Origin of the sequence: Pseudomonas sp. Irchel s3f7 (assembly GCF_900187615.1) — a bacterium.
Taxonomy (GTDB): Bacteria; Pseudomonadota; Gammaproteobacteria; order Pseudomonadales; family Pseudomonadaceae; genus Aquipseudomonas.
This window is the reverse complement of record NZ_FYDO01000007.1, coordinates 1-207,529: the sequence shown is the minus strand read 5'-3', so window position 1 is coordinate 207,529 and position 207,529 is coordinate 1. Positions and strand designations below refer to the sequence as shown.

At 60.4% G+C, this 207,529-nt stretch carries 187 protein-coding genes, 2 pseudogenes and 1 riboswitch; of the genes and pseudogenes, 92 read left to right on the top strand and 97 right to left on the bottom strand.

The window, feature by feature from the left end; all coding sequences use genetic code 11:
* Nucleotides 1-294: 294 nt before the first annotated feature.
* Nucleotides 295-756, bottom strand: a complete 462-nt coding sequence (locus CKW19_RS08540) for a response regulator (RefSeq protein ID WP_095057502.1) — start codon at nucleotides 754-756, stop codon at nucleotides 295-297.
* 254 nt (nucleotides 757-1,010) lie between these two features.
* Between CKW19_RS08540 and CKW19_RS08535 the strand changes: the two genes are divergently transcribed.
* From CKW19_RS08535 to CKW19_RS08500, 8 genes are all read left to right on the top strand, one after another.
* Nucleotides 1,011-2,951, top strand: a complete 1,941-nt coding sequence (locus CKW19_RS08535; protein WP_177408790.1) for a putative nucleotidyltransferase substrate binding domain-containing protein — start codon at nucleotides 1,011-1,013, stop codon at nucleotides 2,949-2,951.
* Nucleotides 2,948-3,655, top strand: coding sequence for a PolC-type DNA polymerase III (locus tag CKW19_RS08530; protein ID WP_095057501.1), 708 nt, complete (start codon nucleotides 2,948-2,950; stop codon nucleotides 3,653-3,655). The genes CKW19_RS08535 and CKW19_RS08530 overlap by 4 nt, the downstream gene beginning before the upstream one ends.
* Nucleotides 3,656-3,923: 268 nt before the next feature.
* Nucleotides 3,924-4,442 carry an RNA polymerase sigma factor gene (locus tag CKW19_RS08525; protein WP_095057500.1) on the top strand — a complete coding sequence of 173 codons (519 nt, stop codon included), beginning with the start codon at nucleotides 3,924-3,926 and terminating at the stop codon, nucleotides 4,440-4,442.
* Nucleotides 4,439-5,410, top strand: coding sequence for a FecR domain-containing protein (locus CKW19_RS08520; RefSeq protein WP_095057499.1), 972 nt, complete (start codon nucleotides 4,439-4,441; stop codon nucleotides 5,408-5,410). The genes CKW19_RS08525 and CKW19_RS08520 overlap by 4 nt, the downstream gene beginning before the upstream one ends.
* A gap of 259 nt (nucleotides 5,411-5,669) precedes the next feature.
* Nucleotides 5,670-8,105 (top strand): TonB-dependent siderophore receptor, encoded by a 2,436-nt coding sequence (locus CKW19_RS08515; RefSeq protein ID WP_095057498.1) that lies wholly within the window; start codon nucleotides 5,670-5,672, stop codon nucleotides 8,103-8,105.
* Nucleotides 8,106-8,177: 72 nt separating this feature from the next.
* Complete coding sequence (locus CKW19_RS08510; RefSeq protein WP_095057505.1) at nucleotides 8,178-9,308, top strand: PepSY domain-containing protein; 1,131 nt, start codon at nucleotides 8,178-8,180, stop codon at nucleotides 9,306-9,308.
* Nucleotides 9,305-9,484 carry a hypothetical protein gene (locus tag CKW19_RS08505; protein WP_095057497.1) on the top strand — a complete coding sequence of 60 codons (180 nt, stop codon included), beginning with the start codon at nucleotides 9,305-9,307 and terminating at the stop codon, nucleotides 9,482-9,484. The genes CKW19_RS08510 and CKW19_RS08505 overlap by 4 nt, the downstream gene beginning before the upstream one ends.
* 56 nt (nucleotides 9,485-9,540) lie before the next feature.
* Nucleotides 9,541-10,170, top strand: a complete 630-nt coding sequence (locus tag CKW19_RS08500; protein ID WP_095057496.1) for a glutathione S-transferase — start codon at nucleotides 9,541-9,543, stop codon at nucleotides 10,168-10,170.
* A 127-nt stretch (nucleotides 10,171-10,297) separates the two neighbouring features.
* Here CKW19_RS08500 and CKW19_RS08495 read toward each other — a convergent pair whose 3' ends face one another.
* Together CKW19_RS08495 and CKW19_RS08490 are read right to left on the bottom strand one after the other, a co-directional pair.
* The gene (locus CKW19_RS08495; protein WP_095057495.1) at nucleotides 10,298-10,648 is read right to left on the bottom strand and encodes a DUF6124 family protein; all 351 of its coding nucleotides are present in this window, start codon (nucleotides 10,646-10,648) and stop codon (nucleotides 10,298-10,300) included.
* A gap of 702 nt (nucleotides 10,649-11,350) precedes the next feature.
* Nucleotides 11,351-11,857, bottom strand: coding sequence for an ATP-dependent zinc protease (locus tag CKW19_RS08490; RefSeq protein ID WP_159953417.1), 507 nt, complete (start codon nucleotides 11,855-11,857; stop codon nucleotides 11,351-11,353).
* Between the two features lie 278 nt (nucleotides 11,858-12,135).
* Between CKW19_RS08490 and CKW19_RS08485 the strand changes: the two genes are divergently transcribed.
* Nucleotides 12,136-13,023, top strand: a complete 888-nt coding sequence (locus tag CKW19_RS08485; protein WP_095057493.1) for an acyltransferase — start codon at nucleotides 12,136-12,138, stop codon at nucleotides 13,021-13,023.
* Nucleotide 13,024: 1 nt separating this feature from the next.
* On the opposite strand, the gene CKW19_RS08480 is transcribed toward CKW19_RS08485, so the two are convergent.
* Nucleotides 13,025-13,579 (bottom strand): DUF2780 domain-containing protein, encoded by a 555-nt coding sequence (locus CKW19_RS08480; protein ID WP_095057504.1) that lies wholly within the window; start codon nucleotides 13,577-13,579, stop codon nucleotides 13,025-13,027.
* A 225-nt stretch (nucleotides 13,580-13,804) separates the two neighbouring features.
* Between CKW19_RS08480 and CKW19_RS08475 the strand changes: the two genes are divergently transcribed.
* Nucleotides 13,805-14,890 carry an RHS repeat-associated core domain-containing protein gene (locus CKW19_RS08475; RefSeq protein ID WP_095057492.1) on the top strand — a complete coding sequence of 362 codons (1,086 nt, stop codon included), beginning with the start codon at nucleotides 13,805-13,807 and terminating at the stop codon, nucleotides 14,888-14,890.
* A gap of 55 nt (nucleotides 14,891-14,945) precedes the next feature.
* On the opposite strand, the gene fdhA is transcribed toward CKW19_RS08475, so the two are convergent.
* The 8 genes from fdhA to CKW19_RS08435 form a co-directional block, all read right to left on the bottom strand.
* The gene (gene fdhA / locus CKW19_RS08470; RefSeq protein ID WP_095057491.1) at nucleotides 14,946-16,145 is read right to left on the bottom strand and encodes a formaldehyde dehydrogenase, glutathione-independent; all 1,200 of its coding nucleotides are present in this window, start codon (nucleotides 16,143-16,145) and stop codon (nucleotides 14,946-14,948) included.
* Between the two features lie 201 nt (nucleotides 16,146-16,346).
* Nucleotides 16,347-17,204: a formyltetrahydrofolate deformylase gene (gene purU / locus CKW19_RS08465; RefSeq protein WP_007981374.1), complete on the bottom strand. Its 858-nt coding sequence runs from the start codon at nucleotides 17,202-17,204 to the stop codon at nucleotides 16,347-16,349.
* Nucleotides 17,205-17,337: 133 nt separating this feature from the next.
* Entirely contained in the window at nucleotides 17,338-17,970 is a 633-nt protein-coding gene (locus CKW19_RS08460; RefSeq protein WP_095057490.1) for a sarcosine oxidase subunit gamma, read from the bottom strand.
* A gap of 142 nt (nucleotides 17,971-18,112) precedes the next feature.
* Entirely contained in the window at nucleotides 18,113-21,130 is a 3,018-nt protein-coding gene (locus CKW19_RS08455) for a sarcosine oxidase subunit alpha (protein WP_095057489.1), read from the bottom strand.
* A complete protein-coding gene (locus tag CKW19_RS08450) occupies nucleotides 21,127-21,456 on the bottom strand; it encodes a sarcosine oxidase subunit delta (RefSeq protein WP_095057488.1) in 330 nt (109 codons plus the stop codon). Before CKW19_RS08450 ends, CKW19_RS08455 begins: the two co-directional genes overlap by 4 nt.
* 15 nt (nucleotides 21,457-21,471) lie before the next feature.
* Entirely contained in the window at nucleotides 21,472-22,722 is a 1,251-nt protein-coding gene (locus CKW19_RS08445; RefSeq protein ID WP_007980419.1) for a sarcosine oxidase subunit beta, read from the bottom strand.
* A 23-nt stretch (nucleotides 22,723-22,745) separates the two neighbouring features.
* Nucleotides 22,746-23,999, bottom strand: a complete 1,254-nt coding sequence (gene glyA, locus CKW19_RS08440) for a serine hydroxymethyltransferase (protein WP_053163070.1) — start codon at nucleotides 23,997-23,999, stop codon at nucleotides 22,746-22,748.
* A gap of 283 nt (nucleotides 24,000-24,282) precedes the next feature.
* The gene (locus tag CKW19_RS08435) at nucleotides 24,283-24,999 is read right to left on the bottom strand and encodes a TraX family protein (protein WP_256580308.1); all 717 of its coding nucleotides are present in this window, start codon (nucleotides 24,997-24,999) and stop codon (nucleotides 24,283-24,285) included.
* A gap of 143 nt (nucleotides 25,000-25,142) precedes the next feature.
* Between CKW19_RS08435 and CKW19_RS08430 the strand changes: the two genes are divergently transcribed.
* Together CKW19_RS08430 and CKW19_RS08425 are read left to right on the top strand one after the other, a co-directional pair.
* Nucleotides 25,143-26,183, top strand: coding sequence for a low specificity L-threonine aldolase (locus CKW19_RS08430; RefSeq protein ID WP_095057486.1), 1,041 nt, complete (start codon nucleotides 25,143-25,145; stop codon nucleotides 26,181-26,183).
* A 163-nt stretch (nucleotides 26,184-26,346) separates the two neighbouring features.
* The gene (locus CKW19_RS08425; protein WP_095057485.1) at nucleotides 26,347-27,171 is read left to right on the top strand and encodes an NAD(P)-dependent oxidoreductase; all 825 of its coding nucleotides are present in this window, start codon (nucleotides 26,347-26,349) and stop codon (nucleotides 27,169-27,171) included.
* A gap of 129 nt (nucleotides 27,172-27,300) precedes the next feature.
* On the opposite strand, the gene gbcB is transcribed toward CKW19_RS08425, so the two are convergent.
* Entirely contained in the window at nucleotides 27,301-28,401 is a 1,101-nt protein-coding gene (gbcB, locus tag CKW19_RS08420) for a glycine-betaine demethylase subunit GbcB (protein ID WP_095057484.1), read from the bottom strand.
* 283 nt (nucleotides 28,402-28,684) lie between these two features.
* Here gbcB and gbcA point away from each other — a divergent pair, with 283 nt between their 5' ends.
* On the top strand, nucleotides 28,685-29,980 hold the full coding sequence (gbcA, locus tag CKW19_RS08410; protein ID WP_053163079.1) for a glycine-betaine demethylase subunit GbcA: 1,296 nt from the start codon (nucleotides 28,685-28,687) through the stop codon (nucleotides 29,978-29,980).
* Between the two features lie 911 nt (nucleotides 29,981-30,891).
* Here gbcA and CKW19_RS08405 read toward each other — a convergent pair.
* From CKW19_RS08405 to CKW19_RS08380, 6 genes are all read right to left on the bottom strand, one after another.
* Entirely contained in the window at nucleotides 30,892-31,662 is a 771-nt protein-coding gene (locus CKW19_RS08405) for an electron transfer flavoprotein subunit beta (RefSeq protein ID WP_095057482.1), read from the bottom strand.
* Between the two features lie 15 nt (nucleotides 31,663-31,677).
* Nucleotides 31,678-32,898, bottom strand: a complete 1,221-nt coding sequence (locus CKW19_RS08400) for an electron transfer flavoprotein subunit alpha/FixB family protein (RefSeq protein ID WP_095057481.1) — start codon at nucleotides 32,896-32,898, stop codon at nucleotides 31,678-31,680.
* Nucleotides 32,898-34,847 (bottom strand): dimethylglycine demethylation protein DgcB, encoded by a 1,950-nt coding sequence (gene dgcB, locus CKW19_RS08395; RefSeq protein WP_095057480.1) that lies wholly within the window; start codon nucleotides 34,845-34,847, stop codon nucleotides 32,898-32,900. The genes CKW19_RS08400 and dgcB overlap by 1 nt, the downstream gene beginning before the upstream one ends.
* Before the next feature lie 138 nt (nucleotides 34,848-34,985).
* Entirely contained in the window at nucleotides 34,986-37,046 is a 2,061-nt protein-coding gene (gene dgcA, locus CKW19_RS08390) for a dimethylglycine demethylation protein DgcA (RefSeq protein WP_095057479.1), read from the bottom strand.
* Nucleotides 37,047-37,061: 15 nt separating this feature from the next.
* On the bottom strand, nucleotides 37,062-37,592 hold the full coding sequence (locus tag CKW19_RS08385) for a DUF5943 domain-containing protein (protein WP_008033249.1): 531 nt from the start codon (nucleotides 37,590-37,592) through the stop codon (nucleotides 37,062-37,064).
* A gap of 78 nt (nucleotides 37,593-37,670) precedes the next feature.
* Nucleotides 37,671-38,648 carry a dipeptidase gene (locus CKW19_RS08380; RefSeq protein WP_095057478.1) on the bottom strand — a complete coding sequence of 326 codons (978 nt, stop codon included), beginning with the start codon at nucleotides 38,646-38,648 and terminating at the stop codon, nucleotides 37,671-37,673.
* Nucleotides 38,649-38,872: 224 nt separating this feature from the next.
* On the opposite strand from CKW19_RS08380, the gene CKW19_RS08370 reads away from it, so the two are divergent.
* From CKW19_RS08370 to CKW19_RS08360, 3 genes and pseudogenes are all read left to right on the top strand, one after another.
* On the top strand, nucleotides 38,873-39,274 hold the full coding sequence (locus CKW19_RS08370; protein ID WP_095057476.1) for a lysozyme inhibitor LprI family protein: 402 nt from the start codon (nucleotides 38,873-38,875) through the stop codon (nucleotides 39,272-39,274).
* A gap of 18 nt (nucleotides 39,275-39,292) precedes the next feature.
* A pseudogene (locus tag CKW19_RS08365) lies at nucleotides 39,293-39,514 on the top strand (helix-turn-helix domain-containing protein); the annotation flags it as partial.
* Between the two features lie 33 nt (nucleotides 39,515-39,547).
* Nucleotides 39,548-39,964 (top strand): DUF3010 family protein, encoded by a 417-nt coding sequence (locus CKW19_RS08360; protein WP_095057474.1) that lies wholly within the window; start codon nucleotides 39,548-39,550, stop codon nucleotides 39,962-39,964.
* Nucleotides 39,965-40,072: 108 nt separating this feature from the next.
* Here CKW19_RS08360 and CKW19_RS08355 read toward each other — a convergent pair whose 3' ends face one another.
* The gene (locus tag CKW19_RS08355) at nucleotides 40,073-41,017 is read right to left on the bottom strand and encodes a GlxA family transcriptional regulator (RefSeq protein ID WP_095057473.1); all 945 of its coding nucleotides are present in this window, start codon (nucleotides 41,015-41,017) and stop codon (nucleotides 40,073-40,075) included.
* A 223-nt stretch (nucleotides 41,018-41,240) separates the two neighbouring features.
* Here CKW19_RS08355 and choX point away from each other — a divergent pair, with 223 nt between their 5' ends.
* The 6 genes from choX to CKW19_RS08320 all read left to right on the top strand — a co-directional run bounded on the left by choX (nucleotide 41,241) and on the right by CKW19_RS08320 (nucleotide 46,690).
* Nucleotides 41,241-42,185: a choline ABC transporter substrate-binding protein gene (gene choX, locus CKW19_RS08350; RefSeq protein WP_095057472.1), complete on the top strand. Its 945-nt coding sequence runs from the start codon at nucleotides 41,241-41,243 to the stop codon at nucleotides 42,183-42,185.
* 74 nt (nucleotides 42,186-42,259) lie between these two features.
* A complete protein-coding gene (locus tag CKW19_RS08345; RefSeq protein ID WP_053163105.1) occupies nucleotides 42,260-43,147 on the top strand; it encodes a 3-keto-5-aminohexanoate cleavage protein in 888 nt (295 codons plus the stop codon).
* Between the two features lie 133 nt (nucleotides 43,148-43,280).
* Nucleotides 43,281-44,246, top strand: a complete 966-nt coding sequence (locus CKW19_RS08340) for an L-carnitine dehydrogenase (RefSeq protein ID WP_095057471.1) — start codon at nucleotides 43,281-43,283, stop codon at nucleotides 44,244-44,246.
* Nucleotides 44,247-44,376: 130 nt separating this feature from the next.
* Entirely contained in the window at nucleotides 44,377-44,853 is a 477-nt protein-coding gene (locus tag CKW19_RS08335) for a thioesterase family protein (RefSeq protein WP_095057470.1), read from the top strand.
* Nucleotides 44,854-44,866: 13 nt separating this feature from the next.
* Complete coding sequence (locus CKW19_RS08330) at nucleotides 44,867-46,030, top strand: gamma-butyrobetaine dioxygenase (protein WP_095057469.1); 1,164 nt, start codon at nucleotides 44,867-44,869, stop codon at nucleotides 46,028-46,030.
* A gap of 393 nt (nucleotides 46,031-46,423) precedes the next feature.
* Nucleotides 46,424-46,690, top strand: a complete 267-nt coding sequence (locus CKW19_RS08320; protein WP_095057468.1) for a hypothetical protein — start codon at nucleotides 46,424-46,426, stop codon at nucleotides 46,688-46,690.
* 83 nt (nucleotides 46,691-46,773) lie between these two features.
* Here the strand turns inward: CKW19_RS08320 and CKW19_RS08315 are convergent, their stop codons facing one another.
* A complete protein-coding gene (locus CKW19_RS08315) occupies nucleotides 46,774-47,877 on the bottom strand; it encodes a GlxA family transcriptional regulator (RefSeq protein WP_095057467.1) in 1,104 nt (367 codons plus the stop codon).
* A gap of 527 nt (nucleotides 47,878-48,404) precedes the next feature.
* Nucleotides 48,405-49,781, bottom strand: coding sequence for an L-serine ammonia-lyase (locus tag CKW19_RS08310; protein ID WP_095057466.1), 1,377 nt, complete (start codon nucleotides 49,779-49,781; stop codon nucleotides 48,405-48,407).
* Between the two features lie 435 nt (nucleotides 49,782-50,216).
* On the opposite strand from CKW19_RS08310, the gene CKW19_RS08305 reads away from it, so the two are divergent.
* From CKW19_RS08305 to choV, 3 genes are all read left to right on the top strand, one after another.
* Nucleotides 50,217-51,164: a choline ABC transporter substrate-binding protein gene (locus CKW19_RS08305; RefSeq protein ID WP_095057465.1), complete on the top strand. Its 948-nt coding sequence runs from the start codon at nucleotides 50,217-50,219 to the stop codon at nucleotides 51,162-51,164.
* Nucleotides 51,165-51,240: 76 nt separating this feature from the next.
* Complete coding sequence (gene choW / locus CKW19_RS08300) at nucleotides 51,241-52,086, top strand: choline ABC transporter permease subunit (protein ID WP_053163121.1); 846 nt, start codon at nucleotides 51,241-51,243, stop codon at nucleotides 52,084-52,086.
* Complete coding sequence (choV, locus tag CKW19_RS08295; protein WP_095057464.1) at nucleotides 52,083-53,261, top strand: choline ABC transporter ATP-binding protein; 1,179 nt, start codon at nucleotides 52,083-52,085, stop codon at nucleotides 53,259-53,261. Before choW ends, choV begins: the two co-directional genes overlap by 4 nt.
* 172 nt (nucleotides 53,262-53,433) lie before the next feature.
* Here choV and CKW19_RS08290 read toward each other — a convergent pair whose 3' ends face one another.
* Nucleotides 53,434-55,374, bottom strand: coding sequence for a BCCT family transporter (locus tag CKW19_RS08290; protein ID WP_256580311.1), 1,941 nt, complete (start codon nucleotides 55,372-55,374; stop codon nucleotides 53,434-53,436).
* 381 nt (nucleotides 55,375-55,755) lie between these two features.
* On the opposite strand from CKW19_RS08290, the gene betI reads away from it, so the two are divergent.
* The 9 genes from betI (at nucleotide 55,756) to yccS (ending at nucleotide 69,588) form a co-directional block, all read left to right on the top strand.
* The gene (gene betI / locus CKW19_RS08285; RefSeq protein ID WP_095057462.1) at nucleotides 55,756-56,349 is read left to right on the top strand and encodes a transcriptional regulator BetI; all 594 of its coding nucleotides are present in this window, start codon (nucleotides 55,756-55,758) and stop codon (nucleotides 56,347-56,349) included.
* A gap of 106 nt (nucleotides 56,350-56,455) precedes the next feature.
* Nucleotides 56,456-57,928, top strand: coding sequence for a betaine-aldehyde dehydrogenase (gene betB, locus CKW19_RS08280; protein ID WP_095057461.1), 1,473 nt, complete (start codon nucleotides 56,456-56,458; stop codon nucleotides 57,926-57,928).
* Nucleotides 57,929-58,099: 171 nt separating this feature from the next.
* The gene (gene betA / locus CKW19_RS08275; protein WP_095057460.1) at nucleotides 58,100-59,800 is read left to right on the top strand and encodes a choline dehydrogenase; all 1,701 of its coding nucleotides are present in this window, start codon (nucleotides 58,100-58,102) and stop codon (nucleotides 59,798-59,800) included.
* Nucleotides 59,801-60,081: 281 nt separating this feature from the next.
* Nucleotides 60,082-61,524, top strand: coding sequence for a TldD/PmbA family protein (locus CKW19_RS08270; protein ID WP_095057459.1), 1,443 nt, complete (start codon nucleotides 60,082-60,084; stop codon nucleotides 61,522-61,524).
* Nucleotides 61,524-62,861: a TldD/PmbA family protein gene (locus CKW19_RS08265; protein ID WP_095057458.1), complete on the top strand. Its 1,338-nt coding sequence runs from the start codon at nucleotides 61,524-61,526 to the stop codon at nucleotides 62,859-62,861. The genes CKW19_RS08270 and CKW19_RS08265 overlap by 1 nt, the downstream gene beginning before the upstream one ends.
* 142 nt (nucleotides 62,862-63,003) lie before the next feature.
* Nucleotides 63,004-64,431 (top strand): multidrug transporter subunit MdtD, encoded by a 1,428-nt coding sequence (gene mdtD, locus CKW19_RS08260; RefSeq protein WP_095057457.1) that lies wholly within the window; start codon nucleotides 63,004-63,006, stop codon nucleotides 64,429-64,431.
* Nucleotides 64,432-64,536: 105 nt separating this feature from the next.
* The gene (dbpA, locus tag CKW19_RS08255) at nucleotides 64,537-65,874 is read left to right on the top strand and encodes an ATP-dependent RNA helicase DbpA (protein WP_256580310.1); all 1,338 of its coding nucleotides are present in this window, start codon (nucleotides 64,537-64,539) and stop codon (nucleotides 65,872-65,874) included.
* A gap of 135 nt (nucleotides 65,875-66,009) precedes the next feature.
* Entirely contained in the window at nucleotides 66,010-67,188 is a 1,179-nt protein-coding gene (locus CKW19_RS08250; RefSeq protein WP_095057455.1) for an NAD(P)/FAD-dependent oxidoreductase, read from the top strand.
* Between the two features lie 216 nt (nucleotides 67,189-67,404).
* Complete coding sequence (gene yccS, locus CKW19_RS08245; RefSeq protein WP_095057454.1) at nucleotides 67,405-69,588, top strand: YccS family putative transporter; 2,184 nt, start codon at nucleotides 67,405-67,407, stop codon at nucleotides 69,586-69,588.
* 149 nt (nucleotides 69,589-69,737) lie between these two features.
* Here the strand turns inward: yccS and CKW19_RS08240 are convergent, their stop codons facing one another.
* Nucleotides 69,738-70,475 (bottom strand): ABC transporter substrate-binding protein, encoded by a 738-nt coding sequence (locus CKW19_RS08240; protein ID WP_095057453.1) that lies wholly within the window; start codon nucleotides 70,473-70,475, stop codon nucleotides 69,738-69,740.
* A gap of 241 nt (nucleotides 70,476-70,716) precedes the next feature.
* On the opposite strand from CKW19_RS08240, the gene CKW19_RS08235 reads away from it, so the two are divergent.
* Entirely contained in the window at nucleotides 70,717-71,169 is a 453-nt protein-coding gene (locus tag CKW19_RS08235) for a GNAT family N-acetyltransferase (protein WP_095057452.1), read from the top strand.
* A gap of 123 nt (nucleotides 71,170-71,292) precedes the next feature.
* Here CKW19_RS08235 and CKW19_RS08230 read toward each other — a convergent pair whose 3' ends face one another.
* The 3 genes from CKW19_RS08230 to CKW19_RS08220 are packed head-to-tail and all read right to left on the bottom strand — an operon-like array spanning nucleotide 71,293 to nucleotide 74,284.
* Complete coding sequence (locus tag CKW19_RS08230; RefSeq protein WP_095057451.1) at nucleotides 71,293-71,589, bottom strand: helix-turn-helix domain-containing protein; 297 nt, start codon at nucleotides 71,587-71,589, stop codon at nucleotides 71,293-71,295.
* 37 nt (nucleotides 71,590-71,626) lie between these two features.
* Nucleotides 71,627-72,115, bottom strand: coding sequence for a M48 family metallopeptidase (locus CKW19_RS08225; RefSeq protein WP_095057450.1), 489 nt, complete (start codon nucleotides 72,113-72,115; stop codon nucleotides 71,627-71,629).
* Between the two features lie 45 nt (nucleotides 72,116-72,160).
* Nucleotides 72,161-74,284, bottom strand: coding sequence for a bifunctional diguanylate cyclase/phosphodiesterase (locus CKW19_RS08220; protein ID WP_095057449.1), 2,124 nt, complete (start codon nucleotides 74,282-74,284; stop codon nucleotides 72,161-72,163).
* Between the two features lie 321 nt (nucleotides 74,285-74,605).
* Between CKW19_RS08220 and CKW19_RS08215 the strand changes: the two genes are divergently transcribed.
* A complete protein-coding gene (locus CKW19_RS08215) occupies nucleotides 74,606-75,274 on the top strand; it encodes a polysaccharide lyase family 7 protein (protein ID WP_095057448.1) in 669 nt (222 codons plus the stop codon).
* Between the two features lie 173 nt (nucleotides 75,275-75,447).
* Here the strand turns inward: CKW19_RS08215 and fba are convergent, their stop codons facing one another.
* From fba to tkt, 6 genes are all read right to left on the bottom strand, one after another.
* Nucleotides 75,448-76,512, bottom strand: a complete 1,065-nt coding sequence (fba, locus tag CKW19_RS08210) for a class II fructose-bisphosphate aldolase (protein WP_053163154.1) — start codon at nucleotides 76,510-76,512, stop codon at nucleotides 75,448-75,450.
* Nucleotides 76,513-76,736: 224 nt separating this feature from the next.
* Complete coding sequence (locus CKW19_RS08205; RefSeq protein ID WP_095057447.1) at nucleotides 76,737-77,069, bottom strand: MliC family protein; 333 nt, start codon at nucleotides 77,067-77,069, stop codon at nucleotides 76,737-76,739.
* A gap of 56 nt (nucleotides 77,070-77,125) precedes the next feature.
* Nucleotides 77,126-77,347, bottom strand: coding sequence for a hypothetical protein (locus tag CKW19_RS08200; RefSeq protein ID WP_095057446.1), 222 nt, complete (start codon nucleotides 77,345-77,347; stop codon nucleotides 77,126-77,128).
* 35 nt (nucleotides 77,348-77,382) lie between these two features.
* Entirely contained in the window at nucleotides 77,383-78,546 is a 1,164-nt protein-coding gene (locus tag CKW19_RS08195; RefSeq protein WP_095057445.1) for a phosphoglycerate kinase, read from the bottom strand.
* 26 nt (nucleotides 78,547-78,572) lie between these two features.
* Nucleotides 78,573-79,628: an erythrose-4-phosphate dehydrogenase gene (gene epd / locus CKW19_RS08190; RefSeq protein WP_095057444.1), complete on the bottom strand. Its 1,056-nt coding sequence runs from the start codon at nucleotides 79,626-79,628 to the stop codon at nucleotides 78,573-78,575.
* A gap of 163 nt (nucleotides 79,629-79,791) precedes the next feature.
* Nucleotides 79,792-81,789 (bottom strand): transketolase, encoded by a 1,998-nt coding sequence (tkt, locus tag CKW19_RS08185; protein ID WP_095057443.1) that lies wholly within the window; start codon nucleotides 81,787-81,789, stop codon nucleotides 79,792-79,794.
* Nucleotides 81,790-82,050: 261 nt separating this feature from the next.
* Between tkt and CKW19_RS08180 the strand changes: the two genes are divergently transcribed.
* The 4 genes from CKW19_RS08180 to CKW19_RS08165 all read left to right on the top strand — a co-directional run bounded on the left by CKW19_RS08180 (nucleotide 82,051) and on the right by CKW19_RS08165 (nucleotide 86,602).
* Nucleotides 82,051-83,046 carry a metalloregulator ArsR/SmtB family transcription factor gene (locus tag CKW19_RS08180; protein ID WP_095057442.1) on the top strand — a complete coding sequence of 332 codons (996 nt, stop codon included), beginning with the start codon at nucleotides 82,051-82,053 and terminating at the stop codon, nucleotides 83,044-83,046.
* An 18-nt stretch (nucleotides 83,047-83,064) separates the two neighbouring features.
* Nucleotides 83,065-84,255 carry a methionine adenosyltransferase gene (metK, locus tag CKW19_RS08175; protein ID WP_008050251.1) on the top strand — a complete coding sequence of 397 codons (1,191 nt, stop codon included), beginning with the start codon at nucleotides 83,065-83,067 and terminating at the stop codon, nucleotides 84,253-84,255.
* A 188-nt stretch (nucleotides 84,256-84,443) separates the two neighbouring features.
* Complete coding sequence (gene ligB, locus CKW19_RS08170) at nucleotides 84,444-86,123, top strand: NAD-dependent DNA ligase LigB (RefSeq protein WP_095057441.1); 1,680 nt, start codon at nucleotides 84,444-84,446, stop codon at nucleotides 86,121-86,123.
* A gap of 83 nt (nucleotides 86,124-86,206) precedes the next feature.
* Nucleotides 86,207-86,602, top strand: a complete 396-nt coding sequence (locus CKW19_RS08165; RefSeq protein ID WP_095057440.1) for a DUF1090 domain-containing protein — start codon at nucleotides 86,207-86,209, stop codon at nucleotides 86,600-86,602.
* 92 nt (nucleotides 86,603-86,694) lie between these two features.
* Here the strand turns inward: CKW19_RS08165 and CKW19_RS08160 are convergent, their stop codons facing one another.
* Nucleotides 86,695-87,144: a cytochrome c gene (locus tag CKW19_RS08160; RefSeq protein ID WP_095057439.1), complete on the bottom strand. Its 450-nt coding sequence runs from the start codon at nucleotides 87,142-87,144 to the stop codon at nucleotides 86,695-86,697.
* Nucleotides 87,145-87,272: 128 nt separating this feature from the next.
* Between CKW19_RS08160 and CKW19_RS08155 the strand changes: the two genes are divergently transcribed.
* The gene (locus CKW19_RS08155; RefSeq protein WP_095057438.1) at nucleotides 87,273-88,448 is read left to right on the top strand and encodes a murein transglycosylase A; all 1,176 of its coding nucleotides are present in this window, start codon (nucleotides 87,273-87,275) and stop codon (nucleotides 88,446-88,448) included.
* Between the two features lie 90 nt (nucleotides 88,449-88,538).
* Here the strand turns inward: CKW19_RS08155 and CKW19_RS08150 are convergent, their stop codons facing one another.
* A complete protein-coding gene (locus CKW19_RS08150) occupies nucleotides 88,539-88,922 on the bottom strand; it encodes an MAPEG family protein (protein ID WP_095057437.1) in 384 nt (127 codons plus the stop codon).
* A 49-nt stretch (nucleotides 88,923-88,971) separates the two neighbouring features.
* The gene (locus tag CKW19_RS08145) at nucleotides 88,972-89,805 is read right to left on the bottom strand and encodes an EamA family transporter (RefSeq protein WP_095057436.1); all 834 of its coding nucleotides are present in this window, start codon (nucleotides 89,803-89,805) and stop codon (nucleotides 88,972-88,974) included.
* A 278-nt stretch (nucleotides 89,806-90,083) separates the two neighbouring features.
* On the opposite strand from CKW19_RS08145, the gene CKW19_RS08140 reads away from it, so the two are divergent.
* On the top strand, nucleotides 90,084-91,253 hold the full coding sequence (locus tag CKW19_RS08140) for an MFS transporter (protein WP_095057435.1): 1,170 nt from the start codon (nucleotides 90,084-90,086) through the stop codon (nucleotides 91,251-91,253).
* Between the two features lie 12 nt (nucleotides 91,254-91,265).
* On the opposite strand, the gene CKW19_RS08135 is transcribed toward CKW19_RS08140, so the two are convergent.
* Together CKW19_RS08135 and CKW19_RS08130 are read right to left on the bottom strand one after the other, a co-directional pair.
* Entirely contained in the window at nucleotides 91,266-92,153 is an 888-nt protein-coding gene (locus tag CKW19_RS08135) for a formate/nitrite transporter family protein (protein ID WP_095057434.1), read from the bottom strand.
* A 73-nt stretch (nucleotides 92,154-92,226) separates the two neighbouring features.
* The gene (locus CKW19_RS08130; protein WP_095057433.1) at nucleotides 92,227-92,631 is read right to left on the bottom strand and encodes an acyl-CoA thioesterase; all 405 of its coding nucleotides are present in this window, start codon (nucleotides 92,629-92,631) and stop codon (nucleotides 92,227-92,229) included.
* A 198-nt stretch (nucleotides 92,632-92,829) separates the two neighbouring features.
* A riboswitch (S-adenosyl-L-homocysteine riboswitch) is annotated at nucleotides 92,830-92,932 on the top strand.
* A gap of 23 nt (nucleotides 92,933-92,955) precedes the next feature.
* On the opposite strand from CKW19_RS08130, the gene ahcY reads away from it, so the two are divergent.
* The 4 genes from ahcY to CKW19_RS08110 all read left to right on the top strand — a co-directional run bounded on the left by ahcY (nucleotide 92,956) and on the right by CKW19_RS08110 (nucleotide 98,472).
* Nucleotides 92,956-94,365 carry an adenosylhomocysteinase gene (gene ahcY, locus CKW19_RS08125; RefSeq protein ID WP_095057432.1) on the top strand — a complete coding sequence of 470 codons (1,410 nt, stop codon included), beginning with the start codon at nucleotides 92,956-92,958 and terminating at the stop codon, nucleotides 94,363-94,365.
* 174 nt (nucleotides 94,366-94,539) lie between these two features.
* Nucleotides 94,540-95,385 carry a methylenetetrahydrofolate reductase [NAD(P)H] gene (metF, locus tag CKW19_RS08120; RefSeq protein WP_095057431.1) on the top strand — a complete coding sequence of 282 codons (846 nt, stop codon included), beginning with the start codon at nucleotides 94,540-94,542 and terminating at the stop codon, nucleotides 95,383-95,385.
* Between the two features lie 171 nt (nucleotides 95,386-95,556).
* Nucleotides 95,557-96,372, top strand: coding sequence for an ABC transporter substrate-binding protein (locus CKW19_RS08115; RefSeq protein ID WP_095057430.1), 816 nt, complete (start codon nucleotides 95,557-95,559; stop codon nucleotides 96,370-96,372).
* 225 nt (nucleotides 96,373-96,597) lie between these two features.
* Nucleotides 96,598-98,472 (top strand): DEAD/DEAH box helicase, encoded by a 1,875-nt coding sequence (locus tag CKW19_RS08110; protein WP_095057429.1) that lies wholly within the window; start codon nucleotides 96,598-96,600, stop codon nucleotides 98,470-98,472.
* 399 nt (nucleotides 98,473-98,871) lie between these two features.
* Here CKW19_RS08110 and CKW19_RS08105 read toward each other — a convergent pair whose 3' ends face one another.
* Together CKW19_RS08105 and CKW19_RS08100 are read right to left on the bottom strand one after the other, a co-directional pair.
* Complete coding sequence (locus CKW19_RS08105; RefSeq protein WP_095057428.1) at nucleotides 98,872-99,459, bottom strand: YceI family protein; 588 nt, start codon at nucleotides 99,457-99,459, stop codon at nucleotides 98,872-98,874.
* Nucleotides 99,460-99,491: 32 nt separating this feature from the next.
* Nucleotides 99,492-100,043 (bottom strand): cytochrome b, encoded by a 552-nt coding sequence (locus CKW19_RS08100; protein ID WP_095057427.1) that lies wholly within the window; start codon nucleotides 100,041-100,043, stop codon nucleotides 99,492-99,494.
* A 373-nt stretch (nucleotides 100,044-100,416) separates the two neighbouring features.
* On the opposite strand from CKW19_RS08100, the gene CKW19_RS08095 reads away from it, so the two are divergent.
* The gene (locus CKW19_RS08095; protein WP_095057426.1) at nucleotides 100,417-100,923 is read left to right on the top strand and encodes a hypothetical protein; all 507 of its coding nucleotides are present in this window, start codon (nucleotides 100,417-100,419) and stop codon (nucleotides 100,921-100,923) included.
* Between the two features lie 408 nt (nucleotides 100,924-101,331).
* Here CKW19_RS08095 and CKW19_RS08090 read toward each other — a convergent pair whose 3' ends face one another.
* On the bottom strand, nucleotides 101,332-103,056 hold the full coding sequence (locus tag CKW19_RS08090) for a flavin monoamine oxidase family protein (protein WP_095057425.1): 1,725 nt from the start codon (nucleotides 103,054-103,056) through the stop codon (nucleotides 101,332-101,334).
* A 222-nt stretch (nucleotides 103,057-103,278) separates the two neighbouring features.
* Here CKW19_RS08090 and CKW19_RS08085 point away from each other — a divergent pair, with 222 nt between their 5' ends.
* Nucleotides 103,279-104,685 carry an adenosylmethionine--8-amino-7-oxononanoate transaminase gene (locus tag CKW19_RS08085; RefSeq protein ID WP_095057424.1) on the top strand — a complete coding sequence of 469 codons (1,407 nt, stop codon included), beginning with the start codon at nucleotides 103,279-103,281 and terminating at the stop codon, nucleotides 104,683-104,685.
* Between the two features lie 179 nt (nucleotides 104,686-104,864).
* Nucleotides 104,865-105,584 (top strand): 16S rRNA (uracil(1498)-N(3))-methyltransferase, encoded by a 720-nt coding sequence (locus CKW19_RS08080; protein ID WP_095057423.1) that lies wholly within the window; start codon nucleotides 104,865-104,867, stop codon nucleotides 105,582-105,584.
* An 83-nt stretch (nucleotides 105,585-105,667) separates the two neighbouring features.
* Here CKW19_RS08080 and CKW19_RS08075 read toward each other — a convergent pair whose 3' ends face one another.
* Nucleotides 105,668-106,285 (bottom strand): hemolysin III family protein, encoded by a 618-nt coding sequence (locus CKW19_RS08075; RefSeq protein ID WP_095057422.1) that lies wholly within the window; start codon nucleotides 106,283-106,285, stop codon nucleotides 105,668-105,670.
* Nucleotides 106,286-106,519: 234 nt separating this feature from the next.
* Here CKW19_RS08075 and CKW19_RS08070 point away from each other — a divergent pair, with 234 nt between their 5' ends.
* Entirely contained in the window at nucleotides 106,520-107,434 is a 915-nt protein-coding gene (locus CKW19_RS08070) for a LysR substrate-binding domain-containing protein (RefSeq protein ID WP_095057421.1), read from the top strand.
* Between the two features lie 109 nt (nucleotides 107,435-107,543).
* Here CKW19_RS08070 and madM read toward each other — a convergent pair whose 3' ends face one another.
* From madM to pilG, 15 genes are all read right to left on the bottom strand, one after another.
* Entirely contained in the window at nucleotides 107,544-108,308 is a 765-nt protein-coding gene (gene madM, locus CKW19_RS08065; protein ID WP_053163234.1) for a malonate transporter subunit MadM, read from the bottom strand.
* A 1-nt stretch (nucleotide 108,309) separates the two neighbouring features.
* Nucleotides 108,310-108,726 (bottom strand): malonate transporter subunit MadL, encoded by a 417-nt coding sequence (madL, locus tag CKW19_RS08060; protein WP_053163237.1) that lies wholly within the window; start codon nucleotides 108,724-108,726, stop codon nucleotides 108,310-108,312.
* Between the two features lie 64 nt (nucleotides 108,727-108,790).
* Entirely contained in the window at nucleotides 108,791-109,702 is a 912-nt protein-coding gene (gene mdcH, locus CKW19_RS08055) for a malonate decarboxylase subunit epsilon (protein WP_095057420.1), read from the bottom strand.
* The gene (locus CKW19_RS08050) at nucleotides 109,699-110,319 is read right to left on the bottom strand and encodes a malonate decarboxylase holo-ACP synthase (RefSeq protein WP_095057419.1); all 621 of its coding nucleotides are present in this window, start codon (nucleotides 110,317-110,319) and stop codon (nucleotides 109,699-109,701) included. The genes mdcH and CKW19_RS08050 overlap by 4 nt, the downstream gene beginning before the upstream one ends.
* A complete protein-coding gene (gene mdcE, locus CKW19_RS08045; protein WP_095057418.1) occupies nucleotides 110,313-111,116 on the bottom strand; it encodes a biotin-independent malonate decarboxylase subunit gamma in 804 nt (267 codons plus the stop codon). Before mdcE ends, CKW19_RS08050 begins: the two co-directional genes overlap by 7 nt.
* Nucleotides 111,113-111,964, bottom strand: coding sequence for a biotin-independent malonate decarboxylase subunit beta (locus CKW19_RS08040; RefSeq protein ID WP_095057417.1), 852 nt, complete (start codon nucleotides 111,962-111,964; stop codon nucleotides 111,113-111,115). Before CKW19_RS08040 ends, mdcE begins: the two co-directional genes overlap by 4 nt.
* The gene (locus tag CKW19_RS08035; RefSeq protein WP_095057416.1) at nucleotides 111,957-112,256 is read right to left on the bottom strand and encodes a malonate decarboxylase subunit delta; all 300 of its coding nucleotides are present in this window, start codon (nucleotides 112,254-112,256) and stop codon (nucleotides 111,957-111,959) included. The genes CKW19_RS08040 and CKW19_RS08035 overlap by 8 nt, the downstream gene beginning before the upstream one ends.
* Nucleotides 112,256-113,128 (bottom strand): triphosphoribosyl-dephospho-CoA synthase, encoded by an 873-nt coding sequence (locus CKW19_RS08030; protein WP_095057415.1) that lies wholly within the window; start codon nucleotides 113,126-113,128, stop codon nucleotides 112,256-112,258. The genes CKW19_RS08035 and CKW19_RS08030 overlap by 1 nt, the downstream gene beginning before the upstream one ends.
* On the bottom strand, nucleotides 113,128-114,798 hold the full coding sequence (mdcA, locus tag CKW19_RS08025) for a malonate decarboxylase subunit alpha (RefSeq protein WP_095057414.1): 1,671 nt from the start codon (nucleotides 114,796-114,798) through the stop codon (nucleotides 113,128-113,130). Before mdcA ends, CKW19_RS08030 begins: the two co-directional genes overlap by 1 nt.
* Before the next feature lie 218 nt (nucleotides 114,799-115,016).
* Nucleotides 115,017-115,475 (bottom strand): chemotaxis protein CheW, encoded by a 459-nt coding sequence (locus tag CKW19_RS08020; protein WP_095057413.1) that lies wholly within the window; start codon nucleotides 115,473-115,475, stop codon nucleotides 115,017-115,019.
* Nucleotides 115,468-121,470, bottom strand: a complete 6,003-nt coding sequence (locus tag CKW19_RS08015; protein WP_095057412.1) for an Hpt domain-containing protein — start codon at nucleotides 121,468-121,470, stop codon at nucleotides 115,468-115,470. Before CKW19_RS08015 ends, CKW19_RS08020 begins: the two co-directional genes overlap by 8 nt.
* Nucleotides 121,471-121,507: 37 nt before the next feature.
* Complete coding sequence (locus CKW19_RS08010; RefSeq protein WP_095057411.1) at nucleotides 121,508-123,568, bottom strand: methyl-accepting chemotaxis protein; 2,061 nt, start codon at nucleotides 123,566-123,568, stop codon at nucleotides 121,508-121,510.
* 138 nt (nucleotides 123,569-123,706) lie between these two features.
* Nucleotides 123,707-124,246, bottom strand: coding sequence for a chemotaxis protein CheW (locus tag CKW19_RS08005; protein WP_095057410.1), 540 nt, complete (start codon nucleotides 124,244-124,246; stop codon nucleotides 123,707-123,709).
* A 10-nt stretch (nucleotides 124,247-124,256) separates the two neighbouring features.
* Complete coding sequence (pilH, locus tag CKW19_RS08000) at nucleotides 124,257-124,622, bottom strand: twitching motility response regulator PilH (RefSeq protein ID WP_027926574.1); 366 nt, start codon at nucleotides 124,620-124,622, stop codon at nucleotides 124,257-124,259.
* A gap of 57 nt (nucleotides 124,623-124,679) precedes the next feature.
* Complete coding sequence (gene pilG, locus CKW19_RS07995) at nucleotides 124,680-125,084, bottom strand: twitching motility response regulator PilG (protein ID WP_095057409.1); 405 nt, start codon at nucleotides 125,082-125,084, stop codon at nucleotides 124,680-124,682.
* Nucleotides 125,085-125,443: 359 nt separating this feature from the next.
* Here pilG and gshB point away from each other — a divergent pair, with 359 nt between their 5' ends.
* The 7 genes from gshB to CKW19_RS07960 all read left to right on the top strand — a co-directional run bounded on the left by gshB (nucleotide 125,444) and on the right by CKW19_RS07960 (nucleotide 131,452).
* Nucleotides 125,444-126,397, top strand: coding sequence for a glutathione synthase (gshB, locus tag CKW19_RS07990; protein WP_095057408.1), 954 nt, complete (start codon nucleotides 125,444-125,446; stop codon nucleotides 126,395-126,397).
* A 77-nt stretch (nucleotides 126,398-126,474) separates the two neighbouring features.
* Nucleotides 126,475-127,374 carry an energy transducer TonB gene (locus CKW19_RS07985; RefSeq protein WP_095057407.1) on the top strand — a complete coding sequence of 300 codons (900 nt, stop codon included), beginning with the start codon at nucleotides 126,475-126,477 and terminating at the stop codon, nucleotides 127,372-127,374.
* A gap of 182 nt (nucleotides 127,375-127,556) precedes the next feature.
* The gene (locus tag CKW19_RS07980) at nucleotides 127,557-128,129 is read left to right on the top strand and encodes a YqgE/AlgH family protein (RefSeq protein WP_095057406.1); all 573 of its coding nucleotides are present in this window, start codon (nucleotides 127,557-127,559) and stop codon (nucleotides 128,127-128,129) included.
* Complete coding sequence (gene ruvX / locus CKW19_RS07975) at nucleotides 128,129-128,566, top strand: Holliday junction resolvase RuvX (RefSeq protein ID WP_095057405.1); 438 nt, start codon at nucleotides 128,129-128,131, stop codon at nucleotides 128,564-128,566. The genes CKW19_RS07980 and ruvX overlap by 1 nt, the downstream gene beginning before the upstream one ends.
* Before the next feature lie 82 nt (nucleotides 128,567-128,648).
* Entirely contained in the window at nucleotides 128,649-129,152 is a 504-nt protein-coding gene (gene pyrR / locus CKW19_RS07970) for a bifunctional pyr operon transcriptional regulator/uracil phosphoribosyltransferase PyrR (protein ID WP_095057404.1), read from the top strand.
* Nucleotides 129,153-129,179: 27 nt separating this feature from the next.
* On the top strand, nucleotides 129,180-130,184 hold the full coding sequence (locus CKW19_RS07965; RefSeq protein WP_007897943.1) for an aspartate carbamoyltransferase catalytic subunit: 1,005 nt from the start codon (nucleotides 129,180-129,182) through the stop codon (nucleotides 130,182-130,184).
* Nucleotides 130,181-131,452 (top strand): dihydroorotase, encoded by a 1,272-nt coding sequence (locus tag CKW19_RS07960; RefSeq protein WP_095057403.1) that lies wholly within the window; start codon nucleotides 130,181-130,183, stop codon nucleotides 131,450-131,452. The genes CKW19_RS07965 and CKW19_RS07960 overlap by 4 nt, the downstream gene beginning before the upstream one ends.
* A 97-nt stretch (nucleotides 131,453-131,549) precedes the next feature.
* On the opposite strand, the gene CKW19_RS07955 is transcribed toward CKW19_RS07960, so the two are convergent.
* A complete protein-coding gene (locus CKW19_RS07955) occupies nucleotides 131,550-131,978 on the bottom strand; it encodes a TM2 domain-containing protein (RefSeq protein WP_095057402.1) in 429 nt (142 codons plus the stop codon).
* A 250-nt stretch (nucleotides 131,979-132,228) separates the two neighbouring features.
* Between CKW19_RS07955 and CKW19_RS07950 the strand changes: the two genes are divergently transcribed.
* Nucleotides 132,229-132,846: a C40 family peptidase gene (locus CKW19_RS07950; RefSeq protein ID WP_095057401.1), complete on the top strand. Its 618-nt coding sequence runs from the start codon at nucleotides 132,229-132,231 to the stop codon at nucleotides 132,844-132,846.
* A 139-nt stretch (nucleotides 132,847-132,985) separates the two neighbouring features.
* On the opposite strand, the gene CKW19_RS07945 is transcribed toward CKW19_RS07950, so the two are convergent.
* Nucleotides 132,986-134,020, bottom strand: coding sequence for a type IV pilus twitching motility protein PilT (locus CKW19_RS07945; RefSeq protein WP_095057400.1), 1,035 nt, complete (start codon nucleotides 134,018-134,020; stop codon nucleotides 132,986-132,988).
* Nucleotides 134,021-134,076: 56 nt separating this feature from the next.
* Here CKW19_RS07945 and CKW19_RS07940 point away from each other — a divergent pair, with 56 nt between their 5' ends.
* The 9 genes from CKW19_RS07940 to CKW19_RS07900 all read left to right on the top strand — a co-directional run bounded on the left by CKW19_RS07940 (nucleotide 134,077) and on the right by CKW19_RS07900 (nucleotide 140,768).
* Nucleotides 134,077-134,775 carry a YggS family pyridoxal phosphate-dependent enzyme gene (locus tag CKW19_RS07940; RefSeq protein ID WP_095057399.1) on the top strand — a complete coding sequence of 233 codons (699 nt, stop codon included), beginning with the start codon at nucleotides 134,077-134,079 and terminating at the stop codon, nucleotides 134,773-134,775.
* 21 nt (nucleotides 134,776-134,796) lie between these two features.
* The gene (proC, locus tag CKW19_RS07935) at nucleotides 134,797-135,615 is read left to right on the top strand and encodes a pyrroline-5-carboxylate reductase (RefSeq protein WP_095057398.1); all 819 of its coding nucleotides are present in this window, start codon (nucleotides 134,797-134,799) and stop codon (nucleotides 135,613-135,615) included.
* Nucleotides 135,616-135,625: 10 nt separating this feature from the next.
* The gene (locus CKW19_RS07930; RefSeq protein WP_095057397.1) at nucleotides 135,626-136,216 is read left to right on the top strand and encodes a YggT family protein; all 591 of its coding nucleotides are present in this window, start codon (nucleotides 135,626-135,628) and stop codon (nucleotides 136,214-136,216) included.
* A gap of 182 nt (nucleotides 136,217-136,398) precedes the next feature.
* Nucleotides 136,399-137,538: a homoserine O-acetyltransferase gene (locus tag CKW19_RS07925; protein ID WP_095057396.1), complete on the top strand. Its 1,140-nt coding sequence runs from the start codon at nucleotides 136,399-136,401 to the stop codon at nucleotides 137,536-137,538.
* 7 nt (nucleotides 137,539-137,545) lie between these two features.
* Nucleotides 137,546-138,166 carry a methionine biosynthesis protein MetW gene (gene metW / locus CKW19_RS07920; protein ID WP_095057395.1) on the top strand — a complete coding sequence of 207 codons (621 nt, stop codon included), beginning with the start codon at nucleotides 137,546-137,548 and terminating at the stop codon, nucleotides 138,164-138,166.
* A gap of 26 nt (nucleotides 138,167-138,192) precedes the next feature.
* Nucleotides 138,193-138,627 (top strand): DUF4426 domain-containing protein, encoded by a 435-nt coding sequence (locus tag CKW19_RS07915; RefSeq protein WP_095057394.1) that lies wholly within the window; start codon nucleotides 138,193-138,195, stop codon nucleotides 138,625-138,627.
* The gene (rdgB, locus tag CKW19_RS07910) at nucleotides 138,624-139,220 is read left to right on the top strand and encodes an RdgB/HAM1 family non-canonical purine NTP pyrophosphatase (protein ID WP_095057393.1); all 597 of its coding nucleotides are present in this window, start codon (nucleotides 138,624-138,626) and stop codon (nucleotides 139,218-139,220) included. The genes CKW19_RS07915 and rdgB overlap by 4 nt, the downstream gene beginning before the upstream one ends.
* The gene (gene hemW / locus CKW19_RS07905; protein WP_095057392.1) at nucleotides 139,217-140,422 is read left to right on the top strand and encodes a radical SAM family heme chaperone HemW; all 1,206 of its coding nucleotides are present in this window, start codon (nucleotides 139,217-139,219) and stop codon (nucleotides 140,420-140,422) included. The genes rdgB and hemW overlap by 4 nt, the downstream gene beginning before the upstream one ends.
* Nucleotides 140,423-140,444: 22 nt before the next feature.
* The gene (locus CKW19_RS07900; protein ID WP_095057391.1) at nucleotides 140,445-140,768 is read left to right on the top strand and encodes a DUF3392 domain-containing protein; all 324 of its coding nucleotides are present in this window, start codon (nucleotides 140,445-140,447) and stop codon (nucleotides 140,766-140,768) included.
* Between the two features lie 646 nt (nucleotides 140,769-141,414).
* Here the strand turns inward: CKW19_RS07900 and trmB are convergent.
* The 4 genes from trmB to CKW19_RS07880 all read right to left on the bottom strand — a co-directional run bounded on the left by trmB (nucleotide 141,415) and on the right by CKW19_RS07880 (nucleotide 143,657).
* Nucleotides 141,415-142,140, bottom strand: a complete 726-nt coding sequence (gene trmB, locus CKW19_RS07895) for a tRNA (guanosine(46)-N7)-methyltransferase TrmB (RefSeq protein WP_095057390.1) — start codon at nucleotides 142,138-142,140, stop codon at nucleotides 141,415-141,417.
* A gap of 9 nt (nucleotides 142,141-142,149) precedes the next feature.
* Entirely contained in the window at nucleotides 142,150-142,944 is a 795-nt protein-coding gene (locus CKW19_RS07890) for a thiazole synthase (protein ID WP_095057389.1), read from the bottom strand.
* A gap of 60 nt (nucleotides 142,945-143,004) precedes the next feature.
* Nucleotides 143,005-143,205, bottom strand: a complete 201-nt coding sequence (gene thiS, locus CKW19_RS07885; RefSeq protein ID WP_162184594.1) for a sulfur carrier protein ThiS — start codon at nucleotides 143,203-143,205, stop codon at nucleotides 143,005-143,007.
* A gap of 71 nt (nucleotides 143,206-143,276) precedes the next feature.
* Nucleotides 143,277-143,657, bottom strand: a complete 381-nt coding sequence (locus CKW19_RS07880) for a DUF423 domain-containing protein (RefSeq protein ID WP_095057388.1) — start codon at nucleotides 143,655-143,657, stop codon at nucleotides 143,277-143,279.
* A gap of 74 nt (nucleotides 143,658-143,731) precedes the next feature.
* On the opposite strand from CKW19_RS07880, the gene mtgA reads away from it, so the two are divergent.
* Complete coding sequence (mtgA, locus tag CKW19_RS07875; RefSeq protein WP_095057387.1) at nucleotides 143,732-144,454, top strand: monofunctional biosynthetic peptidoglycan transglycosylase; 723 nt, start codon at nucleotides 143,732-143,734, stop codon at nucleotides 144,452-144,454.
* Nucleotides 144,455-144,586: 132 nt separating this feature from the next.
* Here mtgA and rpoH read toward each other — a convergent pair whose 3' ends face one another.
* From rpoH to ftsY, 4 genes are all read right to left on the bottom strand, one after another.
* Complete coding sequence (gene rpoH, locus CKW19_RS07870) at nucleotides 144,587-145,441, bottom strand: RNA polymerase sigma factor RpoH (protein ID WP_056853991.1); 855 nt, start codon at nucleotides 145,439-145,441, stop codon at nucleotides 144,587-144,589.
* A gap of 120 nt (nucleotides 145,442-145,561) precedes the next feature.
* The gene (gene ftsX / locus CKW19_RS07865; protein ID WP_095057386.1) at nucleotides 145,562-146,584 is read right to left on the bottom strand and encodes a permease-like cell division protein FtsX; all 1,023 of its coding nucleotides are present in this window, start codon (nucleotides 146,582-146,584) and stop codon (nucleotides 145,562-145,564) included.
* Nucleotides 146,581-147,252 (bottom strand): cell division ATP-binding protein FtsE, encoded by a 672-nt coding sequence (gene ftsE, locus CKW19_RS07860; protein ID WP_095057385.1) that lies wholly within the window; start codon nucleotides 147,250-147,252, stop codon nucleotides 146,581-146,583. The genes ftsX and ftsE overlap by 4 nt, the downstream gene beginning before the upstream one ends.
* The gene (ftsY, locus tag CKW19_RS07855; protein ID WP_095057384.1) at nucleotides 147,249-148,847 is read right to left on the bottom strand and encodes a signal recognition particle-docking protein FtsY; all 1,599 of its coding nucleotides are present in this window, start codon (nucleotides 148,845-148,847) and stop codon (nucleotides 147,249-147,251) included. Before ftsY ends, ftsE begins: the two co-directional genes overlap by 4 nt.
* A gap of 342 nt (nucleotides 148,848-149,189) precedes the next feature.
* On the opposite strand from ftsY, the gene CKW19_RS07845 reads away from it, so the two are divergent.
* Genes CKW19_RS07845 through CKW19_RS07830 form a run of 4 tightly spaced genes read left to right on the top strand, consistent with a single transcriptional unit; the run spans nucleotide 149,190 to nucleotide 153,691 of the window.
* On the top strand, nucleotides 149,190-150,545 hold the full coding sequence (locus tag CKW19_RS07845; RefSeq protein ID WP_095057383.1) for a pitrilysin family protein: 1,356 nt from the start codon (nucleotides 149,190-149,192) through the stop codon (nucleotides 150,543-150,545).
* On the top strand, nucleotides 150,538-152,028 hold the full coding sequence (locus CKW19_RS07840) for a pitrilysin family protein (protein WP_095057382.1): 1,491 nt from the start codon (nucleotides 150,538-150,540) through the stop codon (nucleotides 152,026-152,028). Before CKW19_RS07845 ends, CKW19_RS07840 begins: the two co-directional genes overlap by 8 nt.
* Nucleotides 152,028-152,636, top strand: a complete 609-nt coding sequence (rsmD, locus tag CKW19_RS07835; RefSeq protein ID WP_095057381.1) for a 16S rRNA (guanine(966)-N(2))-methyltransferase RsmD — start codon at nucleotides 152,028-152,030, stop codon at nucleotides 152,634-152,636. The genes CKW19_RS07840 and rsmD overlap by 1 nt, the downstream gene beginning before the upstream one ends.
* Before the next feature lie 56 nt (nucleotides 152,637-152,692).
* The gene (locus tag CKW19_RS07830; RefSeq protein ID WP_095057380.1) at nucleotides 152,693-153,691 is read left to right on the top strand and encodes a hydrolase; all 999 of its coding nucleotides are present in this window, start codon (nucleotides 152,693-152,695) and stop codon (nucleotides 153,689-153,691) included.
* Nucleotides 153,692-153,890: 199 nt separating this feature from the next.
* Here CKW19_RS07830 and CKW19_RS07825 read toward each other — a convergent pair whose 3' ends face one another.
* On the bottom strand, nucleotides 153,891-154,745 hold the full coding sequence (locus CKW19_RS07825) for a sulfurtransferase (RefSeq protein WP_095057379.1): 855 nt from the start codon (nucleotides 154,743-154,745) through the stop codon (nucleotides 153,891-153,893).
* A gap of 34 nt (nucleotides 154,746-154,779) precedes the next feature.
* Nucleotides 154,780-155,451, bottom strand: a complete 672-nt coding sequence (locus CKW19_RS07820; RefSeq protein WP_095057378.1) for a TetR/AcrR family transcriptional regulator — start codon at nucleotides 155,449-155,451, stop codon at nucleotides 154,780-154,782.
* A gap of 146 nt (nucleotides 155,452-155,597) precedes the next feature.
* Here CKW19_RS07820 and CKW19_RS07815 point away from each other — a divergent pair, with 146 nt between their 5' ends.
* The 5 genes from CKW19_RS07815 to CKW19_RS07795 all read left to right on the top strand — a co-directional run bounded on the left by CKW19_RS07815 (nucleotide 155,598) and on the right by CKW19_RS07795 (nucleotide 160,379).
* Complete coding sequence (locus tag CKW19_RS07815) at nucleotides 155,598-157,028, top strand: coniferyl aldehyde dehydrogenase (protein WP_095057377.1); 1,431 nt, start codon at nucleotides 155,598-155,600, stop codon at nucleotides 157,026-157,028.
* Between the two features lie 28 nt (nucleotides 157,029-157,056).
* The gene (locus CKW19_RS07810) at nucleotides 157,057-157,602 is read left to right on the top strand and encodes a twin-arginine translocation pathway signal protein (RefSeq protein WP_095057376.1); all 546 of its coding nucleotides are present in this window, start codon (nucleotides 157,057-157,059) and stop codon (nucleotides 157,600-157,602) included.
* A gap of 152 nt (nucleotides 157,603-157,754) precedes the next feature.
* The gene (locus CKW19_RS07805) at nucleotides 157,755-159,350 is read left to right on the top strand and encodes a GMC family oxidoreductase (RefSeq protein ID WP_095057375.1); all 1,596 of its coding nucleotides are present in this window, start codon (nucleotides 157,755-157,757) and stop codon (nucleotides 159,348-159,350) included.
* A 115-nt stretch (nucleotides 159,351-159,465) separates the two neighbouring features.
* Nucleotides 159,466-159,945: a pantetheine-phosphate adenylyltransferase gene (gene coaD / locus CKW19_RS07800; RefSeq protein ID WP_046039203.1), complete on the top strand. Its 480-nt coding sequence runs from the start codon at nucleotides 159,466-159,468 to the stop codon at nucleotides 159,943-159,945.
* Between the two features lie 182 nt (nucleotides 159,946-160,127).
* Entirely contained in the window at nucleotides 160,128-160,379 is a 252-nt protein-coding gene (locus CKW19_RS07795; RefSeq protein WP_095057374.1) for a YfhL family 4Fe-4S dicluster ferredoxin, read from the top strand.
* A 99-nt stretch (nucleotides 160,380-160,478) separates the two neighbouring features.
* Here the strand turns inward: CKW19_RS07795 and mutM are convergent, their stop codons facing one another.
* Together mutM and CKW19_RS07785 are read right to left on the bottom strand one after the other, a co-directional pair.
* Nucleotides 160,479-161,291, bottom strand: a complete 813-nt coding sequence (mutM, locus tag CKW19_RS07790; protein WP_095057373.1) for a bifunctional DNA-formamidopyrimidine glycosylase/DNA-(apurinic or apyrimidinic site) lyase — start codon at nucleotides 161,289-161,291, stop codon at nucleotides 160,479-160,481.
* A gap of 31 nt (nucleotides 161,292-161,322) precedes the next feature.
* Nucleotides 161,323-162,192: an HDOD domain-containing protein gene (locus CKW19_RS07785; protein WP_095057372.1), complete on the bottom strand. Its 870-nt coding sequence runs from the start codon at nucleotides 162,190-162,192 to the stop codon at nucleotides 161,323-161,325.
* Nucleotides 162,193-162,345: 153 nt separating this feature from the next.
* Between CKW19_RS07785 and CKW19_RS07780 the strand changes: the two genes are divergently transcribed.
* The 3 genes from CKW19_RS07780 (at nucleotide 162,346) to ilvD (ending at nucleotide 166,405) form a co-directional block, all read left to right on the top strand.
* Nucleotides 162,346-163,542 carry a class I SAM-dependent rRNA methyltransferase gene (locus tag CKW19_RS07780; protein ID WP_095057371.1) on the top strand — a complete coding sequence of 399 codons (1,197 nt, stop codon included), beginning with the start codon at nucleotides 162,346-162,348 and terminating at the stop codon, nucleotides 163,540-163,542.
* A gap of 208 nt (nucleotides 163,543-163,750) precedes the next feature.
* Nucleotides 163,751-164,209 carry a transposase gene (locus tag CKW19_RS07775; RefSeq protein ID WP_095057370.1) on the top strand — a complete coding sequence of 153 codons (459 nt, stop codon included), beginning with the start codon at nucleotides 163,751-163,753 and terminating at the stop codon, nucleotides 164,207-164,209.
* Nucleotides 164,210-164,563: 354 nt separating this feature from the next.
* Nucleotides 164,564-166,405 (top strand): dihydroxy-acid dehydratase, encoded by a 1,842-nt coding sequence (gene ilvD / locus CKW19_RS07770; protein ID WP_095057369.1) that lies wholly within the window; start codon nucleotides 164,564-164,566, stop codon nucleotides 166,403-166,405.
* Between the two features lie 240 nt (nucleotides 166,406-166,645).
* On the opposite strand, the gene CKW19_RS07765 is transcribed toward ilvD, so the two are convergent.
* The gene (locus tag CKW19_RS07765; RefSeq protein ID WP_095057368.1) at nucleotides 166,646-167,701 is read right to left on the bottom strand and encodes a phosphorylcholine phosphatase; all 1,056 of its coding nucleotides are present in this window, start codon (nucleotides 167,699-167,701) and stop codon (nucleotides 166,646-166,648) included.
* 243 nt (nucleotides 167,702-167,944) lie between these two features.
* Here CKW19_RS07765 and CKW19_RS07760 point away from each other — a divergent pair, with 243 nt between their 5' ends.
* Nucleotides 167,945-169,336, top strand: coding sequence for an L-cystine transporter (locus CKW19_RS07760; RefSeq protein ID WP_095057367.1), 1,392 nt, complete (start codon nucleotides 167,945-167,947; stop codon nucleotides 169,334-169,336).
* An 89-nt stretch (nucleotides 169,337-169,425) separates the two neighbouring features.
* Here CKW19_RS07760 and CKW19_RS07755 read toward each other — a convergent pair whose 3' ends face one another.
* The gene (locus CKW19_RS07755; RefSeq protein ID WP_095057366.1) at nucleotides 169,426-169,938 is read right to left on the bottom strand and encodes a dihydrofolate reductase; all 513 of its coding nucleotides are present in this window, start codon (nucleotides 169,936-169,938) and stop codon (nucleotides 169,426-169,428) included.
* Nucleotides 169,939-170,023: 85 nt separating this feature from the next.
* Here CKW19_RS07755 and CKW19_RS07750 point away from each other — a divergent pair, with 85 nt between their 5' ends.
* Both CKW19_RS07750 and CKW19_RS07745 read left to right on the top strand, forming a co-directional pair.
* Complete coding sequence (locus CKW19_RS07750) at nucleotides 170,024-171,394, top strand: DUF2868 domain-containing protein (protein ID WP_095057365.1); 1,371 nt, start codon at nucleotides 170,024-170,026, stop codon at nucleotides 171,392-171,394.
* Nucleotides 171,387-172,763, top strand: coding sequence for a GTPase/DUF3482 domain-containing protein (locus tag CKW19_RS07745; protein ID WP_095057364.1), 1,377 nt, complete (start codon nucleotides 171,387-171,389; stop codon nucleotides 172,761-172,763). Before CKW19_RS07750 ends, CKW19_RS07745 begins: the two co-directional genes overlap by 8 nt.
* A 105-nt stretch (nucleotides 172,764-172,868) precedes the next feature.
* Here the strand turns inward: CKW19_RS07745 and CKW19_RS07740 are convergent, their stop codons facing one another.
* The 8 genes from CKW19_RS07740 to CKW19_RS07705 all read right to left on the bottom strand — a co-directional run bounded on the left by CKW19_RS07740 (nucleotide 172,869) and on the right by CKW19_RS07705 (nucleotide 182,421).
* Nucleotides 172,869-173,291, bottom strand: a complete 423-nt coding sequence (locus CKW19_RS07740) for a hypothetical protein (RefSeq protein ID WP_095057363.1) — start codon at nucleotides 173,289-173,291, stop codon at nucleotides 172,869-172,871.
* Nucleotides 173,292-173,379: 88 nt separating this feature from the next.
* The gene (locus CKW19_RS07735) at nucleotides 173,380-173,943 is read right to left on the bottom strand and encodes a phosphonate degradation HD-domain oxygenase (protein ID WP_095057362.1); all 564 of its coding nucleotides are present in this window, start codon (nucleotides 173,941-173,943) and stop codon (nucleotides 173,380-173,382) included.
* On the bottom strand, nucleotides 173,943-175,076 hold the full coding sequence (locus CKW19_RS07730; protein WP_095057361.1) for a TIGR03364 family FAD-dependent oxidoreductase: 1,134 nt from the start codon (nucleotides 175,074-175,076) through the stop codon (nucleotides 173,943-173,945). Before CKW19_RS07730 ends, CKW19_RS07735 begins: the two co-directional genes overlap by 1 nt.
* 112 nt (nucleotides 175,077-175,188) lie before the next feature.
* Complete coding sequence (locus CKW19_RS07725) at nucleotides 175,189-176,217, bottom strand: putative 2-aminoethylphosphonate ABC transporter substrate-binding protein (RefSeq protein ID WP_095057360.1); 1,029 nt, start codon at nucleotides 176,215-176,217, stop codon at nucleotides 175,189-175,191.
* 39 nt (nucleotides 176,218-176,256) lie between these two features.
* Nucleotides 176,257-177,981 carry a putative 2-aminoethylphosphonate ABC transporter permease subunit gene (locus tag CKW19_RS07720; RefSeq protein ID WP_095057359.1) on the bottom strand — a complete coding sequence of 575 codons (1,725 nt, stop codon included), beginning with the start codon at nucleotides 177,979-177,981 and terminating at the stop codon, nucleotides 176,257-176,259.
* Nucleotides 177,981-179,057, bottom strand: a complete 1,077-nt coding sequence (locus CKW19_RS07715) for a putative 2-aminoethylphosphonate ABC transporter ATP-binding protein (protein WP_095057358.1) — start codon at nucleotides 179,055-179,057, stop codon at nucleotides 177,981-177,983. The genes CKW19_RS07720 and CKW19_RS07715 overlap by 1 nt, the downstream gene beginning before the upstream one ends.
* A 222-nt stretch (nucleotides 179,058-179,279) precedes the next feature.
* Entirely contained in the window at nucleotides 179,280-180,143 is an 864-nt protein-coding gene (locus CKW19_RS07710) for a LysR family transcriptional regulator (RefSeq protein WP_095057357.1), read from the bottom strand.
* 16 nt (nucleotides 180,144-180,159) lie between these two features.
* Complete coding sequence (locus tag CKW19_RS07705; protein ID WP_095057356.1) at nucleotides 180,160-182,421, bottom strand: heavy metal translocating P-type ATPase; 2,262 nt, start codon at nucleotides 182,419-182,421, stop codon at nucleotides 180,160-180,162.
* A gap of 84 nt (nucleotides 182,422-182,505) precedes the next feature.
* Here CKW19_RS07705 and cadR point away from each other — a divergent pair, with 84 nt between their 5' ends.
* Nucleotides 182,506-182,955, top strand: coding sequence for a Cd(II)/Pb(II)-responsive transcriptional regulator (gene cadR, locus CKW19_RS07700; RefSeq protein ID WP_095057355.1), 450 nt, complete (start codon nucleotides 182,506-182,508; stop codon nucleotides 182,953-182,955).
* A gap of 114 nt (nucleotides 182,956-183,069) precedes the next feature.
* Here cadR and CKW19_RS07695 read toward each other — a convergent pair whose 3' ends face one another.
* From CKW19_RS07695 to CKW19_RS07685, 3 genes are all read right to left on the bottom strand, one after another.
* Entirely contained in the window at nucleotides 183,070-184,041 is a 972-nt protein-coding gene (locus tag CKW19_RS07695) for a thymidylate synthase (RefSeq protein ID WP_095057354.1), read from the bottom strand.
* Between the two features lie 49 nt (nucleotides 184,042-184,090).
* Nucleotides 184,091-184,897: a prolipoprotein diacylglyceryl transferase gene (lgt, locus tag CKW19_RS07690; protein ID WP_095057353.1), complete on the bottom strand. Its 807-nt coding sequence runs from the start codon at nucleotides 184,895-184,897 to the stop codon at nucleotides 184,091-184,093.
* Between the two features lie 83 nt (nucleotides 184,898-184,980).
* Nucleotides 184,981-185,763, bottom strand: a complete 783-nt coding sequence (locus CKW19_RS07685; protein WP_095057352.1) for a sulfite exporter TauE/SafE family protein — start codon at nucleotides 185,761-185,763, stop codon at nucleotides 184,981-184,983.
* A 131-nt stretch (nucleotides 185,764-185,894) separates the two neighbouring features.
* Between CKW19_RS07685 and CKW19_RS07680 the strand changes: the two genes are divergently transcribed.
* Nucleotides 185,895-186,641, top strand: coding sequence for an NRDE family protein (locus tag CKW19_RS07680; RefSeq protein WP_095057351.1), 747 nt, complete (start codon nucleotides 185,895-185,897; stop codon nucleotides 186,639-186,641).
* A 126-nt stretch (nucleotides 186,642-186,767) separates the two neighbouring features.
* On the opposite strand, the gene ptsP is transcribed toward CKW19_RS07680, so the two are convergent.
* Together ptsP and CKW19_RS07670 are read right to left on the bottom strand one after the other, a co-directional pair.
* The gene (gene ptsP / locus CKW19_RS07675) at nucleotides 186,768-189,047 is read right to left on the bottom strand and encodes a phosphoenolpyruvate--protein phosphotransferase (protein ID WP_095057350.1); all 2,280 of its coding nucleotides are present in this window, start codon (nucleotides 189,045-189,047) and stop codon (nucleotides 186,768-186,770) included.
* A 22-nt stretch (nucleotides 189,048-189,069) separates the two neighbouring features.
* On the bottom strand, nucleotides 189,070-189,549 hold the full coding sequence (locus CKW19_RS07670) for an RNA pyrophosphohydrolase (RefSeq protein ID WP_053163553.1): 480 nt from the start codon (nucleotides 189,547-189,549) through the stop codon (nucleotides 189,070-189,072).
* A gap of 143 nt (nucleotides 189,550-189,692) precedes the next feature.
* Here CKW19_RS07670 and CKW19_RS07665 point away from each other — a divergent pair, with 143 nt between their 5' ends.
* A complete protein-coding gene (locus CKW19_RS07665; RefSeq protein WP_095057349.1) occupies nucleotides 189,693-190,349 on the top strand; it encodes an HAD family phosphatase in 657 nt (218 codons plus the stop codon).
* 93 nt (nucleotides 190,350-190,442) lie between these two features.
* Here the strand turns inward: CKW19_RS07665 and CKW19_RS07660 are convergent, their stop codons facing one another.
* Both CKW19_RS07660 and ilvA read right to left on the bottom strand, forming a co-directional pair.
* A complete protein-coding gene (locus CKW19_RS07660) occupies nucleotides 190,443-190,868 on the bottom strand; it encodes a DUF2269 domain-containing protein (RefSeq protein ID WP_095057348.1) in 426 nt (141 codons plus the stop codon).
* Nucleotides 190,869-190,905: 37 nt separating this feature from the next.
* The gene (ilvA, locus tag CKW19_RS07655; RefSeq protein WP_095057347.1) at nucleotides 190,906-192,420 is read right to left on the bottom strand and encodes a threonine ammonia-lyase, biosynthetic; all 1,515 of its coding nucleotides are present in this window, start codon (nucleotides 192,418-192,420) and stop codon (nucleotides 190,906-190,908) included.
* A gap of 336 nt (nucleotides 192,421-192,756) precedes the next feature.
* On the opposite strand from ilvA, the gene rpiA reads away from it, so the two are divergent.
* The gene (gene rpiA / locus CKW19_RS07650; protein WP_095057346.1) at nucleotides 192,757-193,431 is read left to right on the top strand and encodes a ribose-5-phosphate isomerase RpiA; all 675 of its coding nucleotides are present in this window, start codon (nucleotides 192,757-192,759) and stop codon (nucleotides 193,429-193,431) included.
* A 120-nt stretch (nucleotides 193,432-193,551) separates the two neighbouring features.
* On the opposite strand, the gene CKW19_RS07645 is transcribed toward rpiA, so the two are convergent.
* From CKW19_RS07645 to CKW19_RS07630, 4 genes are all read right to left on the bottom strand, one after another.
* Complete coding sequence (locus tag CKW19_RS07645) at nucleotides 193,552-194,469, bottom strand: SdiA-regulated domain-containing protein (RefSeq protein WP_095057345.1); 918 nt, start codon at nucleotides 194,467-194,469, stop codon at nucleotides 193,552-193,554.
* Nucleotides 194,470-194,587: 118 nt separating this feature from the next.
* Nucleotides 194,588-195,514, bottom strand: a complete 927-nt coding sequence (locus tag CKW19_RS07640) for an SdiA-regulated domain-containing protein (protein ID WP_095057344.1) — start codon at nucleotides 195,512-195,514, stop codon at nucleotides 194,588-194,590.
* 253 nt (nucleotides 195,515-195,767) lie between these two features.
* Entirely contained in the window at nucleotides 195,768-196,433 is a 666-nt protein-coding gene (locus tag CKW19_RS07635; RefSeq protein WP_095057343.1) for a fumarylacetoacetate hydrolase family protein, read from the bottom strand.
* 36 nt (nucleotides 196,434-196,469) lie between these two features.
* Nucleotides 196,470-197,864 (bottom strand): FAD-binding oxidoreductase, encoded by a 1,395-nt coding sequence (locus tag CKW19_RS07630; RefSeq protein ID WP_095057342.1) that lies wholly within the window; start codon nucleotides 197,862-197,864, stop codon nucleotides 196,470-196,472.
* Between the two features lie 204 nt (nucleotides 197,865-198,068).
* Here CKW19_RS07630 and serA point away from each other — a divergent pair, with 204 nt between their 5' ends.
* Nucleotides 198,069-199,298, top strand: a complete 1,230-nt coding sequence (serA, locus tag CKW19_RS07620; protein ID WP_095057340.1) for a phosphoglycerate dehydrogenase — start codon at nucleotides 198,069-198,071, stop codon at nucleotides 199,296-199,298.
* A 184-nt stretch (nucleotides 199,299-199,482) separates the two neighbouring features.
* Here the strand turns inward: serA and CKW19_RS07615 are convergent, their stop codons facing one another.
* Nucleotides 199,483-199,911, bottom strand: coding sequence for a DUF4399 domain-containing protein (locus CKW19_RS07615; RefSeq protein WP_095057339.1), 429 nt, complete (start codon nucleotides 199,909-199,911; stop codon nucleotides 199,483-199,485).
* Between the two features lie 134 nt (nucleotides 199,912-200,045).
* Here CKW19_RS07615 and CKW19_RS07610 point away from each other — a divergent pair, with 134 nt between their 5' ends.
* Nucleotides 200,046-200,618 (top strand): transporter substrate-binding domain-containing protein, encoded by a 573-nt coding sequence (locus tag CKW19_RS07610; RefSeq protein ID WP_095057338.1) that lies wholly within the window; start codon nucleotides 200,046-200,048, stop codon nucleotides 200,616-200,618.
* Nucleotides 200,619-200,679: 61 nt separating this feature from the next.
* Here CKW19_RS07610 and CKW19_RS07605 read toward each other — a convergent pair whose 3' ends face one another.
* On the bottom strand, nucleotides 200,680-201,159 hold the full coding sequence (locus CKW19_RS07605) for a DUF523 domain-containing protein (protein WP_095057337.1): 480 nt from the start codon (nucleotides 201,157-201,159) through the stop codon (nucleotides 200,680-200,682).
* Between the two features lies 1 nt (nucleotide 201,160).
* Complete coding sequence (locus CKW19_RS07600) at nucleotides 201,161-201,793, bottom strand: 2OG-Fe(II) oxygenase (RefSeq protein ID WP_095057336.1); 633 nt, start codon at nucleotides 201,791-201,793, stop codon at nucleotides 201,161-201,163.
* A 108-nt stretch (nucleotides 201,794-201,901) separates the two neighbouring features.
* Between CKW19_RS07600 and CKW19_RS07595 the strand changes: the two genes are divergently transcribed.
* On the top strand, nucleotides 201,902-202,654 hold the full coding sequence (locus CKW19_RS07595; protein WP_095057335.1) for a DUF2059 domain-containing protein: 753 nt from the start codon (nucleotides 201,902-201,904) through the stop codon (nucleotides 202,652-202,654).
* Between the two features lie 129 nt (nucleotides 202,655-202,783).
* Here CKW19_RS07595 and CKW19_RS07590 read toward each other — a convergent pair whose 3' ends face one another.
* Nucleotides 202,784-203,731, bottom strand: a complete 948-nt coding sequence (locus CKW19_RS07590; protein ID WP_095057334.1) for an alpha/beta hydrolase — start codon at nucleotides 203,729-203,731, stop codon at nucleotides 202,784-202,786.
* A gap of 96 nt (nucleotides 203,732-203,827) precedes the next feature.
* On the opposite strand from CKW19_RS07590, the gene CKW19_RS07585 reads away from it, so the two are divergent.
* Nucleotides 203,828-204,424 (top strand): DUF6436 domain-containing protein, encoded by a 597-nt coding sequence (locus CKW19_RS07585; protein WP_095057333.1) that lies wholly within the window; start codon nucleotides 203,828-203,830, stop codon nucleotides 204,422-204,424.
* Nucleotides 204,425-204,512: 88 nt separating this feature from the next.
* Entirely contained in the window at nucleotides 204,513-206,912 is a 2,400-nt protein-coding gene (locus CKW19_RS07580) for a penicillin acylase family protein (RefSeq protein ID WP_095057332.1), read from the top strand.
* A gap of 497 nt (nucleotides 206,913-207,409) precedes the next feature.
* Here the strand turns inward: CKW19_RS07580 and CKW19_RS29010 are convergent.
* Nucleotides 207,410-207,529: pseudogene (locus tag CKW19_RS29010) on the bottom strand (IS110 family transposase); the annotation flags it as partial.

The following is a 207,529-nucleotide window of genomic DNA, read 5'->3' as shown; positions in this document are numbered from 1 at the left end:
GTTGATGAATCGGTGCTGATCTACAACGCGGAGCGGCCACATCTGGCCTTGAAATACAAAACGCCCGATGCAGTGCATCGGGCGTTTTGAGACTGAAACAGGTGTAAACCTATTTCAGGACTAGACATCACGCAAGCCCCCGGGAAAGAAAGATAACGCATACCTGTAGGAGCTGGCTTGCCAGCGATGGTCGTTAACGATAACGCGTTTTTGAACCGGATAAACGCGGCGCACTTGAGTCCATCGCCGGCAAGCCGGCTCCTACAGGGAATGTGCGAGGCCGGCAGGTTTGAGCTAAGGCTTCATCCCCAGTTCACGCTTGACCAACCCAAGCAACTCGCCCGAATCAATCGGCTTGAGCAGGAAGTCCACCACGCTCAAATGCATCGCGGCGATCGCGTCCTCCACATCGGCATCGCCCGAGACGATGATGATCGGCAACGCTGCCCGTACCGACTCGCGGACCTGGCGGATCAGGTCAAGTCCATCGACGTGGCCCATTCGCAGGTCAGTGATCAGCAAACCAATAGTGGGTTTTTTGATCTCCGTTTCGGCCACCAGGATCCTGAGTGCAGCCTCACCACTGGCCGCCGTCACACAGCGAATACCGTCCAGTGCCAGAATCTCCGACAGTAACTCCCGGGCATCTTTATCGTCATCGACGATCAGCACCCGTTGCGGCGGCAGGTCAGGTTCCAGCATGACGGCACTCAATGCTTCCCGCTCGGCGTCACTCAAAATATCGTGGTCGGACATGGCGTTCTCTACATGTTCAGATCAATTCCCTAGCACAGTGGTCAGACATCGCTAAGCAGGCCTTAAATGTGCGCTTCGTCGGATATTTTTCCAATAGGGGGACAGAGAGGTTTTTCGTACAGTTGTGTAAGGTTCTTCCGACATTCCACCACAATGATTGCCTACCTAGACTTACGTCCAATGGGCACTCCGGCCGCAGGGGTCGACCATGTCTGAGACATCCGACCACAACAATTCAAACAACGACTGCGGTAATGGTTATGAGTAAAGCGGACGCCTTCACACAGGCAGGGAAAACCGCGGTGTTGCAGAACATCCAGGGTACGTTGCAATTTCTTCAGCGCTTCCCGCCTTTCAATCAGATGGAACAGGCTCACCTGGCGTTTCTGGTGGAGCAATGTCAGCTGCGTTTCTATGCCCCCGGCGAGAGCATCATCAAGCCCGCCGACGGTCCGGTTGAACACTTCTATATCGTCAAGCAAGGCCGGGTGGTGGGCGAACGTCCGCACACGGCCAAGGGTGGCACTGAAACGGTGTTCGAAATCACCACCGGCGAGTGCTTCCCTCTAGCGGCGTTGCTCGGTGAACGGGCGACTCGCACCGAGCACCTGGCCGGCGAAGACACGTTTTGCCTGCAACTGAACAAACCCGCGTTCATCCGCATGTTTTCACTCTCGGACACCTTTCGCAACTTTGCCCTGCGTTGCGTCAGCAGTTTGCTGGACCAGGTCAATCAGCAGGTCCAGCAAAAAGCCGTGGAAACCCTCGGCACCCAGTATTCGCTCAACACCCGATTGGGTGAGCTGGCCATGCGTCATCCGGTGACTTGCAGCCCGCTCACGCCGCTGCGCGAGGCCGTGACGCTGATGCATGAACAGCAGGTCGGCAGCATCGTGGCCGTCGACGAACACAAAGCACCCCTGGGGATTTTCACCCTGCGCGACCTGCGCCAGGCCGTGGCCAATGGCAGCAGTGACTTCAACGAAGCCATCGAGCGGTTCATGACCCCCGCGCCCTTTTACCTGTCGCCGGATCACAGCGCCTTCGATGCCGCGATTGCCATGACCGAGCGCCACATCGCCCACGTCTGCCTGGTCAAGGATCAGCGCCTGTGCGGCGTGGTGTCGGAGCGCGATCTGTTTTCCCTGCAACGGGTCGATCTCGTGCACCTGGCGCGGACCATCCGCAATGCGCCCCGGGTGGAAAACCTGGTGGCGATGCGTGGCGAAATCGGCCAGCTGGTCGAGCGCATGCTGGCGCACGGTGCGTCTTCGACCCAGATCACGCACATCATCACCCTGCTCAACGATCACACCGTGTGCCGGGTGATCGAACTGACCCTCGCCGAGAAAGGCGACCCCGGCGTGCCGTTCAGTTGGCTGTGTTTCGGCAGCGAAGGCCGGCGCGAACAGACGCTGCACACCGACCAGGACAACGGCATTCTGTTCGAAGCCCGGGACGCGGCCCATGCGGCAGAGATTCGCGGCAAGTTGCTGCCCATCGCCCAGCAGATCAACCAGAGCCTGGCGCTGTGCGGTTTCACCCTGTGCAAGGGCAACATCATGGCCGGCAACCCCGAGCTGTGCCTGTCCCGTGCGGAATGGGCGCGACGCTTTTCGGCGTTTATCCGCGAGGCGACGCCGGAGAATCTGCTGGGCTCCAGCATCTATTTCGATTTGCGCGTGGTCTGGGGCAGCGAACAGAGTTGCGAACAGTTGCGGCGGGGCATTCTCGATCAGGTCGGCGACAACCGTTTGTTCCAGCGGATGATGGCCGAGAATGCGCTGCGCAATCGCCCGCCTGTAGGGCGTTTCCGTGATTTTGTGCTGGCGCGCAAAAATGGCGAGAAAGCCACGCTGGACCTGAAGACCCAGGGCCTGGCCCCTTTTGTCGACGGCGCCCGGGTACTGGCCCTCGCCCATGGCATCGAAGCGAACAACACGCTGGAGCGTTTTCGTCAGTTGATCGCCAACGAGGTGATCGACCCACTGGATGGCGCGGCGTACGAAGAGGCTTATCACTTCATTCAGCAAACGCGCATGCAGCAACATCAACTACAGACCCGGGAGAATTTTCCCTACTCCAATCGGGTCGATCCTGACAGCCTCAATCATCTGGATCGACGCATCCTGCGTGAGTCCCTGCGTCAGGCCCAACGCCTGCAAAGCAGCCTGAGCCTGCGGTATCAGCTATGAGCCTGTTTGCATGGCTGCGCCCAACCAGCCCAACCCTGCCCGCCGAGGTGCAGCAACGGCTTGATCGCTTGCCCGATGCTACTGCCCTTGGCGAATGCAGCCTGCGTGAGCAACGCTGGGTCGTGCTCGACCTGGAAACCACCGGGCTCAACATGAACAAGGATCGGGTGCTGTCCATCGGTGCGGTGGTGATCGAGGACGGCGCGATTGATTTCAGCCAGCAGTTCGAGCGCACCTTGCAATGCGCTGAAGTCAAACTCGGCCCCAGCGTGCTGATCCATGGTCTCGGCCCCAGTGCCATTGCGGCGGGCAGCGATCCGGCCGAGGCGTTGCTCGATCTGATGGAGTACATCGGTGACAGCCCGGTGCTGGCCTTTCATGCGCCGTTCGATCAACACATGCTCGGGCGCGCATTGAAAGATCATCTGGGCTACAAGTTGCAGCACCCGTTTCTGGATGTGGCGGATATGGCCCCGCTGCTGTGCCCTCAGGCACACATTCGCGAGGCCGGGCTGGACGACTGGATCGACTGGTTCAAGCTGGAGGTTTTCGAGCGCCACCACGCCAGTGCCGATGCGCTGGCCACTGCGGAACTGGCGCTGATCCTGTTCAGCCGGGCGCGGCAGCAGCAGATTCATAGCCCGTTAAACCTGCAACAGCGCTTGAGCCAATGGAAACGGCGGCAGCAGGCGCCGTCCTTTTAGACTCAGTTCGCATTAGCGTTAACTGTGGCGAGGGGGCTTGCCCCCGCTCGACTGCGAAGCAGTCGTCAAACCAGTAGCTGCAAACTGGCAGGAGAAACGGAGAGGGTCGCTTCGCAACCCAACGGGGGCAAGCCCCCTCGCCACAGGTTGGTGCACTCCTAATAAGCCGCGCCAATCACCCGACCAGCGCCAATTGCTTCCCGCCCTCGCCTCTGACACAATCGCGAACAATTCTCGTTAGTTAACACTTCCCAGTCGGTGATGCTGCGTGTCGTCAGTCCCTAGCCCTCAAAGTGAGCTCGTCGGTGCGTTGTATCGCGACCATCGCAGTTGGCTACTGGCGTGGCTTCGGCGCAACGTCGCTTGCCCACAACGGGCCGAAGACCTGAGCCAGGACACTTTCGTGCGCTTGTTGGGTCGTGAGGAGTTGAAGCTGCCTCGCGAGCCGCGGGCCTTCCTGGTGTCGATTGCCAAGGGCTTGCTGTTCGATTACTTCCGTCGCGCCGCACTGGAACAGGCCTACCTCACCGAACTGATGCTGATCCCCGAAGCCGAACAGCCGTCGGTGGAAGAACAGCAGATGATCCTCGAAGACCTGAAAAACATCGACCGCCTGCTCGGCAAGCTCTCCAGCAAGGCGCGGGCGGCGTTTCTCTACAACCGTCTCGATGGCCTGGGCCATGCGGAAATTGCCGAGCGTTTGGGCGTGTCGGTGCCGCGGGTTCGTCAGTACCTGGCCCAAGGCATTCGCCAGTGCTACATCGCGCTGTACGGTGAGCCGACATGAGCCCGGTCAGTTCCAAACCGGTGTCGGCGCAGGTACTGGACGCCGCGATTGCCTGGCAGTTGTCCCTGGACTCCGGCAACCCGGCGGAGCGCGAAGCGTTCACCCAATGGCACGCCGCCCACGAAGAACACGCCCGCGCCTGGCGCCAGTTGGGCATGCTCGACCAGCGCTTCAGCGTTGCCAGCGGCCCGGCCCGTACCGCCCTGCTGCAATCGCGCGAAGGCATTCGTCGGCGCGTGCGCAAACTCGGTAACGGATTGGCCAGTGTCGTCGCAGTGATCGGCCTGGCGTTGTTCGCTGGCGAACGGTATCTGCCGGTCGATTATTGGCTGGCCGACCAGCGCACCGCGACCGGCGAACAGCGCACCCTTCGCCTGGCCGACGGCACCGTGATCAACCTCAATACCCACAGCGCCGTGGACGTACGTTTCGATGAGAAGCAGCGCCTGATCATCCTTCAGGAAGGCGAAATCCTTATCGAAACCGGTCATGGCGACCCCCGGCCCTTCATCGTCGAAACCCGCGAAGGCAGCATGCGCGCACTGGGTACGCGGTTCCTGGTCAAGCGTGAGGAAGAAGGCACGCGTCTGAGTGTGTTGCAGTCGGCGGTGGCGGCTCATCCGCAATCCAGTCCTGAAGAACAGATCCTGCGCGAGGGCCAGCAAGTGCTGATCCGCAGCAATGGCCTGGGGCCGATCCTGGCCGTCAACCTCGGTGCCGATGCCTGGACCCGCGGCATGCTGGTGGTGGACAACGCACGCCTGGAAGACCTGATTCATGAAATCGGCCGCTACCGACGAGGGTATCTGGGGGTTGCACCGGAAGTCGCTGACCTGCGGATTACCGGCAGTTTCCCGCTGCGCGATACCGACCTGGCGCTCAATGCGCTGCTGCCGACCTTGCCGGTGAAAATCGAACAGCACACGCAATGGTGGGTGACGGTGGTGAAGGCCGACTCCAAACACTGAATCATCCCGTTAACCCCGTGGCGAGGGAGCTTGCTCCCGCTGGGGTGCGAAGCGCCCCCATGCACTTTCCAGTTAGTCCGTACTCACTGATGTGACGACTGCTGCGCAGTCGAGCGGGAGCAAGCTCCCTCGCCACAAAAGGGCCGATAGATACAAACGCACTTCCTGAATCTAAATTATTTTCATCCAGCCCTATCACTTTTTGATTTTCGTTCGGCACTTAGGCAATTGAGAAGTATTCCCTTTCAGGAGCCGCTGTATGTCCCGCTCGCTAGACACCTTGTTGCGCCCCAGTTTGCTGGCGCTTGCCATTGCCTTTTGCACCCCTTTGGCCAGCAGCCAACTGATCGCCGCTGAACAGGCATCCAGCGTTCGTGCCTACAACTTGCCCGCCGCGCCACTGGCCAGCACCCTGAATCAGATTGCAAGCCAGGCCGGTCTGGCGCTGTCGTTGAATCCGTCGCTGGCGGCGGGCAAGACCTCGGCCCCGGTCAACGGCCAGTTCGACGCGGCGGGCGCCCTGCGCGAAGCCCTGCGTGGCACCGGTCTGCAACTGGAACAAAGCAGCGCCGGCACCTACAGCCTGGCGGCGGTACCCGAGGGCGTGATGGCGCTGCCGGCGACCAGCGTGATCGGCGTGGAAGACGCTGAAAGCGCTTGGGGCCCGGTGCAAGGCTATCTGGCCAAGCGCACCGCTGCCGGGACCAAGACCGATACCGCACTGGCCGAAGCGCCGCGTTCAATCTCGGTCGCCACCCGCGAACAGATGCAAGACCGTGCCGTACAGAATCTGGATGACGCCGTGCGTTACATGCCCGGCGTCATTGCCAGCAGCTACGGCAGCGATAGCCGCGCCGAATGGCTGAAGGTGCGTGGCTTTGAGCCTACCCAGTTCCTCGATGGTTTGCCGCTGCCAAAGGGCACCTACACCATGCCGAAAATGGAAACCTGGGACCTTGAGCGCGTCGCCCTGCTGCGTGGCCCTGCGTCCTCGCTGTACGGCCAGACGCCGCCTGGTGGCTTGATCGACATGGTCAGCCGTCGCCCTGATGCCTTGGCCAGCAATGAAGTGCAATTGCAGGTCGGCAGCTACGAACGCAAGCAGGTCAGCTTTGACAGCACCGGCCCGGTCGATGACGAAGGGCGTTTTTTGTACCGTGTCAGCGGTGTGGTTCGCGATAGCAACACCTCCATCGAACACATCGACGACAAGCGCTACAACATCGCGCCCAGCCTGACCTGGAACATCGATCCCGATACCACGCTGACATTCCTCAGCCAGTACAACCGTGACGATACGGGCTCCACCAGCCAGTTCCTTCCGTTGCAAGGCACCAAACTGTCCTCGCCTGCCGGTGAAGTGAAGTACCACAAGAACCTCGGCGATCCGGAATGGGAGTTCTACGACAAGACCTATTACGCGTTGGGCTATGCCTTTGAGCATCGGATGAACGACGTCTGGCAGTTCCGTCAGAACCTGCGCTACACCAAGAGCGATCTGTCCTTCCAGAGCATCACCTCGGGCGGCTACTACGGCTCGGTCAGCGATGACGGCACCGTGGCCCGTGGTGCCAACGTCGTCGACGAAGACCTCAGCCAATTCGCGGTGGATAACAATTTCCAGGCTGATTTCGACACCGGTGTCATCAAGCACACCGTGCTGCTGGGGCTGGACCACCAACGCGTCAACACCAACTACAAATGGCTGTACGGCAATGCGCCACCCAGCAACATCACCCACCCGATCTACGGTCAGGACTTCACCAACGTCAAATACACCGCTTACAACGATTACAACCAGAAGACCCATGACACCGGCCTGTACGCTCAAGACCAGATGGCCCTCGATAACTGGCGCCTGACCCTGGGCGGTCGTCAGGACTGGCTGCATACGGATTCGACGTTCTACAACATGAACGACGCCAAGGACACCCGCAACGACAGCAACTTCAGCGGCAACGCGGCCATCAGCTATGTGTTCGATTCTGGCTTCACCCCTTACATCTCGTACGCCGAATCCTTCCAGGCGGAAGCCGGTGGCGCTAATGGCGAGGCGTTCAGCCCTGGAACCGGCAAGCAATACGAAGTGGGTATCAAGTACCAGCCGCCAGGCACCGACATGCTGTTCACGGCAGCGGCCTATGACCTGACCCGCAAGGACATCGTACTCAGTGACACCCTGGGCGTGTCTCGTCCATTGGGTGAGGCCAAGGTGCGTGGCTTCGAGCTGGAAGCGACCGGTAACGTCAACGAGAACCTGAAGCTGACCGCTTCGTACACCTACGCCAACAGCAAGATGACCAAAGTCACCGATCCGCTGGACAAAAACCGTCCGCTGCCACTGACCCCGGAAAACCAGGCCGCTGCCTGGGCTGACTACACCTGGCACACAGGTGTTCTGGATGGCTTCGGTATCGGCTTTGGTGTGCGATATGTCGGCGAAACCGACAACATCGCGATCGGCAGCATGGCCTACGTGCGCGATCCATCAGATGGCCATAGCGATTCCTATACCGTCTATGATGCGGCCGTCCATTACGACCTCGGTCGCCTGGACAATGTGCTCAAGGGCGTCAGTGTCAGCGTCAATGCCAACAACGTATTCGACAAGGAATACATTTCGACCTGTGACGGCTTCTACTGCTATTACGGCGACCGTCGCAACGTCATGGCCAGCATCGGCTACAAGTGGTAACCGCTTGACCTGACGCACCCAATGACCAGGCCGTCCTTCGTGGACGGCTTTGGTTTTTCTGAAGGCTATGAAATGAAAAGTAAAACAATTCGCCGCTGGTCCGCTGTCCACACCTGGACCAGCCTGATCTGTACCGTGTTTCTGCTGATGCTGGCATTGACCGGCCTGCCGTTGATCTTCCACCACGAGATCGACCATTTGCTGGGCGATGCCGCCGAGTTGAAAGTCATGCCGGCAGACACCCCGCAGTTGAACCTGCAGCAATTGGTGCAGGCTGCGGAAAAACATCGTCCTGGCGAAGTCGTGCAGTACTTCGGTTATGAAAAGGACGAACCCAACGCCGCCATCGCAATCATGGCACCCACCGCGGGTACCGAACCGAATTCGTCCCACACCTTCATGCTCGACGCCCGTACCGGCGAAGCGCTGGAGATGCCCTCGGCCAACGGCGGCTTCATGATGGTGATGCTGCGTCTGCACGTGGACATGTTCGCCGGATTGCCGGGCAAGTTGCTGCTGGCGTTCATGGGGATTCTGTTCGTCGTCGCGATTGTCTCCGGCACCGTGCTGTACCTGCCGTTCATGCGCCGCTTGAAATTCGCCACCGTGCGGCAGGACAAATCCACCCGCCTGCGCTGGCTCGATCTGCACAACCTGATCGGTGTCGTGACGCTGACGTGGGCGCTGGTGGTCGGCGTGACCGGTGTCGTCAGTGCCTGCGCGGACTTGCTGATTGCCGCATGGCGCAACGACACACTGACCGCGATGATCGCGCCCTATCGCGATGCACCGCCGCTCACAGAACTGGCGCCCGCCACCCGTTTGCTCGACATCGCCAGGGAAGTCGCGCCGGGTATGCAGCCGGACTTCATCGCCTTCCCCGGCACGCGTTTTTCCAGCGAGCACCATTACGCGGTGTTCATGAAGGGCAGCACGCACCTGACCTCGCACCTGCTGACGCCGGTACTGATCGATGCCAGCACCCTGCAAGTCACCGCCGTGGTCGAGCGCCCGTGGTACATGGACGTCATGGGCATGTCGCAGCCGTTGCACTTCGGTGACTACGGCGGCATGCCGATGCAGATACTCTGGGCGACCCTCGATGTGCTGACCATCATCGTGCTCGGCAGCGGGGTTTACCTGTGGGTGGTGCGCCGCAGGGCCACGAAACCGGTGCTGGAAAAAGCGGAGAGCGTGGCATGAAGCGCCGGCAGTCAAATTTCTGGAAGGTCTTCGCCACCCCCACTGTCATCGCCCTGTTCAGCGCGGCGGGGTTGTTTGCCGCATTGTTGGGCGATGGTGTGTGGGATGCGCTGAGCTGGGTGGGGCTTGGCATCCCGGCCATCCTGGGCCTGCGCGGCCTCCTGCAACGCCGCTGATTTTTTGTAGGAACGCGCTATGCTGCCCGACAATGCCCACCGATCGAGACGCTGCCATGTCCGCCCCGAGCATGACCCTGTACCACAACCCCCTTTCCCCCTTCGTCCGCAAAGTCATGGTGATGCTGCACGAGACCGGTCAACAGGACCGCGTGGCGTTGCAGAACTGCGTGCTCACGCCGGTCGATCCGGACCTGACGCTGATCAATGACAACCCGCTGAGCAAAATCCCCGCGCTGCGTCTGGCCGATGGCAACATCATTCACGACAGCCGGGTGATCCTCGATTACCTCGACCATCAGCACGTCGGCAACCCGCTGATCCCCCGCGAAGGTTCGGCCCGCTGGCGCCGTCTTAACCTGGCCTCCCTGGCCGACGGGATCATGGATGCCGCCGTGCTGGTGCGCTACGAAGTCGTCCTGCGCGCCCCGGAAAAACACTGGGACGCGTACCTCGACGGCCAGCGCGACAAAATCCGCCGCGCCCTGGCGTTGCTGGAAAAAGACGCGATTGCCGAGCTGACCAGCCACTTCGACGTGGCCGCCATCAGCGTGGCGTGTGCCCTGGGTTACGTAGACCTGCGCCATCCGGATCTGGACTGGCGCACGGCGAATCCGCAGCTGGCGGCCTGGTATTTCGAGGTCAGTCAGCGGCCATCGATGATCGCGACGATGCCGAAAGTTTGAAGCGACCCTAGCAGTTCTGATAGTAGGCAAGCGCTGAAAAAACTCCGATGCTCAAGGTCCTGCCATCCGGACCTTGAACGGAGTTCAGCCATCCACAAGCACTATCAAAGAAAACCAACTCATCGAATCAGTCCCGCGTTTGCTTCATCCCCAAGCAATCAATCGACCGATCAACCATGGCCTTGGCGATTTCCAGCAAATGCCAGATAGAAAATACCATGGCCCTGTCTGCGCCTTTGAGGTGGTCGCCGCACTGATAGGCCGTGACCGAGGCGCAGCGCAGGAGGTCGGCGACGTAGAGTTGGGTGTCTTCGAAGCTCACGTCATTGCTGACGTTGTAGAACCGGAGTTCATCCGGTGCCGAGGGTTGTTCGCCGGTCAGGTAGAAATCGATTGCCCGGTAGAGTGCGGAGCGGTCTCTGCACAGTTCGTCGTTTTCGGTTGAATGGGAAGGTGGATCGGGGACTGGCCGTTTCATCGGTGTTTCTCCTATTGCTGCGTAGGAGCGGACACTTCTCGCCTACTAAACGATAGGTGGCAGCTGTGCGCAGGTTAGTAGGCCGGTCAATAGGAAACCCGGTGCACCCGAAGATGCCCCACGCACAGCCGCCATATTCAGTACCGGCAAAGTTGCCGGGCATGAGCATGAAACGCTTTGCGCCTATTGATGCGGGCTACTAAACCCGATCACTGATGAGCAGTGACGGACGAAGACTAGGCACGCAAATCTGTCGGCGCAAGCGTGCGAAATAATCTAGGAAGCGTCCTGCAAAAGGAAGGGATTGGCTCTGTAGGAGGCGAGTTTTTTCTGTGGGAAAACTTACTTTCGACGAGCGAAGTTACCTGTGCGGCCCCTCCACTTCAGCCGTGAACAGAGGGCCGCCGCCCTATCAGATCTGATAGTAGGCAGCCGCTGAAAAAACTCCGATGCTCAAGATCCTGCCATCCGGACCTTGAACGGAGTTCAGCTCATGCCCAGTTCACCCAGGAAAACCGTTTTGTGTCGTTATCACTACGATCCGCTGGATCGTCAGAATGGTTGCACAGTGCTTCATCAGCACACCATCCAGCGGTTTAATTGCAAAGACCAATTAGTCACCGAGATCCAGGGCAACGCTCGGCGGAACATCTTTCAGCACGATCAACAGTTGCTCGCTCAACTAAATCAACTCGACGCTAATCAACAATCCGGCTTATCCGCCGTAAACCTTCTCGCCGGATTCACCGCAGCCCCAAACTCACGCAACGCCTTGGCCCCAATCAACAACGGATAATTAAAGCTACTACGGTCCGTCAAGTTAACCTCAACCGTGCGCTTGACGTTGCCCAGGCACAATTCCAGATCGACCACCGGACGCTTGGTGGGCGCGACCACTTCGCTTTCATCCTCGTCCTCTTCGGAGCGGGTCTTGATCTTGCTGATCCGTGCAACTTTGTGCTCGTAGACCTTGTTGCTTGCATCTTTGGTGGCGAGTCGGAAACGTACCCAGTCTTCGCCATCGCGGGTGAAGGTTTCGATGTCTTTGGCCGACAGTGACGCTGTCAGCGCGCCAGTGTCCATCTTGGCTTTGAGCACTTCGCCGCCGATTTCCGGCAGCGCGATGTATTCGTAGCGCCCGTACAGGGTTGGCTCCGCGGCCATGACCGGCAGGGCGATGAGGGTGAGCAATGCAAGGAGGGATTTCACGTAGTGGGGTTCCTTGGAAATTGAGGGCGAGGTTTTAGACAGCTCGCGAGCCATTCGTTCGCCCGGAGATTGCTTCGCGAGCAGGCTCGCTCCTACAGGGTTTTGCGCCGCCCCAATCTACTGAAGGAGCAAGCTTGCTCGCGATGTGGCCAGCACATTCAACACAATGCTTGCGCCAAGCATACCCGGCCAAAAGTGAAACATTCGTCACCCATCGATTTGGCCTGTCGCCCGAAGCTGCTTATCATGGCGCGCCCAGATGATTTCAAGAGTTACTTATGCGCCGCCTGCTCACCGGCTGTTTCGTCACCCTTCTGCTATTGCTCAACACCCTGGTCCTGATCGGACCGCTGTTGGTGTTTGCCCTGTTCAAACTGGTCCTGCCCGGCCGCTTTCGCGACAACGCCTCAAGGGCAGTGATGTGGATCGCCGAGACCTGGTCCGAAATCGACAAGCTGATTTTCCGCCTGTGCATCCCCACCCAGTGGGACATCCGCGGCGGTGACGATCTGCGTCGCGACACGTCGTATCTGGTGATCAGCAACCATCAATCGTGGGTAGACATCCCCGCGCTGATCCAGACACTCAACCGGCGCACGCCGTTTTTCAAATTCTTCCTCAAGAAAGAACTGATCTGGGTGCCCTTCCTGGGCCTGGCGTGGTGGGCGCTGGATTACCCGTTCATGAAGCGCTACAGCAAGGCCTTCCTGGCCAAGCATCCGGAGCTGGCGGGCAAGGATCTGGAAATCACCCAACAGGCCTGCGAACTGTTCAAGCGTCAGCCGGTCACTGTGGTCAATTATCTGGAAGGTACGCGTTTCACGGCGGCCAAACGCGCTCATCAGCAATCACCGTTCACCCACCTGCTCAAGCCCAAGGCCGGTGGCGTGGCGTTTGTTTTGGCGGCGATGGGTGAACAGCTGGACGCGATTCTGGATGTGACGGTGGTTTACCCGCAGCAGACGATTCCGGGTTTCTGGGATTTGATCAGCGGCAACGTGCCGAGGGTAGTCATCGACATCAAGACCCGCGAGCTCGACCCTGTACTGTGGCAGGGCGATTACGAAAACGATTCGCTGTTTCGCGAGAATATCCAGAACTGGGTCAACCAGCTCTGGATCGAAAAGGACCAGCGCATCGACGCTTTGCGCGCCGAGCACATTTGAATCAAGCGCCGGTACCGGTGCCCCAGATGCTGCCCAGGCTGCTCAGTAACGAACCGCCGACACCCTGCTGACCGAGGTATTGCAGAAGTATCGGCGCAAACTGCCCGATCATGCCGGTGTCCATGCCCAGGGCGCTGAAGGCGTTGTTCAGGTCGCTTGTGTCCTTGACGTTGCCCAAGGCGTTGTCCAGCCCAGCGGCTTTGCCGGTGGAGCCGAGTAGCCCGGCCAACGCACCCAACTCGCCGCCGCCCGACAACTTGTCGATCCCGGGCACACTCTTGGCCAGTTCCGAGTAATCGGTCGAGCTCAACTGATTCTTCGCCAGCCCCAACATCGCGCCGGCACCGCCGACGGCTTGCTGCGGGGTGATGTTCAATTGAGTGAGTGCGCCCAGCAGATCTGCCGTTTGCGAAGTAGGCGCCGCTTCGGTAGCCGCGTTGCCACCCTGCATGCCCGAAATGGCGTTGGCCGCATCGTTCAGGCTGAACTGTGCGAAGACTGGGGTGGCGGAAAAGGCCAACAGCGAAGCCAGTGCAATACCGCGTGAAATCTTCATCCAGACATCCTCTTGCACCATGAAAACCGCCCGGTTGAAGAGCGGTAAAACTGCCGGTTTGACCGGGGTTACGCCCACATGTTCCTCAGGCTGAAGTGAATTCTGTCTGCTTGTGCCGAGCCCGTGAGAACACTGCGCCACTATCAGTTCTGCTAGTAGGCAGTGTTGGCGGATTGGGCGACAAGTTAAACCTTGAATGAATTGACTCTTCGGGAGTACGTGAGCATGTCGTCCAACCGCGAAACACTGCTTTGCCGCTACCGGTACGACCCGCTGGATCGACTGGTTGTCAGCACACCTTCAGCGCAGAGCGATGCTCAGCGCTTCTACGTGAAAGATCGCCTCGCCACTGAGATTCAAGGGGCGCGGCAGTGTTCGATCATGCAGCACGACGATCAATTGCTGGCGCAGCAACAGCGCCAGAACGGTACAGCGCAAACGCGCTTGCTTGCCACAGATCAGCAGCGTTCAGTGTTGAACGTACTCGATGCAACTCGCCCTCATCCTCTCGCCTACTCGCCCTACGGTCACCGCCATCCTGGCAACGGCTTGCTCAGCCTGCTCGGCTTCAACGGCGAACGGCCGGACCCGGTTACAGGATATTACTTGTTGGGGAATGGCTATCGGACGTTTAACCCGGTGTTGATGCGGTTTAACAGTCCGGACAGTTGGAGTCCGTTTGGGGAGGGAGGGTTGAATGCGTATGGGTATTGTGAGGGGGATCCTGTTAACTACTTGGATCCCACCGGACACGCCGGTGGCTGGGGGTTGCTTGCAAAAAACCTCACTACAGCCATCAAGCGCACAAAAATCGAAAGCCAATTTAGTTCCCTTCCAGTTTCGAGGCGTCGTTCAGTCACTTATTTACCCCGCCAGGAACAAGCTCTTGATGCTTCCGTTTCCAAAAAAGCATCATTTATTGGATATCATGGTTCGACAAAAGAGAACGCTGCCAGTTTAATCGCAGGAATTGACGCCAAGCATATGGATAGTGTGGGCGGTCTAAGCGGTGGAAAGGGGTTCTACGTAGCCCCCACCAAACAAACTGCCATCGACTTCTCAGAAGTAGCAGCAAGCTATACAGCAAATGGCACACCTCAAGTATTCGCGGTGCACGTTAATAACTTCACCTCTATGCGGCCAGGGCACCATTACCGTTTTAGAACTATGGGAGAAGGTGGGTTAACACATCGCAAACTCAATGAAATGGAAATTATTATGAGTGAGATATCCTACAAATCCATATCAATAAGAATGCTTGAAAAACAGAGAAAACCGATACTGCCGAGAGCTTCCGAAGCTCCATTTTGACTCATTCGATAACAAAATAAAAAGGGCGACATGGATGTAGCCCTTTTTAGTTTAACTACGCCGCACTAAACAACTTATGCGGATCAATCACAAACTTCTTCGGCACACCCGCATCGAACTCGCCATAACCTTCCGGCGCCTGATCCAGGCTGATCACCTGCACACCCACCACTTCAGCAATGTTGATGCGGTCCCACATGATCGCCTGCATCAACTGGCGGTTGTACTTCATGACCGGGGTCTGGCCGGTGTGGAAGCTGTGGGATTTGGCCCAGCCGAGGCCGAAGCGGATGCTCAGGCTGCCCATTTTCGCGGCAGCGTCGACGGCGCCCGGGTCTTCGGTGACGTAGAGGCCGGGGATGCCGATCTTGCCAGCGACACGTACTACGCCCATCAGCGAGTTGAGCACGGTGGCCGGGGCTTCGTGTTTGACGCCGTCGTGGCCGTGGCCGCGGGCTTCGAAGCCTACGGCGTCGACGGCGCAATCCACTTCCGGTTCACCGAGCAGCGCGGCGATTTGTTCGTGCAGCGGGGTATCGAGGGACAGGTCAGCGATTTCAAAACCCTGGGCCTTGGCGTGAGCCAGGCGCACGGTGTTGACGTCGCCGATGATCACCACCGCCGCGCCGAGCAAACGAGCTGAAGCGGCGGCTGCGAGACCAACCGGACCGGCGCCGGCGATGTACACGGTGCTGCCCGGGCCAACGCCTGCGGTCACAGCGCCGTGGTAACCGGTCGGCAGGATGTCGGAGAGGCAGGTCAGGTCGCGGATTTTCTCCATGGCCCGGTCGCGGTCCGGGAGTTTCAGCAGGTTGAAGTCGGCGTAGGGCACCAAGGCGTATTCGGCCTGGCCACCGGTCCAGTCGCCCATGTCGACATAACCGTAAGCACCGCCAGGACGCGCCGGGTTGACACTCAGGCAGACGCCGGTGTGCATTTCCTTGCAGGAACGGCAGCGCCCGCAAGCCACGTTGAACGGTACGGATACCAGGTCGCCGATTTTCAGATTTTCGACGTCGCTGCCCTTCTCGATCACTTCGCCGGTGATCTCGTGGCCCAGCACCAGGCCGGTTTGCGCCGTGGTACGGCCGCGCACCATGTGCTGGTCGGAGCCACAGATATTGGTGGAAACCACACGCAGGATGACACCGTGTTCAATCTTCCTGCCGCGCGGGTCCTGCATTTTCGGATAGTCGATTTTCTGTACTTCGACCTTGCCAGCGCCGAGATACACCACACCACGATTGCCAGACATGCTTTCACCTCGCTGTTGTTTTTATGGAACCGCGTTGCCCAGGCAGGCAGCGCGTTGAGTGCTCGGGTATAGATGCTGTTTCTTGTGTTGCTTTTAAGGACCTCATCGCTGGCAAGCCAGCTCCTACATTGATTCGGAGCGAACCCACTATTTGTGAACGACACAAACCCCTGTAGGAGCTGGCTTGCCAGCGATAGCGATCTAAAGAACGACCGTTCTATTCGCGTTGAGGAAAACCCTTCTTTCGATGTGATAGCCAACGGCTCTCGCCAGGGTCAGCCCTTCGATATCCCGCCCCTTGGCAATCAGATCCTCGGGGTAATGGCTGTGATCCACCGCCTCGACGCCTTGGGCAATGATCGGCCCTTCGTCGAGATCGTTATTGATGTAATGCGCGGTAGCACCCACCAGTTTCACGCCCTTGTTGTAGGCCTGGTGATACGGCTTGGCGCCTTTGAAACCGGGCAGCAGGGAGTGGTGAATGTTGATCGCCTTACCATCGAGCTTGCGGCACAGCTCCGGCGACAAGACCTGCATGTAGCGCGCAAGGATCACCAGTTCAGCGCCGGACTCTTCGATCACCTGCCACACCTGGCGCTCTTGCGACGGCTTGTCGTTCGGGTCCAGCGGGAAGTGGTAGTACGGAATCTGGTGCCAGTCGGCCAGCGGCTTGAGGTCCGGGTGGTTGGAGACCACGGCAGCCACGTCCATCGACAATTGGCCGATGCGCTGGCGATAGAGCAAGTCGTTGAGGCAGTGATCGGCCTTGGAGACCATGATCACCACTTTCGGCCGGTAGTTCGGCGCGGTCAGTTCGAAGATCATGCCGAAGGCTTCACCGCGCTCGGCTAGGCCCGCGCGGAAGGACTGCTCGTCGAAACCGTCAGGCTGGCGGAATTCCACACGAATGAAGAAACGGCCCGAGAGCCGGTCATCGAAGGAATGGTGTTCGGTGACGTAGCAGCCCTGCTCGAACAGAAAGCGGGTCACCGCGTCCACCGTGCCGAGCACGCTGGGGCAGTCGGCGGTCAGGATCCATGTGTCTGGGGCGCGGCTCATAGTGCGGTGACTCCTGTTCGTTGAATGGCAACCGCTGCGCGGTTGATCGCTGGCAAGCCAGCTCCTACAGGGGTTCACGTCGCTCTCAAGACCGACATCAATCCTGTAGGAGCCGGCTTGCCGGCGATAAATCTCAAGCCTGAACGCTCAGCCCGTACTCGGCAGAAGCATCCTGCAACCACAGCCACCAGTAATCCGAGAAGCTGCGGCGGATCAGCAGTTCCCAGGTGTCTTCGGCGGTGTGACGGATCATCAGTTGCGACTTGGCGAACACCGTGCCGACGGCTTTGCCCACCGGAAAGTTGTTCGGGTGCACGTCATAGCTGGTGGACTTCATCAATACCTGGCGCACGTTAGGGCCGCTCAGTTCGAGGAGTTGCTGGCCGCCGCTGACGTTGACGATTGCAATGTGCAGATCACCCAGCGCTGCGCGCAGTTTTTGCTCGGCGGCCAGTTCTTCACCGGTCGGCACGATCAGCAGCCACTCATCCGGTCCCATCCATTGCAGGCTGGTTTCGCCTTTGACGATGACGCTCAGTGCACCCGGCAGTTCGATGCCCAGGGCCTTGAGCACGCCAGCGGCGAATGCGGCATCGTGACCATCGCCACGAAGGGTCAGGTGGCCGAGGAGTTTCTTCTCGCGCACGACGACACCGGCGCTCTTGCGACCCTTGCCCACCAGGCTGGCGAGGTCGGCGTGATGCAACGACGACTCGGCCTTGGCCCCGGTGGTTGGGCGTTGTTGGTAAACATTGGCTGCGGTCATAAAGCACCTTTCCTGAATTCTGTTGATGGTGCGGTTGCCTCCTGTAGGAGCCGGCTTGCTGGCGATCCAAACGACGCGGTGTATCAGATGCACCGCGTTATCGTTCATCGCCAGCAAGCCGGCTCCTACGGACATCCGGCAATCACACGTTCTGGCGTTCGCCCTTCGGATCGAAGAACACCGAAGACACGATTTCCGCCTCGATCACGCTGCCGTCGGCCAGCGGTGCGAACACGCGCTCGCCCATCCGCTGCAACCCGCCCTTGACCACGCCCATGGCAAACGAATAGCCCAGGGAGTTGTGCAGGTAACTGGAAGTCACGTGACCGACCATGGTCATCGGGATGGCTTGCTTGGTGTTGAACACCAGTTGCGCACCTTCCGGCAGCCACTTGTTCGGATCGATCGGCTTCAGGCCCACCAGTTGCTTGCGCTGATCACGCACGCAGTCTTCACGGTTCATGCCGCGCCAGCCGATCCACGAGAACGGTTTGGTGCGACCGACGCACCAGCCCATGTTCAAGTCGTCCGGGGTCATCGAGCTGTCAGTGTCCTGACCGACGATGATGAAGCCCTTCTCGGCCCGCAGCACGTGCATGGTTTCGGTGCCATATGGCGCCAGGTTGTACTTCTTGCCAGCATCAACAATTTTCTCCAATACACCCATCGCATAGTCGGCTTGCACGTTGACTTCGTACGACAGCTCACCGGTAAACGAAATCCGGAATACCCGCGCCGGCACACCACCCACCAGACCTTCTTTCCAGGTCATGAACGGGAAAGCTTCGCTGCTCAGGTCGATGTCCGTGACTTCAGCGAGCAGCTTGCGGCTGTTCGGCCCGGACAGGGTCATGGTCGCCCAGTGGTCGGTGACGGAGGTGAAGTACACCTTCATTTCCGGCCATTCGGTCTGGTGGTACAGCTCCAGCCACTGAAGTACGCGAGCCGCGCCGCCGGTGGTGGTGGTCATGACGAAATGGTTGTCCGCCAGGCAAGCCGTCACACCGTCGTCGAAGACCATGCCGTCTTCTTTGCACATCAGGCCGTAACGCGCCTTGCCCACATCGAGCTTGGTCCAGGCGTTGGTGTAGACGCGGTTGAGGAACTCGCGCGCATCCGGGCCCTGGATGTCGATCTTTCCCAGGGTCGAAGCATCGAGCAGGCCGACGCTGTCGCGCACGGCTTTGCATTCGCGCTTGACCGCGGCGTGCAGGTCTTCACCGGATTTCGGGAAGTACCAAGGACGTTTCCACTGGCCGACGTCTTCAAACTCGGCGCCGTTTTTCAGGTGCCATTGATGCAGTGCGGTGTAACGCACCGGCTCGAAGATGTGCCCACAGTGACGACCGGCCACGGCGCCGAACGTCACCGGCGTGTAGTTCGGGCGGAACATGGTGGTGCCCATCTGCGGGATGGTCACGTTCAGCGAGCGGGCAGCGATGGCCAGGCCGTTGACGTTGCCGAGCTTGCCCTGATCGGTGCCGAAGCCCAGCGCGGTGTAGCGCTTGACGTGCTCGACCGACTCGAAGCCTTCGCGGGTCGCCAGTTCGATGGCGGCAGCGGTGACGTCGTTTTGCAGGTCGACGAATTGCTTCGGTGCCCGTGCGGTGTTCTTTTCGTGTGGCACCTGGAACAGCGCCAGCGTCGGCTCTTCAAGACGGCTCAGGGCTTTCGGCAACACGCCTTCAACCGATTGGAAGCCGGCTTCGGCAGCAGCGCGACCGCCGCCTTCAAAACCATCGGCCAGCGAATCGCCAAGGCCGTAAACGCCGTTGATGCCACCGACACACACGCGTTTCTGCGGCGCTTCACCCGGTACGAAACCGAGGATGTCTTCGCGCCAGATCGGCTTGCCGCCCAAGTGCGAAGCCAGGTGAACCACCGGGCTATAACCGCCGGAGCTGGCAACCACGTCGCAGTCGAGCCATTCGCCCGGGCTGGTGACTTTATGTCCCTTCACATCGATGGCGGCAACGCGGGCAGCGGTCACGTGCTTGCTGCCACGGGCCTCGATCACGGCGCTGCCGGTGAGGATGCGGATGCCTTTGGCGCGAGCCTCTTCCACCAGCGCACCACGCGGGTTGCTGCGGGCGTCGGCGATGGCCACCACTTGCAGGCTGGCATCGAGCCAATCCAGCGCCACGCGGTAGGCGTGGTCGTTGTTGGTCGACAGCACCAGTTTCTTGCCCGGTGCCACGCCGTAACGGCGCACGTAAGTCGAGATGGCGCCGGCGAGCATGTTGCCCGGTACGTCGTTGTTGCCGTAGACCAATGGACGCTCGTGAGCGCCGGTCGCCAGCACCACGCGAGTGGCACGGACCCGGTGAATGCGCTGACGCACCTGGCCAATCGGTGCGCGGTCACCGAGGTGGTCGGTCAGGCGCTCGTGAATGGTCAGGAAGTTGTGGTCGTGGTAGCCGTTGACCGTGGCGCGCGGCAACAGCAGCACGTCCGGGGTGTTCTTCAGTTCGTCGATGACACCGGCCACCCACTCCATCGCAGGCTTGCCGTCGAGGCTTTCGCGGGAGTCGAGCAGGCTGCCGCCGAACTCTTCCTGTTCGTCAGCCAGGATCACACGGGCACCGCTGCGTGCAGCCGCCAAAGCAGCGGCCAGACCCGCCGGGCCACCACCAACGATCAGCACGTCGCAGTGCTGGTTCATGTAGTCGTAGGTGTCCGGATCGTTCTCGGTCGGCGAGCGGCCCAGGCCAGCAGCCTTGCGGATGTACTTCTCGTAGGTCATCCAGAACGATTGCGGGTACATGAAGGTTTTGTAGTAGAAACCCGGTGGCATCAGCTTGCCGCCGACCTTGCCGAGAATCCCCATCATGTCGTTGTTCACGCTCGGCCAGCCGTTGGTGCTGGTGGCGACCAGGCCCTGATACAGCGCCTGTTGCGTGGCGCGCACGTTCGGGATCTGCGTGGCTTCGGTGGCGCCGATCTGCAGCACCGCGTTCGGCTCTTCAGCGCCGGCTGCGAAGATGCCGCGGGGACGGGAATACTTGAAGCTGCGACCGATGATGTCGACACCGTTGGCGATCAGAGCAGCGGCCAGCGAGTCGCCTTCAAAGCCTTTGTAGCTCTGGCCGTTGAAGGTGAACGTCAGGACTTTGTTGCGGTCGATCCGTCCGCCGTTGGACAGGCGATTGATCTGGCTCATACCTTCTCTCCCAGAGCCGTGCTGGCCGCTTTCGGGCTATCGGTCTTGTCGGTGAATTGTGGCTTGGTGCCGATCTTGTAGGTTTCGAGAATCTCGTAGGTCACGGTGTCGCGGGTGACGTTGAAGTACTGGCGGCAACCGGCGACGTGATCCCACAGCTCGTGGTGCAGACCGCGCGGGTTATCGCGGAAAAACATGTAGTCGCCCCACTCCTCGTCGGTGCAGGTATTCGGGTCCATTGGACGCGGGATGTGCGCCTGGCCGGATGCGTGGAATTCCTCTTCGGAGCGCAGTTCGCCGCAGTGAGGACAGAAGATATGCAACATAGGAAATTTCTCCTGTTAGTGGGCGACGGCCGCAGCGCCGTGTTCATCGATCAACGCACCGTTGTGGAAACGGTCGATGGAGAAAGGTGCGGCCAATGGGTGCATTTCACCCTTGGCCAGGCTCGCGGCAAATACGTTGCCCGAGCCAGGCGTGGCCTTGAAGCCACCGGTGCCCCAACCGCAGTTGAAGAACATGTTCGGAACCGGGGTTTTCGAAATGATCGGGCAGGCATCCGGCGTGGTGTCGACGATGCCGCCCCACTGACGGTTCATGCGTACGCGGGACAGCACCGGGAACATCTCGACGATGGCCTGGATGGTGTGCTCAATCACCGGGTACGAACCACGCTGGCCGTAGCCGTTGTAGCCGTCGATACCGGCGCCGATCACCAGGTCGCCCTTGTCGGACTGGCTGATGTAGCCGTGCACCGCGTTGGACATGATCACGCTGTCGATAATCGGCTTGATCGGCTCGGACACCAGCGCTTGCAGCGGATGGGATTCGATCGGCAGGCGGAAACCGGCGAGCTTGGCCATGTGCCCGGAGTTACCGGCAGTCACGACGCCGACGCGCTTGGCGCCGATGAAGCCCTTGTTGGTTTCAACGCCGATGCACACGCCGTTTTCCTTGCGGAAGCCGATCACTTCGGTCTGCTGGATCAGGTCCACGCCGAGGGCGTCGGCGGCACGGGCAAAGCCCCACGCCACGGCATCGTGACGAGCCACGCCGCCGCGACGCTGGACGGTCGCGCCCATCACCGGGTAGCGAGTGTTTTTCGAGCAGTCGAGGTACGGAATCTCGTCGGCCACCTGCTTGGCATCGAGCAGTTCGCCATCCACGCCGTTGAGGCGGTTGGCGCTGACCCGACGCTCGGAATCACGGATGTCCTGCAGGGTGTGGCACAGGTTGTAGACGCCGCGCTGGGAGAACATCACGTTGTAGTTCAGGTCCTGGGACAGGCCTTCCCACAGTTTCATCGCGTGTTCGTACAAGTGCGCCGACTCGTCCCAAAGGTAGTTGGAGCGAACGATGGTGGTGTTGCGTGCGGTGTTGCCGCCGCCCAGCCAGCCTTTCTCGACCACGGCCACGTTGGTGATGCCGTGCTCCTTGGCCAGGTAGTAAGCCGTGGCGAGACCATGTCCGCCACCGCCAACGATGACCACGTCGTAGACCTTTTTCGGGGTCGGCGTGCGCCACATGCGCTGCCAGTTTTCATGGTGGCTGAGGGAGTGTTTGAAGAGGCCGAAACCTGAGTAGCGTTGCATAGTCATTTACTCCAAAACCGCGCTCAGCGATAAACCGGAAAGTCCGCGCACAGTGCCGACACTTGCTGGGCAACATTGGCCTCGACATCGGCATCGCCGAGGTTGTCGAGGATGTCGCAGATCCAGCCGGCCAGTTCCACGCACTGGGCCACCTTGAAGCCGCGGGTGGTCACCGCCGGGGTGCCGATGCGCAGGCCGGAGGTCACGAACGGCGACTGTGGATCGTTCGGGACAGCGTTCTTGTTCACAGTGATGTGGGCGCGACCGAGTGCTGCGTCCGCCTCTTTGCCGGTCAGGCCCTGACGGATCAGGCTGACCAGGAACAGGTGGTTGTCGGTGCCGCCGGACACTACATCGTAGCCGCGTTTGATAAACACGCCGGCCATGGCCTGGGCGTTGTCGATCACTTGTTGTTGGTAGGTCTTGAAGCCAGGCTCCAGCGCTTCCTTGAAGCACACCGCTTTACCGGCGATGACATGCATCAGCGGGCCACCCTGGGCGCCCGGGAAAACTGCGGCGTTGAGTTTCTTCTCGATCTCTTCGTTGGACTTGCACAGGATCAGGCCGCCCCGTGGACCGCGCAGGGTCTTGTGGGTGGTGGTGGTGACCACATCGGCGTAAGGCAGCGGGTTCGGGTACAGACCGGCGGCAACCAGACCGGCCACGTGGGCCATGTCGACGAACAGCAGCGCACCCACCTTGTCGGCGATCTGGCGGAAACGCGGGAAGTCGAGAGTCTTGGAATAAGCCGAGAAACCGGCAACGATCATCTTCGGCTTGCACTCGACGGCCAGGCGCTCAACTTCGTCGTAATCGATGAGGCCGGTCTTGGTGTCGATGCCGTACTGCACGGCGTTGTACAACTTGCCCGAGGACGACACTTTGGCGCCGTGGGTCAGGTGACCACCGTGGGCCAGGCTCATGCCCAGAATGGTGTCGCCAGCTTGCAGCAATGCCAGGTACACGGCGCTGTTGGCCGAAGAACCGGAGTGCGGCTGGACGTTGGCGTAATCGGCGCCGAACAGTTGCTTGGCGCGTTCGATGGCCAGCGCCTCGACTTTGTCGACGTGCTCGCAGCCACCGTAGTAGCGCTTGCCCGGATAGCCTTCGGCGTACTTGTTGGTCAGGCCGCTGCCCTGCGCTTGCATGACGCGCTTGCTGGTGTAGTTCTCTGACGCGATCAGCTCGATGTGATCTTCCTGACGTTGCTCCTCGGCATTCATCGCCGCCAGCAGTGCATCGTCGTAACCCTGGATCTGGTCTTGCTTGCTGAACATCGCGTCTCTCCCAGCGGCATCAGTGCGCCATTCGTCTCGGTAAGGCACCGGCGTTTCGGCAGTGCCCTTTGATAGCGATGGTATGACTGGCTTGGAGAGATCAAATGCCTACGGGCGCCACGCAAAGGTGCGTTTACGACATGGCAAGAAATGGCTGGCCGAACACAACTATCAATTCAACGCAGATCCCTTGTAGGAGCTGGCTTGCCAGCGATGGGGCAGCACATCCGGCATTGATATCGGCAGGCCCGCCACAATCGCTGGCAAGCCAGCTCCTACAGGGTTATGCGATGGCCTGACGCAGTGCCAGCAACAGCAGGAAATGCACGGGATACAACGCATACGCCCAGCGCCGCATCGGCGGTGCTTTTACGTTCTTCGCATGTCGCAACAAGAACAGCCCCAGCCATGGCGCAATCAGACACGTGGCGACCGCCGCCATCGCCACGCCATTGCCCAGTCGAACGGAGAAATACAGCACCTGCCATTGATTGCACGCCAGGCAGATTAGCCCCGCCATCAGCGCGAAGTACCAGGGACGGTGGATCACCCACAACAACACCAGCGGCAACAAAACACCGAAGAAACCAAACATCACCCGCTGGGAAAAGAGCGCTGCCAAAAGCAAGGCGCCGACCGCCAACAGACGCGATTGCAGGGTCGGTTGCTGCCAGCCCCGCGCCACCAGCAGGCCAAGGGTTAGCGTCGGCAGCACATTGAACGTGTCCGGATTGGGAATAAACATCCGGTAAGGAATTTCACTCACCGCACTGAACAGCAACAGCCAACCCAGATAGCGCCATTGCCCGCCGTTCACCACCGCAGGCTTGCGCGCCAGATTGGCTGCCATCGCCAGGCAAAACCACGGAAACGCCAGACGCCCCGGCACATACAACAGATCGATGCTAAAGCCGACATATCGCAGGTGATCGAGCACCATGCACAACAGCGCCAGCCACTTGAGCAGATCCAGTGCCCCGTCGCGCTGCTTTAAGTGCATAGTCGCGTGCATAATCGCCCTTCGATTGTGTATTTTCCCGACAGCAACATCCCGTGTGCGCTCCTGACGATCTTGGGTAAAGTGCGCACCCTCATTGACCACGGAACGCTTCACCATAGGCGTTCCGACTACGGAAGCAGGCCATGACCGATAAGAGCCAACAATTCGCCAGCGACAACTATTCCGGCATCTGCCCTGAAGCCTGGGCGGCCATGGAACAGGCCAACCATGGCCATCAACGCGCTTACGGCGACGACGAGTGGACCGCCCGCGCCTCCGACGATTTCCGCAAACTGTTCGAAACCGACTGCGAAGTGTTCTTCGCCTTCAACGGCACCGCCGCCAACTCGCTGGCCCTGTCTTCGCTGTGCCAGAGTTACCACAGCGTGATCTGCTCGGAAACCGCCCACGTCGAAACCGACGAATGCGGCGCCCCGGAATTCTTTTCCAACGGCTCCAAACTGCTGATCGCCCGCACTGAAAACGGCAAGCTGACCCCGGAGTCGATCCGCGAGGTCGCGCTCAAGCGCCAGGACATCCACTACCCGAAACCCCGCGTCGTGACCCTGACCCAGGCCACCGAAGTCGGTAGCGTCTACACCCCGGACGAAATCCGCGCCATCAGCGTCACCTGCAAAGAGCTGGGCCTGAACCTGCACATGGACGGCGCACGCTTCTCCAACGCCTGCGCATTCCTCGGCTGCTCGCCGGCTGACCTGACCTGGAAGGCCGGTGTCGACGTGTTGTGCTTCGGCGGGACGAAAAACGGCATGGCGGTGGGCGAGGCGATTCTGTTCTTCAACCACAAGCTGGCGGAAGACTTTGACTATCGCTGCAAACAGGCCGGGCAACTGGCTTCGAAGATGCGCTTCCTGTCGGCGCCGTGGGTCGGGATTCTGGAAAACGACGCCTGGCTCAAATACGCCAACCACGCCAACCATTGCGCGCAACTGCTGGCCGAACTGGTCAGCGACATTCCCGGCGTAGAGCTGATGTTCCCGGTGCAGGCCAACGGCGTGTTCCTGCAACTGTCGGAACCGGCCATCGCCGCACTGACGGCCAAGGGCTGGCGTTTCTACACCTTCATCGGCAACGGCGGCGCACGCTTCATGTGCTCGTGGGATACCGAGGAAGAGCGGGTGCGGGAATTGGCCAAAGATATTCGTGAAGTGATGTCCGCCTGACACCCGTCTTTTGTAGGAGCTGGCTTGCCAGCGATGACGGCCGACCAGACACCGCGTCGCCTGGATCGCCAGCAAGCCGGCTCCTACAGAGGCAATGCGCGCTCATGGTCTACATTGTTTGTCGAGCCTCCCCGCTCACATAACAATAATCAGGAGCGTCAGCATGTCATTGCAAGGCAAAACCCTGTTCATCACCGGCGCCAGCCGTGGCATCGGCCGCGAGATTGCGCTACGAGCCGCACGCGATGGCGCCAACATCGTGATCGCTGCCAAAAGCGCCGAGCCCCACGCCAAGCTGCCGGGGACAATTTTCAGCGTGGCCCGGGAAGTCGAAGCCGCAGGCGGCAAGGCGCTGGCCTTGCAAGTGGACGTCCGTGAAGAAGACGCCGTGCGCGAAGCGCTGGCCCAGGCCAACGAACACTTTGGCGGCATCGACGCACTGATCAACAACGCCGGGGCGATCAAACTGACCGGTGTTCAACACCTCGAACTCAAGCGCTTTGACCTGATGCACCAGATCAACACCCGCGCGGTGCTGCTGTGCAGTCAGGCCGCCCTGCCGTACCTGAAGAAGTCCAACGGTCACATCCTCAACCTGTCCCCGCCGCTGAACCTCGCGACCAAATGGTTCGCCCAATACAGCCCCTACACCGTCACCAAATACGGCATGAGCATGCTGACGCTGGGCATGAGCGAGGAATTCAAGAACTACGGGATCAGCGTCAACTCCCTGTGGCCACAGACGATGATTGCCACCGCCGCCATCGAGTTTCAGCTGGGGTCGCGGGAGTCGTTCAAGCATGCGCGCACGCCGGCGATCATGGCGGATGCGGCCCACGTCATTCTGAGCAGCAGCGGACGCAGCCTGACCGGGCGGTTGCTGATCGATGAGGAGATTCTGCGGGAAAGCGGTGTGACCGAGTTCGACCACTACCGCTTCGCGCCGGACAGCAGCGACAAACTGATGACAGACTTGTTTGTCGACTAAACACCCTCCCCTGTAGGAGCGAGCCTGCTCGCGATGGACGTCAACGATAACGCTGGCAACCTGACAACCCGCGGCGTTCTCAGGTTCATCGCGAGCAGGCTCGCTCCCACAAGGGTTATTGCGTGACCGTCAGAACTCGATGCGCACATCCCCCTTCGGCACGCTGCAGCACGACAGGATGTACCCTTCGGCTTCGTCTTCCTCGGTGATCCCGCCGTTGTGCTCCATCTCTACCTCGCCGCCGAGCTTGAGCACCTTGCAGGTCCCGCAGATCCCCATGCCGCAAGCTTTCGGGATCAATAGACCGACCTTGGCCGCCGCCGCATGCACGGTCTCGCCCGGCACCACGCGAATGCTCTTGCCGGACGCGGTGAACTCCACCTGATGCAAATCAGCCGCATCGACTTCCGGCGCATCGGCCGCTTGTTCGGCTTGCTCCACTGCATCGGCACGAGCCTCCGGTGGTGTCGCACCGAAGGACTCCTCGTGGTAACGCTTCATGTCGTAGCCAGCGTTTTCCAGCAGGCGCTTGACCGCGTGCATGTACGGCGTCGGGCCGCAGCAGAACACTTCCCGCTCGAGGAAGTCCGGAACCATCAGTTCCAGCATCTTGTGGTTCAGGTAACCGCGATAACCGGCCCAAGGCTCGCCCAGGCCGTGCTTCTCGCAAATCAGGTGTAGGCTGAAGTTGTCGATCCGCGACGCCATGTGTTCCAGCTCGCGGTGATAGATGATGTCCTTCGGTGAGCGGGCGCTGTGGATAAACGTCATGTCGACGTTGGCGTTGGTGTCATAGAACCAGCGTGCCATGGACATGCACGGCGTGATCCCGACGCCGCCGCTGAGGTACAGCACTTTCGGGCTCGGGAAATCCATGGCATTGAACAGCCCGACCGGGCCGTGTACCGCCAGCTCCTGGCCTTCGTGCAGGGTATCGTGCAACCAGTTGGAAACCCGACCGCCGGGCACACGCTTGATGGTCACCGAAAAGCTGTAGGGTACCGACGGCGAGCTGGAAATGGTGTACGAGCGCATGATCGGCTCGCCTTCGATTTCCAGCTCCAGGGTGACGAATTGCCCCGGCTTGAAAAAGAACATGATCGGCTGGTCGGCCATGAAGCAGAAGGTGCGCACGTCCCAGGTTTCCTGGATGACTTTGACGCAACGGACGATGTGTCGACCATTGGCCCAGGTCTGGGTGGTTACCGGGTTCAGGAAGGTGTTGGACATGCTGATCTCCACGGCCGACTGTCGGCCTTCATGTTGGCGATTCTGCGTATAGCGCGAACCAGCCGTTTACCTATCTGCGACATTGACATGCTTATCGCGACCAGCCCCCAACGACCGGGGGTTGCGCGTCGGGAACAGATTGCATCATGTCGCCCATGGATAAGGTTCTGGCCTGCGCCGGCCCCACACTCGCTTCAACAGAGAACTGCTGTTTTTTGTCTTGCGTCGCACAACCGTAGCCACATTTCGCCGGCCACACAGAATGGCCATGAGGACTGAATCGATGGACGTCACTACTACCCTGAGCCTGGGCGATCCGCTGGAACCCGCACGCAAGGCCACCGCGCAGATGCTGCAAGAGCGCGAGCGCACGTTCTCGCTGCCGCAGCCGTTCTACTCTGACGAGCGCCTGTTTGATATCGACATGCAGGAAATCTTTCAGAAAGAGTGGTTGATCGCCGGCATGACCTGCGAAATCCCTACCAAGGGCAACTACCTGACCCTGCAGGTCGGCAAGAACCCGATCATCGTGATCCGTGGCGCCGAGGGTGTGGTGCATGCGTTCCATAACGTCTGCCGCCACCGTGGTTCGCGCCTGTGCACCAGCGAAAAGGGCAAGGTCGCCAAACTGGTCTGCCACTACCACCAGTGGACCTACGAACTCGACGGCCGCCTGCTGTTCGCCGGCACCGAAATGGGCGCCGACTTCGACATGAAGCAGTACGGCCTCAAACCGGTGAACGTGAAAACCGCCGGCGGCTACATCTTCATCAGCCTGGCGGAGAACCCGCCGGCCATCGATGACTTCCTGTCGACGCTCAGCCATTACATGGAACCGTACGACATGGAGAACACCAAGGTGGCGATCACCACCACCTTGATGGAAAAGGCCAACTGGAAACTGGTACTGGAAAACAACCGCGAGTGCTACCACTGCAACGCGTCGCACCCGGAACTGCTGAAAACCCTGCTGGAATGGGACGACGTCACCGATCCACGCGCCGACCAGGCCTTCAAGGACCACGTCGCCGCCTCCGCCGCGGCCTGGGACGCCGAGAAGATCCCATACGCCCACGCGAGCTTCGGCCTGCGTAACCGCATCGTGCGCATGCCGCTGCTCAAGGGCACCGTGTCGATGACCCTGGACGGCAAGCAGGGCTGCGCCAAACTCATGGGCCGCATCAAGAACCCGGACCTGGGCTCGATGCGCATCCTGCACCTGCCGCACTCCTGGAACCACTGCATGGGCGACCACATCATCGTGTTCACCGTGTGGCCGATCAGCGCCCAGGAAACCATGGTCACCACCAAGTGGATCGTGCACAAGGACGCGGTCGAGGGCGTGGATTATGACGTGGACCGCATGCGCCAGGTCTGGGACGCCACCAACGACCAGGACCGTCGCCTGGCCGAAGAGAACCAGCGCGGGATCAACTCCACCGCCTACCAGCCGGGGCCTTACTCCAAGACTTATGAGTTCGGTGTGGTGAACTTTGTGGACTGGTACAGCGAACGCCTGCTGAGCAACCTGGGGGCCGAGCCTGCGCCGTATCTCAAAGGTGTGCCCGTCCAAGGCTGATTCCACTGCCCCCTGTAGGAGCGAGCCTGCTCGCGATGGACCTGAGAACGCCGCGGGGTGTCAGGTTGCCAGCGTTATCGTTGACGTCCATCGCGAGCAAGCTTGCTCCTACAGGCGTTTAGAACTGTACGAAATATGATCTATTCCCTTCCGCGCTATACGGCCCGCGCCTCTCAGCCTTCCGCAAACAAGTTATCCACACCTCCACCCACAGCAAATGGGGACAAGTGTGGACACTCTGAAAACTTTCTCCACAAAAACCAAAGAAAATCCGTGACTTATTCAGAACCAGGGTTTTCAGTGGCGACTGATCATATTTTGAACAACTCTTTGCAGGCCACGTAAACCGTGGCCTGTGGCGTATGGCAAACACCTTATCCACAGAAAGGCCAACAGACTTTGGGGGCAACTTACTCGATGCTGTGGAAAACCGCTGAAAGCCGCGGTTTTTCGGCTTCCGGGCGTTGATTGACGATTCAAAATGAGGTTTCGATCATTTATTGATCAAACGCTTGAACGCCGCGTTTTACAAGGGCTTCAGCGTTAAGCAAACATCTTATCCACAGAAGCGCCAACAGAGATTGGGGGCAAGTCTGCATCAACGTCAGCACTTATCCCCTTGAAAAAGCTTGGAAAAAACACCAACAAGGCTGGTTGTTTTTTGAACGACGCCTCGTACGGCTTGATTTGTATGGGGTGTAGCGAAGGGCGAACACGTTATCCACAGAACCACCAACAGGGATTGTGGGTAAACATCAACGTTTGGATTTTATTGAGGCATGAACCCTCGAAGACGCTCAAGGGCTGTGCATAAGATAGGCGTCACCGATGACACGAATCATTGGGTGAGGGATAACCTGGCAGGTTATCCGTTACACAGGAGCTGCCGCAGGCTGCTCCTACACAAAGCGTTAGCGAACCACGCCTTCTTCAATCAGCAGCTTGAGAATGGCTTCAGCGCCAGCTTGCGCCGTAACGCCTTTGAGCACTTGTCCCCCTCCGCCACTGGCTTTCGCCGTTGCGGCTTTCATCCGGTCGGCACCGCTTTTGGCCTTGATTACTTTCAAGCGTTTCGGCCGAGGTTTGGCCGGTTGCAAGGTGGCAACCGCCAGCAATTCATCATCGATGACCTCGACGTCCTGTGCTTGCAGCACGCCGCGTCGAGCCGGGCCGTAAGCACTTTGCCGAGGCTTGGGCGCGGTGTTATCCACAGTCGCCAGAAACGGCAGTCGCACTTTCAATCGACGCCGCTGGCCACGGGGCAAGGCTTGCAGCACCAGCGCCGAACCGCCATCGATGGACTCGACCTGCGCCAGTCCCACCACCAGCGGCCAGCCGAGGCTTTCGGCCAGCAGGAACGGCAACATCCCCGAACCTTCACCGGTTTCCGCCTGGCTGCCGGTCAGCACCACTTGAGCGCCCGCGTCGCGCAAATAGTCGGTCAGCGCTGGCAGCGCATCGGCGCCTTCCGGTTGTTCAAGTACGTGAAGTTGTTCAAGGCCCATGCCCAGATAGGCACGCAGCGCAGGTTCAGCGATGTCGCCGGCATGCAGCACTTGCAGGTTATCCCCAGCCAGTTGCAGGCCCAGTTCCACCGCCCGCGCATCCTGCTCCGCGCGCCGTGGCCGACCGGACGTCGGGTGGGCGCCGATGGAAACCAGGCTGATGATTTTCGTGCTCATAACCCTTTCCTTCCCTTAAGCCGCATCGCGCTTGGCGTCGTTGCGGTAGGCCTCTACCGCCTCGATCAAGGCTTGAAGAATCTCGGCGCTCTCGCCGATCACCGACAGGTCGGCCCGTTTGATCATGTCGCAGCCGGGGTCGAGGTTGATGGCCACCACCTTGTCGCAGGCACCGATGCCTTGCAGGTGCTGGATCGCCCCGGAGATCCCAACCGCCACGTAGACCCGTGCGGTGACCCAAGTGCCGGATGCGCCGACCTGACGGTCGCGGGCCATGAAGCCATCGTCCACCGCCACGCGGGACGCGCCTTCGGTGGCGCCCAGCGCGGCTGCGGTCTGGTGGAACAACTGCCAATCCTTGACCCCGTTACCGCCGGAGAAAATGAACTCGGCTTCGGCCATGGGAATCGCTGCCGGGTCTACCGCTACCGCGCCCAGATCCTCGATGCGCGACAGACTGCGCGCGACGGTTGTGGATAACTCCACCGGCAAGGCTTCGTGACGGGTTTCGCTGACCGGCTCGGCGCATTCGACGGCCGCCAGAATCAGGCGTGCAAGCGGACGGGCCAGGTCTTGCAAACCCGCACCAGCGCGGCCGATGCACGCCTGATCCTTGACCTGCCAGACCCGCGTGGCCGGGCGTTGACCCAAAGCCGCAGCAAAGCGCCGACCCAATTCACCGCCACCGCTGCGGCTGTCCGGCAGCAACCAGTGACGCGGGCTGAACTGGTTATCCACAGCCCGCAGGCCCTGGACTCGCTGTTCCGGTGCATAACCGCTGAATTCTTCGCCATCCAGCACCAGCAAGCGATCGACGCCTGCGGTGCCAAACGTGGTCTCCTTGTGCTCGCCGAACACCACGGCCAGTACCGCGCCGTCGCTGCCGGCCAGTTGATGAGCCAGGCCCAACAGATCGCGGTCGTGGCTGCTCAAGCGGCCGCCGACCATGTCCGGCACCACGCAGATGTAGAACGCCGGTGCTGGCACTTGATGCAGCGGCAATTGCACCTCAACGGCGGCGGTGCGCTTGGTGGCGCCACCCTGTTGTTCGCCACTTCGGTCGATCCGTTTGATGCCGTTGGGTCCGATGAAACCCATCCCATGCGGGTTCTTGCGGATGACGCCGTTGGGTCCCATCCAGCTGTGTTGCGCCGGTTGCATGGCCGCGTGCAGCGGATGCAGACGGTTACGGGCGATCCATTCGGCACGCGGGTCGCGGCGGATAATGTCGCTCATCAATGCACCTCCGCAGGTTCACGTTGGGCTGGTGCAGCCGGTTTGCTCGGCGCGGCATCTTCGAGCAACGCGTCGGCCACCAGCTCGGCGATGTCCTTGATCAGCGGGCGGGGCTCGACCACACCTTCGAGCATCGCCGTGCATTGTGGACAACCCACCGCCACCAGTTCGGCGCCGGTCTCGCGGATGTCTTCCATGCGCATGTCGGGAATCCGTTGCTTGCCCGGAATATCAGTGATCGGCGCCCCGCCGCCGCCGCCGCAGCAGCGCGAACGGAAACCGGAACGTTGCATCTCTTTGACTTCGATCCCGAGGGCGCGCAACACCTGACGCGGTGCCTCGTACTCGCCGTTGTAGCGGCCGAGGTAGCACGGGTCGTGATAGGTCACGCTGTCGCCTTTGTGCTGGCCGAGGTTCAGCGCGCCGGCCTGGATGATTTCTGCCATGTAGGTGCTGTGGTGCTGCACCAGGTAGTTGCCATCGAAGGCGCCGTACTCGTTTTTCAGCACGTGGAAGCTGTGCGGATCGCAGGTGACGATGCGATTGAAGCTGTACTTGGCCAGGGTCTGGATGTTGCGTTTGGCCAATAGCTGGAAGGTTGCTTCGTCGCCCAGGCGCCGGGCCACGTCACCGCTGTCGCGCTCTTCGAGGCCGAGCACGGCGAAGTCGATTTTCGCCGCCTTGAGCACTTTGACGAACGCACGCAAGGTGCGTTGGTTGCGCATGTCGAAGGCGCCGTCGCCAACCCAGAACAACACGTCAGTGGATTTCTTCTCGCTCAGCAGATTGAGGTTCAAGTCCGCCGCCCAGTTCATCCGCCCGCCCGGCGCAAAACCGCCCGGATTGTCGGTGGCGATCAGGTTTTCCAGGACCTCGGCGCCCTTGTTCGGTGTCGCGCCTTTTTCCAGGGTCAGATGGCGGCGCATGTCGACGATGGCATCGACGTGCTCGATCATCATCGGGCATTCCTCGACGCAAGCGCGGCAGGTCGTGCACGACCACAAGGTCTCGGCGTCCACCAGACCGTTGACGATCGGTTGATGCGGGCTCCCTGAATGCTCGCCAATGGCCTTGCCCGGATACGGACTGCCGGCGAACTTCGCGTCGGTGCCGCCAGCCAGGCCGACGACCATGTCTTGAATCAGTTTTTTCGGGTTCAGCGGTTGGCCGGCCGCGAAGGCCGGGCATGCTGCTTCGCATTTACCGCACTGCACGCAGGCGTCGAAACCGAGCAACTGGTTCCAGGTGAAATCCTTGGGTTTTTCCACGCCCAGTGGCGCGGTCGGGTCGTTCAGGTCCAGCGGTTTCAAACCGGTGGAACGACCACCACCAAAGCGTTCGGCGCGACGGTGCCAGGCCAGGTGCAGCGCACCGGCGAAGGCGTGCTTCATCGGCCCGCCCCAGGTCATGCCGAAGAACAGTTCCGAAACGCCCCACAACACGCCAACCCCGAGAATCGCAGCCACCAGCCAGCCACCGAAGTTTTCCGGTAGGATCCCGGCCACCGGCAAGGTCAACAGGAAGAAGGAGGCCGAGAACGCCAGCAGGCTTTTCGGTAGGCGCATCCACGGGCCTTTCGACAGACGCGATGGAGGGTTGCGGCGACGCAGGTAAACAAAGATCGCGCCGACGAACATCACCGCCGTCATCAGCAGCAACGCGTAGCCGAGGATGCGGTTATGCAGGCCGAAACCGTGCACCAGAATTGCCAGCACGATGGACGCCACCGCACCGCCCGCCGTAGCGACGTGGGTGTTGGCGATGTACTTGTCCCGCGCCACCACGTGATGCAAATCGACCATGTAACGCTTGGGCATGGCGAACAGGCCGCCGATCAGGTCGACCTTCGAGGCCCGGCCCCGGCGCCACATGGCCACCCGCCGCAACGCGCCGAGGACGCCAAGGGCCAGGGCTGCGAACAACAGGATTGGAAGAAGGGTGTTCAACATAGGTGAAGCTCCCACAAACCACGGAGTCATGCATCGATCTTGTAGGAGCCGGCTTGCTGGCGATTCAGACGACGCGGTGAATCAGGCAGACCGCGTTATCGTTCATCGCCAGCAAGCCGGCTCCTACAGGTGGCCGGCTTAGAAATCCTTGCACAGCCGCAGCGCGTCGTAGATCGCCGCATGCACGTTGCGCTGGGCCACGCAGTCGCCGATGCGGAACAGCAGGTAACCGTCACCACTCTGTTCCAGACACGGTTGCGGTTTGATCGCGAACAACGCCTCGACGTCGATCTGGCCTTTGTTGCGCGAGCCTTCCTTCAACGCGTAGTAGATTTCTTCGTCCGGACGCACGCCGTTTTCGATGACCACCTGATCGACGACCCGCTCCTCTTTGGCGCCGGTGTATTCGTTCTCCAGCACCGCCACCAACTTGTCGCCTTCGCGGTAGACCTTCTCCAGCATCATGTCGCCGGTCATGATCACTTCTTTCGGGTACATGCTGCGGTAGTAGGTCGGGAACGACGTACCGCCAATGGCCACGCCCGGCTTGATGTCGTCGGTGACGATCTCGACCTGGCTGCCCTTGTCCGCGATGAAGTCGGCAGTCGACATACCGGTGAATTCGCAAATGGTGTCGTAGACCAACACGTTCTTGCCCGGCGCGACTTTGCCGTCGAGCACGTCCCAGCTGCTGACCACCAAACCTTCAGCCGCGCCCCAGTGTTCGTTCTGCTCGATGAACGGATGACCGCCAACCGCCAGCACTACCACGTCTGGACGCAGGTCCATGATGGTCGGCGCATCCGCCGCTGTGCCCAGGCGCAGGTCGACTTTCAGGCGTGCCAGTTCCAGTTGATACCAGCGGGTGATACCGGCGATCTGGTCCCGTTGCGGCGCTTTCGAAGCGGTGGTGATCTGCCCGCCGATGAATTCTTTTTTCTCGAACAGGGTCACGTCGTGGCCGCGTTCGGCAGCAACGCGAGCGGCTTCCATACCCGCAGGACCGGCGCCAACTACCACAACCTTGCGCTTCACGCCGGTGGTTTTTTCGATGATGTGCGGCAGGCCCATGTATTCACGGGACGTCGCGGCGTTCTGGATGCACAGCACGTCCAGACCTTGATACTGACGGTCGATGCAGTAGTTGGCCCCGACGCATTGTTTGATCTGGTCGATCTGCCCCATCTTGATCTTGGCGATCAGGTGCGGGTCGGCGATGTGGGCGCGGGTCATGCCGACCATGTCGACGTAACCGCCCTCCAGAATACGGGTCGCCTGGTTCGGATCCTTGATGTTCTGCGCGTGCAGCACCGGGACCTTGACCACTTCCTTGATACCGGCGGCCAGGTGCAGGAACGGCTCCGGTGGATAACTCATGTTGGGGATAACGTTGGCCAGGGTGTTGTGGGTGTCGCAACCCGAACCCACGACGCCGAGGAAATCGAGCATGCCGGTGTCGTCGTAATACTTGGCGATCTGCTTCATGTCCTCGTGGGACAAACCATCCGGGTGAAACTCGTCGCCGCAGATACGCATGCCCACGCAGAAATCGTCACCGACCTCGGCGCGCACCGCTTTCAAGACTTCCAGGCCGAACTTCATGCGGCCTTCGAAGGTGCCGCCCCATTCGTCGGTACGCTTGTTGACTCGCGGGCTCCAGAACTGGTCGATCATGTGCTGGTGCACGGCTGACAATTCCACACCGTCCAGGCCACCGGCCTTGGCGCGGCGTGCCGCTTGCGCGTAGTTGCCGATCACCCGCCAGATTTCTTCCGGCTCGATGGTCTTGCAGGTGGCACGGTGCACCGGCTCACGCACGCCCGAGGGCGACATCAGGGTTGGCCAGTTGAAGCCGTCCCAACGCGAGCGACGGCCCATGTGGGTAATCTGGATCATGATCTTGGCGCCGTGCTTGTGCATGGCGTCGGCCAGATTCTGGAAGTGCGGGATGATGCGGTCGGTGGACAGGTTCACCGAACTCCACCACTCCTGCGGGCTGTCGATCGCCACCACGGACGAACCGCCGCAGATCGCCAGGCCGATCCCGCCCTTGGCCTTCTCTTCGTAATACTTGACGTACCGGTCGGTGGTCATGCCGCCGTCGGTCGCATAGACCTCGGCGTGCGCGGTGCTGAGCACGCGGTTACGGATGGTCAGTTTGCCGATCTGGATCGGCTGGAACATTGCTTCGAAAGCCATGGCGGGTTCCTCGACTTACAACGGCTTGACGGTGAACAAGCCGTCGTCGTGGCCTTCTTCGGAGCCACCGTAGACTTGCTCGGCGACGGTGCGAATCTTGCTGCCACGGGCCTGGAGAATCTGATCCATCGCACCGGCAAACCAGCCAGTGAACATATAGTCGACCTTGCGCCCGACCTTGCCGTACACGTAGACGAACGCCGAGTGTTCGAGCTTGACGCTGGCGGTGCCTTTGTCGAGGTCGATGTCCTGGATCTTGAACAAGCCCCAGCCGCGTTGCGACAAGCGCTTCATGTAGTGCTCGAACACCGCGACGCCTTCCAGGCCATGGCATTCGGCTTCTTTTTCACACCAGTGCCAGGCGGATTTGTAGCCGGCCTTGTAGAGGATTTCGGCATAGGCGTCGGCGCCCAGCACTTCCTCGATGCCCATGTGATTGTTGACGAAAAAATGGCGCGGCACGTACAGCATCGGCAGGGCATCGGAGGTCCAGACACCGGTTTCGCTGTCGACTTCGATTGGCAATTGCGGGGCGATCTTGGCCATGGAAACTTAACTCCAGAAAATTCGTTGTGTTGCCTGCGGCGCGGACGGCCGCAGGAAAGGATTCAGAAGTGCGGCGGCTTACTCGCCCCAGACGTCCTTGAGGACATTGACCCAGTTCTCGCCCATGATCTTGCGCACCACGCGCTCAGGGTGGCCACGCTTGAGCAAAGTCTCGGTAAGGTTCGGGAACTCGCCCACGGTGCGGATGCCCAGTGGGTTGATGATCTTGCCGAAGCTGGTCAGGCGGCGGGCGTAGCCCTTGTCGTGGGTCAGGTATTCGAAGAAGTCCTGGCCATGGCCCTGGGTGAAATCGGTGCCGATGCCGATGGCGTCTTCGCCAACGATGTTCATCACGTACTCGATGGCCTCGGCGTAATCGTCGATGGTCGAATCGATGCCTTTGGCCAGGAATGGCGCGAACATGGTCACGCCGACAAAACCGCCGTGGTCGGCAATGAACTTCAGCTCTTCATCGGACTTGTTGCGCGGGTGCTCTTTGAGCCCCGACGGCAGGCAGTGGGAATAGCAGACCGGTTTTTTCGATTCGAGGATGACTTCTTCGGAGGTCTTGGAGCCGACGTGGGACAGGTCGCACATGACGCCAACCCGGTTCATCTCGGCGACGATTTCGCGACCGAAACCCGACAGGCCGCCATCACGTTCGTAGCAACCGGTGCCGACCAGGTTCTGGGTGTTGTAGCACATCTGCACAATGCCGACGCCCAGCTGCTTGAACACCTCGACATAGCCGATCTGGTCTTCATAGGCGTGGGCATTCTGGAAGCCGAAGAGGATGCCGGTCTTGCCCAGTTCCTTGGCCTTGCGGATGTCGGCGGTGGTGCGCACCGGCATCACCAGGTCGCCGTTCTCGCGGATCAGTTTCTGGCTGGCGGCGATGTTATTGACGGTGGCCTGAAAGCCCTCCCACACCGAAACGGTGCAGTTGGCCGCCGTCAAACCGCCCTTGCGCATGTCTTCGAACAGTTCACGGTTCCACTTGGCGATAATCAGCCCGTCGATAACGATGCTGTCGGCGTGCAATTCGGCTGGGCTCATCAGGCTGTCCCCTTATTAGCGATTCATGCGCCGAATCGTCTGCCGGCGCTTTGGGGCCAGCATATGCCTGCGCACCGGGGCAGCCGGGTGCAAAAACGACAGGGGAATTGCCGAAAGCGTCAATCCGCGACAAAGGGGCGTCGCCAGGCACAATCCGCGACCTGTTCAAGGCCGTCCGCTTGAGCCAGAATTCGTCGCATCACTGGAATAGAGCGGCGACCTCAATGAAATCCATCTTCCTGGCTTTGGCACTGATTGCGACCGGCGTACACGCAGCGGAGGAGTCCGACGACAACCCCTGCGACAAAGTCGAAAACGACATCCAGACCCTGGAATGCTCGGTCTTCAGCAAAACCACCGCCGAAGACCTGCTGAGCGAAAACCTCAAAAGCCTGAACGAGCGCATGCAGTCGCTCTACGGCAAGAACCCGTCGCAACTGACCGACATCACCGCCAGGATCAAGACCGCCCAGGCCCAATGGCTGAAAACCCGCGATGCCGATTGCGCCGTAGAAGCCTTTCCCGCCACGGCCGGCAGCAAAGCATTCACCATTGCGCAGAACGATTGCGTGGCGCGAATGAGTGACGAGCGGTCGGAGTTTTTGGAGTCGATTGGGCAGGAGTAAATACAAAGGATGGAAAACATGATGATCCCTCACGAAGTTGTCAGCCGCATTGTTGACGGAGCTCTACCGGTACGCGCCTGGCGAGAACACTTGAACCTTACCCAAGATGAAGTAGCCAAACGCATGGGCATTTCTCAACCGGCCTTCGCCCAACAGGAAACAGTCGCCAAGCCCCGCAAAGCCACACGCGAAAAAATCGCCGCGGCGTTTGGCATCACCGCCAGTCAACTTGAGCTGTAAGCTGCACGCCATCAGCCAGTAAAAGGATTCGACATGAAAGTCTGCGGCATCGAAATCAAAGGCAGCGAAGCGATCATCGCCGTAGCATCCCTCGACGGTACGGCCCTGAGTCACGTCGCCCTCAACACCAAGAAAATTGCCCTGGACGATGACGACGAGGCCGCCAACGTCAAAGTGTTTGCGGCTCAGGTTGCGTCGTTTGTGCGTGAGAACTCCGTTGATCGTATTGTGATCAAGAAGCGCAGCAAGAAAGGCGAGTTCGCGGGCGGGCCGACGACGTTCAAGATCGAAGGGGTTTTCCAGTTGCTGGAAAATTGTGAGGTGACGTTGCTGTCGCCGCAGACGATCAATGCCCAGGCCAAAAAGCACAACTTCGAGCTGCCGGGGACGCTGAACAAGTATCAGCATGAGGCTTACAAAGCAGCCTGCTCTGCACTGATGAAAAAGTAAAAACACCGCCCTGTAGGAGCCGGCTTGCTGGCGATGAGGCCATGGGCATCGTGGTGATCTTGAGAATGCCATCGCTGGCAAGCCAGCTCCTACAGGGCTCTCAATTGATCATGCTTTTGCGGTACGCCGATCTTCCCGTGGACAGCGCTCATACTTCGCCCGATAACTGCGGGTGAAATACGACGGCGATTCAAAGCCACAGGCAATGCTCACTTCCAGCACACTCATGTCGGTCTGACGCAGCAACTGCCGCGCCTTTTCCAGGCGTAACCGCAGGTAGAAATTGCTCGGTGTGTCGTTCAGGTGCAACCGAAACAATCGCTCCAGCTGTCGCCGCGTCACCTTGATCGATTCCGCCAATTCCAGCGTACTCAGCGGCGGTTCGCTGTGCTGCTCCATCTCGCCGATCACCTGCACCAGTTTCTTGTTTCTGATGCCATAACGTGTGGCGACTTCCATGCGCTGGTGGTCCTTGCGCGGGCGAATACGGCCGAGCACGAACTGTTCACTGACCTGGATCGCCAGTTCCGCACCGTGGGCCTGGGCGATCAAATCCAACATCAAATCGATGGAAGCGGTACCACCGGCAGAGGTGATGCGCCGACGGTCGATTTCGAACAGCTCCTGGGTGACGCTGAGCTGCGGATAAGATTCCTTGAACGCGTCGATGGCTTCCCAGTGCAGGGTCAGGCGATGCCCGTCGAGCAGACCCGCCTCGGCGAGGATGAAGCTGCCGGTGTCGATGGCGCCGAGGGTTACACCTTCGTTGTCCAGCCGCCGCAGCCAATGCTCCAGCGCCGGGGTCGCGAACTTCAGCGGTTCGAACCCGGCGACCACCAGCAGCGTCGCCCCTTTCTTCAACGGCTCCAGCGCCGCATCGGCGTTGACCGACATCCCGTTACTGGCCAGCACCGCGCCGCCGTCTGCACTCAACACATGCCAGCGATAGAGCTCGCCGCGAAAGCGATTGGCGACCCGCAGCGGCTCGATGGCCGAAATAAAGCCAATGGCCGAGAAGCCCGGCATCAACAAGAAGTAGAAATCCTGGGACATGGAGCGCACTCGCTTAGCAGGTAACAAGAGGCCAGGTAACAAGAGGGCGGGCAGTAGGGATGTTGATACGCCACTTGCCCGCGGCATTCAAGAGCGTAGGTCGCCGCAGTGCAAGTGCTGGTCGCCGCAGTGCGCTTTCACGGCTGATTTGCTGCGTAACGTGTCATCACCGGCGCATCAGACACCGGAACTCACAATAAACGAACTGCCGAGGAACCTGAGAATGAAACGACTGATCAGCAGCTGTGTTCTTGCACTCAGTGGTACCGCTTTTCTGAGCGCCAGTGTCATGGCCGCCGAACCCGCCGCGTGCCAGAACGTGCGCATGGGTGTAGTGAACTGGACCGACGTGATCGCGACCAGCGCGATGACCCAGGTATTGCTCGATGGCCTCGGCTATAACACCAAACAAACCAGCGCCTCCCAGCAAATCATCTTCGCCGGGATCCGCGACCAGCGTCTGGACCTGTTCCTGGGTTACTGGAACCCGCTGATGACCCAGACCATCACCCCGTTCGTCGACGCCAACCAGGTCAAGGTGCTTGAAGCCCCAAGCCTCAAAGACGCCCGCGCCACCCTCGCCGTACCGACCTACCTTGCCGACAAGGGCCTGAAAACCTTCGCCGATATCGCCAAGTTCGAAAAAGAACTGGGCGGCAAGATCTACGGTATCGAACCTGGCTCGGGCGCCAATACCCAGATCAAGGCAATGATCGCGAAGAACCAGTTCGGCCTCGGCAAATTCCAGCTGGTCGAATCCAGCGAAGCCGGCATGCTCGCCGCCGTGGACCGCGCCGTGCGCCGCAACGAAGCCGTGGTGTTCTTCGGCTGGGCACCGCACCCGATGAACGTCAACGTGCAAATGACGTACCTCACCGGCAGTGAAGACGCCCTCGGCCCGAACGAAGGCATGGCCACGGTCTGGACCGTCACCGCGCCGAAGTACGCCGAGCAGTGCCCGAACATCGGCCGCCTGCTGAGCAACCTGACCTACACCGCCGAAGACGAGAGCCGGATGATGCAGCCGCTGCTCGATCACAAGGACGCCTTCGAGTCGGCCAGGCAATGGCTCAAGGATCACCCGCAGGACAAGCAACGCTGGCTCGAAGGCGTCACCACCTTCGACGGCAAACCGGCTGCGGAAAACCTGAAACTGACCAGCAAATAAACCCTGATTGAATCACCGATTCGCAGCCCGACCGGGCTGCGAACGGGCCCCACACGCCTGAAGGAAACCGCCAAATGAACCACGACGTCATCATCACCTGCGCACTCACCGGTGCTGGCGACACGACCGCCAGAAGCCCACATGTGCCGGTCACCCCGAAACAGATCGCCGCCGCTGCCGTGGAAGCCGCGAAGGCCGGCGCCACCGTGGTGCACTGCCACGTTCGCGACCCGCAAACCGGCAAGTTCAGTCGTGATGTGGCGCTGTACCGCGAAGTGATGGAGCGTATCCGCGAGGCGGACGTGGACATCATCGTCAACCTGACCGCCGGCATGGGCGGCGACCTGGAAATCGGTGCTGGCGAGAACCCGATGGAATTCGGTCCGAACACCGACCTGGTCGGCCCGCTCACCCGCTTGGCCCACGTCGAAGAACTGCTGCCGGAAATCTGCACCCTCGACTGCGGCACCCTGAACTTCGGCGATGGCGACACCATTTACGTGTCCACCCCGGCGCAACTGCGGGCTGGCGCCAAACGCATTCAAGAGCTGGGCGTAAAAGCCGAGCTGGAAATCTTCGACACCGGTCACCTGTGGTTCGCCAAACAGATGATCAAGGAAGGCCTGCTCGACAACCCGCTGTTTCAGCTGTGCCTGGGCATTCCGTGGGGCGCGCCGGCGGACACCACCACCATGAAGGCCATGGTCGACAACTTGCCCGCCGATGCGGTGTGGGCGGGTTTCGGCATCGGTCGCATGCAGATGCCGATGGCGGCGCAAGCGGTGCTGCTGGGCGGCAACGTGCGGGTCGGTCTGGAAGACAACCTGTGGCTGGACAAGGGTGTGTTGGCGACCAACGGCCAATTGGTCGAGCGCGCCACCGAAATCCTCAGCCGCCTCGGCGCCCGCGTCCTGACCCCGGCTGAAGGCCGCAAGAAAATGGGCCTGACCCAACGCGGCTAACCCCTACTCCCCTGTAGGAGCCGGCTTGCTGGCGATGAGGCCAGTACATCCGCCACATTTTCCGTGACGGGAATACCGTCTTCGCCAGCAAGCCGGCTCCTACATCGAACACCGAAATTTTCAGGAAATGACCATGACCTTCATCACCGAAATCAAAACCTTCGCCGCGCTGGGCAGTGGTGTCATCGGCAGCGGCTGGGTGTCCCGCGCCCTCGCCCATGGCCTGGATGTGGTGGCCTGGGACCCGGCGCCCGGTGCCGAAGCGGCGCTGCGCAAACGTGTCGCCAATGCCTGGGGCGCGCTGGAGAAACAAGGCCTGGCACCCGGAGCCTCACAGGATCGCTTGCGCTTCGTCGCCACCATCGAAGAGTGCGTTCGCGACGCAGACTTCATTCAGGAAAGCGCCCCGGAACGCCTTGAACTGAAACTGGAACTGCACAGCAAAATCAGCGCGGCGGCCAAACCCAATGCGCTGATCGGCTCCAGCACTTCGGGCCTGTTGCCGAGTGAGTTCTACGAGAGTTCGACACACCCGGAACGCTGCGTGGTCGGCCACCCGTTCAACCCGGTTTACCTGCTGCCGCTGGTTGAAGTGGTCGGCGGTAAAAACACCGCACCTGAAGCGGTGCAAGCGGCCATGAAAGTCTACGAATCCCTGGGCATGCGCCCGCTGCACGTGCGCAAGGAAGTGCCAGGGTTCATCGCCGATCGTCTGCTCGAAGCGTTGTGGCGCGAGGCCTTACACCTGGTCAACGACGGCGTGGCAACCACGGGTGAAATCGACGACGCGATCCGTTTTGGCGCCGGTTTGCGCTGGTCGTTCATGGGCACGTTCCTGACCTACACTCTGGCCGGCGGCGACGCAGGCATGCGCCACTTCATGGCACAGTTCGGTCCGGCATTGCAGCTGCCGTGGACCTATCTGCCCGCACCGGAGCTGACGGACAAACTGATCGACGATGTGGTCGATGGCACCAGCGATCAACTGGGTAAGCACAGCATTTCGGCGCTGGAACGCTATCGTGATGACTGCCTGCTCGCGGTGTTGGAGGCGGTGAAGACCACCAAAGAGAAGCATGGGATGGCATTTGCCGAATAACCGTACCCGTTGTAGGAGCTGGCTTGCCAGCGATGAGGCCGGCGCATCCTCCGACCCTTCGGCGCTGCGAACATCGCAATCGCCAGCAAGCCGGCTCCTACAGGTTTTCGTGATTTCAGGATTTGATGACATGCCTGCATTGACCACCTACCAAACCCGAATCATCCCCGACTGGGTCGACTACAACGGCCACCTGCGCGACGCTTTCTACCTGCTGATTTTCAGCTACGCCACCGACGCCCTGATGGATCGCCTTGGCCTCGACAGCAACAGCCGCGAAGCCAGCGGCAACTCACTGTTCACCCTCGAACTGCACCTCAATTACCTGCACGAAGTGAAGCTCGACGCCGACGTCGAAGTGCACACGCAAATCATCGCCCACGACAGCAAACGCCTGCACCTCTATCACAGCCTGCACCTCGTCGGAGATGACAAGGCGCTGGCGGGCAACGAGCAAATGCTGCTGCATGTCGATCTCGCCGGACCAAGATCGGCACCGTTCAGTGAACAGTCATTGAGCAAGCTGCAAGCCATCGTCGCCGAACAGGCTGACCTGCCCACACCCGCCTACATCGGCCGAGTGATCGCATTGCCCCCAAAAAAATAACAAGGAGATCGCCATGAATACCGCCGCTGCGTTTGCCGACTTTCGTACTTATCCGTTGATCAGCGCGCTGACTGGCGTGCAAGCCATGGCGGATCGCGTGCTGGTGAAGTGGGCCGACGATCGCGTCAGCCCTTTCCATCATCAATGGCTTCGGGACAACTGCCCGTGCCCGCATTGCGTGTACACGGTGACCCGCGAACAGGTGCTGGAAATCGTCGATGTTGCGGAAAACCTGATGCCCGCCGAAACCGGCGTTGATGCTGAAGGTTGCCTGTGCGTTCAGTGGCAGGACGGTCACCTCAGCCGCTTCGACCCCGGCTGGTTGAGGGCACATGCCTATGACGACGAATCCCGCGCCGAGCGCCGGGAAGGCAAGCCGAAAGCCAGACTGTGGCACAGCGATTTGCAGCTTCCTGTTTTCGACTATCAGGCGCTGATGACCGACAACGATGCGCTATTGCAATGGCTGCTGGCCGTGCGTGATATCGGACTGACCCAAGTCCGCGGCGTACCCACTGAACCCGGCTCGTTGAAACTGATCGCCCAACGGATTTCCTTCATCCGCGAGAGCAATTTTGGCGTGCTGTTCAACGTGCAATCCAAGGCTGATGCCGACAGCAACGCCTACACCGCATTCAACCTGCCATTGCACAGCGATCTGCCGACCCGGGAGTTGCAACCGGGGCTGCAGTTTTTGCATTGTCTGGTCAACGACGCCGACGGTGGCGAGAGCGTTTTTGTCGATGGTTTTGCCATCGCCGATGCGTTGCGCCGCGAGGATCCGGAGGCCTTCAAAAGCCTGTGTGAAATACCCGTGGAGTTCCGCAACAAGGACCGCCACAGCGACTACCGCTGCCTCGCACCGATCATCGCCCTGGATCCCTTGGGGCAGGTGTCGGAAATCCGCATGGCGAATTTTCTGCGCGGCCCGTTCGATGCGTCGGTGGAGCAGATGCCCAGGCTCTATCGCGCCTATCGTCGCTTCATCGCGATGACACGCGAGCCCCGGTTCAGGTTGATGCAGCGGCTCAACCCGGGCGAACTCTGGTGCTTCGACAACCGCCGCACCTTGCACGCGCGCAACGCGTTTGACCCTGCCAGCGGGGCGCGGCATTTCCAGGGGTGCTATGTCGACCGGGATGAGTTGTTGTCGCGGATTCTGGTGTTGCAACGATAAACCGCGTCATCGTTCATCGCTGGCAGGCCAGCTCCCACAGGTTTGGCGTCGTTCACCCAATTTGTGGTAACCCCGATCCTGTGGGAAGCGTGGCTTGCCCGCGATAGCGCCAGTCCAGACACCGCACATTTCCCGGATTCACAGACAAAAAAAGCCCCGATCAAGCCGTGACAGGATCGAGGCAGAGGGTACTGTTGAGGAGCTGCCGTGCGATGGTGACCAAACCGTCGTCAAGCAAGCTGGGTCCAGTGTGCCCACTCCTCTCGCCGCCAGGTTAGCCGAAAACGACATGTTCATAACCAATTGAGGCATTGCGACAAATCGCCCTTGCCGACACCCCGCACCCCCACCAGAATCGATTCACGACACCGTTCCCTGAAGAAGGATTGCGTCATGATGTACGCCGATTTGATAGACCAGGAAGACCTGTTGGGGCAGCTCAAGTCATTGGGCTTTCAGGTACCCAGCGGATCCACAGCCGAGCAGGCTTGTGAGTGTGCGGTACGAGGTTTGAACAACGAACGGGCCACCGTGCTGCGCACAATGGTCAAGCAGATGTACACCAGCAGCGCGACAATTTTGCCGGCAGTGCGCCAGGCCATCGACAAGCAGTTATTGCCGGCATTGGCGGAGTATCAGCAGAGCCACACCAGCCGATAAAAGATCAAAAGATCAAAAGATCGCAGCCTTCGGCAGCTCCTACAGGAGCTCCGGAGGCTGCGATCTTTTAATGGACCCTCGGTCTAGAGCCTTACGCTGGCAAACGTCGACTCATTACGCGCCTGGCTCAGCGCCGACAACGGCCCGGACAACGGCGACAGTACCAGCGCTTGCGGCAGCGGCATCATCGCCACTTGCTGCGTGGTATTGGAACCTACGCGCTCGTCACGCGGCGGAATGCCAAAGTATTCGCGGTAGCACTTGGAGAAGTGCGGCGTGGACACAAACCCGCACACCGACGCCACTTCGATGATCGACATCGGCGTTTGCTTGAGCAACTGCCGAGCGCGAATCAAACGCAACTTGAGGTAGTAACGCGACGGCGAGCAGTGCAGGTATTTCTGGAACAGCCGTTCGAGCTGTCGACGCGACACCGCGACATACACCGCCAGTTCGTCCAGATCGATCGGCTCTTCGAGGTTGGCTTCCATCAGCGCAACGATTTCCTGCAGCTTCGGCTGGTTGGTGCCGAGCATATGCTTGAGCGGCACACGCTGGTGGTCCTGCTCGTTACGGATACGCTCGTAGACAAACATCTCGGAAATCGCGGCCGACAGTTCACGGCCGTGATCGCGGCTGATCAGGTGCAACATCATGTCCAGCGGTGCGGTGCCGCCGGAACTGGTGAAACGGTTTCGGTCGAGAGTGAACAGACGGGTGCTCATCACCACACGCGGGAAAGCTTCCTGCATCGCCGCCAGGCATTCCCAGTGCACGCTGCAATCGAAACCATCCAGCAGACCGGCGCAGGCCAGGGCCCAGCTGCCGGTGCAGACCGCGCCCAGACGACGGGACTGACGCGCCTGGCTTTGCAGCCATGACACGTGTTCCCGGGTGACAGTGCGCTGGATGCCGATGCCACCGCAAACGATGATGGTGTCCATTGGCGGGGCTTTGTGCATGGAGGCGTCGGGGGTGATTTGCAGGCCGTCACTGGCCCAGACCTGACCGCCATCAACGGTGAGGGTCGTCCAGCGATACAGCTCGCGGCCGGACAACTGGTTGGCCATGCGCAGCGGTTCTACCGCGGAGGCCAGAGAAATCAGCGTGAAATTGTCCAGCAGCAGAAAGCCGATGGATTGAGGCGCACGGTTCTGGGGTTGGGCCCCGGAGTTGAACGACGTCATCGCGGTATCTCCTCACACAAAGCAGGTGATGGCCTCAGGCGGAGGCTCTTGTTATTGCCATCGTTCTCGCGTGGGAGACGGGCTTTGTAATGACAGAGCAATTGCCGTGCCTATTTTTGAATGTGCGTTCAATAACTCCTGAAAACGACGTCGGAATGTGTCTATACATGACACACAGGAAAGGGGGATTTAAATGGCCATCAAGGCTGGCAAGCGCCCCGCCCCACGAGCTGTGAGCAATTCGGTAGCACTTGTGGGAACTGGGCTCAGAGCCGCCGCGAAAGAGTGTCACCACAGGCACGGGTGACGAGTGGTCGAGCCTCTGAATAGGAGCCGACCATCGGTGAAGCGAGTTATCTGTTAGCGACGCGCCAAAAGGTGGCGCGGTTTAAATCGGGTGTTCACTTAGCGCGCAGTTTTGACTGGTAAAGCCTCGTCTGTAGGAGCCGGCTTGCTGGCGATAAACGATAACGCGGATTGACTGACTCACCGCGTCGTCTGAATCGCCAGCAAGCCGGCTCCTACACTCAACACTCCACCGCGCTGACCGCCAGGCCACCCCGCGATGTCTCCTTATATTTGTCATGCATATCGGCGCCGGTATCGCGCATCGTGCGAATCACCCGATCCAGCGAAATGAAGTGCTGCCCATCACCCCGCAGAGCCATTTGCGCCGCGTTGATCGCCTTCACCGCCGCAATTGCGTTGCGCTCGATGCACGGCACCTGCACCAGGCCACCCACTGGGTCGCACGTCAGGCCGAGGTTGTGTTCCAGGCCGATTTCCGCCGCGTTGCACAGTTGCTCCGGCGTGGCGCCGAGGATTTCCGCCAGCCCCGCTGCTGCCATCGCGCAGGCCGAACCGACTTCGCCCTGGCAACCCACTTCGGCACCGGAGATCGAAGCGTTCTTCTTGCACAGAATCCCGACCGCCGCCGCCCCGAGCAGGTAATCCACGACGTTGGCGTCGGTCACCGCTTCGCTGAACTTCATAAAGTAGTGCAACACCGCCGGAATGATCCCCGCCGCACCATTGGTCGGCGCCGTGACCATGCGCCCGCCGGCCGCGTTTTCTTCGTTGACCGCCAGGGCGAACAGGTTGACCCACTCCATCGCACTCAAGGTCGAACCGATGACGTTGGGCTTGTTCAGCTCCTGCAAACTGCGATGCAGTTTTGCCGCGCGGCGCCGCACGTTGAGGCCACCGGGCAGGATGCCTTCGTGCTTGAGACCTTGCTCGACGCAATCCTGCATGGCACGCCAGAGCGTCATCAGGCCGCTGCGGATTTCCTCCTCGCTGCGCCAGACTTTCTCGTTGGCCATCATTAATTCGGCCACCCGCAGGTTGTGCTTCTTGCACAGTTCCAGCAGCTCGGCCGCGCTGGAAAAATCGTACGGCAACATCGTGCGATCCAGGTCGACGACGCCGCTTGCAGCCTGCGCCTCATCGACGACAAAACCACCACCGACCGAATAGTAGGTGTCGCGATGAAACTCACCGCGTTCGTCCTCGACAATCAGGGTCATGGCGTTGGGGTGGTACGGCAGGTTTTCGTCGATCAGGCGCATGTCGCTGCCCCAGACGAACGGGACCTCGAGGTGGCCGTCGAGCAACAAGGTATTCGTTTCGCGCAGCGTGGCGATGCGAATGCCGATTTGCGACGGATCGATCGCGTCCGGCCATTCGCCCATCAGGCCCATGATCACCGCGTTGTCGCTGCCGTGCCCGATGCCGGTGGCCGACAGCGAGCCAAACAGCTGGACTTCGACACGCCGCACTTGCTTCAGTTGTCCTCGATCACGCAGGCCTTGAACGAACAACGCCGCTGCCCGCATGGGCCCAACGGTGTGGGAGCTGGAAGGTCCGATGCCGATTTTGAACAGGTCGAAAACACTGATTGCCATGACTGCAGAACTCCTGGATGTACCAACTCCAGGCGCAAAAACGCCCGGTGACGGAGCTGCTACGCTCAAGCTGCAATCCGTCGAGGTGGCCGCATCATCAAGCTTTTATCGTGTTGTTCGACGTCTCTAACCGACGCACTCATGCCCACGAACGCCGTGTGTCTTTTACGCCGCGTTTTCGCCGTTTTTTTGCGATCCGAACGGCCAAATGAGCCTGAAAAAATCTGTAAACGACGTCACCGACACTGGATGCGACCATCCCTGTACTGGATACGACGCGCCCTGTAGGCGTCAGATTTTCACTGGTACATGATCGTATCGACTCGATTGCAAGGCGCCGTGGTAGAGCTGTCTCCAGAACGCCATCCAACCGCAACCTATAAGTGCGGTGGTCCAGTCGGAACACTGCCAAAAAAAACACCAAGGAGTCCATCCATGAAAGGTTCCCCGTCGTTGTTGTTGGCCGCCCTGCTTAGTCTGCCGGTTCTGGCGCAAGCCGCCGAACCGGCCCAATGCAGCACCGTAAACTTCTCCGATGTCGGCTGGACCGACATCACCGCGACTACCGCGACCACCAGCGTCGTACTCAACGCCCTCGGCTACAAGACCAAGACCACCATGATTTCCGTGCCCGTGACCTACAAGTCCCTGGCCGACGGCAAGAACATGGACGTGTTCCTGGGCAACTGGATGCCGACCATGGAAAACGACATCAAGGCCTACCGCGATGCGGGCACCGTCGAGACTGTGCGCACCAACCTCAAAGGCGCCAAGTACACCCTCGCCGTGCCTCAGGCGCTGTACGACAAAGGGCTGCATGACTTCGCCGACATCGCCAAATTCAAGAAAGAACTCGACGGCAAGATCTACGGCATCGAGCCTGGCAACGACGGCAACCGTCTGATCCAGAGCATGATCGACAAAGACGCCTTCGGCCTGAAAACCGCCGGTTTCAAGATGGTCGAGTCCAGCGAAGCGGGCATGCTCTCGCAAGTCGATCGTGCACAGAAACGCGACACCGCCGTAGTGTTCCTCGGCTGGGCGCCGCACCCGATGAACAAGCGCTTCAAGATCCAATACCTGACCGGTGGCGATGACTTCTTCGGCCCGGATTTCGGTGCCGCCACCGTGGCGACCAACACCCGCAAGGGTTACGCCCAGGAGTGCAGCAACGTGGGTCAGTTGCTGAAAAACCTGGAGTTCACCGTCGACATGGAAAGCGAACTGATGGGCAACATCCTGGACGACAAGATGAAGCCTGACGCGGCCGCCAAGGCCTGGCTGAAAAAGAATCCACAGGTGCTCGATACCTGGCTCGCTGGCGTGACCACCATTGACGGTAAACCTGGCCTGGAGGCCGTGAAAGCCAAACTGACGCCTTGAATCAGGGAGCATCGCTTATGCCGGGCGGTGTAGCCGCCCGGGCTGTTTATTTCCTCGCATGCGGACGTTCACTACCATGCTGATTGATCAGAAAATACCTCTAGGCCAGTACATCGCAGGCTTCGTTGAATGGTTGACGCAACACGGCGCCAACACCTTCGACGCCATCGCCGTGACACTGGAAACGATGATCCACGGCGTGACTTTTGCGCTGACCTGGTTCAACCCGCTGGCATTGATCGGCCTGATCGCACTGCTCGCCCACTTCATCCAGCGCAAATGGGGCCTGACCGCTTTCGTCATCGCCTCCTTCCTGCTGATCCTCAACCTGGGGTACTGGCAGGAAACCATGGAAACCCTCGCCCAGGTGTTGTTCGCCACCCTGGTCTGCGTATTGATCGGCGTGCCGTTGGGCATCGTCGCCGCGCACAAGCCGATGTTCTACACTGTAATGCGTCCGGTACTCGATCTGATGCAGACCGTACCGACCTTCGTTTACCTCATTCCTACCCTGACCCTCTTCGGGCTGGGCGTGGTGCCGGGCCTGATCTCCACCGTGGTGTTCGCCATTGCCGCGCCGATCCGCCTGACCTACCTGGGCATCCGCGATGTCCCGCAAGAACTGATGGATGCCGGCAAGGCCTTTGGCTGCTCGCGTCGCCAACTGCTCTCACGGATCGAACTGCCCCATGCCATGCCAAGCATCGCGGCCGGCATCACCCAGTGCATCATGCTGTCGCTCTCGATGGTGGTGATCGCGGCACTGGTGGGCGCCGATGGCCTGGGCAAACCGGTGGTCAACGCACTGAATACCGCTGATATCGCCCTGGGCTTCGAAGCGGGCCTGGCGATCGTACTGCTGGCGATCATGCTCGACCGTATCTGCAAACAACCCGACGCTAAAGTAGGGGGTGACGCATGAGCATTATTCGCTTTGAAGACGTCGACGTGATCTTCGCCAGAGATCCGCGCGAAGCCTTGAAACTGCTTGACCAGGGCATGACCCGAAACGAAATCCTGAAAAAGACCGGGCAGATTGTCGGCGTTGAAAAAGCCAGCCTGGATATCGAGAAAGGTGAAATCTGCGTGCTGATGGGCCTGTCCGGGTCCGGCAAGTCCAGCCTGCTGCGCTGCATCAACGGCCTAAATACCGTGAGCCGCGGCAAGTTGTTCGTCGAGCATGAAGGCAAACAGATCGATATCGCCTCCTGCACCCCGGCAGAGCTGAAAATGATGCGCACCAAGCGCATTGCAATGGTGTTCCAGAAGTTCGCCCTGATGCCCTGGCTGACCGTGCGCGAGAACATCAGTTTCGGTCTGGAAATGCAGGGTCGGCCAGAGAAGGAACGCAAAAAACTGGTCGACGAAAAGCTTGAACTGGTGGGCTTGACCCAGTGGCGCAACAAGAAACCCGATGAGCTGTCCGGCGGCATGCAGCAACGTGTGGGCCTGGCCCGTGCGCTGGCGATGGACGCTGACATCCTGCTGATGGACGAACCGTTCTCGGCACTTGACCCGCTGATCCGCCAAGGCCTGCAAGATGAACTGCTGGAACTGCAACGCAAGCTGAGCAAAACCATCGTGTTCGTAAGCCACGACCTCGACGAAGCCCTGAAGCTCGGCAGTCGCATCGCGATCATGAAAGACGGCCGGATCATCCAGTACAGCAAGCCGGAAGAAATCGTCCTCAACCCAGCGGACGACTATGTACGGACCTTCGTCGCCCACACCAATCCGCTGAACGTGCTGTGCGGTCGCAGCCTGATGCGCACGCTGGACAACTGCAAACGCATCAACGGTTCCGTGTGCCTCGATCCAGGCGGCGATTCGTGGCTGGACCTGGCGGAAGGCAACACCATCAAGGGCGCCCGCCAGAACGGCTCAAACCTGGATCTGCAAAACTGGGTACCGGGTCAGGCCGTCGAAGGCCTGAGTCGTCGACCCACCCTGGTGGACTCGAGCATCGGTATGCGCGACGCGTTGCAGATTCGTTATCAGACCGGCAACAAACTGGTGCTGCACGACAACAATCATGTGGTGGGAATTCTGGGTGACAGCGAGCTGTATCACGCGCTGCTCGGCAAGAACCTGGGGTAAGACGACAGACACAAAAACGCCGCGAGAGGATCGCGGCGTTTTTGTTTGAACGCGTTATTTGCATCAACGCTATCTCTGTAGGAGCCGGCTTGCCGGCGATGGCTGTGTATCAGATACACCGCGGTATGGCATTCGCTGGCAAGCCAGCTCCTACAAAGGCGCTACTCACAACTCAGCTATAAACCCGGCCAAGGAGCTGGCGATGGCTTTCAAACTGATCGAGCACGTCACGTGTGATCTGATCCTGAGTGAAGCCCATCAGGTCGTAGTCCTGGCTGCCGTTGTGCAGGTACACCTCGGCGCGATAGAAGCGCTGTCGCGCCTCGTCGGACTGCACCGACTCGGTCGGCGTGGCCAGGTAGCCATCCAGGCTCACTTCGTAGACGAAAGGGTTGCCCTCTTCCATCTCCACGCGCACGCCCATGCAACGCTTGGACTTGCCGAGCAACGTCTGCACTTCCAGACCTTGCGCACGCATCTGCGCCGTCGCATCTTCAAGCGCCGGGCTCACCTGCTTGTCCATGAAACGCTGCACTACCGATTGGCTCGGTTGCAGGTCCAGTTGAGTCAAACGCTCGCTGAAACCACGACGGCCACGTTCCGCCAACTGCGCTTGCTCCTGTTCGATCTGCACGTCCTGGCGCATGGCCTTGTGCAAGCCGAACATGAAGCACACCAGCACCACCGAGAACGGCAGACCCGCCAGCACCACCATGGTTTGCATGGCTTCGAAGTTACCGGCGAACAGCAGGCCGATGGTCACCAGGGTGATCACCGCCGACCAGAAAATCCGCAGCCAGTGCGGGGCGTCTTCGTCGACGTTGCCGCCCTTGCACGACAGATTCGCCATCATCACCGCACCGGAGTCCGCCGGGGTCAGGAACAGCACGAAACCGACAAAGATCGACACGCCGATCACCACCTTCGATGCAGGGTAATGCTCAAGCAACTGGTAGATCGCCATGGACGGCTGCTCCAGCGCTGTCTTCCCGAGCTCCACCGCCCCATGGTTCATCACCAGGTCCAGGGCCGAGTTACCGAAGATCGACAACCACGCCAGGGTGAAACCCAGCGGAATCAGCAACACGCCCGCCACCAGTTCACGCACCGTGCGACCACGGGAAATACGCGCGATGAACATGCCTACGAATGGCGCCCAGGAAATCCACCAGGCCCAATAGAACAGGGTCCACAGGCCCAACCAGCGGTCGGACTTCTCGCTATCGCCTTCGTACACATAGAGGTCGAACGTCTTCAGCACCACGCCGTTCAGGTAGTCACCAACGTTTTGCACAAAGCCGTTGAGCAGGTGCAGAGTCGGGCCGAACAACAGCACGAAAATCAGCAGGCCGCTGAACAGTACGATGTTCAGGTTGGACAGACGGCGGATACCGTTTTCCACACCGGACACGGCGGCGATGGTCGCCACGGTGCTCATCACGATGATCACGATCAGCAGGTTGGTGTTGCTGTGCTCCATGCCGAACAGGTTTTCCAACCCGGAAGACACTTGCAGCGAACCAATCCCCAGGTTCGTCACCAGACCCAACAGGGTCACGAACATGCCGAAGCCGTCCACCGCATGCCCGGCTGCGCCTTTGACCCAGCGCTCGCCCACCAGCGGATACAACGCCGACCGCAACGCCAGCGGCTGGTTATGCCGATAGGCAAAGTACGCCACCGCCAGACCGACCAACGCGTAGATCGCCCAGCCATGCAGGCCCCAATGCAGGAACGTCAGTTGCACCGCCTGACGTGCCGCGAGGTTGCTGCCGGAGACGCCTTCCGGCGGATTGAAGTAGTGATCCAGCGGTTCGGACGCGCCGAAGTACAGCAACGAAATGCCGATACCCGACGAGAACAGCATCCCCGCCCAGGCGCCGTAGCTGAAGTCCGGGGTGTCGTCCTTGCTGCCCAGTTTCAGTTTGCCGTAGGACGAAAACGCCAGGCCGATGACAAAAATCAGGTAGGCGGCAATCACCACCATGTAGTACCAGCCGAAGCTGCGGGACAACCAGGCTTGCGCCATACCGAGCAGTCTGCCGGCCTCTTGCGGGGCGATGATCAGAATGGCGGTCAACAATAGAATCAACGCGGTAGAGGTGTAGAACACCCAACCGTTGACCGTCACCTTCTCCGGTGGGGTCTTTATTAGCGAGGCAGAACTCATGGCACAGATGCTCCAGGCAGTGCGAGAGAAGAACGCAAGACAAACGTGTTACCCGACTAATCGGTTAGTGGGCAGCCGACCGACGGGTGATATAAAGACAGCCCGAAAAAAGCCCGAAGCCCTGAAGCGCCGCAGCGCATAGGTTTCGAGCAGTTTCGGAAGTCGATTTTTCCGCCGCTACCTGTAGGAAAAAATCTGTAGGCAGCGACGATTTGTCGCAGATCTTATTCTTTGTTGATTGAACGTTCAATCAAAACAAAATAGACTGGCCCACAAGCCGATAGACGTTCCACGTCTGCCGGAAGGCCTAAGGAGATGTGCAAGATGCCCAAGGTCGGTATGCAACCCATCCGTCGCCAACAATTGATCGAAGCCACGTTGCTGGCGGTCGACCAGGTCGGAATGGGGGACGCCAGCATTGCGCTGATCGCCCGTTTGGCCGGTGTCTCGAATGGCATCATCAGTCACTACTTTCAGGACAAGAATGGCCTGATCGCCGCCACCATGGGGTACCTGATGACTGTCCTGAGCGAGAACGTCACCGCGCGCCGACAGGCGCTGACAGATGACAGCCCGCGGGCGCATCTGCAGGTGATCATCGAAGGCAACTTCGACGCCAGCCAGGTCAACGGCCCGGCAATGAAAACCTGGCTGGCCTTTTGGGCCACCAGCATGCACCAGCCGTCTTTGCACAGGTTGCAGCGGATCAACGATCACCGTCTGTATTCCAACCTGTGCTGCCAGTTCCGCCGTGTACTGCCGCTCAATGATGCGCGCAGTGCCGCCCGAGGCCTGGCAGCGTTGATTGACGGTTTGTGGTTGCGCGGCGCGCTGTCGGGAGACGCTTTCGACACCGAGCAGGCGCAACAGATCGCTTACGAATACATGGATATCCAATTGGCCAAGCGGGTGAGTTAGAGCACACATAAACGCTCAACCCCTGAACCGCCACTGATCAGCGCACCCAGGCTTCACGGCGCGCCCGGTGGTTAACGCCAACCACTTATGCTCTTGCGAGGACTTTATGGCCCGTTTCGAACTGCAAAAACTCTACATCGATGGCGCGTACAGCGACGCCAGCAGCGACGCCACTTTCGAAGCCATCAACCCGGCTAACGGAGAAGTCCTCGCAAAAGTGCAACGTGCGACCTTCGATGACGTCGAACGCGCCGTCGTCAGCGCCGAAAAGGGCCAGAAGATCTGGGCCGCCATGACCGCCATGGAGCGTTCGCGCATCCTGCGTCGTGCCGTCGACATCCTGCGCGAGCGCAACGATGAACTGGCCGCCCTGGAAACCCTGGACACCGGCAAGTCGTTCTCCGAAACCAAGTATGTCGACATCGTCACCGGCGCTGACGTGCTGGAATACTACGCAGGCCTGGTTCCGGCCATCGAAGGCGAGCAGATCCCGCTGCGCACCACCTCGTTCGTCTACACCCGTCGCGAGCCGCTGGGCGTCGTGGCCGGTATCGGCGCGTGGAACTACCCGATCCAGATCGCGCTGTGGAAATCCGCCCCTGCCCTGGCGGCCGGTAACGCGATGATCTTCAAGCCAAGCGAAGTCACCTCGCTGACCACTCTGAAACTGGCCGAGATCTACACCGAAGCCGGCCTGCCGGACGGCGTGTTCAACGTCCTGACCGGCAGCGGCCGTGAAGTCGGCACCTGGCTGACCGAGCACCCGCGCATCGAAAAAATTTCCTTCACCGGCGGCACCGACACCGGCAAGAAAGTCATGGCCAGCGCTTCGGCCTCGTCGCTCAAAGACGTGACCATGGAACTGGGCGGCAAATCGCCGCTGATCATCTGCGACGACGCCGATCTCGACCGCGCCGCCGATACCGCGATGATGGCCAACTTCTACAGCTCCGGTCAGGTCTGCACCAACGGCACTCGCGTGTTCGTACCGGCTCACCTGAAAGCTGCGTTCGAAGCCAAGATCGTTGAGCGTGTTGCGCGCATCCGCGTCGGCAACCCGGAAGACGAAAACACCAACTTCGGCCCGCTGGTCAGCTTCGCCCACATGGAAAGCGTGTTGGGTTACATCGCCAAAGGTAAGGAAGAAGGCGCCCGTGTTCTGTGCGGCGGCGAGCGTCTGACCGACGGTGAATTCGCCAAAGGCGCGTTCGTGGCACCTACCGTGTTCACCGACTGTACCGACGACATGACCATCGTTCGCGAAGAAATCTTCGGCCCGGTGATGGCGATCCTCACCTACGAAACTGAAGAAGAAGTGATCCGTCGCGCCAACGACACCGACTTCGGCCTGGCCGCCGGTATCGTCACCAAGGACCTGAACCGCGCCCACCGCGTGATTCATCAACTGGAAGCCGGTATCTGCTGGATCAACGCCTGGGGCGAGTCCGACGCGAAGATGCCGGTGGGCGGCTACAAGCAGTCGGGTGTGGGCCGTGAGAACGGGATCAGCTCGCTGAACAACTTCACCCGCATCAAATCGGTACAGGTTGAGCTGGGCGATTACGTCTCGGTGTTCTAAGGCAGCCTCTGCTTCTCCCGGGAGCCCGCTATCGCCAGCAAGCCGGCTCCTACAGGGTTGGCGTCGTGCACAACAGTCACGGCGCCCCGCACTTCTGTAGGAGCCGGCTTGCTGGCGATCGAGTGCGCAGCACTCGCCAAGACCTGACCAACTTCAAAGAGGGTGCACTCAATGTCCCAAGTATTCGATTACATCATCATCGGTGCCGGCTCGGCCGGTAACACCCTGGCGACCCGTCTGACTGAAGACGCAGGCGTCACCGTCCTGCTGCTCGAAGCGGGCGGCCCGGACTACCGTTTCGACTTCCGCACGCAAATGCCTGCGGCACTGGCGTTCCCGCTGCAAGGCCGCCGCTACAACTGGGCCTACGAAACCGATGCCGAGCCACACATGGACGGTCGTCGCATGGAATGTGGTCGCGGCAAGGGCCTGGGTGGTTCTTCGCTGATCAACGGCATGTGCTACATCCGCGGCAACGCGATGGACTACGACGGCTGGGCGAAACTGCCAGGCCTGGAAGACTGGACCTACCTCGATTGCCTGCCGTATTTCCGCAAGGCAGAAACCCGCGATATCGGCCCGAACGACTACCACGGTGGTGACGGCCCGGTCAGCGTGACCACGCCGAAGGCCGGCAACAACCCACTGTTCCACGCCATGGTTGAAGCCGGCGTGCAGGCCGGTTACCCGCGCACCGAAGACTTGAACGGCTACCAGCAGGAAGGCTTCGGCCCGATGGACCGCACCGTGACACCGAAAGGTCGTCGTGCTTCCACCGCCCGTGGTTACCTGGACGTCGCCAAGAAACGTTCGACCCTGACCATCGTCACCCACGCCCTGACCGACAAGATCCTGTTCGACGGCAAGCGTGCGGTCGGCGTGCGTTACCTGGTCGGCGACGCTGAAGAGCGCGTTGAAGTCAAAGCGCGCAAGGAAGTGCTGCTGTGCTCCGGCGCCATCGCTTCGCCGCAGATCCTGCAACGCTCCGGCGTCGGCCCGGCCGAACTGCTGAACAAGCTCGACATTCCGGTGGTCCACGACCTGCCCGGCGTCGGTGAAAACCTGCAGGATCACCTTGAGTTGTACCTGCAATACGCGTGCACCCAACCGGTTTCGCTGTACCCGTCGCTGCTCTGGTACAACCAGCCGGCCATCGGTGCCGAGTGGCTGTTCAACGGCACCGGCATCGGCGCCAGCAACCAGTTCGAAGCCGGCGGTTTCATCCGTACCCGCAAAGAATTCGAATGGCCGAACATCCAGTACCACTTCCTGCCGGTCGCGATTAACTACAACGGCAGCAACGGTGTGAAAGAGCACGGCTTCCAGGCGCACATGGGTTCCATGCGTTCGCCAAGCCGCGGGCGCATCCAGGCCAAGTCCAAGGACCCGCGCCAGCACCCGAGCATCCTGTTCAACTACATGGCTACCGAGCAGGACTGGCAGGAATTCCGCGACGGCATCCGCCTGACCCGTGAAATCATGCAGCAGCCGGCACTGGATGCCTTCCGCGGTCGCGAGATCAGCCCGGGCATCGAAGTGCAAACCGACGAGCAACTGGACAAGTTCATCCGCGAGCACGCCGAAACCGCGTTCCATCCGTCCTGCTCGTGCAAGATGGGCACCGACGACATGGCCGTGGTCGATGGCGAAGGTCGCGTGCACGGCATGCAAGGCCTGCGCGTGGTCGATGCCTCGATCATGCCGATCATCACCACCGGCAACCTCAATGCCCCAACGATCATGATGGCCGAGAAAATCGCCGACAAGATCCGTGGCCGCAAACCGTTGCCGCGCAGCACCGCCACTTACTACGTGGCGGGTGAAGCGCCGGTGAAGGGCAAGCCGATGCGTGAAGTGACCCAGATCGCGTAAGGCGCTATACCGCGTCACGGCCAATCGCTGGCAGGCCAGCTCCCACAGGTTTTATGTCGGCCGCAAAATTTGCGTCCAACTTGGTCACTGTGGGAGCTGGCTTGCCAGCGATGAGGCCAGCCATTCAGCACACATCTTGCCGCCAGACTCAGCAACCCACCCCGACCCCATTCCAAACTTGCTCCTCCCCCCGCACAGGCCTAATCTAGCGCCACACAATCGTTTCACCTCTCCCCTCGCTACACCGCTTCGCCGCCACTCCATACCAAGGAGGTTCCCGAATGTTCGATTTCCATCCCCAGCTCAAGCAGCGTTTTGCTGCATTGCGCACGGGGGCCGAGTTCTTTTCCCTGCGTTATGTGCGCGAATCCGGCCAGTACCTGTCGGTGCGCAAGAACGTCGCCGAACCGCCGAGCCTGAGCCGTGACGAAGGGGCGATGCTGACGGTGCGGGTCAATGGGGTCGAAGCCTATGCCGCGACCAACGATCTGTCACAACAAGGCCTGCAAGCGGCACTGGGCCGAGCCGAACAACAAGCTCGCCGACTCAAGCCCCACGCCCTGCTGGACCTGCGCGACCAGGCTGTTTCGAGTGATCGCGCCGACTACTTCTCGCCGAACCTCGACCAGCCCTTTCCGTCCCTGAGCGATTGCTACCAACTGCTCGGCGCCGAGTCCGCCGCCGTGCCCAAGGACGAGCGCCTGGTGAACTGGCAGGTCAGCGTCGGCATCACCCACGTCGAGCAGATCTACTTGAACAGCGCCGGTGCCGAGCTGCGCCAGGCACAACGATTTGTCTACCCAGGCCTGGACGTCACAGCCTACGACGGCAACGACAGCCAGACTCGCAGCCTCGGCCGCGAGAACTTCGGCCAGCAAGGCGGCGCCGATGTCATCAGCCGTTGCGGCCTGATCGGTGCCGGCGCGCAAGTCGCCGATCAGGCACTGCAATTGCTGCTCGCACCCAACACCCCGCAAGGTCCGCGCGACCTGCTGTTGATGCCCGATCAGATGATGTTGCAGATCCACGAGTCCATCGGCCATCCGCTGGAACTGGACCGCATCCTCGGCGACGAGCGCAATTACGCCGGCACCAGCTTCGTCAAAGCCGAGGATTTCGGCAGCCTGCAATACGGTTCCAAACTGCTCAACGTGACCTTCGACCCGGACATCCCCGAACAGCTCGCCAGTTACGGCCATGACGACGACGGCACCGCTGCGAGCAAACAATTCCTGATCCGCGAAGGCCTGTTGCTGCGCCCGTTGGGCGGCGCGCTGTCGCAGTTCCGCGCCGGCATGGATGGCGTCGCCAACAGCCGCGCCTGCGGCTGGAACCGTCCGCCGATCGACCGCATGGCCAACCTCAATATCGAGCCCGGCGATCAGCCGCTGGAACAACTGATCGGCAACATCGAACACGGCATTCTGATGAGCACCAACCGCTCGTGGTCCATCGATGATGCGCGCAACAAATTCCAGTTCGGCTGTGAATGGGGCCAGTTGATCGAGAATGGCGAGCTCAAAGGCGTGGTGAAAAATCCGAATTACCGGGCGATTTCCGCGCAGTTCTGGAAGAGCCTCAGCGCCGTCGGCGATGCCAACACCTTCAAGGTGCTCGGCACCCCGAACTGCGGCAAGGGCGAACCGAATCAGGTGATTCGCGTCGGCCATGCCTCGCCGGCATGCGTGTTCAGCAACGTTGATGTGTTTGGGGGAGATGCCTGATGAGTACATCGAAAGCTCAGGCCGAGTCTTTCAAGACTTTGGTCGCCGGGTTACGCGAAGCGCTGCAAGAGCCGGAACAATTCACCCTCAGCTACGCCGCCGAGTCGTCGGCCTTCGTGCGCTTCAACCACGCCAAGGTCCGTCAGGCCGGACAGGTGCAGCAAGCGAACATCGGCCTGAAACTGATCAACGATGGCCGCCACGCCGACCTGCAAATCACGCTGGCGGGCGACCCGGAAGTTGACCTTCAGCGTCTGCTGGAAGGCGTGCAACAGCTGCGCGAAACCCTGCCGCTGCTGCCTCAGGATCCGTACCTGCTGCTCAACCATAACGGCTGGCAGAGCACGAATGTGCAGGAGCATCCGCTGCCGGATACAGAACAGGTGGTCGCTGAGATTGCCCAGGCCGCCGAAGGTCTGGACCTGGTCGGCTTTTACGCGGCCGGTCCCATCAGTCGTGGTTTTGCCAGTTCTTCAGGCGCGTTCGGTTGGCATCAGGCCAACAGCTTCAATTTCGATTTCAGCCTGTTCCACGCAAACGGCCAGGCAGTAAAAGCGAGCTATGCCGGGCACGACTGGAGCAGTGAAGGGTTTGCCAAACGCTTCCAGCAGGCACGTAAACAACTGGAATATCTGGGTCGCCCATTGCGCACCCTGGCACCGGGTCAGTACCGCGCCTACCTCGCGCCGGCCGCGCTGGAAGAAATCATGGGCATGCTCTGCTGGGGCGGTTTTTCAGCGCAGTCGATTGCCAGCAAAAGCAGCCCGCTGCAGAAGCTCTACGGCGGCGATCAACGCTTCAGCCCGCTGGTCTCGCTGGATGAAAAAGTCAGTGGTTCCTTAAGCCCGGCGTTTTCCGAGGAAGGCTATCCGCGCAGCGATCTTCAGTTGATAGTCGAGGGCAATGCAGGCGCGCAACTGGTCGGTTCACGCAGTGCCGCTGAGTATGGCCTCACGGCCAATGGCGCCGACGGTGGCGAATCACCGAGCGCGTTGAACATGCAGGCCGGGGCATTGCCTGAAGCGGACATCCTCAAACAACTCGGCACCGGCTTGTACATCAGCAACCTGTGGTACCTGAACTTCTCGGATCAACCGGCGGCACGCCTGACTGGCATGACGCGCTTTGCGACGTTCTGGGTCGAGAATGGCGAGATCCAGGCGCCGGTGAGCACCATGCGGTTTGATGACAGTGCGTTCAGCCTGCTGGGTTCGCAACTGGAAGCGCTGACAGAGGAGCGCGAGTTGCTGTTATCGGCCAGTACGTACAGCCAGCGGGCGACAGCTTCTGCGTTGTTGCCGGGGGCCCTTGTCAGCCGATTGACCTTGACCCTGTAACACCGCAATACCCTGTAGGAGCTGGCTTGCCAGCGATCGCGGTCTTTCAGCCGACAACTATGTTGAATTTGACCGCCTCATCGCCGGCAAGCCAGCTCCTACAGTATCGGTGAAACGCTGATATTCCCTGACAAGAGGTCCCATGCCCAACCGCCCGCCTCTCGACGCCGTGACCGCCCGCTGGATACCGTGGGTGGTCGCCATTGCTTTCTTCATGCAGTCCCTCGATGGGACGATCCTCAATACCGCCCTGCCGGCCATGGCCCAGGATCTGGCGGAAGACCCGTTGCGCATGCAAGGCGTGATCATCGCCTACATGCTCACCGTCGCCTTGTTGATCCCCGCGTCGGGCTGGATTGCCGATCGCTTCGGCACCAAGAAAATCTTCTTCAGCGCGATCTTGCTGTTCAGCCTCGGCTCGTTGCTCTGCGCACTGTCGACCACACTGACTCAGTTGATCGGCGCCCGAGTGATTCAAGGCCTGGGCGGTGCCTTGATGCTGCCGGTCGGGCGGCTGGTGGTGCTGCGGGCGTACCCGCGCTCGGAACTGGTGCGGATCATGGGCTTCATCACTATTCCCGGTCTGCTCGGTCCGTTGATCGGCCCGACCCTGGGCGGCTGGATGGTGCAATTCCTGACCTGGCACTGGATCTTCCTGATCAACCTGCCGGTGGGGTTGGTCGGCTGCTACGCCGTGTGGAAATTCATCCCTGACCTGCGCGGCGCTGAACGCACGCGTTTCGATAGCTTGGGATTTGTGCTGTTCGGCGCAGCGATGATTCTGATCACCATCGCCATGGAAGGCCTGGGTGAACTGCACCTGCCGCACTTGCGGGTGATGTTGTTGCTGTTCGGTGGCATGGCGTGCCTCGCCGCGTACTGGCTGCGTGCCGGGCATATCGAAAACCCGCTGTTCGCACCGTCGCTGTTCAAGACCCGGACCTTTGCCGTGGGCATTCTCGGTAACCTGTTCGCCCGCCTCGGCAGTGGCGCCCTGCCTTTTCTGGTGCCATTGTTGCTGCAAGTCGCATTGGGTTATTCGCCGTCCCAGGCCGGGATGAGCATGTTGCCGCTCGCCGCGGCGGCGATGGTTGCCAAGTGGGTGGCACGCCCGCTGATCGAGCGTTTGGGTTACCGCATCGTGCTCACCGGTAACACCCTGGCGCTGGGGATCATGCTCGCGAGCATGGGCCTGGTCAGCGAGCAGACGCCATATTGGCTGCTGTTGTGTCAGCTGGCGGTCCTTGGCGCGATCAACTCTTTGCAGTTCACCGCGATGAACACCGTGACCCTGATCGATCTCGACGACGCCAGCGCCAGCAGCGGCAACAGCCTGCTGTCGGTGGTCGCGCAATTGTCCCTGAGCCTCGGCGTTGCGTGTGCGGGTGCATTGCTCGGTGGTTTCACGGCGGAGATTGGAAGCAGCGGCGTCGAGACGGTGCTCGGTGCGTTCCAGCTGACGTTTGTGACCGTCGGAATCATGGCCATGCTGGCCGCGACGATCTTCTCGCAGCTCTCAAAGGAAGACGGACGGCGCGTCAAACGTCCGGAACAGCACATCGAACCTTAGGGCGAATGGCCACCGGACTGGTACACTGCGCGACATTTTGTTTTGCAGGCCAGTCCCGTGACCACCATCGCCACCGAATTTAATACTTTGCCGCTGTCCGCCGCCATGCTGGCTAACCTCGACTCCCTCGGTTATGCCCAGATGACGCCGATCCAGGCGCAAAGCTTGCCGGTGATCCTCAAGGGGATGGACCTGATCGCCCAGGCCAAGACCGGCAGCGGCAAGACCGCCGCCTTCGGTATCGGCCTGCTGAACCCGATCAATCCGCGCTACTTCGGTTGCCAGGCGTTGATCCTGTGCCCGACCCGTGAGCTGGCTGACCAGGTCGCCAAGGAAATCCGTCGTCTGGCCCGTGCCGAAGACAACATCAAGGTCCTGACCCTGTGTGGCGGCGTGTCCCTCGGCCCGCAGATCGCTTCGCTGGAACACGGCGCGCACATCATCGTCGGCACCCCGGGGCGCATCCAGCAGCACCTGCGCAAGGGTTCGCTGGTCCTTCACGGCCTCAATACCCTGATCCTCGACGAAGCCGACCGCATGCTCGACATGGGTTTCTACGATTCCATCGAAGAAATCATCATGCAGTCCCCGGAGCGTCGTCAGACGTTGCTGTTCTCCGCCACGTACCCGGTGGGCATCAAGCAACTGGCGTCGAAGTTCATGCGCAACCCGCAGCAGGTTAAAGCTGAAGCGTTCCACGACGACACGCAGATCGAGCAGCGCTTCTACGAAATTTCCCCTGACGACCGCATGAGCGCGGTGACCAAGGTCCTGGGTCACTTCCGTCCGGCGTCCTGCGTCGCCTTCTGCTACACCAAGCAGCAAGTGCAGGAAACCGTTGATCACCTGTCCTCCAAAGGCATTTCCGCCGTCGGCCTGCACGGCGATCTGGAACAGCGCGACCGCGATCAGGTGCTGGCAATGTTCGCCAACCGCAGTACTTCGGTATTGGTTGCCACCGACGTTGCTGCCCGTGGTCTGGACATCGATTCCCTGGACATGGTGATCAACGTCGAGCTGGCCCGTGATTCGGAAATCCACATCCACCGCGTCGGCCGTACCGGTCGTGCCGGTGAGAAAGGCCTTGCGATCAGCCTGGTCGCGCCGTCGGAAGCGCAGCGTGCGCAGGCCATCGAACTGTTGCAAAAAACGCCATTGACCTGGGATCAGGTGGACAACCTCGTCTCCCAGGGCGGCGGTCCGCTGCTGCCGCAGATGAGCACCCTGTGCATTGGCGCCGGCCGTAAAGACAAGGTTCGCCCAGGTGACATCCTTGGCGCCCTGACCGGTGACGCCGGCATCCCCGGTGCCCAGGTCGGCAAGATCGCGATCTTCGACTTCCAGGCTTACGTGGCCGTGGATCGCAGCGTCGCCAAGCAGGCCCTGCAGCGTTTGAACGACGGCAAGATCAAGGGCCGTTCGTTGCGCGTTCGCATCCTCTGATTGATTCACTGTAGGAGCCTGCTTGCTGGCAATGAACGATGACGCGGTCGACCCGATGGACCGCAGCGTCTGCAGCGCCAGCAAGCCGGCTCCTACAGGTTTTGCGTTGGATTAAAAAATTGTGAGGACACCGTTTTGCGCTCTACCGAAGTCGTGATCATTGGCGCTGGCGCCGCAGGGTTGATGTGTGCGCTGACCGCCGCCGGGCGCGGGCGCAAGGTGTTGTTGCTCGACCATGCCAACAAGGCCGGCAAGAAAATCCTGATGTCGGGCGGTGGCCGCTGCAATTTCACCAACATGTACACCGAACCGAGCAATTTCCTTTCGCAAAACGCGCACTTCTGCAAATCTGCCCTGGCCCGCTATACCCAGTGGGATTTCATCGGCATGGTGGCCAAGCACGGCGTGCCGTACCACGAGAAAAAACTCGGCCAGTTGTTCTGCGATAACAAATCCAGCGACATCCTGGAAATGCTGCTCAACGAGTGCGACCAGGTTGGCGTCAGCCTGCACCTGGACACGTCGATCCAGACCATCGAGAAGCTTGAAAAAGGCTACTTGCTGGATACAACGCTTGGCCAAGTGACGTGCGAATCCCTGGTGATCGCCACTGGCGGTCTGTCGATCCCGACCCTGGGCGCCACCGGTTTTGGTTATCAAGTGGCCAAGCAGTTCGGTCACGAGCTACTACCGACCCGCGCCGGCCTGGTGCCGTTTACCATCACCGATCAGCTCAAGGAACTGTGCACCGAGCTGTCGGGTACGTCGGTCGATTGCCTGGTGAGCTGCAACGAGCAGAGTTTCCGCGAGAACATCCTGTTCACCCACCGCGGCCTCAGCGGCCCGGCGATTTTGCAGATTTCTTCGTTCTGGGAATCCGGTGACACGGTCGAGATCAACCTGATGCCTGATCACGACGTGCCGGGCTGGCTGCAACAACAGCAAGCTGAACGCCCCAACAGCGAGCTGAAAACCCTGCTCGGTGAAATCTTCACCAAGAAGATGGCCAACTTGCTGGCGGACAACTGGTTCGTCTCCAAACCGATGAAGCAGTACACCCACGCCGAAATGGCCGCCATCGCTGAAAAACTGGCGAGCTGGAAAGTCGTGCCCGCCGGCACTGAAGGCTATCGCACGGCCGAGGTGACCCTTGGCGGCGTCAACACCAATGAAGTGTCGTCCAAGACCATGGAATCGCTGAAAAGCCCAGACCTGTACTTCATCGGCGAAGTGCTCGACGTGACCGGGCATTTAGGCGGATTCAATTTCCAGTGGGCCTGGGCCTCGGGCTACGCGGCTGCGCAATACGTCTGACACCCAAAGCCCTGTAGGAGCTGGCTTGCCAGCGATGCGGACAACACGGTCTACCAGGCAGACCGCGTGACCATTCATCGCCAGCAAGCCGCCCCTACAAATGCCGCGTGTCACAGGGAAGGAACAGATTTTGCTGTCTGATGTGATCGACGCCATTGCGTCGGCGTCATTAGTGGCTCAATTTAGCGTCATTGCCTCGGAAGGCCTTCGCACTTCATGTCATCGACTTCGTTCCGTCAGTCTCTGCGGCGCCTGTGGGCGCTGGATAAATTCAGCTACAGCGTGCGGGTGTTCATTGCCCTGACCGGCACCATGGCGCTGTGTTGGTATCAGGATGAAATGGGGCTGCTGATTCCCTTGTTCCTGGGGATTATCGCCAGCGCCCTGGCCGAAACCGACGACAGTTGGCAGGGCCGTCTCAACGCGCTGGCGGTGACGCTGGTGTGTTTTGCCGTTGCCGCCCTGTCCGTCGAACTGCTCTTCCCCTACCCCTATCTCTTCGTCATCGCTTTCGCCCTCGCCGCGTTCTGCCTGACCATGCTCGGCGCGCTGGGCGAACGCTATGGCGCGATTGCCTCAGCGACGCTGATTCTGTCGGTCTACACCATGATCGGTGTGGACCAGCGCGGTGGCGCGGTCACCGACTTCTGGCACGAACCGGTGTTGCTGGTGGCCGGCGCGGCCTGGTACGGCTTGCTGTCGGTGTTGTGGCAGGCGCTGTTTTCCAATCAACCGGTGCAGCAGAGCCTGGCGCGGTTGTTCCGGGAGCTGGGGTTTTACCTGAAGCTGAAATCGTCGCTGCTTGAACCCATTCGCCAGTTGGACGTCGAGGCGCGTCGCCTGGAGTTGGCCCAGCAGAACGGGCGCGTCGTTGCCGCATTGAACGCGGCCAAGGAAATTATCCTGCACCGGGTCGGCAACGGTCGTCCGGGCTCGAAAGTCAGTCGCTACCTGAAGCTGTATTTCCTCGCCCAGGACATCCACGAGCGCGCCAGTTCCTCGCACTACCCCTATAACGCGCTGGCGGAAGCGTTTTTCCACAGTGACGTGCTGTTCCGCTGTCAGCGCCTGCTGCGCCAGCAAGGCAAGGCCTGCCGGGCCCTGGCCGAATCGATCCAGATGCGCCAGCCGTTCACCTACGACGCCAGCTTCGCCGAAGCCTTGAGCGATCTTGATGCTTCTCTCGAACACCTGCGCGTCCAGAGCAACCCGGCCTGGCGCGGCTTGCTGCGCTCGTTGCGGGCGCTGGCGGCCAACCTTGGCACTCTCGACCGGTTGCTCAGCGACGCCAGCAACCCCGACGCCCTGGCCGATGCCACTGACAGCAGCCTGCTCGATCGCTCGCCACGCAGCCTCAAGGACGTATGGCTGCGGTTACGCACACAGCTGACGCCGACTTCCCTGCTGTTCCGTCATGCCCTGCGATTGCCCCTGGCCTTGTGCATCGGCTACGCCATGGTGCATTTGATCCACCCGTCCCAAGGTTACTGGATCATTCTGACGACGCTGTTTGTCTGCCAGCCGAATTACGGCGCGACCCGCCGCAAACTCGGTCAACGGATCGTCGGCACCGCCATCGGCCTGACCCTGGCCTGGGCGCTGTTCGACCTGTTCCCCAATCCGCTGATCCAGTCGTGCTTCGCCATTGCCGCCGGCGTGGTGTTCTTTACCAACCGCACCACCCGCTACACCTTGGCGACAGCAGCGATCACCTTGATGGTGCTGTTCTGCTTCAATCAGGTCGGCGATGGTTACGGGCTGTTCCTGCCACGATTGTTCGATACCTTGCTTGGCAGCCTGATCGCCGGGCTGGCGGTGTTCCTGTTCCTGCCGGACTGGCAGGGTCGACGCCTGAACAAGGTGCTGGCCAATACGTTGTCCTGCAACAGCATTTACTTGCGCCAGATCATGCAGCAATACGCTGATGGCAAAAGTGACGACCTGGCCTATCGCCTAGCCCGCCGCAACGCGCACAACGCCGACGCCGCGCTGTCGACCACCCTGGCCAACATGCTGATGGAGCCGGGGCATTTCCGTAAGGAGGCGGACGTGGGTTTCCGTTTCCTGGTGCTGTCACACACGCTGCTCAGTTACCTCTCAGGCCTGGGCGCGCATCGGGAAACCCCGCTGCCGGCGGACGTGCGCGAGCACTTGATCGAAGGCGCTGGCGCGAAGCTGGCCGCCAGCATCGACGAGATCGCCCAAGGGTTGGCGAGCAAATCCTCGGTGGCGATTCAGAGTGATGAAGAGGAAGCGCTGGCCGACATGCTTGAGCAGATGCCGGATGAGATCGATGAAGGCCAGCGTTTGGTGCAGACGCAATTGGCGTTGATCTGTCGGCAGCTTGGGCCGCTGCGGACATTGGCGGCGCACCTGATCAAGGACAGCCGTGAGGGTTGAGATTTTCGCTGTCCGGACCGACGCAATCGCTGGCAAGCCAGCTCCCACAGGGTTATCTGGTGGTCACACGTTTTGCGTTCGCCCACTGTGGGAGTGGGCTTGCCCGCGATGAGGCCGGCAAAAACAACATGGATTCTGGACCCGCCTACTCACATTCCATGCTGCCTCATCAATTTGGCATAACTCCCGTCCGCCTTCATCGCCGCGATCTCCCGCTCAAAACCGGCGACAATTTGCTTGTGCCTGGGGTTCTTCAGGCTGACCAGGATGTGCAGGCTGTTCTCACTCAGAGGCCTCGGCAGAAACTCAACCGCGTTACGCACACTGGGCGCTTCACGGGCCAGGTAGTAGCGCGCGACGTATTCGTCTTCAAGGGTCAACTTGACCCGATCGGCAGCGAGCATGCGCACCGCCATGGCGAAGCTGTGCACCGGGACTTTCTGCAGGGATTCGTCTTTATCGAACGCCGGTGAATAGGCATAACCGCGCACGATCGCAATCGGGTAAGTGTGCAGTTGCTGCAAACTGTTGTACTCGATCGGCGCGTCTTTGCGCTTGAGAAAGCGCACGCGGTTGAGCAGGTACTCGCTGGAAAACTGACCCAGCTTTTTGCGCTCGTCGTTGTACCAGGCGTTGACGAGCACGTCGTATCGCCCTTCGCCCAATCCCATCAGCGCCCGGGCCCAAGGCACCTGCTCAAATTCACTGGCATAACCGGCCCTGGCCAATGCAGTGCTGACAATATCCGTGGCCAAGCCACCATTGACGAGCGTGGCATCGGTAAAAGGTGGCCAGGCATCAGCAACCAGGCGCAGCTTTTCTGCTGCCACCCCCTGAGCCAGCAACAGCAATCCAGTCAAGGCAAAGGCTCGATGCAATCGCGGCATGCTAGAAAGTCCTTAGCGGGCGGTCAGCCCTTCTTGTTTTCAGCCAAAACCCCAAGGCTCGTCTTGCAAACCTTGGCTCATGGGAACCACTGCACAGCGCTGCATTGCAGATTACACAAAGACGACAAGGCCGCGAGAATCGAATGATGGCATTTTGGCCTTTGTTACAGATTCCTCCGCCATAAAGACTTCTGGCGCGAGTGCGCTTAGTATCGGAGCGACGTTTTCAGGGAATCAAAACATGACAGTCGATTGGATCTGCAAGCATCACAGCGACCTGGGCAAAGAACAGCTCTATGCCATTTTGAAGCTGCGCGCCGAGGTGTTCATCGTCGAGCAGCAATGCGCTTATCAAGACGTGGATGGCCAGGACCTGGAAGGTGACACCTGCCACTTGATGGCCTGGGACGGCAATCAACTGGTAGCTTATCTGCGGCTGCTCGACCCGGAACTGCAAGGCGGGGACGTGGTGATTGGCCGAGTGATCATCGCCCCGCACGCACGTGGCGCCGGGCTTGGACACACGTTGATGGACCAGGCGCTGGAGCAGATTGAAGAACGCTGGCCGCAAACGCCGATTTACCTCTCGGCCCAGACGCATTTGCAGGGGTATTACGGGCGGTACGGGTTTGTCGTGACAGGTGAGGAGTTTGTCGAGGATGGCATTCCACACATTGGAATGCGCCGTCCCTGACGGCCCCATCGCTGGCAGGCCAGCTCCCGCAGGGTACCGATTGGATTGAGTAATTTTGATCCAAACGCGATTACTGTAGGAGCGAGCTTGCTCGCGATGGCGTCAGCTCAGGCAACGCAAACCTCAGGGATACTCCAACACCGCCTTGATCTGCCGCAGATTACGCTCGATCCAACCGCGATCAATCGCCCCCCACTCGCGAATCCGATAACGCCCCGCATGGTTGCGTGCACCTTCTTCCTGCTCGAATTCGCAGACGATATCCAGATCCGCCAACGCCGCGATGGTGTCCTGAGCCGTGCGCCGGGGCATGCCGGTAGTCTCGGTCAGGGCCGGGACGCTGCTGGCCAGCCCGCTGTCGATCAGGTACGCCACGTACAAGCGGCGATAGAAGCTGCTTTTGGTCTTGCTCACGTCCATCCAATACTCCTTAAAAGATCGCAGCCTGCGGCAGCGCCTACAGATCCCGCCACGTCAGGTAGACCCGCACATCAAATTCGACCTGGTGATACCCCGGCAGCATGTGTTCGCACAGTTTGTAGAACGCCTTGTTGTGGTCCGATTCCTTGAAGTGCGCCAGCTCATGCACGACGATCATTTTCAGGAACTCGGACGGTGCTTCCTTGAACAACGAAGCGATGCGGATTTCCTTCTTGGCCTTGAGCTTGCCGCCCTGCACCCGGGAAATCGTGGTATGCAGGCCCAACGCGCGGTGAGTCAGGTCCAGACGATTGTCGAACAGCACTTTGTCGATAGACGGGGCATTTCGCAGGTATTCCTGCTTGAGGTCCAGCGCATAGGTGTACAGCGCCTTGTCGCTCTGCACCCCGTGCTTTTCCGGGTAACGCTGGGTCAGGTAATCGCCCAGCCGACCGTCGGCGATCAGCTGTCGCACCTGGTCCTGCAAGTTGGCGGGATAAGCCTGGAGGTATTTCAACGCGGTCATCGGGGCGGCAATACAGGTCACTAAAAGGTCGCCAGTGTAGCGAATTCAGCGGGTCAGCGCGCTCCAGTCGAAGGGCTGTACAAACTCACCGGCGTCTTCAGACGTCATCGGCCGCGCCACCAGAAACCCTTGTACATACTCGCAGCCATTGGCTTGCAGCCACTCATATTGCGCGACCGTTTCCACCCCTTCGGCAATCACCAGCATGCCGAACTGTTTGCACAGGTCGATCACACTGCGCACCAGTGCCGCGTCTCGAACGGAATCCGGCAGCCGGGCGATCAAGTGACGGTCGAGCTTGAGGGTGTCCAGTTCCAGGTCGCGCAGATGCGACAGCGAGCAATGTCCGCAGCCGAAATCATCCAGCGCCACACGCACCCCCAGGTTGCGCAGCAGACGCAGTTGTTTACGCGTCTCTTCAGGGTTGTGCATCAAGGCTTCTTCCGTGACCTCGAGCTCCAGATGACGCGCCTGCAAGCCATGGCGCTCAAGCACCTGGCGCAATTCAGTGGCCAGATTGGGCATGCCGAACTGCGTGCAGCTCAAACTGACGCCCACGACCAGGTCTTCGGTAAACAGTGTTTCCCAGGCTTTACGCTGGCCTGCGCTGCAATGGTAAATCCAGCTGCCCAGACGACTGATCAGCCGCGCTTCTTCCAGCAAAGGTAAAAACAGACCCGGCGGCACATCGCCGACGCTCGGGTGCTGCCAGCGCAGCAAGGCCTCGAACCCGCGAATCCGCCCGTCGACAATCGACACCTGAGGTTGATACACCAAGTTGAAATCACGGTTCTCGATGGCGGTGCGCACGCTGTCTTCAAGCATCAGCCGCGAGCGTGCCCGCCCGTTCATGTCATGATCGTAGAAACGATATTGCTGACGCCCGGCGCGCTTGGCTTCATACATGGCGATGTCAGCCGCCCGCAGCAGACCATCCAGGTTGGCACCGCAATCGGGGAACGTAGCGATACCGATGCTGGCCCCCAAGGCCATGTCCAGACCATCGATCTGCTGACAGATCGACACCCGCTCGATGAGTTTTTCGGCAATCTTGGCCGCTTGCTCGGGGAACTCCAGATCCAGCAGCGCGGTGAACTCATCACCCCCCATGCGGGCCAGAATGTCGAAGGGCCGCAAGCAGGATTTCAACTGTTCGGACACCCAACGCAACACACGGTCACCGGCATCGTGCCCCAGGGAATCGTTGACGCGCTTGAAGCCGTCGAGGTCCAGATACAGCAGCACCCAGGCACTCCCGGAACGCTCGCCCCGCAGCAGCAGGTTTTCCGCTGTCTGGTAAAAACCCCGGCGATTGAGCAAACCGGTCAGCGGGTCGGTGACCGCCTGAAACTCCAGTTGCTGATGCAGATGACGCACCACCGACATGTCCAGCACGGTCACCACCATCGCATGTTGCTCAGAGGGCAAAGGCGCGCAGGACAACGCCACCGGCACTTGCTGACCTGGCGCCGTGCGCAATACGGCGTCGTGCAGACGCAGGGTCTCACGACGTTTGTAACCGGCGAAAAACTCGGAATCGGCCCAGATTGGAAAATGCGGTTTTTGCAGGTAGTCGAGAAACTCTTTGCCTTGCAGCTCCTGCACCGTCGCGTTGAGCAGCCGCGACATGGCCGGGTTGGCGAAGCGAATGACCCCGTCCTCACCCAACACCAGGATCCCTTCGGCGGTGTTATCCAGCACCGAAGCATTGAAGGCGCGTGCGCTCTCCAGATCGTGGCTCAGACGCTGCAGTTGTCGGCGATTGCGCTGATGTTCGAGCAGCGCCTGGACCTTGGGTTTGAGGATCTGCGGATCGAAGGGTTTGAACAGGTAATCCACGGCACCACTGGCGTAACCCTTGATTACCGCATCCGGCGACTGCTCATTGGCGGTCAGGAAGATGATCGGTGTGAGACGGGTTCGCTGGCTGCCGCGCATCAGGCGGGCCACTTCAAATCCGTCCATGCCCGGCATCTGCACGTCCAGCAGCACCAGGTCGACATCATGCTCAAGCAACAAGCCGAGCGCCTCGAAACCCGAGGCGGCGGTAATGACCTGCCAGTCCTGACGCTGCAACAACGCGCGCATGCTGATCAGGTTTTCAGGGTAGTCGTCGACAATCAGTAACGTTGAGTTGCCTTCGACGGACGTGGGTTGCGCGCATTCCATGCTGCTTCTCTTTGTGCGAGGCCAGGCCGGCTTCTCGTGAAAACCGGACAAATACTAAGCCATTACTCTAGACCTGGATCCAAAAAAGCAGAAGCCATCAGAGCGCCATCACCTAACCAAAGGGTTAACTCGCCGACTAACGGTCACCTCTACAGCCCGCTAAAACCGGGAAGGATGGCACTTCGACAGGATGTTGGCGCCAACGAACCGCCAGACGGGCGTTAACAAAACACCCCTCTGCGCTTATAAAGACCGCCCCAAAAGGTGCGGGCTAGAGCTTCTGGCACGCCCGTGCAGCACGACCAAAATGGAAGAACCTACATGATCGATCTCGCAACCTGGAACCTAAGCGTCCCCGTTGGCAGCCCGCCGTACACAGTAGAAACCTCCAAACTGGTAGACGGCTTCAAGGATCAGTACTTCCATTCCGATACCGGCACATTGTTTTTCTGGACGCCGGTGACCGGCTCACGAACCGAAAATGCTATTTATCCCCGCACAGAACTGCGTGAAACCTACAGCAACGGCACCCTGCGCAACTGGTACTACCCCGACGCCGACAACACCTTGCGCGCCACCCTGGCAGTGAACCAGGTGCCGAGTTCGGGGAAGATTGTCATCGGCCAGATCCATGCCTATCAAAGTCAAAAACCCATGGTGAAGGTGGAGTACCAGTACAAAACCGACACCGAGACAGGCAACATCGTCGCCAAAGTGCGCATGCACCCCTATGACGACACAGGACGGGTAATCACCATCGCCACCGGCGTCAAACTCGACCGCGAATTTTCCTACCTCATTCACCTCAGCCCCGGCGGCGCATTGGGCATCAGCGCGGCGGGCTACACGTGGGACACCAACATCAGCACGACCTGGCGCGAGAAACCGCTGTACTTCAAGGCCGGGGTCTATGTGCAGGACAACACCGGGTACACCAGCGAAGGCGGGAAGGTGACGTTCAGCAAGCTGGATATTGATCACGACAAGTAACGCCGAACACTCAGTGGCGAGGGAGCTTGCTCCCGTCGGGTCGCGAAGCGTCCCAAAAAAGAAGGACCGCTGCGCAGTCCAGCGGGAGCAAGCTCCCTCGCCACAAAGTCGATTCATCGCCCACAAAAAACCCGCCTTTCGGCGGGTTTTTTATGCGACTCAAACGCTAAGGCTTAGTTGACCTTGGCGTTCAACTCACCTTTCAGGTAACGCTGATACATGCCTTCCAGCGAGATCGCCTTGATCTTCGAAGCGTTGCCGGCAGTGCCGAAGGCTTCGTAGCGAGCGATGCACACGTCGCGCATGGCGGTGACGGTGGCGCCGAAGAATTTACGCGGGTCGAACTCGCTCGGGTTGGTGGCCATCAGGCGACGCATGGCGCCGGTGGACGCCAGGCGCAGGTCGGTGTCGATGTTGACCTTGCGCACGCCGTGCTTGATGCCTTCGACGATTTCTTCAACCGGAACGCCGTAGGTTTCTTTGATGTCGCCACCGTACTGGTTGATGATCGCCAGCCACTCTTGCGGAACCGAAGACGAACCGTGCATCACCAGGTGAGTGTTCGGAATGCGCTTGTGGATTTCCTTGATGCGGTCGATGGCCAGCACGTCGCCGGTAGGCGGCTTGGTGAACTTGTACGCGCCGTGGCTGGTGCCGATGGCGATGGCCAGGGCATCCACCTGAGTGCGTTTTACGAAGTCAGCGGCTTCTTCCGGGTCGGTCAGCATTTGGCTGTGATCCAGAACGCCTTCAGCGCCGATGCCGTCTTCTTCACCGGCCATGCCGGTTTCCAGCGAACCCAGGCAACCCAGCTCGCCTTCTACCGAAACGCCACAGGCGTGAGCCAAGGCAACGGTTTGTTGGGTAACACGGACGTTGTAGTCGTAGTCGGTCGGGGTCTTGCCGTCTTCGCCCAGGGAGCCGTCCATCATCACCGAGCTGAAGCCCAGTTGAATGGAGCGCTGGCAGACGTCAGGGCTGGTGCCGTGGTCCTGGTGCATGCACACCGGGATGTGCGGGAACTCTTCGATGGCTGCCAGGATCAGGTGACGCAGGAACGGTGCGCCGGCGTATTTGCGAGCACCGGCCGAAGCCTGGACGATCACCGGGGAGTCAGTCTTGTCAGCGGCTTCCATGATGGCGCGCATCTGCTCAAGGTTGTTGACGTTGAAAGCTGGAACGCCGTAGCCGAACTCGGCTGCGTGGTCCAACATCTGGCGCATGCTGATAAGTGCCATTGTGTGTATCTCTCCCGGTTGAGGGTCGTTAATCGTGCCAGCCTGCCGGAGCGGCGGCGGCTATTCAAGTTATTGCAGATCGGGGGTTGGCCCGGCCTGCGAATTCGCTAATTGCTCAACTCATCCCTTGTAGGAGCCGGCTTGCCGGCGATGGCGTCCGCCTGGACAGTGCATGCCTCAAGGGCCTCATCGCTGGCAAGCCAGCTCCTACAGGGTTTGCGTTGTTATTCGGCCTTGCAGCCACGGCCAATCAAATCATTGGTGGCGACCCAGTAAACCAGGCCTTCCTCACCTTTTATGTGAAACGCCAGCATGTCGTTGCTGTACAGCGCACCCGACGCACCCGGTTCCTCTTTCAGGCGATAAACCTGGTCGGCACCGCCCAGGCGCACGTCGACTTCCTTGCGGCTGTCGTCAGTGAAGCGCCATAGCACCTTGGCCTGGCTGTCACAGGTCCAGGTGGTCCAGTTATCCACAGGAGCGGACGACTGGAACGGGTTCAAATAGGCGCATCCTGCCAGTAATGCCAGTGCCGCAACGGCGATAAAACCTTTCATCCGTGTCCCTCGACCGACGGCACACGCCGCCAGCCCTGAGTAAAGAGTCAGACCCGTCAGGGGCAGCCATGTTCCTTGGCGGGAGTCTGTGTCTCGTATTTGTCCAGGCCATCAGGCCCGGACCGCTTGTTGAGCACCGGGTTGGTTTCCGCCTGCCAGTCGGCCTGGTAGCAGTTTTTTTCCGCCCCGGAAGGCGCAGGTTCCGGCGTGGCTTTCGGGTTACTCCCGCAAGCCGCCAGCGAACCCGCGACGATCAACAGCACTAACGTCTTGACCATTTCAACACTCCCTTGCCTGGTCAAACGGGCGACCCTCAGGCCTTGGCCCGGCTTTCCAGGACTTCAACGGCTGGCAACACTTTGCCTTCGACGAATTCGAGGAACGCGCCGCCGCCGGTAGAAATGTAGGAGATCTGCTCGGCAACGCCATACTTGTCGATGGCCGCCAGGGTGTCGCCGCCGCCCGCAATGGAGAACGCCGCGCTGTCCGCGATGGCCTGGGCCAGGACTTTGGTGCCGTTACCGAACTGATCGAATTCAAACACGCCAACCGGACCGTTCCACAGGATGGTTTGCGACGATTTCAGCAGTTCGGCGAAGTTCGCCGCGGTCTGCGGGCCGATGTCCAGGATCATGTCGTCGGCAGCGACGTCAGCGATCAGCTTCACGGTGGCCGTCGCGCTTTCAGCGAATTCCTTGGCAACGACCACATCAACCGGCAGCGGCACGCTGACCTTGGCGGCGATGGCGCGAGCGGTGTCCAGCAGGTCCGGCTCGTACAGGGATTTGCCGACCGGGTGACCGGCAGCGGCCAGGAAGGTGTTGGCAATGCCGCCGCCCACGATCAACTGGTTGCAGATCTGGCTCAGGCTGTTCAGCACGTCGAGTTTGGTCGACACCTTGGAGCCGGCAACAATGGCAGCCATTGGCTGGGCCGGAGCACCCAGGGCTTTGCCCAGTGCATCCAGTTCAGCAGCCAGCAACGGGCCGGCAGCAGCGACTTTGGCGAATTTGGCCACGCCGTGGGTCGAACCCTCGGCACGGTGAGCGGTGCCGAAGGCGTCCATCACGAACACGTCGCACAGGGCGGCGTATTGCTGGGCCAGTTCGTCAGCGTTCTTTTTCTCGCCTTTGTTGAAGCGCACGTTTTCGAACAGCACGATGTCGCCCGCTTTCACGTCGACGCCGCCCAGGTAATCCGCCACCAGCGGCACTTCACGACCCAGAGCCTTGCTCAGGTAGTCAGCGACTGGCTTGAGGCTGTTCTCGGCCGAGAACTCGCCTTCGGTCGGACGGCCAAGGTGCGAGCAAACCATCACGGCCGCGCCTTTTTCCAGGGCCAGCTTGATGGTCGGCAGCGAGGCCAGGATTCGCGCATCGCTGGTGACAACACCGTCCTTGACTGGGACGTTGAGGTCTTCGCGAATCAATACGCGCTTACCTTGCAGATCGAGGTCGGACATCTTCAACACGGTCATGGGTCGCACTTCCTGAATAGCTGTTCTTAGAGAGCAGGTTTTGTAGAGGCTGTGTGCAGATAGTGTTCTGCAACATCGAGCATTCGGTTTGCAAACCCCCATTCGTTGTCGAACCAGGCCAGGATGTTCACCAGCCGTGGGCCGGAAACGCGGGTCTGACTGGCATCGACGATGGCCGAATGTGGGTCATGGTTGAAATCACAACTGGCGTGAGGCAACTCGGTGTAGGCCAGCAAGCCTTTGAGCGGGCCGCTGGTGGCAGCTTCGCGCAGGATTCGGTTGACCTCGGTGGCGTCGGTCGCGGTGGCGGTCTGCATCGTAATGTCGAGGCAGGACACGTTAACCGTCGGCACCCGCACGGCTTTGGCCTGAATTCGCCCGGCAAGTTCCGGCAACAGACGCTCGATGCCGCGCGCCAGACCGGTGGACACCGGGATCACCGACTGGAACGCCGAACGGGTGCGGCGCAGGTCTTCGTGGTGATAGGCATCGATGACCGGCTGATCGTTCATCGCCGAGTGAATCGTGGTGATCGACACGTAATCCAGACCGATCGCCTGGTTCAGCAGACGCAACAACGGCACGCCGCAGTTGGTGGTGCAGGACGCGTTGGACACCAGCAGTTCGTCGCCGGTCAGGCAGTCCTGGTTCACGCCGTAGACGATGGTGGCGTCGACATCGGTCTCGCTGGCCATCGGCTGGGAAAACAGCACGCGCGGGGCGCCGGCGTCGAGGAACCGCTGGCCGTCTTCGCGCGTGTTGTAAGCGCCGGAGCACTCCAGCACCAGATCGACGCCCAGGGACGCCCAATCGATGCCTTCGGGGGTGGCACTGCGCAGGACCTTCACGCAGTCGCCATTAATATGCAGACAATCGCCATCCACTCTCACTTCGCCGGGAAAACGCCCGTGAGTGGAGTCAAAGCGTGTCAGGTATTCGATGCTGGCCATGTCCGCCAGATCGTTGATCGCGACAATTTCAAACCCGGCCTTGTCGCCTCGCTCAAACAACGCACGCAAGACGCAACGACCAATCCGGCCGTAGCCGTTGAGTGCAACTTTGTAAGGACGCGGTTGAGGCATGGGGTTCTCGATAGTATTCGCTAACAACACAACCCCTGTAGGAGCTAGCTTGCCAGCGATGGGGTCATCAGCGTCAACATAAATGCTGCCTGAACGGACGCCTTCGCTGGCAAGCCAGCTCCTACAGGAGACCGCGGTGTTCGTTAGAACACCGCGTTGTGCTTTAGTCTTCCAGCAGCTCTTCAGCCTGACCCAGGATGTTTTCCAGGGTGAAACCGAACTCTTCGAACAAGGCAGGCGCAGGCGCCGACTCGCCGTAGGTGGTCATGCCGATCACGCGACCTTCCAGGCCCACGTACTTGTACCAGTAGTCTGCGTGAGCAGCCTCGATGGCGATACGGGCGCTGACCTGCAACGGCAGAACCGATTGCTTGTAGCCGGCGTCCTGGGCATCGAAGACGCTGGTGCATGGCATGGAAACCACGCGAACCTTGCGGCCCTGCTCGGTCAGTTTGTCGAAGGCTTGAACGGCCAGGCCGACTTCCGAACCGGTGGCGATCAGGATCAGCTCTGGCTCGCCAGCGCAGTCTTTCAGCACATAACCACCACGGCTGATGTCGGCGATCTGGCCGGCATCACGGGTTTGGTGCTGCAGGTTCTGACGCGAGAAGATCAGGGCCGAAGGACCGTCCTTGCGCTCCAGTGCGTATTTCCAGCTCACGGCCGATTCAACAGCATCGGCTGGACGCCAGGTGTCGAGGTTCGGCGTGCAGCGCAGGCTGGCCAGTTGCTCGATTGGCTGGTGAGTCGGGCCGTCTTCGCCCAGACCGATGGAGTCGTGGGTGTAGACGTGGATCACACGCTGCTTCATCAGAGCGGACATGCGCACTGCGTTGCGGGCGTATTCCATGAACATCAGGAAGGTCGCGCCGTAAGGCACCAGGCCGCCGTGCAGGGCAACACCGTTCATGATCGCGGTCATGCCGAACTCACGCACGCCGTAGTACATGTAGTTGCCGCTGGCGTCTTCGGCAGTGACGCCTTTGCAACCTTTCCACAGGGTCAGGTTGGAACCGGCCAGGTCAGCCGAACCGCCGAGGAACTCAGGCAGCAGCGGGCCGAACGCGTTCAGGGCGTTCTGGCTGGCTTTACGGCTGGCGATGGTTTCGCCTTTGGCCGCCACTTCGGCGATGTAGGCCGAGGCTTTTTCGCTGAAGTCAGCCGGCAGTTCGCCGCTCAGACGACGCACCAGTTCGTTGGCTTCGGTCGGGAAGGCAGCGGAGTAGGCCGCGAAACGCTGGTCCCACTCGGCTTCGGCAGCGCGACCGGTTTCCTTGGCATCCCATTCGGCATAGATGTCGGCCGGGATTTCGAACGGGCCGTGGTTCCATTTCAGCGCCGCACGGGTCAGGGCGATTTCCGCGTCACCCAGCGGGGCGCCGTGGCAGTCTTCCTTGCCTTGCTTGTTCGGCGAACCGAAGCCGATGGTGGTCTTGCAGCAGATCAGGGTCGGCTGCTCGCTTTTGCGGGCAGTGTCGATCGCGGTCTTGATCTCTTCCGGATCGTGACCGTCGACATTGCGGATCACTTGCCAGTTGTAGGATTCGAAGCGCTTCGGCGTGTCATCGGTGAACCAGCCTTCGACTTCGCCGTCGATGGAGATGCCGTTGTCATCGTAGAAAGCGATCAGCTTGCCCAGGCCCAGGGTACCGGCCAGGGAAGCGACTTCGTGGGAAATGCCTTCCATCATGCAGCCATCACCCAGGAACACATAGGTGTGGTGGTCGACGATGTTGTGGCCCGGACGGTTGAACTGCGCCGCCAGGACTTTTTCAGCCAGGGCGAAACCCACGGCGTTGGCCAGGCCTTGGCCCAAAGGACCGGTGGTGGTTTCAACACCCGGGGTGTAGCCGAGTTCCGGGTGACCCGGGGTGCGGCTGTGCAGTTGGCGGAACTGCTTCAGGTCTTCGATCGACAGGTCGTAGCCGGTCAGGTGCAGCAGCGAATAGATCAGCATCGAGCCGTGGCCGTTGGACAGCACGAAGCGGTCACGGTCGGCGAAGGATGGATTGCTCGGGTTGTGCTTCAGGTAGTCGCGCCAAAGTACTTCGGCGATATCCGCCATACCCATAGGGGCACCCGGATGGCCGCTGTTGGCTTTTTGCACGGCATCCATGCTGAGGGCACGAATGGCGTTGGCACGCTCACGACGGCTAGGCATCGCTGTTCTCCTGGGGGCTTGATTAAAACGAATCGGAAAAAAGGCGAGCATTTTCCCTCACCCGGACGCCTCGGGGCAATGACAGATAGTCATCTGGAGGCGTTTTTCCAACGGATAACGACGGTTTCGCCTGGTGAAACCTTTCCGCCGTTCGTTTGTTGACTGAAGCTAACGTCGAGAAGTGCCATCTATCGAGCAATATCAAAACTTTTTGATATTGCTCTTGCGATGCTTTCGACCCATGACTAGACTGCCGGCCCTATGAACTTACGCGTGCCTTCCATTCAACATGACGATTGCGATGAGCTGGCGGCCCTGTGCAAGGCTGGCGGCGACCCTCTGCGGTTGAATGTATTGCGCGCACTGGCCAACGACTCGTTCGGCGTGCTGGAACTGGCGCAGATCTTCGGCATCGGCCAGTCAGGCATGAGCCACCACCTCAAGGTACTGGCCCAGGCCGACCTGGTGGCGACCCGCCGTGAAGGCAACGCGATTTTTTACCGTCGCGCCCTGCCCCACACCGGGTTGCTGGGCGGCAAACTGCACGCCGCGCTGCTCGACGAAGTGGACAACCTGACGCTGCCGGCTGACGTACTGGCGCGCATCGCACAGGTCCACGGGCAACGCGCAGCGGCCAGCCAGGACTTTTTCTCACGGGTCGCGGAGAAGTTTCGCGCCCAGCAAGACCTGATCGCCGGTCTGCCGCAGTACCGCGACAGCGTGGTGGCCCTGCTCGACAAGTTGAGCTTCGGTCAAGGCGCTACGGCCATTGAAGTCGGCCCCGGAGACGGCGCATTTCTGCCCGAACTGGCGCGCCGCTTCACCGAGGTCACGGCGCTGGACAACAGCACCGCGATGCTCGAACTGGCGCGCCAGGTCTGCGAACGCGACAAGCTGACTAACGTCAGCCTGCAACTGGCCGACGCCTTGAACGGCGTCACCCTCAAGGCCGATTGCGTGGTGCTGAACATGGTGCTGCACCACTTTGCCGCACCGGCCGATGCGCTCAAGCACATGGCCCACTTGCTGCAACCAGGCGGTAGCCTGTTAGTGACAGAGTTATGTAGCCACAACCAGAGTTGGGCCAAGGAGGCCTGCGGTGATCTCTGGTTGGGGTTTGAACAGGACGATCTGGCCCGTTGGGCCACCGCTGCGGGACTCGTTCCCGGGGAAAGCCTCTATGTAGGCTTACGTAATGGTTTCCAGATCCAGGTCCGTAACTTTCAGCGGCCAGCTGGCGACACTCACCATCGGTAATTTCAGGAAAACATCGAGATGAGCGAATACTCCCTTTTCACCTCCGAGTCCGTGTCTGAAGGGCATCCGGACAAAATCGCCGACCAGATTTCTGATGCGGTGCTGGACGCCATCATTGCTGAAGACAAGTTCGCCCGTGTGGCGTGCGAGACTCTGGTGAAAACGGGCGTGGCCATCATCGCCGGCGAAGTCACCACTTCGGCCTGGGTTGACCTGGAGCAGATCGTTCGTGACGTGATCACCAACATCGGCTACACCAGCTCCGACGTTGGCTTCGACGGCGCGACCTGCGGCGTGATGAACATCATCGGCAAGCAGTCCCCTGACATCAACCAGGGTGTTGACCGTGCCAAGCCTGAAGATCAGGGCGCCGGCGACCAGGGCCTGATGTTCGGCTACGCCAGCAACGAAACCGACGTGCTGATGCCTGCACCGATCACCTTCTCGCACCAGCTGGTTCAGCGCCAGGCCGAAGCCCGTAAATCCGGCCTGCTGCCTTGGCTGCGCCCGGACGCCAAGTCGCAAGTGACCTGCCGTTACGAAAACGGCAAGGTTGTCGGTATCGACGCCGTTGTTCTGTCGACCCAGCACAACCCGGAAGTGTCGTACAACGACCTGCGCGAAGGCGTGATGGAGCTGATCGTCAAGCACGTGCTGCCTGCCGAACTGCTGTCCAAGGACACCCAGTTCCACATCAACCCGACCGGCCAGTTCATCATTGGCGGCCCGGTAGGTGACTGCGGTCTGACCGGTCGCAAGATCATCGTCGACAGCTACGGCGGCATGGCCCGTCACGGCGGCGGCGCGTTCTCCGGTAAAGATCCATCGAAGGTTGACCGTTCGGCGGCCTACGCCGGTCGTTATGTGGCCAAGAACATCGTCGCTGCCGGCCTGGCCGAGCGCTGCGAGATCCAGGTGTCCTACGCCATCGGTGTTGCCCAGCCAACGTCGATCTCGCTGAACACCTTCGGCACCGGCAAGATCAGCGACGACAAGATCGTCAAACTGGTCCGCGAAGTGTTCGACCTGCGTCCATACGCGATCACCACCATGCTTGACCTGCTGCACCCGATGTACCAGGAAACCGCAGCGTACGGCCACTTCGGCCGCACCCCGGCGACCAAGACCGTGGGCGACGATACCTTCACCACGTTCACCTGGGAAAAAACCGACCGCGCCGACGCCCTGCGTTCCGCTGCCGGTCTGTAACACTTCCTGCTGCACCCAAAAGCCCCGCACGGCTCGCGCCCTGCGGGGCTTTTTATTGGGATTGGCTTTACACCGTGGCGCGGCCTTCGCGGGCACAGCCTCCCGAAATACCCGGAAAAACACCCAGCCCTGACACCCACCCATCCTGACCTAACCTTCAAGCATCTCATTGAGCAAGGACGCTCACGATGCTCCCGCCATTGCACCTGTTTTTCGCCTTTCTGCTGATGCTGACCTGCCTCGGCGCCCGCGCCATGGATTGCCCCGACTGGTCACCGGAACGCGCCCTGGACGAAGTCGGCAAACTGCAACAGCAAATCGACCTCTGGGACGACAGCTATCACCGCCAGGGCCGCTCTCTGGTTGCCGATGAACTCTACGATCAGTCCCGGGCGCAACTGAGCCATTGGCGCCAATGCTTCAACCTGACCCCACCCGCAAACCCCTTGCGCACAGCTCGCGGCACACTCCCACACCCCATCGCCCACACCGGCCTGGAAAAACTACACGACGCACGCGCTGTCGAAAACTGGCTGCGCGACCGCGCGGATGTCTGGGCGCAACCGAAAATCGACGGCGTGGCAGTCACGCTGATTTACCGCAAAGGCCTGCTGACTCAGGCAATCAGTCGCGGCGATGGCGTGAAGGGGCAGGACTGGACGATTGCGGCACGGCAGATCCAGGTCATTCCCAAACAGTTGTCACAACCTTTGGACCTGCTTGTGCAGGGCGAGCTCTATTGGCGCCTGGACAACCACATACAGGCCCGGGACGGCAGCGTTAATGCCCGCGCCACGGTGGCCGGGCTGATGGGTCGCAAAACGTTGAATGCCGCACAAGCCGCGGGGATCGGCCTGTTTGCGTGGGACTGGCCCCAAGGCCCGGCGAACCTGCTCACACGGGCGACTGCATTGAATGAACTGGGCTTCTCGAACACCACCGTTTACAGCCAGCCGATCCATAACTTTGCCGACGCTGAGCGCTGGCGTGATCACTGGTATCGCTCCACCCTGCCCTTCGCCAGCGACGGGATTGTCCTGCGCCAGAACCAGCGCCCACCCGCCGAACGCTGGCAGGCGAAACCGCCTTACTGGAGCGTGGCCTGGAAATACCCTTTTGCCCAGGCGCTGGCGGATGTACGCAAGGTTCACTTCCAGATTGGACGAACCGGGCGCATCACTCCGGTACTGGAGCTGAGACCGGTGAAACTGGATGACCGGCAGATCAAACGCGTCAGCGTCAGCTCGCTACAGCGCTGGCAGGCGCTGGATATACGCCCCGGTGACCAAGTCTCGATCAGCCTGGCCGGCCTGACAATTCCAAGGCTTGATGACGTCGTGTTTCGCAGTACCGAGCGTGTCGAATTGAACGTGCCGCAAGCCGAAGACTTTCACCCTTTGAGCTGTTGGCAACCGACCCCAGGCTGCGAAAGCCAGTTTCTTGCGCGCCTGACCTGGCTCAGCGGCAAGAACGGTCTGGCCCTGCCCCATGTCGGCGCCGGCACCTGGGAAAAACTTCTTGCAACAGGTCGCCTGAACAGCCTGTTGGATTGGATGACCCTCGATGTCCGAGAGCTTGCTAACATTGACGGTTTCGGCGAACGAAGCGCGGCGCGCCTTGCCGACAGTTTCAGCAGCGCCCGACAACGCCCGTTCGCTCGCTGGCTCAAAGCCCTGGGATTGCCGCCGACAGGCCAGGCACAACTGGCCGACTCCTGGCAGGTACTGGCGCAACGAAATACCGAACAATGGCAAGCCGAAGCAGGTATCGGGCCGGGACGCGCGGCGCATTTGAACGCCTTTTTCCGCGACCCGCAGGTGCTGGCCCTGAGTGAAACGCTACGTGACATCGGGATCGAAGGCTTTTAGCCGACGTCCACCGGGAACCCCAAGGTGTCGATCGGCTCAAACAAGCCATCGCCACCCCGCTTGCTTTCTTACATGGAGCTTTTATGAAACTTCTTTCACCGCTGGCCCTGTTGACCCTTTGCAGCGTGCTGGCCACTCCGCTGATGGCGGATGAAGAAGCACCGGGGCTGACCGGATGCGCCGCCAAGAAGCAAGGCATCATCAACCAGATCGAACTGGCCAAATCCCACGCTAATCTCGAACAACAGGCCGGTCTGGAAAAGGCTCTAAGCGAAGTCGAGGCAAACTGCACGGACGCATCGCTGAAAAAAGAACGGGAAAACAAGGTGCTCGACGCCAAGCACGAAGTCAGCCAGCGCCAGGCCGATCTCGACAAGGCCATGAAAAAAGGCGATCCCGACAAGATCAACAAGCGCAAGGACAAGCTCGCCGAATCCCGCAAGGAATTGCAGGATGCGCTGGATGAGCTGGATCAGTAACTGCGCGTCTTGAGATCAACAGTTCGCAGCCTTCGGCAGCGCCTACATTAGTTCGGCGCAGGAGCTGCCGAAGGCTGCGATCCTTTCCTGAATCAATGGTCCCGAAACGCTTTATGACAGGCACTGCAAGCATCTTCGACCTTCTGCACCGCCGGCCCCAGGTTGCTGGCCTTGTAGGGTTGAACCTGGCTGGCAATCACCAATTCACCGGTGGCGGTTTCGAGATCACGAGTCATTGCCTGAAAGCGCGCCTGCTGTTCCCAGACATCGCTCGTGGCGCTGGTGTGATCTTCTTCACGCACCTGCGGAAAATGTTTCCACGGTTCACGGGACAGGGCATCAAGTTTCACCGCGCCCTCAGCGAACTTCGGACCGTCGAACGCAATACGGCCACGCAACATGCCACCCAGATCTTCACCGGTCTTGAGCATTTGCTTGAAAATGGCTTTGCGCTGACCGAGCGGCGAATTGGGGTCGACCCCGCCACAGGCGGTCAGTGTCAGACAGGCCAGCAATACAACAGAAAGTCTTTTAAGAGTCATGGTGGCTTCAGGTCACGGAAACGGCGGCCAGTATCCTCGCCTGATCGGTAAAAGACCAATAGCCCTATTATCAATACGGGTTGCTTGAGCGCATGGAGCACTCGGGCAACCGGCAAAGGAATCACTCCATGAACAGCCGTTTCAAGGCCTGGCGTCACAGCCTGACCTGGACCCTTCCGATGGTGGCCGTGCTCGCGGGTTGCACCGGCGGAAGTGATGACAACAAACCGAAAACCCATGCCCTGGCCACCTACTCCAGCGCCACGTGGGAAGCACTTCCAGCGGTGTCCGACAGCGACCTCGTCGCCGGTTTCGGCTCATGGCGTAGCGCCTGCACGCGACTCAAGGCTGACGCTGTCTGGGGCGGAACCTGCGCCGCGGCTGCCAATGTGCCGCAAACCGCCAGCGACATTCGCGGCTTCCTCAAGCAGAACCTCGACGTCTACGGCCTGCGCGCCGCCAATGACAACCCGAACGGCCTGATCACCGGCTACTACGAGCCGGTCTACCCCGGCAGCCTGACCCAGACCGACGTGGCGAATGTCCCGGTGTATGGCGTGCCCGAAGACATGATCATCGTTTCCCTCGACAGCATTTATCCGGAGTTGAAGGGCAAACGCCTGCGCGGCCGGCTCGAAGGCCGCGTGCTCAAGCCTTACGACGATGCAGCCACTATCGAGAGCAACGGGGTCAAGGCACCCGTTGTGGCCTGGCTGACCGACCCGATGAACCTGCAATTCCTGCAAATCCAGGGCTCGGGACGCATCCAGCTCGATAGTGGGCGTCAGCTGCGCATCGCCTACGCCGACCAGAACGGCCACCCGTATCGCCCCATCGGACGTTGGCTGGTGGAACAAGGCGAGCTGAAAAAGGAAGACGTGACCATGGGCGCCATCAGCACGTGGGCCAAGGCCAACCCGTCACGCATTCCTGAACTGCTCGGCAGCAACCCGAGCTACGTGTTCTTTACTCGCAACCCGGACAGCAACGAAGGTCCTCGCGGATCGCTGAACGTGCCGCTGACCGCAGGCTATAGCGCGGCGGTGGATCGCAAGGTGATTCCACTGGGCAGTTTGTTGTGGCTATCCACCACCAAGCCGGACGGCACGGCGCTGGTTCGACCGGTCGCCGCACAGGACACCGGCGGCGCCATTGCCGGCGAGGTTCGGGCGGATCTGTTCTGGGGCACCGGCGAGGCGGCCGGGCAATTGGCCGGGGACATGAAACAACAGGGGCAGATCTGGATGCTCTGGCCTAAAGGCGCGGCATTGCCGCAAGTGCCGCAGGTAGCTGACAAGCTCTAACAGCAAAAAGATCGCAGGCTGCGCCAGCGCCTACAGATGACTCAAAATCCTGTAGGCGCTGGCGCAGCCTGCGATCTTTTGATCCAGCCTTTAAGCAGAAACCACAAAGAAACTGATGATCAACCCCATCCCCACAAACCACATCAGCGACCGCAGCATTGCCCAGTCCGCCAGGTAGCAAATGATGTAAAGCAGTCGACTGGTAATGAACAACACCGCCAGCACATTGACTGTCACCAGCTCGGCATTGCCAGCCAGGTGAGCCACGATCACCGCAGCCGCAAAGGCCGGAGTCACCTCAAAACTGTTCAACTGCGCCGAGTTGGCCCGTCTACCCAAACCTTCCAGCGAATCGAGAAAATCCCGAGGGTCATGATTGTCGCTCAGCCTGTATCCGCCAATGACCTTCGCAACGCCAACGCATACGTACGGCAGGATAATCGCAATCAAAATGCACCACAGAGCAACCGTCATTACGCAGTCCCTTCTTCAAGTTATAGAAATTCTATTCCATCAACGGCGGTCAAAATTTCATCACCAGTATGCCGATCAAAACCAGCCCACAAGCTAAGAGGCGCGGCCCGCCAAAAGGTTCTTTCAGGTAACGCATTCCGAACAGCACCACCAGGATCACACTGATCTCGCGCAGCGCCGCCGCTTCGGCAATCGAACCCAGCTGCATGGCCCACAGCACCAGAGCGTAGCTGAACAACACGCAGAATCCGACGGCCAGGCCCAATCGCCACTGCTCGCGCCAGAACTGCATGAACGCCGGCCGCTTGCTCACCCATGCCAGCAACGGAAACGGCCAGGCACTGAGCAGCGTGACCCAGACCAGATAATCCAATGGATGCGACCAGCGCCGCAGTGCCTGGCCATCGATGAAGGTGTAACAACCGATGCACAGGCCGATCAACACCACCACCGGCAGCATCGACCACGGCAGACGCGCCCCGCCACCGCCCTGCCAGAGCAGGCACAACATGCCAAAAGGAATCAGCAGGATGCCGAAGATCTGCTGATGGCTCAGCACTTCCCCGGCAAAGATCAGCGTGAGGGCAAGCACCACCAGCGGTGACAGGCCCCTCATCAACGGATAGACCAGCCCCAGATCGCCGACCCGATAAGCCTGGATCAGCAAATAGCGATAGAGCAATTCGAACGCTGCCGAGGCCAGAATCCAAGGCCAGATGTCCAGCGGTGGCAATTCCACGAAAGGCAGCATCAGAGCGACAAAAATCAGCGCCACGCTGTCCATGCAGGCCACGACCAGCAGCCGCTCGGCACTGAACTTGATCAGGGTATTCCACGCCGCGTGCAACAACGCCGCCACCAACACCAACACCGTCGCAAGCACGGCCCACTCCTTTTATTGTCCCCCCCTTTGTAGGAGCCGGCTTGCTGGCGAAGCGACCTTAAGAACGCCATCGCCAGCAAGCCGGCTCCTACAAGGGGGGGTAGAGAATTGATTCGCCATATGTCAGTGGCTGTTTATACTGCAACCGACCACGCCGCACTCAGTTGCGCACGACTAACTCCAATAAAAAATCCCGCCCTGCCCGCTTTCATCGAGAGCGGACACCGGCCTGCGTATGCCTGATCACAGCGTCAAGACTACCGACAGAGACCTTGCGCATGCCACTCGCTTTGCTAGCCCTCGCTGTTGCCGCTTTCGGCATCGGCACCACTGAATTCGTGATCATGGGCCTGCTGCCCGACGTTGCCCGTGACCTTGCCGTGAGCATTCCTCATGCCGGGCTGTTGATCACCGGCTACGCCCTGGGCGTTGTGTTTGGCGCGCCGATCCTCGCGGTCGGCACCGCCAACATGCCGCGCAAAGCCACACTGCTGGGCATGACGCTGATGTTCATCCTGGGCAACATGCTCTGCGCACTGGCGCCGAACTACGCCACGCTGATGGCCGCGCGGGTGGTGACGGCGCTGTGTCACGGCGCGTTCTTCGGCATCGGTTCAGTGGTGGCCGCAGGGCTGGTCGCACCGAACAAACGCGCCCAGGCAATTGCCATGATGTTCACCGGCCTGACCCTGGCCAACGTGCTCGGCGTGCCGCTGGGCACAGCCCTCGGACAATATGCAGGTTGGCGCTCGACGTTCTGGGCGGTGTCGGTGATAGGCGTGATTGCCGCGATCGCGCAGTGGCTCTGGCTGCCGAAACACATCGCGATGGACAAAGCCAATCTCGCGAGTGAATTCAAGGTATTGGGCAAGGCCAACGTGCTGTTGGCGCTGGGTATGAGCGTACTGGCCTCGACCAGCCTGTTCAGCGTATTCACCTACATCGCGCCGATCCTGCAGGACATCACCGGCGTCAGCCCCCACGGCGTGACCATCATGCTGCTGTTGTTCGGCGTAGGCTTGACCGCTGGCAGCATGCTCGGGGGCCGACTGGCCGACAGCCGTTTGTTGCCGTCACTGGTGGGGATGGCGCTGGCCGTCGTAGTGGTTTTGGCCGCTTTCAGCCAGACCAGCCACTCGGTGATCCCGGCCGCCATCACGCTGGTGCTGTGGGGGATTTTTGCGTTTGCGCTGTGCCCGATCCTGCAATTGCTGATCATCGATCAGGCCCACGAAGCGCCGAACCTGGGCTCGACCTTGAACCAGAGCGCGTTCAATCTCGGCAACGCGGCCGGCGCATGGATTGGCGGGCTGGTGGTTGCCAGCGGTGCCGATCTGGCGGACCTGCCATGGACCGGTGCACTGGTCAGCGTGCTGACGGTCTTGACCGCGCTGTACTTTATCTACCGCCAGCGTCGAACCGCCGCCGCACTGAACGTGGCTGGCTGAGTGTCGTGATATTTACTTCTTGAGCGATTGCGACTCAGGCGCCTGTGCATGAGTCGCAGGCTCCTTGGGTGGTCCGCTTTCGCTGCGAATCTGCGCATGACTGATCAGGGCAAAGATAAAGCTGCCGCCGATGATATTGCCCAGCAACGTCGGACCGGCGAATACCAGCCAGAAATCACGCCATGGCAATTCCCCGGCAAACACCAGATAGGACACCTCCGCCGAACCCACCACGATATGCGTGAAGTCCCCCAGCGCCATGAAGTACGTGATGAGGATGATGATCCACATCTTGGCGCTCTCCATGGATGGAATCATCCATACCATGGTGGCGATCATCCAGCCGGAGACGATGCCCTTGGCGAACATCTGGCTGGCGTCGTTTTCCATGACCTTGCGGCCGATGTCGAGGAAGGCCAAGTCGGTCTTGCTGTCGAAAATCGGCAATTCCAGCATCACGTACGCCACCAATAAAGTGCCGCACAGATTGCCGAACAGCACCACCGTCCAAAGTCGCAATAAGCGACCGAAATTGCCTAGCGTCGGTTTGCTCATGATCGGCAGCACGGCCGTCAGGGTGTTTTCGGTGAACAGTTGCTGACGGGCAAGAATCACCGCGAGGAACCCCGCGCAGTAACCGAAACTGGCAATCACCTTGAATCCCTCGCCGTCCGGCAGGCGAGCGTTGAGCAGCCCCATGGCCATCAACGACAGGCCCATGGTCAGCCCAGCGGCGAGCGCCGACCACCACAGTGCGGCAACGCTGCGCTCCAGCTCCTGATCGCCCTGGGTTCGGATGATTTCGTGCAACACCGCCGCGCGCGGTGGCTGGTTTTTTTCGACCTCGTGCTGCTCTTTCGTGGAAAGATCAGGGGTCTTGCCGTCTTGTGCCGAGTTCATGGGGTGCGCAACCGGTAGCGGGGTATTTAGCTACGACACGCGGGGTTGGCCTTACGTTCTGTAGGCGCTCGCATTACGAGTCGGCGTCGCCATCCTGGAACTGGTCTTTGACGTACTTGATCTCGGTCCGGCCGTGCGGTGCCGGCAAGCCGTCTTCGCCGAGATTGACGAACACCATCTTCTCCACCGTCAGGATGCTCTTGCGGGTGATCTTGTTGCGCACTTCGCAGGTCAGGGTGATTGAGGTGCGGCCGAACTCGGTGGCGGTGATGCCCAGTTCGATGATGTCGCCCTGGCGCGAGGCGCTGACGAAGTTGATTTCGGAAATGTACTTGGTGACCACGCGCTGGTTGCCCAACTGGACAATGGCGTAGATCGCCGCTTCTTCGTCGATCCAGCGCAGCAGGCTGCCGCCGAACAGCGTGCCGTTGGGGTTGAGGTCTTCGGGTTTTACCCATTTGCGGGTGTGGAAGTTCATGTTCACTCCTGAGCGTCTTGCCGAATGATGGACAGTATCTTGGCAGAGCGCGGGCCAGAGCTCTATCACGCCTGGACTATCGCCTCGATTACCGTTCGGACATTGGCCGACAGAAACGCTTTGGAAGATCAGCATAGCCCGCTATAATCGCCACCGTTTCAAAACGGTCATCTTCATTTGCTACCGTTTTCCCGCCACCTGTCCGAGGGGCGCTGCAGCAGGTTTGACCTGTCAGGCTCGGATGGGGCGTTGCCTGGCCTTCACTGGCTGGACACTAAACGCACAACGGCGCCCATTCGCATACATTACGAATGGAGGCTCTTCATGAGCGCTGTTATCACGCCTGCAGATTTTAACGATTACAAAGTCGCCGACATGTCCCTGGCTGCCTGGGGCCGTCGCGAGACCATCATCGCCGAATCCGAAATGCCAGCCCTGATGGGTCTGCGCCGCAAGTACTCCGGCGAGCAGCCACTCAAAGGCGCCAAGATCCTTGGCTGCATCCACATGACCATTCAGACTGCCGTGCTGATCGAAACCCTGGTTGCCCTGGGTGCCGAAGTACGCTGGTCGTCCTGCAACATTTTCTCGACTCAGGACCAGGCCGCTGCTTCCATCGCCGCTGCCGGCATCCCGGTTTTCGCCTGGAAAGGCGAAACTGAAGAAGAGTACGAGTGGTGCCTGGAACAGACCATCCTGAAGGATGGCCAGCCATGGGACGCCAACATGATCCTCGACGACGGCGGCGACCTGACCCAGCTGCTGCACGACAAGTACCCGCAGGTTCTGGACCGCGTTCACGGCGTGACCGAAGAAACCACCACCGGCGTTCACCGCCTGCTGGACATGCTGGCCAAAGGCGAGCTGAAAATCCCGGCCATCAACGTCAATGACTCGGTGACCAAGAGCAAGAACGACAACAAGTACGGCTGCCGTCACAGCCTGAACGACGCGATCAAGCGCGGCACCGACCACCTGCTGTCCGGCAAGCAAGCGCTGGTCATCGGCTACGGCGACGTGGGCAAGGGTTCGGCCCAGTCCCTGCGTCAGGAAGGCATGATCGTTAAAGTTTCCGAAGTCGACCCAATCTGCGCCATGCAAGCCTGCATGGACGGTTTCGAACTGGTTTCGCCGTTCATCGACGGTATCAACACCGGTACCGAAGCGAGCATCGACAAAGCGCTGCTGGGCAAGATCGACCTGATCGTGACCACCACCGGCAACGTCAATGTTTGCGACTCGAACATGCTCAAAGCCCTGAAGAAGCGTGCTGTTGTCTGCAACATCGGCCACTTCGACAACGAAATCGACACCGCTTTCATGCGCAAGAACTGGGCATGGGAAGAAGTGAAGCCGCAGGTTCACAAGATCCACCGTACCGGCGCTGGCGATTTCGACCCACAGAACGACGACTACCTGATCCTGCTGGCCGAAGGCCGTCTGGTTAACCTGGGTAACGCCACGGGTCACCCGAGCCGCATCATGGACGGTTCGTTCGCCAACCAGGTTCTGGCCCAGATCTTCCTGTTCGGCCAAAAGTACGCCGACCTGTCGCCAGCCCAGAAAGCCGAGCGCCTGACCGTTGAAGTACTGCCGAAGAAACTCGACGAAGAAGTGGCCCTGGAAATGGTTCGCGGCTTCGGCGGCGTTGTGACTCAACTGACCAAGACCCAGGCCGATTACATCGGCGTGACCGTCGAAGGTCCGTTCAAGCCGCACGCTTACCGCTACTGATTGGTTGATCGCGGTGTGCTGATACACCGCGTCGCCTGATTCGCCAGCAAGCCGGCTCCCACAAGGGACGGTCGTATGTGAGTAACGCGTACGACGCAAATCCTGTAGGAGCCGGCTTGCTGGCGATTGCGGGCAAACCGGCTCACAGGCTTACGCGTTTTAAAGGGTATGACCATGTCCCAAGATCGTCGCTACAGCTTCGAGTTCTTCCCGACGAAGACCGATGCTGGGCATGAAAAGCTGCTCGCCACTGCTCGTCAGCTGGCCACCTACAACCCCGATTTCTTTTCCTGCACCTACGGCGCTGGCGGCTCGACCCGTGATCGCACGCTCAACACCGTGTTGCAGCTCGAAAGCGAAATCAAAGTGCCTGCCGCCCCGCATCTGTCTTGCGTAGGCGACAGCAAGGATGACTTGCGCGGCCTGCTGGGCCAGTACAAGTCAGCCGGCATCAAGCGCATCGTAGCGCTGCGCGGTGACCTGCCTTCGGGCATGGGCATGGCCAGCGGCGAAATGCGCCACGCCAATGACCTGGTTGAATTCATTCGTGAAGAGACCGGCGATCATTTCCACATCGAAGTTGCCGCGTACCCGGAAATGCATCCGCAAGCGCGCAATTTCGAAGACGATATCGCCAATTTCGTGCGCAAGGCCAACGCCGGCGCCGACAGTGCGATCACCCAGTACTTCTTCAACGCCGACAGCTACTTCTACTTTGTCGAGCGTGTACGGGCGTTGGGCGTGAATATCCCGATCGTGCCAGGCATCATGCCGATCACCAACTACAGCAAACTCGCGCGCTTCTCCGATGCCTGCGGTGCGGAAATCCCGCGCTGGATCCGCAAGCAACTGGAAGCCTTCGGCGACGACACCCAAAGCATTCAAGGCTTTGGTGAGCAAGTCATCACCGAGATGTGTGAACGCTTGCTGCAAGGTGGCGCTCCGGGCTTGCACTTCTACACCTTGAATCAGGCTGAAGCGAGCCTGGCGGTGTGGAACAACCTGAAGTTGCCGCGCTAAAAGTCGCTCAAGCAAGATCAAAAGATCGCAGCCTTCGGCAGCGCCTACAGGCGATGCCGAAGGCTGCGATCTTTTGCTTTTAACGCACTGTAATTGTGCGCCAACCCACGGAGTTAGAGCATCTGCCGTCGGTTTCTGGCTCTTTCCGGTTTCTCGTCGTAATCTCAGCCCATGCCTTTGATCACACAGTTAATCGCCGTGCTTGTTTTCACTTGCCTGAGCTTTGCCGCCCAGGGCGAGAAGTTGCGCATTGTCACCGAGCCGTGGGCACCTTACGTCTATGAGGACAGCGGCAAACCACAGGGCCTCGACTACGAAACCACCGCCATCGTGTTCAAACGCCTGGGCATCGAAGTCGAATGGCAGTTCCTGCCGTGGAAACGTTGCCTGTCGATGCTCGAATCCGGCCAGGCCGATGGCGCACTGGACATTTTCCACAGCGACGAACGCGACGCGACCCTGCTCTACCCCAGCGAACCTCTTTCCGACGTGCAGTTCGTGATGTTCTACGCCAATGACCGGCCGTATCCGTTTCGCACGCTCGAAGACCTGCGCGGCCTGACCATCGGCACCTCACCGGGTTACCTCTACAGCAAGGATTTCAGCGACTCGACGCTGTTCACCCGCGAACCGGCACCGAGCCATGAAGCCAACTTCGGCAAGCTGGTGCGCGGCCGGATCGACCTGTTGATTACCGATCGCCGGGTCGGCCAGCATTTGCTCGACGAGCTGAAGATTCGTGACAGGATCACCGAAAACCCGATGGTCATCAGCCAGCAAAGCCAGTATCTCGCCGTGCGGCGCAACGCCGGCATGGATCTGCTGGTGCAGCGTTTCGGCGCGGAACTCAAACGGTTCAAGCGCGAACCCGCCTACGCCGAATTGAGCGCGCGTTACGGCGCGGGGCCGGCCATCAACGTGAAGAACGATAAAACCACCGCTTCCACGGAAAAAGCCGTTGAGCAGCATGAAAGCAGCGCGCAGTGATTGCTCTGTTATACTCCGGCCTTCCCGCCAGGCTCACGCCCGGACGCTCGGAATCGTTAAAGGCATCTCGACCCCGCTACAGCGCAGCTTTGCAGCCCGCGCGAGCGCTCCAGACGAGCCTTCGTGACCGAAGCAGGACCGGACGGGATTGCGTTCTTCTTAAACGCCATTCGCGCCAGGCAAGACTCCCATTGGGCCAAGCCCTAACTTAGAACAGGATTACTCATGTCCTTTGCTTCCCTCGGTCTCTCCGAGGCTTTAGTCCGCGCCATCGAGGCAGCGGGCTATACCGAGCCTACTCCGGTGCAACAGCGGGCCATTCCCGCCGTGTTGCAAGGTCGCGACCTGATGGTTGCGGCACAGACAGGTACCGGTAAAACCGGCGGTTTCGCCCTTCCGATCCTGGAGCGGTTGTTCCCCAACGGTCACCCGGACAAATCCCAGCGTCACGGCCCGCGCCAACCGCGCGTACTGGTCCTGACCCCGACTCGCGAACTCGCGGCGCAAGTGCATGAAAGCTTCAAGGTCTATGCCCGTGACCTGAAGTTCGTCAGCGCCTGCATCTTCGGTGGCGTCGGCATGAACCCGCAGGTTCAGGCCATGTCCCGTGGTGTTGACGTGCTGGTGGCCTGCCCTGGCCGTCTGCTCGACCTGGCCGGTCAAGGCAGCGTCGACCTGTCCCACGTGGAAATCCTCGTGCTGGACGAAGCCGACCGCATGCTCGACATGGGCTTCGTCCATGACGTGAAGAAGGTCCTGGCCCGTCTGCCGGCCAAACGCCAGAACCTGCTGTTCTCGGCGACCTTCTCCAAAGACATCACCGACCTCGCCGGCAAGCTGCTGCACAACCCGGAACGCATCGAAGTCACGCCGCCGAACACCACGGTCGAGCGCATCGAACAACGTGTATTCCGTCTGCCGGCCAGCCACAAGCGTTCGCTGCTGGCGCACCTGATCACCGCTGGCGCCTGGGAACAGGTACTGGTGTTCACCCGCACCAAGCACGGCGCCAACCGCCTGGCCGAGTACCTGGACAAGCACGGCCTCAGCGCCGTCGCGATCCACGGCAACAAGAGCCAGAACGCCCGCACCAAAGCCCTGGCCGACTTCAAGGCCGGCTCCGTGCGCATCCTGGTTGCCACCGACATCGCCGCCCGCGGCCTCGACATCGACCAGTTGCCACACGTGGTCAACTTCGAACTGCCGAACGTCGATGAAGACTACGTGCACCGCATCGGCCGTACCGGCCGTGCCGGTCGTTCGGGCGAGGCGATCTCGCTGGTGGCCCCGGACGAAGAAAAACTGCTGAAAAGCATCGAACGCATGACCAAGCAGAAAATCGCCGACGGCGACCTGATGGGCTTCGATGCCAGCACCATCGAGGCTGAAAAGCCCGAAGTACGCGAGCGTCCGGACATCCGCAACCCGCGCAATCCACGTGGCCCGCGCGGCGACGGTCCGAACGGCGGTGGTGGTGGCGGCGGTCGCAAGGACAAAGGCAAGGACAAGGGCAAGGAAAAACCGGCGGCCGAACGCGGCGAGCGTCCTGCCCGTCAGCAAAAGCCTCGCGAAGGCACTCCGGCCCGTGAACAGCGTCAGCCGTCGCAGCCGCCACGCGCCGCTGCTGATCGTGCACCGGACGAGTTCCTGGACGACGATGTCGATAACTTCGGTAACCGCGTCGACTACGTGCCGCAGCAAAAACCTGCTCAAGGCCGTGGCCGCCGTCCGGGCGCTCCGGCACAAGGCTCCGCCGCAGGCTCGGGCACTCCACGCACCGGCAAGCCACAGGGTGCGCGTCAAAGTGGTCCACGCAGCAGCGACGGTGCCAGCACCGGTACGCCGCCCGCCAAACGCAGCGGTCCACGCAGCGGTGCGCCACGTGACGGTCAGGCGCGTCGTGAAGACTCACGCAATCGCCGCCCGGCCCGTGACGATCAACCGCGTTCGGAGCCTGCCGTGCAGAACCCGCGCGGTCCGGCACCGAAGATCATGCACAAGGAGTCGAAGGCTGACCGCTTCCCGACACCTGAGCAGCTGGATCAACTGCCAAGCCGTCCACGCGGCGAAAAACCGGCATTGCTGACCCGCAATCGCTGATTTAACGCAGTAATAAAAAATGCCCCGGCTCGAAAGAACCGGGGCATTTTTTATGGCGAATAACCTGTAGGAGCCGGCTTGCTGGCGATGGGGCAACTCGGGTTCTGCTGTGTTGCAGAAGACGACATCGCCAGCAACTCGGTTCTGCTGTGTTGCGGAAGACGCTATCGTCAGCGACTCGGTTTTGCTGTGTTGCGGAAGACGCTATCGCCAGCGACTCGGTTCTGCTGTGTTGCGGAAGACGCTATCGCCAGCAACTCGGTTCTGCTGTGTTGCGGAAGACGCTATCGCCAGCAACTCGGTTCTGCTGTGTTGCGGAAGACGCTATCGCCAGCAACTCGGTTCTGCTGTGTTGCGGAAGACGCTATCGCCAGCAAGCCGGCTCCTACGGTCTCAGCATTACTTCGCTTTCACACCTTCGAAGGATACGTACATTTCAACAGTGTCAGACGCTGGACCCAGGTCTTTCTGCTTGCCGAAATCGGAACGCTTGAGGCTGAAAGTGCCCTCGAAGCCTGCACGGTAGCCGCCCCACGGATCCTTGCCTTCACCCAGGAAAGTGGCCTTGACCACGATTGGCTTGGTTACGCCGAGGATCGTCAGGTCGCCAGCTACGTCAGCAGTGTCCTTGCCCGCGGCGTTCTTGCCGGTGGATTTGACGCTGGTGGAAACGAACGTGGCTTTGCTGCCGTTCAGGAAGTCTTTGCTGGAGATGTGCTTGTCACGCTCGGCGTGGTTGGTGAACACGCTGGCAGTGTTCACGTTGAACTCGATCTTGCTGTCTTCAGGCTTGGCGGCGTCGAAGCTGAACTTGCCGTCGATGTCCTTGAAAGTACCGGTGATGTAGCTGTAGCCCAGGTGGCTGACCTTGAAGTCGACGAAGGCGTGCTGGCCTTCTTTGTCGACCACGTAATCAGCGGCCATCACGTTACCGGCGGACATCAGGGCCGAACCGATTGCCAGAGCGGCCAGAGTCTTTTTCAACATGCTTTGTTTTCCTTTGGAGTCGAGGTTGAGTTTCAGGCTTTGCGACCCAGCATTCGCTTGAGGGTCACATCACGGTCGATAAAGTGGTGCTTCAATGCTGCCAACGCATGGAGGCCGGAAAAAATTACCAGCGCCCATGCCAGATAGAGGTGAATCGCACCAGCGATGTCTGCCTGGTCCGGCAGACCGGATACCAGCGCAGGGACTTCAAACAAGCCAAACACCGGAATCCCGACACCTTCTGAGGTGGAAATCAGGTAACCGGCAATCATCACAGCGAACAGACTGAGATACAGAAAACCATGGCCGAAACTGGCGCCAAGGCGCGTCATGCGGCTGTAGTTCGACAAGGTCGGTGGCGGTGGGCTGATAAAGCGCCACAGCACCCGCAGCACCATCACACCCAGCAACACCAGGCCGATGCTCTTGTGCAGATCCGGTGCGTCTTTGCGCCAGGTGCTGTAGTAGTCGAGACCGACCATCCACAGCCCGAGAGCAAACAAACCGAATACCGCCAGCGCTACACCCCAATGCATGACGATGCTGATCCAACCGTAACGGGAAGTAGAGTTTCGTAGCTGCATTGCCTAGATCCTGTAAGTGCTGGCCCAAGACTATCGATTTATCTATCGATTTAAAGCCGAAAATTTCGCTTTGAAATATCGAAAAATGCGATCAAGAGCCTGAAGCAAGCAAGTTAAGGAAAGATTAAAGCCGAAATTGTGAAAAAAAGTGAATACACAGCAGAAAACACCTGCATCGAAAGGTTTATTCGATGCCTGCTCGCATTTTTTCTCCGGGCAAAATAAACCCGGATCAGGCGCCCGGTAGCGATCAGTGATGGATCCTGTAGGAGCGAGCTCGCCCCTACTTGGAAAAGCTATAAATATGTATCGCCATTGCCGACTTTCAACCTGATTGAATGAGGGCTCCAAACTCATCGATCAAGGTAAAAACATGGCTATTACTTACACACCATTCCATGGGAGCGGCTCCCCGGTACTTCCTACTAATCAAATGATGACGGCAGGACAGTACCTGATGTCAGAGAACGGACGATTTCGATTGGTATTGCAAGCTGATGGAAATTTAGTCATCACCGACAATGGCGCTGTAATCTGGTTTGCAGATGCCCGTCAGCCTTACAGCTTAACTACCTATCGAAAAAAAATGTCCGAGCGCCTGATGTTTGTAATCAGCAACAATGGGTTTCTTTATGATCCGTCCAGAAAGCGCCTATGGATTGCTAACAGCAACCACAGCATTGATAAATCGCTTTGGTACAACACGTGTATGGTTATGCAAGATGATGGGAATTTGGTCATCTACGATCAACGTACAGGTAGCGTGTGCTGGGCCCGCTTTGGATTCGTCCCTGGTCGCATTCCCAAGGCAAAACCAATCAAGATTTTATTTAAGGATAAGGAAATTTGGACTTGGAATTTCTCATTAGGCCCGCTGTAACGGCGTAAGCCACTAACAAAATTAAGAACTTTTGAAAACCGGAGGCGGTTGTAAACAATCAGGATCGTACGGATTAATATCGCATTTATAGGTTAGCTCGTGACCGTACCCCTTAGGAAACCACTCACTGTTTGCACAGCCAGAAAGCGCAACCAACACGATTATTACTGCTAGTGATTTCATATACTCTCCCGTTATCAGAAGAGCATAAAATTAAGAATCTGACCTTGTCCATCATTTCGTTCCGAAGCTTTTGTGGGAAGTATCTGATATATCGCCGAAGCGTGTAGGAACGGATGATGGATTGTGCGATTCCTGGTTACTGCTTGGGTATAGCCGGGTGCCTCACGCTTGATAGATAAGCAAAAAAAACGCGGCTCAAGAGCCGCGCTTTTTTACGCCTGAACGTTACTGCGCCTTGGCATCCGTTGCCGGTGCATCTGCGGGTTTAACCGCTGGCTTCTTCGCCGGCTCGGCTTTCTTGGCCGGGGCTTTTTTCACGTCGGTCTTGGCGGCTGGCTTCTTCGCCGGGGCTTTCTTGGCTGGCTCGGCTTTGGCCGGTGCCGCAGCAGGCTTCGGTGCTTCGACTGGAGCCGGGGCAGGTGCTGGAGCTGGCGGTGCAACTGGCTCAGGTGCCTTGACCGGTTCTGGTTTCTTGGCTTCATCCGAGCCACCGAACAGGTTGCTGAAGAAGTTGCCCTTCTTCGCCGCCGCTGCGCCAGATGCCGCGGCTGCCGGAAGCACTTTGGCCGGTTCAAACGACTTGCCCGCGGCCATGTCTTCAACCTGATCGGCCGCACGCTGACCGGTGCGCAATGCGCCTTCCAGGGTGCCCGGGTACAGGGTGTCGGTGTGTTCGCCGGCAAAAGCTACACGCTGGATCGGACGTTCCCACAGGCGCCAGAACTTGCTGATCTGGCCCGGGCCGAAGGCCAGGTAGGCGCCACCCATCGAAGGGTCGGTGCTGTAGCGACGGATTTCATAACCAGTGAACGAGCCACGCGCCTGTGGATAAAACGTGTGCAGGCGAATCAACACTTGGTCGGCCATCTGCTTGTCGCCGAACGCCTGCATTACCCGCGCGTTGTCACCCGACAGGTTGATCACCACGTTGGCACCGCCCTTGAGGGCTGGCTCGACCCACAACATGCCGAGGCCGGTGTTGCTGTAGACCTCACCGGACATCCGCGCCTTGCTTTCCCACACGGGGGCCTTGAACTTCAGCATGATCTGGTCACGCCAACCGTAGTTGGTGCCCTTGATCGCTGCCAGGTGCTGGGCGTCCAGCGCCGGAGTCATCTGAATCTTGTTCAGGGCGCGCAACGGCACGGCCAGAACCACGTAATCCGCCTGATAGCCGACACTGCCGACTTTGACGGTCACGCCGTCCTTTTCCTGAATGATGGCCGAGACCGGGGAGCTGGTCTTGATGGCTTTCAGTTGCTTGACGAACGCCTGGGCCAGCACCGGGCTGCCACCGACCAGTCGCGAAGCGCGCAGGTCACGGTCGGACACGCCACGGTAAACGCGGCCCTGCTGGGCGAAGTACAGCAACGAGAGGCGCGAAGGTTCGTCATAGCGGGTGCGAATCTGCTGGTTCACCAACTGACGGGCCGTGGCGGGCAGGTTCAGGCGGTCCAGCCAGTTGGACACGGTGATCTGGTCCAGGGCGTGCAGCGTGCTGTTGGCTGCCGGGTTCTGCGGGTCGTCGATAGAACGCGCCAGGTCGTCCGCGGTTTTTTCGTAGCGCTTGAGCGCCTCGGCAGTGGCCGGTTGCTTGGTCGTCAGGTCGGCGGCGGAGAAATACTCACCGTCAATCAGATAGCCGGGGGTCCGCACGAACTCAGGCGCTGGCGTCGTGCTCAACTTGAAGGTCGACACGTACTTGTTCAGCACCGGCTGGGTCTTGTCGTTGCCGATCCACTCGCTGGTGGCCATGCCGGAACGACCGCCCAGGCTCGACTTGGCTTCCAGCAAAGTGACCTGCCAGCCCTTGTTTTGCAGCTCGTAAGCCGCCGTGAGGCCCGAGACCCCGCCGCCGATCACGATTGCGGTTTTATCCTTGGCCAGCGCAGACACGCTGAACAGCCCCAACATCACCAGCGCACAGGCGCGCAGCCAACCGACAGACATTCAGCGAACTCCGGAAATACAAGAGAAAACAGCAGTTTTTGCGAGCCAGACGGCCCAAGAACGGCGAAGAATACGTCAGCCTTCAAAACGCCGCCAGCGGCGTCTATCGACCTATACAAAGTAGCTCAATCCACGCAATGGGTTGTCCCCGTGCCACGCATTGCATAGGCTTGCCCGATTGTTTGTCCGCGCTTGTCTCGGACCGTCTCCAGGAGAGTGAAAATGGGCCTGAATAATCAGTGGATGCAACGCGACCTCGCGGTGTTGTGGCATCCCTGCACCCAGATGAAAGATCACGAACAACTGCCGCTGATCCCGATCAAGCGCGGTGAAGGCGTCTGGCTGGAAGACTTCGAAGGCAAGCGCTACCTCGATGCGGTCAGTTCCTGGTGGGTCAATGTGTTCGGTCACACCAATCCGCGGATCAACCAGCGCATCAAGGATCAGGTCGATCAGCTGGAGCACGTGATCCTCGCCGGTTTCAGCCATCAACCGGTGATCGAGCTGTCCGAGCGCCTGGTGAAGATGACGCCGGAGGGCCTGACCCGGTGCTTCTACGCCGATAACGGGTCGTCCTGCATCGAAGTGGCGTTGAAAATGAGCTTTCACTACTGGCTCAACCGTGGACAACCCAACAAGAAGCGCTTCGTCACCCTGACCAACAGCTACCACGGCGAAACCATGGCGGCGATGTCGGTCGGCGACGTGCCGCTGTTCACCGAAACCTACAAAGCGCTGTTGATGGACACCATCAAAGTGCCGAGCCCCGATTGCTACCTGCGACCGGCGGGCATGAGCTGGGAAGAACATTCGTGCAACATGTTCGCGGCCATGGAACAGACCCTGGCAGAGAATCATGACAGCGTTGCTGCCGTGATCGTCGAACCGCTGATCCAGGGCGCCGGCGGCATGCGCATGTACCACCCGGTGTACCTCAAGCTGCTGCGCGAAGCCTGCGACCGTTATGGCGTGCACTTGATCCACGACGAAATCGCCGTGGGCTTCGGCCGTACCGGGACGATGTTCGCCTGTGAACAGGCCGGCATCCGCCCGGACTTCCTGTGCCTGTCCAAGGCCCTGACCGGCGGTTACCTGCCGCTGGCGGCATGTATCACCACCGACGAGGTCTACAGCGCGTTTTACGACGACTACCCGACCCTGCGCGCCTTCCTGCACTCCCACAGCTACACCGGCAATCCGCTGGCGTGCGCGGCAGCCTTGGCGACGCTGGACATCTTCGAAGAAGACAACGTCATCGAGAACAACAAAGCCCTGGCGCAGCGCATGGCGTCGTCGACTGCGCATCTGGTCGATCACCCGAATGTCAGCGAAGTGCGTCAGACCGGCATGGTGTTGGCCATCGAGATGGTCAAGGACAAGGCAACCAAAGAAGCCTATCCGTGGCAGGAGCGCCGTGGTTTGAAGGTGTTCCAGCATGCGCTGGAGCGCGGTGCATTACTGCGGCCGTTGGGCAGCGTGGTGTATTTCCTGCCGCCGTATGTGATCACCCCGGAGCAGATCGACTTCCTCGCCGAAGTCGCCAGCGAAGGCATCGACATTGCCACCCGCGACAGCGTCAGCGTGGCGGTGCCGAAGGATTTCCATCCCGGCTTCCGCGATCCGGGTTGATTGAATTCAACCGTAATCCTGTTGGATCTGGTAGACCGCTTTCGCTGGCAAGCCAGCTCCTGCAAGGGTTGGTGTGTTCCACAAACTTTGTGTGCGGCACCTAACCTATAGGAGCTGGCTTGCCAGCGATAAGGTCGGTACGACCTTCAGATGATTTGCACCTTTTACAGAGACCCAGCATGAGACTGTCCCGCTTCTTTATCGACGCCCCCCTGAGCATCGGCGAGCACGAACTGCCCGAGGCCCAGGCCCATTACATCGGCCGCGTGCTGCGCATGGCCGAGGGTGACGCGCTGCAACTGTTCGACGGCTCGGGCCAGGAGTTTCGCGCCACGCTGGTCGAGGTCGGCAAGAAGCGCGTCGTGGTGCAGATTGACGACAGTTTTGCCGGCCAGGTCGAGTCGCCGCTGCACATCCATCTCGGCCAGGGTTTGTCCCGTGGCGAGCGCATGGACTGGGCGATTCAGAAAGCCACCGAACTGGGTGTCAGCGAAATCACGCCGATCTTCAGCGACCGTTGCGAAGTCAGGCTCAAGGACGAGCGCGCCGACAAGCGCTTGCTGCACTGGCGTCAGGTGGCAATCAGCGCCTGCGAGCAATGTGGCCGCTCCACAGTGCCGGTGATCCATCCGCCGTTGCTGCTGGCCGACTGGTTGAAACAGACTGAAGCCGAATTGAAATTGGTGCTGCATCCGGTGGCGGAGCCATTGGTCAGCCACGCCAAGCCTGCGACCCTGGCGTTTCTGATCGGGCCGGAGGGCGGGTTGTCGGATGCGGAAGTCGAGCAGGCCAAGGTCAGCGGCTTTCATGCTGCCCGCCTCGGCCCGCGCGTGTTGCGCACCGAAACCGCGCCGGTGGTGGCATTGGCGGTGGCCCAGCAGCTTTGGGGTGACTTCTAGGGCCCTTTCGCTGGCAAGCCAGCTCCTACGAAGATCAAAGGCATCTGTAGGAGCCGGCTTGCTGGCGAAGGCTGCGATGCGGTCTAGAGGACATAAAAGAAAATCGCCACAAAGTGCAGCAAGCTCCCGGCGATCACGAACAGATGCCAGATCCCGTGGGCATGCCGCAGGCGATGATCGAGGGCAAAAAAAATAATGCCCACGGTGTAGAAAATCCCGCCGGCCGCCAGCCAGGCAAACCCTGCTATACCCAATGCAACCAACAGCGGCTTGACCGCCACCAGCACGATCCAGCCCATCACCGCGTAAATCACGATCGACAGGACCCGCGCCTCCGAGCGCGGTTTGATCTCTTGCAGGATGCCGATCAACGCCAGCCCCCAGACAGTCCCGAACAACGTCCAGCCCCACGGCCCGCGCAAGCTCACCAGGCAGAATGGCGTGTAGCTGCCGGCGATCAACAGGTAGATCGAAAAGTGATCGACCTTCTGCATGATCGCTTTTTTGCGCCCGCGCACGCTGTGGTAAACGGTCGAAGCGCTGTAGAGCGACATCAAGGTAAACCCATAAATCGCCACGCTGACGATCTTCCATGGACTGCCGTCGAGGCTGGCGATCGCCAGCATCCACACCACGCCGACCGTCGCCGCCACCGCCCCGACCAAGTGCGTCCAGGCGTTCAGTCTTTCCCCGTGATACATAGGTTGCTCACCTCGCAATTCATTGCCGCAGAACGCAAGGCTCAGGCCTGAAGCGTAAAAGCGCAATGTTTCAGAACACAAATCCCCCTGTAGGAGCCGGCTTACCGGCGATGGGGCCATGGAATTTTGCGCTGCTTTCAAGATTGCTATCGCCGGCAAGCCAGCGCCTACAAAGGCCTGCGTGGGCTTATGGAATTAGGCACAATCGAGGCATTCGAATAAGAGCCACACCCCATGCTGATCGATGAAGAGTTGACCCTGAAAAAGCTTGAGGTATTCCTGGCCTTCATGCGCACCGGCAACCTGGCGCGGGCCGCTGCCGAATTGCAGACCAGCAACGTCAGCGTGCATCGGGCGATCCATTCCCTGGAAAGCGCCCTGCGCTGCCCGTTGTTCAAGCACGAAGGCCGCAACCTGACACCGCTGGAAAGCGCTTATGTGCTGGAGGAGCGGGCGCAGAAGCTGATTCAGGATGTCGTCGAAAGCGTGCGCCTGACTCGCGAAGCCGCCGGGTTCTCCGCCGAACGCTTCAAACTCGGCTCCCTGTATTCACTGACAGTGAAGACCGTGCCGCAGCTGATCATGGGTTTGAAGATCCGCCGTAGCGAACTCAACATCGACCTGATTCTGGGCTCCAATTTCGACCTGCTCTACAAGCTAAAGAACATGGAAGTCGATGCGATCCTGGTGTCGCTGGACGACAGTGTCAACGATCCGGATTGCGAGCAGATCCCGCTGTTTTCCGACGACATCTTCCTCGCCACACCCGCCGACTCCAAGTTTGCCCAACGAACCGAAGTCGACCTGGCCGAGGTTCGCGACGAAACCTTCATCACCCTGACCCAGGGCTTCGCCACCCATCAGGACGGCAAGCGGGTATTCGAGCAGGCAGGGTTCGAACCGAAGGTGGCGATGCAGGTCAACGACATCTTCACCCTGCTGAGCATGGTCAGTTCGGGCGTCGGTTATGCGTTGCTGCCAGGAAGGATCGCGGCGGTGTACGAGAACCGTGTGAAGCTGATCCCATTGCAGGAAAAGTACCGGTTGCAGCAACACATTGGCGTGGTGTTCCTGAAAGCCAAGGAGCGTGATCCGAATCTGCTTGCGTTGCTGGCGGAATGTCGGATGTACGCCAATCGGCAGGCTTGAAACCGTGTTGCCCCCATCGCCGGCACGCCGGCTCCTACAAAGACTGCGTAAATCCTGTAGGAGCCGGCTTGCCGGCGATGACGTCAGACCAGGCAATACAACTCGCGGTTTAGCCGACAATCCCGCGAACGATGAAGAACAACAACGAAGGCCCGAGCAGGCAGCCAAGCCCGGTGTGAAAGGTCGCGGTCAACGCGCCATAAGGTACCAGGCGCCGATCCGTCGCCGCCAATCCGGCGGTCACGCCACTGACCGTCCCGGCCAGCCCACCGAACACCATCGCCGAGCGCGGGTTATCCAGGCCCATCCAGCGCGCCGCCATCGGCGTGCCGACCATCACCAGAATCGCCTTGATCAGACCGGTGGCAATCGACAGCGCCACCACATCGGAACTGGCGCCAATGGCCGCGCCGGTCACTGGCCCGACAATGTAGGTCACCGCACCGGCACCAATGGTGGTCATGCTCACCGCATCGCGGTAACCGAAAACCCAGGCCAGGCAAGCACCGACAATAAACGGCAGCACTGTGCCCAACAGCAGCGCAATCACACCGATCAAACCAGCCTTTTTCGCCTCCGTGGCCTGCACTTCAAACGCCGTGGCGACGATGGCGAAATCCCGCAGCATGGCACCGCCCATCAACCCGATGCCGGAAAACAGCGTCAGGTCCGCCAGGCCTTTTTGCCCCCCGGTCATTGTGCCGCCGACCCAAGCCAGCACCAGGCCGATGACGATGGCAATCGCCGAGCCGTGGATGCGCCCGAAGGTCAGGCGTTTGGAAATCAGCACTGACACCCACATGATCACGCCGACAAAGGCGAATGCGGTGACCAGACCGTTGTGTTCCAGACCGCTCTTGATGAGATCCCACATATCAGCGACCTCCTGCCGGTGCGCCAACCGGCGTTACATCCACCGGTTCATCGGGCAAGGGTTCGCCTTTGTGGGTCCGGCTGATCAGGGCAATGGTGCAACCGCAGATCACTACCGAACCAATCGCCGCCAACACCGCCACCGGACCGCCATGCAGTGCCGTGACCACGTTTTGCTGCGCCGCCATCGCCACCACCACCGGGATGTACATCGCGCCCCAGAAGCCGACGCCCAGTTCGCAATCCTTGGTCATGCCGCCGTGGCGGTGCATCCACAACCGTGCGCAGATCAGCAGGATCATCGCGATCCCGACGCCGCCGACGTTTGACTTCACGCCTAGCAACACACCGAGCATGTCACCCATGATCACCCCTGCCAGCGTACAGATCGCCAACAGCGCCACACCGTAAATAATCATCGTCGTAGTCCTCAAAGTGCATTTCGAATGTTGTTTTTGTTGTTCGATGCCTTAAGTCGGGGATTTAAGAGTGGCGACTTCCCTCCTCACGCATCAGCGCCTGCAAGGTATCGAGCCGGGCACCGTCGTAGGCAATCACGGTCCCCTGCTCGAACACCCGGCGCGCCAGCCCGGTCAACACCGCACCGGGCGGCAGTTCGATCTGTAAACGTACACCGCGCTCGTAAGCGCTTTGTACCGTGCCGCGCCAATCGACGATGCGGCACATGTTGAAGGCCAGATCGTCACGCAAGGCTTCGGGCTTGATCAGCGGTCGCGCGCGACTGCCGCTCAGGTAGCCGATTTTCGGGGTGTGCAGCGACACCAGAGCGAAGGCTTCGGCCAACCGTTGTGCGGGCGCCTCAAGCAATGGGCAGTGGGACGGCACGCTCACTGCCAGACGTTTGGCCAGGCCAGCCCCGCAACCTTTCGCTAACTCTGCCAGCGCTTTCATCGCCGCGTCGCTACCGGCAATCACCAGCTGGTTATCGGCGTTGATATTGGCCAGATAAACCGGCATTTGCGCGCAGTGCACCCGGGCCAGCAACCCTTCCACGGTGGCCAGGTCCAGACCGATGATTGCGGTCATGCCGTAGCCCTGTGGATAAGCCTGTTGCATCAACTCACCGCGCAGGCTGACCAGATGCAACGCATCGCTGAAACCCAGGGCACCGGCCACCACCGCTGCCGGGTAAGCGCCGATCGACAAGCCGGCCACGTAGTCCGGGGCCATGGCCAACTGGCGTGAAGCGGCGACACCGGCGATCAGCAGGCAAAGCTGCACCGCCCTCGTCGACCGCAACGCCTCGGCAGAGTCCAGCTGCGTCACATCTTCACCGAGCAGGTCGCTTGCCTCGTTCAACGTTTCCCGAGGCAAACGCGCGAGCATGCCGGGTTGTTGTGCGCCCTGGCCGGGGAACACCAGCAAGCTGCTCATGCTGCTTGCTCCTGAGGATTCCACGGATCAGTCACCAGCGTGGCTTGGGTGGCACTTTTCAGCAGGACCCGCGACGAAGTGCCGGCCCATTCGCGCAAGGCAACGGCGCCCGACGGTGTCTGCAATTGCAGGTCAACGCGGCACAAGACGGCATCAAGAACGGCCACCAACGCCTGGGCGTCGCGACGACTCAACGGACTCGGCGTACGCAGGATCAGATCGAGGTCGCTACCCTCGTGCAAAGCGGCAAATCCACTGGCCAACTCGAACCCGGCGCTGCCGCTGACGCCCCAGACCCAACCACTGTCATCGAGGTGCGAGCGCAGTTGCGCCAAGGCCCGCAGCGCCGGGAAATCGCGCTGGCCTTGAACATGGCGAAGCTCTTCAGGCCGCACCCGCCGCGTAAGGGAAGAGACTTGCATCAACGCGGCAAATCGCTGTTCGCGCAACGGACCGCGCACGCCCACAGCCACCTGCCCCGCCGCGCTCAAGGCGCGACGGACCACCACCGGCTGACCGGCACTGATCGACTCGATCACCCAGGCAGGCGCATCCACAGGCAACTGCTGCGGGGTCATGCCCCACAGCAGGTCGTGAGCCAATAGCGTGCTCACCACTGCGCTCTCAGCAATTGGCGAACCTTGCTCGACGCCGCCCGATTGGCCGCCCCCAGACGACCGCTCAGATCACGGTCACCAGCAGCCACATCGCCAATCGCCTGATACAGACACTCGGTCACCCGCACCAGATCCGCTGCCGTCGGCTGCTCGATCTGTTCCACCGACAGGGTTTCCCACAGCAGACCGAGGCTGGCATAGCTGTCGATGTCATAGGCCATCGGCGGCACGCTGGCCGCCAGGGCTTCGAGTTCTTCGACGCTGCGCAAGGTCACCCGCGCCGCCGATGCCTTGCCCATGGCGTGCACCATCACCCCCGGATCGCGCAGGGCGATCAAGCGATTGGCCTGATAGCCGTGGGCCAGAAACGCCCCGGACATTGCCTTGCCCACCAGCAAACCGATCACCGCATGACCCGCCAGACGGGCACGGGCATAACTGTCCGCCGCAGCGGCCAGTGCCTGATGAATGCCGAGGGCTTCTTCGCGTCGACCGTAAGCCTGGCTCGGCACGTCGACGATGGCGATCAGGGCGCGTTTGTGTGCCTTGTTCTGATCGGCGGCGATGACTTCATCCACGGCCTTGGCCAGGCCCCAGCCTTCGAGCAAGCCCACCTCTCCGTTGCGTGCACGGACGAATCGGTTTTCCGGATCGGCCACCACCGCAATGAAACGCACCGGCTGATCGCCCAGCGAACCGTCCGCGACCTTCAGCGAAGCCGGTAAACCTTCGACCGCTTTCGCCCCGGCGCTCAAGGCGTTGAACCAGTTCAAGCCTCGCAGGGAATACGAACTCATGGGCGTTCTCCTTGGTACAGATCGCGAACCACAGACGGCTCGATTTGCGGTTCGGCGTCCAGATGCGCCAACCGTTGCAGGAACAGCTCGACCTGTTGGCTACGGGGTTGCGCCGGCAAACCTTGCTGGAGTAACTCACCCACCTGCTGTCGAATCTGCGCCACGTCATCGGCAACATAGCGGTCCACCAGGCCACTGGCGAAGCGCTGCTCGCCACCGGTCAGGCTCCAAATGAAAGGCCGGTCGCGGGAGTCGTATTCCTCAAGCCCGGCTTCCTGCTCGATCACTTGCGGGCCGTTCAGTCCGAGTCGCGCCTCCTGGGTCACCAACAGATAGCTGCACAACCCGGCGGCAATCGACATGCCACCAAAGCAACCGACACTGCCCGCCACCACACCGACCACGGGTTGATACCGCTGCAAATCGACAATCGCGGCGTGGATGTCGGCAATCGCTGCCAGGCCCAGATTGGCTTCCTGCAAGCGCACGCCGCCGGTTTCCAGCAGCAGCACGGCGCGGGTCGGGATGCCGTTGCGGTTGTCTTCGGCGGCCAGTTCCAGTGCGCCGGCAATTTTTGCTCCGCCGACTTCACCGAGGCTGCCGCCCTGGAACGCCCCTTCGATGGCCGCGATCACCACCGGCAAACCGTCGAGATTGCCCTTGGCGATCACCACGCCGTCGTCGGCTTGCGGCACCACGCCCTGGCGCGACAACCACGGCGACATGATCCGCTGAAAGGGGTCGAGCAGCTCGCGGAAGGTACCGGCGTCGAGCAACGCCTTGGCCCGTTGCCGCGCACCGAGTTCGACGAAGCTGAGCTTGTTGAGCAGGGATGCGCTGTCAGTCATGGCCGATCTCCTCGAAGCCTTGTTCCAGACGCAGACGCACCACACCGGGAGTCGCGCCGAAATCGTGGATATCGATGTCCATCGCCGGTGGCGTCTGGCCGTCGAACATCCGTGCGAACAGATGGTGCCAGCGTTGTTCACTGCCATTGACCGAGGTCTGTACGTTGATCGTCAGCTTGCCGGCCTGACCCGGTTCGATCAGCACTTCCAGATCACCCGAGCCGACACAGCCCACCAGGGTACGACCGCGTGGCGGCTGCCCGGCGGGGAATTCAAAGGATAAGGTTTCCATCAAAACGCTCCCTGAAGGATGCCGTCGCGCTCGATACGGTCGAGCAACAGAGTGGCGGCGAACAAGTCGGCGGCACCACCGGGCGAGGCATTCAATGCGATGAGTTGTTGATCCAGTTCATGCAGACGGCGACGGCCCGCGAGGCTGGCAGTGCCGCCCGCGTCGAGCACCGCTTGAGCGCCGGATTGCATGGTATGCAGGCCTTCTTCCCCGGCGCGGTACAGCACGCAGGTGTCGGCCAGATTCGTCATGATCGCCAGCAGCGCATCGAGCCGGGCGTTCTGTTCCCCATGGCCGGCGGCGCGACTGCGCAGCAGTTGTGGCAGAGCCCGTTGGGTCACCGCCGGAAAACCCAGTTGCGCTTCTTCACGGGCGCCGCGAGCGCCGTAGCGTTGGGCGACTTGCACACCGTGACTGAGCGGGCGTGGAGCAAAACGATCGTCGAGCAGGGCCAACCGCGCAGCCCGTAACGCCACGCTATTGGCGCTGCAGGATTGAGGCTCCAGCGCCGCGGCAGTGATCAACAAGCCCAAGGCCCAGATCGCCCCGCGGTGGGTGTTCACCCCGCCGGTGGTGTCGAGCATGGCTTGCTCGCCTTCGCGACCGATGCGACCCACGGCTTCGCGCAGGGGTAAGCCGATCTCGCCGCACTCGATGGCGGCTTCAGCCATTTCCTTAAAGGCCGACCACAAGGACAGCGCCGACGCGTGCATCAGCCCCAGGTGCAAATCGGTGTGGGCGCCATTGCCGCGACGGTCGACCAGTGCCGGTTTCGGCGACAGATCAGCTTCGTCGATCAGCGCGTCCACCGCCAGGTCCGCCAGCCATTCGGCCAGGCTCAGGGTTTTGGGTTGCAGGTTAAGTGCGCGCATTACCAGCTCCTGAACTTGGCGGGCGGGTTGTAGAGGCCACCGGACCACTCCACCAGATCGGCCACACTTTTTGCCGCGAGCAACTCGCGAGTGGCGTCGGTGCGGCGGATGCCGAGGTCCTCAGGCAAGGCGATCAGGCCTTCGCGGCGCATGCGCGCAGTGTCTTTGGGGTTGTGGCGCAGGCCGATGGCGGTCACCCCGGCGACGGCGGCGATCATCGCCTGGCGCTCTTCCAGTGAGCGCGCCTTGTACAGGTAGGCGATGCCTTCTTCGGTCAACAGGTGGGTCACGTCGTCGCCGTAGACCATGATCGGCGCCAACGGCATGCCGCTTTTCTTCGCCACATCGACCGCATCGAGGGTTTCGACGAAGGTTGGTTTGCCGCCCTCCTGGAAGGTCTCGACCATCTGCACCACGAGTTTCTTGCCGCGCTCGAGCATCGGTTCGGCCACATCGGTGTTGCGCATGTCGAGCCAGGCCGGAGTGCCGTGGCGGCGACCGCGCGGGTCGTGGCCCATGTTCGGTGCCCCGCCGAAACCGGCCAGGCGCCCGCGGGTAACGGTGGAGGAATGACCGTCGCCATCGACTTGCAAAGTCGCGCCGATGAACAGGTCCACTGCGTATTGCCCGGCCAGTTGGCTGAACATCCGATTGGAACGCAGGGAGCCGTCGCGCCCGGTAAAGAACACATCCGGCCGCGCCGCAATGTAGTTCTCCATCCCCAACTCGGTGCCGAAGCAATGCACGCTTTCGACCCAGCCACTTTCAATCGCCGGGATAAGTGTTGGGTGCGGGTTGAGGGTCCAGTTACGGCAGATCTTGCCTTTGAGGCCGAGGGATTCGCCGTAGGTCGGCAGGATCAGTTCGATGGCAGCGGTATTGAAACCGATGCCGTGATTAAGCGACTGCACGTTGTGTTTTTCGTAGATCCCGCGAATCGCCATCATCGCCATCAGCACGTGCACGGGCTTGATGTGCCGAGGGTCGCGGGTGAACAGCGGTTCGATATAGAACGGCTTGTCGGCCACCACCACGAAGTCGACCCAGGAGGCGGGAATGTCCACACGCGGCAGGTCGCTGACGTCGTCCACCAGCTGATTGACCTGGACGATGACGATGCCGTCGCTGAAGGCCGCCGGTTCGATCAGCGCCGGGGTGTCTTCGGTGCTCGGCCCGGTGTAGATGTTGCCGGCGCGGTCGGCCATGAACCCGGCCGACAGCACAACGTTGGGAATCAGGTCCACCACCAGCCGTGCGTAGAGTTCGATGTAGGTGTGGATCGCGCCGATTTCCAGCAGGCCGTCTTCAAGCAACTGGCTGATGCGCAGGCTTTGGGTACCGGCGAAAGAGAAGTCGAGCTTGCGGGCGATGCCACGCTCGAACAGGTCCAGGTGTTCGGAACGTCCGACGCTGGGCATGATCATGTGCAGGTCATGCAGCTTCTCGGGGTCGGCCTTGGCCAGGGAGCGGGAAAGGAAGTCCGCCTGCTTCTGGTTGTTGCCTTCGAGCACCACGCGGTCACCGGGCAGAATCAGCGCTTCAAGCGCCGCGACGATGTTATCGGTGGGAAACACCACGCCGTCGGCAAGACCTCGCACCAGCTCGAGACGCCGCTGCTTTTCGCTGCGCCGCCGCGTCCATCGCGAGTCGGGGGATATTGTTGTTGTCATGACCACTCCACGGGTTCGCTGTCGTGGAGCTACCTTAGGAGCGTTGGGTGGGGCGTATCAATCAAGCAGAGTGGAGGATCGTTACGCTCAGGTTAACGATCAATATGGGCGGCGTTCATGGCGGCCCCATCGCTGGCAAGCCAGCTCCTACAGGTATTTCGGTTGTACGCCAATGCCGAGTACATCCGATAACTCTGTAGGAGCAAGCTTGCTCGCGATCAGCCGATCAACCCGGCATCCACCAGCAACGCCTCAAGCGCCAACAGATCCGGCACCTTGGCCACTTGATCCCCCACTTGCACCGCCGCCTGCTCCAGCGAACACAACGGCACGTCCACGTAACTCAACTGACTGTCGAGCTTGTAGGAGCGCGGAATGCCCTGCACCAGCAGGGCGATAAATTTCAGATCCGCACGACCGCCAAGGGCATTGAGAATGACGATGCGTGCACGCTCGCCAATCACGGTTTTCTGGCCACAGGCCGATTCGAAACTCAACAGCGGAATCTGCCGGTTGCGCCAAGTCACCCGCCCCAGATACCACGGCGGTGTGTCCAGATCGAACGTGCCCTGCTGATAATCGACCAGTTCAGCAACGGCGACGTTGGGCAAGATCAGGTTGCGGTCGGACAGGGGCAGCAGCAGGCCGGTGAGGTGACGGGTGCGGTGCTCAAGCATGAATTTTGCTCCACAGGGCGATGCTTTCGAGCAGCACCGATTCCTGGTACGGCTTGCCGAGGTAGTCGTTGACGCCAATGGCCATGGCGCGGTCGCGGTGTTTCTGGCCGGTACGGGAGGTGATCATGATGATCGGCAGGTGTTGCAGGCGTTCGTCATTACGCACCTGGGTCGCGACCTCGAAGCCATCCATGCGCGGCATCTCGATGTCGAGCAGCATCAGGTCGGGCATGTGCTCTTCGAGCAGCAACATGGCGTCGACGCCGTCTTTGGCGGTCAACACGTTCATGCCATGACGCTCGAGCAAACGGCTGGTGACCTTGCGCACCGTGACCGAATCGTCGACCACCATCACCAGTAATGGCCGCTGTGGCTCGGCCTCGACCTCGTGGCCCGACGCACGTTGCGGCACATGGGCTTGCAGGGCGCGGATCGGTGCCAGCAAATCCAGAATCAGCACCACCCGGCCATCGCCGAGAATCGTCGCCCCGGACACGCCTTGCACCGCTGCAAACTGCGGCCCCAGGCTCTTGACCACAATTTCGCGGGTGCCGGCCATGGCATCCACTTGCACGGCGATGTGCCGTTCGTTGCACTGCACCAGCAATACCGGCAGCGGCAGGCTCTGGCCCAACAGCTTCGGACGGGGACTGGTTTTGAGCAACTCGCCCAGGTAAACCAACTCATAACGCTGACCCGCGTACTCGTAGGTTGGCGGATCGAGCCGGTAATGACCTTCGAGCTCATTGGGCAGTACGCGGACGATACCGTCGATGGTGTTGAGCGGGATCGCGTATTGATCCTCGCCACCTTGCACCATCAACGCCCGGTTGACCGACACGGTAAACGGCAGGCGAATACGGAAATGCACGCCCTGCCCCGGCACCGAATCGATGCTCATGGTCCCACCCAGTTGCCGCACCTCTTCGTGTACCACGTCCATGCCGACGCCGCGCCCAGAGATCTGGGTGATTTTCTCGGCGGTGGAAAACCCCGGTTGCAGGATGAACTGCAACACGTCGTGATCGCTGATGACACTGTCTGCGGCGAGCAGGCCGCGCTTGATCGCCTTGCGCCGCACCGCTTCGAGCGGCACACCGGCGCCGTCATCGCGGATGTCGAAAATGATGTCGCCGCCCTCGCGCAGCAGGTCGAGGGTGATCTTGCCCTTAGCCGGTTTCCCCGCCGCCAACCGAGCCTCGGCGGACTCCAGGCCATGGTCGACCGCGTTGCGCAGCATGTGCTCCAGCGGCGCGGCCATGCGTTCAAGCACGTTGCGATCCATCTCGCCTTCGGCGTTATCGACGATGAAATCCACGTCCTTGCCCAGCTCGCTGGCCACCTGGCGGACGATGCGCTGCAAACGCGGCAGCATCCGCTCGAACGGCACCATGCGCGAGCGCATCAGGCCTTCCTGCAATTCCGTGTTGATGCGGCCCTGCTGCTGCAACAGGTTTTCCGCGTCCTGATTGCGCCGATCGAGGGTTTCCTTGAGGTCGAGCAGGTCGGACGCGGATTCGAATAATGCGCGGGACAATTGCTGCAACTGTGAATGACGGTCCATTTCCAACGGGTCGAAGTCTTCGTAGCCCAGACGCTCCGCGTCGACGTGCTGACGACTGAGAATGCGCCCCTGGGTTTCGGTGTCGAGACGGCGCAACTGGTCGCGCATCCGCTCGATGGTGGTTTCCATCTCGTTCAGCGCGATCTGCGCATCGCTGACCTGTTGTTCGATCCGGCCACGAAAAATCGACGTTTCGCCGGCCAGGTTGACCAGATCATCGAGCAGCTCCGCCGAGACTTTGACCATGTCCGCACCGACATCCTGTTGCGGTGCCAGCGGTTCGGGTTTTGCTGTGGCGGGTGCAACAGATGTTTGCGGCACGGCCGGGTGGCTGAAATTCTTGATTGCGTCGATCAGGCGATCGGCCGGTGGCATCGGCTCGCCGGCGCGGGCGGCATCGAGCATTTGGGCGAGCCGGTCATGGCTGCGCTGCAACAGTGCAAACAACGGTGGGGTCGGCTGCAATATGCCGGTGGACAAGCCTTCGTAGAGAAACTCCAGTTCATGGGCCAGATCACCGATCGCGGTGATTTCCACCATCCGCGCGCCGCCCTTGAGGGTGTGCAGGTCGCGCAGCAGGGTTTCCACTTCCTGACGGTTCGAAGGCTGCGCCTGCCAACGTGCCAGGGCTGCACCTGAGCTTTCGATAATGTCGAAACCTTCCTCCAGGAAGATCTCCAGCAGCTCGGGATCATGGCCCGGCGAGTCGTTACTGGCGGCGGGTTCGCTCACGTCGGCGTTGCCCGCGTGCCCCTGACGGTAGGCGCGGATGGACTCAATCAGCTCTTCGCTGCCGCTCAGGGACTGATTGCGTTGCAGCTGTTCCAGATACAGTGCCAAGCGGTCATGGCTCTGTTGCAGCAGCAAGGCCAGCGCGTTACTGAAAGCGTAGCGGCGATCGACCAGGCCTTCGTAAAGGCTCTCCAGTTCATGGGCCAGGTCACCGACCGGCCCGACTTCGGCCATGCGCGCCCCGCCCTTGAGGGTGTGCAAGTCCCGTTGCAGGGAGGACAGCGGCGCGGCGTTGTCCGGATCGCGCAGCCAGCGTTGCAAGGCCTGGCCGGCGCTTTCGAGAATATCCACCGCTTCTTCGAGAAAAATCTCGACGATTTCATCGTCCAGCCCGGCCGCTCGGCCCTCTGTAGGAGCTGGCTTGCCAGCGAAGGACTCACCGGCACCGTGTTCTTCCAATGGAAACGCGACTTCGCTGACGTCCATCGCTGGCAAGCCAGCTCCTACATTGGAACGTGCCAGATCCGCTGTGGCGTCGCCCAATTCACGGATGCTCAGGGTGCGGCTGCCGTCGCTGCGAATCAGGCCCATGGCCGATGGATCGAGGCCTTCATCGAGCAAGTCGCGCAAAGCCCTGATCCGCTGCGGTTGCGGGCTGACTTCCTGGCCCGCGGCCAGTTCGTCGAGCATGTTGATCAGCGCCTCGTGGGCCCCCTGCGCCTCCTGGAAAAACCGTTCGCTGACCGCCAGGCTGCTTTCTTCCACAGCGCCGTAGAGGTCGAGCAAGGCTTCGCATAATTCATCCACCGGATGCAGGTCGGCCAGGTGCGCGCTTTCGCCCAGGGTGGTCAGTTCGTCCAGCAGCGCGCTGAGTTCCTGACGCTCGCCGGGGTGTTGCTGCCAACGCTCCAACAGGCTTTCGGCGTCCAGCAGAATGTCCATACCCTGGGCGAGGAAGTTGTTGATCAACTGCGGATCACGCTTGAGGCGCAGCCCGGTGTTTGGCTCGCTCAGGTGGGTTTCCAGACGTTCGGCCAGCAAGGCCCTGGCCTGCTCGATCACGCGCTGGGCACCAGGAATTGTCGCCAGCGGATCGCGCTTGAGTTGACGCAAACCCAAGTGAAACAGCCCTTCGGCTTCCAGCAACAATTCGACTTCGTCCAGGTCCAGGGCAATCCGATGCGCCTTGTATTCCCTGGCCAACTGATCCAGCGGCGTCGCCAGTTCGGCAATCGGCAGGACACCCGCCATGGAGGCGCTGCCCTTGAGGGTGTGCAAGGCCCGTTGCAACTCGTCGCTGGCCTGCAACGGCACGTGTTCGGCGGCCTGCTCGAGGAAGCGGTCAAGGCTGCCGAGATGGGTTTCGGCCTCCTTGCGGAAGATCTCCAGCAACAACGGATCGAGCGCCGACACGTCTTGCGTGTCCTCGTCGGACACCGGCTCGGCACCCTTGGCCAAGGCATGGGCGCGGGCGGCCAACTGATCGACATCGTTGCGCTGACGCTGGGTGTTCGCGGCGTATTCGGCCACCAGCCCCGGCAGCAGGTTCAGCACATCGCCGATCAGCTGTTGCACCGTGGCACCCGGTTCGACGCTGTGCTCCAGCACGCGGTTGAGCAGGTTTTCCACCGCCCAGGCCAGCTCGCCAAGCACCAGCGCGCGCACCATCCGGCCGCTGCCCTTGAGCGTATGAAAGGCGCGACGCAGTTCACTGAGGTCCGAGCGGTTGTCGGGGTTGATCGACCAGCGCGGCAGGTATTCGCGAAGGATTTCCAGGACTTCGTCGGTTTCTTCCAGGAAGACTTCCCGCAGCTCCTCGTCCACCGGCTCCTCACCGGCGGGAGGCGGCAACAGGCTGCCCGGCGTGTTCAGCGCGGGAGGGTTCAACGACGATACCGGGCTGGCGAGCATGTCGGCCAGGGTCTGAACGAGCTGCGGATCATCCAGTTCCTGCATCAGTTGCATGGACTGCGCTTCACTGGGGCTCAGCACATCATCCAGTACCGGTACATGTTGCTCGCTGGGGAAAAAGCCGAGGGTCGCGAGACCTTTTTCCGCGACGTCGAGCACACTTTCGCCAGGCGCTTCCGGGTCATCGCTGAGACGCTCAAGGTAATACTCGATGCTGGTGATCACGTCGGCGAGGTTGTCCAGTTCCTGCCAACCCGGTTGACCCGGCTCAAGCAGCAAATGCTCGCGAATGAAGTGATTGCAGGTCTCGACCAGGCTCGCCGCACGGCTCAGCGGAATCATCGCCAGCGCGCCACGCACCTGAGTCAGCAAGGCCGGCAATGCCTGCAAATGCTGGCAGTCCCAGTCCGCGTCGATGTAGTCGACGATCATGTCCTTGGCCTGCTGCAAGCAGATGCGGGCCTCCTTGATCACGATCTGGTGGATCTGCGTCAGGTCAGTGGTCGGCAGGCGACTGTCTTCCTGGCTCTCGGGTTCCACGGTGCCGACCATGCCGGCCAGCGTCGCTTCGACGTAGAGCAGCGCCCCGGCGACGTCCATGAGGATCGCGTCATCCGGCGCACGCTGGCCCTGGGCGAGGCTCAGCACCACCGCCAGTTGATCGATGATGACCTTGCGCGGCTGGCCGAAACCCAGCACCGCCAGGGTGTCGGCAATCTGCCGCAAAGGCGCCAGCAGGCTGTCGAGATCGGAGGTGTGCTGGCGGTCGCTGCGTACGAACAGGTCCAGGCGCTCCTTGACCCGCACCAGCTCTTCGCAGAGTGCCGCCAGCACCGAGCGCATGGCGTCGCGGTCGGGACCGGCCAGCCGCGCGCGTTCTTCATCGACCATCGCGCTGTCGGGCAGCGCGTCGTCCAGTGAGTAGCGTTCTTTCATGGTCAGCATCTGCCCGGTGGGATGTTCGGCCTTGGCTATGTAGAACAGCAAGCTCTTGAGCAACTCCGGCGGTGCCGGCTGATTGATGCCGCGCATGCCCTGTTCGAGCAGGCGCTTGAGTTCCTTGTCGGCGTCCTTGAACAGACTGCGCAGTGCCGGGCTGTTGGCGATCACGCCGCTCCGCATGCCTTCGACCAACGCCGAAGCGATCTGCCACAACGGGCTCAAGGGTGCGTTGCCGGACACGCCTTCGAGGCGGGCGAAGACTTTGGCCAGGTAATCGAGGTTGGTTTCGCTGTCCTGCTCACGCAGAAACCCCACCAATGCCATCTGCAACATCTGCCGCAGCTTGCGCACCACACTGGGGAAATCCACCGGCTCGAGCTGTGCCAGCGCCTCATCCGTCAGCGACGGTAAGTCGGGCAGTTGTGGGCTGAACAGACTGGTTTCCGACAACAGGTTTTCGCCACGGGCACTGCGCAGATCGTTGATCAGCGGCAGCACAACCAGCGGCAGATCGCGGCGTGCGCCTTGTATCCGATCCAGATAAATCGGCAATTGCCCCAAGGCCTGCATCAACAGGTGCAACGCCTCGTCGCGATGGCTCACGCGATTGTCCTGCAAGGCCAGGGCGAGCTGTTCCATCTCTTCGGCGAGCAAGGCCGCGCCGTAGAACTCGACCATCTGCAAACTGCCGTGAACCTGATGGATGCACGAAAGGCTTTCATCCAGCGCGTGCGTCGCCTGCGGGTCATCGAGCACGGTTTCGATCGCGTGATGAGCCTGCTTCAGCGTTTCGGCAATCTCGCCTTTGACCCACTCCAGGGCCACATAGTCGTGCCGATCACCCATAACCACTCCAATCACAATTCAGATACCCATGGGCGGTTCAAGCTTTATCCACAACCTGCGCCTTGGCCGCCGGCAAGGTGAAGCCGGACACCGACCGGCGTAACTGACTGGCCATTTTCGCCAGGTTGCCGATGCTCTCGGCCGTGGCGGAGGAGCCAGACGACGTCTGTGTGGTGATCTGCTGGATCACGTTCATCGTCAGGGAAATCTGCCCGGCCGACGTTGTCTGCTGCTGTGCGGCATTGGAAATGCTCTGGATCAGCGCCGCCAGGGTCTTGGAGACGCCTTCGATTTCTTCCAGGGCCACCCCGGCATCCTGCGCCAGTCGCGCGCCGCGCACCACCTCGGTGGTGGTCTGCTCCATGGAGATGACCGCTTCGTTGGTGTCGGTCTGGATTGCCCGCACCAGGGTTTCGATCTGCCGGGTCGCGGCCGACGAGCGCTCGGCCAGACGCTGCACTTCATCGGCGACCACGGCAAAACCGCGCCCGGCATCGCCCGCCATGGAAGCCTGGATCGCGGCGTTGAGGGCGAGGATGTTGGTCTGATCGGCAATGTCATCGATCAGGCTGACAATGTCGCCGATTTCCTGAGAGGACTCACCCAGACGCTTGATGCGCTTGGCGGTGTCCTGAATCTGCTCGCGAATGTTGTCCATGCCGTGGATGGTGTTGTGCACCACCTCGTTGCCCTTGTTGGCGATTTCCACGGAGCGCTCGGCCACCGCCGAGGATTCAGCGGCGTTGGCCGACACCTGGTCGATGGATTCGGCCATGTCGTTGATCGCCGTGGACGCTTCGGAAATCTGCTGGGCCTGATGTTCCGAGGCTTGGGCCAGGTGCATGGCGGTGGCCTGGGTTTCCTGCACGGCAGCGGCGACCTGGCCAGCGGTGAGGTTGATGGTCGCCACCAGATCACGCAATTGGTCCACGGAGTAATTGATCGAGTCGGCAATGGTGCCGGTGAAATCTTCCGTCACCGAGGCTGTTACCGTCAGGTCGCCATCGGCCAGGTCTTCGATTTCATCGAGCAGGCGCATGATCGCGTTCTGGTTGCGCTCGTTTTTTTCGGCGGTTTCGCGCAGTTGGCGATTGGTTTCACGGACCATCACCAGACCGATGAGGATGATCGACATCAGCGCCGCCAAGCCCAGCACATAGCCGCCGATGGTATGGGTGTCGCGTCCGCCGGCGAAGTTTTCGAAACCACCGGCCAGCTGCGAGGCTTCGTCGAGCAGGGTTTGCGACAGGCTGAAAATATTGGTCGCCGACTCCCGGACCTTGAACAGCTCCGGCGAAGTTTCGAGGATTTCATCCACCGAGCCCGAGACGAATTCGAACAGCTCGGAAATCTCCTGGAGCCGCGCACGGGCATCGCGGTCTTCCACCTGGCTGACCTTGAGCGCCGGGTCGCCCTGGAGCATGCCGTTGAGCACTTTGCCGAACTGCGCCGCATCACGGCCGAAGACGTCGGCGGCCTGTTGCGAGTTTTCGTCGCCGGACAACACGGTGTTCACCGCACCCAGAATCCGCTCGGCCAGCAACGACTGACGCTGGGCCATCGCCACCTGCGCGGCGGGCGCACCTCGTTGCAAAAGGGTCTCGACGACTTTTTCGTACTCGACCTGCAACTGCGGCACGGTTTCGGCCAGTGTCGCAGCGACTTGATGCAGCGACAGCACGGTCTGTTCGCTGGAGAGAATGGCGTCGGTGTTTTTCAGCAGGCGATCCCAGTCCTGCTGCACGGCCCGCATTTCAGGGCGCACGGCGGACGGTGCCGGAGGCAGGCCGGTGGACGGGTCACCCTTCTTCAGATAACCCCAGCGCAAGGCGAAATCGTTGCGCGCGTCGCTAAGCAATTTGAATGCAGCGGCCTTGCCGGCGGCAGCCTCGGTGGCATTCTTGGCGATGCGCTGGGACAGCACGCGCAGCTCGCCGGCGTGGCCGATGTACTGTTTATCGTAGGTGGCCTGGGTGTTGAGGTACGCGAAGTTGGCGAACAGCAGCATGATGAAGATGATCAGCGCGATGAACAGCACGATAATCTGCGACCGGCTGCGCGACCCTTCCATTGGCTTGCCTGCTTTTGCTTTTGTCATCGGTACTCGCCTGTTAACCCACACTTGCGCAGCTTGCCGAAATCCCTGTAGGAGCGAGCTTGCTCGCGATGGATGTCAGCCACATGGGTGTCGACTGATCCACCATCGCGAGCAAGCTCGCTCCTACAAGGGTCGCAGTTACAACGCGACGTTCATGAACCCTTGGGACTGCGCCAACGCAAACGGGCTGAACACCTGCCAGCACTGCTCACGCTGAAAACGCCCTTTGACGAACGTCGACATCGGCCCCCGCAAATCATCTGCCGACACCGGCTCCAGGCTGTCCTGGGCAAAGTGCTGGAGGCCGAAGACCTCATCGACCATCAGCCCGGCAAACACATCCTCATGCTCGACCACCAACACCCGCCGTTGCCTGCGCGCCGCCGACTGCTCATGCCCGAAGAAGCCCCCCAGATCCATGATCGGCAGCAAGCGTCCGCGCAAATTGGCGACACCCTTGACCCAGGGTTTGACCCCCGGCAGCTGAGTGAAGCGTGGTTCGTGCAGCACCTCGCAGACTTCCCTCATGGGAGCCACGTACCAGTGCTCGCCCAGGCGAAAACCGATGCCGCTCCAACTGTCCCGTCGAGTCGGCTGGGACGGCAAGTCCGCCGCCAGCAAACGACAGCGCTGGTCGATCTGCAGCAGCAGCTCGAAAGCCGTCAGCGATTCGTTCATGGGCGACCGATCAACCGGCCAGTACGTTGTTCAAGGTCTTGATCAGGGTTTCTTCATCGACCGGCTTGGTCAGGTAATCCTTGGCGCCCTGGCGCGTGCCCCAGACCTTGTCGGTTTCCTGATCCTTGGTGGTGATGATGATCACCGGGATGTGCCCGGTGTCCGGGTCTTTGGTCAGCTGACGGGTCGCCTGGAAACCATTGAGGCCGGGCATGACGATGTCCATCAGGACCGCGTCGGGCTTTTCCTGACGGGCCAGCGCAACGCCGTCGGCACCGTTTTCGGCTTTCAACACTTCATGACCGTGCTTTTCCAGCATGCCGGTCAGTTTGTACATTTCGGTCGGCGAATCATCGACGATCAGAATACGTGCCATGGTCTTCCCCATTTTTGTCGACGCCGGACCCGTTGGCCGAGCATCACTGTGCGTGTCCTACTGCGGCAATACAGCGGCGAACCCCGGCACATGGGCCTGGATCGCATCAAGCAATTCTTCCTTGCTGAACGGCTTGGTCAAAAACTGATCGGAGCCGACGATGCGCCCCTTGGCCTTGTCGAACAGCCCGTCCTTGGACGACAGCATAATCACTGGCGTGGACTTGAACGCGCTGTTGTTCTTGATCAGGGCGCAGGTCTGGTAGCCATCCAGGCGCGGCATCATGATGTCGACAAAGATGATGCCTGGGTGGTTATCGACAATCTTGGCCAGGGCATCGAAACCGTCGATAGCCGTGATGACCTCACAACCCACATTCTTGAGCAGCGTTTCGGCGGTGCGGCGAATCGTCTTCGAATCGTCGATCACCATGACCTTCAAGGCGCTGGTTTGCTGTTCCATAAAATGCTCTACCGTCGCCTTTGCGAAACAAATTGTCCGTTTGCCGGCTAACGCGGCTCGAAGCCCTTGATACTCAAGGGCCTGTACCACTCGGCAGTCTTTTTAGCACAGTCTCCAGTACCAATCTATCGGCCGACCCTCAAGGTGGTTTTTCCTTGACCGGGAACACACTCAGCGCCACTCTGACGCCACTTTTATACGGCACTGCTTCTATTAACTGTAGGAGCGGGCATGCTCGCGATTGACGTCAACGATGACGCGGGAAACCTGACACCCCGCGGTGTTCTTGGGTTCATCGCGAGCATGCTCGCTCCTACAGAAAAGCGGTTCTCGCCCCCCCAAATTTCGAGGAAAACCCAATGAGCGTTCGCGTCGGGATTGTCATGGACCCTATCGCCAGCATCTCCTATAAAAAGGATAGCTCGCTGGCCATGCTGCTGGCCGCGCAGAAGCGTGGCTGGGAACTGTTCTATATGGAGCAGCGCGACCTGTACCAGGCCGAAGGCCAGGCCCGGGCGCGGATGCGGCCGTTGCAGGTGTTCGCCAACCCGGAAAAATGGTTCGAACTGGGCGCCGAAAGCGATGCGTTGCTGAGCGATCTGGACGTGATCCTGATGCGCAAGGATCCGCCGTTCGACATGGAATTCGTCTACTCCACTTATCTGCTGGAACAGGCCGAGCGCGCCGGCGTGCTGGTCGTCAACAAGCCGCAAAGCCTGCGTGACTGCAACGAAAAGCTGTTCGCTACGCTGTTCCCGCAGTGCACGCCGCCGACCGTGGTCAGCCGCCGTGCCGACGTGCTGCGTGAATTCGCCGCCAAACACGGCGATGTGATCCTCAAGCCGCTGGACGGCATGGGCGGCACGTCGATCTTCCGTCATCGCGCTGGCGACCCGAACCTTTCGGTGATCCTCGAAACCCTGACCGCCCTCGGCGCCCAGCAGATCATGGGCCAGGCCTACCTGCCGGCGATCAAGGACGGCGACAAACGCATCCTGATGATCGACGGCGAGCCGGTGGACTACTGCCTGGCGCGCATTCCCGCAGCGGGCGAAACCCGTGGCAACCTGGCGGCCGGTGGCCGTGGCGAAGCGCGCCCGCTGACCGACAAGGATCGCTGGATCGCCGCACAAGTCGGCCCGACCCTGCGTGAAAAAGGCCTGCTGTTCGTTGGCCTGGACGTGATCGGCGAGCACCTGACCGAAATCAACGTCACCAGCCCGACGTGCATTCGCGAGATTGACAACGCGTTTGGCACCGACATCGGCGGCATGCTCATGGATGCCATCGATCAGAAGCTCAAAGCGCGTTGATATAGAACAGCCGATGAAGAACCCACATTGCGTTATCATGCCCGGCCTGTGAAAAACGCGATGTTGGTTTCCTTGTCATGACACTCCCGTCCGATCTGCCCGCAGAACTCGCCCACCGTGGCGTGCGCCCGGCCGATCGCCTCGGTTTTACCCTGTTTCTCGCGGCGCTGATCCACTTGGCGCTGTTGCTGGGCGTCGGGTTTGCAGTGGTCGAGCCCAAGCAGATCAGCAAAACCCTGGAAATCACCCTCGCCACGTTCAAAAGCGAAAAAAAGCCTGAAAAAGCCGACTTCCTCGCCCAGGAAAATCAGCAAGGCAGCGGCACCCTGGATAAAAAGGCGATTCCCAAGACCACCGAGGTCGCGCCCTTCCAGGACAACAAAGTACAGAAGGTCACGCCACCACCGGCCGCCAAGCCAGAAGTGCAGCAAGCGCCGCCAAAGGCTGCCGTGACCACCATCGCGCCAAAACCGAAAAAAGCCCCCGCCAAGACCGAAGAGCCCAAGACCGAAGCCAAACCCATGGTCCAGGCGCCGACGTTCGACAGCGAGCAGTTGTCCAGCGACATCGCCAGCCTCGAAGCGGAACTGGCGGCCGAACAACAGCTGTACGCCAAGCGCCCGCGCATCCACCGCCTGAGCGCCGCCTCGACCATGCGCGACAAGGGCGCCTGGTACAAAGACGAATGGCGCAAGAAGGTCGAGCGTATCGGCAACCTCAATTACCCCGACGAAGCACGGCGCAAACAGATCTACGGCAACCTGCGCCTGATGGTTTCGATCAACCGCGACGGCTCGTTGTATGAAGTGCTGGTGCTGGAATCTTCCGGGCAACCGCTGCTGGATCAGGCGGCCCAGCGGATTGTGCGACTGGCGGCGCCTTTTGCACCGTTTACCGGCGACCTGTCGGACATCGACCGCCTGGAAATCATCCGCACCTGGAAGTTTGCCCGCGGCGATCGACTGTCCAGCAACTGATGGGCCTATGACCTGTAGGAGCCGGCTTGCTGGCGATGGCGTCCTTGAAATCGCATTCGCCAGCAAGCCGGCTCCTACAGGACCGCGTTACACCCGTTTGACCATGCGAACCAGCGACCAATCTCAAGCAAACATCACTCCCCAGCTTGTCAGTTCGCCCCTCGAACGCCACACTAGCGCTCATGAAAAACGTCAGCCCCAGCTACCTCAAGCATCAATTCCTGATCGCCATGCCACACATGGCCGACCCGAACTTTGCGCACACCTTGACCTATATCGTCGAGCACTCGGCCAATGGTGCCATGGGGCTGGTGATCAACCGTCCGCAAGACCTGAGCCTGGCCGATATTCTTGAGCAATTGCGCCCGGACATCGAGCCGCCAGCGCTCTGCCAGCATGTGCCGATCTTCATTGGTGGCCCGGTACAGACCGATCGCGGTTTTGTGCTGCACCCTAAAGGTCTGAGCTTCCAGGCAACCGTTGATCTGGAGGACGAATTGTCCCTGTCGACCTCTCAGGACGTATTGTTCGCCATCGCTGACGGTGTCGGTCCGGCTAAAAGCCTGATTGCCCTCGGTTATGCGGGCTGGGAAGCCGGTCAACTGGAGGCCGAACTGGCCCAGAACGCCTGGCTGAATTGCCCCTTCGACGCCGACATCCTGTTCAATACCAGCAGCGAAATGCGCCTGGAAGCGGCCGCCAAACACCTGGGCGTCAATCTCAGCCTGCTCACCAGCCAGGCGGGGCACGCCTGATGGCCCTGCGGCTGATTCTCGGATTCGACTACGGCACCAAACAGATCGGCGTTGCGGTCGGCCAGGTGATCACCGGCCAGGCCCGTGAGCTGTGCACCTTGAAAGCGCAGAACGGCATTCCTGACTGGAACCAGGTCGAGGCCCTCATTAAAGAGTGGAAACCCGATGCCGTGGTGGTTGGCCTGCCATTGAACATGGACGGCACACCGAGCGACATGTGCCTGCGAGCCGAAAAGTTCGCCCGCCGTTTGAACGGCCGTTTCAACCTGCCCTTCTACACCCACGATGAACGCCTGACGACCTTTGAAGCCAAAGGCGAGCGACGTGATCGCGGCGGACAAAAGGGCAGCTACCGCGACAACCCGGTCGACGCCATCGCCGCCGCCCTGCTGCTGCAAGGCTGGCTCGACGCAAACACTGCATTGTTCGAATCCTGACGAGTCGTTTACACGCCTCTCTTAGCTACAACCCGAGCCTGCCGTTGAAGCAGCACCGGCTCGGGCCCAAGAAGGAGCAACCATGAGCCTGCCCAATCCCGCCGAACTGATCAGCCAGATGGCCACGCGTCTAAAGGCCCATCTGGAACACCGTGCTATCAGCGAACCGCGCTACATCGGCATTCGTACCGGCGGCGTCTGGGTCGCCCAGGCCTTGCTCAAGGAACTGGGCAGCGACGAGCCCCTCGGCACCCTGGATGTTTCCTTCTATCGCGACGACTTCAGCCAGAACGGCCTGCACCCGCAAGTGCGCCCTTCGGCGCTACCGTTCGAAATCGAAGGCCAGCACCTGGTGCTGATCGATGACGTGCTGATGAGCGGCCGGACCGTCCGCGCCGCCCTGAATGAATTGTTCGACTACGGCCGTCCGGCCAGCGTGACGCTGGTGTGCCTGCTAGACCTGGACGCCGGCGAACTGCCGATCCGTCCGAACGTGGTCGGTGCGACCCTGTCGCTGGCCGCCCACGAGCGCGTGAAGCTGTCCGGTCCGGAGCTTGCGCTCGAACTGCAAGACCTCGCCCTTTAATTCGCCCTATTGAGAGTCCCCCTCGCGATGACGCCTCTAGAAACCAAGCGCCCGCTGCAGCTCAATGATCAGGGCCAGCTGCGTCACTTCCTCTCGCTCGACGGTTTGCGCCGCGAGTTGCTGACGGAAATCCTCGACACTGCCGACTCCTTCCTCGAAGTGGGCGCACGGGCTGTGAAAAAAGTCCCGTTGTTGCGCGGCAAGACCGTGTGCAACGTGTTCTTCGAGAACTCGACCCGCACCCGCACCACCTTCGAACTGGCGGCCCAGCGCCTGTCGGCAGACGTGATTACCCTGAACGTGTCGACATCGTCGGCAAGCAAGGGGGAAACCCTGCTCGATACCCTGCGCAATCTTGAAGCCATGGCTGCCGACATGTTCGTTGTGCGCCACGGTGACTCCGGCGCCGCGCACTTCATCGCCGAGCATGTGTGCCCGCAAGTGGCAATCATCAACGGTGGCGACGGCCGTCACGCGCACCCGACCCAGGGCATGCTCGACATGCTCACCATTCGCCGGCACAAGGGTGGCTTCGAAAACCTCTCGGTGGCCATCGTCGGTGACATCCTGCACTCGCGGGTCGCACGCTCGAACATGCTGGCGCTGAAAACCCTCGGCTGCCCGGACATTCGCGTGATTGCACCGAAAACCCTGCTGCCGATCGGCATCGAGCAATACGGTGTGAAGGTTTACACCGACATGACCGAAGGCCTGAAAGACGTCGACGTGGTGATCATGCTGCGCTTGCAGCGTGAGCGCATGACCGGTGGCCTGCTGCCGAGCGAAGGTGAGTTCTACCGCCTGTTCGGCCTGACCACCGCGCGCCTGGCCGGGGCCAAACCCGATTGCATCGTCATGCACCCGGGGCCGATCAACCGCGGCGTGGAGATTGAGTCGGCGGTGGCCGACGGTCCGCACTCGGTGATCCTCAACCAGGTCACCTACGGCATCGCGATTCGTATGGCCGTGCTGTCCATGGCCATGAGCGGGCAGACAGCCCAGCGCCAATTCGAGCAGGAGAACGCCCAGTGAAGCTCAGCATTCTCGGCGCACGCGTCATCGATCCAAGCAGCGGCCTGGATCAAGTGACCGACATTCATATCGAAGCCTGCAAGATCGTCGCCCTTGGCGCCGCACCGGCCGGTTTTGTCGCCGTCGACACCCTCGACGCCCAAGGCCTGGTGGCCGCGCCTGGCCTGGTCGACCTCAACGTCGCCCTGCGCGAGCCGGGTTACAGCCGTAAAGGCTCGATCGTCAGCGAAACCCGCGCCGCCGCGGCCGGTGGCGTTACCAGCCTGTGCTGTCCGCCAAAAACCAAACCGGTGCTGGACACCTCGGCCGTGGCCGAACTGATCCTCGACCGCGCCCGTGAGGCCGGCAACACCAAAGTCTTCCCGATCGGCGCCCTGAGCAAAGGCCTGGACGGCGAACAGCTGGCAGAACTGGTCGCCCTGCGCGATGCCGGTTGCGTGGCCTTCGGCAATGGTCTGGAGAGTTTCCGCAACACCCGCACCCTGTGTCGGGCGCTGGAGTACGCGGCTACCTTCGACCTGACGGTGATTTTCAACTCCCAGGATCACGACCTCGCCGAAGGCGGACTGGCCCACGAAGGCCCGACTGCCAGTTTCCTTGGCCTGCCGGGCATTCCGGAAAGCGCCGAAACCGTGGCTCTGGCCCGAGACCTGCTTCTGGTCGAGCAAAGTGGCGTGCGCGCGCACTTCAGCCAGCTCACCAGCGCCCGTGGCGTGGAACTGATTGCCCAGGCTCAGGCTCGCGGCCTGAACGTCACGGCGGACGTGGCGCTGTATCAATTGATCCTGACCGACGAAGCGCTGATCGATTTCAGCAGCCTGTATCACGTCCAGCCGCCGCTGCGCACCCGCGCCGACCGCGATGGCCTGCGTGCTGCGGTGAAGTCAGGGGTGATCTCGGCCATTTCCAGCCACCACCAACCCCACGAGCGTGACGCCAAACTGGCACCGTTCGGCGCGACCGAACCGGGCATCAGCAGTGTTGAATTGCTGCTGCCCCTGGCGATGACACTGGTGGAAGACGGCTTGCTGGATTTGCCGACGCTGCTGGCACGCCTCAGTGCCGGTCCTGCCGAGGCCTTGCGCCTGCCGGCGGGCAAATTGGCGGTGGGTGGTGCGGCGGATATCGTGCTGTTCGACCCTGCGGCTTCGACCGTCGCGGGTGAAACCTGGCTGTCGAAAGGCGAGAACTGCCCGTTCATTGGCCACAGCCTGCCGGGCGTAGTGCGTTACACCCTGGTGGACGGACGGATCAGCCACCAGGCTTAAGACCGCGTTGCCCCAATCGCTAGCAGGCTAGCTCCCACACAGGATCTGTGAACAACACAAATCCCCTGTGGGAGCTAGCCTGCTAGCGATGGCTTACTTAAAAGGCGCCGCGATTCTGGGCGTTACGCACCGAAACCTGATCATTCAGCGTCCAGAAGTCATACAGCACTCCCAAAAAGAACAACCCGCCCGTCACCAGGTACAGCAGCCCGCTGATCCATTTCCCCTGATACATCCGGTGCACACCGAATACGCCGAGAAACGTCAGCAGAATCCACGCCACGTTGTATTCGATCGGCCCTGCGGTAAACCGAAAATCAGCCTCGCGGTCCATTGCCGGAATCAGGAACAGGTCGATGAGCCAGCCAATCCCCAGCAATCCAAAGGTGAAGAACCAGATCGTTCCGGTCACCGGCTTTCCGTAATAGAAGCGGTGAGCACCGGTAAAACCAAAAACCCACAGCAAATAACCGATGACTTTGCTGTGCGTATCTTGCTGCTGAACAGTTTGTTGATAGGGGTTCATGGATAACCTCGTTTCACACGATAGATAAATATTCTTGAATTCTTTGTGACTTTTTTACAGGCACCCGACGTATGGCAAATGCTACTGTCATTCCCGCCAAAGCCTTATAGCACCTGACTTCTGTCCGACAATTTCACCCAAATGCCGCTTGATTGGTTCCGTTGACCTCCGGGTTGAATCGACCAACGGCCTCGGAACGGCAAAAAAAGCTGTTATAAAGTTGCGCGTTCACCTATCCGAGCCTTGCTTAATGCGTTCATTTTTAAAGACATGGCTAACCATTTGCCTTTTGATGCCACTGGCCGCCCACGCCACCAATCGTGAGCAACGTCTTCCAAACGTTAATGGTTACACCCCAAAATCCCACGCTTCTGCCCCTTCCAGCAAAAGCAGTAAATCGGTCAAAACCGCTCCAGAGTTGACCAGCAAAAGCAGCCTGGTGCCACCTATGGCATCCAAGGAAAGCAGCAATGTGCTGAGCCGCGCTGTGAACGTCCTGGGTACGCCGTACCGTTGGGGCGGCAGCAGCCCGAGCAAAGGCTTCGATTGCAGCGGTCTGGTGAAGTATGCGTTCAACGACGCCACCTTTGACCTGCCTCGCACGTCCAATGCCATGGCCAAGGGTCATGGCGAGAAAGTGGATCGCGAAGACCTGAAGCCGGGCGACCTGATTTTCTTCAACATCAAGAGCCGTCGAGTCAATCATGTTGCCATCTACCTGGGCAACGACCGCTTCATCCACGCACCGCGTCGTGGCAAGTCGGTTTCCATCGACACCCTGAAGAAGCCGTACTGGGAAAAGCACTACGTGGTTGCCAAGCGCGTACTGCCAAAAGAACAGAACGCGTTGCGGGTTGTTCAGCGCTGATTAGCCAAGTGCTCGTCTGAAGCCGAACACTTGTGGCGAGGGAGCTTGCTCCCGCTGGAGTGCGCAGCGCTCCCAGATTTTTGGGGCTGCTTTGCAGCCCAGCGGGAGCAAGCTCCCTCGCCACAGGTAGCACTATCCCTCAAAAACCATCCGGTGACCGCGCCTTCTCCCGCGCATGATCTCGACTGATCAACCCTCTGTTCACCAATTCCTTCAAGCTCATATCCAGCGTCTGCATCCCCAACGACCCGCCCGACTGAATCGACGAGAACATCTGCGCCACCTTGTTCTCGCGGATCAAATTCCTGATCGCAGATGTCCCCAGCATGATTTCGTGCGCGGCAATGCGCCCGCCGCCAATCTTCTTGATCAGTGTCTGCGACACCACGGCCACCAGCGATTCAGCGAGCATCGAACGCACCATCGCTTTCTCGTCTGGCGCAAACACGTCCACCACCCGGTCGATGGTCTTCGCCGCCGATGTGGTGTGCAAGGTGCCGAACACAAGGTGGCCCGTCTCGGCGGCGGTCAATGCCAGGCGAATGGTCTCCAGGTCACGCATCTCCCCCACCAGAATCACATCAGGGTCTTCGCGCAATGCCGAGCGCAGGGCTGCGGCGAAACTGCGGGTGTCGCGGTGCACCTCGCGCTGATTGATCAGGCATTTACGCGGTTCGTGCACGAATTCGACGGGATCTTCGATGGTGAGAATGTGGTGATGGCGGTGGGTGTTGAGGTAGTCGATCATCGCCGCCAGCGTGGTCGATTTGCCGGAACCGGTCGGCCCGGTGACCAACACCAGGCCGCGTGGTGCATCGGTCATTTTGCGAAACACTTCGCCCATGCCCAGCTCTTCCATGCTTTGCACTTTCGAGGGAATGGTGCGGAACACCGCGCCCGCACCACGGTTCTGGTGGAACGCATTGACCCGAAAACGCGCCACACCAGGCACTTCGAACGAAAAGTCGGTTTCCAGGTGTTTCTCGAAGTCCCCTCGCTGGGTGTCGTTCATGATGGCGTGGATCAGCGCCTGGACTTGCTGATGGTCCAGCGCCGGCAGATTGATCCGTCGTACATCGCCATCCACCCGAATCATCGGCGGCAGGCCGGCAGATAAATGCAGATCGGATGCACCCTGTTTGGCGCTGAACGCCAGCAGTTCAGTGATATCCATTGCGCCTCTCAATTCCAGTAGAATGCCGCGAACCTTCAGACCGCTGGCGCCTCTTGATGTCCACCATAGCAGACAACATTCTTCAGGTTAGTTCGCGCATACATGCCGCAACACTTGCTGCCAACCGCGCCGAAAACAGCGTCCAGCTGCTGGCCGTGAGCAAGACCAAACCCGCCGAAGCCCTGCGCGAAGCCTATGCAGCCGGCCTGCGTGACTTTGGTGAGAACTACCTGCAAGAGGCACTGGGCAAGCAGCTTGAACTGGCTGACCTGGCCTTGATCTGGCACTTCATCGGCCCCATTCAATCGAACAAGACTCGCGCCATCGCCGAGCATTTCGACTGGGTGCATTCCGTGGATCGTCTGAAAATCGCACAACGTCTGTCCGAGCAACGCCCTGCCGATTTACCGCCCTTGAACATCTGTATCCAGGTCAATGTCAGCGGTGAAGCCAGCAAATCCGGCTGCACGCCAGCCGACCTGCCGGCCCTGGCCCATGCCATCAGCGCCCTGCCGCGCTTGAAGTTACGCGGATTGATGGCGATTCCCGAGCCGACTGACGACCGCGCCGAACAGGATGCTGCCTTTGCTGCTGTGCAAAGCCTGCAAGTCAGCCTGAACCTGCCACTCGACACACTTTCCATGGGCATGAGCCACGATCTCGAATCGGCCATTGCCCAAGGCGCCACCTGGGTGCGTATTGGTACCGCCCTGTTTGGTGCTCGCGACTATTCACAAATGCATGGTCAACCATGAACTCTCTTTTAAGGACCTGACATGAGCAAGACGCGTATTGCCTTTATCGGTGCCGGCAACATGGCCGCCAGCCTGATCGGCGGCCTGCGGGCCAAGGGTCTGGATGCCGCGCAGATCCGCGCCAGCGATCCGGGTGACGAAACCCGCGCCCGCGTGAGCGCCGAGCACGGCATCGAAACCTTCGCTGACAACGCCCAGGCCATCGAAGGCGCCGACGTGGTCGTGCTGGCGGTCAAACCCCAGGCGATGAAAACCGTCTGCGAAGCCCTTCGCCCAAGCCTCAAGCCCAATCAACTGGTGGTATCGATTGCCGCCGGTATCACTTGCGCCAGCATGAACAACTGGCTCGGCGCCCAGCCGATTGTGCGCTGCATGCCCAACACCCCGGCCCTGTTGCGTCAGGGCGTGAGCGGTTTGTTCGCGACCGCCGAAGTGACTGCCGATCAGCGTCAACAGGCTCAAGAGCTGCTGTCCGCAGTCGGCATCGCCCTGTGGCTGGATGAAGAGCAGCAACTGGACGCCGTCACCGCCGTTTCCGGTTCGGGTCCGGCGTACTTCTTCCTGCTGATCGAGGCGATGACCGCTGCCGGCGTAAAACTTGGCCTGCCAACGGACATCGCAGCGCAACTCACCTTGCAAACTGCCTTGGGCGCCGCGCATATGGCCGTCTCCAGCGACGTCGACGCCGCTGAGTTGCGCCGTCGCGTGACCTCGCCTGCGGGCACCACGGAAGCCGCCATCAAGTCGTTCCAGGCCAACGGTTTCGAATCTCTGGTCGAAAAAGCACTCGGCGCCGCCGCGCACCGCTCGGCCGAGATGGCCGAACAACTGGGCAAATAAGGAGCTTTTCATGATTGGATTGAACACTGCAGCGGTCTACGTGCTGCAAACCCTCGGCAGCCTTTACCTGCTGATCGTGCTGATGCGCTTCGTGCTGCAACTGGTGCGGGCGAACTTCTACAACCCGCTCTGCCAGTTCATCGTGAAGGCTACCCAGCCGCTGCTCAAACCACTGCGCCGGATCATCCCGAGCATGTTCGGCCTGGACATGTCCTCGCTGGTGCTGGCGATTCTGGTGCAACTGGCACTGATGGCCCTGACCCTGCTGCTGACCTACGGCACCACCGGCAACCCGCTGCAACTGCTGATTTGGTCGCTCATCGGCGTGACCGCGCTGTTCCTGAAGATTTTCTTCTTCGCCCTGATCATCAGCGTGATTCTGTCCTGGGTCGCTCCGGGCAGCCATAACCCGGGCGCTGAACTGGTCAACGACCTCTGCGAACCGGCCCTGGCGCCGTTCCGCAAGTTCCTGCCCAACCTGGGCGGGCTGGATCTGTCGCCGATCTTCGCGTTCCTGGCACTCAAGCTGATCGACATGCTGGTGATCAACAACCTTGCTGCCATGACGATGATGCCGGAAATCCTGCGCATTCTGATCTAATCGCGTCATCGTTCATCGCGAGCAGGCTCGCTCCTGCATTGGAATGCGTTCCCCCTGTAGGAGCGAGCTCGCTCGCGATGGCCACACCTCGGTCCTACAGGGAAAATTCAGGCCCGATCGTTGCTTGCCGCTAACCCCAGCGGTCTTTAGACTTACGCCTCATTTCAATGAGAGCAGGGTCGATGCCAGCTGCCTTCCCCCCCGATTCTGTTGGTCTGGTGACGCCGCAAACGGCGCACTTCAGCGAACCCCTGGCGTTGGCCTGCGGTCGCTCGCTTCCAGCCTATGACCTGATCTACGAAACCTACGGCACGCTGAACGCCACGGCGAGCAACGCTGTGCTGATCTGTCACGCCTTGTCCGGCCATCACCACGCTGCCGGTTATCACAGCGTCGACGACCGCAAGCCCGGTTGGTGGGACAGTTGCATCGGCCCCGGCAAACCGATCGATACCAGCAAGTTCTTCGTGGTCAGCCTGAACAACCTCGGCGGCTGCAACGGTTCCACCGGCCCGAGCAGCATCAATCCGGAAACTGGCAAACCGTTCGGCGCCGACTTCCCGGTGTTGACCGTGGAAGACTGGGTGCACAGCCAGGCGCGGCTGGCCGATTTGCTGGGTATCCGCCAATTCGCGGCGGTGATCGGCGGCAGTCTCGGCGGCATGCAGGCGATGCAATGGAGCATCACCTACCCTGAGCGTATCCGTCACTGCCTGGCCATCGCCTCGGCCCCCAAGCTGTCGGCGCAAAACATTGCCTTCAACGAAGTGGCGCGCCAGGCGATCCTCACCGATCCCGAATTCCACGGCGGTTCGTTCCAGGAACAAGGTGTGATCCCCAAACGCGGGCTGATGCTGGCGCGGATGGTCGGGCACATCACCTACCTGTCCGACGATTCCATGGGCGAGAAATTCGGTCGCGGCCTGAAAAGCGAGAAGCTCAACTACGACTTCCACAGCGTCGAGTTCCAGGTCGAAAGCTACCTGCGCTATCAGGGCGAAGAGTTTTCCGGGCGTTTCGACGCCAACACTTATCTGTTGATGACCAAGGCCCTGGACTATTTCGATCCGGCGGCCAACTTCGACGATAACCTGGCAAAAACCTTCGAAAACGCCACAGCCAAGTTCTGCGTGATGTCGTTCACCACCGACTGGCGCTTTTCCCCTGCCCGTTCGCGGGAACTGGTGGATGCGCTGATGGCGGCGCGCAAAGACGTGTGCTACCTCGAGATCGATGCGCCGCAAGGCCACGACGCCTTTCTGATTCCGATCCCGCGTTACTTGCAGGCGTTCGGCAATTACATGAACCGCATTACGTTGTGAGATAGCCATGAGAGCTGATCTGGAAATCATCCAGGAATGGATCCCCGCCGGCAGCCGCGTGCTCGACCTCGGTTGCGGCGACGGCGAGCTGCTGACGTGGCTGCGCGACAACAAGCAAGTGACCGGCTACGGCCTGGAAAACGACGCGGACAACATCGCCGAGTGCATAGCCAAGGGCATCAACGTCATCGAGCAGGACCTGGACAAGGGCCTGGGCAACTTCGCCAGCAACAGCTTCGACGTCGTGGTCATGACCCAGGCGCTGCAAGCCGTGCATTACCCGGACAAGATCCTCGACGAAATGCTGCGCGTCGGCCGCCAATGCATCATCACCTTCCCCAATTTCGGCCACTGGCGCTGCCGCTGGTACCTGGCGAGCAAGGGCCGGATGCCGGTTTCCGAATTCCTGCCGTACACCTGGTACAACACGCCGAACATTCACTTCTGCACCTTCGCCGACTTTGAAGCCTTGTGCCGCGAACGTGAAGCGAAGGTCATTGATCGGCTTGCCGTGGATCAACAGCATCGACACGGGTGGGCCAGTAAGCTTTGGCCTAATCTGTTAGGTGAGATCGGTATTTACCGCGTCAGCAGCCCCGGGCTTGCAGACCACAAGGTCGCGGTCTGAACCACCACATTTCGAGGAGAACGATCATGGGTCGTCTAGCGCTGTTTCTACTCACTGCCTGCCTGAGCGTCACCGCCGCGGCCGCCGACGCCATCAAGGGCGAGCGCCAGGAAACCTTTGGCGACGTGACGGTGCACTACAACACCTTCAACTCCACGTACCTGACACCCGATATCGCCAAATCGGCTGAACTGATCCGCAGCAAGAACCAGGGTGTGATCAACATTTCGGTCATCAAGGAGGGCAAGCCACTGATGGCCCAGGTCAGTGGCTCGGTCAAAGACCTGACCAGCCAAACCGTGCCTCTGAAGTTCAAGCAGATCACCGAGCAAGGCGCGATCTACTACATCGCGCAATTTCCGGTGGATCAGCAGGAAGTCCGCACCTTCGACATCAAGGTGCAGACCGGTGACAAAATCAACACCATCAATTTCAACCAAGAGCTCTTCCCCGGCCAATGATCAACTTCACGCAACTCGTATTGGCCAGCCATAACGCCGGCAAACTCAAAGAACTCCAGGCCATGCTCGGCGAGTCGGTGCACCTGCGCTCGATCGGCGAGTTCAGCAGCATCGAGCCTGAAGAGACGGGTTTGTCGTTCGTCGAAAACGCCATCCTCAAAGCACGCAATGCCGCACGCATTTCCGGGCTTCCGGCGCTGGCCGACGATTCCGGGCTGGCGGTGGATTTCCTCGGCGGCGCGCCAGGCATCTATTCGGCGCGTTACGCCGACGGCAAGGGCGACGCGGCGAACAACGCCAAACTGCTCGACGTGCTCAAAGACGTGCCTGAAGCTGAACGCGGTGCACAGTTCGTCTGTGTGTTGGCGCTGGTGCGTCACGCCGACGATCCGTTACCGATCCTCTGCGAAGGCCTGTGGCACGGGCACATCCTGACCGCTGCCAGTGGCGAACACGGTTTTGGCTACGACCCGCTGTTCTGGGTGCCGGAGCGCAACTGCTCCAGCGCCGAGTTGAGCCCGGCCGACAAGAACCAGATCAGCCACCGCGCCCGTGCAATGGATCTGCTGCGCCAGCGTCTGGGCCTGAAATGACCCGCGAATCCACCGCGTCGCCGCTGATCTTCGGCGGCGATGCGCAATCGCCTCGGGCCGCCCTGCCCGTGCTGCCCCCTCTCGCGCTGTACATCCACATCCCGTGGTGCGTGCGTAAATGCCCTTATTGCGACTTCAACTCCCACACCGCCAGCCCCGTGCTGCCGGAAGAGGAGTACGTCGATGCACTGCTGGCGGATCTCGATCAGGATCTGCACGCCGTTTATGGCCGCGAGTTGAGTTCGATCTTCTTTGGTGGAGGCACGCCGAGCCTGTTCAGTGCCGAGGCCTTGGGTCGCTTGCTCAAAGGCGTCGAACAGCGCATCCCGTTTGCCAGCGACATCGAAATCACCCTGGAGGCCAATCCGGGAACCTTCGAACAAGACAAGTTTGTGGCCTACCGGAAACTGGGGATCAATCGCCTGTCGATCGGCATCCAAAGCTTTCAGCAGGAAAAACTCCAGGCGCTGGGCCGGATTCACAACGGTGACGAAGCCGTCCGCGCCGCGGGCATGGCACGTCAGGCCGGGTTCGATAACTTCAACCTGGATTTGATGCACGGTTTGCCCGATCAATCCCTGGACGACGCCCTTAATGACCTGCGCACCGCCATCGCCCTGAAACCGACGCACCTGTCGTGGTATCAGCTGACTCTGGAACCGAACACGGTGTTCTGGAACCAGCCGCCGACGCTGCCGGAAGACGATACCTTGTGGGACATTCAGGAGGCGGGCCAAGCGCTGCTGGCCGAACACGGTTACGCGCAATACGAAGTCTCGGCCTATGCCCAACCCGGTCGCCCGGCGCGGCACAACCTCAATTACTGGAGTTTCGGTGACTTCATCGGTATCGGTGCCGGTGCCCACGGCAAGCTCAGCCATCCGGACGGGCGCATCGTCCGCACCTGGAAGACGCGTTTGCCAAAGGATTACCTGAACCCGTCGAAAAGCTTCAAGGCGGGCGAGAAAGCGCTGACCAACGATGAAATGCCGTTCGAATTCCTGATGAACGCGCTACGCCTGACGGAGGGCGTCGAATCGCGGCTCTATCCGGAGCGCACCGGCATGACACTGGAAAGCCTCGCCGAAGCGCGTCGCGAAGCCGAACAAAGCGGCCTATTGCAGGTCGAACCGTCACGTCTGGCGGCTACCGAGCGCGGACAACTCTTCCTCAACGACTTGTTGCAGAAATTTCTGAGCTGATTTCAGCCTTAAGGGAAAACGAATGGATTTGGTACTCGACCTGCTCGCCACCGTGTCTCGCTGGAGCCGCAGCAATCTCTCGGAAATCGCCCTGGCCCTGGTGGGCTGCCTGCTGGTGCTGTTCGGTGCGGATTTCAAAGGCTGGGTCGAGCAACGCCTGGGCAACATTGCCGGCGCCCTGCGCGTACCGATGATGGCCCTGCTGTGCATGATCGGCAGCGGCGCTGCGCTGATCTATGCCACGCCTTGGGTTGTTCGCGGCCTGAGCCAGTTCAACAACTACAGCCTCGCGCCGGTGTTGCTGGTGGTACTGGTGTTGATTGGCGTAGTTGCCGACCGCCGCTGATATCGGGGCGCGCAAAAAAACCGTAGGAGCCGGCTTGCTGGCGATGTGGGTCAGCCACCTCAACGTTGACTGACACTCCATCGCCAGCAAGCCGGCTCCTACAGGTTGGACGTGATACGCACTTGCCGTATTCAGCCGGGTTACGGGTACTGGCGTTTGCCGACCGCCGCTGATTTCGGGGCGCGCAAAAAAACCGTAGGAGCCGGCTTGCTGGCGATGTGGGTCAGCCACCTCAACGTTGACTGACACTCCATCGCCAGCAAGCCGGCTCCTACAGGTTGGACGTGATACGCACTTGCCGTATTCAGCCGGGTTACGGGTACCGGCGTTGACTGGCGTGGTCGCTGACCGCCGCTGATTTCGGGGCGCACAAAAAATCCGTAGGAGCCGGCTTGCTGGCGATGTGGGTCAGCCACATCAATGTCGACTGACACGCCATCGCCAGCAAGCCGGCTCCTACAGGTTGGACGTGATACGCACTTGCCGTATTCAGCCGGGTTACGGGGACTGGCGTAGTTGCCGACCGCCGCTGATTTCGGGACGCACAAAAAACCGTAGGAGCCGGCTTGCTGGCGATGTGGGTCAGCCACCTCAATGTCGACTGACACTCCATCGCCAGCAAGCCGGCTCCTACAGGTTGTACGGGTCAGGACTGTTTTTCGAACTTCAAATCCCACACGCCATGCCCAAGACGTTCGCCGCGGCGTTCGAACTTGGTGATCGGGCGCTCGGCCGGGCGGGGCACGCACTTGCCGTCTTCAGCCAGGTTGCGATAACCCGGCGCAACGTTCATCACTTCCAGCATGTACTCGGCGTACGGTTCCCAATCGGTGGCCATGTGCAGAATGCCGCCGACTTTCAACTTGCTGCGCACCAGCTCAGCGAAGGATGCCTGAACGATACGGCGCTTGTGATGACGGCTCTTGTGCCACGGGTCCGGGAAAAACAGCATCAGGCGATCGAGGCTGTTATCGGCCACGCAACGGTTGAGCACTTCGATCGCATCGCAATCGTAGACCCGCAGGTTGGTCAGGCCCTGCGTCAGCACGCCATTGAGCAGCGCGCCGACACCCGGACGGTGTACTTCCACGCCAATGAAGTCCTGGTCTGGCGAAGCCGCGGCCATTTCCAGCAGTGAATGGCCCATGCCGAAACCGATTTCCAGCGAGCGCGGAGCCGAGCGACCGAACACCTGGTCGAAGTCCACCGGCGCATCGGCCAGTGGCAGCACGAACAGCGGCGTGCCCTGCTCCAGGCCCTTTTGCTGGCCTTCGGTCATGCGCCCGGCGCGCATCACGAAACTCTTGATGCGGCGGTGTTGGCGCTCGTCGCCTTCTTCCGTCGGGATTGGCGTGTCGTTCGATTCAGTCATCAATGGCTCTTACTTGATCAGACCATCCAGCGGCGAAGAGGCGCTGGCATAGAGTTTTTTCGGCATGCGGCCGGCGAGGTAGGCCATGCGACCTGCAAGGATGGCGTGTTGCATGGCCTGGGCCATCATCACTGGCTGCTGGGCGTGGGCGATGGCCGAGTTCATCAGCACCGCATCACAACCCAATTCCATGGCGATGGTGGCATCGGACGCGGTACCCACACCGGCATCCACCAGCACCGGAATCTTGGCTTCTTCCAGGATGATCTGCAGGTTGTACGGATTGCAGATGCCCAGACCCGAACCGATCAGACCGGCCAGCGGCATGACCGCGATGCAGCCGATATCCGCCAATTGGCGGGCGATGATCGGGTCATCGCTGGTGTAGACCATCACGTCAAAACCTTCCTTGACCAGCGTTTCGGCGGCTTTGAGGGTTTCGATCACGTTGGGGAACAGGGTTTTCTGATCGGCCAGCACTTCCAGCTTCACCAGATTGTGGCCATCGAGCAGCTCACGGGCCAGACGGCAAGTGCGCACGGCCTCGATAGCGTCGTAGCAACCGGCGGTGTTTGGCAGGAAGGTGTAGCGATCCGGCGACAGCACTTCGAGCAGGTTCGGCTCGCCCTCGATCTGACCGAGGTTGGTGCGGCGCACGGCGAAAGTGACGATCTCGGCACCCGAGGCTTCGATGGCCTGGCGGGTTTCTTCCATGTCACGGTACTTGCCGGTACCGACCAGCAAACGCGACTGGTAAGTACGACCGGCCAGGACGAAAGGCTTGTCGCTACGAACGATGCTCATGGGAAATCCTCTGTAGGGGTGAGGTACTTGCAGAATTCTGTGGCCACTGGGCCGAGGCTGCTAGCCGCCGCCGATGGCGTGCACCACTTCGACGTTGTCGCCGTCGTTCAATGCAGTGTCTGCATGCTGACTGCGCGGGACGATATCCAGATTGAGTTCGACCGCCACCCGGCGACCGGTCAGGTCCAGACGGGTAAGCAGGGCCGCAACGGTTTCACCGTCGGGCAGTTCCAAGGATTCGCCGTTCAACTGAATGCGCATGCCGAATGCCGCCATCATTTTTAGGGGCTGGCATTCTAGCCCGATCATGACCTAAAGGTCAGCAACAAGCGTCAAGCGGTCAGTGGCAAGCGCCAGGCGGCCAACCCAAGGCAAAACCAGCCCACCAGGAAGGCCAGGCCACCGAAAGGCGTAATGATCCCGAGCTTGCTGACACCGGTCAGCGTCAACACGTACAGACTGCCGGAGAACAACAAGATACCGATGGCAAACGATGCACCCGCCCACGTCACGAGACGCCCGGGAATCTGCGTGGCCAGTAATGCGACGCCCAACAACGCCAGTGTGTGCACCAACTGGTAGGTGACGCCGGTATGGAAAATCGCCAGGTACTCGGCGCTCAGGCGGTTTTTCAATCCATGGGCGGCAAAGGCCCCAAGACCGACACCGGTGAAACCGAAAAAAGCGGCCAGCATCAAAAAGCCACGCAGCATGAAGAACTCCAGTCAGTCTCGATCAGCAGGGTCTGTATAATGGCCCGCTCAACGGGTTCGGCCAAGCCATCTCTATGCTGCGTATCTATTTCCGTCGTTTCACCAAGGCCGTGCTCTGGTTCATGGGCGGCAGCGTTTTGCTGGTGCTGATTTTTCGGTTCGTGCCTCCACCGGGGACGACGCTGATGGTCGAGCGCAAGATCGAATCCTGGTTCGACGGCGAACCTATCGATCTGCAACGTGACTGGGAACCCTGGGACAAGATCTCCGATGACCTGAAGCTCGCCGTGATTGCGGGCGAAGATCAGAAATTCCCGGAGCATTGGGGTTTCGACTTCGGCGCGATTCAGAAAGCCCTGGCCCACAACGAACTTGGCGGCACCATCCGCGGTGCCAGCACGCTCAGCCAGCAAGTCTCGAAGAATCTGTTCCTGTGGTCCGGCCGCAGCTGGCTGCGCAAAGGCCTGGAAGCCTGGTTCACCGGGCTGATCGAAATTTTCTGGCCCAAGCAGCGGATCCTTGAGGTTTACCTGAACAGTGTCGAATGGGATGACGGCGTGTTTGGCGCCGAAGCGGCAGCCAGGCATCATTTCGGTGTGAGCGCCAAGAACCTCAGCCGTCAACAATCGAGCATGCTCGCTGCCGTATTGCCCAATCCTCGGGTATGGAGTGCCAGCCATCCGACCGGGTACGTGGCGCGGCGGGCCGGCTGGATTCGGCGGCAGATGAGCCAGCTGGGTGGCGACAGCTATCTGGTCGGCCTTAATGATTCGCGCCGGGCGCCTTGGGCGCAGTAAAGATCGCAGCCTTCGGCAGCTACATTGGATCGCGTATTCCTGTAGGAGCTGCCGAAGGCTGCGATCTTTTGCCCCTAAAAACAAAACGCCCCGATCAATGATCGGGGCGTTTTTTTATTGCCTGTACCGCGTTTAGGCGGCGATCGACACTTTGAGCTTGTTCATCGCGCTCTTCTCAAGCTGACGAATACGCTCGGCCGATACGTTGTACTTCTGCGCCAGGTCATGCAGCGTGGCTTTTTCTTCCGCCAGCCAGCGCTGGTAGAGGATGTCACGGCTGCGGTCGTCCAGCACTTCCAGCGCTTCGTGCAGGTTGTGGTTGGAGTTGTCGCTCCAGTCAGCGTCTTCCAGTTGACGGGCCGGATCATACCGGTGGTCTTCCAGATAGTTGGCCGGCGACTGGAAAGCGCTGTCGTCGTCGGCTTCGGCAGCCGGGTCGAAGGCCATGTCATGGCCGGTCAGGCGACTTTCCATCTCGCGCACTTCCCGAGGCTCCACACCGAGGCTTTCCGCCACACGGTGGACTTCCTCGTTGTTCAGCCACGCCAGACGCTTCTTCTGGCTGCGCAGGTTGAAGAACAACTTGCGCTGGGCCTTGGTGGTCGCGACTTTCACGATGCGCCAGTTACGCAGGATGAACTCGTGGATTTCAGCCTTGATCCAGTGCACGGCGAACGAAACCAGACGCACACCCATTTCCGGGTTGAAGCGCTTCACAGCCTTCATCAGGCCGACGTTACCTTCCTGGATCAGGTCAGCCTGAGCCAGACCGTAGCCGGAATAGCTACGGGCGATATGTACGACAAACCGCAGGTGGGCGAGCACCATCTGCCGAGCCGCCTCAAGATCCTGCTCATAATAGAGACTCTCGGCCAGTTCACGCTCCTGCTCCGGCGTCAGCAATGGAATGCTGTTGACGGTGTGCACATAGGCCTCCAGGTTCGCACCCGGGACCAGAGCATATGCAGGTTGCAAAGAATTGGTCATACGAAAAAACCTCCGACTTACAAACTCGTGCAGTTCAGCACTGCGAAAATTGACCGGAAACCGAAAAACAAGTTCCCAAAAACCCAAAAACGCTGAAAGGTCAATACGAGCAAAATGATACTACTTAGGCGCAAGCTCCCTCAGGTGGCGTGCGACTGCAATCCATGCACCGATATACCCCAACAGCACCGCGCCAAGCAAGAGAGACAGACCGTCGGCAACCGGCACACCGGCCAACGCAAAATCACTGCCATACAAACCGGCCAGCCCAACCACCGCGTCGTTCAGCCAGTCCAGGCCAAACGCCAGCACCCCCCAGGACAGAACCCCCGCACCAAAGCCATACAACGCGCCCATATAGAGAAAGGGCCTGCGCACATAGCTGTCAGTGCCGCCGACCAGTTTAATCACTTCTATCTCTGTGCGGCGGTTTTCAATATGAAGACGAATGGTATTGCCTATCACCAAAAGTAATGCAGAAACCAGAAGCACGGTCAGACCGAAGACAAATCGGTCGCCCAGCTTGAGGATGGCTGCCAGACGCTCGACCCACACTAAATCAAGTTGCGCCTGTTGTACCTTCGGAAGCTCGGATAGTTTTTGTCTTAATGCTTCAAGCGCAGGCTTGTCGACTTCCTTCGGCGTCACCAGGACCACGCCTGGCAGCGGGTTCTCTGGCAATTCCTTGAGCGCATCGCCCAAACCGGACTGCTGCTGGAACTCTTCAAGCGCCTGATCCCGACCGACGAATTCTGCATCCGCCACGCCTGGCATACCTTTGATCTGCTCGCGCAGGGATTCGCCTTCCGCCGGACTGGCTTCGAGCTGGAGGTACAGGGAGATCTGCGCCGCACGCTGCCAGGAACCGCCAAGACGCTCGACGTTGCTTAGCAAAAGTGACAGCCCCATAGGCAAACTCAGGGCCACCGCCATCACCATGCAGGTGAAAAAACTGCCAATGGGATGCTTGCCCAGCCGACGCAGGCTGTCCAGCAGGCTGGCGCGATGACTTTCAATCCAGGCACGGAACAATGTGGCAAAGTCCGGCCCGTCGTCATCGTCGCGCTTTTTCTTCTGTGGCTGTGGGTCGGCGGCCTTCGGGGCCACACGTTCGGAAACCTTGGGACTACGTGTTGCACTCATTCCGCAGCCTCCCCGTCGCCGATCAATCGACCGCGTTGCAAGGTCAACATGCGGTGGCGCATGCGGGCGATCAGGGCCAGGTCGTGACTGGCGATCAGCACGCTGGTGCCGAGGCGGTTGATGTCTTCGAACACACCCATGATTTCAGCGGCCAGACGCGGGTCGAGGTTACCGGTCGGTTCGTCCGCCAGCAGCAAGGCCGGGCGGTGGACGATGGCGCGGGCAATGCCCACACGCTGCTGCTGACCGGTGGACAGGTCGCCCGGATACAAGTCGGTCTTGTCCGACAGGGCCACGCGCTCCAGCGCCGAATCCACGCGCTTGGCGATTTCGGCCTTGGACAGGCCGAGGATCTGCAAGGGCAGCGCAACGTTGTTGAACACCGTGCGATCGAACAGCAACTGGTGATTCTGAAACACCACGCCGATCTGACGACGCAGGAAGGGGATCTGCGCGTTGCTGATGGTGCTCAGGTCTTGCCCGGCGAGCAGCAATTTGCCGCTGGTTGGACGCTCCATGGCCAGCAGCAGGCGCAACAAGGTGCTTTTACCGGCGCCGGAATGGCCGGTGACAAACAAAAATTCGCCCCGACGGACTCGAAAGCTCAGCTCATGCAAGCCGACGTGACCGTTCGGGTAGCGTTTACCGACCTGTTCGAAACGAATCATGAACGCTCCCGCTCGGCAAACAATGCCTGGACAAAGGGTTCTGCTTCAAAAGTACGCAAATCGTCGATGCCTTCACCGACGCCGATGTAGCGGATCGGCAGGCCGAATTGCTTGGCCAGGGCAAAAATCACCCCGCCCTTGGCGGTGCCGTCGAGCTTGGTCAGCGCCAGGCCGGTCAGTTCGACGGTCTGGTTGAATTGCTTGGCCTGGTTGATGGCGTTCTGGCCGGTACCGGCATCGAGCACCAGCAGCACTTCGTGCGGCGCATCGGCGTCGAGCTTGCTGATCACCCGGCGAACCTTCTTCAGCTCTTCCATCAGGTTGTCTTTGGTGTGCAGACGACCGGCGGTGTCGGCGATCAACACGTCGATGCCACGGGCCTTGGCGGCCTGCACGGCATCGAAGATCACCGAGGCCGAGTCGGCGCCCGTGTGCTGCGCGATCACCGGGATCTTGTTGCGCTCACCCCAGACCTGCAACTGCTCGACGGCTGCAGCGCGGAAGGTGTCGCCGGCAGCGAGCATGACTTTCTTGCCTTCCAACTGCAGCTTCTTCGCCAGTTTGCCGATGGTCGTGGTTTTGCCGGCGCCGTTGACGCCGACCACCAGAATCACGAACGGCTTGTTCTGCGAGACGATTTTCAGCGGCTGCTCGACAGGCTTGAGCATCGCGGCGAGCTCGGCCTGCAGGGATTTGTACAGCGCGTCTGCGTCGGCCAGTTCCTTGCGTGCAACCTTCTGGGTCAGACGCTGGATGATCACCGAGGTGGCTTCAACACCGACGTCGGCAGTCAGCAAGCGCGTCTCGAGGTCTTCGAGCAACTCGTCATCGATGACCTTCCTGCCCAGAAACAGGCTGGCCATGCCTTCACCAATGCTGGCGCTGGTCTTGGACAGGCCCTGCTTGAGGCGGGCAAAGAAGCCGGCTTTGGATTCTTCGGTACGTGCGGGTTCGACCGGCGTCTCGACCAGTGCAGCGACCGGCTCAAGCACCGGAGCGGGAACAGGTGTGGGCTCCGGAGCGACTGGAGCAATCTGAGCAACCGGGGCAACCGGGGCAACCGGGGCAACCGGGGCAACCGGGGCAACCGGGGCAACCGGGGCAACCGGGGCAACGAATACCGGAGCCACCGGTTCGCTGGCAATCGGCGCTGGCTCGGCCACAACGACGGGCTCAACAACAGGTTCAATAACCGGCTCAGCCACAGGTTCTTGAACCGGCGCTGGCGTAAACCCTGTCGGCGCCGGAATCGACGGTGTCACATGCGGCGCCCGATCATCTTCGACCAGCGCCACTGGCTCTTCCGAAACCGGCAGGGTCAGCCACGGCGCAGCGGCCTGGGTCGGAGGAGCCTCAGCGACGATTTCGCTGACAGGCTCGGGAACGGCTTCAACTGTGGGTTGCAGCACCGCTTCGGCGATCGGCAGGACAACCGGCGCAGGCGCTTCTTCTATTACCGATACCGGCGTGGGCTCAGGAATCGGTTGTGGCTGTTCGACGACGGGTTCCTGCGGCTTTTTGCGCAGCCATCCGAACAGGCTTTTCTTCTCGCCAGCCGCAGCTGGGGTCTTCTTGTCGTCGTTGGAACCAAACATGGAGGACGGCTATCTCACGGTAGCGACGCGCCAAAGGCGCCCCGGCAAATAAATATTCGATGCAGAACAGACTGCGATTGATCCAGCTTGTTCACGCGCAACATTTTGTCGAGGCACCAACAGCGCCTCAAAGGTCGACTAATACGAAGGACTGGAACGGCATCGTCGGCGAAAACGCAGAGTTTAGCTGACAAACTCAAAGTTTCTGCCGGTAACCCATGCAACCTGCAGGCCGTCAAAGGCCTGATAGGCGTGGCCGCCAGTAAAACGGATCAGTATCCTAGCACCCTCTCGCCCGCTGACGCTAAGAACAAGCGGGCAGCCCCAAAGGTTTAAAAACGAATGATTGCTCTAGCCCGCCGCGCCGCAGGCCTGCTGCTCAGCACAGTCTGCCTGCCACTTTCGGCCCTGGCTGCCGACCCGCAACCCACCCATGAATTCACCCTCGACAACGGCTTGAAGGTGGTTGTGCGTGAAGACCATCGTGCGCCTGTAGTGGTTTCCCAGGTTTGGTACAAGGTCGGCTCCAGCTACGAGACGCCCGGTAACACCGGACTGTCCCACGCCCTGGAACACATGATGTTCAAGGGCAGCGACAAAGTCGGCCCTGGCGAAGCGTCGTTGATCCTGCGCGACCTCGGCGCTGAAGAAAACGCCTTCACCAGCGACGACTTCACCGCGTACTACCAGGTGCTGGCCCGTGATCGCCTGGGCGTAGCCTTCGAGCTGGAAGCCGACCGCATGGCCAGCCTGCGCCTGCCGCCCGACGAGTTCGCCAAGGAAATCGAAGTCATCAAGGAAGAACGTCGCCTGCGCACTGATGACAAGCCGATGTCCAAGGCCTACGAACGCTTCAAGGCCATGGCTTACCCGGCCAGCGGCTATCACACGCCGACTATCGGCTGGATGGCCGACCTTGATCGCATGAAGGTCGAAGAACTGCGCCACTGGTACGAAACCTGGTACGTGCCGAACAACGCCACGCTCGTGGTGGTCGGCGACGTCACCCCGGACGAAGTCAAAACCCTGGCCCAACGCTATTTCGGCCCGATCGCCAAACGCGATGTGCCGGCCGCGAAAAAACCGCTGGAGCTGGCCGAGCCTGGTGAACGCCAACTGACCCTGCATGTGCAGACCCAATTGCCGAGCCTGATGCTGGCGTTCAACGTGCCAAGCATCGCCACCGCCGAGGACAAGCGCCTGATCAACGCTCTGCGCCTGATCTCGGCCCTGCTCGACGGCGGTTACAGCGGACGCATTCCGACGCAACTGGAGCGCGGCGAAGAGTTGGTGTCTGGCGGTTCGTCGAGTTACGACGCCTACACCCGTGGCGACAGTCTGTTCACCTTGTCGGCGACGCCAAACGCTCAGAAACACAAAACCATCGCCCAGGCGGAAGCCGGTTTGTGGAAGCTGCTCGAACAGCTGAAAACCACCGCACCGTCCACTGAAGAACTGGAACGTGTCCGCGCCCAGGTCATCGCCGGGTTGGTCTACGAGCGTGATTCGATCACCAGCCAGGCCACCGCCATTGGCCAATTGGAAACCGTCGGCCTGTCCTGGAAGCTGATGGACACCGAACTGGCCGACCTGGAAAGCGTCACGCCGGAAGATATCCAGAAAGCCGCCAAGCTGTATTTCACCCGCGAACGTCTCAGCGTCGCCCATGTACTGCCACTGGAGACGACTCATGAGTGAGCGCAAACCCTCCCGCCTGGTCCTGATTGGCCTGGTCGCCGTTGCCGTTATTGGTTCTGCCGCGTTCTACCTCTCGCGTTCCGGCGAAACCATTGCCAGCGAAGCCCTCGACAAGGCCAAGGCCAGCCAGAAACTGCAATCGCTGGCCGAACTGAACGGCAAGGCACCGAGCCACCGCACACTGGACGTGCAGACCTGGAGCACCGCCGAAGGTGCCAAGGTGCTGTTCGTCGAAGCCCGCGAACTGCCAATGTTCGACATGCGCCTGATCTTTTCCGCTGGCAGCAGCCAGGACGGCGACGCACCGGGCCTGGCCACGCTGACCAACGCCATGCTCAACGAAGGTGTGGCCGGTAAGGACGTCAGCGCCATCGCCCAAGGCTTCGAAGGGCTGGGCGCCGATTTCGGCAACGGTGCCTTTAAAGACATGGCCGTTGCCTCCCTGCGCAGCCTGAGCGCTTCGGACAAACGCGAACCCGCCCTGAAACTGTTCGCCGAAGTCGTCGGCAAGCCGACCTTCCCTGCCGACTCGTTTGCCCGCATCAAGAACCAGATGCTTGCCGGTTTCGAGTACCAGAAACAGAGTCCCGGCAAACTGGCCAGCCTTGAGCTGATGAACCGCTTGTACGGCGATCATCCCTACGCACATGCCAGCGATGGCACGGCGAAAACCATTCCGGCGATTACCGTTGCGCAGCTGCGCAAGTTCCACGAAAAAGCCTATGCATCCGGCAACGTGGTGATCGCGCTGGTCGGTGACTTGTCCCGCGCAGAAGCCGAAGCGATGGCCGCCCAGGTTTCCGCTGCCCTGCCCAAAGGTCCGGCGTTGCCGAAAATCGCGCAACCGACCGAACCCAAGGCGAGCATCGGCCACATCGAGTTTCCGTCCAAACAGACCAACCTGATGCTCGCGCAACTGGGCATCGACCGTGACGATCCGGACTACGCCGCCTTGTCCATGGGCAACCAGATCCTCGGCGGCGGCGGTTTCGGCACCCGCCTGATGAGCGAAGTGCGTGAGAAGCGTGGTTTGGCGTATGGCGTGTATTCGGGCTTCACCCCGATGCAGGTGCGAGGGCCGTTCCTGATCAACCTGCAAACCCGCGCCAAGATGAGCGAAGGCACCCTGAAACTGGTGCAGGATGTGCTCGCCGACTACCTTAAAACCGGGCCGACCGAAAAAGAGCTCGACGACGCCAAGCGCGAACTGGCGGGCAGCTTCCCGCTGTCCACCGCCAGCAACGCTGATATCGTCGGCCAACTCGGTGCCATCGGCTTCTATAATCTGCCGCTCAGTCATCTGGAAGACTTCATGCAACAGTCCCAGAGCCTGACCGTCGAACACGTCAAAGCAGCACTGAACAAACACCTGAGCACGGACAAAATGGTCATCGTCAGCGCTGGCCCGACCGTGCCGCAAAAGCCGTTACCGGCCCCTACTGATAAACCTTCCGAGCAACCGCTCGGGGTTCCGGAGCATTAATGGCCAGTCCAAAAAAACCCGCCAAGAACGTCCATAACGGCGTGAACCAACTGCGCATCATCGGCGGTGAATGGCGCAGCCGGAAGCTGAGTTTCCCTGACGCCCCGGGCCTGCGCCCGACGCCGGACCGCGTGCGTGAAACCCTGTTCAACTGGCTCGCACCTTACGTGCCGGGCGCGAAAGTGCTCGACCCGTTCACCGGCAGCGGCGCGTTGTTTCTTGAAGCCTTGTCCCGTGGTGCCGCCATGGGCCAGGCGCTGGACGCCAGCAGCATCGCGGTATCCAGCCTGAAGGAACACCTCGGCACGTTGCGCTGCACCAACGGCCAGGTCCAGACCGCCGACGCCCTGCGCTATCTGGAAACCCAGACCGCAACGGCCTACGACCTGGTATTCCTCGACCCGCCGTTCAACCAGAACCTGCTGCCCGCCGTTTGCGCCTTGCTCGAAGAACGCCAATGGCTGGCAGATGAAGCCTGGGTGTACACCGAAAGCGAATCCGCGCCTTCGACGCAGGGCCTGCCACAGAACTGGCGCCTGCACCGCGAGCAAAAATCCGGGCGCGTTTACTACACGTTGTGGCAACGTATGACAGAGATCACCGGTTAATCGACCGGCATGAAAACGGTGCGTACCCGGTACGCACCGCTGCATCGAGAATCATCGTGTCCCATCTGCCAGAACGCTTCACCCCCGCCTTCGGCCTCGGCAACCCGCACCTGCAAACCTTGTGGGGTCCGCTGTGGCGCAAAACCACGCACATCGAACGCGAGCGAGAACGCCTCTGGCTCGACGATGGCGACTTCCTCGACCTCGATTGGCATGGCCCGCACAGCGTCGATGCACCATTGGTGCTGGTGCTGCACGGTCTGACCGGATCGTCGAATTCGCCTTACGTGGCCGGGATGCAAAAAGTACTGGGTGATCGGGGTTGGGCCAGCGTTGCGCTGAACTGGCGCGGTTGCTCGGGCGAGCCCAATCTGCTGCCCCGCAGTTACCATTCCGGCGCCAGCGAAGACCTGGCCGACGCCATCAGACACTTGCGCGCCAAGCGCCCCCTCGCGCCGTTGTATGCCGTGGGTTATTCGCTGGGCGGCAATGTCCTGCTCAAGTATCTCGGAGAGACCGGCAGCGACAGCGGCGTACTCGGCGCGGCGGCGGTGTCGGTGCCGTTTCGCCTGGACCAATGCGCCGACCGCATCGGTCAGGGGTTCTCCAAGGTCTACCAGGCGCATTTCATGCGCGAGATGGTGGCCTACATCAAGAACAAGCAGCGGCAATTCCAGCACGACGGGCGTGAGGATGGACTGGCAGCCTTGGCCGCGCTCGGCTCACTGGAGAACATGCGCACGTTCTGGGATTTCGATGGGCGCGTCACCGCACCGCTGCACGGTTTCAGTGATGCCGAAGATTATTATCGCCGCGCCTCAAGCCGCTATTTCCTCGGCGAGATTCGTACACCCACCTTGATGATCCAGGCTGCCGACGACCCTTTCGTATTTCCCCACAGCTTGCCGCACGCGGATGAGTTGTCCGCCTGCACGCAGTTCGAGTTGCAGGCCAGGGGCGGGCATGTCGGATTTGTCGACGGCACGGTACGGCAACCGGGTTACTACCTGGAGCGACGCATTCCCCAGTGGCTCGCCGCCGTTGGGCGCGAGTGAGCCATGGAGGCTGATCAAGACCGGCGCCCGCATGCCAGTTTGAATTATTTGCCGCCGTTTAGCCGGATAGCATTTGTGAACAACGTGGTGGGTTTACACAGCTAGCCTGCTAGCGGTGGCGGTGTATCAGCCAACCCAGATACTGAATGTAACGCCGCCATCGCGAGCAAGCTCGCTCCTACAGGAGATTTGTGGTGATTTATTCGCCGGTGGCGATGCCTCGGGAAGGCTCGTTGATCCACTCGCTCCACGACCCGGCATACAACGACCCCAGCGGATAACCCGCCAGGCACAGCGCGAACAGGTTGTGGCAAGCCGTCACGCCGGAACCGCAATAAGCCACCAGATCGTCGGGTGAGCGATTGCCGAGTTTCGCGGCAAAGCGCTGCTTGAGCTGATCGGCCGGCAGGAAACGCCCGTCGCTGCCAAGGTTGTCAGTGAACGCCGCACACTGCGCACCGGGAATGTGCCCGGCAATCGGATCGATCGGCTCCACTTCACCTTTGAAACGTGGCAAAGCACGGGCATCAATCAAGGTCAGCGACGGTTGGCCGAGACGTTTTTGCAGCTGTTCGGCATCAAGCAGCAGCGAAGCATCCGGACTGCCCATGAACGTACCGAGGGTGATCGACGGTGCGTCCAGGCTCAGTGGCAAACCGGCCGCATGCCAGGCCTTGAGCCCGCCATCGAGGATAAACACGCCATCGCGCTTGCCCAGCCAGGCCAGCAACCACCAGGCCCGCGCCGCATAGGCACCTGGGCCGTCGTCGTACAAAACCACTTCACTGTCGGCGTTGATGCCGAAGGCTTGCAGGTGTTCGATCAACTCTTCCGGCTCCGGCAACGGATGCCGCCCGGTCACACCCTTGACCACTTTCCCGCTGAGATCACGCTCAAGGTCGGCAAACACCGCGCCGGCGATATGCCCTTCGGCGTAGCTGCGCTGACCGTAATCCGGGTCTTCGAGGGCAAAACGACAATCCAGAATCACCAACCCCGGCTGGTCCTTTTTCAGGTCCAGTGCTTGCGGGCTGATCAATTGCGCAATGGGCATAACGGGCTCCTGTGATTGTTTTCGGAATTCGATGCTACTTCACTTCCTCAAGCGCCTGGGCCAGCGGCACATAAAACTCTTCGAACAAGGCATTCACTTCGTCGCGCGCCTGATCCGTGACGAACCCGGCCTCCAGCACCAGCACCTGATATACCCCGCGCTTGATCGCCTGCTCACTGAGATGGCTGGAGTTCTCCCGTGTAGTGCACAGAAAACGCACCCACGAGGTGAGGATGATCCAGGCATTGAGCGTCAGGGATTCGATCTGCACCCGGTCCATCTTCAGGATGCCGGCGGCGACAAAGCCTTCATAGATGGCCGCTCCGTGAATCAGGCTGCGCTGGGAAAAACGTCGATAGCGATCGGCGAGGTCCGGATCACTGTCGAGCAAATGCTCCAGGTCACGATGCAGGAACCGGTAGCGCCACATCGCCGACAGCAGCTCCTTGAGATAGAAGCGCTTGTCTTCCACCGTCGCGGCGCGACCCTGGGGCGGACGCAGGAAGCTGTCGACCAGGCTTTCGTACTCACTGAACAGCACGGCGATGATCGCCTGCTTGTTAGGGAAGTGGTAGTACAGGTTGCCCGGAGAAATCTCCATGTGGGCAGCAATGTGGTTGGTGCTGATGCTGCGCTCGCCCTGCTGATTGAACAGCTCGAGGCTGTTCTGCACGATGCGCTCGCTGGTTTTGATCCGTGGGGCCATGGCTTGAGCTTTAATTTCAGAGTGCGTTGGCGGGCATCTTAGATCTATCTGCGAGCGGATAAAACCAAGCTGTTCCTGGATGGTATTTGACTTTTTAGAGCATAGACTCTAAAAAGTACCTCATTACAATAAATCCGGAGCCGACCATGACTGCTGATATTTCCTACCTGCAAAACCTACAGCAGCCGCTGGGAGAGCTTCAGCGCCAGTTTGATGCTCAGCGCGCCGCCTATGCCGCCCACCCGATGCCACCGGCAGCCCAGCGCCAGCAATGGCTCAAGGCGCTGAAGGATTTATTGAGCAATGAACGCCAGGCCCTGATCGAGGCGATCAGCCAGGACTTCAGCCACCGCAGCGCCGATGAAACCCTGCTCGCGGAATTGATGCCCAGCCTGCACGGCATTCATTACGCCAGCCGGCACCTCAAAAGCTGGATGAAGCCCTCGCGGCGCAAAGTCGGTGCGGCCTTCCAGCCAGCGTCGGCCAAAGTGATTTATCAGCCGTTGGGCGTGGTCGGTGTGATCGTGCCGTGGAACTACCCGCTGTACCTGGCCATCGGCCCGTTGGTCGGCGCGCTGTCGGCGGGCAATCGGGTGATGCTCAAGCTCAGTGAATCGACCCCGGCCACCGGCTTGCTGATGAAAGAACTGCTGGCGAAAATCTTCCCCGAAGATCTGGTCTGCGTGGTGCTGGGCGAAGCTGACATCGGCGTGGCGTTCTCGCGACTGCCGTTCGATCACCTGCTGTTCACCGGCGCCACCAGCATCGGCAAACATGTGATGCGCGCCGCCGCCGAGAACCTGACGCCGGTGACTCTGGAGCTGGGCGGGAAGTCGCCGGCCATCGTTTCCCACGACGTCCCGCTCAAGGACGCCGCCGAACGCATCGCCTTCGGCAAAACACTGAACGCCGGCCAGACCTGCGTGGCCCCGGACTATGTGCTGGTGCCGGAAGACCGTGTCGGCGGTTTCGTCGAAGCCTATCGCACTGCCGTTCGCGGGTTTTATCCCACCCTGGCCGACAACCCGGACTACACCGCCATCATCAATGAACGACAACTGGCACGACTCAACGGCTACATCAGCGACGCCACCAGCAAAGGCGCGCTGCTGATTCCGTTGTTCGAACAGGGTCAGGGCCGGCGTATGGGCCATAGCGTGCTGCTCAATGTCACCGATGACATGACCTTGATGCAGGATGAGATCTTCGGCCCGTTGCTGCCGATCGTGCCGTACAAAGATCTGGACCAGGCGTTTGCCTACATCAACCAGCGCCCTCGTCCGCTGGCGCTGTACTACTTCGGCTACGACAAGCGCGAACAACACCGCGTGCTGCATGAAACCCATTCCGGTGGCGTGTGCCTGAACGACACGCTGCTGCATGTCGCCCAGGACGACATGCCCTTCGGCGGCATCGGCGCTTCGGGCATGGGCCATTACCACGGTCATGAGGGGTTCCTGACCTTCAGCAAAGCCAAGGGTGTGCTGATCAAGCAACGGCTCAACGCGGCAAAACTGATTTACCCGCCATACGGTAAATCCATTCAGAAGCTGATCCAGAAGCTGTTCATCCGCTAACGATCGTCACTGTCGGGTAATAACAATAATGAGCCCAAGCCTGTCCGATACACCCGCGCTGTCACGGCGCGGCCTGCTGAAATTCAGCCTCGGCGCCAGCGCCTTTCTGGCCACGGCCGGGTTAGGCGCAAGCCTCAGTGGCTGCTCGTCGAGTGTTTCAGCGCATGGTTTTGCCACGTTGCGCGATGCCGACTTGCTGTTTCTGCGGGCCGTGCTGCCGGTCATGCTCGACGGCGCCGCGCCCGTCGAACGCATGACCGATGCCGTCGAAGGCACCCTGAAAAGCCTGGACTACAACCTCAATCACCTGTCCCCGGAAATGCTCAAGCTGACCCAGCAACTGTTTGATGTGCTGGGCATGGCCGTCACCCGCGGACCGCTGAGCGGGATCTGGGGCAGTTGGGAAAACGCCAGTGCCGACGACATCCGGCGGTTCCTCGATCGCTGGGAAAACAGCGCGTTGAGCTTGCTGCGCATGGGTCACAGCTCGTTGGTGCAACTGGTGATGATGGGCTGGTATGGGCGCAAGGAATCGTGGGCGCATTGCGGGTATCCCGGGCCGCCTACCGTTTGAAATCGAGTCGACCCCATCGCGGGCAAGCCACGGTCCCACAGGTTGGAGGTGGCCGCACCAATTGTGAACGACTCGACCCTGTGGGAGCGGGCTTGCCCGCGATTGGGTCAGCCGCCACACCACATTTCCAATAATAAAAAGAGAACCCGAAGATGCCCGTACCCGATCCGTTCCGCGAAGGCATGGCCCGTGGCTGGAAAACCTATGACGGCTCGCGACTGAGCCAGGACCTGACCCTCGAAGCGGACGTGGCGATCATCGGCAGCGGTGCCGGTGGCGGCACCACCGCCGAAATCCTCAGCGCTGCCGGCTACAAAGTGCTGTTGATCGAGGAAGGCCCGCTCAAGACCAGCACCGACTTCAAACTGCTCGAAGACCAGGCCTACGCCAGCCTTTATCAGGAAGGCATCGGCCGCATGAGCAAGGATGGTGCGATCACCATCCTCCAGGGCCGTGCGGTGGGCGGTACCACGCTGATCAACTGGACCTCCAGTTTTCGCACCCCGGAGCCGACCCTGGAACATTGGGCCAAAGAGCACAACGTGAAGGGTCACAGCCCGGCCGAAATGGCCCCCTGGTTCGAAAAAATGGAGCAGCGCCTGGGCGTCGCGCCATGGAGGGTGCCACCCAACGCCAACAACGATGTGATCCGCAACGGTTGTGAAAAACTTGGCTACAGCTGGCATGTCATCCCTCGCAATGTGCGCGGCTGCTGGAACCTCGGTTACTGCGGCATGGGCTGCCCGACCAACGCCAAGCAGTCGATGATGGTCACCACCATTCCAGCAACCCTGGAAAAGGGCGGCGAGCTGATTTACCTGACCCGAGCGGAAAAACTCATCATCAGCGGCGACAAGGTCACGGGGCTACGATGCTCGGCGATGGACGAGCGCTGTGTTGCGCCGACGGGGCGCACCGTCACGGTCAAGGCCCGGCATTTCGTGCTGGCTGGCGGAGGCATCAACAGCCCGGCCTTGCTGATGCGCTCCGGCGCGCCGGATCCGCACAAGCGACTCGGCAAGCGCACATTCCTGCACCCGGTGAACATGTCCGCCGCGTTGTTCGACGAAGTGATCAACCCGTTCTATGGCGCGCCGCAGTCGATCTATTCCGACCATTTCCAGTGGCTGGACGGCACCAGCGGCAAGATGGCTTATAAACTGGAAGTCCCGCCCCTGCACCCGGCACTCGCCGCGACGTTGCTGGGCGGGTTCGGCCAGGAAAATTCACAACACATGGCCAACCTGCCCCACACCCACGCCATGCTCGCGCTACTCAGGGACGGTTTTCACCCGGACAGCCAGGGCGGCAGCGTCGAATTGCGCGGTGACAACACGCCCGTGCTCGACTATCAGGTTTCGCCCTACGCTTGGGACGGATTGCGCCGCGCGTTCCACAGCATGGCCGAAATCCAGTTTGCCGGCGGCGCCAAGGCTGTCATGCCAATGCACGCTGACGCTCGCTACGTCAAAACCCTGGCCGAGGCCCGCACACTGATCGACAGCTTGAGCCTGGAGTTGTACCGCACGCGCCTGGGCAGCGCCCACGTGATGGGCGGTTGCGCGATGGGTGAAGACCCTGAAAACGCCGTGACCGACAGCCTCGGCCGGCATCATCAACTGGGCAATCTGTCGATCCACGATGGCTCGCTGTTCCCCACCAGCATTGGCGCCAACCCACAACTGTCGGTCTACGGACTGACGGCGCAACTGGCGACTTCCCTGGCTGAACGTTTAAAAAACCCGTGAAAATGACGATTATTCCTATCGTCTATAGTGCTTTCTTACCCAACAGGCGACTTGGCCGACCGGGAAGGCTGCGATACCATCCGACTCCCCAACGGATTCCCGCCAGGACGACGCGATGAACCGAGTGTTGTACCCAGGTACCTTCGACCCTATTACCAAGGGCCATGGCGATCTGGTCGAACGCGCCTCGCGCCTGTTCGACCACGTGATCATTGCCGTTGCCGCGAGCCCCAAGAAAAACCCGCTGTTTCCTCTGGAACAGCGCGTGGAACTGGCGCGCGAGGTCACCAAACATCTGCCGAACGTAGAAGTCGTCGGCTTCTCGACGCTGCTGGCGCACTTCGCCAAAGAGAAGAACGCCAATGTGTTCCTGCGTGGATTGCGCGCGGTGTCGGACTTCGAATACGAGTTCCAGCTGGCCAACATGAACCGTCAGCTGGCGCCGGATGTGGAAAGCCTGTTCCTCACCCCGTCCGAGCGCTATTCGTTTATTTCCTCGACGCTGGTCCGTGAAATCGCAGCCCTGGGCGGCGATATCACCAAGTTCGTGCACCCTGTGGTGGCGGACGCACTGACCGAACGCTTCAAGAAGTAAGACACGACTGTAGGAGCCGGCTTGCTGGCGATCAATACAACGCGGGACACCTGACACACCGCCATCGCCAGCAGGCTGGCTCCTACAGTACGTCGCGCCTGCGTGCAACGCGGGCGCCAATGCGGCACAATTGTGCGCATTGGTTTATTGCGCCCGGGCTTGCCGCCCCGGCTGGAGTTAGCATGTCCCTGATCATCACCGACGATTGCATCAACTGCGACGTCTGCGAACCCGAGTGCCCGAACGCCGCCATTTCACAAGGTGAAGAGATCTACGTGATCGACCCGAACCTGTGCACCCAGTGTGTCGGCCACTACGACGAACCGCAGTGCCAGCAGGTCTGCCCTGTAGATTGCATTCCGCTGGACGAAGCTCATCCGGAGACTGAAGAGCAGTTGATGGAGAAGTACCGGAAGATTACCGGTAAGGTCTGATTCACTTAAAAGATCGCAGCCTTCGGCAGCTCCTACCGGTGTACGCAAAACCCTGTAGGAACTGCCGAAGACTGCGATCTTTTGATCTTGCCTAACGCATCAGCTCTGACAACGCGGGCAAAACACACTCGCACGCTGCCCCAGCTTCACTTCCCGCAACCCTGTGCCACAGACCTTGCAGTGCTCACCGCCACGGCCGTACACGAACAGTTCCTGCTGGAAGTAACCGGGCTGCCCATCTCCACCGATAAAATCCCGCAACGTGGTGCCACCGCGCTCGATGGCGGCGGCCAGGATGCGTTTGATCTCGATGGCCAGTTTCAGATACCGCGCACGGGAAATGCTCTTGGCCTCGCGGCGCGGGTCGATGCCGGCAGCGAACAGCGCTTCGGTCGCGTAAATATTGCCTACACCCACCACCACCGCGTTATCCATGATGAACGGCTTGACCGCCATCGAACGGTTACGGGACTGCTGGAACAGGCGCTCGCCATCAAACAGGTCGGTCAGCGGCTCCGGCCCCAGGCGAATCAGCAATTCGTGATTGAGCGGATCGAGGCTCCAGAGCATTGCGCCAAAGCGCCGCGGGTCGGTGTAACGCAGGGCCAGGCCCGACTCCAGTTCAATGTCCACATGCTCGTGCTTGGCCGCCGGCAACCCCACCTCCACCAACCGCAGATTGCCCGACATGCCCAAATGGCTGATCAAGGTGCCGACTTCAGCGTTGATCAACAGGTACTTGGCGCGCCGCTCCACCAGCACAATGCGCTGCCCGGACAACCGCACATCGAGGTCTTCGGGAATCGGCCAGCGCAGGCGCCGGTCACGCACGATCACCCGGCTGACACGCTGGCCTTCCAAGTGCGGTGCAATCCCGCGACGGGTGGTTTCGACTTCTGGCAGTTCAGGCATGGTGCTCTCTTGAAGGAAGAACCTCCGACACTCAGCGATGAGTCCCGAGGTCGCGAATCGTCTGTTTAAGTGTCTCGAAGTCGTAGTCGGAGAGGCCGACATAATCGAGCACCAACGCCGCGATGCTGTCCCACTCGTGGTCTTCGGTCTGGTTCCCCAACACCCGGCAGGAGGCACAAATATGCTCCGCCATCTTCAGGATCGCCAGCAGGTTCTTCAGCGAACTGTTGTTCGAGGACTCATCGCTGAAGATCGCCAAGGCGTTGTGATGATTGGCGATCGCGGCAGACACATGCTCCGGCAGCCGCCAGGACTTGGCCGTGAAATAACCGACCACGGCGTGGTTGGTGTTGAACGCCTTGTTCTCGGTATCGACCACCCGGCACTCCGCGCTGGCGTTGGCATAGGCCTGCTCCACCACACTCATGTAATCGGGAAAACGCTGGAGCATCAAAGGCACGCCACAGTCGTGGAACAGGCCCAGCGCATAGGCTTCATCGCCGTTCTGAATGCCGATGCGCTTGGCCAGCGTCAGGCAGGTCATCGCCACGTCCTGGGCGGTGTCCCAGAATCGGTTCAGGGTGACAATCGTGTCGTCGTTCATCTCGCCCTTGATCGACTGCGCGTTGATCAGGTTGATGATCGAACGGCTGCCCAGCAGATTCACCGCGCGCTGGATCGAAGCAATCTTGTTGCTCAACCCGTAATACGGTGAATTGACGATTTTCAGCAAGGACCCGGACAGGCCCGGATCCTGGGAGATCAGCTTGGCAATGACTTCCAGATCCGGGTCAGGCATGTACTGCTCCATCTGCAAATCCACCATGATTTGCGGCTGGGCCGGAACGCTGATGCCCTGCAGGGCTTGTTGGATCTGTTCGGAAGTCAGCTCTTGGGACATTTGTGCACACTCTGGGTCAGGCGGCGATTCTAACCTTTATGAAGATGGATCCAACATACCAATTCGCATGACAACCCTCACCACATGTCCACTTACAGGCCAACCCGGGAGCTCAACACGCTATACTCCCGCTCTTTTTTCCGGAGCGACGACATGTCCCTGCCTAGCCTGCGCCTCAAAGCCAATGCCGACCGTCGTCTGCGCAACGGTCACTTGTGGGTCTACAGCAACGAAATCGATGTAGCTGCTACGCCTTTGCACGGTTTCAAGGCCGGCGACCAGGCGATCCTCGAAGCCGCCGGCGGCAAGCCGCTGGGCATCGTTGCCATGAGCCCGAACAACCTGATCTGCGCTCGCCTGCTGTCGCGCGACATCAAGCTGCCGCTGGACAAGTCCCTGCTGGTGCATCGCCTGAACGTGGCCCTGTCCCTGCGCGATCGCCTGTTCGACAAGCCGTTCTATCGCCTGGTCTACGGTGATTCCGACCTGTTGCCAGGCCTGGTCGTCGACCGTTTCGGCGACATCCTGGTGGTGCAGATCGCTTCGGCCACCATGGAAGCCCATAAAGACGACGTGATCGCGGCGCTGATCCAAGTGCTCAAGCCAAGCGGCATTCTGTTCAAGAACGACTCCGCCGCCCGTGACGCCGAAGGCCTCAACCGTTACGTCGAAACCGTTTTCGGCCTGGTGCCGGAGTGGGTTGCACTGGAAGAGAACGGCGTGAAATTCGAAGCCCCGGTCATCCAGGGTCAGAAAACCGGCTGGTTCTACGACCACCGCATGAACCGCGCACGCCTGGCGCCGTACGCCAAGGGCAAGCGCGTGCTCGACCTGTACAGCTACATCGGCGGTTGGGGCGTGCAGGCTGCCGCATTCGGCGCCAGTGAAGTGTTCTGCGTCGACGCCTCGGCCTTCGCCCTCGACGGTGTTGAGCGTAACGCCGCACTGAACGGCTTCGCCGAGAAAATGACCTGCATCGAAGGCGACGTCTTCGAAGCCCTGAAAGAACTGAAAGCCAGCGAAGAACGCTTCGACGTGATCGTGGCCGACCCGCCGGCGTTCATCAAACGCAAGAAAGACATGAAAAACGGCGAAGGCGCCTACCGCCGCCTGAACGAGCAAGCCATGCGCCTGCTCAGCAAGGACGGCATCCTGGTCAGCGCCTCCTGCTCGATGCACCTGCCGGAAGACGACCTGCAGAACATCCTGCTGACCAGCGCCCGTCACCTGGACCGCAACATCCAGATGCTGGAACGTGGCGGTCAGGGCCCGGATCATCCGGTACATCCGGCGATTGCTGAAACCCGTTACATCAAGAGCATTACTTGCCGGTTGTTGCCGAATAGCTAACGCGATTTCTGTAGGAGCGAGCACGCTCTCGATGGTCGTCAACGATAACGCGGGGAACCTGACACCCCGCGACGTCCTTGAGTCCATCGCGAGCCTGCTCGCTCCTACAGATCAAGCATTGGCGACACATTCTGACTCGCTGTCATAACGACAGCCCCGCCTGTGGCGTCTAACGTTTTCTCTTCCAATCACAGAAGAGGACAACGGAATGTCCAGCACGCCACACGGCCACCGCTTACGTACCGGCCGCCACTCAGAACATGGCCGCACCTATCTGCTCACCGCTGTTACTCACGAGCGAACCCCGTTCTTCAAAGACTGGCGCTTGGGGCGCCTGCTCGTGCATGAATTCAGAAAGGCTCATGAAACAGGAAATGCCACCTCTATCGCTTGGGTAGTCATGCCGGATCACTTTCACTGGCTGGTCGAGTTGCATAACGGTGATTTACCGAAACTGATGCAAGCCACCAAAGCCCGAAGTGCCCGCGCGATCAATCTCAAGCGGGGCCAGCCCGAGAGACTATGGCAGAGAGGTTATTTCGACCGGGCACTACGTCGGGAGGAGGACCTGAAAGCCGCTGCTCGATACATCATCGCCAACCCCCTATGCGCAGGCCTCGTCGACCATATCGGCGATTACCCACTCTGGGACGCTATGTGGCTCTGACGCCCGCCCCACTGTAGGAGCGAGCATGCTCGCGATGATCGTCAACGATAACGCTGGCAACCTGACACCCCGCAGCGCTCTCAGGTTCATCGCGAGCATGCTCGCTCCTACAGCGTTGCGTCTTTCCACACGTCTCGTGAATGCTTGCAGGCATTCCCTCCAGCCGCCAGCCGTGTAGAATCGCGAACATTCATCGCCAGTCATCCCCGGCGGGTTTATGAGCTCAAGCTGAAGCGCGCGGCGATCCCGCAAAGTTATCGGCAACTTCCGGACACGCGGCCATTTCTGAGTGTTCCAGACGTCAATAGAAGCTCACTTCCCTTTTGATACCTGATTAGCCGCCCGGAGTGCTTCATGCCTGATTACCGCTCGAAAACATCCACCCACGGCCGCAACATGGCCGGTGCCCGCGCACTGTGGCGCGCAACGGGGATGAAAGATGACGACTTCAAGAAGCCGATCATCGCCATTGCCAACTCGTTCACCCAGTTCGTACCGGGCCACGTGCACCTCAAGGACCTGGGTCAACTGGTCGCCCGCGAAATCGAACGCGCTGGCGGTGTGGCAAAAGAATTCAACACCATCGCTGTCGATGACGGCATCGCCATGGGCCACGACGGCATGCTGTATTCGCTGCCGAGCCGCGAGATCATCGCCGACTCCGTCGAGTACATGGTCAACGCCCACTGCGCCGATGCGATCGTCTGCATCTCCAACTGCGACAAGATCACCCCTGGCATGCTGATGGCGTCCCTGCGCCTGAACATCCCGGTGATTTTCGTCTCTGGCGGCCCGATGGAAGCCGGCAAGACCAAACTCGCTTCCCACGGCCTCGACCTCGTCGACGCCATGGTGATCGCCGCCGACTCCAGCGCTTCTGACGAGAAAGTCGCTGAGTACGAGCGCAGCGCCTGCCCGACCTGCGGTTCGTGCTCCGGCATGTTCACCGCCAACTCGATGAACTGCCTGGTTGAAGCGCTGGGTCTGGCACTGCCAGGCAACGGTTCGACCCTGGCCACCCACAGCGACCGCGAACAGCTGTTCCTGCAGGCTGGCCGCACCATCGTCGAGCTGTGCCAGCGTTACTACGGCGAGAACGACGAGTCGGTATTGCCGCGCAACATCGCGAACTTCCAGGCGTTCGAAAACGCCATGACCCTGGACATCGCCATGGGTGGTTCCACCAACACCATCCTGCACTTGCTGGCCGCTGCCCAGGAAGCCGAGATCGATTTCGACCTGCGCGACATCGACCGCCTGTCCCGTCACGTGCCGCAACTGTGCAAGGTCGCGCCGAACATCCAGAAGTACCACATGGAAGACGTGCACCGTGCCGGCGGGATCTTCAGCATCCTCGGTTCGCTGGCCCGTGGCGGCTTGCTGCACACGCAACTGCCAACCGTGCACAGCCGCAGCATGGAAGAAGCCATCGCCAAGTGGGACATCACCCAGACCACCGACGAAGCCGTGCATCACTTCTTCAAGGCTGGTCCGGCAGGCATTCCGACGCAAACCGCGTTCAGCCAGTCGACCCGTTGGGACACCCTGGACGACGACCGTGAAAACGGCTGCATCCGCAGTGTCGAGCACGCTTACTCGCAAGAAGGCGGCCTGGCCGTTCTCTACGGCAACATCGCCCTGGATGGCTGTGTGGTGAAAACCGCGGGTGTCGACGAGTCGATCCACGTGTTCGAAGGCAATGCCAAGATCTTCGAAAGCCAGGACAGCGCCGTACGCGGCATCCTCGCGGACGAAGTGCAGGCCGGCGACATCGTGATCATCCGTTACGAAGGCCCGAAGGGCGGCCCGGGCATGCAGGAAATGCTCTACCCGACGTCGTACCTGAAATCCAAAGGCCTGGGCAAAGCTTGCGCCCTGCTGACTGACGGCCGTTTCTCCGGCGGCACTTCCGGTCTGTCCATCGGCCACGCTTCGCCTGAAGCCGCTGCCGGTGGTGCAATCGGCCTGGTGCAGGACGGCGACAAAGTGCTGATCGACATTCCGAACCGCTCGATCAACCTGTTGGTCAGCGATGAAGAACTGGCCGCGCGCCGAGTGGAGCAGGACAAGAAAGGCTGGAAACCGGTGGAAGTGCGTCCACGCAAAGTGACCACCGCACTGAAAGCCTACGCCCTGCTGGCGACCAGCGCCGACAAGGGTGCTGTGCGTAACAAGGCGATGCTCGACGGGCTGTAAGCGTTAACCGTTGAACAAAAAATGCCCCGCCATGTGCGGGGCATTTTTTTGCCGATCGTTTTTACCGACCCATTACCGAAGCCCCTCCTGTAGGAGCCGGCTTGCTGGCGATTGCGGTGCGTCAGCCAATATTGATGTCGGGAGTGACGGCCTCATCGCTAGCAAGCCAGCTCCTACAGGAGATTGTGCCATTCGCACGATTGTAGGAGCCGGCTTGCTGGCGATGCAGGCACCCCGGTCTTACTGAATCTCCTCTGGTTTCACAATCACCCAATTCTTGTCCGCCGTCACCGGCAGTCCTTCCTTGGCCTGGGCCGCAGCGTGCTTGGCCATCATGCCGTTAATCTGGGTCATGTATTTATCCTTGCGGTTGACCCACAGGTGGATGCCGCCCTTGGCCACGTCGACATCGTGGAACAGCATGTAGCCATCGCTGGTCGGTGTGTCGCCGCCCACCAGTATCGGTTTTTTCCACTCATCGATGTAGGTCAGGATCGCCGCGTGCTTGCCGGCCATCCAGGTCGCAGGTGTCCACAGGTACGGAGTCATCTCCAGGCCGAGGTTGGCCTTCTCGTCATATTTGCCGGCGGTGATCTGCTTGCGCGCGGTGGTCAGTGCGCCGGTTTTCGGGTCTTTGAGCAGCAGCGTCACGCCGATCACATTCTGCGGTTTGACGTTGTAGCCGTACTTCGGATCGGCCGCGACCATGCGTACCAGCTCCTCGGAAGCGGCGGTCATCACGTAGACCTCGATGCCGTTCTCCATGAGCTTGTTGTACAGCTCTTGCTGGCCGGTGAAGATTTTCGGCGGATTGACGTCGAGTTTCTTGACCACATCGCCTTCGTAATACGTCGCCGGTACCGGTTTGCCGGACGCCATCATCTCGTCGACGTAGCCTTTGAGTTCTTGCAGCGTGAAGCCGGAGAACACCTGAGCGACCCATGGGTAGCAAACCATGTCGTCGAGTTCACAGAGACGGTAGTAGTAACTGAACAGGCTCTCCTTGTGGTCGGCGGTGTCCTTGAACGGCATCAGTTTCAGGGAGGGGTCGAGCTTGTCGCGGGTGATCAGGCCCTTGTTCTCCATGAACGGCAGCAACGACTCTTCGAGGTCGTAGCGGTAACTGGTGTTGTCCATGTCGAACACCGCGTAATTACCTTTGTTGGCGTTGGCCGCGATCATCGCGTCCAGTGCCTTGGCCTGATCGGCGGGCCAGTGTTTCAGATCCGTTGCGAGCACCTGGCCGACAAGGCCGAGGCAAAGTGCTGCCGCGAGAAACTTCGGTGCGAACTTCATTTGGAAAATCTCCCTGATTTAGAGGAGATCGACGCTAACAAATAAGTGTGACGGCCTTGGTCTGTCAGCGACCGTCCACGTCCCTATCGCGCCAGCTGCATTTCTGACAGCGACATCCGCTTATTCCAAAAACGACAGTTGCCAGACGTTTTTGATATTAAATCATTAGTTTTCAAGCTGTTAGGCTTGCCGGTTCGCAGCTGCGCCGGAAGGCAGCTGGCACAAGTCTTACTCGGAGTTCTCATGAATCTGCCGCTGATCCTCAATCTGCTGGTATTCCTCGCCCTGCTCTTCGGCCTGGCGCAAACGCGCCACACCACCTGGAGCCTGGCGAAAAAAGTCCTGCTCGCCCTGGTCCTTGGCGTTGCGTTCGGTGTGGCGTTGCACAGCGTTTACGGTGCCGGCAACCCGGTGCTGAAAGCCTCGATCGGCTGGTTCGATCTGGTGGGCAATGGTTATGTGCAGCTGCTGCAAATGATCGTGATCCCGTTGGTGTTCGCCTCGATCCTCAGCGCCGTGGCCCGCCTGCATAACGCCTCGTCGCTGGGCAAGATCAGTTTCCTGACCATCGGCACGCTGCTGTTCACCACCGCCATCGCGGCGCTGATCGGCATCGGCCTGACCAACCTGTTCGGCCTGACCGCCGAAGGTCTGGTGGCCGGCACCCAGGAAATGGCCCGCCTGCAAACCATTCAGAACGACTACGCCGGCAAGGTCGCCGACCTGAATGTGCCGCAATTGCTGCTCTCGTTCATCCCGCAAAACCCGTTCGCCGACCTGGCACGGGCCAAACCGACGTCGATCATCAGCGTGGTGATCTTCGCTGCATTCCTGGGTGTCGCGGCGCTGCAATTGCTCAAGGATGATGTGGCGAAAGGTCAGAAAGTGATCAACGCCATCGATACCCTGCAAGCCTGGGTGATGCGCCTGGTGCGTCTGGTGATGAAGCTGACCCCGTACGGCGTACTGGCGTTGATGACCAAAGTGGTCGCTGGCTCCAACCTGCAAGACATCATCAAGCTCGGCAGTTTCGTGGTGGTGTCCTACATCGGCCTGGGGCTGATGTTTGTGGTGCATGGCCTGCTGGTATCGGCGGCCGGGATCAATCCGCTGCGCTTCTTTCGCAAGATCTGGCCGGTGCTGACGTTTGCCTTCACCAGTCGTTCGAGCGCTGCGACGATTCCATTGAGCATCGAGGCGCAGACCAGCCGCCTGGGTATTCCGCAGTCCATCGCCAGTTTCGCGGCGTCGTTCGGCGCGACCATTGGCCAGAACGGTTGTGCCGGTCTGTACCCGGCAATGTTGGCGGTGATGGTGGCGCCGACTGTCGGTATCAACCCGCTGGACCCGCTGTGGATCGCGACGCTGGTGGCGATTGTCACGTTGAGTTCGGCCGGTGTGGCCGGGGTGGGTGGCGGTGCGACGTTTGCCGCGTTGATCGTGCTACCGGTAATGGGTTTGCCGGTGTCATTGGTGGCGTTGCTGATTTCGGTCGAGCCGCTGATTGATATGGGGCGTACGGCGTTGAACGTCAGTGGGTCGATGACGGCGGGGGCGATTACCAGCCAGGTGATGCAGCAGACGGATAAAGCATTGCTGGATGCGGATGAGCATTCGGCATTGGCGCAGGCTTGATCGGAGCCTGATAGACCGCTATCGCTGGCAAGCCAGCTCCTACAATGGAATGCGTTTCCCCTGTAGGAGCTGGCTTGCCAGCGATGCTTTTAGGCTTTTTCCCAGACTTCGAAGCTGTACGCCGGCTTGTCGCCTTCCGCCGGGTTCGGCACATTCGACACCAGTTTCCACTGGTTCAAATCAAACTCCGGAAACCATGCATCCCCGTCCGGGCTCAGCGCCACGCGGGTCAGGTACAACCGGTCAGCCTGCGCCAGCCCTTGCGCATACAACTGCGCACCGCCGATCAGCATCAGCTCATCGACGCCCTGCTCCTTCGCCCACTCTTCGGCGCGAACGACGGCGGCTTCCAGCGACGGATAAACCTCCGCACCTTCCAGCACCAGATCCGCCTGACGGCTGACCACGATGTTCAAGCGGCCCGGCAACGGGCGGCCGAGGGAGTCCCAGGTCTTGCGACCCATGATGATCGGCTTGCCGAGCGTCGTGGCCTTGAAGTATTTGAAGTCCCCCGGCAGGTGCCAGGGCATGCTGTTGTCGACGCCGATCACGCGGTTTTCACCGAGGGCTGCGATCAGGCTGAGGGGGAGTGATTTAGTCATGCCGGCGAGGATACCAGAGCCGCGCTTTCGCCGATAAGCGCCACAACGGTTATGCTCACAGCTCATTTAAGCGACGGGATGCCGCGTGACTGAACTGAATACCCTCTGGCTGACAGAAACCATCCGCCTGCGCGAAGAACACGCAGGTCCCCTGGAAGACCTGGAAGCCAACCGAATGGCACGCAGTGCTGGCGGCGACCTGCCGGCCCGCATTCAACGCCGCGCCCTCTGGCTGGCCGAACGCGATGGCCTGGCCGATGCGCTCAAGCACTGGCTGCAAGGCGCGCGACTGGCACTGATCGTGATGATGCTGCTGGCCGTGGTCAGCGGCGCTGGCCTGGCCTTTGCCGCCATGGGTGACGGCCTGCATCCGGTGAATGTGTTCTGGGCCTTGGGCAGCCTGTTGGGGCTAAACCTGATCCTGCTGCTGAGCTGGGCCTTGGGTCTGATGTTTGCCGGTGAGCACGGCGCCAGCCTCGGACGCTTGTGGCTGTGGCTGAGTGAAAAATTCGCCCGCGACGCCAAAGCTGCGCAACTGGCGCCAGCCCTGCTGCTGTTGCTGCAACGCCGCAAACTCAATCGCTGGGCCATCGGTCTGCTGGTCAACAGCCTGTGGTTGCTGGCGATGCTCAGTGCCTTGGTCATTCTGCTGACGCTGATGGCGACCCGGCGTTACGGATTCGTCTGGGAAACCACCATCCTCAGCGCCGACACTTTCATTGCCGTGACCCAAGCCCTCGGCGCGCTACCGGCCGTGCTCGGTTTCAGCGTGCCGACCGAAGAGATGATCCGCGCCAGTGGCGATGCCGCACTGAACATCGAAAGCGCCCGTCAGGCCTGGGCCGCGTGGCTGGTCGGCGTGCTGCTGATTTACGGCGTGGTGCCGCGCCTGTTACTGGCGCTGTTGTGCCTGTGGCGCTGGAACTCCGGCCGATCCACTTTGCAGCTCGATTTGAACCTGCCCGGTTACGCCCAACTGCGCGAACGGCTCATGCCGACCAGCGAACGCCTCGGCGTCAGCGATGCCGCGCCAGCACAATTGCATCGCGTGGAAAGTGGCGTCAGCGAACAGCAAAGCGACGGTGCATTGTTGGTCGCCATCGAACTGGACGACGATCGCCCCTGGCCGCCGCAACTGCCGAAAAACGTCAGCAACGCCGGCGTTCTAAACAGCCGTGAATCGCGGCACAAACTCCTCGAACAACTGAGCCGCTTCCCCCCGACGCGATTGGCGATCGCTTGCGATCCGCGGCGCTCGCCGGATCGCGGCAGCCTGGCCTTGATTGCCGAACTGGCCCGCAGCGCCAGCGCCACCCGCGTCTGGCTGCTGCAAGCTCCGCCCGGCGAAGCACTCGACGCCGAACGCCTCGGCGATTGGCACGTAGCGCTGCAACAACTGGAGCTGCCGTTTGCCGATTGCGCACCGATGAACTGGCTGGAGACGGGTCATGACTGACACCAGCAAGCAGCCTCTGAAACTCGCCGTTGTCGGCCACACCAACGTTGGCAAGACCTCGTTGCTGCGCACCCTGACGCGCGATGTCGGTTTCGGCGAAGTGTCCCATCGCCCCAGCACCACGCGGCATGTCGAAGGTGCGCGGCTGTCGGTGGACGGCGAGCCACTGCTGGATCTCTACGACACGCCCGGCCTGGAAGACGCCATCGCCCTGCTCGATTATCTGGAACGCCTGGAGCGTCCCGGCGAACGTCTGGATGGTCCGGCGCGACTGGCGCGCTTTCTCGATGGCAGCGAAGCCCGGCAGCGGTTTGAACAGGAAGCCAAAGTGTTGCGCCAGTTGCTGGCCTCGGACGCTGGGCTTTACGTGATCGATGCCCGCGAGCCCGTACTCGCCAAGTATCGCGACGAACTCGAAGTGCTCGCCAGTTGCGGTAAACCGCTGCTGCCGGTGCTGAATTTCGTCAGCAGCGCCAACCATCGCGAACCGGCGTGGCGTGAAGCCTTGGCGCGTTTGGGCCTGCATGCCTTGGTGCGCTTCGACAGCGTGGCGCCGCCCGAGGATGGCGAACGCCGACTCTACGAAAGCCTCGCTCTGCTGCTGGAAAGCGCACGACCACAACTGGAACGCCTGATCGCCGACCAACAAGCTCAACGTCTGGCCCGCCAACAAAGTGCGGCGCGGTTGATTGCCGAATTGTTGATCGACTGCGCTGCCTGCCGCCGCAGCGTGGTCGCCGATGTCGAACAGGAACAGCAGGCGATCAGCGAGTTGCGCAAAGCCGTGCGCCAACGCGAACAACGTTGCGTTGAGGCGCTGCTCAAGCTTTATGCCTTCCGCCCGCAGGACGCCGCTGCCAGTGACTTGCCACTGCTCGACGGTCGCTGGGGTGATGATCTGTTCAACCCGGAAACTCTCAAGCAACTGGGCGTGAGGGTCGGTGGCGGGATCGCTGCAGGTGCGGCGGCCGGGGCCGGGGTCGATTTGCTGGTCGGCGGCATCACCCTCGGTGCGGCGGCACTGGCCGGGGCCATCGCCGGCGGCGCCCTGCAAACCGCCCGCAGTTATGGCAGCCGCTTGCTGGGCAAGCTCAAGGGCCAACGCGAGCTGACCGTCGATGACAACGTGCTCCGGCTGTTGGCGCTGCGCCAGCGGCAATTGCTGCAAGCGCTGAATGCCCGTGGCCATGCGGCGATGGACAGCATTCAAGTCGCCACGCCACAGGATAAAACCTGGCGCGAAGGCAAGTTGCCCGAGGCCCTGAACAAAGCCCGGGCGCATCCACAGTGGTCGTCGCTGAACCCACAGGCGAAGTTGAATCAGGCAGAACGCCAGGAGCAGGTTGAGGTGTTGGCGCAGCAGCTTTAGCTCTGAAATTGTGGTGAGGCGGCTGGCGCCATCGCGAGCAAGCTTGCTCCTACAGGGTTCGTCGTTGTTCTCTGGATCTGAATACGACAGCGATCCAAGTGAACACTACCAGCCGAGCTTCAAGTACTCCCGCACCAACGCCCTGACCCGGTTCCGATCCGTGCGATTGGCGTGCCCGTCGTTATCCACATCGCTGCTCAGAATCACCTCGAATGCACCATCGTTATCGAGGTCATGGGCCGCGGCTTTGTAAATGATCGTCGGACCCTCGTGAAAATGCAGCCGCACCGATTCCGGTGTGCCGTCAGCGGAAGGGTTCAGCGAAAAAATCCGCAGGTGTCGCTCCTCACGATCACCGGCGTTGAACCAGGCGCACTTCAGGTAAGTGGTGCCCAACGTCGTGAGTTGCTGCCGTTCAAGCATTGTCGCCTCGCGCAACAACTGCTCGCCTTCATAAAACCGGAAATACAGGCTGTCCGGCTGACCCGAATCGCTGGGGTCCTGTGCAATGACTTTTAGATATCGCATCCTTGCGTTCCTTGTCTAAAAGCTCAGCCTGAACATTGTCGACCGTGGATTCCATGCCTGCATTCTCTATCACCCGTCAGACAAGTCATCACGCGTTGCGGGACAACAACTCGACAGCCTTGCCTTTCAAGAGACCGAGATCAATCACCGGCACGTGCATTTCCTTGGCCAGCTCATCCCACTGGCGCATGCGCAAACTCACGGCGCACAGCGGGTCCTGCGCGAACGCCTCAGCCTCGGCTTGCGTCATGACGCCGCCCTGATACTCCAGCGTCCGGCGACTGGCTTCGCTCAAACGCTCGTAGTACCCCGGCTCTTTCAGCGTCAGATAACGCTTGGCCTGAACGTGGTATTCGACCAACCGCGCCATTCGTTCGCTGAAACCTGCACGGCGCAAGTAATCCGCGCCCAAGCGCTCATGACTGACCACACCGAAGCCACCCATGCTCTCGGCACTCTCGGCGCAGATGTGCCCGATGTCATGGAAAAACGCCGCCAGCACCACTTCATCATCAAAGCCTTCGGCCATAGCCAGCTCAGCGGCCTGAGACATGTGCTCGATCTGCGACACCGGCTCGCCGATGTAATCGCTGTCACCAAAACGCTCGTACAGAGCGAATACTTCAGCGACGATTTGTTCATTGCGTTCCATCAGATTTCCCCCAATACAGCTGCGACGTTTCGTTCGGCCATCGCCGGCCCGACACTCATGCCGACACCGGAGTGCATCAATGCCACGCTCAGACCCTTTGCCGGACGCAAGAACGAAAACGGTCCCGGCCCCCGTGAACCATAGACACCCTGCCAGCGTTCGACCACTTGCACCTTGCAGCCCAGAGTCTGCTCGGCCAACTCGATCATCCAGTCGTCGACCTGCTCGGCATTGAAGGGTGACGGATCGCTGCCGTAATGGTGCGAATCGCCGATGATCAACTCGCCATGGGGTGTCGGGCTGATCAGCAGGTGGATGCCGTTTTCGTGCAGGTGCGGCGCGGCGCGCAGAATTTCGGCCTGCACCGCAGCGACTTCCGGCAAATCCGCGAAGGCGCCGTAATGCACGCAGCTCAAACCGGTGAGTAGTGCGTGTTGCAGGTTCAGATTGATCTGCGGGCGGGCTCGCAGCATTTGCAGGCGGCAGATTTGCGGGTCGAGTTCGGCGATCTGCTCGGCCAGCAAGGTCTGATAGTCGTGGCCGGAACAGACGATGATTTGCTCGGCACTGAAGCTGCCAGCCGTGCTATGTAAACGGCCCGGCTCGATGTCGCGCACCAGGGTGGAGAAGTGAAACTCGACGCCCAGGTCGCGACGCAGAAAGTCGATCAGCGCCGGAATCGCTTCGCGCGAATACAGCTGTTGGTCGTCCATGCCATGCAAAGCAGCGCGATGATGGCGGAACTGACCACCGTACAAATCGCGCAGTGCAGCGCCGCGCAGCAGGTCGACGCGGTAACCGTGTTCGACGGCGCGGCCTTCGCAGAAGGCTTCCAACAGGTGCTCTTCGGCCTCGGTGCGGGCGAACAGGTACGAGCCGTTGCGCTTGAGTTGCAGGCCTGCGAGTTGCGCCCAATCGCCCCAGATTCCGCGACTGGCGCGGGCCAGTTCCAGCATCGGGCCCGGCGGTTGGCCGGTGACCAGTGCCTGGCCGAAGTTACGCACCGTCGCGCCGAGGGGCGTTTCGCTGCGTTCAAAAACCCTGACCTTCAGACCGCGTTTGGCGGCGGCATACGCATGGGACAAACCCAGGATGCCGGCGCCGACGATCAGCATGTCGTTGTGATGTGTCATCTAGAGGTGTCCTGAATTCAAGGCCGCTATCGCTGCCAGTTCCTACAAGTGCGACGCGAACCCTGTAGGAGCTGGCTTGCCAGCGATGAGGCCCTGTCAGCCGATGAAGTACTTACTTGGCCGCCACTTTCTCGGACTTGCCGTCATAGCGCTTGCGCCATTCGGTCAGGATCGCGTCGCGGTTCTTCGACGCCCAGGCGAAGTCGTTCTTGATCAGGCGCTGCTCGTAGTCGGCCGGCAGTTCGGTCTGCGGCTTGGCGATGCCAGGCTGCGCGAGCACGGCGAAGTTTTCTTTGTAGAGTTCCATCGCCTCGGGGCTGGCAGAGAAGTCAGCCAGTTTCTTGGCGGCTTCTTCGTGAGCAGTGCCCTTGATCACCGCAGTCGCTTCGATCTCCCAACCCAGGCCTTCCTTCGGCAGGATGATGTCCAGCGGCGCGCCCTGGCGTTTCAATTGAACGGCCGGGTATTCGAAAGAAATACCGATCGGGAATTCACCCGCCGCCGCCAGTTTGCAAGGCTTGGAACCGGAGTGAACGTACTGGCCGATGTTCTGGTGCAGACCGTCCATGTAGGCCCAGCCCTGCTTCTCGCCAAAGGTTTGCAGCCAGGCGCTGACGTCGAGGAAACCGGTGCCGGACGAGGCCGGGTTGGGCATGACGATCTTGCCCTTGTACTCAGGCTTGGTCAGGTCCTGCCAGCTCACGGGTTTGGTCAGGCCCTGCTTCTCGGCTTCGACGGTATTGAAGCAAATGGTCGCGGCCCAGACGTCCATACCGACCCAGGCTGGCGGGTTGGCGGCGTCGCGGTAGTTCGCGCCGATCTTGCCCAGATCCTTTGGCGCGTAGCTTTGCAACATGCCTTGCTGATCGAGAATCGCCAGGCTGGAAGCGGCCAGGCCCCACACAGCATCGGCCTGCGGACGGGCTTTTTCGGCCAGCAGCTTGGCGGTGATGATGCCGGTGGAATCACGTACCCATTTGATTTCGACGTCCGGGTTGGCCTTCTCGAACGCTTCTTTATAGGTCTTCAGTTGTTCGGCTTCGAGGGCGGTGTACACCGTCAACTCGGTTTTCGCCGCAAAGGCGTTCAGGCTGAAAGCGGTGAGGACAGCAGCGGCCAGGGCGGCCATAGGCTTGAACATAATCTTTTCCTGTTTTTTGAGTTGAGGGGTTGTACAGATTCAATGACCGGGCACGGTCTGCCGCCAGGCCTGGGAGCGGCGCAGCAAGCCGCGCGAGGCCCAGGCCAGCAGCAGGGACACGCCCGCCGAGGTAATCAGGATCAGGGTCGACATCGCTGCCGCGCCGCCGACGTTGCCGGCGTCGTCCATGTTCAGCACCGCCACCGCCGCGAGGATGGTGTCGGGGCTGTAGAGGAAGATTGCCGCCGACACGGTGGTCATGGCCGAGACGAACAGGTAGCGCACGATATCCAGCAGCGCCGGCAGGCAGATCGGCACAGTGACGCGCAGGTAATGGCGGTACAGCGGCGCCTTGAGCGACAGCGCGGCGGCCTCGAACTCGGCGTCGAGTTGGCGCAGCGCGGTGGTCGCGGTCATTTGCGCAGTGGTCAAATAGTGAGCAATGGTGCAGACGATCAGCAGGGTCATGGTCCCGTACAACACATGCAACGGGTTGCCGGTGAGGTTGAAGAAGAAGACGTAACCCAAGCCCAGCACCAGACCCGGCACCGCCATCGGTACGAAGCTGAGCATGCGCAGGGCCAGATTCAAACCCTGCTGACCCTTGGTTTTCTCCATCAGGTACGCGCCGGTAAAGATCAGCACGCTGCCAATCAACGCAGTGCCCAAGGCCATCTTCAAACTGTTGCCGTAGGCCAGCCAGCCACCGCCGGCGGTTTCGTTGAACTGGTAATGACTGAGCGACAGCGACAGGTTGTACGGCCAGAACTTCACCAGCGACGAGAACACCGCCATGCCGAACACCAGCAGCAACGCCGCGCAGATCAGCAGGACAATTGCCAGATAGCAGCCGTCGCGCAGTTTCGATGGCGCGGGTTTGAAGACCTGCGCCCGGCCGCTCATGGCGTCGCCGTGACGCCGACGCAACCACGCATCGACGCCGAAGCTGAACAGCGCCGGCAGCAACAAGACCATGCCGATCAATGCGCCGCGACCGAACTGCTGCTGGCCGACCACTGCTTTGTAAGCTTCCAGCGCCAGCACTTGATAGTCGCCGCCGACGACCACGGGCACGCCGAAATCGGTGATGGTCAGGGTGAACACCAGACAGAACGCAGCGAATACGGCCTGGCGTGTCGCCGGCCAGGTGATGCTGCGGAAGGCTTTTGCAGGACTCGCACCCATGCTGGACGCGGCGTCGAATAGTCGCGCATCGGCCAGGGACAGGGCCGACAGCAGAATCATCAACGCGTGTGGGAAGGTGTAGATGACTTCGCCGAGCACAATGCCCCAGAAGCCGTAAATGTTGTCTGAAAGCAGGCCACGCAACATGCCCTGGTTGCCGAACAGATAAACCAGGGCAATCCCCGGCAGCATCGACGGCGCCATCAAAGGCAGCAGCGAGATGCCACGCCAGATGCCCTTGGCCGGAATCAACGTGCGTTGCAGGGCGTAGGCAAACAGGTAGGCCAACGGTACGACGATGGCCGCGACGCTGAGGGAAACCTTCAGGCTGTTACCGAGCAGCCAGTGGAAGTTTTCACTGGTGACCAGTTCTTTGGCTGCAACCCAACCACCGCCCTGCCCGGCGTCGGCACTGAAACCCCTCCAGAAGATCGCCAGCAACGGCATCAACACGGCGACGCCAAGCAACACGAGCAGAAGGACTTTGCCGCCGACCACGAATACGCGGTCGCCGATCTCGGCTCGGGAGATCTGCCGAACCTGCTTGTGCGGTATCGGCAGCGCAATGTTCGCGCTCATCAGGCAAACACCTGCAGGCTGCGCGGAGGCAAGGCGACCATGATCTGCTGGGCGCCCAGGCGCGGCATGGCTTCCGGCGCCAGTTCAGCCAGCAAGGCGTGGCCCGGCAAATGATCGAGTTCAAAGCTCATGCGGCAGCGGTTGCCGAGGAAGGTGATCTCGCGAACTTTGGCCGGGAACAGGTTTTCTTCGTGAACCAACGGGTTGACGTTGATCGTTTCCGGACGGCAGAACAACCGACCCGACGCGGTCTTGGCGCTACCATCGGCCAGGCGCATGTTCATCCCGCCGACCTGGGCGTGGCTGTCGCTGCTGCGCTGGAAAGGCAGCCAATTACCCTGGCCGACGAACTCCGCCACGAACGGCGTGGCCGGGCGGTTGTAGATTTCCTGAGGTGTGGCGTACTGCTCGACCTTGCCGTTGTTCATCACGGCGATGCGGTCGGCCATCAGCATGGCTTCGTCCTGGTTGTGAGTGACCATCAGGGTAGTGACGCCGAGGTTGCGCTGTAGCTGGCGCAGCTCGGTGCACAGATGCTCGCGCACGCGGGCATCGAGGGCCGACATCGGTTCGTCCAACAGCAACAGCGACGGTGACGGCGCCAGGGCGCGAGCCAGCGCAACCCGTTGCTGCTGACCGCCGGACAATTGGCCAGGGTACTTTTTCTCACTGCCGCTGAGGCCGACCAGTTCCAGCATCTGACCGACACGACGACGCACTTCGTCGCGGCTGCTGCCGGCGAGGCCGTAAGCGATGTTCGCTTCGACCGTCAGATTGGGGAACAGCGCGTAGGACTGAAACAGAATGCCGTAGTCCCGGGCCTGGGGCGCGAGGTGGGAAACATCGCGGTCACCGAGGTACAACTCGCCGCTGTCCTGTTTTTCCAGACCGGCAATGCAGCGCAGCAAGGTGGTCTTGCCGCAACCCGACGGGCCCAGCAGACATACCAATTCGCCAGCCGCGACATCAAGGGAAACGTTATCCAGTGCCGTGAAAGCGCCAAAGCGCTTCTGTACGCCGCGCACTTTCATCGGTGCGCCGGGGTTGGTCAGGGCTGTTGCGATCGAGCTGTTCATGGACGGACCTCATCTAGCAGATGGGGGCCATCCTAGAGTTGTAATGAGTCCGTCATATGGCAGTAAGGCAAAAACTGCCGATAGTGGTATTCGAGGATTTTGGTTCAGTTGCTGTGCTGTCATGACTGACGCCTTCGCTGGCAAGCCAGCTCCTACAAGGTTTCGCATTCCCCTGTAGGAGCTGGCTTGCCAGCGAAGAGACCTGAACAGCGGCCGAAGATCTCAGGCCGGGGCCATTTCCTGTGCCAACCCCAGAAACGCCGCCGGCAGCCGCGCGTTTTTGCGCTCCTTGAGGCAGTACAGGTATTCGGGGATTTGCGGCGCATGCTCGATGGTCAGCACCCGCAAGTGCGGATCATGGGGCACTTCCTGCCGGGCAATGATGCTGATGCCAATGTTGCGCAGCACCGCTTCGCGAATCGATTCGCGGCTGCCAATCTCCAGCAACGGGCCGAACGTCACTCCCGCGCTGGCCAGCAACTCTTCGGTCAAACGACGGGTAGTCGAGCCCGTTTCACGCATCAACAAGGTATGCCCCGCCAGCGCACTGAGCGGAACGTGTTCGTGAACCGCCAGCGGGTGATTGCGATGCACGGCCAATACCAGCGGATCGCTGCCGAGTACCCGGCGAATCAACCGCGCATCCTCCAGCAACTGCGAAGAGGCGGCGACATCCACCCGGTAATCCTCCAGCGCTTCGAGCACTTGTTGGGAGTTGCCGATTTCCACCGACACCTCCACCTGCGGCAAGCGCTCGCGAAAGGTTTTCACCAGGTCGAGGATGTAATACGGCGCCGTGGCGGCGATGCGCAACGTGCCTTGCACCTGGCCGCAGTTGCGCAGGAAAAACTCGATGTCGGCCTCCTGCTGTATCAACACCTTGACCATCGGCAGCAGCCGCGCGCCTTCCTCGCTGACACTGAGACGACGGCCGCCGCGATAAAACAGTTCGACCGAATACTGACTTTCCAGGTTGCGAATCTGCGTCGTCACGGTCGGTTGGCTCAGGCCGAGCTTTTTTGCAGCCTGGGTAATGCTGCCCAGGCGGGCAACCATGTAAAACGCCTTCAGCTCGGCACTCAGCACAACCGTCCCTCATCCGTTATTTACGCAACAGGCGCAAACCGTTGAACACCACCAACAGGCTCACGCCCATATCGGCAAACACCGCCATCCACATGGTAGCGAGCCCGGCGAAGGTTACCCCAAGAAAGATCGCTTTGATGACCAATGCCAGCGCAATGTTCTGTTTCAGGATGCTTGATGTTTGCCGGGACAAGCGGATGAACGATGGAATCTTGCGCAAATCGTCGTCCATCAGGGCGACATCGGCGGTTTCAATCGCGGTATCGGTGCCCGCTGCCGCCATCGCAAAACCGATCTCGGATCGCGCCAGTGCCGGGGCGTCGTTAATGCCGTCCCCGACCATTCCGACGTGGTGACCCTGTGCATAAAGGGATTCGATGGCCTGCAACTTGTCGCTCGGCAGCAAATCACCCCGGGCTTCATCGATGCCCACTTGCGCGGCAATCGCCTGGGCGGTGTGGACGTTATCGCCAGTGAGCATCAGGGTCTTGATGCCCAGATCATGTAACTGCTGGATCGCTTCGCGGCTGGACTCCTTGACCGTGTCGGCCACGGCAAACAGCGCCAACGGACCAGACTGATCGAGCAGCAAGACCACCGACTTGCCCTGCTTTTCCAGGGCGAACAGCGTTTCTTCCAGGGCAGGCGAACACAGGCCCAGTTCCTCGACCAGTCGATGGTTACCCAAGTGATAGAGCTGACCATTGATCTCGCCGCGCACACCACGGCCACCCAGCGCTTCGAAGTTATCCACAACCAGCGCCGCAAACTGTTTATCCACAGCCGCATTGGCGATGGCCAGCGATACCGGGTGATCCGAACGCCCGGCCAGCGCCGCCGCAATGGCCGGGGCCATTTGGTCAGCGTTTGGGGCCAGTGACAGGTAATCGGTCTGCACCGGTTTGCCGTGGGTGATCGTGCCGGTCTTGTCCAGGGCCAGGTAATCGAGCTTGTAACCGCCCTCCAGATAGACGCCGCCCTTCACCAGAATACCTTTGCGTGCCGCTGCTGCCAGGCCGCTGACGATGGTCACTGGCGTGGAAATCACCAGTGCACATGGGCAGGCCACCACCAGCAACACCAGCGCCCGGTAGATCCAGTCGAACCACAGCGCGCCCATGAACAACGGAGGAATGATCGCCACCGCCAAGGCCAGGACAAACACTACCGGTGTGTAGATTTTCGAGAAGCTGTCGACGAAACGTTGTGTCGGCGCCCGCGCGCCCTGGGCCTGTTCCACGGCGTGGATGATGCGTGCCAGCGTCGAATTGTCGGCGGCGGCAGTCACCGCGAATTCAAGCGAACCCGCCTGATTGATGGTGCCGGCAAACACTTTGTCACCGACGGTTTTTTCCACCGGCAGGCTTTCACCGGTTATCGGCGCCTGATCAATGGTCGAATTGCCGGACAGCACTTCCCCGTCCAGACCAATGCGCTCGCCGGGGCGTACCCGCACCCGGGCGCCGAGCGCGATGGTTTTGACGTCCTGCTCGACCCAGCTGCCATCGGCCTGCAACACGGTCGCCTGTTCGGGCGTCATCTGCATCAAGCCACTGATGGCGTTGCGTGCACGGTCCAGCGACTTGGCTTCGATCAACTCGGCGACGGTGAACAGGAACATCACCATCGCCGCTTCCGGCCATTGGCCGATGAAAATGGCACCCGTGACGGCGATGCTCATCAGTGCATTAATGTTCAAATTGCGGTTCTTGAGCGCGATCCAGCCCTTTTTATAGGTGCCGAGGCCACCACTCAAAATCGATACCAGCGCTACAATCGCCACCACCCAGTTCGGCACGGCACCCGTAAAGTGCAGAACTTCCGCCAGCAGTGCCCCGACACCGGACAGCGCCAATGGCCACCAAGGCTTTTTAACCGGTGCCGGTGCGGGCGTTTCAACGCCTTGTTCGAGGGGTTCGGCGTGCATGCCGAGGGACTTGATCGCCTCGACAATCGGCTCGGTGCCGGGCAAGTCGTGGGTCACGCCCAGCACGCGATTAATCAGATTGAACTCCAGCTGGTGCACACCAGTCAGTTTGCTTAGCTTGTTCTGAATCAGCGTCTGTTCGGTCGGGCAGTCCATTGCTTCGATGCGGAAATTGCTCAGACGGGATCCGGCAGTCGGCGCTTCGCTCAGCGTGACTGACACAGGTGCCGCCGCACTGGAGGAACAGCAGGCGTCGCCATGTCCGGTATGACCGTGCTTTTGCACAGGTTTGAGGGTGTGGCTGTGTTCGTGCTCAGCCCCGGGTTTGTGGGAATGCAGGGAATCGCTCATTGGGTTCGTCCATAAGAGTGCCTGTTGCCTAGTTAAGACCCTGTAGCCACTATAGGGTCAAGCCCCGATTTGGAGATTGCCGTCATGAAGATTGGAGAACTGGCGAAGCTCACGGACTGCGCCGTAGAGACGATCCGTTATTACGAGCGCGAAAGCCTGTTGCCAGAGCCTGCCCGCAGCGATGGAAATTACCGCGTTTATACCCAGGCCCACGCCGAACGCCTGACCTTTATCCGCAACTGCCGCACCCTCGACATGACGCTCGAAGAGATCCGCAGCCTGCTGGCGTTCCGCGACAGCCCGCAGGACCAGTGCGAAAGCGTGAATGCGCTGATCGATGAACACATTCACCATGTGAAGGCGCGAATCGACGGTTTGCTGGCCTTGCAGACGCAACTGCTCGACCTGCGCCGTCGTTGCGGCGAAGGGCCGGATGCCGATCAATGCGGGATTTTGCAGCGCTTGGAAGTCAGTGGCGGGGTTGTGGCGACAGAGGTGGAGCATTCCCATGTAGGCCGCAGTCACGGCCACTAAGAACACCGCACCCCCCTGTAGGAGCTGCCGGAGGCTGCGATCTTTTGATTTTGAAAAGCAAGATCAAAAGATCGCAGCCTCCGGCAGCGCCTACATTTGGATGGCGGTACGGCTTCAGACCGCCATCGGCGCCGTCATCGGCGCGTGGTGTTCGTAACCTTCCAGCGAGAAATCGCTCGGCTCCACCCGCTCCAGCCATTCCGGCTGATAAACACCCGTCTTGGCAAACTCCGGCACGCGGTCGGAAATCACCAGTTTCGGCATCGGGAACGGCTCACGCTTGAGCTGTTCGTTGAGCATGTCCAGGTGGTTTTCGTAGACGTGGGCATCACCGATGAAATAGGTGAACCAGCGCGGCGTGTAACCGGTCAGGCGACCGATCAGGCTCAGCAGCGCAGCGCCTTCGGTGAGGTTGAACGGCGTGCCAAGGCCCAGGTCGTTGGAACGGATGTAGAGGGTCAGAGAAATCTCTTTGGTCTCGACGTTCGGGTGGAACTGGTACAGCAGATGGCACGGCGGCAGGGCCATTTCATCGAGTTGCGCGCAGTTCCAGCCGTGGAACAGGATGCGGCGGCTGCCCGGGTCCTTGATGATGGTGTCGATGCACTGGCGAACCTGGTCAATGGCTTTGTACAGCACCACGTAGGCCTGGCCGTTTTCTTCACCTTCGGCAATCTGGCGATAGCCCTGGCTCAGGGTCTGCTCGATGGCAGCCGGGTTGCTGACCGGGATCTGCTTGTACGCCGGCCACTTGCGCCATTGCACGCCGTAGATCTCGCCGAGGTCGTCTTCGCCCTGACGGAACGGGTTGGCCAGCCACTGGGCGTTTTCGTTGGCGTTCTGGTCCCAGACCTTGCAGCCCAACGCACGGAATTCGGCGGCGTTGTTCACCCCACGCAGGAATCCGCACATTTCGCCGACGGCCGACTTGAAGGCCATCTTGCGCGTGGTGATCGCCGGGAAACCTTCCTGCAAGTCATAACGCAGCATCGCGCCAGGAAAGCTGATGGTGTTCACGCCCGTGCGGTTGGCCTGTTTGGTGCCGTTCTTGATGACGTGGGCGACCAGTTCGAGATATTGCTTCATGAATTACCTGTGTCCTTGAACCCGCAACCATCGCTGCGGGGTTCGAATTTTATACCGCTGCCGCTGGAGTCGCCGGAGCGCGGTGATACGCCAGCCAGATCAGGAACAGCCCGCCGAGGATCATCGGCACGCACAGCACCTGGCCCATGGTCAGCCAGTTCCAGGCCAGATAGCCCAGTTGCGCATCCGGCACGCGGACGAATTCGACGATGAAACGGAAGATGCCATAGAACAGCGCGAACATCCCCGATACCGCCATGGTGGGTCGCGGCTTGCGCGAGAACAGCCACAGAATCAGGAACAGCGCCACGCCTTCGAGGGCGAATTGATACAGCTGCGACGGGTGACGCGCCAATTGCGCCGGATCGGTCGGAAAGACCATCGCCCACGGCACATCGGTTGCCTTGCCCCACAACTCGGCGTTGATGAAGTTGCCGATGCGCCCGGCACCCAGGCCAATCGGCACCATCGGCGCAACAAAATCCATCAGTTGGAAGAACGACTTGTTGTTCTTTTTACCGAACCACAACGCCGCCAGCATCACACCGATGAAACCGCCGTGGAACGACATGCCGCCCTTCCACACTTCGAAAATCAGCAGCGGGTTGGCGAGGTAGGCACTCAGGTCGTAGAACAGCACATAACCCAGACGTCCGCCGAGGATCACGCCCATCGACATCCAGAACACCATGTCGGAGAGTTTCTCCTTGGTCCAGGTCGGGTCGAAGCGGTTCAACCGGCGCGACGCCAGCAGCCAGGCGCCACCGATACCGACCAGATACATCAGACCGTACCAGTGGATTTTCAGCGGACCGATGGCCAGGGCCACCGGGTCGATCTGCGGGTAAGGCAGCATTGCGACTCCTCGTTAGAGTTCAAATCTCAAAATGTCCCAGGCGACGCTGTCACGCCAGGATTAAGCCAGGATTGCGCCGTCCGTCAGAGCAGGAAGCTCAGCCCGACGCAAAACAGCAAAGCGGCAAACAGCTTTTTCAGCAACTTTGGCGACAGATGGTGCGCCAGCCGCGCACCGAAGCGGGCGAAGACCATGCTGGTCAGAGCAATCCCCAGCAGCGCCGGTAAATAAATGAAACCGAGACTATGGGCCGGCAGCAATGGATCGTGCCAGCCCAGAATCATGAAACTTAATGCACTGGCCAAAGCGATCGGCAGACCACAGGCCGAAGACGTGGCCACCGCTTGCTGCATCGGCACGCTGCGCCAGGTCAGGAACGGCACGGTCAGCGAACCGCCGCCAATCCCGAAAATCGCCGAGGCCCAGCCAATCACACTGCCGGCCACGGTCAGACCGAGTTTACCCGGCACCGTTCGGCTGGCCTTGGGTTTGGCGTCCAGCGCCAGCTGCGCGGCAATCACCAGGGCAAACACACCGATGATTTTTTGCAGGTTCGGCCCAGAGATCGCTTCGGCGGTCAGGGCGCCGAAACCGGCACCGACCAGAATGCCGACCGTCATCCAGACAAAGATCGGCCAACGCACCGCGCCTCGACGGTGATGCTCACGCACGGCGTTGATCGAGGTGAAGATGATCGTCGCCAGGGAGGTACCGACCGCCAAATGGGTCAGGATCGACTGATCAAACCCCTGCAAGGTAAAACTGAACACCAGCACCGGGACGATGATGATCCCGCCGCCCACTCCGAACAGCCCGGCCAGCAAGCCTGCACAGGCACCCAGCGCCAGATAGAGCAGAAATTCCATTTTGCGTCCCCGCTGATCCCGAAACCGAGCGGCATGGTAACGGATGCATGGCCTCAAGCTCCACTGTGCAAGGCGATGGATCGATGAGCGATGTCTGCGTAGAGTGGGCAAAAAACACACTAGGACCCCCTATGTGCCTGATTGTTTTTGCCTGGCGACCGGGTCATGCCCAGCCGCTGGTAGTCGCGGCCAACCGCGATGAGTTCTATGCGCGCCCCAGCCTGCCGCTGGCACCTTGGCCCGAAGCGCCGCATGTGCACGCCGGACGCGACCTTGAAGCGGGCGGCACCTGGTTGGGTGTCGGCGCCAACGGTCGCTTTGCCGCGCTGACCAATATTCGCGATCCCCACCAACCACCCTCACGAAAGTCTCGAGGCGAGCTGGTGGCAGGATTTCTCAGTGGCGACCAATCCATCGACGACTATTTAGGCGACGTTGTCCGACGTTCGCTCGAATACGCCGGCTTTAACTTGCTGATCGGCAACAGTCATGAGCTTTGGCATTTCAATGCGCGGGATTCAGAGGCTGTGATGCTGCAGCCGGGGATCTATGGATTGTCGAACGCCGGGCTGGATACGCCATGGCCGAAACTGCTCAAGGCCAAGGCAGCCCTGAGCGAGGTGCTGCAAGATCCACAGCCCCAGGCGTTGTTGGCGTTATTGAGCGACGCACAAACGGCACCGTTTGCCGATCTTCCGGACACTGGCGTCGGCCTGGCGACCGAGACGTTGTTGTCGAGCGTGTTTATCGCCAGCCAGAGTTACGGAACGCGGGCGAGTACGGCGTTGATTGTGCAGGCGGATGGGGCGCGGCATATGGTCGAGCGGAGTTTCGGGCCGTATGGCGGGCATTTGGGGGAAGTGGAAATCAGCGTTTAGATTTTCAGTGGAACTGCGGACGCTATCGCCAGCAAGCCGGCTCCTACAGGTTTCGTGGCGTTCGCAAAATAAGCCAACTCATCAATTCTGTAGGAGCCGGCTTGCCGGCGATGGGCCATCAGCGTTTCAGAGGGCCTTGACCGCAGTCGGATTGATCATGCGCGCCAACCCGAGGTTCTTCAGCGCCAGTTGCAGCGAGCTGTGGATAACTTGCGGGTTGTCGATGGTCATCAGCTCGGCGAGTAATTCCTTGGCCTTGCTCAGGTTGATCTGACGCAGCATCCACTTCACCTTCGGCAGGTTAGTGGCGTTCATCGACAGACTGTCGAAGCCCATTGCCATCAACAGCACCGCCGCCGCTGGATCACCGGCCATCTCGCCGCAAATGCTCACAGGCTTGCCTTCGGCGTGGGCATCACGCACCACATTCTGCAACGCCTGAAGCACTGCCGGGTGCAGGTAGTCGTAAAGATCGGCCACCCGCGGGTTGTTGCGGTCTACGGCCAGCAAGTATTGGGTCAGGTCGTTGGAGCCGACCGAGAGGAAGTCCACCTGCCGTGCCAGTTCCTTGGTCTGGTACACCGCTGCCGGAATCTCGATCATCACGCCAATCGGCGGCATCGGCACATCGGTGCCTTCGTCACGCACTTCACCCCAGGCCCGGTGAATCAGGTGCAGGGCCTCTTCGAGTTCATGAGTGCCAGAGATCATCGGCAGCAGAATGCGCAGGTTGTTCAAGCCTTCGCTGGCCTTGAGCATGGCGCGGGTCTGCACCAGGAAAATTTCCGGGTGGTCGAGGGTGACGCGAATACCGCGCCAGCCGAGGAACGGGTTGTCTTCCTTGATCGGGAAGTACGACAGCGCCTTGTCACCGCCGATGTCCAGGCTGCGCATGGTCACCGGTTGCGGGTGAAACGCGGCGAGCTGCTCGCGGTAGATCGCCAGCTGTTCCTTTTCGCTCGGGAAGCGCTGGTTGATCATGAACGGCACTTCGGTGCGGTACAGGCCAACGCCTTCGGCACCACGCTTCTGCGCCCGCGCCACATCCGCCAGCAGGCCGGTGTTGACCCACAACGGCATGCGGTGGCCATCGACCGTGACACACGGCAGATCGCGCAGTGCATCGAGGCCCAGGGCCAGTTGTTTCTCTTCTTCCACCACCTCGGCAAACTGCTTGCGCAACACGTCGCTGGGGTTGGTGTAGACCTCGCCGCGGTGACCGTCGACGATCATGCCGATGCCGTCGACCTTGGAATACGGCAGGTCGACCAGGCCCATCACCGTCGGAATGCCCATGGCCCGGGCCAGGATCGCGACGTGGGAGTTGCCCGAGCCGAGTACCGACACCAGACCCACCAGTTTGTCTTCGGGCACCTCGCCGAGCATCGCCGGCGTCAGTTCCTCGCTGACCAGAATGGTGTTGTCGGGGTAGACCAGGGTTTGCTGGCGCTCTTCCTGCAGATAGGCGAGCAGACGGCGACCGAGGTCCTTCACGTCCGACGCACGCTCACGCAGGTAGGCGTCGTCCATCAATTCGAAACGGTTGACGTGATCGGTGACCACCTGGCGCAAGGCGCCCTGGGCCCATTGGCCGGTCTTGATCACGGTGGTGACTTCGCTGCCCAGTGCGGCATCGTCGAGCATCATCAGGTAGACGTCGAACAACGCTCGCTCTTCCGGGCGCAACTGCGTGGCGAGCTTGGCCGACAACGTGCGCATGTCGGCGCGAACGCCTTCGATGGCGGTCTTGAACAGCCCGAGCTCGGCGTCGATGTCGGTGATGGTCTTGTCGGGCACCACGTCCAGATCGGCCGGTGGCAGCATGACCACCGCCGTACCGACCGCCGCACCCGGCGAACCCGGAACGCCGACGAACTTGGCTTCCTGGATGCCCTTGCCCTGACGGCCCAGGCCACGGATCGAGCCGGTGGCTTCAGCGTGGGCGATAACCCCGGCGAGCTGCGCGCTCATGGTCACGAGGAAGGCTTCTTCACCTTCATCGAACTGGCGGCGTTCTTTTTGCTGGATGACCAACACGCCGACGACGCGGCGGTGGTGAATGATCGGTGCTCCGAGGAACGAAGCGTAGCGTTCTTCCCCGGTTTCGGCGAAGTAGCGGTAGCGCGGGTGATCCGCCGCGTTTTCGAGGTTCAGGGGTTCTTCACGCGTGCCGACCAGGCCAACCAGACCTTCATTGGGGGCCATGCTGACCTTGCCGATCGAGCGCTTGTTCAAGCCCTCGGTGGCCATCAGCACGAACCGGTTGGTCTCGGGATCAAGCAGGTAGACCGAGCAGACCTGGCTGCCCATGGCCTCTTTGACGCGCAACACAATAATCCCCAACGCCGCCTTGAGATCCTTGGCGGAGTTAACTTCCTGGACGATCTTGCGCAGCGTATTGAGCATGGCTCGGGGTCGAACTCCGTCGTCAGTCGCGCGCTAAAAGGCGCGGGGCAAGCTCTTTGAGAGCGCGTCGATACACCTCGCGCTTGAATGTCACCACCTGGCCCAACGGATACCAATAACTGACCCAGCGCCAGCCATCGAACTCCGGTTTACCGGTCAAATCCATCCGCACCCGCTGCTCGTTCGAGACCAGGCGCAGGAGAAACCATTTCTGTTTCTGGCCGATGCACAGCGGTTGGCTGTGGGTACGTACCAGACGTTGCGGCAAACGATAGCGCAACCAGCCCCGGGTGCAGGCGAGAATTTCAACATCTTCGCGCTCAAGGCCCACTTCTTCGTTCAACTCGCGGTACAAGGCGTCCTCCGGCGTCTCTTCAGGGTTGATTCCCCCCTGCGGAAACTGCCAGGCATCTTGATTGATACGGCGAGCCCATAGCACCTGGCCGGCGTCATTCGTCAGAATGATCCCGACATTGGGGCGAAAACCATCGGGGTCGATCACGGCAACAACCTCGCAAACGCATGTCGTCGCATTGTTCCACAAAGGTTGTGAAGGCGGCAACGAAGGTTCCTACCTTATGTGCACTCTTGTGAAAAGACCGTATTCTTGTCGCCTTTTTACAGACATATCAGCGGGTAACTGCAATGCGCCTGGCTTTATTCGATTTGGACAACACCCTCCTGGGCGGTGACAGTGATCACGCTTGGGGCGATTACCTGTGTGAGCGCGGCTTCCTTGATGCCCTCGCCTACAAAACTCGCAACGACGAGTTCTATCAGGACTACCTGGCCGGAAAGCTGGATAACGCCGCGTACCTGAATTTCTGCCTGGAGGTTCTGGGTCGTACCGAGATGGCCACGCTGGATCAGTGGCACAGCGACTACATGCGTGACTGCATCGAACCGATCATGTTGCCCAAGGCCCTCGAACTGCTGAAAAAGCACCGAGACGCCGGCGACGTACTGGTGATCATCACCGCGACCAACCGTTTTGTTACCGGGCCGATTGCCGTGCGCCTGGGCGTCGAAACCCTGATCGCAACCGAGTGCGAAATGCTCGATGGCCGCTACACCGGGCGCAGCACCGATGTGCCGTGCTTCCGCGAAGGCAAGGTGACCCGCCTGAATCGTTGGCTGGAAGAGACCGGACATTCACTCGAAGACAGCTACTTCTATAGCGACTCGATGAATGATTTGCCGTTGTTGGAGCAGGTGACGAATCCAGTGGCAGTGGATCCGGATCCGAATCTGCGGGCAGAGGCCGAGAAACGTGGTTGGCCGGTAATCACTCTGCGCGACTGAAGACGCCATCGCCGGCAAGCCGACTCCTACAAGGGCAGCACTCGCCCTGTAGGAGCTGGCTTGCCAGCGATAGCTTCAACTCGGTCTCAAACATTAAACCGGCTTGGCGCCCATCAATCCGGCAATGGCGATAAAGCAGACAAAACTGAACAACGCCAAGCCAAAGGTAAATTTACCCACGCCACCCGGCGCCTTGCGCAGTTTGTTCAGCCGCACCAGCAACCAGAACCACGCCAGCGCCGCCACGGTGTACAGCACACTCGAGGCCAGCAACCAGGTCTGCCCCAGCGGCCAGCCCACCAGGTGCACCATCCACCAGCCGGTAAACGGCATGCTCAACAACGCCAGCCCCATCAACAGCCAGATAAACACCCGTGGCCGCTGCAAGGTGCGGCTGCCGGCCGTCGCATCGCCATTATGCCGCGCACGCCAGACCCAGATCCCCAGACCCAGCGCAGACAACAGCAACACCACCGTCGCCACCATGTGCGCCATTTTCAGGGCCGTTAACGTTTCCATGGTTCGATTTCCTTATGCATTGCCATCGTCGTAGCCGTTAGCCCAGAAACAACTGGTAGGCCGGGTTATCGCTTTCATCCCAGTACGGGTAACCAATCTCTTCCAGCGCCGCCGGCACCAGGTGGCGCTCGTCGTGGGGCACTTGCAGGCCCGCAACGACACGACCATCCGCCGCGCCATGGTTGCGGTAATGGAACATCGAGATGTTCCATCGCCCGCCCAATTTGTTGAGGAAGTTGAACAGCGCGCCCGGACGCTCCGGGAACTCGAAACGCAGAATCACTTCATCGACCACGTGCGCCGCACGGCCGCCGACCATGTGCCGGATGTGCAACTTGGCCAGCTCGTTGTCGGTCAGGTCCAGCACCGGGAAACCCTGCTCGCTCAGGCTGGCGATCAACGTGCTGCGCGGGTCGTTGTCCGGGTGCGTCTGCACGCCGACAAAGATGTGCGCTTCGCTGCCGGTGTTGTAGCGGTAATTGAATTCGGTGATCTGGCGCTTGCCGATGGCCTCGCAGAACGCCTTGAAGCTGCCCGGTTTCTCGGGGATGGTCACGGCGATGATCGCTTCACGGCCTTCGCCCAACTCCGCACGCTCGGCGACATGGCGCAGGCGGTCGAAGTTGACGTTGGCGCCGGAATCGATCGCCACGAAGGTCTGCCCGGTGACCCCGCGCTGTTCGACATACTTCTTGATCCCGGCCACACCCAAGGCGCCGGCAGGTTCGGTGATCGAGCGGGTATCGTCGTAGATATCCTTGATAGCGGCACAGATTTCATCGGTGCTGACGGTGATCACTTCATCGACATAATCTTTGCAGATATCGAAGGTGTGCTGACCGATCTGAGCCACCGCCACGCCATCGGCGAAGAGGCCCACGGTCGGCAACACCACGCGCTCACCTGCCGCCATGGCCGCTTGCAGACAATTTGAATCATCCGGCTCGACACCGATGACCTTGATGTCTGGCCGCAGGTACTTCACGTACGCCGCAATACCGGCGATCAGGCCGCCACCGCCCACCGGGACGAAAATCGCATCCAATGGCTGTGGGTGCTGGCGCAGAATCTCCATCGCCACCGTGCCCTGCCCGGCAATGGTGTGGGGATCGTCATACGGGTGGATATAGACGTAGCCTTTTTCGTCGACCAGTTTCAGCGAGTAAGCCAGGGCTTCCGGGAACGAATCGCCGTGCAGCACCACTTTACCGCCACGGGAGCGCACGCCTTCGACCTTGATCTCGGGGGTGGTCTTGGGCATGACGATGGTCGCTTTCACGCCCAACACCTTGGCCGCCAGGGCCAGGCCTTGGGCATGGTTGCCCGCCGACGCGGTGACCACGCCGCGAGCGCGCTCTTCGTCGCTCAGCTGGGTCAATTTGTTGTAGGCGCCGCGAATCTTGAACGAGTACACCGGCTGCAAGTCTTCGCGCTTGAGCCAAATGCTGTTGCCCAGCCGCTCGGAGAGCTGGCGGGCAGTCTGCAATGGGGTTTCTACGGCAACGTCATAAACGCGCGAGGTGAGGATCTTTTTGACGTACTGTTCAAGCATCGGAAAGCATCACTGAGCGGGTTGGGCAGGACCACGGAGTCTAACCCGGCTTTTGGCCGCACGACCACATTAAACCGGTGGTTTTGGACACCATGAAACCATTGTGGCGAGGGAGCTTGCTCCCGCTCGGCTGCGAAGCAGTCGTAAATCCATATTGCACATTATGTCTGAAAGAATGCAGGGGACCGCTTTGCGCTCCAGCGGGAGCAAGCTCCCTCGCCACAAAAGCCATCCGGCACCAGAACTCCTGCTCTCTGCCAATCGGGCAATGACCTTCCCCGCCCCGAAGCCTATAATGCCGGCCTTTCGTTCCTTCTTCGACACCTCGGAGCCCGCATGACCCAGGATCAACTCAAACAGGCAGTGGCTCAGGCCGCCGTCGACTTCATCCTTCCGAAACTCGACGACAAGAGCATCGTCGGGGTCGGCACCGGCTCCACCGCCAACTGCTTCATCGACGCGCTGGCCAAGCACAAGGGCGCATTCGATGGCGCCGTCGCCAGTTCCGAAGCCACCGCCGCACGCCTCAAGGGCCACGGGATTCCGGTGTATGAGCTGAACACCGTCAGCGATCTGGAGTTCTACATCGACGGCGCCGATGAAAGCGACGAACACCTGAACCTGATCAAGGGCGGCGGCGCGGCCCTGACCCGCGAGAAGATTGTCGCGGCCGTGGCCAAGACCTTTATCTGCATCGCCGATGGCAGCAAGCTGGTACCGGTGCTCGGCGCATTCCCGCTGCCGGTCGAAGTGATCCCGATGGCCCGCAGCCATGTGGCGCGTGAACTGGTGAAGCTGGGCGGCGACCCGGTCTACCGTGAAGGCGTACTGACCGACAACGGCAACATCATCCTCGATGTGTTCAACATGCAGATCACCAATCCGGTGGAGCTGGAAACGCAGATCAATGCCATCGTCGGCGTGGTCACCAACGGCTTGTTCGCGGCGCGTCCGGCGGACCTGTTGCTGCTGGGCACCCGCGAAGGCGTGAAAACCCTGCGCGCTGAATAAGCTCACACAATCCCCTGTAGGCGCTGGCTTGCCAGCGAAAGCGGTGTAATGGCCGACATCGATGTCGAATGTCTTGCACCCTTCGCTGGCAAGCCAGCTCCTGCAGGAACCGTGTCAGCCTCAAGGCTGGGTTGGTTTTTTGAAGACGTAAAACAGGTTCGGCTCGCTCACCAGGTACATCGTGCCCTCGTCATCCATGGCGATCCCTTCAGCCTGCGGCACGGTTTTCTTCAGGCCCTGCCGGCCCTTGCTCAGTGACATGGTACTCAGCGGCCGTCCACCCACATCCAGCTCCAGAATCAACCGCGACTCGTCCGACAGCGCCAGCAAATGCCCGCTGCGCTCGTCATATTGCAGACTCGACAGATCCCGTACAAACATCCCGGCATCGCGCTTGGGGTTGTTGATCACGTGCACCGCGTAGGATTTTTCCGGGTTGAAATGCGGAAACCCGTGCACCTCGTAAATCAGCATCGGATCGCGCTCCTTCGCGACGAACAGACGCTTGCCCACCGAATCATAGGCCAGCCCCTCAAACCCCTTGTTGCCGCTCATGTGCACGCCGAGGGTCATCTGTTCAGCGTCTGCCGCATCGAGGAACGTCGCGCCTGGCTCCAGGCGAATCTTGATCAGCCGCTGCTGGCGTTCGTCAGTGATGACATAGGTGTCGTCGCTGATGAACTCCACGGCTTCCGGATCACCGAAACCGATCAGTGAAAGACGGCGCAGGATCTTGCCGTCGAGGGATAACTCGATCAGCTCGGAGTTCTTGTTGGTCACGGTAAACAGGCTTCTGCGCACCGGATCGAAGGTCAACGCTGATACGTCGTCGTTCAAACCTTCAATCACTTGCCCTTCTACTGCCACCTGATATTGATCCAGGCCGATGGACTGGGTGCTCATGGGCTGCCAAAGGGTGTACAGGTTGAACCAGGCGCGTTCGAACAGGCGCATGTACTGCCCGATCACGATCAAGACGATCAGAGCGATCACTGACAAGATCAGAATCAGGGGCTTGGGACGGGCAAGTCGACGCATTCGGGAGGGCTCGGGTTCAGGACTGGCGAATGGAATAACACGCCTGTCTGAACTGAAGCTTAATGGCCACGGGCCAAGCCGCACAACCGAACGTAATTATTCCTACACAACATAAGCGTCATTTCTGCTTTTCGAAGCGGTAAAACAGGTTCGGTTCACTCACCATGTACAGCGTGCCGGCCTCGTCCATGGTCACACCTTCGGCGCGAGGGATGGTCTTTTTCAGGCCGTTGAAACCGCGCAGCAGGGTCATGAAGCTGACCTGTTCGCCCTTCTCGTCCAACTCCAGCAACAGGTGAGAGTCAGCGGACAGCACGAGGGTATGACCGGTGCGCGGGTCAATGGCCAAGGCCGAGAGGTTGCGGATGTCCAGCTCATCGCTGGCAAGCTTTTGCTTGTCACCGGTGAGCGTCTTGCCATCGCCTTTCCAGGTGAACAACGCCGGTGGACGCTCTTCACCCAGCAACAGCTGCTGGTTACGCGCATCCCAGGTGACACCTTCAAAAGCCTTGTTCTGGTCTTTCGAAGGCCCGAGGTCGTATTTAGGGAAATCGGCGAGGTTCAGTTCGCGGGTGTCGGCATCGACTTTGACGATGGTGATCTGGTGGTCACGCTCATCGACAATGGCCAGCAGGCCGTTGCCCAGCTCGGCGACACCTTCCGGGTTGCTCCAGCCCACCAGTGGCATTTTGCGTAGAACATCGCCCTGCAAGGTCAGCTCGACCAGGAAGGGGTTCTTGCCCATGACCGAAAACAGGGTTTTGGACTGAGGGTCGTAGGCCAGATCGGAGGCCTCGTCCTTTTCCATGCCAGGCAGCGGCTTGGCGTCGATCACAGCCTGGTAGTCCGGCAACCAGACACTATCCTGGCGCTCGGCCGGGCTTTCGAAACTTTCCTGCATCCAAAGCACGCCACGGTCGTCCCAATGCATGGCAAATGCGAGGCCATAAGCGATAGCGGTCACCAGCAAAAGCCAGGTGTACCAACGCAGGGCGAAGCGCGAGCGGCGGGCAGGTTTGAGCGTGGAGAGCGGTTGAGTGGCCATCGGGGAGTGCGTTCCAGAAATTCAGGCTATGGGTAATAGCACAATTGAACCCGGCCAGTCGGCCGCAAGCCCTGGAATTATCCAGACAGGATGTGAAAAAAACGGGAAATGGCGGGATAGCCCTTTGCGACGCAAGGATGACAACGGCCTTGTAGGCGCTGGCTGCCAGCGAAAGCGGCGCAACAGTCAACATGGATATTGAATGTTGCGGCCTCTTCGCTGGCAAGCCAGCTCCTACAGGGGTTGGTGCAGGTTAACGGACGCTGCTGGTAAAGCTGCTGGCGCCCGGCAGTTCCAGCACGATCTCGTCGCCGACGTTCAGCGGGCCAACACCCACTGGCGTGCCGGTCAGGATCACGTCACCGGCCTGCAGCGAGAAGCAGCCGGCCATGTGCTGGATCATCGGCACGATCGGGTTGAGCATCGCGCTGCTGTTGCCGTCCTGGCGCACTTCACCGTTGATGGTCAGGCGGATGCCGATATCGGTCAGGTCGGCAAAGGTGCTGCCGGACACGAACGGAGCAATTACGGCCGCGCCATCGAACGACTTGGCGATTTCCCAAGGCAAGCCTTTGGATTTCAGCTCGGCCTGTTTGTCGCGCAAGGTCAAGTCCAGGGCCGGTGCGAAACCGGAGATGGCATCGAGCACTTCCTCACGGCTCGGCTTGGTCGACAACGGCTTGCCGATCAACACCGCGATTTCCGCTTCGTAATGCACTGAGCCACGCTCGGTCGGAATGCTGAAACCACCCTCCAGCGCCACCACGCAACTGCCCGGCTTGATAAACAGCAGGGGTTCGGTCGGCACCGGGTTATCCAGTTCCTTGGCGTGTTCGGCGTAGTTACGGCCAATGCACACCACTTTCCCCAACGGGAAGTGAATACGCGTACCGTCGACATACTGGTGCTGATAGCTCATTACCGACTCCTGCTTCGTGCTCTTAAAGTTCGAAAATCAAACAGCGAAAATCTTGCCCGGGTTCATGATGCCATTCGGGTCGAACACCGCTTTGACGGCTTTCATGTACTCGATCTCAACCGGAGAACGGCTGTAGGTCAAATAGTCACGCTTGGTCATGCCCACGCCGTGTTCGGCGGAAATCGAACCGTTGTACTTCTCGACGGTTTCGAACACCCACTTGTTGACGGTGGCGCACTTGGCGAAGAACTCGTCCTTGCTCAGGTTATCTGGCTTGAGGATGTTCAAGTGCAGGTTGCCATCGCCGATGTGGCCGAACCAGACGATTTCGAAGTCCGGGTAGTGTTCGCCGACGATCGCGTCGATTTCCTTCAGGAATGCCGGGACTTTCGACACAGTGACCGAAATGTCGTTCTTGTACGGCGTCCAGTGGGAAATGGTTTCAGAGATGTATTCGCGCAACTTCCACAGGTTCTGCAGCTGGGTTTCGCTCTGGCTCATCACACCGTCCAGCACCCAGCCCTGCTCGACGCAGTGTTCGAAGGTTTCCAGGGCGTGGTTGGCCACTTCTTCGGTGGTTGCTTCGAATTCCAGCAGCGCATAGAACGGGCAGTCGGTTTCGAACGGCGCCGGTACATCGCCACGGCCCATGACCTTGGCCAGCGCTTTGTCGGAGAAGAATTCGAACGCGGTCAGGTCGAGCTTGCTCTGGAAGGCGTGCAGCACCGGCATGATCGAGTCGAAATCGGCGGTGCCGAGGACCATCGCGGTGAGGTTTTTCGGTGCACGGTCCAGGCGCATGGTCGCTTCGACCACGAAACCGAGGGTGCCTTCCGCGCCGATGAACAGCTGGCGCATGTCGTAGCCGGTGGCGTTCTTGATCAGGTCGCGGTTCAGTTCCAGCACGTCGCCCTTGCCGGTGACCACTTTCATGCCGGCGACCCAGTTACGGGTCATGCCGTAGCGAATGACCTTGATCCCGCCGGCATTGGTGCCGATATTGCCGCCAATCTGGCTGGAGCCCGACGAGGCGAAGTCCACCGGGTAATACAGGCCTTTTTCTTCGGCGACGTTCTGCAATTGCTTGGTGACCACGCCGGGCTGACAAACGGCAGTACGGTCGGTGAGGTTCACGTCGAGGATCTGGTTCATGTAGTCGAAGGACACAACCACTTCGCCATTGGCCGCGACCGCAGCGGCGGAAAGACCGGTTCGGCCGCCTGACGGCACCAGCGCCACCTTGTGTTTGTTGGCCCACAGGACAATGGCCTGGACCTGCTCGGTGGTCTTGGGGAACACGATGGCGGTCGGGGCCGGGGCGAAATGCTTGGTCCAATCCTTACCGTAAGCATTCAGGGAGTCGGCATCGGTCAGCACCTTGCCAGGCTCAACCAGGGTCTTCAGCTCATCAATCAGGGCAGGATTGGTCATCGACAGAACTCTCGAACAATTCATGGTCATCCTGAGAACGCTTCACGTCGCAGGAATGAGTGTTTAGCGGGGCGCCTATGCTAGCATATCGACCCCGCAGCATAGTGCCCAACGACTGTCCTGCGGCGACGGCTTTCTTGCCGTCGGGGTCAGCGTCTGTTGACCATTTCCTGCCATTTTTCTCCGGGATACAGGTTTACGCAGATGAGCAAGACTTCTCTCGATAAGAGCAAGATCAAGTTCCTTCTTCTCGAAGGCGTCCACCAATCGGCTGTCGACGTCCTCAAGGCGGCGGGCTACACCAGCATCGAGTACCTCACGGGTTCTCTGCCGGAAGCCCAGCTGAAGGAAAAGATCGCGGATGCCCACTTCATCGGCATTCGCTCGCGCACTCAACTGACCGAAGAGATCTTCGATCACGCGAAGAAACTGGTCGCTGTCGGCTGTTTCTGCATCGGCACCAACCAGGTTGACCTGAACGCCGCCCGCGAACGCGGTATCGCCGTGTTCAACGCGCCGTACTCCAACACGCGTTCCGTCGCGGAACTGGTACTGGCCGAAGCGATCCTGCTGCTGCGCGGCATCCCTGAGAAAAACGCTTCCTGCCACCGTGGTGGCTGGATCAAGAGCGCAGCCAACTCCTTCGAAATCCGCGGCAAGAAGCTGGGTATCGTCGGTTACGGCTCGATCGGCACTCAACTGTCGGTCCTGGCTGAAGGCCTGGGCATGCAGGTGTACTTCTACGACACCATCACCAAGCTGCCATTGGGTAACGCGACTCAGGTAGGCAACCTGCACGATCTGCTGGCGATGTCCGACATCGTTTCGCTGCACGTTCCGGAAACCGCCGCCACCCAGTGGATGATGGGCGAGAAGGAAATCCGCGCCATCAAGAAAGGCGGCATCCTGATCAACGCTGCTCGCGGCACCGTGGTTGAACTGGACCACCTGGCAGCGGCCATCAAGGACAAGCACCTGATCGGCGCGGCCATCGACGTGTTCCCGGTGGAGCCACGCTCCAACGACGAAGAGTTCGAAAGCCCGCTGCGCGGCCTGGACAACGTGATCCTGACCCCGCACATCGGCGGTTCCACCGCTGAAGCCCAGGCCAACATCGGTCTGGAAGTGGCGGAAAAACTGGTCAAGTACAGCGACAACGGTACGTCGGTATCGTCCGTGAACTTCCCGGAAGTGGCCCTGCCGGCTCACCCTGGCAAGCACCGTTTGCTGCACATCCACGAAAACATCCCGGGCGTGCTCAGCGAGATCAACAAGGTCTTCGCCGAAAACGGCATCAACATCTCCGGTCAGTTCCTGCAGACCAACGAGAAGGTTGGCTACGTAGTGATCGACGTCGACGCCGAGTACTCGGACCTGGCGCAAGAGAAGCTGCAGCACATCAACGGCACCATTCGTTGCCGTGTACTGTTCTAAGAACAGCCGCAGTTGAAAAAAAGGGAGCCCCTCGGGGCTCCCTTTTTCATTTCACTGTGAGAACGAGCCTGCTCGCGATGGACTCAAGAGGCGTTTCGCCAGTAAACACGCGTTATCGTTAACGACCATCGCGAGCAGGCTCGCTCCTACAGTGAATAGCGTTAGCCCCTCAAGGCTCGCTATTTTATTCCACGTTGACCGTGATTTTCTCGGAGACGATCGGCGGATCAAACGGCATGTGGCCGCTGTCACCCAGCTCCAGCTGCAAGGTGTGCTTGCCCGGGGCCAGTTTGATATCGGCCTGGGTCTGCGCCTTGCCGAAGTGCATGATGTGCGGATTGCCCTGCGGAATCGGCTGACCTTCGGCCGGCAAGTCTTTGACATCGATCAGCAGATGGTGATGACCGGTGTTCTTGGTGACATCGCCCGCTGGCGCCAGCGCGATGTTCTCGACCGCGAATTTGACGGTAAATGTCTGAGGCACCGTGGCACCGTCTTCGGGAGAAACGATGGACACCTCAGCCCCTTTGGGAGCCGGTGTCGCCGCAGCGGCCAGCGCCGAAACACCCATCAGCAGACCAGCCAACGCTGCACGTGACATAAAGCTTTTCATTTTCTTCTCCAGTTTTTCCGTAAAATCCGCGTGACCATGACAACTTCATGGCCATTTGTTGTCGAAGGCACTCGACAACCATAGCAAAGCGAGCCTGAATCAGAGGGTCGCGATAATGAATTCAAGGAGTGACCATGCGCTTTCTGCCTGGCCTGATCTGCCTGATACCCCTTCTGAGTCCATTGGCTCATGCCGAACTGATTGACGACATCAACGACCGAGGCGAACTGCGCATTGCTGTTGAGGCTAATACACCTCCTTTCAATTTCAAGGAGGACGAAAAACTCAGCGGCTTCGAAGTCGAGTTGGGTCAAATGCTGGCCAATGAACTGGATGTGCGCGCCGACTTTGTCATCACCGACGGCAGCGATCTGTTGACCGGCGTCGAAAGCGGCAAGTACGACGTCGCCATCAATCACATAGCAATGACCCCGGAACTCAAGGATCGTTTCGACTTCAGCGAGCCATACATTCAAACCAACACGCAGATGCTCGCGCAGAAGGAAGAACCGCGCTCAATGCTCCTGGTGCAGTCGCTGACGGAAGAGAAGCCCAAAGCCAACCCGGCTGTAAGCCTGGTGATTCCGTTTCAGAAAGGTAACCCGGCGTTCCATGCCAGCCTGGAAAATGCGTTGCAACGCATCAAGGACGACGGCCGAATGGCGGCGCTGGAGAAGAAGTGGTTTGTGGCGACGCCCAAACCCTGAGACTGGCGCGATCATTTGTAGGAGCCAGCAAGCCGGCTCCTACAGGATTTAGTGATCCGCTTTAGATCAATAGTGCGGCCGCCGCTTCGGCCAGCTCGAGCTCGCTGAAGACTTGAACGCCATGGCGCTTGAGCAACGCCGCCGTCACCCCCTCGCCACTGACCTTCACACCGCTGAAGGTACCGTCGTAGGTCAGCAGGTTGCCGCACGATGGGCTGTTGGCCTTGAGCACGGCAACGCGGATGCCGTGCTTTTGCACCAGTTCCAACGCCTGATACGCCCCCGACAGAAACTGCGCACTGACGTCTTCGCCCTCGGTGGTGATCACTGTTGCCTGACCATCAAGCACGTGAGCGCCCTGCCCGCCGGGAATTTCTGCAGCAGCCCGTGGGGTTGGCAAGCCGCCCGCCACCTCCGGGCACAGCGGCACTACACGGCCTTCATCGAGCCACTGCTGAAGCTGATCGAACGGCCCACTGGCCCCGCCGTCATAACGCACTCGGTGGCCCAACAGGCAGCGGCTGACCAGAATCTTTTGCATTTCAGAACGGCTCGTTGCCGCGACGCCGGAACCAGCCGGTCAATGACAGGCGTTCGCGGGTTGCCGGCAAGACTTCGTGGGGCACTTCGCCAGAGAGAAACACCACCAGGCAACCGCCGGTAGGTTGCACGTCGTAGGCGCGCTCATTGTCCAGGTACATGCGCAACTGACCGCCGTGTTCAGGCAGCCAGCCGTCATTGAGGTAGACCACCGCCGAGACCATGCGCCGGTCGTCATCGCGAAAGCGGTCGAGGTGCTTGAGGTAGAACGCCCCGGGCGGGTACATCGCGAAATGGCTTTCGAAATCCTCCAACCCCAGGAACAGCCCGCGATTGATCGCCTCGCGCAGGCTGTCCATCAGGCCCAGGTAGCTGTCGCACGCCTCGGCCTGACCGGGATCGATCCACTGAATATGATCGCCACGGATGCCTTCGCGTATCTCCGAGGTCGGTCCACGGCCGACGGCGGCCGGAGCCAGCTCACCCTCGGCAGCACGTTTACGGCACTCGGCCGCCAGCGCTCGGGTCAGATCCAGAGGCAGGAAAATATTCTGCTGCGACCAGCCGCGCTCGGCCAGGTCATCGACGATTCGTAACAGCAGCGGGTGATCAGAGGATATTTGCATGGCGCGCATAGTATGCCTGCGCCTGGAAATCCGACAGAGCCGCGCAGCGGGTTGATACGAATTCTCGACAAGTCAGGGTGCCACACGGAGAATAGTCGCCTGCTGACAGGAGTCCCTATGCGCCGTTTGCTTTTATCACTGCTGATGTTCTGCGTTTTGCCCGCCTGGGCAGACGGCCACGACCAGCTGTACAAGGTCGCCGGCTGGCCGGAACAACGCGCGCACTTTAACGACGCCCTGACGGCGGCCCAACAGCGTTATCAGGGCAGCCTGCCACCAGCGGTGTTTCAGGCGCTGGTCAATAACAGCAATCAGCGGTTTGCGCCTAAGGCCGTGGACCAGCGTGCCGAAGCGCAATTGCGCAAAAACCTCACCGATCCGAAACCTGCGCTGACGTTTTTCCAGTCACCGCTGGGCAAAAAGATCATCGCCGCCGAACTGCTGGCGACCCGTCGCGACCAACTGGCGAAAAATGCCAAGGGTTTGCCGAAGATGCAGGCCAGCGACAGCCGCATGCTGATCATCGGCCACCTGGCCCAGGCCCTGCCGGCGCGTGAGGCTGGCGCGGAAGTCAGTCTGGCGATTGCCGGTGTCGCCGCTGACAGCCTGAGTTCGATGATCCCCGGCCTGCTCGGTGCCGGACAAGCCCAAGGCATGTTGAACGGGCAGCGCCAGCGTTTGATGGACCAGATCGGCAGCGACCTGAACAACACGCTGCTCTATGTCTACCGCGACCTGTCGGACAACGAACTGGAAGAGTTTGCGACTTTTGCCGAATCGGCTGAAGGCCAGGCTTATTATCAGGCGGCGCTGGCGGCGATTCGGGCGGGGTTGGCGGTGGGGCAAAGCCCTTCGAACCTGAACCAGTAATTTTTAGCGCCAGATCGATCGCCTTCGCGGTCAAGCCCGCTCCCACAAGGTCGGTGCTGATCACAAAATTGTGGGCTTGCTCCAATCACTGTGGGAGCGGGCTTGCCCGCGATGGGGCCCTGACTGTCACTAGGAGTTCCGGCCTTTTATCCGCCTGGTCAAAAACCCGAAATACTCCGTTCGCATCACCAGCGTCTCATTCGCCAGATGATGCCGCGCCTCAGGCAGCATCAACACTTGCGGTCGATCAAACTTGCCGCGCAACACTTCGAGGTTGTGTTCCCAATCGACCGTCATGTCCGCCTGCCCTTGCACAATCAGTGGCCGTCGGCTGCTGACCGGCGCGGCCTCGATGCGCTTGATCCAGCGTGACAACGCCCCGACCCACGCAGTTGGCAGACGCAACGGCTGCAAAGGATCGGCTTGCAGGAATGGCAGAAAATCCGGGTCATTGGAGTTTTCGCTGAAGCGTCGGGCGATGGCTTTGACGAACGGTTTGAGCAGGTAATAGCTCAGTTGCGACCAACCCCACGCCCGCGGCCGCACCAGCGGTGACAACAGAATCACCTGCCCCTGGGCCGGGCTGTTCGCGCCGGCATTGAGCACATGATCGATCACGATGGCGCCGCCGGTACTCTGCCCGCACAGGTGCCACGGTTGCGGCAAATCAAGGGACTGCGCTTCGGTAAACAGCCCCTGCAAGGTGTCCTGGTATTCGGCGAAGTCCTTGATGCTCGCACGCTCGCCACTGGACAATCCATGCCCTGGCAAATCGCAGGCAATCACGGCGAACCCCTGATCCAGCGCCCACTCGATCACGTGCCGGTACAGTCCGGTGTGGTCGTAAAAACCATGGAAGACAAACAGCGTCGCCTTCGCCCCTTCGGGCCACCAGAACTGACTCACCAGCTGATACCCATCGATCTCGAAGCGCCCAAGACCGCTGCGCAGCCGACGCTGCGCGAAATCCAGCCCATAGAACTGCTGATAGGCCTGCGCCTGCGTCGACAACGGCAGTCCATCCGCCAGTGGCCGCAGACTCGCACGTAGAAGATCAGGATCGAAAGTGACAGGCATGAGCGATTCCAAAGCATGAAACGGACTTTATAGGTCTGCGATATTCATCTGTCGCGGCAAGCATGGCAAGCTAGCCGACCTTCGAGGATTGAACCGATGCACTCGCCTTTTCGTGTCCCCCTGTTTGCCAGTCTGCTCGCCGTGGTGTGTGCCGGTGTGTTGTGGGCGGGTTACGACTGGTTTCAGGGGCGTTACCTGCGTGCGTTCAGCTCCCACACCGCAATGTTTTCCGGTGACCCGCTGCGTCTTCCCGAGGCCATTGCCGGACCCGGCGCCATCCGACTGGTGCATTTCTGGGACCCGGCCTGCCCGTGCAACGTCGGCAATCAACAACATCTGACGGAATTGGTCGAGCGTTACGAGCCACACGGTGTGGAATTCTATGGAGTGCAAAAACCCGGTAGCCACGGCCAGTTGCCGAGCACTTTGAGTAACCTGAAGTCCATCGAGGTGCTACCCGGTTCCGAGCAGATACCCGCCAGCCCGGCCGTGGCGATCTGGGATCGTTCCGGAAAACTGGCGTACTTCGGCCCATACAGCGAGGGCCTGACCTGCAATTCCAGCAACAGCTTTATCGAACCAATCCTGCAGGCTCTGGACGAAGGCCGTTCGGTGAGTGCCACGCACACACTGGCAGTCGGCTGTTACTGCCCGTGGCCGCTCGATCCTCCGGAAGAGGGAAAAACGCGGTAATACGAATCCCTCCTAAGGGCGATGCGCCAAATTGGCGGCACGTGTTAAACAGTGACTCAACGGAAAACAATAACAACAAGGAGTTGCCATGAAACGTAGCCTGACCGCTCTCGCTCTGCTGATCGTTGTGCTGGCCGCAGGCGCCAGTGGGTACCTCTACAGCAAGCAGCCGTCACGCCAGGGCATGGTCGAACTGCAACACCTGCAAGGGTCGGTCACCGTGCGCTACGACGAGCGCGGCGTCCCGCACATCCGCGCCGACAACGAAACCGACCTGTACCGCGCCCTCGGCTATGTGCATGCCCAGGACCGACTGTTCCAGATGGAGGTCCTGCGCCGTCTCGCCCGCGGCGAATTGGCCGAAGTGCTCGGGCCGAAGCTGCTCGACACCGACAAACTGATGCGCAGCCTGCGCATTCGTGAACGCGCCGAAACCTACCTGGCAAACCTGGACAAACAATCGCCATCGTTCATCGCCCTGCAAGCGTACCTGGATGGCATCAATCAGTATCAGGACAGCCACGCAAAACCGGTCGAGTTCGATGTGCTGGGCATTTCCAAGCGCCCGTTCACCGCCCAGGACACCATCAGCATCGCCGGCTACATGGCCTACAGCTTTGCCGCTGCGTTTCGCACCGAGCCCGTGCTGACGTTCGTCCGCGATCAGCTGGGGCCTCAATACCTCAACGCCTTCGACCTCGACTGGCAGCCCAAAGGCGTGCTCAACGGAGCTGCACCGGCGCTGAGCGGCATCGACTGGAAAGACCTCAACGCCCTCGCCCGCCTGAGTGAGCAGGCCCTGGCCGACAATGGCCTGCCGCAGTTCGAAGGCAGCAACGCGTGGGTTGTCGCCGGCAGTCGAACCCAAAGTGGCAAGCCGCTGCTGGCGGGCGATCCGCATATCCGCTTTTCAGCGCCCTCGGTGTGGTACGAAGCTCACCTCACTGCACCGGGCTTCGAACTCTACGGTCACTATCAGGCCTTGATGCCGTTCGCGTCATTGGGCTTGAACCGCGACTTCGGCTGGAGCATCACCATGTTCCAGAACGATGACCTCGACCTGATCGCCGAGAAGGTCAACCCGGACAATCCCAACCAGGTCTGGTATCGCGGCAAATGGGTGGACATGACGTCCAGCGAGCAACAGATCGCCGTCAAAGGGCAAGCACCGGTGACGCTGGTGTTGCGTCAGTCGCCCCACGGTCCGATCGTCAACGATGCCCTGGGCCGTGGCGTCGGCAAAACGCCGATTGCCATGTGGTGGGCCTTTCTCGAAAGCCAGAACCCGATCATCGACGGTTTCTACCAGCTCAATCGCGCCGATACCCTGGCCAAGGCCCGTGGTGCTGCGGCAAAAATCCAGGCACCCGGCCTGAACGTGGTCTGGGCCAATGCCAAAGGCGATATCGGCTGGTGGGCGGCGGCGCAATTGCCCAAGCGTCCGGCGGGTGTACGTCCGTGGTTCATTCTCGATGGCAGCACGGCCGAGGCGGACAAGGACGGTTTCTACCCGTTCAGCGCCAACCCCCAGGAAGAAAACCCGGCGCGGGGCTACATCGTCTCGGCCAACTTCCAGCCCGTGTCGCCGACGGGCATGGAGATTCCCGGTTACTACAACCTTGCCGACCGTGGCCAGGAGCTCAATCGCCAACTCAGCGATAAAACCGTGAAGTGGAATCTGGAGACCAGCCAGTCGCTGCAACTGGGCACCACCACCGCCTACGGCCCGCGTTTGCTGGCGCCACTGCTGCCGGTGTTGCGTGAAGTGGTGAGCGATCCCGCCGAACTCAAACTGGTCGAACAACTGGCGCAATGGAAAGGTGATTACCCGCTCGAATCCACCAGCGCCACCGTGTTCAACCAGTTCCTGTTCAACCTCGCCGACGCGACGATGCACGATGAACTGGGCGCCGACTTTTTCGAAACATTGCTCTCGACCCGGGTGATCGACGCCGCGCTACCGCGCCTGGCCGCAACGGCCGACTCGCCGTGGTGGGACAACCGCACCACGCTCGACCATGAAACCCGCGCAGACACAGTGAAGGCAGCCTGGCAAGCCAGCATCGCCCACCTCAAGACCACCTTTGGCGCAGACTTCACGCAATGGCAGTGGGGCAACGCGCACACGCTGACCCATGGCCATCCGCTGGGTCAACAGAAGCCGTTGGACCGGATCTTCAACGTCGGCCCGTTCGCCGCGCCAGGCAGCCATGAAGTGCCTAACAATCTTTCAGCGAAGATCGGCCCGGCACCGTGGCCAGTCACCTATGGTCCATCGACCCGGCGTCTGATCGACTTCGCCGACCCGGCCCACAGCCTGACCATCAACCCGGTAGGCCAAAGCGGCGTGTTGCTCGACCGTCACGTTGACGATCAATCCGAGGCGTACATCGAGGGCGTTTATTTCCAGGCGCATCTCAACGACGAAGAGGTCACGGCCAATACACGCAGCACGTTGAAGCTGTTGCCGGCGCGGGTTGCGCAGTAAACCTTTGCTGGCTGGAACAGCCTCATCGCGAGCAAGGGATCTTTGGTTGAACTCAGATTTTGTGAACGCCCAAAAACAACTGTAGGAGCAAGCTTGCTCGCGATGGCGGCGCCACGGTCAACATTGACGTTGAATGACAGTCCGCTATCGCGAGCAAGCTCGCTCCTACAAGGGATCGTTGGTTGAACTCAGGTTTTGTGAACACCCAAAACAACTGTAGGAGCAAGCTCGCTCGCGATGGCGGTGCCACAGCCAACATTGACGTTGAATGACAGTCCGCAATCGCGAGCAAGCTCGCTCCTACAAGGGATCTTTGGTTGAACTCAGATTTTGTGAACGCCCAAAAACAACTGTAGGAGCAAGCTTGCTCGCGATGGCGGTGCCACGGTCAACATTGACGTTGAATGACAGTCCGCAATCGCGAGCAAGCTCGCTCCTACAAGGGATCTTTGGTTGAACTCAGATTTTGTGAACGCCCAAAACAACTGTAGGAGATTCTATGTTTGGGGGGAACCCCCAAACATAGAAATAGGCTTGTATTCACTTTGGTTTTTCATCAAGGCAAACAGTACCCGAGCCAGTTTTCTGGCAAGTATCACCAGCGCCTCGGTCCCTTT

Bases quoted from the DNA above. Each gene is read 5' to 3' on its own strand.
- CKW19_RS08540 (WP_095057502.1), bottom strand. From the start codon at position 756: ATGTCCGACCACGATATTTTGAGTGACGCCGAGCGGGAAGCATTGAGT.
- CKW19_RS08535 (WP_177408790.1), top strand. From the start codon at position 1,011: ATGGTTATGAGTAAAGCGGACGCCTTCACACAGGCAGGGAAAACCGCG.
- CKW19_RS08530 (WP_095057501.1), top strand. From the start codon at position 2,948: ATGAGCCTGTTTGCATGGCTGCGCCCAACCAGCCCAACCCTGCCCGCC.
- CKW19_RS08520 (WP_095057499.1), top strand. From the start codon at position 4,439: ATGAGCCCGGTCAGTTCCAAACCGGTGTCGGCGCAGGTACTGGACGCC.
- CKW19_RS08515 (WP_095057498.1), top strand. From the start codon at position 5,670: ATGTCCCGCTCGCTAGACACCTTGTTGCGCCCCAGTTTGCTGGCGCTT.
- CKW19_RS08510 (WP_095057505.1), top strand. From the start codon at position 8,178: ATGAAAAGTAAAACAATTCGCCGCTGGTCCGCTGTCCACACCTGGACC.
- CKW19_RS08505 (WP_095057497.1), top strand. From the start codon at position 9,305: ATGAAGCGCCGGCAGTCAAATTTCTGGAAGGTCTTCGCCACCCCCACT.
- CKW19_RS08500 (WP_095057496.1), top strand. From the start codon at position 9,541: ATGTCCGCCCCGAGCATGACCCTGTACCACAACCCCCTTTCCCCCTTC.
- CKW19_RS08495 (WP_095057495.1), bottom strand. From the start codon at position 10,648: ATGAAACGGCCAGTCCCCGATCCACCTTCCCATTCAACCGAAAACGAC.
- CKW19_RS08485 (WP_095057493.1), top strand. From the start codon at position 12,136: ATGCGCCGCCTGCTCACCGGCTGTTTCGTCACCCTTCTGCTATTGCTC.
- CKW19_RS08480 (WP_095057504.1), bottom strand. From the start codon at position 13,579: ATGAAGATTTCACGCGGTATTGCACTGGCTTCGCTGTTGGCCTTTTCC.
- CKW19_RS08475 (WP_095057492.1), top strand. From the start codon at position 13,805: ATGTCGTCCAACCGCGAAACACTGCTTTGCCGCTACCGGTACGACCCG.
- fdhA (WP_095057491.1), bottom strand. From the start codon at position 16,145: ATGTCTGGCAATCGTGGTGTGGTGTATCTCGGCGCTGGCAAGGTCGAA.
- purU (WP_007981374.1), bottom strand. From the start codon at position 17,204: ATGAGCCGCGCCCCAGACACATGGATCCTGACCGCCGACTGCCCCAGC.
- CKW19_RS08460 (WP_095057490.1), bottom strand. From the start codon at position 17,970: ATGACCGCAGCCAATGTTTACCAACAACGCCCAACCACCGGGGCCAAG.
- CKW19_RS08455 (WP_095057489.1), bottom strand. From the start codon at position 21,130: ATGAGCCAGATCAATCGCCTGTCCAACGGCGGACGGATCGACCGCAAC.
- CKW19_RS08450 (WP_095057488.1), bottom strand. From the start codon at position 21,456: ATGTTGCATATCTTCTGTCCTCACTGCGGCGAACTGCGCTCCGAAGAG.
- CKW19_RS08445 (WP_007980419.1), bottom strand. From the start codon at position 22,722: ATGCAACGCTACTCAGGTTTCGGCCTCTTCAAACACTCCCTCAGCCAC.
- glyA (WP_053163070.1), bottom strand. From the start codon at position 23,999: ATGTTCAGCAAGCAAGACCAGATCCAGGGTTACGACGATGCACTGCTG.
- CKW19_RS08435 (WP_256580308.1), bottom strand. From the start codon at position 24,999: ATGCACTTAAAGCAGCGCGACGGGGCACTGGATCTGCTCAAGTGGCTG.
- CKW19_RS08430 (WP_095057486.1), top strand. From the start codon at position 25,143: ATGACCGATAAGAGCCAACAATTCGCCAGCGACAACTATTCCGGCATC.
- CKW19_RS08425 (WP_095057485.1), top strand. From the start codon at position 26,347: ATGTCATTGCAAGGCAAAACCCTGTTCATCACCGGCGCCAGCCGTGGC.
- gbcB (WP_095057484.1), bottom strand. From the start codon at position 28,401: ATGTCCAACACCTTCCTGAACCCGGTAACCACCCAGACCTGGGCCAAT.
- gbcA (WP_053163079.1), top strand. From the start codon at position 28,685: ATGGACGTCACTACTACCCTGAGCCTGGGCGATCCGCTGGAACCCGCA.
- CKW19_RS08405 (WP_095057482.1), bottom strand. From the start codon at position 31,662: ATGAGCACGAAAATCATCAGCCTGGTTTCCATCGGCGCCCACCCGACG.
- CKW19_RS08400 (WP_095057481.1), bottom strand. From the start codon at position 32,898: ATGAGCGACATTATCCGCCGCGACCCGCGTGCCGAATGGATCGCCCGT.
- dgcB (WP_095057480.1), bottom strand. From the start codon at position 34,847: ATGTTGAACACCCTTCTTCCAATCCTGTTGTTCGCAGCCCTGGCCCTT.
- dgcA (WP_095057479.1), bottom strand. From the start codon at position 37,046: ATGGCTTTCGAAGCAATGTTCCAGCCGATCCAGATCGGCAAACTGACC.
- CKW19_RS08385 (WP_008033249.1), bottom strand. From the start codon at position 37,592: ATGGCCAAGATCGCCCCGCAATTGCCAATCGAAGTCGACAGCGAAACC.
- CKW19_RS08380 (WP_095057478.1), bottom strand. From the start codon at position 38,648: ATGAGCCCAGCCGAATTGCACGCCGACAGCATCGTTATCGACGGGCTG.
- CKW19_RS08370 (WP_095057476.1), top strand. From the start codon at position 38,873: ATGAAATCCATCTTCCTGGCTTTGGCACTGATTGCGACCGGCGTACAC.
- CKW19_RS08360 (WP_095057474.1), top strand. From the start codon at position 39,548: ATGAAAGTCTGCGGCATCGAAATCAAAGGCAGCGAAGCGATCATCGCC.
- CKW19_RS08355 (WP_095057473.1), bottom strand. From the start codon at position 41,017: ATGTCCCAGGATTTCTACTTCTTGTTGATGCCGGGCTTCTCGGCCATT.
- choX (WP_095057472.1), top strand. From the start codon at position 41,241: ATGAAACGACTGATCAGCAGCTGTGTTCTTGCACTCAGTGGTACCGCT.
- CKW19_RS08345 (WP_053163105.1), top strand. From the start codon at position 42,260: ATGAACCACGACGTCATCATCACCTGCGCACTCACCGGTGCTGGCGAC.
- CKW19_RS08340 (WP_095057471.1), top strand. From the start codon at position 43,281: ATGACCTTCATCACCGAAATCAAAACCTTCGCCGCGCTGGGCAGTGGT.
- CKW19_RS08335 (WP_095057470.1), top strand. From the start codon at position 44,377: ATGCCTGCATTGACCACCTACCAAACCCGAATCATCCCCGACTGGGTC.
- CKW19_RS08330 (WP_095057469.1), top strand. From the start codon at position 44,867: ATGAATACCGCCGCTGCGTTTGCCGACTTTCGTACTTATCCGTTGATC.
- CKW19_RS08320 (WP_095057468.1), top strand. From the start codon at position 46,424: ATGATGTACGCCGATTTGATAGACCAGGAAGACCTGTTGGGGCAGCTC.
- CKW19_RS08315 (WP_095057467.1), bottom strand. From the start codon at position 47,877: ATGACGTCGTTCAACTCCGGGGCCCAACCCCAGAACCGTGCGCCTCAA.
- CKW19_RS08310 (WP_095057466.1), bottom strand. From the start codon at position 49,781: ATGGCAATCAGTGTTTTCGACCTGTTCAAAATCGGCATCGGACCTTCC.
- CKW19_RS08305 (WP_095057465.1), top strand. From the start codon at position 50,217: ATGAAAGGTTCCCCGTCGTTGTTGTTGGCCGCCCTGCTTAGTCTGCCG.
- choW (WP_053163121.1), top strand. From the start codon at position 51,241: ATGCTGATTGATCAGAAAATACCTCTAGGCCAGTACATCGCAGGCTTC.
- choV (WP_095057464.1), top strand. From the start codon at position 52,083: ATGAGCATTATTCGCTTTGAAGACGTCGACGTGATCTTCGCCAGAGAT.
- betI (WP_095057462.1), top strand. From the start codon at position 55,756: ATGCCCAAGGTCGGTATGCAACCCATCCGTCGCCAACAATTGATCGAA.
- betB (WP_095057461.1), top strand. From the start codon at position 56,456: ATGGCCCGTTTCGAACTGCAAAAACTCTACATCGATGGCGCGTACAGC.
- betA (WP_095057460.1), top strand. From the start codon at position 58,100: ATGTCCCAAGTATTCGATTACATCATCATCGGTGCCGGCTCGGCCGGT.
- CKW19_RS08270 (WP_095057459.1), top strand. From the start codon at position 60,082: ATGTTCGATTTCCATCCCCAGCTCAAGCAGCGTTTTGCTGCATTGCGC.
- CKW19_RS08265 (WP_095057458.1), top strand. From the start codon at position 61,524: ATGAGTACATCGAAAGCTCAGGCCGAGTCTTTCAAGACTTTGGTCGCC.
- mdtD (WP_095057457.1), top strand. From the start codon at position 63,004: ATGCCCAACCGCCCGCCTCTCGACGCCGTGACCGCCCGCTGGATACCG.
- dbpA (WP_256580310.1), top strand. From the start codon at position 64,537: ATGCTGGCTAACCTCGACTCCCTCGGTTATGCCCAGATGACGCCGATC.
- yccS (WP_095057454.1), top strand. From the start codon at position 67,405: ATGTCATCGACTTCGTTCCGTCAGTCTCTGCGGCGCCTGTGGGCGCTG.
- CKW19_RS08240 (WP_095057453.1), bottom strand. From the start codon at position 70,475: ATGCCGCGATTGCATCGAGCCTTTGCCTTGACTGGATTGCTGTTGCTG.
- CKW19_RS08235 (WP_095057452.1), top strand. From the start codon at position 70,717: ATGACAGTCGATTGGATCTGCAAGCATCACAGCGACCTGGGCAAAGAA.
- CKW19_RS08230 (WP_095057451.1), bottom strand. From the start codon at position 71,589: ATGGACGTGAGCAAGACCAAAAGCAGCTTCTATCGCCGCTTGTACGTG.
- CKW19_RS08225 (WP_095057450.1), bottom strand. From the start codon at position 72,115: ATGACCGCGTTGAAATACCTCCAGGCTTATCCCGCCAACTTGCAGGAC.
- CKW19_RS08220 (WP_095057449.1), bottom strand. From the start codon at position 74,284: ATGGAATGCGCGCAACCCACGTCCGTCGAAGGCAACTCAACGTTACTG.
- CKW19_RS08215 (WP_095057448.1), top strand. From the start codon at position 74,606: ATGATCGATCTCGCAACCTGGAACCTAAGCGTCCCCGTTGGCAGCCCG.
- fba (WP_053163154.1), bottom strand. From the start codon at position 76,512: ATGGCACTTATCAGCATGCGCCAGATGTTGGACCACGCAGCCGAGTTC.
- CKW19_RS08205 (WP_095057447.1), bottom strand. From the start codon at position 77,069: ATGAAAGGTTTTATCGCCGTTGCGGCACTGGCATTACTGGCAGGATGC.
- CKW19_RS08200 (WP_095057446.1), bottom strand. From the start codon at position 77,347: ATGGTCAAGACGTTAGTGCTGTTGATCGTCGCGGGTTCGCTGGCGGCT.
- CKW19_RS08195 (WP_095057445.1), bottom strand. From the start codon at position 78,546: ATGACCGTGTTGAAGATGTCCGACCTCGATCTGCAAGGTAAGCGCGTA.
- epd (WP_095057444.1), bottom strand. From the start codon at position 79,628: ATGCCTCAACCGCGTCCTTACAAAGTTGCACTCAACGGCTACGGCCGG.
- tkt (WP_095057443.1), bottom strand. From the start codon at position 81,789: ATGCCTAGCCGTCGTGAGCGTGCCAACGCCATTCGTGCCCTCAGCATG.
- CKW19_RS08180 (WP_095057442.1), top strand. From the start codon at position 82,051: ATGAACTTACGCGTGCCTTCCATTCAACATGACGATTGCGATGAGCTG.
- metK (WP_008050251.1), top strand. From the start codon at position 83,065: ATGAGCGAATACTCCCTTTTCACCTCCGAGTCCGTGTCTGAAGGGCAT.
- ligB (WP_095057441.1), top strand. From the start codon at position 84,444: ATGCTCCCGCCATTGCACCTGTTTTTCGCCTTTCTGCTGATGCTGACC.
- CKW19_RS08165 (WP_095057440.1), top strand. From the start codon at position 86,207: ATGAAACTTCTTTCACCGCTGGCCCTGTTGACCCTTTGCAGCGTGCTG.
- CKW19_RS08160 (WP_095057439.1), bottom strand. From the start codon at position 87,144: ATGACTCTTAAAAGACTTTCTGTTGTATTGCTGGCCTGTCTGACACTG.
- CKW19_RS08155 (WP_095057438.1), top strand. From the start codon at position 87,273: ATGAACAGCCGTTTCAAGGCCTGGCGTCACAGCCTGACCTGGACCCTT.
- CKW19_RS08150 (WP_095057437.1), bottom strand. From the start codon at position 88,922: ATGACGGTTGCTCTGTGGTGCATTTTGATTGCGATTATCCTGCCGTAC.
- CKW19_RS08140 (WP_095057435.1), top strand. From the start codon at position 90,084: ATGCCACTCGCTTTGCTAGCCCTCGCTGTTGCCGCTTTCGGCATCGGC.
- CKW19_RS08135 (WP_095057434.1), bottom strand. From the start codon at position 92,153: ATGAACTCGGCACAAGACGGCAAGACCCCTGATCTTTCCACGAAAGAG.
- CKW19_RS08130 (WP_095057433.1), bottom strand. From the start codon at position 92,631: ATGAACTTCCACACCCGCAAATGGGTAAAACCCGAAGACCTCAACCCC.
- ahcY (WP_095057432.1), top strand. From the start codon at position 92,956: ATGAGCGCTGTTATCACGCCTGCAGATTTTAACGATTACAAAGTCGCC.
- metF (WP_095057431.1), top strand. From the start codon at position 94,540: ATGTCCCAAGATCGTCGCTACAGCTTCGAGTTCTTCCCGACGAAGACC.
- CKW19_RS08115 (WP_095057430.1), top strand. From the start codon at position 95,557: ATGCCTTTGATCACACAGTTAATCGCCGTGCTTGTTTTCACTTGCCTG.
- CKW19_RS08110 (WP_095057429.1), top strand. From the start codon at position 96,598: ATGTCCTTTGCTTCCCTCGGTCTCTCCGAGGCTTTAGTCCGCGCCATC.
- CKW19_RS08105 (WP_095057428.1), bottom strand. From the start codon at position 99,459: ATGTTGAAAAAGACTCTGGCCGCTCTGGCAATCGGTTCGGCCCTGATG.
- CKW19_RS08100 (WP_095057427.1), bottom strand. From the start codon at position 100,043: ATGCAGCTACGAAACTCTACTTCCCGTTACGGTTGGATCAGCATCGTC.
- CKW19_RS08095 (WP_095057426.1), top strand. From the start codon at position 100,417: ATGGCTATTACTTACACACCATTCCATGGGAGCGGCTCCCCGGTACTT.
- CKW19_RS08090 (WP_095057425.1), bottom strand. From the start codon at position 103,056: ATGTCTGTCGGTTGGCTGCGCGCCTGTGCGCTGGTGATGTTGGGGCTG.
- CKW19_RS08085 (WP_095057424.1), top strand. From the start codon at position 103,279: ATGGGCCTGAATAATCAGTGGATGCAACGCGACCTCGCGGTGTTGTGG.
- CKW19_RS08080 (WP_095057423.1), top strand. From the start codon at position 104,865: ATGAGACTGTCCCGCTTCTTTATCGACGCCCCCCTGAGCATCGGCGAG.
- CKW19_RS08075 (WP_095057422.1), bottom strand. From the start codon at position 106,285: ATGTATCACGGGGAAAGACTGAACGCCTGGACGCACTTGGTCGGGGCG.
- CKW19_RS08070 (WP_095057421.1), top strand. From the start codon at position 106,520: ATGCTGATCGATGAAGAGTTGACCCTGAAAAAGCTTGAGGTATTCCTG.
- madM (WP_053163234.1), bottom strand. From the start codon at position 108,308: ATGTGGGATCTCATCAAGAGCGGTCTGGAACACAACGGTCTGGTCACC.
- madL (WP_053163237.1), bottom strand. From the start codon at position 108,726: ATGATTATTTACGGTGTGGCGCTGTTGGCGATCTGTACGCTGGCAGGG.
- mdcH (WP_095057420.1), bottom strand. From the start codon at position 109,702: ATGAGCAGCTTGCTGGTGTTCCCCGGCCAGGGCGCACAACAACCCGGC.
- mdcE (WP_095057418.1), bottom strand. From the start codon at position 111,116: ATGAGTTCGTATTCCCTGCGAGGCTTGAACTGGTTCAACGCCTTGAGC.
- CKW19_RS08040 (WP_095057417.1), bottom strand. From the start codon at position 111,964: ATGACTGACAGCGCATCCCTGCTCAACAAGCTCAGCTTCGTCGAACTC.
- CKW19_RS08035 (WP_095057416.1), bottom strand. From the start codon at position 112,256: ATGGAAACCTTATCCTTTGAATTCCCCGCCGGGCAGCCGCCACGCGGT.
- CKW19_RS08030 (WP_095057415.1), bottom strand. From the start codon at position 113,128: ATGCGCGCACTTAACCTGCAACCCAAAACCCTGAGCCTGGCCGAATGG.
- mdcA (WP_095057414.1), bottom strand. From the start codon at position 114,798: ATGACAACAACAATATCCCCCGACTCGCGATGGACGCGGCGGCGCAGC.
- CKW19_RS08020 (WP_095057413.1), bottom strand. From the start codon at position 115,475: ATGCTTGAGCACCGCACCCGTCACCTCACCGGCCTGCTGCTGCCCCTG.
- CKW19_RS08015 (WP_095057412.1), bottom strand. From the start codon at position 121,470: ATGGGTGATCGGCACGACTATGTGGCCCTGGAGTGGGTCAAAGGCGAG.
- CKW19_RS08010 (WP_095057411.1), bottom strand. From the start codon at position 123,568: ATGACAAAAGCAAAAGCAGGCAAGCCAATGGAAGGGTCGCGCAGCCGG.
- CKW19_RS08005 (WP_095057410.1), bottom strand. From the start codon at position 124,246: ATGAACGAATCGCTGACGGCTTTCGAGCTGCTGCTGCAGATCGACCAG.
- pilH (WP_027926574.1), bottom strand. From the start codon at position 124,622: ATGGCACGTATTCTGATCGTCGATGATTCGCCGACCGAAATGTACAAA.
- pilG (WP_095057409.1), bottom strand. From the start codon at position 125,084: ATGGAACAGCAAACCAGCGCCTTGAAGGTCATGGTGATCGACGATTCG.
- gshB (WP_095057408.1), top strand. From the start codon at position 125,444: ATGAGCGTTCGCGTCGGGATTGTCATGGACCCTATCGCCAGCATCTCC.
- CKW19_RS07985 (WP_095057407.1), top strand. From the start codon at position 126,475: ATGACACTCCCGTCCGATCTGCCCGCAGAACTCGCCCACCGTGGCGTG.
- CKW19_RS07980 (WP_095057406.1), top strand. From the start codon at position 127,557: ATGAAAAACGTCAGCCCCAGCTACCTCAAGCATCAATTCCTGATCGCC.
- ruvX (WP_095057405.1), top strand. From the start codon at position 128,129: ATGGCCCTGCGGCTGATTCTCGGATTCGACTACGGCACCAAACAGATC.
- pyrR (WP_095057404.1), top strand. From the start codon at position 128,649: ATGAGCCTGCCCAATCCCGCCGAACTGATCAGCCAGATGGCCACGCGT.
- CKW19_RS07965 (WP_007897943.1), top strand. From the start codon at position 129,180: ATGACGCCTCTAGAAACCAAGCGCCCGCTGCAGCTCAATGATCAGGGC.
- CKW19_RS07955 (WP_095057402.1), bottom strand. From the start codon at position 131,978: ATGAACCCCTATCAACAAACTGTTCAGCAGCAAGATACGCACAGCAAA.
- CKW19_RS07950 (WP_095057401.1), top strand. From the start codon at position 132,229: ATGCGTTCATTTTTAAAGACATGGCTAACCATTTGCCTTTTGATGCCA.
- CKW19_RS07945 (WP_095057400.1), bottom strand. From the start codon at position 134,020: ATGGATATCACTGAACTGCTGGCGTTCAGCGCCAAACAGGGTGCATCC.
- CKW19_RS07940 (WP_095057399.1), top strand. From the start codon at position 134,077: ATGTCCACCATAGCAGACAACATTCTTCAGGTTAGTTCGCGCATACAT.
- proC (WP_095057398.1), top strand. From the start codon at position 134,797: ATGAGCAAGACGCGTATTGCCTTTATCGGTGCCGGCAACATGGCCGCC.
- CKW19_RS07930 (WP_095057397.1), top strand. From the start codon at position 135,626: ATGATTGGATTGAACACTGCAGCGGTCTACGTGCTGCAAACCCTCGGC.
- CKW19_RS07925 (WP_095057396.1), top strand. From the start codon at position 136,399: ATGCCAGCTGCCTTCCCCCCCGATTCTGTTGGTCTGGTGACGCCGCAA.
- metW (WP_095057395.1), top strand. From the start codon at position 137,546: ATGAGAGCTGATCTGGAAATCATCCAGGAATGGATCCCCGCCGGCAGC.
- CKW19_RS07915 (WP_095057394.1), top strand. From the start codon at position 138,193: ATGGGTCGTCTAGCGCTGTTTCTACTCACTGCCTGCCTGAGCGTCACC.
- rdgB (WP_095057393.1), top strand. From the start codon at position 138,624: ATGATCAACTTCACGCAACTCGTATTGGCCAGCCATAACGCCGGCAAA.
- hemW (WP_095057392.1), top strand. From the start codon at position 139,217: ATGACCCGCGAATCCACCGCGTCGCCGCTGATCTTCGGCGGCGATGCG.
- CKW19_RS07900 (WP_095057391.1), top strand. From the start codon at position 140,445: ATGGATTTGGTACTCGACCTGCTCGCCACCGTGTCTCGCTGGAGCCGC.
- trmB (WP_095057390.1), bottom strand. From the start codon at position 142,140: ATGACTGAATCGAACGACACGCCAATCCCGACGGAAGAAGGCGACGAG.
- CKW19_RS07890 (WP_095057389.1), bottom strand. From the start codon at position 142,944: ATGAGCATCGTTCGTAGCGACAAGCCTTTCGTCCTGGCCGGTCGTACT.
- thiS (WP_162184594.1), bottom strand. From the start codon at position 143,205: ATGCGCATTCAGTTGAACGGCGAATCCTTGGAACTGCCCGACGGTGAA.
- CKW19_RS07880 (WP_095057388.1), bottom strand. From the start codon at position 143,657: ATGCTGCGTGGCTTTTTGATGCTGGCCGCTTTTTTCGGTTTCACCGGT.
- mtgA (WP_095057387.1), top strand. From the start codon at position 143,732: ATGCTGCGTATCTATTTCCGTCGTTTCACCAAGGCCGTGCTCTGGTTC.
- rpoH (WP_056853991.1), bottom strand. From the start codon at position 145,441: ATGACCAATTCTTTGCAACCTGCATATGCTCTGGTCCCGGGTGCGAAC.
- ftsX (WP_095057386.1), bottom strand. From the start codon at position 146,584: ATGAGTGCAACACGTAGTCCCAAGGTTTCCGAACGTGTGGCCCCGAAG.
- ftsE (WP_095057385.1), bottom strand. From the start codon at position 147,252: ATGATTCGTTTCGAACAGGTCGGTAAACGCTACCCGAACGGTCACGTC.
- ftsY (WP_095057384.1), bottom strand. From the start codon at position 148,847: ATGTTTGGTTCCAACGACGACAAGAAGACCCCAGCTGCGGCTGGCGAG.
- CKW19_RS07845 (WP_095057383.1), top strand. From the start codon at position 149,190: ATGATTGCTCTAGCCCGCCGCGCCGCAGGCCTGCTGCTCAGCACAGTC.
- CKW19_RS07840 (WP_095057382.1), top strand. From the start codon at position 150,538: ATGAGTGAGCGCAAACCCTCCCGCCTGGTCCTGATTGGCCTGGTCGCC.
- rsmD (WP_095057381.1), top strand. From the start codon at position 152,028: ATGGCCAGTCCAAAAAAACCCGCCAAGAACGTCCATAACGGCGTGAAC.
- CKW19_RS07825 (WP_095057379.1), bottom strand. From the start codon at position 154,745: ATGCCCATTGCGCAATTGATCAGCCCGCAAGCACTGGACCTGAAAAAG.
- CKW19_RS07820 (WP_095057378.1), bottom strand. From the start codon at position 155,451: ATGGCCCCACGGATCAAAACCAGCGAGCGCATCGTGCAGAACAGCCTC.
- CKW19_RS07815 (WP_095057377.1), top strand. From the start codon at position 155,598: ATGACTGCTGATATTTCCTACCTGCAAAACCTACAGCAGCCGCTGGGA.
- CKW19_RS07810 (WP_095057376.1), top strand. From the start codon at position 157,057: ATGAGCCCAAGCCTGTCCGATACACCCGCGCTGTCACGGCGCGGCCTG.
- CKW19_RS07805 (WP_095057375.1), top strand. From the start codon at position 157,755: ATGCCCGTACCCGATCCGTTCCGCGAAGGCATGGCCCGTGGCTGGAAA.
- coaD (WP_046039203.1), top strand. From the start codon at position 159,466: ATGAACCGAGTGTTGTACCCAGGTACCTTCGACCCTATTACCAAGGGC.
- CKW19_RS07795 (WP_095057374.1), top strand. From the start codon at position 160,128: ATGTCCCTGATCATCACCGACGATTGCATCAACTGCGACGTCTGCGAA.
- mutM (WP_095057373.1), bottom strand. From the start codon at position 161,291: ATGCCTGAACTGCCAGAAGTCGAAACCACCCGTCGCGGGATTGCACCG.
- CKW19_RS07785 (WP_095057372.1), bottom strand. From the start codon at position 162,192: ATGTCCCAAGAGCTGACTTCCGAACAGATCCAACAAGCCCTGCAGGGC.
- CKW19_RS07780 (WP_095057371.1), top strand. From the start codon at position 162,346: ATGTCCCTGCCTAGCCTGCGCCTCAAAGCCAATGCCGACCGTCGTCTG.
- CKW19_RS07775 (WP_095057370.1), top strand. From the start codon at position 163,751: ATGTCCAGCACGCCACACGGCCACCGCTTACGTACCGGCCGCCACTCA.
- ilvD (WP_095057369.1), top strand. From the start codon at position 164,564: ATGCCTGATTACCGCTCGAAAACATCCACCCACGGCCGCAACATGGCC.
- CKW19_RS07765 (WP_095057368.1), bottom strand. From the start codon at position 167,701: ATGAAGTTCGCACCGAAGTTTCTCGCGGCAGCACTTTGCCTCGGCCTT.
- CKW19_RS07760 (WP_095057367.1), top strand. From the start codon at position 167,945: ATGAATCTGCCGCTGATCCTCAATCTGCTGGTATTCCTCGCCCTGCTC.
- CKW19_RS07755 (WP_095057366.1), bottom strand. From the start codon at position 169,938: ATGACTAAATCACTCCCCCTCAGCCTGATCGCAGCCCTCGGTGAAAAC.
- CKW19_RS07745 (WP_095057364.1), top strand. From the start codon at position 171,387: ATGACTGACACCAGCAAGCAGCCTCTGAAACTCGCCGTTGTCGGCCAC.
- CKW19_RS07740 (WP_095057363.1), bottom strand. From the start codon at position 173,291: ATGCGATATCTAAAAGTCATTGCACAGGACCCCAGCGATTCGGGTCAG.
- CKW19_RS07735 (WP_095057362.1), bottom strand. From the start codon at position 173,943: ATGGAACGCAATGAACAAATCGTCGCTGAAGTATTCGCTCTGTACGAG.
- CKW19_RS07730 (WP_095057361.1), bottom strand. From the start codon at position 175,076: ATGACACATCACAACGACATGCTGATCGTCGGCGCCGGCATCCTGGGT.
- CKW19_RS07725 (WP_095057360.1), bottom strand. From the start codon at position 176,217: ATGTTCAAGCCTATGGCCGCCCTGGCCGCTGCTGTCCTCACCGCTTTC.
- CKW19_RS07720 (WP_095057359.1), bottom strand. From the start codon at position 177,981: ATGAGCGCGAACATTGCGCTGCCGATACCGCACAAGCAGGTTCGGCAG.
- CKW19_RS07715 (WP_095057358.1), bottom strand. From the start codon at position 179,057: ATGAACAGCTCGATCGCAACAGCCCTGACCAACCCCGGCGCACCGATG.
- CKW19_RS07705 (WP_095057356.1), bottom strand. From the start codon at position 182,421: ATGAGCGATTCCCTGCATTCCCACAAACCCGGGGCTGAGCACGAACAC.
- cadR (WP_095057355.1), top strand. From the start codon at position 182,506: ATGAAGATTGGAGAACTGGCGAAGCTCACGGACTGCGCCGTAGAGACG.
- CKW19_RS07695 (WP_095057354.1), bottom strand. From the start codon at position 184,041: ATGAAGCAATATCTCGAACTGGTCGCCCACGTCATCAAGAACGGCACC.
- lgt (WP_095057353.1), bottom strand. From the start codon at position 184,897: ATGCTGCCTTACCCGCAGATCGACCCGGTGGCCCTGGCCATCGGTCCG.
- CKW19_RS07685 (WP_095057352.1), bottom strand. From the start codon at position 185,763: ATGGAATTTCTGCTCTATCTGGCGCTGGGTGCCTGTGCAGGCTTGCTG.
- CKW19_RS07680 (WP_095057351.1), top strand. From the start codon at position 185,895: ATGTGCCTGATTGTTTTTGCCTGGCGACCGGGTCATGCCCAGCCGCTG.
- ptsP (WP_095057350.1), bottom strand. From the start codon at position 189,047: ATGCTCAATACGCTGCGCAAGATCGTCCAGGAAGTTAACTCCGCCAAG.
- CKW19_RS07665 (WP_095057349.1), top strand. From the start codon at position 189,693: ATGCGCCTGGCTTTATTCGATTTGGACAACACCCTCCTGGGCGGTGAC.
- CKW19_RS07660 (WP_095057348.1), bottom strand. From the start codon at position 190,868: ATGGAAACGTTAACGGCCCTGAAAATGGCGCACATGGTGGCGACGGTG.
- ilvA (WP_095057347.1), bottom strand. From the start codon at position 192,420: ATGCTTGAACAGTACGTCAAAAAGATCCTCACCTCGCGCGTTTATGAC.
- rpiA (WP_095057346.1), top strand. From the start codon at position 192,757: ATGACCCAGGATCAACTCAAACAGGCAGTGGCTCAGGCCGCCGTCGAC.
- CKW19_RS07645 (WP_095057345.1), bottom strand. From the start codon at position 194,469: ATGCGTCGACTTGCCCGTCCCAAGCCCCTGATTCTGATCTTGTCAGTG.
- CKW19_RS07640 (WP_095057344.1), bottom strand. From the start codon at position 195,514: ATGGCCACTCAACCGCTCTCCACGCTCAAACCTGCCCGCCGCTCGCGC.
- CKW19_RS07635 (WP_095057343.1), bottom strand. From the start codon at position 196,433: ATGAGCTATCAGCACCAGTATGTCGACGGTACGCGTATTCACTTCCCG.
- CKW19_RS07630 (WP_095057342.1), bottom strand. From the start codon at position 197,864: ATGACCAATCCTGCCCTGATTGATGAGCTGAAGACCCTGGTTGAGCCT.
- serA (WP_095057340.1), top strand. From the start codon at position 198,069: ATGAGCAAGACTTCTCTCGATAAGAGCAAGATCAAGTTCCTTCTTCTC.
- CKW19_RS07615 (WP_095057339.1), bottom strand. From the start codon at position 199,911: ATGAAAAGCTTTATGTCACGTGCAGCGTTGGCTGGTCTGCTGATGGGT.
- CKW19_RS07610 (WP_095057338.1), top strand. From the start codon at position 200,046: ATGCGCTTTCTGCCTGGCCTGATCTGCCTGATACCCCTTCTGAGTCCA.
- CKW19_RS07605 (WP_095057337.1), bottom strand. From the start codon at position 201,159: ATGCAAAAGATTCTGGTCAGCCGCTGCCTGTTGGGCCACCGAGTGCGT.
- CKW19_RS07600 (WP_095057336.1), bottom strand. From the start codon at position 201,793: ATGCGCGCCATGCAAATATCCTCTGATCACCCGCTGCTGTTACGAATC.
- CKW19_RS07595 (WP_095057335.1), top strand. From the start codon at position 201,902: ATGCGCCGTTTGCTTTTATCACTGCTGATGTTCTGCGTTTTGCCCGCC.
- CKW19_RS07590 (WP_095057334.1), bottom strand. From the start codon at position 203,731: ATGCCTGTCACTTTCGATCCTGATCTTCTACGTGCGAGTCTGCGGCCA.
- CKW19_RS07585 (WP_095057333.1), top strand. From the start codon at position 203,828: ATGCACTCGCCTTTTCGTGTCCCCCTGTTTGCCAGTCTGCTCGCCGTG.
- CKW19_RS07580 (WP_095057332.1), top strand. From the start codon at position 204,513: ATGAAACGTAGCCTGACCGCTCTCGCTCTGCTGATCGTTGTGCTGGCC.